This window comes from Lysobacter sp. Soil_N_23 (assembly GCF_057656135.1).
In genome coordinates this window covers 170,129-399,286 of the sequence record NZ_JBDGKY010000001.1, presented here as the reverse complement: position 1 = coordinate 399,286, position 229,158 = coordinate 170,129, and the positions used below count along the sequence as shown (strand labels likewise).

192 protein-coding genes and 4 pseudogenes (2 of these 196 only partly in view) are annotated in these 229,158 nt (G+C 68.0%); 103 read left to right on the top strand and 93 right to left on the bottom strand.

The window, feature by feature from the left end; all coding sequences use genetic code 11:
• Nucleotides 1-353, bottom strand: the 5' portion of a protein-coding gene (locus AC3A3X_RS01715) for a lipid-binding SYLF domain-containing protein (protein ID WP_487581363.1). The gene continues 526 nt to the left of window position 1, outside the view; the window shows 353 of its 879 coding nt (coding positions 1-353); it begins with the start codon at nt 351-353; the stop codon falls past the left edge of the window.
• A 296-nt stretch (nt 354-649) separates the two neighbouring features.
• On the opposite strand from AC3A3X_RS01715, the gene hemH reads away from it, so the two are divergent.
• Both hemH and AC3A3X_RS01705 read left to right on the top strand, forming a co-directional pair.
• Nucleotides 650-1,639 (top strand): ferrochelatase, encoded by a 990-nt coding sequence (hemH, locus tag AC3A3X_RS01710; protein ID WP_487581362.1) that lies wholly within the window; start codon nt 650-652, stop codon nt 1,637-1,639.
• A gap of 14 nt (nt 1,640-1,653) precedes the next feature.
• Nucleotides 1,654-2,523 (top strand): alpha/beta fold hydrolase, encoded by an 870-nt coding sequence (locus AC3A3X_RS01705; RefSeq protein WP_487581361.1) that lies wholly within the window; start codon nt 1,654-1,656, stop codon nt 2,521-2,523.
• A gap of 291 nt (nt 2,524-2,814) precedes the next feature.
• Here the strand turns inward: AC3A3X_RS01705 and AC3A3X_RS01700 are convergent, their stop codons facing one another.
• The 3 genes from AC3A3X_RS01700 to ttcA form a co-directional block, all read right to left on the bottom strand.
• Entirely contained in the window at nt 2,815-3,615 is an 801-nt protein-coding gene (locus tag AC3A3X_RS01700; protein ID WP_487581314.1) for a M48 family metallopeptidase, read from the bottom strand.
• A 111-nt stretch (nt 3,616-3,726) separates the two neighbouring features.
• A complete protein-coding gene (locus AC3A3X_RS01695) occupies nt 3,727-4,647 on the bottom strand; it encodes a recombination-associated protein RdgC (protein WP_487581313.1) in 921 nt (306 codons plus the stop codon).
• Nucleotides 4,648-4,825: 178 nt separating this feature from the next.
• On the bottom strand, nt 4,826-5,728 hold the full coding sequence (ttcA, locus tag AC3A3X_RS01690) for a tRNA 2-thiocytidine(32) synthetase TtcA (protein ID WP_487581312.1): 903 nt from the start codon (nt 5,726-5,728) through the stop codon (nt 4,826-4,828).
• A 107-nt stretch (nt 5,729-5,835) separates the two neighbouring features.
• Between ttcA and AC3A3X_RS01685 the strand changes: the two genes are divergently transcribed.
• Nucleotides 5,836-6,045, top strand: a complete 210-nt coding sequence (locus AC3A3X_RS01685; protein ID WP_200607831.1) for a YdcH family protein — start codon at nt 5,836-5,838, stop codon at nt 6,043-6,045.
• A 96-nt stretch (nt 6,046-6,141) separates the two neighbouring features.
• On the opposite strand, the gene AC3A3X_RS01680 is transcribed toward AC3A3X_RS01685, so the two are convergent.
• On the bottom strand, nt 6,142-8,880 hold the full coding sequence (locus tag AC3A3X_RS01680) for a tetratricopeptide repeat protein (RefSeq protein WP_487581311.1): 2,739 nt from the start codon (nt 8,878-8,880) through the stop codon (nt 6,142-6,144).
• Between the two features lie 259 nt (nt 8,881-9,139).
• On the opposite strand from AC3A3X_RS01680, the gene AC3A3X_RS01675 reads away from it, so the two are divergent.
• Entirely contained in the window at nt 9,140-9,835 is a 696-nt protein-coding gene (locus tag AC3A3X_RS01675) for a hypothetical protein (protein WP_487581310.1), read from the top strand.
• Here the strand turns inward: AC3A3X_RS01675 and plsB are convergent.
• Both plsB and AC3A3X_RS01665 read right to left on the bottom strand, forming a co-directional pair.
• Nucleotides 9,819-12,650 carry a glycerol-3-phosphate 1-O-acyltransferase PlsB gene (plsB, locus tag AC3A3X_RS01670; protein WP_487581309.1) on the bottom strand — a complete coding sequence of 944 codons (2,832 nt, stop codon included), beginning with the start codon at nt 12,648-12,650 and terminating at the stop codon, nt 9,819-9,821. The two genes, AC3A3X_RS01675 and plsB, sit on opposite strands and share 17 nt — an antisense overlap.
• Before the next feature lie 26 nt (nt 12,651-12,676).
• Nucleotides 12,677-13,573, bottom strand: coding sequence for a hypothetical protein (locus tag AC3A3X_RS01665; protein WP_487581308.1), 897 nt, complete (start codon nt 13,571-13,573; stop codon nt 12,677-12,679).
• 331 nt (nt 13,574-13,904) lie between these two features.
• Between AC3A3X_RS01665 and AC3A3X_RS01660 the strand changes: the two genes are divergently transcribed.
• Genes AC3A3X_RS01660 through AC3A3X_RS01645 form a run of 4 tightly spaced genes read left to right on the top strand, consistent with a single transcriptional unit; the run spans nt 13,905 to nt 18,412 of the window.
• Nucleotides 13,905-14,396, top strand: coding sequence for a Csu type fimbrial protein (locus AC3A3X_RS01660; RefSeq protein ID WP_487581307.1), 492 nt, complete (start codon nt 13,905-13,907; stop codon nt 14,394-14,396).
• The gene (locus tag AC3A3X_RS01655) at nt 14,396-15,109 is read left to right on the top strand and encodes a fimbrial biogenesis chaperone (RefSeq protein ID WP_487581306.1); all 714 of its coding nucleotides are present in this window, start codon (nt 14,396-14,398) and stop codon (nt 15,107-15,109) included. The genes AC3A3X_RS01660 and AC3A3X_RS01655 overlap by 1 nt, the downstream gene beginning before the upstream one ends.
• 34 nt (nt 15,110-15,143) lie before the next feature.
• On the top strand, nt 15,144-17,444 hold the full coding sequence (locus tag AC3A3X_RS01650) for a fimbria/pilus outer membrane usher protein (protein ID WP_487581305.1): 2,301 nt from the start codon (nt 15,144-15,146) through the stop codon (nt 17,442-17,444).
• Nucleotides 17,444-18,412 (top strand): Csu type fimbrial protein, encoded by a 969-nt coding sequence (locus AC3A3X_RS01645; protein ID WP_487581304.1) that lies wholly within the window; start codon nt 17,444-17,446, stop codon nt 18,410-18,412. Before AC3A3X_RS01650 ends, AC3A3X_RS01645 begins: the two co-directional genes overlap by 1 nt.
• Nucleotides 18,413-18,648: 236 nt before the next feature.
• Here AC3A3X_RS01645 and AC3A3X_RS01640 read toward each other — a convergent pair whose 3' ends face one another.
• From AC3A3X_RS01640 to AC3A3X_RS01620, 5 genes are all read right to left on the bottom strand, one after another.
• Nucleotides 18,649-19,569 carry a 5'-nucleotidase, lipoprotein e(P4) family gene (locus AC3A3X_RS01640; protein ID WP_487581303.1) on the bottom strand — a complete coding sequence of 307 codons (921 nt, stop codon included), beginning with the start codon at nt 19,567-19,569 and terminating at the stop codon, nt 18,649-18,651.
• 68 nt (nt 19,570-19,637) lie between these two features.
• A complete protein-coding gene (locus AC3A3X_RS01635) occupies nt 19,638-20,129 on the bottom strand; it encodes a GNAT family N-acetyltransferase (protein WP_487581302.1) in 492 nt (163 codons plus the stop codon).
• A gap of 108 nt (nt 20,130-20,237) precedes the next feature.
• Nucleotides 20,238-21,251 carry a transporter gene (locus AC3A3X_RS01630; RefSeq protein WP_487581301.1) on the bottom strand — a complete coding sequence of 338 codons (1,014 nt, stop codon included), beginning with the start codon at nt 21,249-21,251 and terminating at the stop codon, nt 20,238-20,240.
• 47 nt (nt 21,252-21,298) lie between these two features.
• Nucleotides 21,299-21,688, bottom strand: coding sequence for an SMU1112c/YaeR family gloxylase I-like metalloprotein (gloA2, locus tag AC3A3X_RS01625; RefSeq protein WP_487581300.1), 390 nt, complete (start codon nt 21,686-21,688; stop codon nt 21,299-21,301).
• Nucleotides 21,689-21,798: 110 nt separating this feature from the next.
• Nucleotides 21,799-23,778 carry a UvrD-helicase domain-containing protein gene (locus AC3A3X_RS01620; protein ID WP_487581299.1) on the bottom strand — a complete coding sequence of 660 codons (1,980 nt, stop codon included), beginning with the start codon at nt 23,776-23,778 and terminating at the stop codon, nt 21,799-21,801.
• Between the two features lie 224 nt (nt 23,779-24,002).
• On the opposite strand from AC3A3X_RS01620, the gene AC3A3X_RS01615 reads away from it, so the two are divergent.
• The 3 genes from AC3A3X_RS01615 to AC3A3X_RS01605 all read left to right on the top strand — a co-directional run bounded on the left by AC3A3X_RS01615 (nt 24,003) and on the right by AC3A3X_RS01605 (nt 26,589).
• On the top strand, nt 24,003-24,734 hold the full coding sequence (locus tag AC3A3X_RS01615; RefSeq protein ID WP_487581298.1) for an SEL1-like repeat protein: 732 nt from the start codon (nt 24,003-24,005) through the stop codon (nt 24,732-24,734).
• Between the two features lie 103 nt (nt 24,735-24,837).
• Nucleotides 24,838-25,713: a methylglyoxal synthase gene (locus tag AC3A3X_RS01610; protein WP_487581297.1), complete on the top strand. Its 876-nt coding sequence runs from the start codon at nt 24,838-24,840 to the stop codon at nt 25,711-25,713.
• 255 nt (nt 25,714-25,968) lie between these two features.
• Entirely contained in the window at nt 25,969-26,589 is a 621-nt protein-coding gene (locus tag AC3A3X_RS01605) for a thymidine kinase (RefSeq protein WP_487581296.1), read from the top strand.
• Between the two features lie 85 nt (nt 26,590-26,674).
• Here the strand turns inward: AC3A3X_RS01605 and AC3A3X_RS01600 are convergent, their stop codons facing one another.
• The 3 genes from AC3A3X_RS01600 to mutM all read right to left on the bottom strand — a co-directional run bounded on the left by AC3A3X_RS01600 (nt 26,675) and on the right by mutM (nt 31,170).
• Nucleotides 26,675-29,506, bottom strand: a complete 2,832-nt coding sequence (locus AC3A3X_RS01600; RefSeq protein WP_487581295.1) for a serine/threonine-protein kinase — start codon at nt 29,504-29,506, stop codon at nt 26,675-26,677.
• A 21-nt stretch (nt 29,507-29,527) separates the two neighbouring features.
• Nucleotides 29,528-30,091, bottom strand: coding sequence for an ECF-type sigma factor (locus AC3A3X_RS01595; protein WP_158731879.1), 564 nt, complete (start codon nt 30,089-30,091; stop codon nt 29,528-29,530).
• 266 nt (nt 30,092-30,357) lie between these two features.
• On the bottom strand, nt 30,358-31,170 hold the full coding sequence (gene mutM / locus AC3A3X_RS01590) for a bifunctional DNA-formamidopyrimidine glycosylase/DNA-(apurinic or apyrimidinic site) lyase (RefSeq protein ID WP_487581294.1): 813 nt from the start codon (nt 31,168-31,170) through the stop codon (nt 30,358-30,360).
• A 64-nt stretch (nt 31,171-31,234) separates the two neighbouring features.
• On the opposite strand from mutM, the gene AC3A3X_RS01585 reads away from it, so the two are divergent.
• The 6 genes from AC3A3X_RS01585 to AC3A3X_RS01560 all read left to right on the top strand — a co-directional run bounded on the left by AC3A3X_RS01585 (nt 31,235) and on the right by AC3A3X_RS01560 (nt 36,555).
• The gene (locus AC3A3X_RS01585; RefSeq protein WP_487581293.1) at nt 31,235-32,125 is read left to right on the top strand and encodes a CHAD domain-containing protein; all 891 of its coding nucleotides are present in this window, start codon (nt 31,235-31,237) and stop codon (nt 32,123-32,125) included.
• A 148-nt stretch (nt 32,126-32,273) separates the two neighbouring features.
• Complete coding sequence (locus tag AC3A3X_RS01580) at nt 32,274-33,461, top strand: DesA family fatty acid desaturase (protein ID WP_487581292.1); 1,188 nt, start codon at nt 32,274-32,276, stop codon at nt 33,459-33,461.
• A 14-nt stretch (nt 33,462-33,475) separates the two neighbouring features.
• Nucleotides 33,476-33,853: an EF-hand domain-containing protein gene (locus AC3A3X_RS01575; protein ID WP_487581291.1), complete on the top strand. Its 378-nt coding sequence runs from the start codon at nt 33,476-33,478 to the stop codon at nt 33,851-33,853.
• Nucleotides 33,854-34,164: 311 nt separating this feature from the next.
• Nucleotides 34,165-35,250, top strand: a complete 1,086-nt coding sequence (locus AC3A3X_RS01570; protein WP_487581290.1) for a sensor histidine kinase — start codon at nt 34,165-34,167, stop codon at nt 35,248-35,250.
• Between the two features lie 2 nt (nt 35,251-35,252).
• The gene (locus AC3A3X_RS01565) at nt 35,253-36,122 is read left to right on the top strand and encodes a LytR/AlgR family response regulator transcription factor (protein ID WP_487581289.1); all 870 of its coding nucleotides are present in this window, start codon (nt 35,253-35,255) and stop codon (nt 36,120-36,122) included.
• A 253-nt stretch (nt 36,123-36,375) separates the two neighbouring features.
• Nucleotides 36,376-36,555 (top strand): hypothetical protein, encoded by a 180-nt coding sequence (locus AC3A3X_RS01560; protein WP_487581288.1) that lies wholly within the window; start codon nt 36,376-36,378, stop codon nt 36,553-36,555.
• A gap of 28 nt (nt 36,556-36,583) precedes the next feature.
• Here the strand turns inward: AC3A3X_RS01560 and AC3A3X_RS01555 are convergent, their stop codons facing one another.
• Entirely contained in the window at nt 36,584-37,312 is a 729-nt protein-coding gene (locus tag AC3A3X_RS01555) for a ThuA domain-containing protein (RefSeq protein ID WP_487581287.1), read from the bottom strand.
• Nucleotides 37,313-37,464: 152 nt separating this feature from the next.
• Between AC3A3X_RS01555 and AC3A3X_RS01550 the strand changes: the two genes are divergently transcribed.
• Nucleotides 37,465-39,822, top strand: coding sequence for a Tex family protein (locus AC3A3X_RS01550; protein ID WP_487581286.1), 2,358 nt, complete (start codon nt 37,465-37,467; stop codon nt 39,820-39,822).
• A gap of 255 nt (nt 39,823-40,077) precedes the next feature.
• Here AC3A3X_RS01550 and AC3A3X_RS01545 read toward each other — a convergent pair whose 3' ends face one another.
• Together AC3A3X_RS01545 and AC3A3X_RS01540 are read right to left on the bottom strand one after the other, a co-directional pair.
• Entirely contained in the window at nt 40,078-41,739 is a 1,662-nt protein-coding gene (locus tag AC3A3X_RS01545; protein ID WP_487581285.1) for an MFS transporter, read from the bottom strand.
• A gap of 14 nt (nt 41,740-41,753) precedes the next feature.
• Nucleotides 41,754-43,199 (bottom strand): DcaP family trimeric outer membrane transporter, encoded by a 1,446-nt coding sequence (locus tag AC3A3X_RS01540; RefSeq protein WP_487581284.1) that lies wholly within the window; start codon nt 43,197-43,199, stop codon nt 41,754-41,756.
• 219 nt (nt 43,200-43,418) lie between these two features.
• On the opposite strand from AC3A3X_RS01540, the gene acs reads away from it, so the two are divergent.
• From acs to AC3A3X_RS01520, 4 genes are all read left to right on the top strand, one after another.
• Entirely contained in the window at nt 43,419-45,371 is a 1,953-nt protein-coding gene (acs, locus tag AC3A3X_RS01535; RefSeq protein ID WP_487581283.1) for an acetate--CoA ligase, read from the top strand.
• A gap of 9 nt (nt 45,372-45,380) precedes the next feature.
• Entirely contained in the window at nt 45,381-46,049 is a 669-nt protein-coding gene (locus AC3A3X_RS01530; RefSeq protein ID WP_487581282.1) for a response regulator, read from the top strand.
• 253 nt (nt 46,050-46,302) lie between these two features.
• Entirely contained in the window at nt 46,303-47,133 is an 831-nt protein-coding gene (locus AC3A3X_RS01525) for a helix-turn-helix transcriptional regulator (protein WP_487581281.1), read from the top strand.
• Between the two features lie 32 nt (nt 47,134-47,165).
• Nucleotides 47,166-47,615 carry a VOC family protein gene (locus AC3A3X_RS01520; RefSeq protein ID WP_487581280.1) on the top strand — a complete coding sequence of 150 codons (450 nt, stop codon included), beginning with the start codon at nt 47,166-47,168 and terminating at the stop codon, nt 47,613-47,615.
• A gap of 153 nt (nt 47,616-47,768) precedes the next feature.
• Here AC3A3X_RS01520 and AC3A3X_RS01515 read toward each other — a convergent pair whose 3' ends face one another.
• The 3 genes from AC3A3X_RS01515 to cls form a co-directional block, all read right to left on the bottom strand.
• On the bottom strand, nt 47,769-51,227 hold the full coding sequence (locus AC3A3X_RS01515) for a PAS domain-containing hybrid sensor histidine kinase/response regulator (protein ID WP_487581279.1): 3,459 nt from the start codon (nt 51,225-51,227) through the stop codon (nt 47,769-47,771).
• A gap of 72 nt (nt 51,228-51,299) precedes the next feature.
• The gene (locus tag AC3A3X_RS01510) at nt 51,300-52,004 is read right to left on the bottom strand and encodes an NYN domain-containing protein (RefSeq protein ID WP_487581278.1); all 705 of its coding nucleotides are present in this window, start codon (nt 52,002-52,004) and stop codon (nt 51,300-51,302) included.
• A 227-nt stretch (nt 52,005-52,231) separates the two neighbouring features.
• Nucleotides 52,232-53,653, bottom strand: a complete 1,422-nt coding sequence (cls, locus tag AC3A3X_RS01505) for a cardiolipin synthase (protein ID WP_487581277.1) — start codon at nt 53,651-53,653, stop codon at nt 52,232-52,234.
• Between the two features lie 179 nt (nt 53,654-53,832).
• Here cls and AC3A3X_RS01500 point away from each other — a divergent pair, with 179 nt between their 5' ends.
• Together AC3A3X_RS01500 and AC3A3X_RS01495 are read left to right on the top strand one after the other, a co-directional pair.
• Nucleotides 53,833-54,810, top strand: coding sequence for a helix-turn-helix transcriptional regulator (locus tag AC3A3X_RS01500; RefSeq protein ID WP_487581276.1), 978 nt, complete (start codon nt 53,833-53,835; stop codon nt 54,808-54,810).
• Nucleotides 54,811-54,881: 71 nt separating this feature from the next.
• Nucleotides 54,882-57,702: pseudogene (locus tag AC3A3X_RS01495) on the top strand (TonB-dependent receptor plug domain-containing protein).
• 189 nt (nt 57,703-57,891) lie between these two features.
• On the opposite strand, the gene rpmG reads toward AC3A3X_RS01495, so the two are convergent.
• The 11 genes from rpmG to AC3A3X_RS01440 all read right to left on the bottom strand — a co-directional run bounded on the left by rpmG (nt 57,892) and on the right by AC3A3X_RS01440 (nt 66,855).
• Complete coding sequence (rpmG, locus tag AC3A3X_RS01490; RefSeq protein WP_115842766.1) at nt 57,892-58,056, bottom strand: 50S ribosomal protein L33; 165 nt, start codon at nt 58,054-58,056, stop codon at nt 57,892-57,894.
• Nucleotides 58,057-58,069: 13 nt separating this feature from the next.
• Entirely contained in the window at nt 58,070-58,306 is a 237-nt protein-coding gene (gene rpmB, locus AC3A3X_RS01485; RefSeq protein WP_487581275.1) for a 50S ribosomal protein L28, read from the bottom strand.
• 371 nt (nt 58,307-58,677) lie between these two features.
• Complete coding sequence (locus AC3A3X_RS01480) at nt 58,678-60,510, bottom strand: DUF885 domain-containing protein (RefSeq protein WP_487581274.1); 1,833 nt, start codon at nt 60,508-60,510, stop codon at nt 58,678-58,680.
• Between the two features lie 185 nt (nt 60,511-60,695).
• Nucleotides 60,696-61,022: a lipid-A-disaccharide synthase N-terminal domain-containing protein gene (locus AC3A3X_RS01475; RefSeq protein WP_487581273.1), complete on the bottom strand. Its 327-nt coding sequence runs from the start codon at nt 61,020-61,022 to the stop codon at nt 60,696-60,698.
• Nucleotides 61,023-61,048: 26 nt separating this feature from the next.
• The gene (locus tag AC3A3X_RS01470; RefSeq protein WP_487581272.1) at nt 61,049-61,798 is read right to left on the bottom strand and encodes a glycosyltransferase family 2 protein; all 750 of its coding nucleotides are present in this window, start codon (nt 61,796-61,798) and stop codon (nt 61,049-61,051) included.
• Between the two features lie 22 nt (nt 61,799-61,820).
• A complete protein-coding gene (locus tag AC3A3X_RS01465) occupies nt 61,821-62,801 on the bottom strand; it encodes an NAD-dependent epimerase/dehydratase family protein (RefSeq protein WP_487581271.1) in 981 nt (326 codons plus the stop codon).
• Between the two features lie 200 nt (nt 62,802-63,001).
• Nucleotides 63,002-63,427: a DUF4279 domain-containing protein gene (locus AC3A3X_RS01460; protein WP_487581270.1), complete on the bottom strand. Its 426-nt coding sequence runs from the start codon at nt 63,425-63,427 to the stop codon at nt 63,002-63,004.
• A gap of 39 nt (nt 63,428-63,466) precedes the next feature.
• Nucleotides 63,467-64,372: a ParB/RepB/Spo0J family partition protein gene (locus AC3A3X_RS01455; RefSeq protein ID WP_487581269.1), complete on the bottom strand. Its 906-nt coding sequence runs from the start codon at nt 64,370-64,372 to the stop codon at nt 63,467-63,469.
• Complete coding sequence (locus tag AC3A3X_RS01450; RefSeq protein ID WP_487581268.1) at nt 64,369-65,190, bottom strand: ParA family protein; 822 nt, start codon at nt 65,188-65,190, stop codon at nt 64,369-64,371. The genes AC3A3X_RS01455 and AC3A3X_RS01450 overlap by 4 nt, the downstream gene beginning before the upstream one ends.
• A gap of 309 nt (nt 65,191-65,499) precedes the next feature.
• Nucleotides 65,500-66,159, bottom strand: coding sequence for a 16S rRNA (guanine(527)-N(7))-methyltransferase RsmG (gene rsmG, locus AC3A3X_RS01445; protein ID WP_487581267.1), 660 nt, complete (start codon nt 66,157-66,159; stop codon nt 65,500-65,502).
• A gap of 105 nt (nt 66,160-66,264) precedes the next feature.
• Nucleotides 66,265-66,855 carry a 4'-phosphopantetheinyl transferase family protein gene (locus AC3A3X_RS01440; RefSeq protein WP_487581360.1) on the bottom strand — a complete coding sequence of 197 codons (591 nt, stop codon included), beginning with the start codon at nt 66,853-66,855 and terminating at the stop codon, nt 66,265-66,267.
• An 88-nt stretch (nt 66,856-66,943) separates the two neighbouring features.
• On the opposite strand from AC3A3X_RS01440, the gene AC3A3X_RS01435 reads away from it, so the two are divergent.
• Entirely contained in the window at nt 66,944-68,299 is a 1,356-nt protein-coding gene (locus AC3A3X_RS01435; protein ID WP_487581266.1) for an AMP-binding protein, read from the top strand.
• A gap of 174 nt (nt 68,300-68,473) precedes the next feature.
• Entirely contained in the window at nt 68,474-68,743 is a 270-nt protein-coding gene (locus tag AC3A3X_RS01430; RefSeq protein ID WP_487581359.1) for a GlsB/YeaQ/YmgE family stress response membrane protein, read from the top strand.
• 87 nt (nt 68,744-68,830) lie between these two features.
• Here AC3A3X_RS01430 and xth read toward each other — a convergent pair whose 3' ends face one another.
• Nucleotides 68,831-69,601 carry an exodeoxyribonuclease III gene (gene xth / locus AC3A3X_RS01425; RefSeq protein ID WP_487581265.1) on the bottom strand — a complete coding sequence of 257 codons (771 nt, stop codon included), beginning with the start codon at nt 69,599-69,601 and terminating at the stop codon, nt 68,831-68,833.
• 57 nt (nt 69,602-69,658) lie between these two features.
• Between xth and ltaE the strand changes: the two genes are divergently transcribed.
• Nucleotides 69,659-70,678: a low-specificity L-threonine aldolase gene (gene ltaE / locus AC3A3X_RS01420; protein ID WP_487581264.1), complete on the top strand. Its 1,020-nt coding sequence runs from the start codon at nt 69,659-69,661 to the stop codon at nt 70,676-70,678.
• 69 nt (nt 70,679-70,747) lie between these two features.
• Here ltaE and AC3A3X_RS01415 read toward each other — a convergent pair whose 3' ends face one another.
• Complete coding sequence (locus AC3A3X_RS01415; RefSeq protein ID WP_487581263.1) at nt 70,748-72,184, bottom strand: coniferyl aldehyde dehydrogenase; 1,437 nt, start codon at nt 72,182-72,184, stop codon at nt 70,748-70,750.
• 107 nt (nt 72,185-72,291) lie between these two features.
• Between AC3A3X_RS01415 and AC3A3X_RS01410 the strand changes: the two genes are divergently transcribed.
• The 8 genes from AC3A3X_RS01410 (at nt 72,292) to AC3A3X_RS01375 (ending at nt 80,396) form a co-directional block, all read left to right on the top strand.
• Nucleotides 72,292-72,831: a gamma carbonic anhydrase family protein gene (locus AC3A3X_RS01410; protein WP_487581262.1), complete on the top strand. Its 540-nt coding sequence runs from the start codon at nt 72,292-72,294 to the stop codon at nt 72,829-72,831.
• Between the two features lie 74 nt (nt 72,832-72,905).
• Complete coding sequence (locus AC3A3X_RS01405) at nt 72,906-73,424, top strand: RDD family protein (RefSeq protein WP_487581261.1); 519 nt, start codon at nt 72,906-72,908, stop codon at nt 73,422-73,424.
• Between the two features lie 38 nt (nt 73,425-73,462).
• Nucleotides 73,463-74,143 (top strand): RDD family protein, encoded by a 681-nt coding sequence (locus AC3A3X_RS01400; protein WP_487581358.1) that lies wholly within the window; start codon nt 73,463-73,465, stop codon nt 74,141-74,143.
• A 1-nt stretch (nt 74,144) separates the two neighbouring features.
• Complete coding sequence (locus AC3A3X_RS01395; RefSeq protein WP_487581260.1) at nt 74,145-75,194, top strand: stage II sporulation protein M; 1,050 nt, start codon at nt 74,145-74,147, stop codon at nt 75,192-75,194.
• Nucleotides 75,191-76,825, top strand: coding sequence for a DUF4129 domain-containing protein (locus AC3A3X_RS01390; protein ID WP_487581259.1), 1,635 nt, complete (start codon nt 75,191-75,193; stop codon nt 76,823-76,825). Before AC3A3X_RS01395 ends, AC3A3X_RS01390 begins: the two co-directional genes overlap by 4 nt.
• Complete coding sequence (locus AC3A3X_RS01385) at nt 76,822-77,952, top strand: DUF4350 domain-containing protein (protein WP_487581258.1); 1,131 nt, start codon at nt 76,822-76,824, stop codon at nt 77,950-77,952. The genes AC3A3X_RS01390 and AC3A3X_RS01385 overlap by 4 nt, the downstream gene beginning before the upstream one ends.
• Before the next feature lie 46 nt (nt 77,953-77,998).
• On the top strand, nt 77,999-78,991 hold the full coding sequence (locus tag AC3A3X_RS01380; RefSeq protein ID WP_487581257.1) for an AAA family ATPase: 993 nt from the start codon (nt 77,999-78,001) through the stop codon (nt 78,989-78,991).
• 121 nt (nt 78,992-79,112) lie between these two features.
• Nucleotides 79,113-80,396, top strand: a complete 1,284-nt coding sequence (locus AC3A3X_RS01375; RefSeq protein WP_487581357.1) for a DUF58 domain-containing protein — start codon at nt 79,113-79,115, stop codon at nt 80,394-80,396.
• A gap of 58 nt (nt 80,397-80,454) precedes the next feature.
• Here AC3A3X_RS01375 and AC3A3X_RS01370 read toward each other — a convergent pair whose 3' ends face one another.
• The 3 genes from AC3A3X_RS01370 to aroE all read right to left on the bottom strand — a co-directional run bounded on the left by AC3A3X_RS01370 (nt 80,455) and on the right by aroE (nt 82,177).
• The gene (locus tag AC3A3X_RS01370; RefSeq protein WP_487581256.1) at nt 80,455-80,823 is read right to left on the bottom strand and encodes a hypothetical protein; all 369 of its coding nucleotides are present in this window, start codon (nt 80,821-80,823) and stop codon (nt 80,455-80,457) included.
• A 221-nt stretch (nt 80,824-81,044) separates the two neighbouring features.
• Complete coding sequence (locus AC3A3X_RS01365; protein ID WP_487581255.1) at nt 81,045-81,308, bottom strand: YkgJ family cysteine cluster protein; 264 nt, start codon at nt 81,306-81,308, stop codon at nt 81,045-81,047.
• Between the two features lie 26 nt (nt 81,309-81,334).
• Nucleotides 81,335-82,177, bottom strand: a complete 843-nt coding sequence (aroE, locus tag AC3A3X_RS01360) for a shikimate dehydrogenase (protein ID WP_487581356.1) — start codon at nt 82,175-82,177, stop codon at nt 81,335-81,337.
• Nucleotides 82,178-82,258: 81 nt separating this feature from the next.
• Here aroE and AC3A3X_RS01355 point away from each other — a divergent pair, with 81 nt between their 5' ends.
• Entirely contained in the window at nt 82,259-83,173 is a 915-nt protein-coding gene (locus AC3A3X_RS01355) for a TolB family protein (RefSeq protein ID WP_487581254.1), read from the top strand.
• Nucleotides 83,174-83,420: 247 nt separating this feature from the next.
• On the opposite strand, the gene hemB is transcribed toward AC3A3X_RS01355, so the two are convergent.
• The 6 genes from hemB to AC3A3X_RS01325 all read right to left on the bottom strand — a co-directional run bounded on the left by hemB (nt 83,421) and on the right by AC3A3X_RS01325 (nt 90,251).
• Nucleotides 83,421-84,413, bottom strand: coding sequence for a porphobilinogen synthase (gene hemB / locus AC3A3X_RS01350; RefSeq protein WP_487581253.1), 993 nt, complete (start codon nt 84,411-84,413; stop codon nt 83,421-83,423).
• A 181-nt stretch (nt 84,414-84,594) separates the two neighbouring features.
• Complete coding sequence (locus tag AC3A3X_RS01345; RefSeq protein WP_487581355.1) at nt 84,595-85,638, bottom strand: sulfate/molybdate ABC transporter ATP-binding protein; 1,044 nt, start codon at nt 85,636-85,638, stop codon at nt 84,595-84,597.
• Between the two features lie 199 nt (nt 85,639-85,837).
• A complete protein-coding gene (gene cysW, locus AC3A3X_RS01340) occupies nt 85,838-86,692 on the bottom strand; it encodes a sulfate ABC transporter permease subunit CysW (protein ID WP_487581252.1) in 855 nt (284 codons plus the stop codon).
• Nucleotides 86,685-87,557 carry a sulfate ABC transporter permease subunit CysT gene (cysT, locus tag AC3A3X_RS01335; RefSeq protein ID WP_487581251.1) on the bottom strand — a complete coding sequence of 291 codons (873 nt, stop codon included), beginning with the start codon at nt 87,555-87,557 and terminating at the stop codon, nt 86,685-86,687. Before cysT ends, cysW begins: the two co-directional genes overlap by 8 nt.
• Before the next feature lie 199 nt (nt 87,558-87,756).
• Entirely contained in the window at nt 87,757-88,782 is a 1,026-nt protein-coding gene (locus tag AC3A3X_RS01330) for a sulfate ABC transporter substrate-binding protein (protein WP_487581250.1), read from the bottom strand.
• 20 nt (nt 88,783-88,802) lie between these two features.
• Complete coding sequence (locus AC3A3X_RS01325) at nt 88,803-90,251, bottom strand: OprO/OprP family phosphate-selective porin (protein WP_487581249.1); 1,449 nt, start codon at nt 90,249-90,251, stop codon at nt 88,803-88,805.
• A 285-nt stretch (nt 90,252-90,536) separates the two neighbouring features.
• On the opposite strand from AC3A3X_RS01325, the gene AC3A3X_RS01320 reads away from it, so the two are divergent.
• From AC3A3X_RS01320 to AC3A3X_RS01310, 3 genes and pseudogenes are all read left to right on the top strand, one after another.
• Nucleotides 90,537-91,250, top strand: a complete 714-nt coding sequence (locus tag AC3A3X_RS01320; protein ID WP_487581248.1) for a response regulator transcription factor — start codon at nt 90,537-90,539, stop codon at nt 91,248-91,250.
• A gap of 224 nt (nt 91,251-91,474) precedes the next feature.
• A pseudogene (locus AC3A3X_RS01315) lies at nt 91,475-91,732 on the top strand (hypothetical protein); the annotation flags it as partial.
• A gap of 33 nt (nt 91,733-91,765) precedes the next feature.
• Nucleotides 91,766-93,361 (top strand): YadA family autotransporter adhesin, encoded by a 1,596-nt coding sequence (locus AC3A3X_RS01310; protein ID WP_487581354.1) that lies wholly within the window; start codon nt 91,766-91,768, stop codon nt 93,359-93,361.
• 61 nt (nt 93,362-93,422) lie between these two features.
• Here AC3A3X_RS01310 and AC3A3X_RS01305 read toward each other — a convergent pair whose 3' ends face one another.
• From AC3A3X_RS01305 to AC3A3X_RS01295, 3 genes are all read right to left on the bottom strand, one after another.
• On the bottom strand, nt 93,423-93,671 hold the full coding sequence (locus AC3A3X_RS01305) for a hypothetical protein (protein ID WP_487581247.1): 249 nt from the start codon (nt 93,669-93,671) through the stop codon (nt 93,423-93,425).
• Nucleotides 93,672-93,857: 186 nt separating this feature from the next.
• Nucleotides 93,858-94,850, bottom strand: coding sequence for a chorismate transformation FkbO/Hyg5 family protein (locus AC3A3X_RS01300; RefSeq protein ID WP_487581246.1), 993 nt, complete (start codon nt 94,848-94,850; stop codon nt 93,858-93,860).
• A gap of 14 nt (nt 94,851-94,864) precedes the next feature.
• On the bottom strand, nt 94,865-96,229 hold the full coding sequence (locus tag AC3A3X_RS01295; protein ID WP_487581353.1) for an NAD(P)/FAD-dependent oxidoreductase: 1,365 nt from the start codon (nt 96,227-96,229) through the stop codon (nt 94,865-94,867).
• Between the two features lie 291 nt (nt 96,230-96,520).
• Between AC3A3X_RS01295 and AC3A3X_RS01290 the strand changes: the two genes are divergently transcribed.
• Nucleotides 96,521-96,790 carry a phosphopantetheine-binding protein gene (locus AC3A3X_RS01290; protein ID WP_200607697.1) on the top strand — a complete coding sequence of 90 codons (270 nt, stop codon included), beginning with the start codon at nt 96,521-96,523 and terminating at the stop codon, nt 96,788-96,790.
• Nucleotides 96,791-96,808: 18 nt separating this feature from the next.
• On the top strand, nt 96,809-97,507 hold the full coding sequence (locus AC3A3X_RS01285; RefSeq protein WP_487581352.1) for a COG4648 family protein: 699 nt from the start codon (nt 96,809-96,811) through the stop codon (nt 97,505-97,507).
• A 158-nt stretch (nt 97,508-97,665) separates the two neighbouring features.
• Here AC3A3X_RS01285 and AC3A3X_RS01280 read toward each other — a convergent pair whose 3' ends face one another.
• Together AC3A3X_RS01280 and AC3A3X_RS01275 are read right to left on the bottom strand one after the other, a co-directional pair.
• Nucleotides 97,666-101,982 (bottom strand): transporter substrate-binding domain-containing protein, encoded by a 4,317-nt coding sequence (locus AC3A3X_RS01280; RefSeq protein ID WP_487581245.1) that lies wholly within the window; start codon nt 101,980-101,982, stop codon nt 97,666-97,668.
• 241 nt (nt 101,983-102,223) lie between these two features.
• On the bottom strand, nt 102,224-102,865 hold the full coding sequence (locus AC3A3X_RS01275) for a response regulator (RefSeq protein WP_487581244.1): 642 nt from the start codon (nt 102,863-102,865) through the stop codon (nt 102,224-102,226).
• 589 nt (nt 102,866-103,454) lie between these two features.
• On the opposite strand from AC3A3X_RS01275, the gene AC3A3X_RS01270 reads away from it, so the two are divergent.
• From AC3A3X_RS01270 to AC3A3X_RS01200, 15 genes and pseudogenes are all read left to right on the top strand, one after another.
• Nucleotides 103,455-106,259 carry an autotransporter family protein gene (locus tag AC3A3X_RS01270; protein ID WP_487581243.1) on the top strand — a complete coding sequence of 935 codons (2,805 nt, stop codon included), beginning with the start codon at nt 103,455-103,457 and terminating at the stop codon, nt 106,257-106,259.
• A 184-nt stretch (nt 106,260-106,443) separates the two neighbouring features.
• Nucleotides 106,444-106,926: a tetratricopeptide repeat protein gene (locus tag AC3A3X_RS01265; RefSeq protein WP_487581242.1), complete on the top strand. Its 483-nt coding sequence runs from the start codon at nt 106,444-106,446 to the stop codon at nt 106,924-106,926.
• Nucleotides 106,927-107,267: 341 nt separating this feature from the next.
• Nucleotides 107,268-107,837, top strand: a pseudogene (locus AC3A3X_RS01260) (POTRA domain-containing protein); the annotation flags it as partial.
• Nucleotides 107,838-108,011: 174 nt separating this feature from the next.
• Nucleotides 108,012-108,500 (top strand): hypothetical protein, encoded by a 489-nt coding sequence (locus tag AC3A3X_RS01255; RefSeq protein WP_487581241.1) that lies wholly within the window; start codon nt 108,012-108,014, stop codon nt 108,498-108,500.
• A complete protein-coding gene (locus AC3A3X_RS01250; RefSeq protein ID WP_487581240.1) occupies nt 108,497-108,943 on the top strand; it encodes a hypothetical protein in 447 nt (148 codons plus the stop codon). The genes AC3A3X_RS01255 and AC3A3X_RS01250 overlap by 4 nt, the downstream gene beginning before the upstream one ends.
• 48 nt (nt 108,944-108,991) lie before the next feature.
• On the top strand, nt 108,992-109,573 hold the full coding sequence (locus AC3A3X_RS01245) for a hypothetical protein (protein ID WP_487581239.1): 582 nt from the start codon (nt 108,992-108,994) through the stop codon (nt 109,571-109,573).
• Nucleotides 109,518-110,132, top strand: a complete 615-nt coding sequence (locus tag AC3A3X_RS01240) for a tetratricopeptide repeat protein (protein ID WP_487581238.1) — start codon at nt 109,518-109,520, stop codon at nt 110,130-110,132. The genes AC3A3X_RS01245 and AC3A3X_RS01240 overlap by 56 nt, the downstream gene beginning before the upstream one ends.
• A gap of 344 nt (nt 110,133-110,476) precedes the next feature.
• On the top strand, nt 110,477-111,163 hold the full coding sequence (locus AC3A3X_RS01235) for a response regulator transcription factor (protein ID WP_487581237.1): 687 nt from the start codon (nt 110,477-110,479) through the stop codon (nt 111,161-111,163).
• A gap of 106 nt (nt 111,164-111,269) precedes the next feature.
• A complete protein-coding gene (locus AC3A3X_RS01230) occupies nt 111,270-111,593 on the top strand; it encodes an ApeI family dehydratase (protein ID WP_487581236.1) in 324 nt (107 codons plus the stop codon).
• Entirely contained in the window at nt 111,590-112,606 is a 1,017-nt protein-coding gene (locus AC3A3X_RS01225; protein WP_487581235.1) for a lysophospholipid acyltransferase family protein, read from the top strand. The genes AC3A3X_RS01230 and AC3A3X_RS01225 overlap by 4 nt, the downstream gene beginning before the upstream one ends.
• Nucleotides 112,569-113,192 carry a LolA-related protein gene (locus AC3A3X_RS01220; protein WP_487581351.1) on the top strand — a complete coding sequence of 208 codons (624 nt, stop codon included), beginning with the start codon at nt 112,569-112,571 and terminating at the stop codon, nt 113,190-113,192. Before AC3A3X_RS01225 ends, AC3A3X_RS01220 begins: the two co-directional genes overlap by 38 nt.
• A complete protein-coding gene (locus AC3A3X_RS01215; protein ID WP_487581234.1) occupies nt 113,189-115,525 on the top strand; it encodes an MMPL family transporter in 2,337 nt (778 codons plus the stop codon). The genes AC3A3X_RS01220 and AC3A3X_RS01215 overlap by 4 nt, the downstream gene beginning before the upstream one ends.
• Entirely contained in the window at nt 115,515-115,937 is a 423-nt protein-coding gene (locus AC3A3X_RS01210) for a hotdog family protein (RefSeq protein WP_487581233.1), read from the top strand. Before AC3A3X_RS01215 ends, AC3A3X_RS01210 begins: the two co-directional genes overlap by 11 nt.
• Before the next feature lie 102 nt (nt 115,938-116,039).
• Complete coding sequence (fabG, locus tag AC3A3X_RS01205; protein WP_487581232.1) at nt 116,040-116,780, top strand: 3-oxoacyl-ACP reductase FabG; 741 nt, start codon at nt 116,040-116,042, stop codon at nt 116,778-116,780.
• Nucleotides 116,781-116,860: 80 nt separating this feature from the next.
• Entirely contained in the window at nt 116,861-117,352 is a 492-nt protein-coding gene (locus AC3A3X_RS01200) for a DUF4156 domain-containing protein (RefSeq protein ID WP_487581231.1), read from the top strand.
• Between the two features lie 81 nt (nt 117,353-117,433).
• On the opposite strand, the gene AC3A3X_RS01195 is transcribed toward AC3A3X_RS01200, so the two are convergent.
• Genes AC3A3X_RS01195 through AC3A3X_RS01185 form a run of 3 tightly spaced genes read right to left on the bottom strand, consistent with a single transcriptional unit; the run spans nt 117,434 to nt 120,310 of the window.
• The gene (locus AC3A3X_RS01195; protein ID WP_487581230.1) at nt 117,434-118,285 is read right to left on the bottom strand and encodes a glycosyltransferase family 2 protein; all 852 of its coding nucleotides are present in this window, start codon (nt 118,283-118,285) and stop codon (nt 117,434-117,436) included.
• Nucleotides 118,278-119,135: a beta-ketoacyl synthase chain length factor gene (locus AC3A3X_RS01190; protein ID WP_487581229.1), complete on the bottom strand. Its 858-nt coding sequence runs from the start codon at nt 119,133-119,135 to the stop codon at nt 118,278-118,280. Before AC3A3X_RS01190 ends, AC3A3X_RS01195 begins: the two co-directional genes overlap by 8 nt.
• Nucleotides 119,132-120,310, bottom strand: a complete 1,179-nt coding sequence (locus AC3A3X_RS01185) for a beta-ketoacyl-[acyl-carrier-protein] synthase family protein (protein WP_487581350.1) — start codon at nt 120,308-120,310, stop codon at nt 119,132-119,134. The genes AC3A3X_RS01190 and AC3A3X_RS01185 overlap by 4 nt, the downstream gene beginning before the upstream one ends.
• A gap of 147 nt (nt 120,311-120,457) precedes the next feature.
• On the opposite strand from AC3A3X_RS01185, the gene AC3A3X_RS01180 reads away from it, so the two are divergent.
• Entirely contained in the window at nt 120,458-121,156 is a 699-nt protein-coding gene (locus AC3A3X_RS01180) for a YdcF family protein (protein ID WP_487581228.1), read from the top strand.
• A 161-nt stretch (nt 121,157-121,317) separates the two neighbouring features.
• Here the strand turns inward: AC3A3X_RS01180 and AC3A3X_RS01175 are convergent, their stop codons facing one another.
• From AC3A3X_RS01175 to AC3A3X_RS01155, 5 genes are all read right to left on the bottom strand, one after another.
• The gene (locus AC3A3X_RS01175; RefSeq protein ID WP_487581349.1) at nt 121,318-123,153 is read right to left on the bottom strand and encodes a DUF885 domain-containing protein; all 1,836 of its coding nucleotides are present in this window, start codon (nt 123,151-123,153) and stop codon (nt 121,318-121,320) included.
• A 450-nt stretch (nt 123,154-123,603) separates the two neighbouring features.
• The gene (locus AC3A3X_RS01170) at nt 123,604-124,092 is read right to left on the bottom strand and encodes a GNAT family N-acetyltransferase (protein ID WP_487581227.1); all 489 of its coding nucleotides are present in this window, start codon (nt 124,090-124,092) and stop codon (nt 123,604-123,606) included.
• Nucleotides 124,093-124,095: 3 nt separating this feature from the next.
• Nucleotides 124,096-124,359 (bottom strand): type II toxin-antitoxin system TacA family antitoxin, encoded by a 264-nt coding sequence (locus tag AC3A3X_RS01165; protein ID WP_487581226.1) that lies wholly within the window; start codon nt 124,357-124,359, stop codon nt 124,096-124,098.
• A 165-nt stretch (nt 124,360-124,524) separates the two neighbouring features.
• Nucleotides 124,525-126,747 (bottom strand): S9 family peptidase, encoded by a 2,223-nt coding sequence (locus tag AC3A3X_RS01160; protein ID WP_487581348.1) that lies wholly within the window; start codon nt 126,745-126,747, stop codon nt 124,525-124,527.
• Between the two features lie 41 nt (nt 126,748-126,788).
• A complete protein-coding gene (locus AC3A3X_RS01155; RefSeq protein WP_487581225.1) occupies nt 126,789-127,478 on the bottom strand; it encodes a glutathione S-transferase N-terminal domain-containing protein in 690 nt (229 codons plus the stop codon).
• 165 nt (nt 127,479-127,643) lie between these two features.
• Between AC3A3X_RS01155 and AC3A3X_RS01150 the strand changes: the two genes are divergently transcribed.
• The gene (locus tag AC3A3X_RS01150; protein ID WP_487581224.1) at nt 127,644-128,249 is read left to right on the top strand and encodes a TIGR00645 family protein; all 606 of its coding nucleotides are present in this window, start codon (nt 127,644-127,646) and stop codon (nt 128,247-128,249) included.
• Between the two features lie 78 nt (nt 128,250-128,327).
• Here AC3A3X_RS01150 and AC3A3X_RS01145 read toward each other — a convergent pair whose 3' ends face one another.
• The gene (locus AC3A3X_RS01145) at nt 128,328-129,260 is read right to left on the bottom strand and encodes a hypothetical protein (protein ID WP_487581223.1); all 933 of its coding nucleotides are present in this window, start codon (nt 129,258-129,260) and stop codon (nt 128,328-128,330) included.
• Between the two features lie 52 nt (nt 129,261-129,312).
• Here AC3A3X_RS01145 and uvrD point away from each other — a divergent pair, with 52 nt between their 5' ends.
• Nucleotides 129,313-131,493 carry a DNA helicase II gene (gene uvrD, locus AC3A3X_RS01140; protein ID WP_487581222.1) on the top strand — a complete coding sequence of 727 codons (2,181 nt, stop codon included), beginning with the start codon at nt 129,313-129,315 and terminating at the stop codon, nt 131,491-131,493.
• A gap of 37 nt (nt 131,494-131,530) precedes the next feature.
• On the opposite strand, the gene AC3A3X_RS01135 is transcribed toward uvrD, so the two are convergent.
• The 4 genes from AC3A3X_RS01135 to AC3A3X_RS01120 all read right to left on the bottom strand — a co-directional run bounded on the left by AC3A3X_RS01135 (nt 131,531) and on the right by AC3A3X_RS01120 (nt 133,973).
• Nucleotides 131,531-132,232, bottom strand: a complete 702-nt coding sequence (locus tag AC3A3X_RS01135; protein ID WP_487581221.1) for an MOSC domain-containing protein — start codon at nt 132,230-132,232, stop codon at nt 131,531-131,533.
• 37 nt (nt 132,233-132,269) lie between these two features.
• Nucleotides 132,270-133,010, bottom strand: a complete 741-nt coding sequence (locus AC3A3X_RS01130; RefSeq protein ID WP_487581220.1) for a 2OG-Fe(II) oxygenase — start codon at nt 133,008-133,010, stop codon at nt 132,270-132,272.
• Nucleotides 133,011-133,213: 203 nt separating this feature from the next.
• Nucleotides 133,214-133,663: a GNAT family N-acetyltransferase gene (locus AC3A3X_RS01125; protein ID WP_487581219.1), complete on the bottom strand. Its 450-nt coding sequence runs from the start codon at nt 133,661-133,663 to the stop codon at nt 133,214-133,216.
• 10 nt (nt 133,664-133,673) lie between these two features.
• Nucleotides 133,674-133,973, bottom strand: coding sequence for a DUF2782 domain-containing protein (locus AC3A3X_RS01120; protein WP_487581218.1), 300 nt, complete (start codon nt 133,971-133,973; stop codon nt 133,674-133,676).
• A 129-nt stretch (nt 133,974-134,102) separates the two neighbouring features.
• Between AC3A3X_RS01120 and polA the strand changes: the two genes are divergently transcribed.
• Nucleotides 134,103-136,883 (top strand): DNA polymerase I, encoded by a 2,781-nt coding sequence (gene polA, locus AC3A3X_RS01115; protein WP_487581217.1) that lies wholly within the window; start codon nt 134,103-134,105, stop codon nt 136,881-136,883.
• A 671-nt stretch (nt 136,884-137,554) separates the two neighbouring features.
• Complete coding sequence (locus AC3A3X_RS01110; RefSeq protein ID WP_487581216.1) at nt 137,555-138,043, top strand: DUF421 domain-containing protein; 489 nt, start codon at nt 137,555-137,557, stop codon at nt 138,041-138,043.
• Between the two features lie 54 nt (nt 138,044-138,097).
• On the opposite strand, the gene hemF is transcribed toward AC3A3X_RS01110, so the two are convergent.
• Complete coding sequence (gene hemF, locus AC3A3X_RS01105) at nt 138,098-139,024, bottom strand: oxygen-dependent coproporphyrinogen oxidase (RefSeq protein ID WP_487581215.1); 927 nt, start codon at nt 139,022-139,024, stop codon at nt 138,098-138,100.
• Between the two features lie 150 nt (nt 139,025-139,174).
• Here hemF and AC3A3X_RS01100 point away from each other — a divergent pair, with 150 nt between their 5' ends.
• Together AC3A3X_RS01100 and AC3A3X_RS01095 are read left to right on the top strand one after the other, a co-directional pair.
• Complete coding sequence (locus AC3A3X_RS01100; RefSeq protein WP_487581214.1) at nt 139,175-140,890, top strand: DUF3300 domain-containing protein; 1,716 nt, start codon at nt 139,175-139,177, stop codon at nt 140,888-140,890.
• 13 nt (nt 140,891-140,903) lie between these two features.
• Entirely contained in the window at nt 140,904-141,809 is a 906-nt protein-coding gene (locus AC3A3X_RS01095) for a DUF2950 domain-containing protein (RefSeq protein ID WP_487581213.1), read from the top strand.
• 160 nt (nt 141,810-141,969) lie between these two features.
• Here the strand turns inward: AC3A3X_RS01095 and AC3A3X_RS01090 are convergent, their stop codons facing one another.
• The gene (locus AC3A3X_RS01090; protein WP_487581212.1) at nt 141,970-144,342 is read right to left on the bottom strand and encodes a S9 family peptidase; all 2,373 of its coding nucleotides are present in this window, start codon (nt 144,340-144,342) and stop codon (nt 141,970-141,972) included.
• Between the two features lie 178 nt (nt 144,343-144,520).
• Between AC3A3X_RS01090 and AC3A3X_RS01085 the strand changes: the two genes are divergently transcribed.
• The 4 genes from AC3A3X_RS01085 to AC3A3X_RS01070 all read left to right on the top strand — a co-directional run bounded on the left by AC3A3X_RS01085 (nt 144,521) and on the right by AC3A3X_RS01070 (nt 150,802).
• Nucleotides 144,521-145,927, top strand: a complete 1,407-nt coding sequence (locus AC3A3X_RS01085) for a cytochrome ubiquinol oxidase subunit I (RefSeq protein ID WP_487581211.1) — start codon at nt 144,521-144,523, stop codon at nt 145,925-145,927.
• A gap of 5 nt (nt 145,928-145,932) precedes the next feature.
• On the top strand, nt 145,933-146,949 hold the full coding sequence (gene cydB, locus AC3A3X_RS01080) for a cytochrome d ubiquinol oxidase subunit II (protein WP_487581347.1): 1,017 nt from the start codon (nt 145,933-145,935) through the stop codon (nt 146,947-146,949).
• A 273-nt stretch (nt 146,950-147,222) separates the two neighbouring features.
• Nucleotides 147,223-147,492, top strand: a complete 270-nt coding sequence (locus AC3A3X_RS01075) for a YcgL domain-containing protein (RefSeq protein WP_158732871.1) — start codon at nt 147,223-147,225, stop codon at nt 147,490-147,492.
• A 4-nt stretch (nt 147,493-147,496) separates the two neighbouring features.
• A complete protein-coding gene (locus AC3A3X_RS01070; protein WP_487581346.1) occupies nt 147,497-150,802 on the top strand; it encodes an ankyrin repeat domain-containing protein in 3,306 nt (1,101 codons plus the stop codon).
• Nucleotides 150,803-150,908: 106 nt separating this feature from the next.
• Here AC3A3X_RS01070 and AC3A3X_RS01065 read toward each other — a convergent pair whose 3' ends face one another.
• Nucleotides 150,909-152,738, bottom strand: coding sequence for a monovalent cation:proton antiporter-2 (CPA2) family protein (locus AC3A3X_RS01065; RefSeq protein WP_487581210.1), 1,830 nt, complete (start codon nt 152,736-152,738; stop codon nt 150,909-150,911).
• 153 nt (nt 152,739-152,891) lie between these two features.
• Here AC3A3X_RS01065 and AC3A3X_RS01060 point away from each other — a divergent pair, with 153 nt between their 5' ends.
• The 3 genes from AC3A3X_RS01060 (at nt 152,892) to AC3A3X_RS01050 (ending at nt 154,914) form a co-directional block, all read left to right on the top strand.
• Nucleotides 152,892-153,137, top strand: coding sequence for a hypothetical protein (locus AC3A3X_RS01060; RefSeq protein WP_487581209.1), 246 nt, complete (start codon nt 152,892-152,894; stop codon nt 153,135-153,137).
• Nucleotides 153,110-153,961 (top strand): energy transducer TonB, encoded by an 852-nt coding sequence (locus AC3A3X_RS01055; RefSeq protein ID WP_487581208.1) that lies wholly within the window; start codon nt 153,110-153,112, stop codon nt 153,959-153,961. Before AC3A3X_RS01060 ends, AC3A3X_RS01055 begins: the two co-directional genes overlap by 28 nt.
• A 152-nt stretch (nt 153,962-154,113) precedes the next feature.
• Nucleotides 154,114-154,914, top strand: coding sequence for an energy transducer TonB (locus AC3A3X_RS01050; RefSeq protein ID WP_487581207.1), 801 nt, complete (start codon nt 154,114-154,116; stop codon nt 154,912-154,914).
• 75 nt (nt 154,915-154,989) lie between these two features.
• Here the strand turns inward: AC3A3X_RS01050 and rho are convergent, their stop codons facing one another.
• Entirely contained in the window at nt 154,990-156,765 is a 1,776-nt protein-coding gene (gene rho / locus AC3A3X_RS01045) for a transcription termination factor Rho (protein WP_487581206.1), read from the bottom strand.
• Between the two features lie 258 nt (nt 156,766-157,023).
• Nucleotides 157,024-157,350, bottom strand: a complete 327-nt coding sequence (gene trxA / locus AC3A3X_RS01040) for a thioredoxin TrxA (RefSeq protein WP_200607627.1) — start codon at nt 157,348-157,350, stop codon at nt 157,024-157,026.
• Between the two features lie 288 nt (nt 157,351-157,638).
• Between trxA and rhlB the strand changes: the two genes are divergently transcribed.
• From rhlB to rpoH, 6 genes are all read left to right on the top strand, one after another.
• Nucleotides 157,639-159,354 (top strand): ATP-dependent RNA helicase RhlB, encoded by a 1,716-nt coding sequence (gene rhlB, locus AC3A3X_RS01035; RefSeq protein ID WP_487581205.1) that lies wholly within the window; start codon nt 157,639-157,641, stop codon nt 159,352-159,354.
• 212 nt (nt 159,355-159,566) lie between these two features.
• The gene (ftsE, locus tag AC3A3X_RS01030; protein WP_487581204.1) at nt 159,567-160,253 is read left to right on the top strand and encodes a cell division ATP-binding protein FtsE; all 687 of its coding nucleotides are present in this window, start codon (nt 159,567-159,569) and stop codon (nt 160,251-160,253) included.
• A gap of 74 nt (nt 160,254-160,327) precedes the next feature.
• Nucleotides 160,328-161,227, top strand: a complete 900-nt coding sequence (gene ftsX / locus AC3A3X_RS01025) for a permease-like cell division protein FtsX (protein WP_487581345.1) — start codon at nt 160,328-160,330, stop codon at nt 161,225-161,227.
• 11 nt (nt 161,228-161,238) lie between these two features.
• A complete protein-coding gene (locus tag AC3A3X_RS01020) occupies nt 161,239-162,081 on the top strand; it encodes a response regulator (RefSeq protein ID WP_487581203.1) in 843 nt (280 codons plus the stop codon).
• The gene (ung, locus tag AC3A3X_RS01015) at nt 162,078-162,797 is read left to right on the top strand and encodes a uracil-DNA glycosylase (RefSeq protein ID WP_487581202.1); all 720 of its coding nucleotides are present in this window, start codon (nt 162,078-162,080) and stop codon (nt 162,795-162,797) included. Before AC3A3X_RS01020 ends, ung begins: the two co-directional genes overlap by 4 nt.
• Nucleotides 162,798-162,911: 114 nt before the next feature.
• Nucleotides 162,912-163,802, top strand: coding sequence for an RNA polymerase sigma factor RpoH (gene rpoH, locus AC3A3X_RS01010; protein WP_487581201.1), 891 nt, complete (start codon nt 162,912-162,914; stop codon nt 163,800-163,802).
• Between the two features lie 200 nt (nt 163,803-164,002).
• Here rpoH and AC3A3X_RS01005 read toward each other — a convergent pair whose 3' ends face one another.
• The 3 genes from AC3A3X_RS01005 to tal all read right to left on the bottom strand — a co-directional run bounded on the left by AC3A3X_RS01005 (nt 164,003) and on the right by tal (nt 167,638).
• Nucleotides 164,003-165,265 (bottom strand): NAD(P)/FAD-dependent oxidoreductase, encoded by a 1,263-nt coding sequence (locus tag AC3A3X_RS01005; RefSeq protein ID WP_487581200.1) that lies wholly within the window; start codon nt 165,263-165,265, stop codon nt 164,003-164,005.
• The gene (locus AC3A3X_RS01000) at nt 165,262-166,590 is read right to left on the bottom strand and encodes an MFS transporter (RefSeq protein WP_487581199.1); all 1,329 of its coding nucleotides are present in this window, start codon (nt 166,588-166,590) and stop codon (nt 165,262-165,264) included. The genes AC3A3X_RS01005 and AC3A3X_RS01000 overlap by 4 nt, the downstream gene beginning before the upstream one ends.
• Nucleotides 166,591-166,687: 97 nt before the next feature.
• Complete coding sequence (tal, locus tag AC3A3X_RS00995) at nt 166,688-167,638, bottom strand: transaldolase (protein ID WP_487581198.1); 951 nt, start codon at nt 167,636-167,638, stop codon at nt 166,688-166,690.
• A 136-nt stretch (nt 167,639-167,774) separates the two neighbouring features.
• Here tal and AC3A3X_RS00990 point away from each other — a divergent pair, with 136 nt between their 5' ends.
• The 3 genes from AC3A3X_RS00990 to AC3A3X_RS00980 all read left to right on the top strand — a co-directional run bounded on the left by AC3A3X_RS00990 (nt 167,775) and on the right by AC3A3X_RS00980 (nt 171,900).
• Nucleotides 167,775-168,530, top strand: coding sequence for an NYN domain-containing protein (locus tag AC3A3X_RS00990; RefSeq protein WP_487581197.1), 756 nt, complete (start codon nt 167,775-167,777; stop codon nt 168,528-168,530).
• Nucleotides 168,531-168,667: 137 nt separating this feature from the next.
• Nucleotides 168,668-169,408: a protein-L-isoaspartate(D-aspartate) O-methyltransferase gene (locus tag AC3A3X_RS00985; RefSeq protein ID WP_487581196.1), complete on the top strand. Its 741-nt coding sequence runs from the start codon at nt 168,668-168,670 to the stop codon at nt 169,406-169,408.
• A gap of 65 nt (nt 169,409-169,473) precedes the next feature.
• Nucleotides 169,474-171,900, top strand: coding sequence for a spermidine synthase (locus AC3A3X_RS00980; protein ID WP_487581195.1), 2,427 nt, complete (start codon nt 169,474-169,476; stop codon nt 171,898-171,900).
• 74 nt (nt 171,901-171,974) lie between these two features.
• Here the strand turns inward: AC3A3X_RS00980 and AC3A3X_RS00975 are convergent, their stop codons facing one another.
• The gene (locus AC3A3X_RS00975) at nt 171,975-174,173 is read right to left on the bottom strand and encodes a primosomal protein N' (protein ID WP_487581194.1); all 2,199 of its coding nucleotides are present in this window, start codon (nt 174,171-174,173) and stop codon (nt 171,975-171,977) included.
• Between the two features lie 445 nt (nt 174,174-174,618).
• On the opposite strand from AC3A3X_RS00975, the gene AC3A3X_RS00970 reads away from it, so the two are divergent.
• On the top strand, nt 174,619-175,635 hold the full coding sequence (locus AC3A3X_RS00970; protein ID WP_487581193.1) for a sigma factor-like helix-turn-helix DNA-binding protein: 1,017 nt from the start codon (nt 174,619-174,621) through the stop codon (nt 175,633-175,635).
• Complete coding sequence (locus AC3A3X_RS00965) at nt 175,625-176,251, top strand: DUF3106 domain-containing protein (RefSeq protein WP_487581192.1); 627 nt, start codon at nt 175,625-175,627, stop codon at nt 176,249-176,251. Before AC3A3X_RS00970 ends, AC3A3X_RS00965 begins: the two co-directional genes overlap by 11 nt.
• A gap of 1,332 nt (nt 176,252-177,583) precedes the next feature.
• Here the strand turns inward: AC3A3X_RS00965 and AC3A3X_RS00960 are convergent.
• Nucleotides 177,584-177,857, bottom strand: a pseudogene (locus AC3A3X_RS00960) (DUF3667 domain-containing protein); the annotation flags it as partial.
• Nucleotides 177,858-178,038: 181 nt separating this feature from the next.
• Here AC3A3X_RS00960 and AC3A3X_RS00955 point away from each other — a divergent pair.
• On the top strand, nt 178,039-179,421 hold the full coding sequence (locus AC3A3X_RS00955; protein WP_487581191.1) for an MATE family efflux transporter: 1,383 nt from the start codon (nt 178,039-178,041) through the stop codon (nt 179,419-179,421).
• A 150-nt stretch (nt 179,422-179,571) separates the two neighbouring features.
• Entirely contained in the window at nt 179,572-181,455 is a 1,884-nt protein-coding gene (gene sppA, locus AC3A3X_RS00950; protein WP_487581190.1) for a signal peptide peptidase SppA, read from the top strand.
• A gap of 100 nt (nt 181,456-181,555) precedes the next feature.
• On the opposite strand, the gene AC3A3X_RS00945 is transcribed toward sppA, so the two are convergent.
• Nucleotides 181,556-181,783 (bottom strand): hypothetical protein, encoded by a 228-nt coding sequence (locus tag AC3A3X_RS00945; RefSeq protein WP_487581189.1) that lies wholly within the window; start codon nt 181,781-181,783, stop codon nt 181,556-181,558.
• Between the two features lie 104 nt (nt 181,784-181,887).
• Here AC3A3X_RS00945 and AC3A3X_RS00940 point away from each other — a divergent pair, with 104 nt between their 5' ends.
• The 7 genes from AC3A3X_RS00940 to AC3A3X_RS00910 all read left to right on the top strand — a co-directional run bounded on the left by AC3A3X_RS00940 (nt 181,888) and on the right by AC3A3X_RS00910 (nt 189,374).
• Nucleotides 181,888-182,664, top strand: coding sequence for an SDR family oxidoreductase (locus tag AC3A3X_RS00940; RefSeq protein WP_487581188.1), 777 nt, complete (start codon nt 181,888-181,890; stop codon nt 182,662-182,664).
• A gap of 425 nt (nt 182,665-183,089) precedes the next feature.
• On the top strand, nt 183,090-185,204 hold the full coding sequence (locus AC3A3X_RS00935; protein ID WP_487581187.1) for a TonB-dependent siderophore receptor: 2,115 nt from the start codon (nt 183,090-183,092) through the stop codon (nt 185,202-185,204).
• A gap of 10 nt (nt 185,205-185,214) precedes the next feature.
• Complete coding sequence (locus AC3A3X_RS00930) at nt 185,215-185,490, top strand: hypothetical protein (protein WP_487581186.1); 276 nt, start codon at nt 185,215-185,217, stop codon at nt 185,488-185,490.
• Nucleotides 185,490-185,753 carry a hypothetical protein gene (locus AC3A3X_RS00925; RefSeq protein ID WP_487581185.1) on the top strand — a complete coding sequence of 88 codons (264 nt, stop codon included), beginning with the start codon at nt 185,490-185,492 and terminating at the stop codon, nt 185,751-185,753. The genes AC3A3X_RS00930 and AC3A3X_RS00925 overlap by 1 nt, the downstream gene beginning before the upstream one ends.
• A 4-nt stretch (nt 185,754-185,757) precedes the next feature.
• Nucleotides 185,758-187,371 carry a PepSY-associated TM helix domain-containing protein gene (locus AC3A3X_RS00920; RefSeq protein ID WP_487581344.1) on the top strand — a complete coding sequence of 538 codons (1,614 nt, stop codon included), beginning with the start codon at nt 185,758-185,760 and terminating at the stop codon, nt 187,369-187,371.
• 129 nt (nt 187,372-187,500) lie between these two features.
• Entirely contained in the window at nt 187,501-188,505 is a 1,005-nt protein-coding gene (locus AC3A3X_RS00915; RefSeq protein WP_487581184.1) for a cupin-like domain-containing protein, read from the top strand.
• Nucleotides 188,505-189,374 carry a CPBP family intramembrane glutamic endopeptidase gene (locus tag AC3A3X_RS00910; RefSeq protein WP_487581183.1) on the top strand — a complete coding sequence of 290 codons (870 nt, stop codon included), beginning with the start codon at nt 188,505-188,507 and terminating at the stop codon, nt 189,372-189,374. The genes AC3A3X_RS00915 and AC3A3X_RS00910 overlap by 1 nt, the downstream gene beginning before the upstream one ends.
• Here the strand turns inward: AC3A3X_RS00910 and AC3A3X_RS00905 are convergent.
• The 12 genes from AC3A3X_RS00905 to AC3A3X_RS00850 form a co-directional block, all read right to left on the bottom strand.
• Nucleotides 189,371-189,622, bottom strand: coding sequence for a hypothetical protein (locus AC3A3X_RS00905; protein WP_487581182.1), 252 nt, complete (start codon nt 189,620-189,622; stop codon nt 189,371-189,373). The genes AC3A3X_RS00910 and AC3A3X_RS00905 overlap by 4 nt on opposite strands.
• A 13-nt stretch (nt 189,623-189,635) precedes the next feature.
• On the bottom strand, nt 189,636-191,057 hold the full coding sequence (locus AC3A3X_RS00900; protein ID WP_487581181.1) for a pyridoxal phosphate-dependent decarboxylase family protein: 1,422 nt from the start codon (nt 191,055-191,057) through the stop codon (nt 189,636-189,638).
• Between the two features lie 86 nt (nt 191,058-191,143).
• Nucleotides 191,144-192,049 (bottom strand): dienelactone hydrolase family protein, encoded by a 906-nt coding sequence (locus AC3A3X_RS00895; protein ID WP_487581180.1) that lies wholly within the window; start codon nt 192,047-192,049, stop codon nt 191,144-191,146.
• Nucleotides 192,050-192,286: 237 nt separating this feature from the next.
• Nucleotides 192,287-194,143 (bottom strand): CocE/NonD family hydrolase, encoded by a 1,857-nt coding sequence (locus AC3A3X_RS00890; RefSeq protein WP_487581179.1) that lies wholly within the window; start codon nt 194,141-194,143, stop codon nt 192,287-192,289.
• A gap of 156 nt (nt 194,144-194,299) precedes the next feature.
• Nucleotides 194,300-194,992, bottom strand: a complete 693-nt coding sequence (locus tag AC3A3X_RS00885; RefSeq protein ID WP_487581178.1) for a DUF4124 domain-containing protein — start codon at nt 194,990-194,992, stop codon at nt 194,300-194,302.
• Nucleotides 194,992-195,750: a DUF4124 domain-containing protein gene (locus tag AC3A3X_RS00880; RefSeq protein ID WP_487581177.1), complete on the bottom strand. Its 759-nt coding sequence runs from the start codon at nt 195,748-195,750 to the stop codon at nt 194,992-194,994. The genes AC3A3X_RS00885 and AC3A3X_RS00880 overlap by 1 nt, the downstream gene beginning before the upstream one ends.
• A 13-nt stretch (nt 195,751-195,763) precedes the next feature.
• Nucleotides 195,764-196,372: a DUF1579 domain-containing protein gene (locus tag AC3A3X_RS00875; protein WP_487581176.1), complete on the bottom strand. Its 609-nt coding sequence runs from the start codon at nt 196,370-196,372 to the stop codon at nt 195,764-195,766.
• Nucleotides 196,373-196,491: 119 nt separating this feature from the next.
• The gene (gene tsaC, locus AC3A3X_RS00870) at nt 196,492-197,052 is read right to left on the bottom strand and encodes an L-threonylcarbamoyladenylate synthase type 1 TsaC (protein WP_487581175.1); all 561 of its coding nucleotides are present in this window, start codon (nt 197,050-197,052) and stop codon (nt 196,492-196,494) included.
• A 159-nt stretch (nt 197,053-197,211) separates the two neighbouring features.
• Nucleotides 197,212-199,701: a DNA topoisomerase I gene (locus AC3A3X_RS00865; RefSeq protein ID WP_487581174.1), complete on the bottom strand. Its 2,490-nt coding sequence runs from the start codon at nt 199,699-199,701 to the stop codon at nt 197,212-197,214.
• Nucleotides 199,702-200,008: 307 nt separating this feature from the next.
• Nucleotides 200,009-200,497, bottom strand: a complete 489-nt coding sequence (locus AC3A3X_RS00860) for a DUF494 family protein (protein WP_200607559.1) — start codon at nt 200,495-200,497, stop codon at nt 200,009-200,011.
• Between the two features lie 89 nt (nt 200,498-200,586).
• Complete coding sequence (dprA, locus tag AC3A3X_RS00855) at nt 200,587-201,756, bottom strand: DNA-processing protein DprA (RefSeq protein WP_487581173.1); 1,170 nt, start codon at nt 201,754-201,756, stop codon at nt 200,587-200,589.
• 102 nt (nt 201,757-201,858) lie between these two features.
• Entirely contained in the window at nt 201,859-203,007 is a 1,149-nt protein-coding gene (locus AC3A3X_RS00850; RefSeq protein WP_487581343.1) for a LysM peptidoglycan-binding domain-containing protein, read from the bottom strand.
• A 240-nt stretch (nt 203,008-203,247) separates the two neighbouring features.
• Between AC3A3X_RS00850 and def the strand changes: the two genes are divergently transcribed.
• The 4 genes from def to AC3A3X_RS00830 all read left to right on the top strand — a co-directional run bounded on the left by def (nt 203,248) and on the right by AC3A3X_RS00830 (nt 208,196).
• On the top strand, nt 203,248-203,763 hold the full coding sequence (def, locus tag AC3A3X_RS00845) for a peptide deformylase (RefSeq protein WP_487581172.1): 516 nt from the start codon (nt 203,248-203,250) through the stop codon (nt 203,761-203,763).
• A gap of 196 nt (nt 203,764-203,959) precedes the next feature.
• The gene (fmt, locus tag AC3A3X_RS00840; RefSeq protein ID WP_487581171.1) at nt 203,960-204,874 is read left to right on the top strand and encodes a methionyl-tRNA formyltransferase; all 915 of its coding nucleotides are present in this window, start codon (nt 203,960-203,962) and stop codon (nt 204,872-204,874) included.
• Between the two features lie 8 nt (nt 204,875-204,882).
• Entirely contained in the window at nt 204,883-206,208 is a 1,326-nt protein-coding gene (gene rsmB, locus AC3A3X_RS00835) for a 16S rRNA (cytosine(967)-C(5))-methyltransferase RsmB (protein WP_487581170.1), read from the top strand.
• A gap of 302 nt (nt 206,209-206,510) precedes the next feature.
• Nucleotides 206,511-208,196, top strand: a complete 1,686-nt coding sequence (locus AC3A3X_RS00830; protein ID WP_487581169.1) for an ArnT family glycosyltransferase — start codon at nt 206,511-206,513, stop codon at nt 208,194-208,196.
• 95 nt (nt 208,197-208,291) lie between these two features.
• On the opposite strand, the gene AC3A3X_RS00825 is transcribed toward AC3A3X_RS00830, so the two are convergent.
• Nucleotides 208,292-209,143: a glycosyltransferase family 2 protein gene (locus AC3A3X_RS00825; protein ID WP_487581168.1), complete on the bottom strand. Its 852-nt coding sequence runs from the start codon at nt 209,141-209,143 to the stop codon at nt 208,292-208,294.
• Nucleotides 209,140-209,907, bottom strand: coding sequence for a glycosyltransferase family 2 protein (locus AC3A3X_RS00820; RefSeq protein ID WP_487581342.1), 768 nt, complete (start codon nt 209,905-209,907; stop codon nt 209,140-209,142). Before AC3A3X_RS00820 ends, AC3A3X_RS00825 begins: the two co-directional genes overlap by 4 nt.
• Before the next feature lie 67 nt (nt 209,908-209,974).
• On the opposite strand from AC3A3X_RS00820, the gene AC3A3X_RS00815 reads away from it, so the two are divergent.
• The gene (locus AC3A3X_RS00815; protein WP_487581341.1) at nt 209,975-211,027 is read left to right on the top strand and encodes a CDP-glycerol glycerophosphotransferase family protein; all 1,053 of its coding nucleotides are present in this window, start codon (nt 209,975-209,977) and stop codon (nt 211,025-211,027) included.
• Nucleotides 211,028-211,122: 95 nt separating this feature from the next.
• On the opposite strand, the gene AC3A3X_RS00810 is transcribed toward AC3A3X_RS00815, so the two are convergent.
• The 3 genes from AC3A3X_RS00810 to AC3A3X_RS00800 form a co-directional block, all read right to left on the bottom strand.
• The gene (locus tag AC3A3X_RS00810; RefSeq protein ID WP_487581167.1) at nt 211,123-212,595 is read right to left on the bottom strand and encodes a PH domain-containing protein; all 1,473 of its coding nucleotides are present in this window, start codon (nt 212,593-212,595) and stop codon (nt 211,123-211,125) included.
• A gap of 7 nt (nt 212,596-212,602) precedes the next feature.
• The gene (locus AC3A3X_RS00805; protein ID WP_487581166.1) at nt 212,603-213,124 is read right to left on the bottom strand and encodes a PH domain-containing protein; all 522 of its coding nucleotides are present in this window, start codon (nt 213,122-213,124) and stop codon (nt 212,603-212,605) included.
• A gap of 66 nt (nt 213,125-213,190) precedes the next feature.
• Nucleotides 213,191-214,129, bottom strand: coding sequence for a lauroyl acyltransferase (locus AC3A3X_RS00800; protein ID WP_487581165.1), 939 nt, complete (start codon nt 214,127-214,129; stop codon nt 213,191-213,193).
• Nucleotides 214,130-214,234: 105 nt separating this feature from the next.
• Here AC3A3X_RS00800 and dtd point away from each other — a divergent pair, with 105 nt between their 5' ends.
• From dtd to AC3A3X_RS00780, 4 genes are all read left to right on the top strand, one after another.
• Nucleotides 214,235-214,675 (top strand): D-aminoacyl-tRNA deacylase, encoded by a 441-nt coding sequence (gene dtd, locus AC3A3X_RS00795; RefSeq protein ID WP_487581164.1) that lies wholly within the window; start codon nt 214,235-214,237, stop codon nt 214,673-214,675.
• Nucleotides 214,676-214,735: 60 nt separating this feature from the next.
• The gene (rpoD, locus tag AC3A3X_RS00790; protein WP_487581163.1) at nt 214,736-216,604 is read left to right on the top strand and encodes an RNA polymerase sigma factor RpoD; all 1,869 of its coding nucleotides are present in this window, start codon (nt 214,736-214,738) and stop codon (nt 216,602-216,604) included.
• Nucleotides 216,605-216,955: 351 nt separating this feature from the next.
• Nucleotides 216,956-217,675: an IclR family transcriptional regulator gene (locus AC3A3X_RS00785; protein WP_487581162.1), complete on the top strand. Its 720-nt coding sequence runs from the start codon at nt 216,956-216,958 to the stop codon at nt 217,673-217,675.
• A 79-nt stretch (nt 217,676-217,754) separates the two neighbouring features.
• The gene (locus tag AC3A3X_RS00780; RefSeq protein ID WP_487581161.1) at nt 217,755-219,044 is read left to right on the top strand and encodes an MFS transporter; all 1,290 of its coding nucleotides are present in this window, start codon (nt 217,755-217,757) and stop codon (nt 219,042-219,044) included.
• Here the strand turns inward: AC3A3X_RS00780 and AC3A3X_RS00775 are convergent.
• The gene (locus AC3A3X_RS00775) at nt 219,023-220,192 is read right to left on the bottom strand and encodes a mandelate racemase/muconate lactonizing enzyme family protein (protein WP_487581160.1); all 1,170 of its coding nucleotides are present in this window, start codon (nt 220,190-220,192) and stop codon (nt 219,023-219,025) included. The two genes, AC3A3X_RS00780 and AC3A3X_RS00775, sit on opposite strands and share 22 nt — an antisense overlap.
• On the bottom strand, nt 220,189-221,157 hold the full coding sequence (locus tag AC3A3X_RS00770) for a dihydrodipicolinate synthase family protein (protein ID WP_487581159.1): 969 nt from the start codon (nt 221,155-221,157) through the stop codon (nt 220,189-220,191). The genes AC3A3X_RS00775 and AC3A3X_RS00770 overlap by 4 nt, the downstream gene beginning before the upstream one ends.
• 256 nt (nt 221,158-221,413) lie before the next feature.
• Here AC3A3X_RS00770 and AC3A3X_RS00765 point away from each other — a divergent pair, with 256 nt between their 5' ends.
• From AC3A3X_RS00765 to AC3A3X_RS00750, 4 genes are read left to right on the top strand one after another with little or no spacing between them, the layout of a single operon-like run.
• Entirely contained in the window at nt 221,414-224,065 is a 2,652-nt protein-coding gene (locus tag AC3A3X_RS00765; RefSeq protein WP_487581158.1) for a TonB-dependent receptor, read from the top strand.
• An 18-nt stretch (nt 224,066-224,083) separates the two neighbouring features.
• A complete protein-coding gene (locus AC3A3X_RS00760; RefSeq protein ID WP_487581157.1) occupies nt 224,084-224,860 on the top strand; it encodes an SDR family NAD(P)-dependent oxidoreductase in 777 nt (258 codons plus the stop codon).
• 32 nt (nt 224,861-224,892) lie between these two features.
• On the top strand, nt 224,893-225,828 hold the full coding sequence (locus AC3A3X_RS00755; protein WP_487581156.1) for a 2-dehydro-3-deoxygalactonokinase: 936 nt from the start codon (nt 224,893-224,895) through the stop codon (nt 225,826-225,828).
• Entirely contained in the window at nt 225,825-227,294 is a 1,470-nt protein-coding gene (locus AC3A3X_RS00750) for a 2-dehydro-3-deoxy-6-phosphogalactonate aldolase (protein WP_487581155.1), read from the top strand. Before AC3A3X_RS00755 ends, AC3A3X_RS00750 begins: the two co-directional genes overlap by 4 nt.
• Before the next feature lie 265 nt (nt 227,295-227,559).
• Here AC3A3X_RS00750 and AC3A3X_RS00745 read toward each other — a convergent pair whose 3' ends face one another.
• Together AC3A3X_RS00745 and AC3A3X_RS00740 are read right to left on the bottom strand one after the other, a co-directional pair.
• On the bottom strand, nt 227,560-228,945 hold the full coding sequence (locus tag AC3A3X_RS00745; protein WP_487581154.1) for a glycoside hydrolase family 47 protein: 1,386 nt from the start codon (nt 228,943-228,945) through the stop codon (nt 227,560-227,562).
• On the bottom strand, nt 228,942-229,158 hold the end of the coding sequence (locus tag AC3A3X_RS00740; RefSeq protein ID WP_487581153.1) for an AGE family epimerase/isomerase. It continues 1,025 nt past the right edge of the window; the window shows 217 of its 1,242 coding nt (coding positions 1,026-1,242); its start codon lies beyond the right edge, outside the window — the gene reads right to left on this strand; its stop codon occupies nt 228,942-228,944. The genes AC3A3X_RS00745 and AC3A3X_RS00740 overlap by 4 nt, the downstream gene beginning before the upstream one ends.

Sequence of the window (229,158 nt, the reverse complement as noted above, 5' to 3'; positions counted from 1 at the left end):
TCGCTGCGGAACACCAGCACGATGTCGGCCGACTGCACGCCGGCCTGGAAGCCGATGCTGCCGCCGGTGAGCTTGACGAAGCTGGGGTTGGACCAGGTGCCGTCGGGGTTCTTCACCGACAGCAGTCCGTGGCCGCGGCGACCGCCCAGGACCAGGCCGATCTTGAGCGAATCGGGCACGACGACAATGCCACGAGCCTCGTCGAGCAGCTTGTCGGGAATGCCGGACTCGGGAATCTGCTGGATCTGCGTGAGCACGCGGACCGCGTCGACGGCGCGCTGATCCTCGGTCGGACCCGCCACCGCGGTCACGGCAAGACTGAGGCTGAGCACGAGGACGGCGAGGCGCGGCAGGCGGCGTGACGGCAGACGGGGGGACATGGCGGACTCCAGGGGATGTGGACTCGACCGCCAACAGGGCAGTCGCTTCAGGCTAGTTATATGGCGATGAATCCTCACCGAATCAGCGCGAAAGTAAAAGCGACCCAAACGACTCGGCGTCGCATAAGCTGAAAGATCCCACGGCAGATCGGCGACGGGTTCGCTGCCAGGGGATCGGCAACCTCGTGGCCAGCTGTCATCCTATGCGGATGCAAGCCCCCGCCAGCATCGCCGTCGGCGACGACGTGCCTCCCGCAGCCACCTCCGATATGGCGCCCGACACGGCGCCCAAAACGGCACTGGTCCTGGTCAACCTGGGCACGCCCGATGCCGCGACACCCGCGGCGGTGCGCCGCTACCTGGCCGAATTCCTTTCCGATCGCCGCGTCGTCGCCCTGTCGCGCGCGCTCTGGCTGCCCCTGCTGCACCTGGTGATCCTGCCGCTGCGTTCAAAGCCGGTGGCCAGGAAGTACGCCAGCATCTGGGTGCCCGGCGAGGATGGCGGCTCGCCGCTGGCGGTGTACACCCGCCGCCTGGCGAGGGTCGTGCAGGACGAACTGCCGCGCCTGCGCGTGATCGATGCGATGCGCTATGGCACGCCGTCGCTCGCCGCACGCCTGCGCCAGCTGCGCGGCGAGGGCGTGCGGCGCGTGCTGGTGCTGCCGCTGTACCCGCAGTATTCGACCACCACCACTGCATCCGTGGCCGACGTGCTGGCGGCTGCCGGCGACGGCCTGCAGACGCGGATGATCGACGACTACCACCTCGACCCGGGCTGGGTCGACACGGTGGCCGCTTCGATCCGCGACCACCGCGCCGCCAACGGCAGCGGCGAGCAACTGCTGTTCTCGTTCCACGGGCTGCCGCAGCGGCTGGTCGATGCCGGTGACCCGTACGCCAGCCAGTGCCAGGCCAGTGCGCGCGCGATCGCGCAGCGCCTGGGCCTGGCCGACGACGCGTGGACGCTGAGCTATCAGTCGCGCTTCGGCCGCGACCGCTGGCTCGAGCCGAGCACCCAGGGCACGTTGCGCGCGCTGGCCGCACGCGGCGTGCGCAATGTCGACGTGGTCGCGCCCGGGTTCCCGGTCGACTGCATCGAAACGCTGGAAGAAGTGGCGATGATGCTGGGCGGGGATTTCGCCGGGCAGTTCGCCGATGGCGGCGGCAGGTTGCGCTACATCCCGTGCCTCAATGACCGTCGCGACCACGCCCGCGTGCTGGCCGCCATCGCAAGCAATCGCCTCGAGGCCTGGCACTGATGCCTGTACACCCCATGCAGGAATTCGTACTCGACACGCCGCTGGGTCGCATCACCGGTCTGCGCGGAGGTCAACCCGGCGCGCCGCGCGTGCTGGCCCTGCACGGCTGGCTCGACAATGCCGCCAGCTTCATGCCGCTGGCTGAGCACCTGCAGGGCATCGACCTGGTCGCTCCGGACCTTCCCGGCCACGGCGCCAGCGCGCACCTGCCGCCGGGCGCGGACTATTCGTTCGCCGCGGCGGTGAATGCCGTGCTCGACGTCGCCGACGCGCTCGGCTGGGATCGCTTCGCGCTGCTCGGCCACTCGATGGGCGCCGGTATTTCCAGCCTGGTCGCCGCCGCCTGCCCGCAGCGGGTGGAGCGACTGGTGGCGATCGAGGCGCTGGGTGCATTGGCCGAAGTGCCCGAGCGCACCGTCTCGCGCCTGCGCGATGCGGTCGCGGCGATGCGCGCGCTGCCGGGCAAGTCGTTGCGCGTGTTTCCCGATCCGATGGTCGCGGTGCGCGCGCGCATGGCTGCCGGCGCCCAGGTCGGCAGCCGGCTGAGCGAATCGGCGGCGAAGATGCTGGTCGAGCGCGGCGTGGTGCCGGTCGAGGGCGGTTTCGTCTGGTCCAGCGATCCCCGCCTGACCCTGCCGTCGATGCAGCGCCTGACCGAGTTGCAGGTCCGCGACCTGGTTGCCGGCATCGAGTGCCCGACGCGGGTGATCTTCGCCAGCCCGGCGCAGCCCTATCTCCCCGAAGAACTGCGGCGCGAGCGCGCCGGGTTGCTGCCGCGTGGCGAGTTGATCGTGCTTGAGGGTGGACACCACCTGCACATGGAAGATCCGGCGCGGGTGGCAGCGGCGATCGGAGATTTCCTGACGGTATTGCGCGACGGCTGAGCGGCCCGTACCTTCTCCGACCTGTCACCGTCGTCCCCCCTCATCGTCGTCCCGGCGAACGCCGGGACCCAGGCCGATACCCTCTCCGACATATCACCGTCATCCCGGCGAACGCCGGGATCCATTTGCTGTTGCGACGCCGCAGGCAAAGGCAACGTCCCTGGGTCCCCGCCTTCGCGGGGATGACGGTAGTGAGGCTGCGGCGTTGAGGGCCTGGATCCCGGCGTTCGCCGGGATGACGGTAAGGGGGCTAACGGCGAGGGGGCTGAGGGTAAGGGAGGATGTGGTGCCTTACGCCGCCGCCTTCCCGCACAACGCCCGCAGCGTCGCCTTCAACTGCCGTCCTTCGCCGTGGAAGTACTCGCGCTCGTTGCGCCAGTACGGGCAGCGCGCTTCCACCTCGCGCCAGAACGCGCGCGAATGATCGGCGTGGATCAGATGGCACAGCTCGTGCACGACCACGTACTCGAACGCGCTCGGCCGTGCCAGCACCAGCGACAGGTCCAGCGCCATCGAGCCATCGGGTGCCAGCGAGCCCCACTGCGACGACATCATCTTGAATGCCACCCGCCGCGGCGCGCGCGGCAGCGACGGCAGGTAGCGCGGCAGCCAGCGGCCGACATCGGCACGTGCCTGCGCTTCGTAGAAATCGCGGGCGGCGCGGCGGATCGCAAGATCGCCGGCGCGCGCGGGCAAGGTGAACATCAGGGATTCGCCGTGCGCTTCGAGCCGGCTGAATCGCCCTTGCTGCCACTGCAGCGGCAGCATCGCGCCGCGCAATGGCAGTTGCGCGCTGACGTCGCGCTCGAGCACGGGCACGCCGTCGATGCCGTAGCGGTCCAATTGCGTCGCCAGCCATTGCCGATGCTCGGCGACGAAACGGTCGGCGGCGGCGATGCTGCAGCGGGTCGGCATCGTCAGGCGCGCACCACGTTCATCGACCGACAGCTTCAGTCGCCGTGAACGCGGATCACGCACGCGCTGCAGGACTATCGTGCGGCCGTCATCCAGTTCGACCTCGAGCGACTCGCGCTCGATCGTGCGTGGCTTCGGCGCGAGCAGGCGACCGAACATTCGAAACTGGGAAGGCATGGCGGACGGCTCGGTGGGGTACGAACGCGGTTGCGTCCGATCATACGTGCTCGCGGCCGTCGCCGGCTTCCAGGTGCATTTCGACCCGATGACGGCCGCGTGCCGGCGCCGTCACAGCTCGGCGCGGGACAGCTCGGCGCGGGACAGCTTGAGCGCGCTTTCGAGAACCGTGAACAGGCGCTTGAACTCGCCGGCCATCAGCACGAAGCGGGCATCGAGTTCGGCGCGCAGGTCCTCGCGCTCGGTCGATTCGAGTTCGTCGACGGCACCGTCGAGCAGCTTGAACTTGCGCACCACCAGGTCCTCGCCGAGCACGAACGAAACGTGGTCGTCGAGCGTCAGCGCCAGACGCGTGACCTGCTTGCCCGACTCCAGGTGCTTGGCGATCTCGTCGCTCTGCAACTCCATGCGCTGCACCTTGACCACGGCGCCCTGGTCGATGGGGTCGCGCAGTTCGCATTCGTCGCCCAGCGAGAGGCCTTCGGGCATCTCCTCGCCGGCAACCCAGCCGGTCAGCACCGTGCGCGGCGCGATCTCGGCATTCAGCGGCAGGGCCGGGAAGCTGCCCAGTGCGCGGCGGATCTCGCTGACCACGTTCTCGCCGCTCTTGCGGCTGGAGGTGTCGACGGCGACCACGCCGTGGCCCAGGTCGATCAGCGCATCGGTGCGGCTGGGCTTGACGAATGCGCGCGGCAGCAGGTCGGTGATCAGCTCGTCCTTGATGCGCTTGCGGGTGCGACCGCCGGGCTTGCGGCCTTCCTTCTGCTCGATCTCGGCCAGCTTCTTGGCGAGCATGTCGTTGACGACCGAGCCGGGCAGGATCTTGTCCTCGCCACCGACCGCCAGCCAGGTGGCATCGCCGCGGGTGTGCGAGAGCTCGTCGTCGCCGCGGCCGAACGGGGAGATGAAGCCACGGCTGGACAGCTCCAGCGGGCCGACCGGCTTGAGCAGGCATTCGCCCAGGCCGGTGTCGAGTTCATCGAGTTTGGTGGTGGTGGGGAAGCGGAACAGCGTCAGGTTGCGGAAGAACATCGAGGATCCTGGAAAGAGGGGTAAAGCCGTCATTCCCGCGAAGGCGGGAACCCAGGGTCTTTGCTTTCGCACGATGAGAGCGAAAGACGCTGGGTTCCCGCCTTCGCGGGAATGACGGTAAAGGGCGCGGGAATGATGGTGACAGGCTTGGGAATGACGGTAACAGGTTGCAGTCGCATCAGGCCGGCGTGTTGTTGCCTTGCGGTTCCCCCGCCAGCCACGCACGCGCGTCCGGCAACGGCGCATCACCGCGGCGTCCGAGCGAAAGGAAGTCGAACTGGTTCGGATCCGACAAGTGCGCAGGGCGCAGGTCACCCAGCGCCCGGGCAATGGTCTCGATGCGCCCCGGGGTCTCGCGTTCCCACGTGTCCATCATCTTCTTGACCTGCTTGCGCTGCAGGTTCTCCTGGGAGCCGCACAGGTTGCACGGAATGATCGGGAACTGCCTGGCCTGTGCGTAGGCGGCGATGTCGTCTTCGCGCACATAGGCCAGCGGCCGGATGACCACGTGCTGACCATCATCGGACAGCAGTTTGGGCGCCATGCCGGCGAGCTTGGCGTGGAAGAACAGGTTCAGGAAGAACGTCGACACCAGGTCGTCGCGGTGGTGGCCCAGGGCGATCTTGGTGAAGCCCTGTTCGGCGGCGTGGGCGTACAGCGCGCCACGGCGCAGGCGCGAGCACAGCGAGCACATCGTCTTGCCTTCCGGCACCACGCGCGTGACCACCGAGTAGGTGTCCTGCTCGAGGATCTTGTACGGGACTCCAATTGACTCGAGGTAGGCCGGCAGCACGTGCTCCGGAAAGTCAGGCTGCTTCTGGTCGAGGTTGACAGCGACCAGCTGGAACTTCACCGGCGCTTTGGCCTGCAGCTGCAGCAGGATGTCGAGCATCGTGTAGCTGTCCTTGCCGCCGGACAGGCACACCATGACCTTGTCGCCATCCTCGATCATGCCGAAATCGGCGATCGCGCGACCCACCTGGTGGCGCAGGCGCTTGGCCAGCTTGTTGTTCTCGTGCGCGCGGCGCTGGACGGCGCGCACGTGGGGAGTGGGTTCGAGAAGGGGCAGGACGGTGCTCATCGGACGCCCATTCTACCGGGCGTCCAACGGGCACGGCTTGTGCCGGGAGGGTTATGCCATTAGAGCCGGCGGTGACGCCTGCAACGCGACCGCGTTAAGCTTCGCGGATGATCGAAAGCGACGATCCCGCCGTCCTCGCACGCCAGCTCGCCGAGCTGCGTCTGGAGCACCGCGACCTGGACGTGGCGATCGAACGCCTGGTGCGCGAGCCCGATGCCGACGAGTTGACGGTCAAGCGCCTGAAAAAGCGCAAGTTGTGGCTGAAGGACTGCATCTCGAGGCTGGAAAGCGCGTTGATTCCCGACGAGCCGGCTTGAGTGGGAGGCACTGGTGGGAGGGGCTTCAGCCCCGATCGGACTTACCTGCCACCTCTTCGGGGCTGAAGCCCTCCCACAGTGATCCAGCTCAGTGGTCTAGTTCAGCCGCTGTAGCAATGACGCCGATTCGCGCACCAGCGGATGGGCCGGCGAATAGAACGCCCGCAGCATCCTGTCGCAGTTGACCGCCTGCCGGCGTGCTCCGCTGACGTCGTGCTGGCGCAACGTCAGCTGCGCGCGCAGGCAATCGCCTTCGCCACGCAGCGGATGCTCGGCGGGAAGCTCGTCGCCGGCGCGCGCGTCGTAGATCGCCAGCAAAGTGGCGGCGTCGTCGAGCCTGTCCAGCGCCAGCGCGGCGCGGACCCAGCGCAGCACGCGCGGGACGACGCGATCGCCGGGCTGGTCGAAGAGGCGGACGCGATCGCGCATCGCTGCCTGCAGGCGCGCCAGCGCGATGCCGCGGTCGCCGCTCATGGCCTCGGCCCACGCCAGGTTGGCCTGCGCGCGCAGCGGCAACGGATGATCGGGCTTGAGCGCGCCCGACCAGTTGTCCAGCAACGATTGCAGCAGCGTGCGGGCTTCCTGCCACTGACCACGACGCAGGCGGCTCTCGGTGCGCCAGATGTTGGGCATCTGCGCCTCGACCTGGCCGACGCCCTGGGTCTGCTCGAAGATGCGCCGTGCATTGAGCAGGAGTGGTTCTGCGGCGTCGTAATCGCCGGTCTCGACCAGCACGCTGCCCAGCGAGTTGTACGCCCACGCCGTCCAGGTGGTGGTTTCGCCGGAGCTGCGGTACAGCGCGAGCAGGTCCTCGAAATGCTTGCGCGCCTGCCCGTACTCGCCAAGGCCGCGCGCGCACAGGCCCAGCGACCAGTACAGCTCGCCCTGCGCCTTGGCATCGCCCTTGAGCGCCTGCGAGGCCAGCAGCGGCTGCAGGATCGCCTGTGCCTGCCGGTAGCGGCCTTGTTCGGTGCGCAGCTGGCCCATCTTCAGGGTCGCGAACGGGCGCTCGGCCGGCGCGTCCTCGCTGCGGCGCAGTGCCGATGCGCAGGCTTCCTCCGCTGCAGCCAGATCGTTGGCGATGCGCTGCACGTCGCACAGGCCTGTCTCGACCCGGATCAGCGCCGGCAGCTGGTCGGCGCCCAGGCGGCGGTAAAGCGCGCGCGCCTGGCGGTAGTGGCCGATCGCCAGCGCGTGCCGGTCCTGGCCGAAGAAGACATTGGCGACCAGCGCATGGACGGTCGCGGCGGCCGCCGGATCGTCGGCGAAACGCGGGTCGACCTGGGCCGCGGCGCGATCGACTGCTTCGCGAACGCTGACCTGGTTGCCGCCGGCGTGCTTGCCGGGATCACGCTTGCCCGAATCGCCCTTGCCAGAATACGGATCGGCCTGTGCCAGCACGTCGCTGGTGACGAAGTCGAGCACCGCCTGCCGTTGACGGGCATTCTCCTCGGCGAGCAGGCGCGCGCGATCGGCGCGCACCGACATCGCCGTGGTCGCGACCAGACCCACCAGCAGCGCGGCGGTGACGGCCGCCCACATGCGCAGGCGATTGCGCTCGCTGGCCTGGTGGCGCGCGCGGCGCTCGTCTTCATCGCGACGGCGAAGGTCGTGGTCGCGCTCGGCGTGGCGCTGGTCGAGCGTGCGCAGGCGCGTGCCGAGCATGCGCGGATCGAGCACGCGCTGCTTCGGATCCACTGCCGCGGCCAGGGCGATGTCCTCGCACAGCAGCGGATCGTCGAGCGCCGCTTCCCAGCCCGGCGCCAGCGAACGGCGCAGGTCGCCGACCAGCAGCTGGTACAGCAGTACGCCCAGCGCGTAGACGTCGCTGCTCTGGGTCGGCATTTCGCCGGCGATTACTTCCGGGGCGATGTAGAGCAGGCTGCCGGCTTGCGCCGATGTCAGCGAGTGGCTGCCGTCGACGAGGCTGTAGGTCAGGCCGAGTTCGGCGAGCTGCGGCGTCAGTGCGGCTTCGCCGGCGCCAAGGTCGGCCAGGACGAAGCGCCAGCCGCCGGGCGCTGCGCCGTCGGCGACCGGGTAGAGATTCTCCGGCTTGAGGTCCTTGTGCAGGATGCCGATCTCGTGGAGCGCGGCCACCGCCTCGCACAGTTGCACGCACAGCGACAGCCGCTGCTGGAACGACAGCGCGGCCAGTCCGCCCTGCGCCTGCGCCCAGTCGCGCAGGTGGCCGTGCGGGTAGTACGGCATCTCCAGGAAGAACGGCGGCTGCGCCAGGTTCCAGCCCAGCACCGGCGCCACCGCCGGCAGCTCGGCGCGCACCGCCTGGATGTAGCGCGCCAGCGCGATCTCGCGCTTGAGGCTGCGCAGCCCGCTCTCGCTGGTCGCCAGCTTGATCGCGCGCGTTTCGCCGCTGTCGGAGCGAGCCAGGCAGATCACGCCGGCGCTGCCTTCGCCCAGGCGCTGGACCAGGCGCCAGCCCGGCCGGTGCGGCAACCGGTCGCCGTCGCGCAGGCGCTCGGCGTCGTGCGGGTGCGCGTGCACCTTCTCCACGGCGACCGCCTCGAACCGCACCTTCGCCGCCAGCCGGTAGCCGTAGCCGTGGACGACGCGGATCGCTGCGCCGTCCTCGCCCAGCGCCTGGCGCAGGCGGCCGATCGCCTTGACCAGCGAGTTCTCCGACACCACGCGCCCCGGCCAGCCGGACTCGAGCAGTTCGTCCTTGGTCACCACTTCGCCGGCGTGGCGAAGCAGCGCCAGCAGCACGTCGTAGCTGCTGCGGTCGAGTTCGACGTCGGCGGCACCGGCCCGGACCGCGGCAATGCGCTCGTCGAGCACGACCTGGCCGTATCGCCAGATGCCCGGCGATGACGACATGTTCAAAGATGACGGCGACTCGGCCACGGCCCCCTCCGTCGCAGAAACCGCACTTTGGCGCGTGGCCGCGCGGCCGGCAAGGGGCGCCCGGCCCGGCGGTACGCACGATCACAAGTCCGCGCCGACGATTCACAAGCTTTCAGAACTCTTCAGGACGCGGCAAGGATTCCCGCACCCCGGCCCCGCACGATGCAGGACCACTCGCCGCAGGGACCGCCTGCGGCGACATCGATCGAGCATCGGCCCCGGGGGGGACGCCATGCAAACCGGATCCAGACGAAGCCACGGCCAGGCGCCCTTCGGCGAACACGCCGCTGCCTTGCGCTGGCAGGAGGCGATACAGACCGCCCAGCACGACCTCGCCGAGGACCTGGCCCAGCTGATCGGCAGCGACGGCCTGGATCGCGACAGCTACCTGCGCTGGCTGGCGTCCGAGAACGCGCTGTGCCGGACCGGTGCCTTCGTCCTGGAATCGCTGGCGCCGGCCCTGTCGACGCCGGCCCTGCGGCAATGGGCCGGCGAGCGCACGGCGAAGATGCGCGACTGGGAACGGATGGCCGCGGCGGACGTGCGTCGCACCGACGGCATCGTCGCCATCGCCCCGGTCGCGGCCGAACCCTGGCGCGATTTCGTCGAGCGGCACCGACACCGGCGTCCTTACCGCGTGCTCGGTGCGATCGCGCTGCACGAGGCGGTCACCGGCGGCATGGCCCGCCACGCCCTGGTCGCCGTGCTCGAACGCTCGTTCCTGCCGGTGCGCGGCTGTACCTACCTGCTGCACCGCCTGCTGGCTGCCGACGACGGCTGCGACTGGCGCTGGCTGTGGCAACAGGCCGACGAAGGCGCGCAGCGGCGCGCGCTGTGCGACGGCGCCTGGCATGCGGCGACCTTGTATCGCCGCATCGTCCAGGCTGCTTTGCAGGGCGCGCCGAGGAGGCTCAGGCCGCCGGGGTAGCCGTCTCGACCGGTTCGGCCTTGGCCGTTTCCGGGCTGATCTTCTCGATGGTGTGGCGCAGCTCGCGGCCGAGGATGACCTTGGCGTCCTTGGCCCACGCATCCAGTCGCGCATCGAAGGCCAGCTTGCCATTCTCGTCCGGCCACACCAGCTTCAGTTCGCGCAGCTTCTGGATGAAGCCGCGGAACAGCGTCTTGTCGAAAAACTCCGGCGCCGCCGGTGCGTACAGCAGCGACAACCGCTGCGCCGCCAGCTGGCACATGCTCTCGAGCTGGGAGGCGGTGAGCGTGCCGGCACCGTTCTTCACCAGCACTGAAATGGCGATGTAGTAGCGCTCGAAGGCCTGCTGCAGCGAGTGGCCGATCGCGCGCAGGCGGAACACCTCGTCGGTCTGGCCGGCATTGCGGGCGAGGATGCCGCCTTCTTCCTCGTTGATGCGTTCGAGCAGGCCTTCGCGGATGAACACCTCGATGGTGTCGGTCAGGCGCTGGGAGAACTCGTCCTCGCTCCACGGCAGGAACAGCTCGGCCTGCAGGAACGGATAGACGTTGCGACCCAGGCGCAGCACGCCGGCCTGGCTCATGCGGCGGTTGTTCTGGAAGCAGCAGGCGATCCACGACGCCGCGGTGAACAGATGCAGCACGTTGTTGCGGAAGTAGCTCAGCAACACCGCGTTGTCGCCACTGACACCCAGCACGTCGCCGAGCGGATGCGCGGTGCGGCTGAGGACATTGATCTCCTCGCCGTGGGCGACGATCTCCTGCGGCGAATGCGGCGTGACGGTGACGCGATCGGAATACGGCAACGTCGCCAGCAGGGTCTTGCTCAGCGTGATCTGGGCGAGCAGGTCGCCTTCGCCCATCGCGTGCTTGGGCGTGGACAGTAGCGCCAGCGCCAGCAGGTTGATCGGATTGACGTCGGCGGCGCGGTTGACGTTGACCTGGATCTGCTCGGCCAGCGCATCGACGGCGCCGGACATCCATGCCGGCTTCTCATCTTCGCCGACCGGTTTGCCATCCCAGTCGGGCGCATGCTCGGCGAGCACGTCGTTGAGGCGGATCGGCTCGCCGAAGTTCACCACCACCTGGCCGTAGTTGCTGCGCAGCACCTTGGGGATGCCCCACAGCAGCGCCCAGATCGATTCCTTCTCCTTCGGCTTGCCCGACAGTTCGTCGAGGTAGCTCGTGCCTTCCATCAGCTTCTCGTAGCCGATGTACACCGGCTGGAACAGCACCGGGCGCGTGGGCTGGCGCAGGAATGCGCGCAGCGTCATCGCCACCATGCCACCCTTGGGCTGCAGCAGCCGGCCGGTGCGCGAGCGCCCGCCTTCGACGAAGTACTCGATCGAGTAACCGCCCGACACCAGCTGCGCCACGTACTCCCCGAGCACCGCCGAGTACAGCGCGCTGCCACGGATGCTGCGGCGGATGAAGAATGCGCCGCCCTTGCGCAGCAGCGTGCCGACCACCGGCAGGTTGAGGTTGATGCCGGCCACGATGTGCGGCGGCACGATGCCGCGCGTGTAAAGCAGGTAGCTGAGCAGCAGGTAGTCCATGTGGCTGCGATGGCAGGGCACGTAGACCACTTCATGGCCGGGCGCATCGTCCTTGAGCTGGTCGAGGTGGTGCACCAGCACGCCGCGGTAGATGCGGTTCCACACCGGTGCCAGCAGGAAGCTGACCGAGCGCACCACCGGGTGCGAATAATCGGCAGCGATCTCGTAGGCGTAGGTGTGGGCTTTCTTCCAGGCATCGGCGAGCTTGGAGTTGTCGCGGCGGGCCTGGTCGGCGATGGCGTCGCGGACCGTGGTCGAGGTCAGTACCTGGTCGACCAGCAGGCGCCGGGTCGACAGGTCCGGGCCGATCACCGCCGCGCGGATGCGGCGGAAATGTGCACGCAGCACGCGCGAGAGCTTGCGCACCGTGCGTTCGGCCGGCAGGCCTTCGTCGACGATTGCGCGCAGGCCGATCGGCGGGGCGAAGCGGACCAGGGTGTCGCGGCCGTTGAGTGCGATCGCCAGCAGGCGGCGGAAGCGGCCGACCAGGGTCCAGTTTTCCGAGAACAGCACCGAGAACCAGCCGCTGTTCTTGTCCGGCGCGCGGCCGACGAAGATCGACACCGGTACCAGCTGCACGTCCAGGGTCGGATCGCTGCGGTGGGCATCGAGCAGGCGCGCCAGCGAGCTGGAATGGCTCTTGGTGGTCGGCTCGGCGGTGCCGGCCAGCGCCTGCAGTTGCGCCAGCGTGTTGACGTTGCGGCGGGACAGCGCGAGGTAGGCACGCTTGCGTCGCAGCGGATCGCCCGGGAGCGGCTGCAATGGCGAGGGCAGACCCGATTCGCGGCAGGCGCGCTCCAGGATCAGCGCATTGCTCAGGCCGTAGTCCTCGAGCACGTAGCAGACCGGGCGGCCGCTCCATTCCTCTGGGATTTCGGCGGTCGGGTTGCGCGGCTCGATGGTCAGCTGCACCCACGGCGCCATCAGGCGGCCGAGCAGCTTGGCCCACCAGGGGCGGCGCGGCGCGCTGGCCGGGCGACGGCGCTCGGGGCGCACGGACGAGGCCGCAGCGGGGACGGCGGGGATAGGCAGTTCGGGTTGGGCCGGGTCGGGTTCGGCCGGTGCGCGGGCTTCCGGTGCGGTGTCGCCTACAGCTTCGGTCACGGCTTCGGAAGTCGCATCCGCGGCGGCTTCGGGTACGGCGTCGGACATCCCTTCAGGCGCGGTCTGGGCAGCACGAGACGGCGTCGCGTCGGTGGCCGGCGCGCCCTTGTCGGGTTCCGGAAAAGGCAGGGGAGTCTGATTCGGCATCGCGGGCATTATGCCTTTCGCGGTCGGAACCGCGTTCAGCGGGTCGGTGTCGTGGCCGTTGGTACCGGCGCGGGCGCCGCGGCTTGCGTCTCGGCGTGGCGCAGGGCGTCGCTGAGATACCAATGGCCCTCATGGCGCTCGACGGCCAGCTGCGCCTCGATCTTGTGCCCGGCCAGTGTGTAGTTCAGCCGCACCTTGGCGCGCTCGCCGTCCTCTTCGATCAACGTGGCCCTGGCGCTGGCCAGGTCGGTATCGACATCCAGCCCATAGGTTCCCAGCACCTGCTTGAAGCGGCCGAAGAACGGTCCGAACCGCTCCAGGCTGCGTTGCATGCCGAGCTGGCGGAAGGTGTCCGGGCCGCCAGCCAGTCCGGTCTGGCGCGCCGCCGCGACCAGCTGCGGGATTGTCCGCCGCGCGAGCTGAGGGTCGCCCAGTGGCGCCTTCTGGCCCCAGCGGCTCAACGCCGCGACCAGCTGTGCGTAGTGGGCGCGCTCGTCGGCGCTGTAGTCGCCTTCCTTGCGCAGGTACTGGGTGGCGAACAGGCCCAGGGTCGAGGCGGCCGAACGCAACTCGGCGCCGGCGCCGGAGAACTGGCGGTTGTAGGCGGCCAGCAGTTGCTTCTCCGCGCCGGGCGCGGCCAGGGCGGTGATGAAGGCGGGCAGGCGATCGTCCAGCGGCAGCTCGCTCAGCGGCCAGCGCGTACGGCCCTCGTTCCAGGCGTGGTCGAGCCTGGCGTGCAGCGCCGGCGGGACGGAGTGGCGGGCATAGGCGACGAAGTCGTTGCGGCGCAGGTCCTCGATCAGCTGCTCGACGGCCTGGGCCGGCTCGGTCGGCGTGGGCGCCACTGCCGGCGCGGGCGCGCGCTCGCAACCGGCCACCGCCACCGCGGCAACCAGGAGCAGCGCGGCAGTGGCGCGTCGGATCAATGGCATGCGGTGCGGCTCCCCTGTCGCTGGGTCCGAATCTTGGCCGGCGGCCGGGTCGGGGGCAAGCGACAACGTCCCGAATCGAAGTTTCAGCGGGGAAAACGCCTGTTCATAAATTATGAGGATACAAGGTGACGTCGATTGTCACTTTTGACGCAGCAGGTTCAAAAGTGTGATCTGAATCTCGTTCAGATTTGTCGAATCGGGCGGTCTTAACACGCGCCAAACGCTCTGAAACCGGTTTTGGGACGGTTGGCACACTTTCTGCTTTCTAGGCACTAACCCCGGCATTTCCGCCGGAAACATCGAAGCGCGGAATGCGCCATCGGAGAATGGAATGAACCTGCTCAAGTCGTCGCTGCTCACTGTTGCACTGCTCGCCACCGCCCCGATGGCAATGGCCGGCACCCACAGCGCCTCCATGAACGTCACCCTGACGCTCAACAACAGCTGCATCGTTGCCACCAACCCGCTGAACTTCAACACGCAGACGACCCTGGCGACCGACATCGACGCCGCGACCACGCTGAGCGTGACCTGTGTCTCGGCCGGTCCGTACACCGTCTCGCTGAGCGCCGGCGGCGGCTCGGGTGCCACCTTTGACAGCCGCAAGATGACCGGTCCTTCCTCGGCGACTATCGACTACTCGCTGTACGCTGAAACCGGCCGTACCAACGTCATCGGCGACGGCACCAGCGGCAACGTCACCCTGGCCGGCAGCGCGTCGGGCGCCACCACGTTCGATGTCTACGGTCGCGTGTTTGGCGCACAGAACCCGAAGCCAGTTGGCGTCTACTCCGACACCGTCACGGCTACCGTCTCGTTCTGATGAACCTGCGCCTTCCACTTGCGGCGTTCGTGGCCCTCGCCCTGATGGGTGGGGTCGCGCATGCCCGCGGCCAGTTGCAGGCCCGACAGACCAGTGTCGACATTCCGCCCGGTGTTCGCGGTGGCCGGTTGCTGCTGGGTAACGGCGGCGACAGCCCGGTGGCGGCGCAGATCCGCGTATACGCGTGGACCCAGGACGGTGACCAGGATGTCCTGGAGCCCAGCAACGATCTGACAGTCAGCCCGCCGGTGGTGGAAATCGCCGGTGGCGCAGACCAGCTGATCCGTCTTGTCCGCAACTCAGATGCAGCGCCCCGGCAGGAACTGGCTTACCGGGTCGTTGTCGATGAGTTGCCCGGCGATCCCGCCGCCTCGACCCAGAGCGCGGTGAACGTCCGGATGCGTTACCTGATTCCAGTGTTCGTCCGCGTTGCCGATCCGGCACCGGTTGCTCTCAAGTGCAGTCTTGAAGCCGCAGCGCTGGCGTGCTCCAACTCGGGCGGTGTCGCTGCCCAGTTGGGCGCTAGCCGCCTGCTGTCGGCCGATGGACGCAGCCTGGAACTGACCCCTGGCCTCATGGGCTATGTATTGGCGGGCAGTTCCAGGCGCTTCACGCTTGAAGGCGACAAGCTCGGGTCCGCTCAAGGATGGAAGACGCTCGAGGTCCGGCTGAACGGTCAGCCGGCAAGCATTGAACTGTCGTCCGGGCGTTAGAAACCATCGCCTCGCGCAAGCGCTGGCGATCGCATTGTTCGCGATCTGCGCACCGTCCACCTGGGCGGCGGCGGGATTGCCGGCGGGCCTGGATGAAGAGGCTCCGACAGCGGCCTCCCAGCGCGCGCTGATTGCCGCGCCGCAGGCACTCTTCCTCGACATCGTCATGGACGGACAGATCGTGCGGCCGCTGGTGCGATTCGAAATGTTCGAAGGTCGGCTATCGGTCGATCCGGCCGATCTCGATGCGATCGGCCTGGTCATGCCAGACAACGTGACTGCAGACCCGAACGGCCGCGTTTCGCTCGATGCGATCGAAGGCCTCAGCGCGATCTATGACGCCTCGATGCAGCAGGTCACGCTCCTTCCTGTCGCGCATATGCGCCGTGCCAACCGCCTCGGCTACCAGGCGCCGGCACCCATTTCGGTCAATCGCGACCAGGGCCTGGTCCTGGACTGGGACGCGTATGGCCGTCACTCCGAGGATAGCGACACCGCGTCGCTGGGCACTGGCCTGCGCTGGTTCGGCCGGTTTGGCAGCCTGCAGAGCTACGGCGTCAGCCGCAGCGGCGACCAGGACGATGGCTACCTGCGTCTGGACACGCGCTGGACGATTTCCGACCCGCAGCGCATGACGACCTGGACCGCCGGCGACCTGATCTCCGGTGGCCTGGCCTGGAGCCGGCCGGTGCGCATGGGCGGCCTGCAGTGGCGCCGCAATTTCAGCGTCCGCCCCGACCTGATCATCTACCCGCTGCCGCAGTTCAGCGCTAGCGCAGCGGTGCCGTCGGCGGTGGACCTGTACGTCAACAACGTCCGCCAGTACAGCGGCCAGGTCGATCCGGGTCCATTCGTACTCAGCGACTTTCCACGCCTGGCCGGCGCCGGACAGGCGGTGGTCGTGGTGACCGATGCGCTGGGGCGCAGCACCCAGACCAGCGTCCCGCTGTATGTCGACTACCAGCGCCTGGCCCGTGGCCTGAGCGACTTCTCGCTCGAAGCAGGCCTGCTGCGACGGAACTACAGCCTGGAGTCGGACGATTACGGGCAGCACCCGGTCGCCAGCGCCAGCATGCGGCGCGGCATCACCGACAATTTCACCGGCGAGTTCCACGCCGAGTACGGCGAGCGGCTGAGTCTGGGCGGCATCGGCTTTGCCTGGTCGCCGCTGGGTCGCTATGGCGTGTTCACTGGCAACTACGCGCACAGCTCCAACTGGCACAGCGGCCACCAGTACGGCGGTGGCTACCAGTGGTTCGGCCAGCGGGTCGGCTTCGACGTCTACAGCCAGCGCGCGACCGAGCAATACCGCGATCTGGGCTCGCTGGAAGAGGGCGGCTTGCCGCTGCTGCGCCAGGACCGTGCATCGGCCTGGCTGTCGATTCCGCGCGGCTCGATCTCGCTTTCGTGGATCCGCTACCAGGATCACGACAACCCGACCAGCCGCACCAAGGGCATCGGCTTCAACCAGAGTTACCGAAGCTTCGCCTGGACCGTCAGCGCCTTCGAGGATGATCGTTCGGGGCACGGTGTTTCACTGTCGATCAACGTTCCGCTGGGTCGCGACATCGACGCCTCGCTGTCGGTCGACCGGCAGAACGACAGCACCGACGTCGCGGCGGCACTGCGGCGTCCGCTGCCCTATGGCGGCGGTCTGGGTTGGGAAGTGCAGGCACGCGACGGCGGCGATGGTGTGCTTGGCGTCGGCTGGCGCGGCCGCGCCGGTGACGTCTGGGGCGGCGTGGACAGTTTCAGCGGACAGCAAAGCGTCTACGGTCAGGGCAATGGCAGCGTGGTGCTGATGGGTGGCCAGTTGTTCACCAGCCGCGCCGTCACCGACTCGTTCGCGGTCGTCTCCACCAACGGCGTCGCCGGAGTGCCGATCCTTTACGAAAACCGCATCGCCGGTCGCACCAATGCCAACGGCTTCCTGCTGCTGCCCGAACTGCGTGGATGGCAGCGCAACCGCATCGCGATCGACCCCGACGGACTGGCGCCCGACCTGGAAGTGCTTTCGGTGGAGCGCCTGGTGACACCGCCTGATCGCAGCGGCGTGCATGTGCCGTTCCCGATCAGGCAGGTGCACAGCGCCAACCTCGAGCTGCTCGACCGTGAGGGCAAGCAGGTCGAGGCCGGTACCCGAGTCGTGCGTCAGGACGGAAGTCCGGCCATCGTCGGATTCGACGGAACCCTCTGGCTCGATCGATACACTCCCGGCGAAAGCCTCACCTGGACCCGCGCGGGCGTCACCTGTTCCGCGATGGCCCCGGCGCTGCCCAGTAGTTCGGCACAGAGCAAGCTGGCGGTGAAATGCCGCAGCGAGGACACACCATGATGCGTCGCTACCCCATTGCCCTGGCCCTGTTGGGCTTGCTGGTTTCGCTGCTGCTGCCCGGTACGGCTTCGGCGGCGATCACCTGCCGCATCGACAATGCCACCGATCTGAACTTCGGCACGCTGACGCTGCCGGTCGGAGCATCGACGTCGACCGTGACGGTCACCGCCAGTTGTCTGGGAAGAAACAATGGCGACGTCGGCGACACTGTGCTGGTGTGCGCCGGCACCAACAACGGCGGCACGCCCCGCTCGATGAAGCGTGCCGCCCCGGTGGCGTCGTTCTACTACGACATCTATACCGACGGAACCTATTCCCAGCCGGCCAACTACACTTACAACGCTCAGGCCACGATCACGATCACTTCGAAAGATGCGTGGATCAGCAAGCAGATCACCCTCTACGGGCGGGTGTCGACCGTGCAGCCCACCGCCCCCGCGCCGACGCCGGGCAGCTACACCGAGGCAATCAGTGCCGTGTGGGGGTACTCGGCGGACAACAATGCCAACTGCGCGACCAATGTCGCGCCGGCGACGCCGAACTACACGTTCACTTCGCGTGCCACGCTCCAGGGCAGCTGCCTGATTGCTGCCCAGGACATGCCGTTTGGCAGCTACACTTCGCTGGCAGTGGCCCGTGATGCGCAGGCCAACCTGACGGTCACCTGCACCAACGGCACGGCCTACACGGTCAAGCTCGACGGCGGCCGCTCGGGCAACGTCGCCGCGAGGCGGATGTACCTCAACGGCGTCGGACCACAAACGGTCGACTACAACCTCTACACGACCGCCGCGAGAGACGTCATCTGGGGCAGCGGCGCGAGCGGTTCCAGCACCGTGATCGGCACCGGCACCGGCGCGGGGCAGGGCACGGGGCAGACCCTCACCGTCTTCGGTCGCGTGCCGATCACGCCAACCTTCACCGCCGGCACCTACAGCGACGTGATCACGGCGACCGTCGAGTTCTAAAGCGCCCGGGCGTTCCAGTCCACGCGGCGCAAAAGAAAAAGGAGGCCACGGGCCTCCTTCAAATCCGGCTTGCACCGGAGGACGTCGAGTTGTGGCATGGCTCCGGCTCGCGCCGGACGGAGGGCAGACTAACCGCCCTCCCGAGTTAATGCAATACTTGAAGAAACTCGACGTAACACGTTGATTTTACGTTGCGGCTCGATGCTGCGCTGCGCCAGCGATCCCCGCGGACCGCTTTACGGCGCCACGTCCAACGCCGCCCGCTTGGCGGCGCGGCGCGCTTCCAGCGGCTGCGACCAATCGTTGTTGAACGTCGCCGGCTCCCACGAGCCGTAGCTCGGGTTGGGCAGCATCCACCAGCGTTCTCCGAACCAGTCGCCGTACTCGTCGAGCAGTTGATCGCGGCCTTCGCGCGTGTTGGCCACGACCTGGACGAAGTCGCCGAGCTGGTCGCCGAACTGCATCAGCACGCGGTACTGCTGGCCGGCCAGCTGGCGGCGGCAGTTCTTCTCGCTGCCGTTCTGCTCGCAGCCGTCGAGCAACGTGCCCAGGCCGAGGAATACGCTGTCGTCCTTGACCGGCATGCCGACCGCCTTGAGGTTGGCGATGGTCGCGTCCTTCAGGTGCACCGCGCGGTTGGACAGATAGAGGATGGTCACGCCCTTGGCGGCGGCGGCCTTGGCGAACTCGACCACGCCGGGCACCGGCTTGGCCTTCTTCTCGGCGACCCAGGCATCCCAGCTGACTTCGTCGTACGCCTTGCCATCGCGCACCAGGCGCGCCTGGTACGGCGAGTTGTCGAGCACGGTTTCATCGACGTCCATGATCACCGCGGGTTTCAGGCCCGCGGCGGCGTTGCCGCGCTCGGCGGGCACCAGCGCGTCCCAGTGCTTCTCGGTCAGTGCAACGCCGAGCTTGTCGGCCGCGGCGCGGTAGACGGTGGTGGTGGCCGCGCGGTACTCGGCCGAGGCCTGCATCCACAGCACCGCATTGAGATTGTCGTCGGCCGTGACCGCTGCAGGCTTCGTCGTCGCTGCGGCGCCGGCCGCGGCGACAGCGGATGGCTCGGCCTTGGGTGCAGGCGCGGGTGCGCGCTGGCAGGCAGCCAGTGCGAGTGCGCAGGCGAGAGCGGACAGGGTGAAGGCGCACTGTTTCATTGCGGTCGCTGGTGTCTGGTCGGGCGGCGAGTGTAGCCGAGCCAGGCGCAGGCGCGATGACACCGCCGTCAGGGCGTGGCGACCTGCAGCGAGACCTGCTTGCGACCGTCGGCGACCCACTGCTGTCCCACTTCGGCGAAACCGAATCCGGCATGGAAACGGCGCGACGCTTCGTTGGACGGCACCGTGTAGAACTCGCACGTCACCGCGTCGATCCCGCTGCTGCGGGCGAAGTCGAACAGGTCGCGATAAAGCCTGGCGCCCAGTCCTTGGCCCTGGTGCGATTGCGCGACCACGACGCGATCGACATAGAGAAAGCGCGGGTAGCGAGCGGCGAACCACAGGTAGTTGGGGCTGTCGTACTGCGCACCTTCGCGGAACGCGAGGAGGAAGGCGACGACGCGGTCGCCTTCGCACAACACGCGGTGATAGGCCGATTGCGCATCGAGCCGCAGCAGCCGTGCCGCATCGAGCGGGCTGAGCATCTCCTCCGATGCGAGGTTCAGCGCCAGGATCGCAGGGTGGTCGCCGGCCTGGGCCGGACGCAGGACGAGGTCCATGGAGAGCTTCGCAGGGCAGGGCGTTCCATGGTGCCGCAGCAACCGGCGCGGAGGAAACCATCGACAAGGGCCGCGTCGACAAGGACCACGCCGGGAAGGGACGCGCCGCTAGTCGCGCGACCTGCCGAAGGCCAGCCACGCCAGCAGCACGGTCAGGATCACCAGGGTCACGACGATCACGGCAAAGCCGTCGGTGCTCTGCAAGGGAATGCCGCCCACGTTCATGCCAAACAGGCCGGCAATCATGTTGACCGGCAGCGCCAGCACGGTAACCACGGTCAGCACGAACAGGGTGCGGCCGGTCTGCTCGTTGACCAGTGCGGCCAGCTCTTCCTGGATCAGCTTCACCCGCTCCACCAGGGCGGCCGAGTCACCGATCGCGGTGGAGAACTCCTCGGCGGCCTGTTGCAGGTCCTGCAGGTCTTCGTCGCTGAACCACTCTGGCGGGCGGTTGAGCAGGCGGAACAGCGCGGTGGGTTCCGGCGCAAGCAGGCGCTGCAGGCGCACCAGCGAGCGCCGCAACGTGCCCAGTTCGGTGCGATCGGTCGAGATCCGGTTGGCGAGCAGGCGGTCCTCGATGCGATCCACGCGCGTGGTCGACTTGCGCAGGATGTCGCCGAGTACGCTGGCCTGGTCGCGCAGCAGATGGGCCAGCAGTTCGACCGGCGAGCGGAAGGTCTGTCCGGCACGTACCGCCGAGCGCAGCTGGTCGACCGAGCGCAACGGCCGCAACCGGGCGCTGACCAGCACACGCGGGCCGATGCAGATGCTGGTCGTGCCGACCTCTGACGCATCGAATGCGGATTCGAACAGGACGTCGTGGATCACCGCGACCAGGAAGCCGGCATCCTGTTCCAGCCGGGTCGAACCAACCTCGCTGCGCAGCGAGTCGTAGAAGGCGTCGGGCAGGTCGAGGTGGCGGTGCAGGTAGCGCTCCGAACCGGTGTTCGACAGCGAGAAGTGCAGCCAGACGAACGCATCGTCCGGATCGTCGCCTTCCTGTGCAAGGAACGCCGCGACCGCGTCGGTGCTGATCGACTGGGCCGCTTGCCCCGGCGCGAAGCGATATCCCCAGATCAGGCCATGTTCGTTGGAGCCGTAGCTGGTGTCGGTGATGCGCATCGTTGCCGGCCAGGTGAGGTGTGCGCTGGATTATGCGCGGTTCGCATTCAACCGGCCTCGTACAGCTCGATCGGGAGGTCGTCCGGATCGGCGAAGAAGGTGAACCGCCGGCCGGTGTACTCGTCGATGCGAATGGGCTCCACGGCGATGCCCTGTGCCTGCAGTTCCTCGGCCGCCGCGGTGACATCGGCCACCGCGAAGGCGAGGTGACGCAGGCCCCGGGCCTCGGGGTACGACGGACGTGGCGGCGGCGAAGGGAAGGAGAACAGTTCCAGCTGTCCGCCATCAGGCAGGGCCAGATCGAGCTTCCACGAGTCCCGCGCCTGGCGATGCACCTCGGCCAGCACGCGCAGGCCGAGCACCTGGGTGTAGAAGTGCTTCGAGCGCGCGTAGTCGGCGCAGATGATGGCGACGTGGTGGATCCGGGTGAGCTGCATTCCTGTCTCCCCGTAGGAGCGAGCTTGCTCGCGACAAGCCGAGCTTTCTTGCGACAAGCCGGCGGCGGATACGTGGGATCGCGAGCAAGCTCGCTCCTACCGTTTGTGTGCTATTCGCCCAGAAGTGCGCGGATCGCGGCGAACCCGGCCACGGCACGCTCCTGCTTGCGCGCCGCATCGGCCACCGGGTCGGCACCGTCGCGCTGGATCTCGGCGACGGGGAGTTCCTCGAAGAAGCGGCTCGGCTGCAGGCGGATCTTGTCGCCCCAGCGCTGAGTCTCGCGCGAGTGCGACAGCCACAGTTGCTCCTTGGCGCGGGTGATGCCGACGTAGAGCAGGCGTCGCTCTTCTTCCAGGCTGCCTTCCTCCAGCGCCATCTCGTGCGGCAGCGTGCCGTCTTCCATGCCGACGATGAAGACGTAGCGGAACTCCAGACCCTTGGCGCCGTGCAGCGACATCAACCGCACCTGGTTGCCGGCGTCGCCCTTGTCGGCATGCGACAGCAGCGCCAGCTGCGCGGCCAGTTCGCCAGGGCCGGAATTCTTGCCGCCGTCGAACCAGTCGGCCAGTTCTTCCAGGTTCTCCTTGCGGCGCTGGAAGGTGGCATCGTCCTTGCACTGGGCGCGGATCGCGGCGAGCAGGCCGCTCTTCTCGGCCAGCACGCGCACCAGCTCGGACGGCGGGATCTTGAACGCCTCGCCGCGCAGGTGGCGGATGATGTTGACGAAGCCATCGAGTGCGTTGCCGGCACGCGGCGCCAGTTGCTTGAGCATGCCGATCTGCTCGGCCGCGCGCGACATCGGCATGCCGGCGTGCTGCGCCATCTCGGCCAGCTTTGACAGCGTGGTCGCGCCGACTTCACGCTTCGGCGATTGCACCGCACGCAGGAACGCCGCGTCGTCATCGGGATTGGCGATTAACCTCAACCACGCTAGCGCGTCCTTGACTTCGCCGCGCTCGAGGAAGGCGGTGCCACCCGAGAGGTGGTAGGGCACGCGCAGCAACTGCAACGCCTTCTCCAGCGCACGGCTCTGGTGGTTGCCGCGGAACAGGATGCAGAAGTCGCTCCACGGCGCCTGCCTGGCGGCGGCGAGGAAGTGGATCTCGGCGGCGACCTTCTCGGCTTCGTGCGCGTTGTCGCGGCACTCCCAGACACGGATGCGCTCGCCGTCGGCCTGGTCGCTCCACAGCGTCTTGGGGTGCTCGTGCGGGTTGTGCGCGATCAGCGCGTTGGCGGTGCGCAGCACGCGGTTGGAGCAGCGGTAGTTCTGCTCGAGCTTGATGATCTGCAACGCCGGGTAATCCTTGCCCAGGTTGAGCAGGTTGTCCGGGTTGGCGCCGCGCCAGGCGTAGATCGACTGGTCGTCGTCGCCCACGCAGGTGAACAGGCCCTTGTCGCCGGCCAGCGCCTTGAGCAAGCGGTACTGGGCGTCGTTGGTGTCCTGGCACTCGTCGACGAGCAGGTAGCCGATGCGCTCGCGCCACGCCAGGCGCACGTCCTCGTCGCCTTCCAGGATCTGCACCGGCAGGCGGATCAGGTCGTCGAAGTCGACCGCATTGAACGTCGACAGGCGCGCCTGGTAACGCTGGTACAGCAGCGCCGCTTCCATCTCGCGCGGGCTCTGCGACGCAGCCAGGGCCTCATCGGGCGAGAGGCCGGCATTCTTGGCGCGCGAAATGAGATTTCGCGCGTTGTCGATGACGTCGTTCTTGCTGCCCGGCGGCAGCAGGTCCTTGATCTGCGCGGCGCTGTCGTCGCTGTCGAACACCGAGAAGCCGCGACGCAGGCCGACCTTGGCGTGGTCGATCTGCAAAAAACGCAGCCCCAGCGCATGGAACGTGCACACGGTCAGGCCTTCGGCGGCGTCGCCCTTGATGCGCTTGGCGACGCGCTCCTTCATTTCCTTCGCCGACTTGTTGGTGAAGGTGATCGCGGCGATGCGCTTGGCCGGCATCCGCCCGGAAGCGATCAGGTGCGCGATCTTCTCGACGATGACGCGGGTCTTGCCGCTGCCTGCTCCGGCGAGCACCAGCAAGGGGCCGTCGGTGTGCAGGACGGCAGCGCGTTGGGGAGGATTTAGACCGTGCATTGAAGGCTGTTTGCTGCCGCGGTTGCGGCGGCGTATTGTGCCGTAACCGTCCCCTTGCGAGGCGGTGCTCTTCGGCTCGAGGCCCTTCGCCCCCGTCAGGCGCGATCCCGGTCACGGGCAGCTTCAAGGCGGCGCGTTCAAGGCGGCGCGCTCCAGGCAGCGAGAAAGCCGCCAGAACCGGACAGGTCCTGATCCCGGCGCTCCACAACATGGAGGAGGCAGTCATGGAATTGCTGATCGCAATGGCAATGGGCGCGGCTCTGGCGACAGGTCCCGCGGCGCCGCAGCAGGTGGAAGGCACCCAGGCGGTCGTGGCCACGACCGACGCGATGACCGGGCGGGAGTACGGCGAGCGCACGCGCATGTCCAACACCCATCCCAACGAGTTGTGGCGGCTGTACGGCAGCGCTGCCGCCGCCCAGGGCGACTGGGCGGGCGCCATGGCCGACTTCCGCCGCGCCGCCAGCTTTGGCGACAAGTACTCGCAGCACCGCATCAGCCTGCTGTACTGGCATGGCGTGGGCGTCGACCGCGATCCCGCGTTGGCGTACGCCTGGGCCGACCTGGCCGCCGAGCGCATGTACCCCAGTTTCGTGATCCTGCGCGAGAAGATGTGGGAGCAGTTGAGCCAGGCCGAGCGTGACCGCGCGCTGCTGGTAGGGCAGGACATCTACGCCCAGTACGGCGACGAAGTGGCCAAGCCGCGCCTGCAACGCGCCCTCACCCACGGCAAACGCCAGATCACCGGAAGCCGCACCGGTCACGTCGGCTCGCTCAGCGCCGAAGCCCCGCGGAGTGTCTACGATTACGTGAAAGGCATCGGTCGCGATTCGGTCGACCTGACGCCGATGTTTGCCTCCTGGCGCTGGGACACCAAGAAGTACTGGGCGGTGGAAGACGCGATCTGGAGCTACGGCAACGTCGAGATCGGCCCGGTCAGCCAAGACAAGGATTGATCGCGACGCCTGTACGCAAAACCCCTAATGTAGTGGCCACCCTGCCGGCGATCGGGCACGCCTGAGCGCCGGCACGCGGCTTCCATATTTCAGGGGACCCTCCATGCGCCTGGGCCTGGCGGCCAACCGCCTGCATCACCTCAGCGAAGACGCGGCGCTGTTCCGCTGGCTGCGCGCCTGCGAGTCCGGCATCCGCGAACTGCAGATCAGCCTGCACGTGGTCGGGCGGACGTACGACGCCATCGTCGCCGCCGGCATGCTGACCGGGTACCCGGGCCTGCGCCGCTACCCGTACGGGCGCGAGGGCGGCCTGATGAAGCTGGTGGCGGAGGTGGTCGGCGTCGATCTCGACGAGCGCACGCTCGATGGCGCGATCTACCTGATCGACCCGGTCGATCCCTCGTCGGTGTTTCCCGAAGCGGCCGCGCTCAAGCGCCAGTGCGTGATCCACGGCAAGCCCTACATCACCACCGTCGCCTCGGCCCGCGACTGGGTCGAACTGGAGCGCATCCGCGCCGGCCTCCTTCCCGACCCCGCCGCTGACCGCCTCCACGATTTCGAGGGGCAGACACTGGCGCTGATCGCCCACGATGCGATGAAGCCGCAGATGATGGCCTTCGCCGCCGAGAACTTCGATCTGCTCTCGCGCTTCGCCCGCCGTGTCGCCACCGGCACCACCGGACAGCGCCTGAACGAGTTGGCCTGGAGCCGCGGCTGGCCGCAGGGGCGGTCGTGGGTGCATCGCTACCAGAGCGGCCCGATGGGCGGCGATGCGCAGATCGCCGACCTGGTGCTGGAGCGGCGCTGCCAGCGCGCGATCTTCTTCGAGGATCCACACGTGGCGCGCCAGCACGAGGCCGACATCCAGTTGCTCGAGCGCGCGGTGACCACCGTGACCGACGAAGCGGTGTGCATCACCGCCCCGGCCGTGGCCCAGCGCTGGGCGAGTGCGGCAACCGAGCGCGCCACGCGCCGCTAACCTCCCCCTCATCCCAAACCACCCCGTCATCCCGGCGAACGCCGGGATCCAGGCCCGCACCCTTCCCGCCCTGTCACCGTCATCCCGGCGAAAGCCGGGACCCATCTTGATCCACCAGCAGACGGCGCAAAGCCAACGTCCCTGGATCCCCGCCTTCGCGGGGATGACGGTCCAGGGGGTGACGACGATGAAATGGACTCCCGCCTTCGCGCGAATGCCGATGATGCAGTTGCCAGCACCCCTTAAACTGCCCCCATGGCCAAGCTCTATTTCTATTATTCGGCGATGAACGCCGGCAAGACCACGACGCTGCTGCAGTCGGCGCACAACTACCGCGAGCGCGGCATGCGCGTGGCGATCCTCACCCCGCGCCTGGACGACCGCGCCGGCAGCGGCACGGTGGCGTCACGCATCGGCCTGCGCGCCGATGGCATCGCCTTCGAGCGCGACGACGACCTGGAAGCCATCGTCCGCGCCGACATCCTCGCCCACGGCCCGCTGCACTGCGTGCTGGTCGACGAAGCGCAGTTCCTGAACCGGGCGCAGGTCTGGCAGCTGAGCGAAGTGGTCGATGCGCTGCGCATCCCGGTGCTGTGCTACGGGCTGCGCACCGACTTCCGCGGTGAACTGTTCGAAGGCAGCCAGTACCTGCTGGCCTGGGCCGACGAGCTGACCGAGATCAAGACCATCTGCCACAGCGGCAAGAAGGCGACGATGGTGGTGCGCGTGGATGCGCAAGGCCGTGCGGTGCACGAAGGGCCGCAGGTCGAGATCGGCGGCAACGACCGCTACATCTCGGTGTCGCGCGCGGAGTACAAGAAGATCATGCGCGGTGAAGGCACGATCGAGCCGGCGCAGCAGTCGCTGCCTCTCTGACCGGCTTGGTAGGAGCGAGCTTGCTCGCGACCACGTCGCCGCTACGACCACGCCTGATCGCGAGCAAGCTCGCTCCTACGATGCACTAGCCGCAGCCGCGCACGATCGCCCCGACCTCCCGCGGGATCGCCCCGCCGTCGGGCTGCGCCGTTTTCAACTGCTCCTGCAAGGTATCCAGCCGCGCCAGCGCCGGCTCCCGATCCGGTCCATGGCAGCGCAACTGCGCCGCATACGCCTGCGCGCGCCAGGCCGTGCGGCGAAGGTCGCGGTCGCTGTGCGGCATGCCCGCGAGCGCATCGAGCCGGAGCAATGCGCTGTCGTCGCCTTCGAGCGCCTGTTGCCGTGCCAGCGCCAGTTCCGCTTCGCGCGTGTTCGGGTGGGTGGCGCCATAGCCGCTGCGGGTCAGCGTGACCGCTTGCGCCAGGTGGGCCATGCCCTGTTCGCGTTGTCCCAGGGAAATCTCGATCTGGCCGAGCAGGCGATCGGTGTCGCCGAGCAGCGGATGGCGCGGGCCCATCTGCGCCAGGCGCAACTCGCGCGCCTCCTGCACGGCCTTGAGCGCGGCGCGATCGCGGCCCACCGCATGCAGCACGCGGGCCTGGTCGTACAGCGCGTCGCCCAGATGGGCATTGTCGTTCTGCCGGCGCGCGATCACCACCGCGCGCTGCAACGCGGTCAGCGCGGTCGAGATTTCGCCACGCTCCCACGCGACCTGGCCCAGGCGCCGTTGCAGTCCGCCCAGTTCGATCATGCCGCGACGGATCTCGGCCGCATCGACACCGGCCGGCGCCAGCCGCCGCTGCAGCGCGGCGATGGCCGCACGCAGTTCGGTCTCGGCCTGGCGGTAGTTACCTTGGTCGATGTGCAGCATCGCCATCTGCCGGCGCAACGACAGCGTCACCGGATGCTGGGCGCCATAGACCTCCAGGGCGATGGCGAAGGCCTCGCTGGCCTCGCGTTCAGCGGCATCGACCTGGCCCAGTCCCTGCCGCAGCGACGCCACGCGGCTGCCGATCTCGGCCAGCAGGGCATGGCGCTCGCCGACCTTCTGCCGCAGCTGCGTGCGTGCCTTGCCGTAGCCCTGCAATGCGGCACCGGTCTGGCCGGCGTCGGCCTGCAGGTTGGCCAGGTCGATCAGGTTCTCGACCGTGCCGACTTCGTCGCGGTCGTCGCGGCGCAGTGTCAGTGAGCGTTCGAACAACAGGCGCGCGCCCTGCAGCTCGCCGTTGTCGCGGCGGCAGCGTCCGAACTGCGAATAGTATTCGCTGATCTGCGGCGGCAGCTGCGCCTGTTCGCGCCGCGCCGTATTCAGTGCCGGCAGCATCAGGTCGATGCATTGCCGCGGTTCACCGAGCAGGCGCAACGCCTGGCCGCGCTGGGTCAGCGATTCGATCTGCAGGCTCACCGGGATGTCGCTGGTGCTGGCGATCACGCCGGCTTGGCGGTTCAACAGCACCAGCGCCTCGCGATAGTCGCCCAGACCGATGCGCAGGCGCGCGATCACGCCCAGCAGTTCGGCGCGCGCGCGCGGCTGTCGCGCCAGCTCGCGATTGCCGCGCGCAAGCGAGCCGTCGAGCAGGCCGCGCAGATCCAGCGCCTGGCCTTCCGGCGTACCGCGTGCGGTTTCGAACACGCCGACCATGAAGTCCTGCATCGCCTGCGCGCGACCGGCTTCGGCCACCGCCTGCCGGCCCTGCCAGGCGACGATGGCCAGCGCCGCGCTGAGCACGACGGCGATCAAGCTGCCGGAGGCCAGCGACCAGCGATGGCGGCGCAGGTATTTGCCGAACCGGTAGCCGACGCTTTGCGGCCGTGCCTGCACCGGGCGACCGGCCTCGTAGCGGGTCAGGTCCAGGGCCAGCGCTTCGACTGAGGGATAGCGCTGTTCGGGGCGCTTGGACAGGGTCTTGAGGACGATGTTGTCGAGGTCGCCGGCGAGCATGCGGGCCTGCCGGCGCAGCCCGTGCACGTCGGCGCCGCTGTCCTCGCTCCGGTGCAGCAGCATCTGCGAGGGGCGCTGCGGGTCGGCGGCGAGGATCGCTTCCTCCCACTCGGCATCGGTCTGTCGCTTGAGGCGGTAGGGCTTGGTGTCGGTGAGCAGCTCGAACAGCACCACGCCCAGTGCGTACACGTCGGTCATGGTCGTGACCGGCTCGCCGCGCACCTGTTCCGGCGCGGCGTAGTGCAGGGTGAAGGCGCGCACGCCGGTGCGCGTCTGCTCGACCATCGGTGCATCGGAGTCGAGCAGCTTGGCGATGCCGAAGTCGAGCAGGCGCACGTCGCCGCTGGGCGTGACCAGGATGTTGGACGGCTTGAGGTCGCGGTGGACGATCAGGTTGGCGTGGGCGTGGCTGACCGCATCGCAGATCTGGTGGAACATCCGCAGCCGCTGCTCGATCGGCAGCTGGTGGTTGCGGCAGTAGTCGGTGATCGGTTCGCCTTCGACGAACTCCAGCGCCAGGTAGGGCAGGCCGTCGCTGGTGACGCCGGCATCGAGCAGGCGCGCGATGTGCGGATGTGCCAGGCGCGCCAGGATCTGCCGCTCGCGCGAGAAGCGCACGCGCAGGTTGCTGTCGGCCAGGCCCGGGCGCAGCAGCTTGAGCGCGACGCGGCGCTGGTAGAGGCCGTCGGCGCGCGCGGCCAGCCACACCTGGCCCATGCCGCCTTCGCCCAGCAGCCGCTCGAGCTTGTACGGGCCGACCTCGGCACCGGCGCGCAGGCCGGCGAGCGGGGCGATCAGCGGTTCGGAAAGGAAATCCTCGTGATGCTCATCGAGGGTGATCAGCGTCTGCAGTTCGTCGGCCAGCGCCGGGTCTTCCTCGCGCAGGCGTTGCAGGCGCTGTTCGCGCGCCTGGTCGTCGAGCTCGAACAGCGCGTCGAGCAGCGGGGATATCCGTTGCCAGCGCTCGGTGTCCACGGGGCTGCCCCTGGGCGGGCCTCAGGAGTCTTTCAGCGACGCCAGCAGGAACAGCCGCGCCTTCTGCCAGTCGCGGCGGATGCTGCGCTCCGAGCGCTCCAGCAGCGCGGCGATCTCCAGCTCCGACAGGCCCGCGAAATACCTCAATTCCACCACCTGGGCCAGGCGCGGATCGACCGCGGCCAGCTTGGTCAGTGCGGTGTCCAGGCCGAGTGTGTCCTCGTCCAGGCGCAGGCCGCCTTCGACATCGTCGGGCAGTTCGGTGACACGGTGCAGGTCGCCGCCACGCTTCTGCGCCAGGCGCTGGCGAGCGTAGTCGACCACCACCGAACGCATGGCGGAGGCGGCATAGGCGAAGAAATGCGCGCGGTCGTCGAACTGCGCTTCACGCCGGCCGATCAGCTTGAGGTAGGCCTCGTGCACGAGCGCGGTGGCATCGAGCGTCTGCCCGTGCTGGCCGGCGAGCTGGCGCCGCGCCATGGTGTGCAGTTCCTGGTAGAGGGTGGCCAGGACGCGGTCGAGCGCGCCACGGTCGCCTTCACGTGCAGCATCCAGCAGCAATGTGATATCGGCAGTTTCGGCCATAGGGAGCCCCCTCCGCAGTGGCCGGACTATAACGCGTTTCGCTGTTTTTCCCTGTGCAGGCGGCGGCCCTCACCCCAACCCGCGCCCCGGCCCGGGCGCACAGCGCCCGGGCGTTCGAGGACACGCGAGCCAATGGCTCGCAAGCGGTGTCCTCTCACCCCGCAAGCGGGAGAGGGGCTAATGCTGTCACCAGAAGAGGGGCGTCTGCTGTTCCTTCTCCCGCTTGCGGGAGAAGGTGCCCGAAGGGCGGATGAGGGCGCTCTTGCTCATCTCTGGCAAGTTCCGCACCAAACCGTCGCCCGCTGCCCGATCGCCGCCTGTTTCAACGGTCGCCCGCATCGCGGGCAGGGCTCACCACCGCGCCCATAAGCCGACAGTTCCTGCTCGAAATACCCCGGCGCACCGTCCGGACTGATGAAGTCGCGCAGGGTCGTGCCACCCCGGTCGATGGCATGGCCGAGGATGCGGCGGATCTGTTCGGCCAGTTGCCGGTAGCGCTCGCGCGATACCTTGCCGGCCGCCCGCAGCGGCGACACGCCGGCGGCGAACAGCGCCTCGGCGACATAGATGTTGCCGACCCCGACCACCACCTTCTGGTCCATCAGGAAGGTCTTCACCGGCGCGCTGCGGCCACGGCTGAGTGCGAACAGGTAATCGCCGTCGAAGCCGTCCGACAGCGGTTCCGGGCCCAGGCCGGCCAACAGTTCGTGGACTTCATCCGGGCCCTGCCAGAGCAGGCTGCCGAAGCGGCGCGGGTCGTTGAAGCGCAGCACCTGGCCCGAGTCCAGGGCCAGGTCGACGTGGTCGTGGGCGCGCACCGGGGTGTCGGCCGGCAGCACCCGCAGGCTGCCGGACATGCCCAGGTGCAGCAGCGCGCTGCCGGCGACCGTGTCGAGCAGCAGGTACTTGGCGCGGCGCCGGACCTGGTCGATGCGCTGGCCGGGCAGGAGCTGGCGGATCTCGTCAGGGATCGGCCAGCGCAGGTCGGGCCGGCGCAGGGTGGCGGTGACCACGCGACGGCCTTCGACGTGCGGTGCCAGGCCGCGACGGGTGGTTTCTACTTCGGGCAACTCGGGCATGTGACCAGCGTACTATCCGGACATCCGATGGGTGGGGTCCGTGCATTCAATGGGCAAGACCGCGATGGCCAAGGTCGCAATGGGCACGAGCGTGGATCCGTCCAGCATTGCCGTCGACCTCCAGGTCGTCGCCGCCGCCGTATTGCCGATGCCATCGCCGGGACCGGCCCTGCGTGACTACGCGCTGGCCGAACTGGACGCCGCCCTGGAGGCACTGGGCCAGCCCGGCGACGACATCCACGAAGGCGTCCACCGTGCCCGCAAGGGCCTGCGCCGCGTGCGCGCGACCCTGGCACTGGGTGACGGCATCCTCGGCCCGGGAGTCGTTTTGCTCGATCGCGAGATCAAGCACCTCAACACCGGCTTGTCCGGACTGCGCGACGCGCATGCGCTGGTGGAGACGCTGGAGCGGATGCGAAAGCGCTCGCGCAAGGGCGACACCCGGCAGCTGCTCGATCAGGCGCAGGCCGATGCCGTCGTCGCCCGTTTGGCCATCACCGAAGTGGAGCTGTCGATGGACCCGGCCCTGGGTCAACGTCGCGGGTTGATCGAGGTGCTGGCGGCGGCCGTGCCCGCGCTGGACTGGGAGCGTCTGACGCCATCGGCGGCGCGGATGGCCCTGGCCGACAGCGACGACCGCAGCAAGAAGGCGCGCGGCATCGCCCTGCAGAAGGGACAAGACAACGACTGGCATCGGTGGCGCCGCCGAGCGCGTCGCGCGTCGCAGCAACGGCGCGCGCTGGAAGCGGTGGGCGTGAGCGTTCCGGCGAGCGGGCCCGAGGTCTTCGACAAGCGCACGACCGAACGCCTCGGCGAGGCGCAGGACCTGACCCTGCTGCTGGACCACTGCGGCAAGGGGTCCCCGTTCAGCAAAGAGCACCGCCGTGCCCTTCGCGCCTACGCCGAACCGACGCTGGCACGGCTGCGCAAGCGGATTTCGACCGTTCGTCGTTGAATGCGCGGGCCGGCCTTGCGGGCCGATGTGAACGACCCCATCACATCTTCCGCCCATACCGGCGCGCAGGGTGGTCCGGGACTGGCATCATTGCCTCAGGATCGAGCCGTGTTTGCCGGTCTGACTGTGCGTTTCCGGAGTTATTTCAATGTTCGTTTCATCCCTGCTCGATTTCCTTGCCGGCGGCATCCTCCAGGCCAGTTGGGTCGAGTTGCTCGTCTATCTCCTGGTCGTCACCCAGCTGACGATCTTCTCGGTCACGCTCTATCTGCACCGCTCGATGGCGCATCGCTCCGTCGACTTCCATCCGGTGCTGGCGCATTTCTTCCGCTTCTGGACGTGGCTGACCACCTCGATGATCACGCGCGAGTGGGCGGCCATCCATCGCAAGCACCACGCCAAGTGCGAGACCGAGGAAGACCCGCACAGCCCGCAGTTCAAGGGCATCGACACGGTGATGTGGCGCGGCGTGGAGCTGTACCGCGAAGCGCGCGCGCAGCGCGATGACATCGAGAAGTACGGCAAGGGCTGCCCGGACGACTGGATCGAACGCAACCTCTACACCCGCCACGCGACGATGGGGCCGGTGGTGTTGTTGTTCACCAGCTTCGCCCTGTTCGGTTTCGCCGGCGTCGCCGTGTGGGCGATCCAGATGCTGTGGATCCCGTTCTGGGCGGCAGGCGTGGTCAATGGCCTGGGCCACTGGTGGGGCTATCGCAACTTCGAGACCACCGACACCGCCACCAACCTCACCCCGTGGGGCTTCTGGATCGGCGGCGAAGAGCTGCACAACAACCACCATGCTTTCCCGAGCTCGGCCAAGTTCGCGCTGCGCAAGTTCGAGTTCGACATCGGCTGGAGCGCGATCAAGCTGCTGGAGAAGGTCGGCTTGGCCAAGGTCCTGCGCGTCGCCCCGACCCTGGACGTGCGCCCCAACATCGCCATGCCCGACGGCGAGACGTTGAAGGCACTGCTGGCGATCCGCTTCCAGGCGATGACCGACTACTACCGCAACGTCACCCTGCCGGCGCTGCGCGAGGCCAAGTTCAAGCTGCCGCGCAGTCTGCGCCAGGGCCTGGCCGATGACGGCCGCTGGCTCGACGACGACAAGCGCGCCAAGCTGCAGGCGTGGCTCGCCGAGCGCCCGAGCATGGCCACGCTGGCGGATTTCCGTCAGCGCCTGGCGCAAGTGCTCGACGAGCGCTCGCACGATGCCCAGGCCACGCTGGCCAAGCTGCACGCGTGGTGCACCGAGGCCGAGGCCAGTGGCAACCAGGCACTGCAGGCATTCTCTGCGCGCCTGAAGGGCTACGCGCTGGCACCGGCGCACGCCTGAGCCCCTCGCGCGTGATGCCCCCGGTGTTGCGCAATGACACGCCCGTGTCGAAAGGCGCGGGCGTTTCGTTTGCGCTGCTGCTTGCACTCGCCCTGACTCCTGCGTTGGCGTCTGCACAGGTGCAGGCCACCGGCGATTACCTCTCGCGCATGGACAGCGACGGCGATGGGCGCATTGCGTTGCCCGAGTTCCAGGACTGGATGAGCTACGCCTTTACCCGCATGGATGTGGATGGCGACGGCGTGCTGACACCGGCAGAGCTGCCAGGCGGTCGTGGCAAGCCGGTCAGCCTGGCGGAGCACCGGCAGACGCTGGCCACGACTTTCGCCCGCCAGGACCGGAACCAGGACGGATATCTGGACGCGCGCGAACTGGCGTCCCCGCCGCAGTAGCGTCAAAGGATCCCTTCTCCCGCTAGCGGGAGAAGGTGCCCGAAGGGCGGATGAGGGCGCCTTTCGCGTTGCCTCTCCGTCTGCCCTCACCCCAACCCCTCTCCCGCAAGCGGGAGAGGGGCTAGACATCCCTTCTCCCGCAAGCGATACAGGCGCCAGATATCCCTTCTCCCGCTTGCGGGAGAAGGTGCCCGGAGGGCGGATGAGGGCGCTTCTAGCCGAACCGAGCCGATCCCGCGCCAAGCCGTTGCCAGCCCCCCACCCGCCCAGGCGTAGCATCGGTGACCTGTACCGCCAGACCCGCCGTGCCCATGGCCATTGCTGCATCGCACCCGCTCGACCTGCCTCGCCAGCACCTGTTCTGGCTGCTCCACCTCGGCGGCTGGATCGCCTATTTCTCGCTGGGCTACCTGTCCGCCATCGCCCACGGCAAGCCATCGGGCTACTGGATCGTGCCGCTGACCGCAGCCGCCACCGGCGCGATCGCCACGCTCGGCCTGCGCTACCTGCTGCGCGCCTGCTGGGGCCTGCCGCCGCGGCGGCTGATGATGGTGATGGTGCTGCCGATCCTCGCCAGCTCGGCGGTGATGGACCTGACCACGCGCACGGTGCTGATCGAATTCTGCGACACCTGCGTCCCGGCCAATCGCGCCGCCTACGTCGCCTATGCGCTCAGTTACATCTATGTGGTGCTCGCCTGGGTCGGCCTGTACCTGGGCGTGAAGTACTACGGCCAGCTGCAGGACGAAACCCGGCGCGCGCTGGCTGCCCGCACCATGGCCCACCAGGCGCAGCTGAAGATGCTGCGCTACCAGCTCAACCCGCACTTCCTCTTCAACACGCTCAACGCCATCTCGACGCTGATCCTCGACCGCGACAACGCCACCGCCAACCGCATGGTGCAGGGGTTGTCGGCGTTCCTGCGCCACTCGCTCGACAACGATCCGATGCAGCGCGTGACGCTGCGCCAGGAGCTCGATGCGCTGACGCTGTACCTGGACATCGAGAAGATCCGCTTCGCCGAGCGCCTGCGCATCGAAACCGACATCGACGAGGATTGCTGGCGCGCGTTGCTGCCCAGCCTGCTGCTGCAGCCGCCGGTCGAGAACGCCATCAAGTATGCGGTTGCCAAGCAGATCGCCGGCGGCCTGCTGCGCATCGAGGCCGAGCGCGAAGGGCCGCAGCTGGTGCTGCGCGTGATCGACGACGGTCCGGGCTGCGATTGCCTGGAGGGCGGGCAGTTGCCGGCCGGCAAGGGCGTGGGCCTGCGCAATACGCGCGAGCGCCTGAGCGTGCTCTACGGCGAGGCCAGCGGTTTCGGCGTGCGCAACCGCGAGCGCGGCATCGAAGTCACGCTGCGCCTGCCGTTCGAAACCTCCCAGACGATCGGTGAGTGAGCATGGACCGGGCAAGAACCGAGCGCGAGCACAACGGCAACGGCGCGCATCAGGCGGCTGAGGCGACGACGAAACTGCGTGCGATCGTCGTCGACGACGAGCCACTGGCGCGGCGCGGCCTGGAGATCCGCCTCGCCGACCACGCCGACATCGAGCTCGTCGGCCAGTACGGCGATGGCGTCGCCGCGATCGCCGGCCTGCGCGAGCACCGCCCGGACCTGATGTTCCTCGACGTGCAGATGCCGGGGATGGACGGCTTCGAGACTCTGCGCAGCATCCCCGCGGTCGAGATGCCGCTGGTCGTGTTCGTCACCGCCTACGACCACTACGCCATCCGCGCGTTCGAAGCCTCCGCCACCGACTATCTGCTCAAGCCCGTGGACGACGCGCGCCTGCACCAGGCGCTGGCCAAGGTCCGGCAGGCGCATTCGCAACGCGAGGCCAGCGGCCACTGCGCGCACCTGCTGGGCCTGCTGAGCGAGCTCAGCGGGCACCCCATGCTCGACCTCGACGAGGCCCTCAAGCCCGACGCGCTCGAACAGCTGCGCCGCGAAGACAAGCTCGCCGTGCGCGATGGCGGACGCACGGTCCGGGTCGATCTCAACAGCATCCGCTGGATCGACGCCGCCGGCGACTACATGTGCATCCACACCGACAGCGAAACGCTGGTGCTGCGCGCGACCATGCGCGACCTCGAGAAGCAGCTGGACCCGCAGCGTTTCCCGCGCATCCACCGCTCGACGATAGTCAACGCCCGCCGAGTGGTCGAAATGCGCCCGCACACCAACGGCGAAGGCTACCTGCGCCTGGACTGCGGGCAGGAGCTGAAGCTGTCGCGCAGCCATCGCGACAAGCTCGATCTGCTGCTGTAGCCCGTAGGAGCGAGCTTGCTCGCGAACCACCCGCGCTGACGAGGGACATCCCGCTCACGAGCTAGCCCGATCGCGAGCAAGCTCGCTCCTACGCAAGAAGCGGGCCATCTTCGGGCGGCCTGTGCCCCCAACGCTTCAGCGCGCCCAACCCACCATTCAACGCAAAGTCCGATTGCGCGTGACTTAGGGGTCATCTGCGCAATGAGCACCGCGCGCATCGTGCGCTCCGCACTCCTCCCCGCGGATCCCGCCGATGAAGCTCACCGACGCCTCGCTACGCAATCCTGCTGCCGTCGCGGTGATCGTGGCCATGGTCTGTGCATTCGGGTTGATGAGCCTGTTCAAGCTGCCGCTGCAGCTCGAAGCAGTGCTGGAATCCATGCGCGAGCTTCGTAGGCGCCTGGCACATTTGCGCAGCTCATGCCCTGTCTGATCCCTGACCTGACTCCGCCTGGCCCAGTTCAACAGTCGTCCGACGTGCCTGTCGCATAGCGCAGACCGCGCCGCAACTGCTCGAGGAAGTTCGGATCGGCGTACACGGCTTCGTCGTGGCCCAGGCCCGTATACCAGCTGCGACCGCCTTCGAACTCGTGGCACCAGTTGATCGGGTGATCCTTGCCCATGGTGCCGCCTGCGTACAGCGACTCGTCGACAGTGGCGATCACGCGTACGTGGTCGCGCGGATTGCCGTCGAAGTTGTACAGCTCGTCGCGGATGGGCCAGGGTGTGCCGTTGGCTGCGCCGTCCGGTTCCGGACGCACCTGCGTTGACTGAAGGCCCGGCGGGTGTGACTTGAAGTAAGCACCCACCAGATGCCCGTACCAGGGCCACGCGTGCTCGGTGTCCGCGGCCGAATGCACGCCGACATAGCCGCCACCGCCGCGCATGAAGGCCTGCAGCGCAAGCTTCTGTCCGGGATCTAGAATGTCGCCGGTGGTGTTGGCGAACACGACCACTTTGTAGCGCGCCAGGTTGGCGGCGTTGAAGTCGCCCGCATCCTCGCTGTGGTCGACTCCCAGCCCCTGCTCGGTTGCCAGCTGCTGCAGCGTCGCCACCGCAGTCGGTATCGACGTATGCCGCCAGCCGGTTGTTCTGGTGAACACCAGTGCACGCTCCGGCGTCGCGGCGGACGCGATATCGGCAAGCAGCAGGGTGGACGAGCACAACCAGGCAAGGGCATGTCGGCGCATGCGCGGATCATGCCATGGCGAGGGAGCGCATCTGAACAGGGCTGCGGGGGCGCACGCACTCCAACGCCGCCCTGTCAACGGGTTACGCGCCAGCGCCCGCATTGCGACAATCGCCTTCTCCCCGGATCTCCGGGTTTTCACGATTGGATGCAATGCAGGATCACAAGCAAGTCGCCGCCCAGGTCGCGGGCAAGATCGCCCGCCTGATTGCCGAGGAAATCGGCGCCCAGACGCAACAGGCCCAGTCCGCCATCGCCCTGCTCGACGAAGGCGCGACCGTGCCGTTCATCGCGCGCTACCGCAAGGAAGTCACCGGCGGCCTCGACGACACCCAACTGCGCAACCTCGAGACGCGCCTGACCTACCTGCGCGAACTCGAGGACCGCCGCGCCGCCGTGCTGGCCAGCATCGAGGAGCAGGGCAAGCTGAGCGACGAACTGCGCGGCGAGATCGAGGCGGCCGACAGCAAGTCGCGCCTGGAAGACCTGTACCTGCCGTACAAGCCCAAGCGCCGCACCAAGGCGCAGATCGCGCGCGAGGCCGGCCTGGAGCCGCTGGCGGAAGGCCTCCTGGCCGATCCGACGCAGGTGCCGGAAGAATTCGCCGCCGGTTTCATCGACGCCGAGAAGGGCGTGGCCGACGTGAAGGCTGCGCTCGATGGCGCCCGCGCGATCCTGATGGAGCGCTGGGGCGAGGACGCGGCCCTGGTCGGCGAGCTGCGCGGCTGGCTGCACGAAGTCGGCGTGATCCGCGCGCGCGTCGCCGAGGGCAAGGAGCTGGCCGGCGAGAAGTTCCGCGACTACTTCGACCACGCCGAACCGCTGGCGAAGATTCCCTCGCATCGCCTGCTCGCGCTGTTCCGCGGCCGTCGCGAAGAGTTCCTGTTCCTCGACCTCGACCCGGGCACCGATGCCGCTGCCGGCCACCTGCAGGCCGAAGGACGCGTCGCCGTGCACGCCGGCATCAAGGCGCAGGGCCGTCCGGCCGACAAGTGGCTGATTGATTGCTGCCGCCTGACCTGGAAGGCCAAGCTGCACCTGCACCTGCTGCTCGACCTGTTCGCGCAGGCACGCGAGAAGGCCGAAGCCGAAGCGATCGATGTCTTCGGCGACAACCTCAAGGACCTGATGCTCGCCGCACCGGCCGGCGCCAAGGCCGTGCTCGGCCTCGATCCGGGCCTGCGCACCGGCGTCAAGGTCGCCGTGGTCGACCGCACCGGCAAGTTCGTCGACCACGCGACGATCTACCCGCACGAGCCCAAGCGCCAATGGGACCAGTCGCTGGCGCTGCTGCGCCAGCTGTGCGTCAAGCACCAGGTCGAACTGATCGCGATCGGCAATGGCACTGCTTCGCGCGAGACCGACAAGCTGGCCGCCGACCTGATCAAGCTCGCACCGACGCTGTCGATGCAGAAGATCGTGGTCAGCGAGGCCGGCGCGTCCGTGTACTCGGCGTCAGAGTTCGCGGCCAAGGAGTTCCCCAACCTCGACGTGTCGATCCGCGGCGCGGTGTCGATCGCACGACGCCTGCAGGATCCGCTGGCCGAACTGGTCAAGATCGAGCCCAAGGCGATTGGCGTGGGCCAGTACCAGCACGACGTCGACCAATTCCGCTTGGCGCGCACGCTAGATGCGCGAGTGGAGGACTGCGTGAACGCCGTCGGTGTCGACGTCAACACCGCCTCGGCGGCGCTGCTGACGCGCGTGTCCGGCCTGTCGTCGACGGTGGCCGAGAACATTGTCGTCTACCGCGACAGCAACGGCGCCTTCAAGAGCCGCAAGGAGCTGCTCAAGGTGCCGCGCCTGGGCGACAAGACCTTCGAACAGTGCGCCGGCTTCCTGCGCATCAGCGACGGCGACCAGCCGCTGGATGCATCCTCGGTGCACCCGGAGGCCTATCCGGTGGTCGAGCGCATCCTCAAGCAGTGCGGTCGCGAAGTTAAGCAGGTGATCGGCGATGCCTCACTGCTGCGCGGCCTCAAGCCGGAGCAGTTCACCGACGGGCGTTTCGGCGTGCCGACCGTGCGCGACATCCTCAAGGAGCTCGAGAAGCCGGGCCGCGACCCGCGTCCCGAGTTCAAGGCAGCGCGCTTCGCCGACGGCGTGGAGGACATCAAGGACCTGCGCGAAGGCATGATCCTGGAAGGCGTGGTCAGCAACGTCGCTGCATTCGGCGCGTTCGTCGACATCGGCGTGCACCAGGATGGCCTGATCCATATCTCGGCGCTATCGGACAAGTACGTCAAGGATCCGCGCGAGGTGGTCAAGGCTGGCGACATCGTCAAGGTCAAGGTGCTGGAGGTCGATGTGGCCCGCAAGCGCATCGCACTGACGCGCCGCCTGGACGACAGCGCTCCGGCGCCGCGTGGTCCGCGCGAGGATCGCGATGCGCGGCCGAACGCGAACCGTGGCGGTCGCGATGGCGGTCGCGGTGCGCAGGTGCCGAAACAGGCGCCGGCACCGGCGAACAACGCGCTGGCGGCGGCGTTCGCGCGCGCGAAGAAGAGCTAGAAGACCGTCATTCCCGCGAAGGCGAACACGCCGCCGCCGCCCTGCCACCCGTCATTCCCGCGAAGGCGGGAACCCAGCGTCGTTGCTTTGTGCTCGTCATTCCCGCGAAGGCGGGAATCCAAGGACGTAGCTCTTGGACGCTGGCTCAGAAGCAGAATGGATCCCGGCGTTCGCCGGGATGACGAGCTACCAGAAACAACAGCGCCGGCCCAGGGCCGGCGTTGTCGTCACCGCACTACGACGAGAGAGGCAGCGTTACTGCGTGATATCCACATCCTTCGTCTCGCGCAGGAACAGCGAGCCGATCACGAAGGTCATCAGCGCGATCACGATCGGGTACCACAGGCCGTAGTAGATGTTGCCGGTGGCCGCGACCAGGGCGAAGGCGATGGTCGGCAGGAAGCCGCCGAACCAGCCATTGCCGATGTGGTACGGCAGCGACATCGAGGTGTAGCGGATGCGGGTCGGGAACAGCTCGACCAGCCACGCCGCGATCGGGCCGTAGACCATCGTCACGTAGAGCACCAGGATGGTCAGCACCAGCAGCACCATCGGCTTGTTGATGCGCGCGTCATCCGCCTTCTCCGGATAGCTGCCGGCCTTCAGCGCCGCCTTCAGCTCACCCGTGAACGCATCGCCCTTGGCCTTGCCGTCTTCCTTGCTCAGCCCCGCGCCTTCATAGCCTGGCACTTCGACCGAACCGACGGTGATCTTGGCCACGGTGCCGGCCGGGGCCGCCTCGATCGTGTACGGCACGCCCGCCTTGGCCAGCGCCGCGGTGGCGATGTCGCACGAGTTGGAGAAGACCTTCTTGCCGACCGGGTCGAACTGGAACGAGCAGGTGTCCGGATCGGCATGGACCACGGCCGGCGCATTCGTGCTGGCCTCGGCGATGGCCGGGTTGGCGTAGTGGGTCAGCGCCTTGAACAGCGGGAAGTAGGTCAGCGCGGCGATCAGGCAACCGGCCATGACGATCTTCTTGCGGCCGATCTTGTCCGACAGCCAGCCGAAGAAGACGAAGAACGGCGTGCCGATCGCCAGTGCCGCTGCGATCAGCAGCCAGGTCGTGGTGGCGTCGACCTTCAGCGACTGCGTCAGGAAGTACATCGCGTAGAACTGACCGGCGTACCAGACCACGGCCTGGCCGGCGGTACCGCCGAGCAGGGCCAGCAGCACGATCTTGCCGTTCTTGGTGAAGAAGCTCTCGGTGATCGGTGCCTTTGAGGTCTTGCCTTCCGCCTTCATCTGCTGGAACAGCGGCGACTCGTTGAGCTGCAGGCGGATCCACACCGACACGCCGAGCAGGATGATCGACAGCAGGAACGGAATGCGCCAGCCCCATGCCTCGAACGCCTCGGTGCCCAGGTACGTGCGCACGCCCAGGATCACCAGCAGCGACAGGAACAGGCCGATCGTCGCGGTGGTCTGGATGAAGCTGGTGTACAGGCCGCGCTTGCCGTGCGGCGCATGCTCGGCGACGTAGGTCGCCGCGCCGCCGTACTCGCCGCCCAGTGCCAGGCCCTGCAGCAACCGCAGCAGGATCAGGATGGCCGGTGCGGCAAAACCGATGCTGGCGTAGTTGGGCAGGATGCCGACCAGGAACGTCGACAGGCCCATGATCACGATCGTGACCAGGAACGTGTACTTGCGGCCGATCATGTCGCCGATGCGGCCGAAGAAGATCGCGCCGAACGGTCGCACGGCGAAGCCGGCGGCGAAGGCGAGCAGGGCGAAGATGAAGGCGCTCGTGTCGTTGAGGCCGGAGAAGAACTGCTTGGCGATGATCGCCGCGAGCGAGCCGTACAGGTAGAAGTCGTACCACTCGAACACGGTGCCGAGGCTGGAGGCGAAGATGACCTTCTTGTGCCCCTGCGTCAGCGCGGCTGGATTGCCGGAGTTTGCGGTGATGGTGGACATTTGTTCGTCGCCCCTTAGAAGTTGTACTTCACGTGCGTCTGCAGGCGATTGAGGTCGCCGCGGTCGCCGTTCTCGAGTTCACGCTGGCCCCAGATCAGCTCGGCACCGAGATCGAGCTTGGGCAGGGGGGTATAGATCACGTTGACGTGTCCGGACTGCGCTCCCTTGGTGATGCCAAGGCCGGTGAGGTCGGTGTCCTGGTCGTAGTCGGCGCGCGAGTAGAAGATGTTGGTGCGCAGTTTCGGGTTGAACACATGGCGCCAGCCTACGAACCCGGCGACAACGTCGATGTTGTCGAGCTCGCCGGTGGAATCGAGCACGGCGTCGTTGTTGAGCGCCAGGCCGATGTAGCGGCCGATGCCGCTGCCGCCGGTGACCATGTAGCGGAGGTCGTCGTTCTTGCCGAGGTTGAACTTGCCCGAGACGCTCAGGCCGTAGCCCATCTCCTCCGATTCCTGGTTGGCCGGACCGTTCTGGAAGCGCAGTTGCCGCACCAGGCCGGCGACGCCGAAGTGGCCCCAGTCGCCCTTGAAGGTGTAGCGGCCGGTGAAGTCGGGTGCCGGGCCGTCGTCTCCGGAGACCTGCGCCATGTTGCCGTTGAACGGCGTGTACACCGTCTCCGGGTTTTCCATCGAGAACGACCACGGGCCGTTGGTGTAGCGCAACTGGGCCTGGCGCACGAACACCGTGCCTTCGGTGGGGCCGAGGAAGTCGACCGTGTCGGGCAGGGCGGCGGTGTCCTGGAAGTTGGTCCAGGTCTGGCCGGCCAGCCAGTTGTTCCACTGCACGTAGGCCTGGCGCAGGGTCAGCGCATAGGTGTTGGTGGCGATCTCGTTGCCGGTGAAGGCGGTGCTGCCGCCACCGAACAGGTCGAACTCCAGGTAGGCCTTGAGCTTGTCGCCGCTGTCCAGGTCGGTGTCGGCACCGAACCAGAAGCGCGAGAAGTTCACGCCCATGTCGGTGTCGGAGCCGCCCTCGTCGGTGTTGCCGCCGCCGACCGGGATCGCCTTGGGCACATAGAACAGGCGGCCGACGGTGCCGTCGGCAATATCGCCGTCGTTGGTCTGGGTCAGCGAGGCATCGAGCTTGATGAAGCCGCCATAGCTGAAGCGCGTACCCGGGTTGGCCGTGGCCATGATCGGCGCGGTCTGGATGGACGGCTTGGCCGGCGCCGCAGGGGTTCCGGCGGCTGCGCCGGCGGTCACGACGGCGGGGGCAGCCGGTGCGGTGGCCTGCACGGTCTTGACCTCGCTGATCTGGCTTTGCTGTTGCTGCTGCTGCGACACCAGCTGCTTGACCATGGCTTCGAGCTGGGCGACGCGCGCTTCGAGCTCCTTTTCCTTCGCGGTTTGCGCGAATGCCATCCCCGGCAACGCCAGCGCGACCAGCAGGGCGGCGGCGAGCGGGCGGCGACGCACGGTCGCGGCCTTCCTCGTCGACGACGCAATGATTGCGGACATGATTCCCTCCCAATGGAACGCCGCACCCAATGCGCGGCTGCGGCCAGCCTGCTGGCGCATCGCGCTGCACAACCATTCCCCATTGGTCGTAGGAGAGGCTCGATAATCGCCAATTACGACTATCGTCTACACCCGCCGGGATGAGGCTTGACGGTGAATGCGGCACACTGGACCGCCACCCGCCAGACACCCCGACAGAACCTTGTCCCGGAGCACGCCATGAACCAACCCGCCGTCGTCCATCCTGTCGATCCCGAATTCGCCGCCAAGTCGCGGGTCACGCGCGAGGCGTACGAGCGCATGTACGCCGAATCGGTGAACCGGCCCGACGTGTTCTGGGGCAAGGTCGCGCAGCGCCTGGACTGGTTCAAGGCACCGACCAGGGTCAAGGATGTCAGTTACCAGCTCGACGACTTCCACGTCCGCTGGTACGAGGACGGTGAACTCAACGCCAGCGTCAACTGCCTCGACCGTCACTTGGCGCAGCGCGGCGACAAGACCGCGCTGATCTTCGAGCATGACGATCCCACCCAGCCGGCCGAGCACATCACCTACCGCGACCTGCATGCGCGGGTGTGCAAGCTGGCCAACGCGCTGCGCTCGCTTGGCGTGCGCAAGGGCGACCGCATCACCATCTACCTGCCGATGATCCCGGAGGCGATCGTCTCGATGCTCGCCTGTGCCCGCATCGGCGCGATCCACTCGGTGGTGTTCGGCGGCTTCGCCCCGAATTCGATCGCCGACCGCGTCGCCGACTGCACCAGCAAGCTGATCATCACCGCCGACGAAGGCCTGCGCGGCGGCAAGAAGGTGCCGCTCAAGGCCAACGTCGACGCGGCGCTGAAGATGCCCGGCACCAACACCGTCGAGACGGTGCTGGTGGTGCGCCATACCGGCTCGGCCGTCGACATGCAGATGCCGCGCGACCGCTGGTACGACGCCGTCGTCGACGGCCAGTCGGAGGAGTGCGCGCCCGAGCGCATGAACGCCGAGGACCCGCTCTTCATCCTCTATACCTCCGGCTCGACCGGCAAGCCCAAGGGCGTGTTGCACACCACCGCCGGCTACCTGGTCTACGCCAGTTACACCCACGAGATGGTGTTCGACCTGCGCGACGACGACATCTACTGGTGCACCGCCGACGTCGGCTGGGTCACCGGCCACAGCTACATCGTCTACGGGCCACTGTCCAACGGTTCGACCGCGGTCGTCTTTGAAGGCGTGCCGAACTACCCGAGCGTGTCGCGCTTCTGGGAAGTGATCGACAAGCACAAGGTCACCATCTTCTACACCGCCCCGACCGCGATCCGCGCGCTGATGCGCGACGGCGACGAGCCGGTGAAGAAGACCTCGCGCGCGTCGCTGCGCCTGCTCGGCACGGTCGGCGAGCCGATCAACCCCGAAGCCTGGCGCTGGTACTTTGAGGTGGTGGGCGATTCGCGTTGCCCGGTCGTGGACACCTGGTGGCAGACCGAAACCGGCGGCATCCTGATCACGCCGCTGGCCGGCGCGATCGACCTCAAGCCGGGCTCGGCGACCAAGCCCTTCTTCGGCGTGCAGCCGGCGCTGGTCGATGCCAATGGCAAGCTGCTCGAAGGCGAGGCCGAGGGCAACCTGGTCCTGCTCGATTCCTGGCCGGGCCAGATGCGCACCGTCTACGGCGACGATCAGCGCTTCATCGATACCTACTTCCGCACCTACCCGGGCATGTACTTCACCGGCGACGGTTGCCGCCGAGATGCCGACGGTTACTACTGGATCACCGGCCGCGTCGACGACGTGATCAACGTCAGCGGCCACCGCATCGGCACGGCCGAAGTCGAAAGCGCGCTGGTCTCGCACCCGAAGGTCGCCGAAGCGGCGGTGGTCGGCTTCCCGCACGACATCAAGGGCCAGGGCATCTACGCCTACGTCACCCTGATCGCCGGCGAGGCGGCGACCGAAGCCCTGCACAAGGAACTGATCGCGCACGTGCGCAAGGAAATCGGACCGATCGCCACGCCCGACCACCTGCAATGGGCGCCGGGACTGCCGAAGACGCGCTCGGGCAAGATCATGCGCCGCATCCTGCGCAAGATCGCCGAGAACGCCCCGGACCAGCTCGGCGACACCAGCACGCTGGCCGACCCGAGCGTGGTGGAAAGCCTCGTCAACGAACGCCGCGTGCCCTGACCCGAGCGCATGACCACCCTGCTGATCGCCGACGACCACCCGCTGTTCCGCGAAGCGCTTCGCGGTGCGGTCGCGCGCGTGCTGCCGGAGGCGCAGCTGCGCGAGGCCGACAGCGTCGATGCGCTATACACGCTGGTCGAGGCCGAGCCCGATGCCGACCTGCTGCTGCTCGACCTGAACATGCCCGGTGCGCAGGGCTTCAGCGCGCTGGTGCACCTGCGCGCACTGCATCCGCAGTTGCCCATCGTGGTCGTGTCGGCGCGCGAGGAGCCCACCGTGATGCGTCGCGCGCTCGACCACGGCGCGGTCGGCTTCATTCCCAAATCGGCCGACGCCGCCACGCTCGGCGAGGCGATCACGCGCGTGCTCGACGGCGACCGCTGGGCACCGGCGGCGGCCTTGTCCGCACCGGCCGCGCACGCCGACGAGCACGACGCCGCGCAGCGCCTGCGCGACCTCACGCCGCAACAGTTCCGCGTGTTGCAGATGCTCGGCGCCGGCCTGCTCAACAAGCAGATCGGTTATGAGCTGGGCGTATCGGAGGCGACGGTGAAGGCACACGTCACCGCGATCCTGCGCAAGCTCGGCGCCAGCAACCGCACCCAGGCCGTGCTGATCGCCGGCCGCCTCGCCCTGGACCCCAGCGCGATCGTGCCGCCGCCGGAAGAGGTCGAGTAGCCCGCCGCCCCTCACCCGCCGTTGCACGCCGTCCCCTCACGCCGTCCCCTCACGCCGCCGTTGCACCCCGTCCCCCTCACCCCGTCATTCCCGCGAAGGCGGGAACCCAGCGTCGTTGCCTTTGTCGCCATCCCGTGACGTCATCACCTGACGTCATCCCGGCGAAAGCCGGGACCCAGTTGCTCTCGCCTTCGCCTCCCGCCCCCGCGCCAGTTCGCCGGCCCGTGAACCCCACGGGTGTACTCTCCGCCCCATGAGCCTCCGCCGCCCGCACCCTGCACTGCGACCGTACGTCGAGGCGGTCTGGGCGAGCACTGCGCCCGCGCAGGCCTTCGCATCGCGCGAGCACGTGCTCCCGTGCACGCGCATGCACCTGGCGATCCGTCTGGATGGACCGTTGCGGTTGTACCGGGATCCCGACGACGCGCGTGGCGACATCATCGCCGACGCTGTCGTGGCCGGCACGCGCGCCGGCTTCTACGTCAAGGACACCACGCACGCCTCGCGTTCGGTCGGCGTGATCCTGCAACCCGGTGCGGCCCAGGCTTTGTTCGGTTGCGGCGCAGACGCGCTGGCCGCCAACCACACCCCGCTCGAAGCGCTATGGGGCGACGCCGCCAAGCGCCTGCACACACAGCTGCTCGATTGCGACGACCCGTCAGGCCAGGTCGCGCTGCTCGAGCAGGCACTGCTGGCGCGCTTGCGTCCGGTTCGCGCGATGCATCCGGCCATCGCGCAGACGATGCAGGGCCTGGAGCAGGGCATGGCCGTCACCGCACTGGCCAAGGCCAGCGGCTGCAGCCATCGACTGCTGCTGGCGCGATTCCGCGCGGCGACCGGCCTTGCGCCAAAGGCCTATGCCCGCGTGCTGCGGTTCCGCCACGCGCTGCGGCTGCTCGCGCGCGGACAACGCCTGGCCGACATCGCCTTCGACGCCGGCTACAGCGACCAGGCGCATTTCAACCGCGAGTTCCGCGAGCTGTCCGGGATGACGCCGCAGGTGTACAAGCGGGCGCCGGTGCGCGGCGAGGCCCACGTCGCCATGGTCAATTTCCTTCAAGACGCGGGCGCCGCACCGACCTAAGGTCCACGCACACCCACTGCCGCGAGTCCGCCATGTCCACCCGCGAACTGTTTGCCTACCTGTGTGTCCGCGATGCGCAGTCGGCCATCGACTTCTACCGCGAGGTCTTCGGCGCCAGCGAAACCCTGCGCCTGGTCGATGCCGGCGGCCGCATCGGCCATGCCGAGGTGTCGATCGCCGGTACCACGCTGATGTTGTGCGAGGAGTACCCCGAGTACGACATCCTCGCCCCGGACCCGGCGGCCTCCAGCAGCGTGACCCTGCACGTGCACGTCGACAACGCCGACGCGGTGATCGCGCAGGCGCTGTCGGCCGGCGCGACGCTGGTGATGCCCGCCCGCGACCAGTTCTACGGCGAACGCTCCGGCGTCGTCCGCGATCCCTTCGGCCACCGCTGGAACATCGGCCACAGCATCGAGGACGTGACGCCACAGGAAATGCAGCGCCGCTTCGTGGCACTGACCGCGGGACCGTGCGACTGACGGGCGTGCACGGACCGCAGGAACCTCGACCTGGCGGGTACCCGCACCACTTCCCGTAGGAGCGAGCTTGCTCGCGACCCACCTGTCCGGCGCGATCAACGCTCCCGCCTCGGGACCGCAAATCGCGAGCAAGCTCGCTCCTACACCGGAGGCCTACGCCTGCACCACCTGCCGCTGCGCCGCCAGGAACGCTCGCAGCGATGCCGGCTTCACCGGCTTGGTCAGCACCCGGCAGCCGCGTTCGCGTGCCGCCAGCTTTAGTGCATCGCTGCCATCGCCAGTCAGCAGGGCCGCCGGCAGGTTGCGGCCGCACTGGATGCGCAGTTCGTCGATCACGCCCAGGCCGTCGAGGCGGTCATGCAGGTGATAGTCCACCAGGGCCACGTCCGGGCATTCGACCAGCAGCGCCAGCGCCTCATCGGCGCTGGCGGCGGTCAGCGCCGTCACGCCCCAGCGCTGCAACAGGCTGCGCATGCCGTCGAGGATCTCGCGGTCGTTGTCCACGCACAGCACGCGCAGGCCGGCCAGGGAGTCGCCGCCGACCACCAGGTGCGGCTCCGGCAGCGGCGCGGCGTACATCGCCCGTCCGAACGGCACCGTGATCGAGAACACGCTGCCCACCCCGATCCGCGAGCGGACCCGCAGCGGATGCTCGAGCGTGCGCGCGATGCGCTGGCAGATCGACAGGCCCAGTCCGAGACCGCGTTCGCCACCGACACCCGGAGTTTCGAAGCGCCGGAACTCGTCGAAGATCTGCGTCAGGTGGTGCTCGGAAATGCCCGGGCCGGTGTCCCATACCTGCAGTTCGACCGCGCCTTCGCGCATGCGCGCGGCGATCAGCACGCCACCTTCGCGGCTGTAGCGCAGCGCATTGGCAAGGAAGTTCTGCAGCGCGCGGCGCAGCAGGCGACGGTCGCTTCGCACCGGCCGCGGCCGGTCCGGCGCGCGCACCCGCAACTGCAGACCCCGACCGGAAGCGACCGGGGCGTACTGCGCGACCAGTTCGCGCAGCAGTTCGTTGACGTCGAAGTCGACGATCTCCACGCGCAGTGCGCCGGCTTCCAGTCGCGAGATGTCGAGCAGGCCGTCGAGCAGGTCCTCGGCGGCGCGCAGCGATGCATCGACGCGTTCGGCCAGGCGCGCCTGCTCGACCGCGTCGGGCGTCTCGCGCAGCGCGCTGGCGAACAGCCGCGCCGCATTGAGTGGTTGCAGCACGTCGTGGCTGATCGCGGCCAGGAACCGCGTCTTCGACTGCTGCGCCGATTCGGCCTCGCGGGTACGCAGTTCCACACGCTGTTCGAGCGTCTCGTTGACTTCGCGCAACCCCTGTTCGGCGCGCTTGTAGTCGGTCACGTCGCTGTAGGTGGTGACGTAGCCGCCGGGCAGTGGACGCCCGCGCATCTCGATGACCTGGCCATTGGCGCGCACGCGCTCGAACACGTGCGGCGCGCCCGCGCGCAGGTGCGCGAGCCGGCGCTGTACCTGCGCCTCGGTCGGTCCCGGGCCCATCTCGCCGCGTTCGGCGTTCCAGCGGATCAGGTCGCTGACCGGGCGGCCGACGTAGAGCATGCCATCGGGGTATTCGAACAGCTCCTGGTAGCGGCGATTCCAGGCAACCAGCCGCATCTCCGAGTCGACCACGCTGACGCCCTGGCTGATGTTCTCCAGCGTCGTCGACAGGATCTGGCGGTTGAATCGAAGTTCCTGATTGGCCTCGTCCAGCAGCGCGACCACTTCGCCCAGTTCCATGCCCGAACCGCGCAGGGCCGTGGTGAGGGTCAGTCGCGCCGAGGCGGCGCCAATGGCCGAGGCCAGCAGGCGCTCGGTGAACTGCGCCAGCGCGCGGTCGGCGGGCTGTTCGGGTTGCCACGGGCGGCCCTGCTGTTGCGCGTACTCCTCGAAGGCGCGGCGGGCGTGGCGCTCGCCGACGATGCGCTCGGCCAGCGCCAGCAGTTCACTGCCGCGCACGCTGCCGGCCCAGCCGCCCGGGCCGAGCGCGGGGCGCTGCACGTAGGGGTCGAGGTACGGCGATGCCAGCAGTTGCTCCTGCAGGCGCGGGCGCTGCCGCACCGACACGAACAGGAACACGCCGACGTTGAACAACAGCGACCAGAACGTGCCATGGGTCAGCGGGTCCCAGCCGTGCAGGCCGAACAGTTGCTCCGGCTGCAGCCAGTCCACGCCGAGCGGGCCATGCTCGAGCCAGCCCGAGCCGAACCAGCCACCGCGCGCCAGCGCCGGCAGCAGCAGCGTGTACAGCCACAGCACGGTGCCGGCGAACAGGCCGGCGAACGCACCGGAGCGACTGGCGCCGCGCCAGTACAGGCCGCCGATCAAGGCCGGTGCGAACTGCGCGACCGCGGCGAACGCGAGCAGGCCGTGCTGGGCGAGCGTGTCCTCACCGGCGCGTCCGTAATAGGCCGAACCGCGGTGATAGGCGTAGGCCATCATCGCCAGCGCGACGATGGTGATGCGACGCACCCACAGCACCTGGCGGTCGATGCCCTGGCCTTCGTGCAACGCGCCGCTGCGCAGCAGCAGGGGCACGATCAGGTCGTTGCTGACCATCGTCGCCAGGGCGACGCTGGCGACGATGACCATGCCGGTGGCCGCCGAGAAACCGCCGATGTAGACGATCAGCGCCAGCGATTCCTGTTTCAGCGCCAGTGGCAGCGACAGCACGTAGGTGTCCGGCGAGGTGCCGGTGCCGGCGAGCAGGGCCTGGCCGGTGAGCGTGATCGGCACCACCAGCAGCGAGATCAGCACCAGGTAGCCGCCGAACATCCAGCGTGCCGAGCGCAGGTCGGCCGGGTCCTGGCACTCGACCACGGCGACGTGGAACTGGCGCGGCAGGCAGACGATCGCGGCGAAGGCGAGCAGGGTCTGGGCGACGAAGCCGGCCGGCACGCCAGGCGCGGTGACGATGCTGGCCGCCTGCACCATGCGGTCGGGCAGGGAGCCGAAGCCGGGCAGGTGGAACAGCGCGAACAGGCCGATGGCCAGGAACGCCAGCAGCTTCACCAGCGATTCCAGCGCCACCGCCAGCACCATGCCGCGGTGATGCTCGGTCGCATCGATCTGGCGCGTGCCGAACAGGATCGCGAACACCGCCAGCAGCAGGGCGACATAGAAGGCCGGGTCCTGGAGCAGGCCGGCGTCGCTGGGCACGTCGGCCAGCACTTCCACGCTCATCGCCACCGCCTTGAACTGCAGGGCGACGTAGGGAACGGCCGCGGTCAGCGCCACCGCGGCGACCAGCGCTGCCAGCCCTGGAGCGCGACCGTAGCGCGAGGACAGGAAGTCGGCGATGGAGACGATGCGGTTCTGCCCGGAAATCAGCACCAGCCGCTCCAGGATGCGCCAGCCGAAGGCCAGCATCAGCAGCGGGCCCAGGTAGATCGGCAGGAAGCCCAGCCCGGTGCGGGCGGCCGTGCCGACCGCGCCGTAGAACGTCCACGACGAGCAGTACACCGCCAGCGCCAGCGAGTACACGGCCGGGCGCATCCAGCGCGCCTTGGGCGTGAAGTCGCGCTGGTCGCCGTAGTAGGCGACCACGAACAGCACGCCGACGTAACCCGCCGACACCAGCAGCAGAATCCAGCCTGGGATCACGGCGCGCCTCGCGTTGTCGAACCAGGCGAGTGTAGAACGCCAGGCGAGGCGCTGTCGTCCTTGCGGCCATCCTCACCAGTGCGTCGGCTTGTCGATAGGCTTCTTGCGAGTGGGTATGCGCGACGGCAGCTGACAGGCTTCCAGCTCGTCATCGCGCAGGTGGTGGCGCGTCCAATGAGCATGTGCCGACAGCGAGGTCAGCGCGTTGCGGTGCCCTCGCCCGCCGTCGGGCGGGTGGCGTGGCGTTACCACGCCGACGGTCAGGTCGGGGAAGTCCGTGCGCACCGCCTGCAGGGCCGGCACGGCGTCGCTGTCGTTGGAGAAGATCACCAGCTGCCGGAATCTCCCGGCACAGGCGTCGCGGTACATGGCCAGCGCCAGGTTCACGTCCGTCTGCTTCTCCTCGAGCTTCCAGACCCGCACCCTGTCGTTGCGGTCGTAAGGCGCGCCAGCCACGTAACGCGGCACCAGTGTCCCGCCTTCATCCACGCAGTGCGTGCCCAGTGCGAGGGTCAGGCGTGCCGGATGCCGCTGCAGCAGGGCGCGATGGTAGGCCTGCTGCGCCTGCATCGAGGCCTGCCCGTGGGTTGCGAACCGCGCCAGGCAGGGCGCGCTGAAATAGCGCACGAGGGCAACCTCGGAGGCGGGATCGTGTTCGCGCAGCAGGCGATCGGAGAGGGCGACCACGTCCAGCCACTTGTACGCAGTGCCGCGAATGCGGCCGTAGTAGAGGTTGTAGCCGTCGATATAGACAGCGGTCGTCTTCGTGGTGGACATGCGCCAGCGTTCCTTCGGGCATGAAAAAACCGCCTTGCGGCGGTTTTTTCGTCCCAAGCCGTGGAGCCAACTGAATGACGACGGCGAGGGCGGAGTGGTGACCGAATTCTCGTCAAGGCTTGACAAGCTGTCAACCCCTTGATGCGGTCGGATTCATCCCGCCGTCGCATGACCGTCCTGCGCCAACTCAGACTGCGGGCCCTTCGCTGAGCCCGCGACGACAACGCCTAGATCAGCGAGTCCGCCAGTCGTGCAATTCCCTCCACGCTGCGCCGCCAGCGCGGTCGCGCCCGCCACGACACCAGCTCGAGAATCTCCGAATCCGCCAGGTACTCGGCCTCGATGCCACGCAGGCGCTCGACCACGGCGCGGTCGTAGCACAGCAGCCCGACCTCGGCATTGAGCGCGAAGGAGCGGATGTCGAGGTTGATCGAGCCGATCAGGGCGATGTCGTCGTCGACGCTGAGGTGCTTGGCATGCAGGAAGTGCGGCCGGTACAGCGCGATGCGGACGCCGGCCTCCAGCAGTTCCTCGTAGTAGGACCGCTGCGCCCAGCGCGTGAGGTTCTGGTTGTTGCTCTGCGACAGCACCAGCTGCACCTGCACGCCCGACAGTGCGGCCAGATGCAGTGCGCCTAGCGTCACGTCGTCGGGAACGAAGTAGGGCGTGGTCAGCACCACCTGCTGACGCGCGTGCTGGATCAGCGCGACCACGACGTTGCGCGCATTCTGGAACGGATACGCCGGCCCGCCTGGCAACAGTTGCGCTGGCGCGGCGCCGGTGCCTTTGTAGTCGCCATCGGCGGTCAGGCGCTCGCCGGTCTCGATCAGCCAGTCGCTGGCGAACAGGCCCGCCATCTGCCGCACCGCCGGACCCGTCACGCGAGCGACCAGTTCGCGATTGGGACATCCTGGTACGAACCCGGCATCGGCCAGGTTCTGCGAACCGACATAACCCACGCGGCGATCGATCACCGCCAGCTTGCGATGGTTGCGCAGGTCCATGCGCGACAGGCTGCGCCAGGCCAGACCCCCGGCCAGCATCGCGTGGACCTCCACGCCGGCCTCCCGCAATGGCCGGGCGAACGCACGCAGTCCGGGCTTGGCACCCACCGCGTCGAGCAGCAGCCGGCAGCGCACACCGCGCGACGCAGCGCGTCCGAGCGCGTCGGCGACCGCGGCACCGACACGGTCGTCGAACATCAGGTAGTACAGCAGGTGCGCTTCTTCGCGAGCGCCATCGATGTCCGCGAGCAGCGCCGCCAGCGAGTGTTCGTAATCGTCGAGCAGTTCGATGCCATTGCCATGGGTGGGCATGAAGTCGCCCAGGCGCTCGGCCAGACGCGGAATGTCTGCGCTGGCGTCGCCTTCGCCGCCCGGTGGCAGCCAGCGCCATTCGCGCAGGCCGTCCTGGCGCCCGCGGATGACGGCAGACGCCAGCGCCTGACGCTCGCGCCGTTGCCGCGCCAGCCACGGATGGCCGAGCACTAGGTACAGCGGCAACCCGAGCAGCGGCACGAAGCCGACCAGCAGCAGCCAGCTGCGCGCGGCGGCAGGCGGGCTGCGCACCGGAATCCAGGCCAGCGCCGCCAGCCGGATCAGCCAGTCCAGGAAGAACAGCCAGTAGCCGGCGTGCAGGTCGAAGGGCATGGCGGCATTGGAGCATGCGCGCGTGATGGCGGCATCGCCGCCGCGGAAGATCTCAGGGCATACGTGTTAGATCCGGTTGTGCCACCTGGCACATCCCGGCGGCCACTTTAAGAAGGTTCTTATGTACTCATTGGTCACGCCAAGTGAGCCTGAACGCCCTCACACGTCAGTCAGGTCTTATGGAACGAGCAAAGTGGGCGGATCGTGGTCAGCTGTTGCGCATTGGTCCGGCCGAAGGCCAATGGGCAAGGTGCGTCGGCGCTTCGCGCCTGGGAAGCGTGGAGCTGTCGAGCCAGGATCTTTCGATCTGGGTGCAGATGCGGGCCGGCTCCTGGGTGGAAGCCAAGGAAGGACGGTTTTACCTGCGTACCGGTGACTGGATCGCCTTCGCGAAGGATTCGATGCCGCTGATCCAGCCCGATCAGAACGGCATCTGCATCGGCCTCACCATCGCGGATGATGCGTTGCGCGCAATGAGCCGTTTCTCCGACTTCGGTCTCTATGTCGGGCGCGGACGTCTCAAGCCCGAACAGGCCAGGTCGGTTTCGCGGATGTGGTACCGGGCCTCGCGCAACATCGACAACGACAGCCGCAGCGGTCGCATCCAGGCGCCATTGCGTTCGATGCTGCTGTTTCTCCAGGAGGTCCAGGCCGGATACGGCCAGCGCCTGGGTCTGTGCCCCGGCGCGTCGCTCGGACGCAAACGCCAGGTGTTCGAACGGATGCAGCGCGCCAGCCTGTACCTGGAAGGTCACTGCCATCGCATCGTCCGCATCAGTGAACTGGCCGAACGCACACGCTTCTCGACCTGGTACTTCTCCAAGCTGTTCCACAAGCTCTACGGTGAAAGCCCACTGGCCGCGTCGGCACGCATGCGACTGGATCACGCCGCCAGCCTGCTGGCGTCCACCTTGATGACCATCGGCGAGGTCGGCGCCGCCAGCGGATTCGACAACAGCTGCAGCTTCGCCCGCAGTTTCCGCGCGCGATTCGGCATGACCGCATCGGAGTACCGGGCAGCACGGCGCGACGCCGACCTGATCCTGCAAAGGCGGCGCGTTGCGGGCGCAAAAGACGTTGGCGCAACCAGCGGATCGGTCAGGTCAATGCGGGAAAACGTGATCAAGAACTCCGGAATAAGGTTGGTAGGCGCTTAACGCGCCGATAACAATATCTGGAGAGGTCATACATGGAACACCGCAACCTGCGCACCGCGGTGCGCGTCGGCATGCTGCCGGCTGGCATCGCGATCGCCCTGGCGCCGGCACTCGCCGGCGCCCAGGAAACCAGCGACAAGGGCGCCAAGACGCTCGACAAGATCGAAGTCACCGGCTCGCGCATCAAGCGCGCGGACATCGAGACGTCGCAGCCGATCTTCTCGCTCAGCCGGGGAGGACATCAGTGCACAGGGGCTGACATCGATTGGTGATGTGATCCAACACCTCAGCGCTGGCGGCTCTACGCTAAATTCCAGCTACAACAACGGCGGCAACGGCGAAACCCGCGTCAGCCTGCGCAATCTCGGCTCCGAACGGACCCTGGTGCTGGTGAACGGAAAGCGCTGGGTCGGCGGCACCGGCCTTGGCGGCGCGGTGGACCTCAACACGATCCCGACCGCAGCGGTGGAGCGCGTCGAAGTCCTGAAGGACGGTGCCTCGACGATCTATGGCTCCGACGCCATCGCTGGCGTCGTCAACGTGATCCTGCGCAAGGACTTCGAAGGCGCCGAAGCCAACGCCTATCTGGGCCAGTACGACAAGGGCGACGGCTCACGCCAGGCCTACGATTTCACAATGGGATCCTCCGGGGATCGATGGAGTGCCATGCTTGGCGTGGGGTACGTCAAGGAGGACCCTGTCTCCGCCGGCGATCGCGAGATCTCGGCGGCGCCGTTCTACGGCGCCACGCCGGGTACCGGCAACAGCTCGTCAACGCCAGCCGGCCGCTTCGGCATCCTCGGCTCCAACAACGGGAACGAGGCGCCGGTACGACCTGACGGCAAGCCTGGCTATCTCGTGGCAACGGGCACAGGCCCAAGCGACTGGCGACCCTATCGGACGTCGGACTCGTACAACTTCGCTCCTGAGAACTACCTGCGCACGCCGCAGGAGCGGACTTCACTGTTCGCAAGCGGCTCGCTGGACGTAACCGACAACGTCCGATTCAAGGTGGCGACGACCTACAACGAACGCGAATCCAGCCAGCTCCTGGCTGCTGGCCCGCTGGTTCTTGGTCGCAGCAACCCGGGTTCGCTGGCAGAGAACATCGTTGTCAGCTCGAACAGCATCTACAACCCGTATGGGCGGGATTTGAGCTATATCCAACGCCGCGCGACCGAGACCAACGGCCGTCACTTCCGCCAGGACGTCGACACGTTTGCTTTCAATGGCAACTTCGAAGGCGACTTCCAGGCAGGCGAGAACCTGTACTCGTGGGAGGCCGGCTACCTCTACGGCGAGAACAACCAGAAGGACACCGAGACCGGTTTGTTCGACGTGCGCGCGCTGCGCAATGGCCTGGGCCCCTCATTCCGTGACGCTGGTGGCGTGGCTCACTGTGGTACGCCAGGCGCGGAAATCGCTGGCTGCGTGCCCCTGAACTTCCTTGGCGAAGGCACCCTCACCAAGGAGATGCTGGACTACGCAAGCTTCACCGGCATCAACAGCTTCGGCTACGAGCTGAAGAACTACTACGCCAACGTCGGCGGTGAACTGTTCCCGCTTCAGGGTGGCAAGGCTGCCTTCTCCTTCGGCGCCGAGCATCGGACCGAATCCGGCTTTGACCAGCCTGACCCGATCACCGCATCAAGCAACAGCACCGGCAACAACCGAACCGCCACTGCGGGCGGTTACAGCGTGGATGAAGCCTATCTGGAATTGAATCTGCCATTGCTGGCAGATCTTCCGGGCGCCAGGTTGCTGGAGCTCAACGTCGCGACGCGCTACTCGGACTACAGCACGTTTGGTGACACCCTCAACAGCAAGTTCGGCTTCAAGTGGAAGCCTTTCGAGGACCTGCTCATCCGCGGCAACTACAGCGAGGGGTTCCGCGCACCGTCGATCGAGGAGCTGTATGCCGGTGTCAGCGACACCTTCCAACGGGTCAGCGATCCATGTGCAGGCATTGTCGGCGGCACTGTGCAGCGGCCGCCTGCGTCCTGCGCGGGTGTCCCTGCCTACGACCAGGCCAACAGCCAGATCCGAACGACGGTAGGCGGAAATCCCCAGCTGGGTGCGGAAACCTCGACCAGCAAGACGTTTGGGTTCGTCTACAGCCCGAGCTATGTTGAAGGCCTCGGGTTCGCGCTGGACTGGTGGAATGTCGAGATTGATGACGCCATCTTCGACGTGACGGCACAGGAAGTGCTGAACCGTTGCTACTACGCCAACGACGCATCGGCGTGTGCGCTCCAGCAGCGCGCAAGCGACGGCCAGATCTCCAACCTGCTCGTCACGTCACTGAACGTGGGTACGTATGAAGTCGAAGGCTTCGATTTCAATGTCGCCTATCAGTTACCCGCGACGAAGTTCGGCAAGTTCGGGATCAATTGGGACAACACCTACCTGACGAAGTATTACGTTGACGTCAACGGCGACGGCGTGGTGACAGACGATCCAGTGTCGGGAGAAGGCGGAAATCGCGTGGGCGAGTACAGAAATCGCGACAATCAGTGGCGTATCCGCTCCAACCTCGCCGCGAACTGGGCGTACGGCGATTACGGTCTTACGGCGAACCTGCGCTACTACTCGAGCCAGACGGAGAGTTGCGCCACGTTGTCGGTGTCATCGACGCAGATTCCGCTGCTCTGCTCGGACCCAGGTCGCATCACTGCGGCTGGCGCGCGCCCGGAGAACAAGATCCCGAGCGTGACCTACACCGACGTCAGCGCCTTCGTGAACGTTCCGTGGAACGCGCGCATCACGTTGGGCATCAACAACCTCTTCGATCGCGATCCGCCGCGTTCGGCGACGACGTCGGCCAACAGTTACGACCCGCAGTACGAAGTGCCCGGCCAGTTCGTCTACATGCGCTACTCGCAGAAGTTCTGAATCTCCTCGGTGTGAATGCACCTTACGGCCCCGCAAGGGGCCGTTTTTTTGTGGCCCCAGGATTCGGACGCGCAAAAAGAAAGCCCGCCTTGCGGCGGGCTTTCTTTTGGAGCTTGAAGGCGCTGGATCCCCGCTTTCGCGGCGATGACCTTCTGACAAAGCCACGCGCGCAGCGCGTGGGTCAGAAGGTCACTTGATCTTGCCTTCCTTGTAAATCACGTGCTTGCGAACGACGGGGTCGTACTTCTTGACCTCCATCTTGTTCGGGGTGTTCTTCTTGTTCTTGTCGGTCGTATAGAAATGACCGGTGCCGGCAGAAGAGATCAGGCGGATCTTGTCGCGCTTGGAAGCCATGGTTCGATCCTCCTCAGATCTTTTCGCCGCGGGCGCGCAGGTCGGCGAGAACGGAGTCGATACCGTTCTTGTCGATGGTGCGCAGGGCGGCACTGGAAACACGCAGCTTCACCCAACGGTTCTCGGAAGCGACCCAGAAGCGGCGCTCATGGAGGTTGGGAAGGAAACGGCGGCGGGTCTTGTTCATGGCATGCGAGACGTTGTTGCCAGTCGTCGTTCGCTTACCGGTTACTTGGCATACACGGGCCATACGCACCTCGAAAGGTAATGGTGCTTCCCTTGGCCAGGGAGGCGGCGGCCCCTCCGCTGTCACACCGGGGTGTGGGCGGTGCGCGATACGGGTAGGAAATTCTCGCGGCACGAGGCGGGCCGGAATCGCGCTTCCGGGGTCCGCCCGGTCTAGCCCCTAAAGGCAAGCCGGACGCAGCGAGCCGCGCATTATGCACGTCAAACGAAAGGCGGGCAAGTAGTTATCCACAGGCGAAGGGGCGTTGCTCCTCCCCCTGCTCACAGGGGGAGGCCGGGAGGGGGTGGAGGGCGCGTAGGCGCCCGACGCTTGCCCGCTGCGCGGGCTTTACCCCTCCCCGACCCTCCCCTGCGCGCAGGGGAGGGAGCTACGCATCAGCCCGCTTTCGCCGTCTTCTCCGCCGATTTGGCAATGAACGCGCGGACCTGCTCTTCCAGCACCGGCAGCGGCACCGAGCCCTGGCTGAGCAGGGCGTCGTGGAAGGCCTTGATGTCGAAGCGGTTGCCCAGCGCCTTCTCGGCTTCCGCACGCAGGCGCAGGATCGTGATCTCGCCGAGCTTGTAGCTCAGCGCCTGGCCCGGCCAGGAGATGTAGCGGTCGACCTCTGTGGTGACCTCGTGCTCGCTCAGCGCGGTGCGGTCGCGCAGGTAGGCCAGGGCCTGGTCGCGGGTCCAGCCCTTGGCGTGCACGCCGGTGTCGATGACCAGGCGGCAGGCGCGCCACATCTCGTAGGTCAGGCGACCGAAGTCCTCGTACGGCGTCTCGTAGATGCCCATTTCCTTGCCGAGCTTCTCGCTGTACAGGCCCCAGCCCTCGCCGTAGGCGGAGATGTAGGTCTCGCGGCGGAAGGCCGGCAGCTCCCCCTGTTCCTTGGCCAGCGAGCCCTGCAGGGCATGGCCCGGGGCGGACTCGTGCAGGGTCAGCGCCGGCAGGTTGTAGAGCGGGCGCGAGGGCAGGTCGTAGGTGTTGAGCCAGTAGGTGCCGGCGCCACCGCGACCGCTGGTCCAGAACGGGGCGATGTCGGCCGGTACCGGCACGATGGTGAAGCGGCCGCGCGGCAAGGTGCCGATGAACTTGCCGATCTCGCCGTCGACGCGCTTGGAGATCCAGGCGGCGCGATCGAGCAGCGCCTGCGGTGTGGTCGCGTAGAACTGCTTGTCGGTGCGCAGGAAGCGCAGGAACGCGGCAAACGTATTTTCTTGAGGCGGGCCCTTGAACCCGACCTGCTTGATGATCGTCTCCATCTCCGCCTGGATGCGCGCGACTTCATCCAGTCCGATCTGGTGGATCTGCTCCGGATCGAGGTCGAGGGTCGTGTACTCGCGGATCTGCTGGCGGTAATAGGCTTCGCCATCAGGCATCTGCGAGGCACCCAACGTCGTGCGCGCCTGCGGCACGTATTCCTCGCGGAAGAAGGTCAGCAGCCTGGCGTAGGCCGGGATCATGCGATCGCGGATCGCCGCCACGCCGTCGGCACGCAGGCGCGCCTGCTCGTCGGCCGGGATCGACGCCGGCATGCGCTTGAACGGCTCGTAGAAGTTGGACTGCAGCGGGTCCTTCAGGTCGGCAACGGCGGCGATCGAAACATCGCGGCCGTCGAGCACCGCGCGCGGCACGCTGAAACCGCGCGCCAGGCCGGCGCGCATGTTCGCGGTCTGCTGGTCGAAGTAGCGCGGCACGTCGTTGAGGCGGTCGATGTAGGCGCGATAGTCCTGCGCGGTGCGCAGCGGGCGCCGGGTCATGAAGCCCAGGTTCGACCAGAACGAGGAGTCGGAGTTGAACGGCATCTCGTAGCCGTGCAGGCGCACCTCGGCGGCGAGGTTCTCGACCTGGGACTTGTAGACGGCGAAGTTGATGCGGTTCTGCGGGCTCAGCTTGGCCGTGTCGATACCGTCCAGGCGCTTGAGCACGTCCTCCCAGACCTTGAGGCGGGCGGCCTGGCTGGCGGCGTCGACCGACGGCAGCTGGTGGCGGTCGGAGGAGCCGTCGTTGTCCTCGTCGGCGGCGCCGGTCTGTTCCTGGCGCCACTGCCATTCCTGGCTGTAGATGGCTTCGAACCGGGTATCGACCGCGCTGGCATGCGAGGCGAAGGAGGCGAGGGCAAGGTGGCCGGTGAGCAGGGCCGCAAGCAGTGGTTTCACGGGAAGGACCGGTGGTGGCACGAAGCGTCGATCTTCGCATTCCCGGGGGGCGGTGCGTTGGCCCATGCGGCCGGTTCGACCGCTATTCCGTCATCCCGGCGGACGCCGGGATCCAGGCCCGTAGCGTGGAGGGATGCGATGTCCTGGCTCTCGGGCGACATCCGGCAACGTATGGGTCGAGGCTTCGGCACTGGATCCCGGCGTTCGCCGGGATGACGGTTTCCTTGTGGGATTCCGAAACGTTCCCGGTCTCAGTGACTCGCCCGGTCGCGCCGCCAGCCGCGATGCTTGATGTCCAGGTACAGGCTGTAGGCCGCGGTGAAGGCCGGGAACAGGTTCTGGATCACGCCGACCGAATCCTGCTTCTGCGAGAACACAAAGTAGCTCAGCGTCATCACGCTGCCGACCAGGCTCATGTACCAGAACAGCCGCGGGATCACCGGCTTGCCGTGCTTGCGCGAGGCGATGAACTGCACCAGCCAGCGGCCGCCGAACATCAACGCGCCGGTCAGGCCGATGATCTTCCACGGCGACATGTGCAAACCGGTCCATTCCAGCCAGGAAATGGATTGGTTCATGAAGTCGAATTCCATCGCTCCGGGCCTCAGCTCAGCTCGCGCACCGCGGTGATCTTGCCGCGCTTGATCAGCCATGCGACGCCGCGCAGGTCGCTGATGCCGACCAGGGCGCGGTTGAGGTTGTTGTACTTCGACACGCCGGTCGATCGCGAGCGGTGGTTCACCGGCACGCTCACCGTCTTCCAGCCGGCGCGCTGCATCAGCGCCGGCAGGTAGCGGTGCATGTGGTCGAAGTAGGGCAGCTCGAGGAACGCGGCCCGCTCGAACAGCTTGATGCCGCAGCCGGTGTCGGGCGTGTCGTCGCGCAGCATGCGCGAGCGGATCGCATTGGCCCAGCGCGAGGCCCAGCGCTTGCTGCCGCTGTCCTGGCGGTTGACGCGCCAGCCGGCAAAGAGCTTGAGGCCTTCGTCGGCGCCGGCGCTGTCGCGCTTGTCGAGCAGCTTGGGAATATCGGCCGGGTCGTTCTGGCCATCGCCATCGAGCGTGGCGATCCACGTCCCGCGCGCGGCCTTGACGCCGTTGCGCACGGCGGTGCTCTGCCCGCTCTGGGTGACGTGGTGGATCACGCGCAGCTCGGGCACTTCGGCCTTGAGGGCCTGCAGCACCTGCAGCGTGTCGTCGCGCGAATGGTCGTCGACGTAGACGATCTCGAAATCGGTCCTGCCGCGCAGCGCGGCGGTGATCTCGTGCACGAGCGGGGCGACGTTGTCGCGCTCGTTGAACACCGGCACGACGACGGAAAGTTGCGGGGTAGTATCAATGCGCGGGGCGCTCATGAGCGGATGTTCACAGTCAGGATCAGGCCTTGTCGCCGAAATAAGTGCGGCACCAGTCGACGACCCGCGGCAGCCCGGTCTCGATCGGCGTGGCCGGCTCGAAACCGAACGCCGCCTGCGCGCGTGCGGTGTCCGCCATGGTCTCGACCATGTCGCCGGGCTGCATCGGCTTGTAGACCTTGGTGGCCTGCGTGCCTGCAGCGGCCTCTATGACCTGGATGAAACGCTCAAGTTCCACCGGCGTGTGGTTGCCCAGGTTGAATACGCGGTGCGGCGCCGCCGGCGGTGCCACGTCGGTGGCCGGCGGATGGTCGAGCGCGCCCAGCACGCCGTTGACGATGTCGTCGACCCAGGTGAAGTCGCGGCGCATCTTGCCGTGGTTGAACACGTCGATCGGGCGCCCGGACAGCACCGCGCGCGAGAACAGCAGCGGCGCCATGTCCGGCCGGCCCCACGGGCCGTACACGGTGAAAAAGCGCAGGCCGGTCGCGCGCAGGTCGTACAGGTGCGCGTAGGTGTGCGCCATCAGTTCGTTGGCGGCCTTGGTCGCCGCGTACAGCGAGCGCGGCTGGTCGATTCGCTGGTCCTCGGAAAAAGGGGGCGTCGCCGAATCGCCGTACACCGATGAGGAGCTGGCATAGACCAGGTGCTGCACGCCGCGATGGCGGCACAGCTCGAGCAGATTGACGAAGCCGGCCAGGTTGCTGTCGACGTAGGCGTGCGGGTGGGTCAGCGAGTAGCGCACGCCGGCCTGCGCGGCCAGGTGGATCACCTGCGTCGGCTGCACTTCGTCGAACAGCGCCGCCAGCCCATCCCGGTCACCCAGGTCGAGCGTGCGGATGTCGACATCCGGGCACAGCGCGGCCACGCGGTCGCGCTTGATCTGCGGATCGTAGTAGTCGTTGTAGTTGTCCAGGCCGACGACATCCGCGCCGCGCGCGCGCAGGGCGCGGCAGGTGTACGCGCCGATGAAGCCGGCAGCGCCGGTAACGAGGATGGTCATGGCTGGGGTCCGGGGGTGACTTCGTCCAATGTCCACTGCTCCTGGAAGCAACGGTGGGCCGGTTCTGGGCCGATTTTCGGTGCCGATCGCGCCTCACGCGAACCGGCGGCCTGTCCGACCGGCGCCAATGATGCCCGATCCGGGCAATAACCGGCGGTGAATTTCGCTCAGGACAGGTCGGAAAGCGGTCGGAGCGCCGATCAGTCGTCGTTGCCGGGATGGAAGTCGAAGCTCAGTGTGAGCTTCAATTCGGCCAGGCCGGCGCTGAGCTCGGGTTGCAGTTCGAAGCCGAAGGCCTGTTCGCCGAACAGGCCGACGAACAGTCCGCAGCGGCCGCCCTGGGCGGCAAAGGCATGCAGGCAATCGCGGTGGATCGACAGGCGCTGGTGCACCGCGCCCAGGAAATCCTCGATCTGCTCGCGACTCCATTCGCGCGGTTGTCCATCGGGCGTCAGTTCGGCATAGCCGTAGCTGTCGCGATAGACACCCTGGCCGCCATCGAGCGGCTTGGCCTGCCCGGCGCGCCAGCTGCGCCTGGGCTTCAGCCCCAACTGCTCGAACAGCGGCGCCAGGTCGGCGCTGGGATGGGTGGCGCGCAGCGAAACGCGATAACTGTACGGGTTCATCAAGCCATCCTGGCTTTGTTCGGTGACGGCTTGACGGCGCTATTCGGTGACGCTTCCGCGCAGTTTTTCCAGGACGCCATCGAGCGAATCCAGGTCGTTGTAGTGGATGACCAGACGGCCCTTGCCGCCGCGGCCGTGCAGCACATTGACCTTGGTGTTGAGCGATTCCGACAGCTCACGCTCGAGCGCGGCGATGTCGGCCTGCGGCTTGGCCTTGGCCGCCTTGGGCCTGGAGCCCGACGTGGGGATCACGCCAGCCGACAGCTGCTGCACGCGGTGCTCGACCTCGCGCACCGACCAGCCATGTTCGGCGGCCTGGCGGGCCAGCGCGATCGCGGCCTGCGGGGTCAGTGCCAGCAGCGCACGGGCGTGGCCCATCTCCAGCGCGTGGGTTTCCAACAGCACCCGGATCTCGTTGGGCAGCTCGAGCAGGCGCAGCATGTTGGACACCGACGCACGCGAACGGCCGACCGCTTCGGCGGCCTGGGCGTGGGTCAGGTCGAACTCGTCGATCAGGCGCTGCAGCGCGGTGGCTTCTTCGAGCGGATTGAGGTCTTCGCGCTGGATGTTCTCGATCAGCGCCATCGCGACCACGGTGCGGTCGTCGACCTCGCGGATCACCACCGGGATGTCGCTCAGCCCGGCCAGCTGCGAGGCGCGCCAGCGGCGCTCGCCGGCGATGATCTCGTAACGCTTGCCGCCGATGTCGCGCACGACGATCGGCTGGATCACGCCTTGCGCCTTGATCGACTCGGCCAGCTCGGCGAGCTTGTCCTGGTCCCAGTGCTTGCGCGGCTGATACTTGCCCGGCGTCAGCGCGTCGACCGGCAGGCTGCGCAGCACGTCGCCCTCGATCGCCTCCAGCGCCGGCGCCTCGGCCGCTGCCTTGGGACCGAGAAGGGCTTCCAGACCGCGGCCGAGACCGCGCTTCTTGGCTACGCTCATGCCGTGGTCTCCTTCGCTTCAGGCGGACGTGCCGCTGCCTTGGCGGCCTGGTCGCGCTCGCGCTGGCGGCGCAGCACTTCGCCGGCCAGGCCCATGTAGGCGATGCCGCCGCGGCTGGCGCGGTCATAGCCGACTATGCTCTGACCGTGGCTGGGCGCCTCGGCCAGGCGCACGTTGCGCGGCACGATGGTGCGGAACACCCGGTCACCGAAGTGGGTGGTCAGCTCGGCCGAGACCGCATTGGCGAGGTTGTTGCGCACGTCGAACATGGTGCGCAGCACGCCTTCGATCTCGAGCTTTGGATTGAGGTTGGCCTTGAGCGCTTCGATGGTGTCGATCAGCGCGCTCAGGCCTTCCAGTGCGTAGTACTCGCACTGCATCGGCACGATGATCGAGTCGGCGGCGGTCAGTGCATTGAGGGTCAGCAGCGACAGCGCCGGCGGGCAGTCGATCAGGATGTAGTCGTAGTCCGGGCGCAGCTCCTGCAACGCCAGGCGCAGGCGCTGCTCGCGACCAGGTTCGGCCATCAGCTGCACTTCCACCGCGGTCAGGTCGATGTTGCCCGGCAGCAGGTCGAAGTCCTCGGCGGTGCGCACGATCGCGGTGCGCACTTGCGTTTCGCCCAGCAGCACTTCGCAGATCGAGTTTTCCAGCTCGCGCTTGTCGACGCCGCTGCCCATCGTCGCGTTGCCCTGCGGATCGAGGTCCACCAGCAGCACCCGCTTGGGCGTGCGCGCGAGCGCGGCGGCCAGGTTGACTGCGGTGGTGGTCTTGCCGACCCCGCCTTTCTGGTTGGCGACGGCGATGATGCGGGCCATGCGGCTCGTCCTGGGCTGTGTGCGGAAGTTGCCCGGCGTGGGGCCGGACCGTGGATTATGCCCGGATGGGAACCCGTGCGCGTCCCCACCTTGCTGTCTGGGCAATATAGACGGACGTGGCGACGAGCGGCGACGCCGGATCAAGCACTTGCGCGCCGGCGGGTAGGGGCGAGCTTGCTCGCGAACCCCGTCTCCGAAGCCAATCGCGAGCAAGCTCGCTCCTACCGAACCCCGTCTCCGAAGCCAATCGCGAGCAAGCTCGCTCCTACCGAACCCCGTCTCCGCAGCCGATCGCGAGCAAGCGCGCTCCTACGGGGTGCGCGCGACCACCACCAGGTGGCGTTCGGCATCCAGCCCCGGAACTGTGAGCGGGTGCACATCCCGCACCGCCCATCCCGCCGGCAGCGCCGCGATCTCGTCGCTGGGGTAGACGCCTTTCATCGCCAGCAGGCAGCCGTCGGGCTTGAGCAGGTGGCCGCCCAGTTCGATGATCAGCGGCAGGGTGGCCAGGGCGCGCGCGGTGATCGCGTCGTACGTGCCCGACTCGTCCACCGCCTCGATCCGCGATTCGGCGACGCGGGCATCGCGCAGGCCGAGCTGGCGGATCGCCTCGCGCATGAAGCGCGCCTTCTTGCCGGCGCTCTCGACCAGGGTCACTCGCAGGCCGGGCTTGACGATCGCCAGCGGGATGCCGGGCAGGCCGGCTCCGGTGCCCAGGTCGGCCAGGCGGCCGCCACGTGCAGCGATGTCGTCGACGAAGGGGTGCATCGCCAGCGAGTCGAGCAGGTGCTTGCTGACCATCTCCTGCGGGTCGCGCACCGCGGTGAGGTTGTAGGTCTTGTTCCAGCGCAGCAGCAGGGCCAGGTAGTTGAGCAGCGGCGCCGACAGCGCCGGATCGAGGGCGAGGGCGCGCAGGCCATCGTCGAGCGACTTGCGCAGCGACGGATCGAAGGGGGCGGGGGTATTCATCCGGCGCGCAGTATCGCCGATGCGCCCCACCCTTTTGTAGGAGCGAGCTTGCTCGCGATCAGGCCTTTCCGCAGCCGGACACGCTGATCGCGAGCAAGCTCGCTCCTACCGGGGTTGGCGCCAGGCCAGGGCGCCGAGGTAGTCCTGCGCCGGTTGCAGCTCCTGCAGGCCCCAGTCCTGCGGCTGACCTAGCGCCGGATCGCAGGCGACCAGACGCAGGCCATCGTCCCCGTCCTCGAAGCGCAGGCGGTCCAGGCCGAAGGAGATGCCGTGGCCGTGCGCCTTCAGCACCGCTTCCTTGGCGCACCACAGTCGCAGGAAGGCGTGGTCGCGCACCGCCGCCGAGGGCGCCGCGTGCAGCCAGGCCACTTCGGTCGCGGTGAAAAAACGCTGGGCCAGTTCCAGCGCGCGGGCGCGCGGACGCAGCCGTTCCAGGTCGATGCCGACCTGCACGTCCCGGCCCAGCGCAATCAGCAGGCCATCGCCGCTGTGGCTCCAGTTGCAGTCCCAGCCGACCAGTTCACCGCCCAGTCGAGGCCGTCCACGCGTATCGCGGGCCAGCGGCAGGGCGGCGGCGGTCACCCCAAGCTCGCTCGCCAGCCACTCCCGCGCCAACGGCTCGGCCGGCTGCCGCGGCAAGTGCGGGCGCCAGGCCCAGCGCACGGTGCCGACAGGCGGCGTTGTGGGGACAGACAGGGTCATGAACTTGCGTTTGGGTTCGCAGGCGGCCCCCAGCGTAAGCTAATGCGGGGAAAGTCGGCGCCAGCCGCAGGAATCAAACGTCATGTCCGCCGTCTTCGACGCCAGCATCGCCAGTCTCTCGCCCGTGCCGCTGACGCACGGCGCAGGTGCGCGCGCCATTGCCTTCGACGCCTCCGGGGTCGTCGGCCTGGATACGTTCTCGCGCCAGGTGCGGGCCGTGGCGGCGAGGCTTCCGGCCGCTGCCCACGCGATCAACCTGTGCGAGGACCGCTACCACTTCCTGGTGGCCTTCTGCGCCGCGGCAGTGCGCGGGCAGACCACCTTGCTGCCGCCTTCGCGCGCGCCGGCGGTCATCGGCCAGGTGCGCGGCCAGTATCCGGACAGCTATTGCCTGGGCGACGACGCACTGGCGTTGGCGCCACCGGACTGCTTCCACCTGCCGCGGCCGCTGCCGCAGCTCGATGGCCCGCCGTTGCTGATCGACGCCGAGGCGGTAGTGGCGATCGGTTTCACCTCCGGCAGCACCGGCCAGCCGCGCCCATATGCCAAGACCTGGGCGAGCTTCCGCGCCAGCACCGGGCAGAACCTGGCCGCACTTGCGGGCCTTCTCGACGTTGCGGAGATGACGCATGTCGTCGCCACCGTGCCACCGCAGCACATGTACGGCATGGAGATGTCGGTGCTGCTGCCGATGCTCGGCCCGATCGCCGTGCATTCGGCGCGACCGCTGTTTCCGGCCGATGTCGCCCGCGCGCTGCACGATGCGCCGACACCGCCGCTGCTGGTGACCACGCCGGTGCATCTGCGCGCACTGGTCGCCGAAGCATTGGAATTGCCGCCGCTGGCCGGCATCGTCTCGGCGACCGCGCCGTTGCCGGCCGAGCTCGCACTGGCCGCGGAAGAGCGCTTCGGCTGCGAAGTGCGCGAAGTATTCGGTTCGACCGAAACCTGCGTGATCGCGCGCCGCCGCACCGCACGCGAGATTGCCTGGACGCCGTTGCCCGGCGTGCGCCTGGCGCCGCAGCCCGACGGCGCCGCGGTGCACGCGCCGCATCTGCCCGAGCCGGTGGTGCTGGCCGACCTGGTCGAAGTCGATCCGCGTGATGGACGTTTCGTGCTGCGCGGCCGCAATGCCGACATGCTCGAGATCGCCGGCAAGCGCGCTTCGCTGGGCGACCTCACCCGCAAGCTGCTGGCCGTGCCCGGCGTCGAAGACGGCGTGGTGTTCCAGCTCGACGATGCCGATGCGATGGGCGTGCGCCGCATCGCCGCGCTTGCGGTCGCGCCCGGGCTGGACGAAGCGGCGATCCTGTCCGCATTGCGCCTGCAGATCGATCCGGTGTTCCTGCCGCGGCCGTTGCGCCGTATCGCCGCGCTGCCACGCAACGAGACCGGCAAGCTGCCGCGGGGCGTGCTCGCCGCATTGCTGCATGGCTGAGCGAGCCGCTTGAACAGGCGAGCTTGTGAACAGGAGAGCCGCCCAACAGCGCCGAGCCGCCGCATTTTCTGACGTCGCCATCACGTCGACCCATCCAGACTCGCTTCGCCCCACCCCTTGGGGCGCATGGCCGCTCATGGACCATTTCGCGCGGATCAAGGAGACACGAGCATGATGGGCATCCTCGTCTGGCTGATCGTTGGCGGCATCATCGGCTGGGTTGCCAGCCTGATCATGAAGACCGACGCGCAACAGGGCCTGTTCCTCAATATCGTCGTCGGCATCGTCGGCGCCTTCATCGGCGGCTGGCTGGGTGGCCTGTTCGGGCTTGGCGGCGACATCAACGACGGCAGCTTCAGCTTGAGCGGCCTGCTGATGTCGCTGGTCGGCGCGATCGTGCTGCTGGCCATCGTCAATCTGTTCCGGCGCGGTCGCGTGCGCTGACATCGTTTCCCCGACGATGCGCGAAGGCCCGGCATTGCCGGGCCTTTTGCGTTGAGCGAGTTGTGTTGAGCGAGGCTGCCGCGGACTTCAGTCGCCCAACTGCACCCAGGCCGGGGCATGGTCGCTCGGCCGGTCCCAGGTGCGCGTCTCGCGGTCGATGCCCGAGGCGGCGCAATGCGGGCGCAGCGCCTCCGACACCAGGGTCAGGTCGATGCGCAGGCCGAGATTGCGGCGGAAGCCGCCCTGGCGGTAATCCCACCAGCTGAACTGGCGTTCCTCCGGATTGAGCGCGCGCCAGGCGTCATGCAGACCGAGGGCGTTGATCTTCAGCAGCGCATCGCGTTCGGCGCGCGAGGTGAGGATGTGGCTGTCGTTCCAGACGGTGGCGTCGTGGACGTCGAGGTCGTCAGGGGCGATGTTGAAATCGCCGAGCACGATCATGCGCGGGTGTGTCACCAGCTCCGTCGCCAGCCAGTCGTGCACGGCCTCGAGCCAGCGCAATTTGTAGGCGTACTTGTCGGTGCCCACGTCCTGGCCGTTGACCACGTACAGGTTGACGATACGCAGGTCGCCGACGGTCGCCGCCAGCACGCGCTTCTGCTCGTCCTCGAAGCCGGGGATGCCGATCTGAACGTCCCGGGCGGACTCGCGCGAGAGCACGGCCACGCCGTTGTAGGTCTTCTGTCCGGCGAAGACGCTGCGGTAGCCGGCGGCGAGCAGGTCGTCGTCGGGGAAGCGCTCGTCCTCGAGCTTGGTTTCCTGCAGCGCGACGATGTCGGGGTTGGACTGCGCCAGCCACTGCTGCAGGTGCGGCAGGCGGACGTTGAGGGAGTTGACGTTCCAGCTGGCGATCTTCATGGGGCAAGTTTAGCGGCATACTCGGCGCCGAAACCTCAAGCACCCGCCACGACCGCCATGAACTGGATCGACCTTCGCAGCGACACCGTCACCGCACCCACCGATACCATGCGCGAGGCGATGATGCGCGCCCCGGTCGGGGACGACGTCTACGGCGAGGACCCGACCGTCAACGCGCTGCAGCAGCGACTGGCCGATGAGCTGGGTTTCGCCGCCGGGCTGTTCGTGCCCAGCGGCACGCAGTCGAACCTGATCGGGTTGATGGCGCATTGCCAGCGCGGTGACGAGTACATCGTCGGCATGGATGCGCATACCTACAAATACGAGGGTGGCGGTGCCGCGGTGCTGGGATCCATCCAGCCGCAGCCGGTGGTGCAGGCCGACGATGGCAGCCTGCCACTGGACGTGGTCGAGCGCGTGATCAAGCCGGTCGACCCGCACTTCGCGCGCACGCGGCTGCTGTGCCTGGAGAACACCTGGCACGGGCGGCCGTTGCCGCTGGCGTATCTGGCGCAGGCGCGCGCGCTGTGCGATCGGCGCGGGCTGGCGCTGCACCTGGACGGGGCGCGTCTGTTCAATGCGGCGGTGGCGCTGGGTGTTCCGGCGCGCGAGATCACGCGGCACTTCGACAGCGTGTCGGTGTGTTTGTCGAAGGGACTGGGTGCGCCGGTGGGCTCGGTGCTGCTCGGCACGCAGGAGCTGATCGACACCGCCAAGCGCTGGCGCAAGGTGGTCGGCGGTGGCATGCGGCAGGCGGGCATCCTGGCTGCCGCCGGGTCGTACGCGCTGGACAACAACGTCGCGCGACTGGCGGACGATCATGCCCGCGCCAGGCGGTTGGCTGATGGGTTGGCCGGGTTGTCAGGGCTGAGCGTGGTGGCGCAGCACACCAACATGGTATTCATCGAGGTGCCGGTGGAGCGGCACGATGCGTTGCGCGGTGTGCTGGAGCAGGCGCGTATCCGGGTGTCGATCGGGTACACGCCGGCGATACGGTTGGTGACGCATCTGGATGTGGATGATGCGGGGGTGGGGCGCACGGTGGAGGCGTTGCGGAGCTTCGCTGCGGGCGGTTGAGTGGGCCCTCACCCTCGGCGCTTCGCGCCTTTCCCTCTCCCGCAAGCGGGAGAGGGGACGTTCTTTCTCCTACTTTGAGAGCCAGCGGATCATCTTGTCGATCGCGCCGCTGTACGGCGGTTTGAGCAGGTCGCTGGCAGCCATGCGGCGCTGGCGGAACACCGGCAGCAGCTTGCTGAAGGTGTCGAAGCCGGTGCGGCCGTGGATCGCGCCGATGCCGCTGGGGCCGATGCCGCCGAAGGGCAGGTCGTGCGCGCCGAAATGCAGCAGCGTGTCGTTGACGGTGACGCCGCCGGACAGCGTGTTGGCGAGGATCTTCTCGATGTTGGCGTTGTCGTCGCTGAACGGGTACAGCGCCAGCGGGCGCTCCAGCGACTGCACCTGCGCGATCGCCTCGTCGAGTGTGCGGTAGCTCAGCACCGGCAGGATCGGGCCGAAGATCTCGTGGCGCATCACCGCGGCATCGCGCGGCGGGTCCAGCACCAGGGTCGGCGGGAACAGGCGGTCCTGGGCATTGCGCACGCGCGCCTCGTCGTCGAGGTTCTGCGTCACCGGCTCGAGCACGGTCAGGCCGCGCGCGCGTGCATCGTCGACATAGCCGCGCAGTCGCGCGAACTGGCCGTCGTTGATGATGCGGGTGTAGTCGGACGGTGCATTGAAGTCGCCATAGCGCGAACGCAGCTCGGCCTTCATCGCCTCGACGAAGGCGTCACGTCGTGCTGCGTCGATCAGCACGTAGTCGACGCCGATGCAGGTCTGCCCGGCGTTGAACCACTTGCCGGTGGCGATGCGCGCGGCGGCGCGGTCGAGCGGGTAGTCGGCGCAGACGATCGCCGGCGCCTTGCCGCCCAGCTCCAGCGTGACCGGGGTCAGGTTGGGTGCCGCCGCCGCCATTACCTTGCGCCCGACCGCAGTCGAGCCGGTGAACAACAGGTGGTCGAACGGCAGCCCGGCAAAGGCGGCGCCGACTTCCGGACCGCCGAGTGCAACCGCGACGCGGTCGGCCGGAAACACCTCCGACAACAGTTCGCGCATCCACACGCTGGTGCGCGGGGCATGCTCGGACGGCTTGAGGTAGACGTGGTTGCCGGCGGCGATCGCCGACACCAGCGGCACGATGGCCAGGTTCACCGGGTAGTTCCACGGTGACAGGATGCCGACCACGCCGACCGGCTCCGGGCGGATCTGCGCGCTTGCCGGCCAGAAGCGCCAGCCAACCGCGGCGCGACGCGGGCGCATCCAGCGGCGCAGGTGGCCCAGGGCGTGGTCGATCTCGGCCAGCACGATCATCGCTTCCGACAGCAGGTTCTCGTGCTGGCTGCGATGGCCGAAATCGGCGCGAATGGCCGCGTCCATGCCGGCGATGCGGGCGCGGAACGCGTCACGCAGGCGAACCAGGTCGGCGCGGCGCTGGGCATGGTCCGGCTTCTTCTTCTGCCAGGCCTGGCTCAGGCGCTCGCGGGTGGCGGCAAGCTCGTCCAGGGGCGTGTCGGCGGTGATGTCCATACGGGCGAGTGTAGACCGCGCCGGGGTGGGCGGAGCAGGGCATGGGCGGACATCAACACCGCCGCTTGCCCCCCCCTCCAGCTAGCCCCTGCGTCTAGAATCCGACCATGACCATGCGCCCCTACCTCGACACTTTCCCAACCCACGGCGACCGGGTCTACATCGACCCTTCGGCCGTGGTCATCGGCGCTGTCACCCTCGGCGACGACGTCTCGATCTGGCCGATGTGCGTGATCCGCGGCGACGTCAATTCCATCCACATCGGCGCACGCACCAACGTCCAGGACGGCACCATCGTCCATGTCACCCACGAAGGCCCGTTCACGCAGCCGGGCGGAGTACCGACGGTGATCGGCAACGACGTGACCATCGGCCACGGCGTCATCCTGCACGCCTGCACCCTCGACGACTTCTGCCTGATCGGCATGGGCGCCCGGGTGCTCGACGGCGCCCGCGTGCACCGCTATGGTTTCGTTGGCGCCGGTGCGGTGATCGCCCCGGGCAAGCAGGTCGGCGAGGGCGAGCTGTGGCTGGGTAACCCGGCCCGGCTGGTGCGCCGGCTGAGCGAGCGGGAGATCGAGCAACTGCACTACAGTGCCCAGCACTATGTACGATTGAAGGACCGCTACCTGGGGATGACAGGGTAGCGGCGCGGCAGGCCGCGGCAGGGGGTCGCGGGCACCGCATCCACAAGGACTTCCCGCGAGGGAATGGGGGATACATGGAAGGTTTCGAATACCGCAACCCGTATGCGGCGCCGACGGCGCAGGTGCAGCCCACCACCGCCGAACGCTTTGACGACGAAGTGGTCACGGCCGGGCGATTGCCGCGGCTGCTGGCCGCGCTGGTCGATGCCGGCGTGTCGATGGTCATCGCCATTCCGGCCTTGATCGGCGTGTTCCGCTACAACCCCACCCGTGGCATCGGCGAGCTCGGCGGATCGTTGATCCTGCTGAGCGTGGTCGGCTACATCGCGTTGTTCATCTACACGCTGATCCTGCTCAGCCGCGAGGGCCAGACGATCGGCAAGCGCACGATCGGCATCCGCATCGTCCGTACCGACGGCGAGAGGGTGAGCCTGGCACGCCTGTTCTGGCTGCGCTATTTCGTGCCGGGCCTGATCGGCGCCATCCCGTATGTGGGTTGGATCTTCAGCCTCGCCAACATCCTGTGGATCTTCGGCGAGCAGCGCCGCTGCCTGCACGATCACATTGCCGACACGATGGTCGTCAACGCCTGATCGTCGACACGCGATCCTCGGCACGCGCTCGACACGTGATCCTCGATACCTACCGGGAAGTGGTGACGCCCGAAGGCGTCGCCCTTCATCTGCCCGCGGCCGGCCCGGTGCCGCGGGCGCTGGCGTGGTTGCTGGACCTGATGATCCGGCTGGGCATCGTGCTGGCCTCGACCATGGTGCTGGGAATGCTCGGGCGCAGCGGCTTCGGCTTCTATGCGGTGCTGGTGTTCCTGGTGTACTGGTTCTATCCGGTGCTGTTCGAGGCGCTGTGGGACGGCCGCACGCCCGGCAAGCGCGCACTCGGCCTGCGCGTGGTGGCTGCCAACGGTGCACCCGTCGGTTGGCTGGCGGCGTTCACGCGCAACCTGCTGCGCGTGGTCGACATGCTGCCGATGGTCTACGCCGCCGGGCTGGTCAGCAGCCTGCTCGACCCCTGGGGCCGGCGCATCGGCGACATGGTCGCCGGCACGCTGGTCGTGCATGAAGCGCGCAAGCAGCCACTCACACCGATGCCGGTCAACCAGGTGATGGCGCCACCGGTGGCATTGCAGCCGTACGAGCAGGCCGCGCTGGTGGCCTTTGCCGAGCGCGGGCCACGACTGACCCAGGCGCGCCAGGAAGAACTGGCCGAGTTCGCCACCCCGCTCACCGGCGCGCGCGGCACGCTCGCGGTGACGCGCCTGTACGGCATCGCCAACTGGTTGCTGGGGCGGCGCTGAGATGCGGCAGGAGCACTTCATCCAGCGCCACCAGGCCGAATGGATTTCGTTCGAGAAATGGCTCGACACGCGCAGCGAAAGCGCCCGCCAGGCGCGAATGTCGCGGCGGCAGTGGCAGGGCCTGCCCGATCACGAGATGCCGGCGCGCTACCGGCGCCTGTGCCAGCAACTGGCGCTGGCGCGGCGACGCGGCTACAGCCCGCTGGTGACCGATCGCCTGCAGGGCCTGATGCAGCGTGGCCATGGCCTGCTCTATCGCACGCCGGCGCCGCGGTGGCGGCGTGCGGTCGAATTCCTGCTCGCCGGATTCCCGCGACTGGTGCGCGCCGAAGCTGGCTGCATGGCGGCGTCGGCGCTGTTGTTCTGGTTGCCGCTGCTGGCGGTGTTCGTCGCCATCCAGCTGACGCCGGAGTTGTCGTCGTCCCTGTTCGATCCGGTCCAGCTGATGCAGTTCGAGTCGATGTACGACCCGGACAACCCGGTGCGGAAGCTCGGACGCGACAGCGGCACCGACGTGGCGATGTTCGGCCACTACGTGTGGAACAACGTCAGCATCGGCTTCCGCACGTTCGCCAGCGGCCTGGTCGCCGGCATCGGTGCGGTGGTGGTGCTGATCGTCAACGGCATCATGATCGGCGGCGTCGCCGGCCATCTGCAGGCGGTCGGCCACGGCGATCCGTTCTGGCGCTTCGTCGCCGGGCATTCGGCGCCGGAACTCACGGCGATAGTGATCGCCGGCGGTGCCGGACTGCGGCTGGGGTTGAACCTGGTCGCGCCGGGCCAGCGGCGGCGCATCGACGCGCTGGTCGATGGCGGCCGGCGCGGGGCGCAGCTTTGCCTGGGCGTGCTGGCGATGCTGGTGTTCGCGGCGTTCGTCGAAGCATTCTGGTCGTCGATCGCGTGGATGCCGACGTGGATCAAGTACGGCGTCGGTGGCGTGCTGTGGGCGCTGACGTTCCTGTGGCTGGGGTTGGGCGGGCGCAACCGCGACCTCGCCGAGGGCGACCTCGCTGAGAACAAGCTTGCGCGCCAGGATGCCAGCGCGCCATGAGGATCGAATCCCTGACCGTGGCGTTGCGACCGCGCACCGCGTGGGAAGCGGTCGAACTGGGCACCGCGCTGACCCGTCGCCATGCCGCGGCGATCTGGAAGCCATGGCTGGCGCTGACCCTTCCAATCCTGCTGGTGGTCAACGCGCTGGCCTGGGCCATCGATGCACTGTGGCTGGCCGGCCTTTTGATGTGGTGGCTCAAGCCGGCATTCGATCGCATTCCGTTGCATGTGCTCTCGCGCGCGGTGTTCGGCGAAGTGCCGACCACGCGCCAGACCCTGCAGGCGCAACGCAGCTGGGGCCTGCGCTGGTTGTTGCCGTATCTGACCTGGCGCCGGTTCGGTCCGGTCCGCTCGTTGTACCTGCCCGTCGACCTGCTGGAAGGCGGCCGCGGACGCGAAGCCGGTGCGCGCCGCCGCACGCTCGGCGCGCCTGCCTACGGCGTGGCCTCGGCGCTGACGCTGGTCTGCGTCAACTTCGAGGTCGCCCTCTGCCTGGGCATGCTCGGCGCTGCGATGCTGTTCGTTCCCAACGAGTACTTCTCGCAGTTCGGCAGCACCGCGCTGACGACGCTGCGCGACATGCCCGACTGGCTGGGCCTGGTGTGCAACCTGCTGGCCTGGGCCTCGACCAGCCTGATCGAACCGTTCTATGTCGGCGCCGGCCTGGGGCTGTATCTCAACCGTCGCACCGAGATCGAGGCCTGGGATATCGAACTGGCCCTGCGTCGTTTGGGCGCGCGCCTGGCCAATGCCGGTGCGGCGCTGGTGTTGCTGCTGGTGTTCGCGCTGTCTGCCATGCCGATGGCTTCGCATGCCCAGGACACCGATCAGCAGTCGCACGCGCATGCGCAGCCGGGACAGGATGATGCGGCCCGCAGCGAAGTCACACCCGATGTCGCCGGGAAGCCACGCATCGGCAGCAAGATCACGCGTGTCACACCCGAACAGATATTCGGCCGCGCTCTTGTCGATGACGCCAGCCTGCGCAAGGCGGTTGCCAAGGCCTACGCCGATCCGACCGTGAGCCCCACGCGCACGGTGGCCACGTGGAAAGCGCGCGATCCAAAGGCCAAGGACGACAGGAAGCGCGACGACAACGACATGCGCTGGCTAGGCAACGTCGTGGCGCTGCTCAGCGAATTCGGTCTGTGGATCGTGCTGGCGGTGCTGGTACTGGCCCTGGTGCTGACCGCGCCGCGCTGGCTGGTCTGGTTTCGCGACGGAGTCGCACGCGAGCCGCGCGAGTTCGATGGTCTGCGACTGTCCGATCTTGCCGAACCCGAGCTGCCGCTGCCCGACGACGTCCCCTCGGTGGTGCGCAGGCTCTGGCGCGAAGGCCGGCAGCGCGAGGCGCTGGCGCTGCTGTATCGGGCCAGTGTCGAAGCGATGGTGGCGCGCACCGGAGCCACGCTGGTGCCGGGCGCGACCGAGGCCGAATGCCTGCGCGCATCGCGCAAGCTGGCCCGCACGGAGGACCGCGATGCCTTCGCCCAGGCCGTGCGCACCTGGCAGTACGCCGCGTATGCGCAGCGGTTCCCCGCAGGCGACGAGCTGGAAGGCCTGATCGACGAACTGGCGCGTCGCTTTGCCTGGACGCCGGTCGCGGGCCCGACGGGAGTCGCGGCATGAGCCGGGACAACGTGCGCGCCGCCGTCATCTCCGCCGTGGTGCTGGGTCTGCTCGCCCTTGCCGCGACCTGGTGGTTGCGCAACTACGAGCGTGTCGAGGAAACGGTGCCGCTGCCGCGCACCGGCGAAGCGCGCAGCAATCCGCTGTATGTCCTGAAACTTGCCCTGATTGCCGACGGCGTGAAGGCGCAGGCCAGGCCGAACCTGCAACTCGGCAAGCATCGCCTGGGCGAGCGCGACACCGTGCTGCTGTACCGCGACCCGCGCACGCTGGGCCGTGACGAGGGCCGCGCGCTGCTCGATTGGGTGGCCCGGGGCGGGCATCTGCTGGTGCGCACGCCACCGCCCGGGCCGTTCGCCGCCGGCACCGTCGTGCCCGTGTTGACGCAACTCGATGTCGTCCCGGCCTCCACGCCGATCAAGTGCACCGGCTGGGACGTGCGCGGCGAAGACCCGCATGTGGAATTCTGCCGGGGCCGTCGCGCGGAGTTGCTGGGCACCGCCGGAGAGCTTGCGCTGGGCTGGGCCGACAGCAGCGGCAATGTGTACATGCGGCTCGTGCATGGCCGCGGGTATGTAGACGTCCTCTCCGACTTCGACTTCCTCGACAACGGTTCGCTCAAGGACGGCCCGCATATCGCGCTGGCGCGCCAGTTGCTGGCACCCAACTACCGCGCCGGCACGATCCACCTGATCTACGCCGCAGACATGCCGTCGTTCTGGTGGACGCTGGCGCGCGACAGCTGGATGGCCTGGCTGCCGCTGCTGCTGGCGCTGCTCGCATGGCTGTGGCGGCGCGCGCAGCGCTTCGGTCCGCAGTTGCCGGCGCCGGCGAGCGAACGCCGCTCGCTGCTCGAGCATGTCGTCGCCAGCGGTGAGCATGTCTACCGCTATGGCTACGCCCACCTGCTGCACGACGCCGTGCGCAACGCCTTCCTTGCGCGTCTGCGCCGCCGCGACCCGCAGGCCGCTGCGCTCGGTGGCGAAGCGCAGGTGGTGATGCTGTCGGAGCGCTTCAACGTCGCTGCTGCCGATATCCGCGACGCCCTGTCCACGCCAACCGCACGCGACCACGCCGCGTTCCGCAGCCGCATCGCCACGCTGGTGCGCCTGAGGAACCTGCTGTGACCGCCAAGACCCTGATCACACACGCGTCCAAACACGAGTCCACGCCATGAACGCCGATACCAACCAGCCGCTAGTCCCGATCACCGGCGCCGCGCTGGCCGAACGCGCCGCCGCCGTGCGCGAGCAGGTCGGCAAGGCCTTCATCGGCCAGGCCGACGTGCTCGACCAGATCCTGATCGCCCTGCTCGCCGGCGGCCACGTGCTGATCGAAGGCGTCCCCGGCCTGGGCAAGACCTTGCTGGTGCGCGCGCTGTCGCGGGCGCTCGATTGCAGCTACGCCCGCGTGCAGTTCACGCCCGACCTGATGCCCAGCGACATCAGCGGCCATGCGGTGTGGAACCCGAAGAGCGAGACCTTCAACATCCGTCGCGGCCCGGTGTTCACCAACCTGCTGCTGGCCGACGAGATCAACCGAGCCCCGGCCAAGACCCAGTCGGCGCTGCTGGAGGCGATGGCCGAACTGCAGGTGACCATCGAAGGCCACAGCTTCCAGCTGTCGCCGCCGTTCCTGACCCTGGCCACGCAGAACCCGGTCGAACAGGAAGGCACCTACCCGTTGCCGGAGGCGCAGCTCGACCGCTTCCTGCTGAAGATCCTGATCGGCTACCCCTCGCGCGCCGACGAGAAGCGCATGGTCGCCGCGGTCAGCCAGGGCCGCAGCGCGTCCGACTTCGACCTGTCGCAGGTGCAGCGCGTGCTCGGCCCGCAGGACATCGCGGCGATGCAGGCCGGCACCGCGTTGACGACGGTCGACGATGCCGTGATCGATTACGCGGTGCGGATCGTGGCCGCCACCCGCGACTGGGCCGGCATCGCGCTTGGTGCCGGTCCGCGTGGCAGCCTGGCACTGGTGCGCGCCGCGCGCGCGCAGGCGGTGCTCGCCGGCCGCGACTTCGTCACCCCCGACGACATCCGCGAGATCGCAAAACCGGCGCTGCGCCATCGCATCGCGCTGGCGCCGGAACTGCAGATCGAAGGGCAGTCGCCCGACGACGTGCTGCACGCACTGCTGTCGAAGGTGGAGGCGCCGCGCAAGTGAGCCATGCGCTGAAGCGCCGCGACCTGCTCTCTCTCCCGCTTGCGGGAGAGGGCCGGGGTGAGGGCAAGCGGTGACCGACCCCGTCGCCGTGCGCCGCTCCCTGCCACGCCCTGCACCGGCGATGCTGTGGCTGCTGGTGCTGTGGGGCGCGCTCGGCATCGCAGTCGCGTTCAAGCTTGCACCGCTGCAGGCGTGGTCCACGGCCGGCCTGGGGTTGCTGCTGCTGGTCCTGTTCGACGCCGCCCAGGTGCTGAAACGGCCGACGCCGCGCGTGCAGCGCAGGATTTCCGACACCTGGCCGATCGGCATCGAGCGTCCGGTCACCCTGAACCTGGAAAGCGATGAGCACAGCCAGCGCCTGGACGTGTTCGATCTGCACCCAGGCGGCTGGCGCATGCACGGGCTGCCGCGTCGCGTACAACTGCGTCCCGGCGAAGCGGCTTCGTTCGACTACCACCTGTGCGCCAACGCGCGTGGCGACTTCCGCTTCGAAGGCGTGCAGCTGCGCCTGCATTCGCCGTTGCGGTTGTGGTGGCATTCGCGCGTGGCAGGCGTGGAGCAGGCGGTGCGCGTGTTCCCGAACTTCGCACCGCTGGCGCGCTTTGCGATGTTCAGTGCAGAGCAGGCCTCGCGCCTGGTCGGCGCGCACCTGCGCCGGCGTCGCGGCGAGGGCACCGACTTCCACCAGATGCGCGAGTACCGCATCGGCGACAGCATGCGCCAGATCGACTGGAAGGCGACCGCCCGCGCCCGCCGCCTGATCTCGCGCGAGTACCAGGACGAGAAGAACCAGCAGCTGGTGCTGCTGCTCGACACCGGCCGCCGCCTGCTCGCGCGCGACGGCGAGATGGACCATTTCGACCATGTGCTCGATGCCTCGCTGGTGGTCGCCTACCTGGCGCTGCGCCAGGGCGACGCGGTCGGCCTGCTCGCCAGCGGCGGCGCCAGCAGCTGGGTGCCGCCGCGCCGCGGTGTCGGCGCCATCGACGAACTGCTACGCGCCAGCTACGCCTTGCAGCCACAGCCGGTGGCCACCGACTTCCTCGCCGCCGCCACCGAACTGTCGCTGCGCCAGCGCCGGCGCTCGCTGGTGATGATGGTGACCAACCTGCGCGACGAGGACATGGACGACGTGCTCGCCGCCGTGCAGATGCTGCGCAAGCGCCATCTGGTCTGTGTGGCGAGCCTGCGCGAAGGCTCGCTCGACAGCGCCCTGGGCGAAGCCGTGCAGGACCTGTCGCAGGCGATCCGCGCTGGCGCCACCGCGCAGTATCTCGAGCAGCGCAATGCCGCGCACGAGGCGCTGCGCAATCACGGCGTGATGGTGCTGGACGTGGCCTGCGACAAGCTCGCCGCGTCACTGGTGGAGAAGTACCTTTCGGTCAAGCGCGACGGGTTGCTGTAGCACCGTCGCGCATTGCCCGGGCAGGGAGCAGGCGGTGCCCGACCTGCTCCCGCGCGACTCACGCGCCTTCGTGCTGGCTCTGCGGCCAGCCATCGGCCAGCGATTCCGACAGGCGCTTTTCCGGCACCCACTCGCCGAGCGAGTACTTGACGATGTAGAGGCCCATGACGGTGCCGATCGGAAACACCAGCATCGTGACCGCGCCAAGTACCAGCGATGCCATGCGTGCCCTGCAGGCATCCACACTGCCTGCGAGCAGGAAGTGCGCGGTCGCAAGGATGGCCAACGGCGCCGCGATCATCGCGATCACCATGGCCGGGTTGTTGCTGACTGCTGCGTAGATGAAGATCGCCGCGAGCACCATGACGACGCAGTAGATGCCCGCGATCATCCGGTGTGCGTGTGCCGCCTTGACGTGGTTTGCCATGCCTTCCCCCTGAGATAGTCCCCACTACCCAAGCCCGGCTGGTCCGATGTCGTGCCCCACCCGGTCCCTGGCGGCAGCCTATGGCAGTTCGGGCAGGCCGGCAAACGCGCGGCCAGGCAATCGGCGAGGCCCCCCATTCAGGGTCAATCAGATGTTGGAGCGAGCTTGCTCGCGAAGCACCTCACCGGGGCGGACACGCCTGATCGCGAGCAAGCTCGCTCCTACCGGGGTGATGGGTGCGTCAGCCGTTCCAGTTCGGCGAGCCCCGCCATCGCCGCGTCGCGATCGCTCCCGCACATGTCCTGCGCCGGTCGCAACGACGCGCAGAACGGTGGACGCTCGGGGCGGCCAAACAGCCGGCAGCGCAGGTCGTCATCCAGTTGCACGCACGGCATCCCGGCCGGCTTGCCATGCGGCATGCCGGGAATGGGCGAGGTGATCGAAGGCGCGATGCAGCACGCGCCGCAGCGGGCGCGGCAATCCATCGGTTGAGCCGTGTGTCGTGTCGCGATCAGTCCGCGGTGACCAGCACCGCGCGGTGCTCGCGCAGGAACTCGTAGCACGGGTCGGTATCGGGTCGCACGCCGTGCCAGCGCTGGAAGCTTTCGGCGGCCTGTTCGACCAGCATGCCCAGGCCGTCGATGCGGTCGTGCGCGCCGGCCGCATGCGCCCAGGCCAGGAATGGAATGGCGACTTCGCCATAGCTCAGGTCCACCGCCGCCGTGCGCGGCCCGGCCAGGGCCACCGGAAGATTCGGCAGGGCGGAATCGCGCGCGGCCGAAGTGGCGTTGATGATCAGGTCGAACGTGCCCAGCGAATTGACGTCGGCGAAGTAGCGCGGGTGCACACGGCCGGGCTGGGCCAGCACATCGGTCAGCGCGTCGGCGCGTTCGGGCGTGCGGTTGATGATGTAGAGATCGCCGATGCCGGCATCGAGCAGGGCCGGTGCCACGCCACGGGCGGCGCCACCGGCGCCGAGCAGCAGGGTGCGGCGCGAGCGCAGGTCCAGACCGTGGCGCTCGGTGAGGTCGCGGACCAGGCCGACGCCGTCGGTGTTGTCGCCTTCCCAGCCCGTGGCCGTGCGGATCAGCGTGTTGACCGCGCCGGCGCGGCGCGCGCGCTCGGTCAGCGCGTTGCAGCTGGCCGCTGCCCGGGTCTTGTGCGGCAGGGTGACGTTGGCGCCCAGGCCGCCCTCGGCCGCGAACTCCGCCAGCAGTGCATCGAAGTTTTCCGGCGCGGCGTCGAGCGCTACGTACTCAAGCGCGATGCCGGTCTGCTTGCCGAACGCCGCGTGGATCTTCGGCGACAGCGAATGCGCCACCGGATGGCCGATGACCGCGAAGCGCTTGACGATGGCGGGATTTGCGACAGAGGCGAAATTGGACACGGGCGACCCTCGCTTAGACTTGAGGCCACAGACACAGGAGAACGTTCCATGCGACGTGCAGCGGCCTTGCAGGGTTTGAGTCTACTCCCCGCCTTGGCGCTCGGCGCCTGGTTCGTGTCCGGTCCGGCGGCAGCGTTCCTGTCGGAGTTCGGCATCGAAGGCATGGGCGTGGTATCGACCAAGGCCAGCGAAGTCCGTGCAAGCGTCAGTCCGGACGGCAAGCGTATCGTCTGGGGCAGCACGGACCGTGAAGGTGGCCCCGGCGGTCGCGACCTGTGGCAGGCGACGCTGAAGGACGGTCGCTGGCAGGACGCCACACCGCTGCCGATCAATTCGGCATCCAAGGACTATGACCCGCTGTTCAGCGCCGACGGTCGCTGGCTGTACTTCTTCTCCGACCGACCTGGTGGCGTGGGCGGGGATGACCTGTACAGGGCGGCGGTGCTGGCCGGTGGTGGCTTTGGCAAGCCGGAGAACCTCGGCCCCGGCGTCAACACGCGCGGCAACGATTGGGCGCCGACCCCGAGCCGCGACGGCCGCCACCTGCTGTTCGCCAGCGATGGCCGCGGCGGTGCCGGCCGCCAGGACCTGTTCGTGGCGCGCTGGGATGGCGATGCGTTCAGCGATGCGAAGCCGTTGCCGGGCGTGAACACGGCCGGCGACGAACTCGACCCGGCCTGGCTCGGCGATGGCGAGGCGATCGTCTTCACCCGCTCGAAGAACGTGAGCGACCAGCCGGTGCGTTTGTTCGTCGCCCAGTGTGATGGCAAGCGCTACGACGACGTGCAGCCGCTCAAGCTCTCGTTCAATACCGAAGACGGCATCACCTTCGGCCCGGCGCTGGACTGGAACAAGCCGGGCGAGCTGCTGGTGACCGGCACGGCGAAGTCGCCGAAGGCGGGCAAGTACGACATCTACCGGATGAAGGCCCCCGCAGTGACGGGGAAAACGGGCTGCTTCTAGGGGCCAATTCCCCTTAACCGTCATTCCCGCGAAGGCGGGAACCCAGCGACTTCGGGTTTGCCATCAACAGCAACAGCAACATGGATCCGGCTTTCGCCGGGATGACGAATAGGGGGCCGTCATTCCCGCTGGGATTCCGTCATTCCCCTGGGATTCCGTCATTCCCGCGAAGGCGGGAACCCAGTGACGTTCAGCCGTCAGGGCAATGTCGCTGGGTCCCCGCCTTCGCGGGGATGACGGTCACTGCTCAGCCCATCTCGCGCAACCACCGCGCCGCATCGAGTGCGTAATACGTCAGCACGCCATCGGCGCCGGCACGCTTGAACGCGAGCAGCGCTTCCAGCGCAGTGGCGCGCTCATCGAGCCAGCCGTTCTGCGCGGTCGCCTTCAACATCGCGTACTCGCCGCTGACCTGATAGACGTAGGTCGGCACGCGGAACTCGTCCTTCACCCGGCGCACGATGTCCAGATACGGCATGCCCGGCTTGACCATGACCATGTCGGCGCCCTCGTCGAGGTCGAGCGCGACTTCCTGCAGCGCCTCGTCCGAGTTGGCCGGATCCATCTGGTAGGTGTACTTGTTGCCCTTGCCCAGCGCCGCGGCCGAGCCGACCGCGCTGCGGAACGGGCCGTAGAACGCGCTGGCGTACTTGGCGCTGTAGGCGAGGATCCGGGTGTTGACCAGGCCGGCTTCTTCCAGCGCATTGCGGACCGCGCCGATGCGGCCGTCCATCATGTCGCTGGGCGCGACCACGTCGGCGCCGGCCTGCGCGTGCGACAGCGCCTGCTTCACCAGTGCATCGACGGTCTGGTCGTTGAGGATGTAGCCGCTGTCGTCGATCAGGCCGTCCTGGCCGTGGGTGGTGTAGGGGTCGAGGGCGACGTCGGTGATCACGCCCAGTTCCGGGAAGCGCTGCTTGAGCGCACACACGGCGCGCTGGACGATGCCGTCTTCGCTCCAGGCGATCGCGCCGTCGGCGGTCTTGCCGTCGGACGGCACGCCGAACAGGGTCAGCGCGGGGATGCGAAGTTCAACAGCCTGCTCGGCTTCGCGCAGCAGTTCGTCGATCGACAGGCGCGATACCCCGGGCATCGAGGCGACCGGCTCGCGCCCGTCGCGTTCTTGCACGAACACGGGGTAGATCAGGTCGTTGGTGGTCAGGACCGACTCGCGCATCAGGCGGCGCGAGAACTCATCGCGGCGCATCCGCCGCGGGCGTACGTAGGGGTAGCTGCTCATGGCGCGGCATTGTACGCCCGGTGGAAGGGGCGTTCGGTGCGGGATGTGGTGGAATTCCTGCTCCCTCCCCTGCTTGCAGGGGAGTGTTGGGGAGGGGTTGAGCCGCATCGCGGCGAGTCGGCGCTGGCGCGCCTCCACCCCCTCCCAACCTCCCCCTGCAAGCAGGGGGAGGGGCATGAGCTCAAGCCGCAAACACCCGGTACCGCAGCGGCTCCAGCCCGATCGTGCTGCCCGGTGCCGGCGTGGTCACGCCCGGCGAGGCGACGAAATCCAGTTCCAGCGGCCGCGATTGCCCCTCCACGGCCAGCTCCAGGGTGATGCGGTCGGCCAGGCGGTGGGCGGCGATGACGAGCGCGGCGACACCGGCTTCCGGCGTGGCCGGGGCGATGTCGTGCGGCCGCGCATACAGTCGTGCCGGGCCATCGGCGACGTCCTGCGCAGGCAGCGCGATGGCATGGCCGGCGATGCGGAACTGGCCCTGCTCGACGCGCCCTTCCAGCACGTTGGCGCGGCCGATGAAATCGAACACGTAGTCCGATGCCGGCGCGCTGTAGATCTCGTCGGGCGTGCCGACCTGTTCGATGCGGCCATCGCGAAGTACCACGATGCGGTCGGCCAGCTCCAGCGCTTCTTCCTGGTCGTGGGTGACGAACAGCGTGGTCTGGCCGGTGCGTTCGTGCAGCTGCCGCAGCCAGCGCCGCAACTCGACGCGGACCTTGGCATCGAGCGCGCCGAAGGGTTCGTCGAGCAGCAGCACGGTCGGATCGATCGCCAGCGCGCGAGCCAGCGCGACGCGCTGCTTCTGACCGCCCGACAACTGCTCCGGGTAACGTCCACCGAACTCCGGAAGCTGGATCAGGCCCAGCAGCTCCTCGACGCGGCGCGCGATCGTCGCCTTGTCCGGCCGGCGCTTGCGCGGGCGGCTGCGAAGACCGAAGGCGATGTTCTCCGCCACCGTCATGTGCTTGAACAGTGCGTAGTGCTGGAACACGAAGCCGACATTGCGCTCGCGCAGGCTCAACCGGGTGGCGTCGTCCTGGCCGAACAGCACGCGGCCTTCGTCCGGATGCAGCAGCCCTGCGATCACGCGCAACAACGTGGTCTTGCCCGAGCCCGACGGGCCCAGCAGCGCGACGAGCTCGCCGGCCGCCACGTCGAGGTCGACGCGGTCGAGCGCGGCAACGCCGCTATAACGCTTGCCGAGCTGGCGGATGTGCAGGTCCATGCCGCTCCGTGCCGGGTGGGGCCGGCGGTTGAGTGGGGCGGACACGAGCGTGGCAGAGTCCGCGGCCGGGGTCACCTGCGCGGCCGGCGCGGGACCGCGCCGCCAGCCGGTGCCTGGGGCGCCGATCTCGGCGCCACCAATGCCTGCTGCGCCGATCTCGGTGGTGTCGGTCACAAGGGCGTCCAGCGCGCGGGCGCGGTCAATGTCGACGATGGGATTGCGCAAGGGCGTCGCCATGGCGTGCCTCCAGCCAGAACTTCAGGACAAGGGTGATCAGGGCCAGTCCGGCCAGCAGCGACGCGGCGGCGAACGCCGCGGTGCTGTCGAACTCGTTGTAGAGGATCTCGATATGCAGCGGCAACGTGTTGGTAAGCCCGCGGATGTGGCCCGACACCACCGACACCGCACCGAACTCGCCCATCGCACGCGCCGCGCACAGCAGCACGCCGTACAGCAGGCCCCACTTGATGTTGGGCAGCGTGACCCGGCGGAACATGGTCCAGCTGCCGGCACCGAGCGAGCGCGCGGCCAGCTCCTCGTCCGCACCCTGCTGCTGCATCAGCGGGATCAGCTCGCGCACCACGAACGGGAAGGTGATGAACAACGTTGCCAGGACGATGCCGGGCCGCGCGAACAGGATCTTGAGGTCGTGGCGCTGCAGCAGTTCGGCAAACCAGCCCTGCGAACCGAACAGCAGCACCAGGCACAGGCCGGCCACCACCGGCGACACCGCGAACGGCAGGTCGATCAGCGACAGCAGCAACTGCTTGCCGCGAAACTCGAAGCGCGTGACCGCCCAGGCGGTGAGCATGCCGAACACGGCGTTGACCGGTACCACTATTGCCACGGTGAACAGGGTCAGCTTCAACGCAGACAGCGCATCGGGCTCGGTCAACGAAGCGAACCATACGCCGATGCCCTTGGCGAAGGCTGCGCCCAGCACCATCAGCAGCGGCATCACCACCAGCGCGGCCATCACCAGCACCGCCAGAACGATCAGCGTCCAGCGCAGCCATGCCGGTTCCTGCAGGTCGTTGCGCGGACGGTTACTCACGACGCCGGCTCCTCTTCTCGTGCGCGAACAACGACGGGATCGCGTTGATCGCCAGCAGGCACACGAACGACGCCGCCAGCAGCAGCGCCGCTATCGCGACCGCGCCCGGATAGTCGTACTCCTCCAGGCGGATGGTGATGAGCAATGGCGCGATCTCGGTCCTGTAGGGCAGGTTGCCGGCGATGAAGATCACCGAGCCGTACTCGCCCAGTGCGCGCGCGAACGCCAGCGAGAAACCGGTCAGCAGTGCCGGCAGCAACTCCGGCAGCACCACGCGGCGCAGCGTGGTCACGCGTGAGGCGCCGAGCGAAGCGGCGGCCTCTTCCTGCTCGTGCCCAAGCGCTTCGAGCACCGGCTGCACCGTGCGCACCGCGAACGGCAGGCCGATGAACACCAGCGCGATCACGATGCCGATCGGGGTGTAGGCGATCTTCACGCCGAGCGGTTCGAGCCAGCGGCCGACCCAGCCATTGGCCGAGTAGATCGCGGTCAGCGAGATGCCGGCCACGGCGGTGGGCAAGGCGAACGGCAGGTCGACCAGCGCATCGAGCAGGCGCCGGCCGGGAAAGCGGTAGCGCACGATCACCCAGGCCACCAGCGCGCCGGCGAACGAAGCCGCCACCGCGGCGACGAATGCCGCGCCGAAGCTCAGCTTCAGCGATGCCTGCACGCGCGGGTCGTGGATGGCGCGCAGCCAGCCGTCGAGGCCGAGCCCGGCGGCGCGGATCGCCAGCGCCGCCAGCGGCAGCAGCACCACCACGCTCAACCACGCCAGGCCGAGGCCGAGGCTCAGGCCGAAGCCGGGCAACGGCTGGCGAAAGCGCGGGATCTTCAGGCGTGGCAGGGTCAGGGCGTGACTAGACATCTGTCGGTGGGTCGATTCCATGGCGCCAATGCGTCGATCAACCTCAGTAACCGGAAGCCGTCATCCCGGCGTACGCCGGGATCCAGGCCCATGGTCTCGAAGTCACGCGATGCGTCGTGCTTGATGCTCCGTTGCTGGATCCCGGCGTGCGCCGGGATGACGTAAAGCTCGTTTCGGCGCGCCGGGATGACATGAAGCATCACTTCGGCTGATAGATCTTGTCGAAGAACCCGCCGTCGGCGAAATGCTCCGCCTGCGCCTTCTTCCAGCCGCCGAACGCGCTGTCGATCGTCACCTGTTTCACCTGCGGGAAACGCGCCAGCTCGGCCGCCGGGACCTTGTCGGGTTCGGACGGTCGGTAACCATGCTTGGCCGCCAGACGCTGGCCCTCCGGCGTGTACAGGTAACGCAGGTAGGCCTCGGCCTGCTTGCGCGTGCCGTGCCGGTCGACGTTCTTGTCGACCCACGCCACCGGCGGTTCGGCCTTGATGCTCAGGCTCGGGATGACGATCTCGAACTTGTCGCGGGTGTCACCATCCGACAGCGTCAACAGCGCTTCGTTCTCCCACGCCAGCAGCACGTCGCCGATGCCGCGCTCGACGAAGGTGGTGGTCGAGCCACGCGCGCCGGTATCGAGCACGGGCACGTTCTTGAAGACGCGCGTCAGGAAGTCGACGACCTTGCCGCCGTCGCGATACTCCTGCGAGGCCCAGGCCCACGCGGCGAGGTAGTTCCAGCGCGCGCCGCCCGATGTCTTGGGATTGGGCGTGATCACCGCCACGCCCGGCTTGGCCAGGTCGCCCCAGTCGCGGATCTGCTTGGGGTTGCCCTTGCGCACCAGGAACACGATTGTCGAGGTGTAGGGCGCGCTGTTGTGCGGCAAACGCGTCTGCCAGTTGGCCGGAAGCAGCTTGCCGTTGGTGGCGATCGCGTCGATGTCGGCAGCCAGCGCCAGCGTCACCACGTCGGCCTCCAGTCCGTCGATCACCGAGCGCGCCTGCTTGCCCGAGCCGCCATGCGAGGCGCGGATCTTCAGCGTCTCGCCGGTCTGTTGCTTCCATTGCGTGGCGAAGCTCTGGTTGAACTCGGCATAGAACTCGCGGGTCGGGTCGTAGGAGACATTGAGAAGTTCGACGTCCTTCGCCATGGTCGTGCCGCCGGCCAGAGCCAGCGCGAAACCAAGGACAAGGGAGCTCAGAACGGTACGGCGTGAAGTACGGGTCATGGCACTTTCCTGGAGGAAGGTCAGAACGAGAACTGCGCGCGGGTGAAGAAGGCTTTTTCGTCTTCGCGGTCGGCGCCGGCAGCTGCGCCACCCTCGAAGTCGGTCTGCGTGTAGTTGGCTACCAGCTTGAAGTTGCTGTTGAGGTACCAGTTGACGCCCAGTCCCCACGTCTTGGCATTGCGTGCGGCGACGGCGGGGTCGGCGAACACCGGGAACGCATCGTCGTCGATGTCCAGTTCGCCGTAGCGCGCCACCAGCTCCCACGCCCCCCAGCCTGCACTGCCGACCGTAAAAGGATGGTTAGGCCGCGTTACGCCGCGGTAACCGGCGTCCTCGCCGGTGAGGACATAGCCGGCGACCAGCTGCCAGGCGGTGTTGTCGATCGCATTGCGCGCGCCCGTGGCTGGCAGTCGCACTTCTTGCTTCGAGCTGATGTACTCGCCGAGCACGCCGAAGGAGTTGCGGTACCAGTACGCCTGCGGCGACCAGCGGGTGTGTTCGCCGTCGGCGGCAACGGCGGCGCGATAGTTGAAGAACTGCACCTGCCCCGGCGTGCGATAGCGCGGCAGGAAGTTGTTGCCCACGCCTTCCTTGTCGCCGCTGCTGCCGGCGATGCCGAAGCCCAGGCCGGACAATGCGCTGCTGGCGTTCTTCCACGGCTCGACGAACAGTCGCGCGGCCACTTCGAAGTCGTTGTCGGGGTTCGAGGTCACCGCGTCGCGGCCGTCGACCGTCCCGTTGTAGACACCCACCACATAACTGACCGTGGACGAGGCCACGTCACCCTGCAACTGCACGCCGATGTCGCGATTGGGCGCCAGCTCGGTCGGGAATCCGCGCTCGATCAGCGCGGTCGCGCCGCCGCTCTGCAGCCGCTCCAGGCCGACCGGTCCCTTGACCTTGCCGATGCGAACCGTCGCGCGCGGGTCGAACTTCAGGTCGAGATAGGCATCGACGATGGTGGCGCTGTCGCCGGCGAACTCCGGCGTGAGGCGGAAGCCGATCAACGATCCCCAGCTGCCCTCGAAGGTCGGGCGGATGCGGCGGAACAGGAACGTGTCGTTCTGCGGATTGGCGTCGTCGTCGATGAAGAAGCGGCCATCGGCCTGGACCAGTGCCTTGAACTTCACCTCGACATCGCCCGGCGGCGGCGACTTCACCGACAGGCCCTTGCTGGCGCTGAGGCTGACGGTCGGGGTGCTGGCCGCGCGGGTGGCGGCATCCTCCGCCTGCAGCTCGAGCTTGCGTTCGATCACGCGCAGGCGCTGGTCGAGGTCGCTCAGTCCGGCGTCGCTGGCGCTGGCCGTGGCGGCCGGGGCGGTGCCCAGGCGCTGCTCGATGGCCTGCAGGCGGCGGGCGAGTTCTTCGACGGTCGGTGCGGTCTGGGCCTGGGCTGGCGCGACCAGCGCGCAGGCCAGCGCGCCGCTGAGCCAGGCCACGGGGGACGACGTTCGGTGCGGGGTCGGCATCGCCGGCTCCTGTTCAGGAATGGGGAAGGGACAGCAGGAGGCCGCGTCCGGGCGGCGTCCATGGCGCGACTCTGGCCGCGCCGCAGCCCGGAGGGAAAAGGTTTTGCGTCACCTGCTCATGCCCAAGAGGCATATGGGGGGGAGCGGCGCGGGCTGTACGGATGCTTTGCCAGCATCCCGGCATCAGATTGATCCCATAGACGGTGGTCGGAGCGCTGCCTAGCATCGCCCGCCGAATATCCCATTCAGTAAGGGCATTCGTGTCCGGATCGGGAAGCAGGATGAATGAAGGGATCGGCCGATACTGCAAGTGCGTTGCGGATAGCTCTGCTGGAAGGCGACCCAGCGTCGCAAGAACGTCGACTGAGGCCCGGGCTGGCGGCCTTCGGCTTCGACGTCAGCGCTTTCGACACGGTGGCATCGCTACGTGCGCAGTTGCAGGTGAAGCCGTTCCAGATCGCGCTGATCGGCAGCCGGCGGATCAACGGCGATGGTCCGCGGCTCGTCGGTGAGATTCGCAGCGGGTTTCCGCGCCTGGGCATCGTGCTTCTCGTTGATCGCGGAACCGAGGAAAAGTTGCGTGGCCTCGATAACGGCGCCGACACCTGCCTGGCCGAACCGGTCGACATCGAATTGCTTGCGGCCACCCTGCGCAGTCTCGCGCGCAGGCTCAACAATGTGCCATCGCCGCTGGAATCGAAGCGATGGCTCGTCAACGAGAATGCGTGGTGCCTGGTGTCGCCGTCGGGCGAGGCGGTGGCGTTGACCGAGGCCGAGCGGCGCGTACTGACCAGGCTGGCGGCGACGCCGGGGCAGGTGGTCACGCGCGAGGAGCTGATCGCGGCGCTAACCAGCAACGTGTACGACTTCGATACGCACCGTCTGGATTCGTTGATCTATCGCCTGCGCCGCAAGGTGGCGGATGCCTGTGGTCAGTCGCTTCCGCTCAACGCGGTGCATGGGCAGGGCTACGTACTCATCGGCGCGCATCAATTGTGAGTATTGGCGAGAACTCGTGATTGCTTGAGCGTGACGACGCGGCGAGCACGACCTTAGGCTTTGCAGCCGTCCTGTTCCGGCTAACGCACGGGCTCGCCTGTCGTTGAAGTGCGGCGCTGGACGACTGAAACGTAGCGATCACACCAGCAGCTGCTGCCAATCTGATCTGGCTGCTGTGGGCTCGCTTTGCCTTCGAAAACTGAAGTCACATTGGAGTCAAGTGCATGAGCAGGATCATCAGCCGTCGGAACAGTTGGCCGGCGCTCAATTCGGTTGCATTGTCGGTGGGTCTGGCGCTGCTGTCTTCGACGGCTTTTGCAAGCGATCCCAGCCTTACGATCGGCCCCGGCAGCGAAGCGCCGGGCGCGGGCGCCATCGCGCTTGGACAGGACGCGAAGTCGCTCGAAACCGACACCATCGCCATCGGCACGATGAGCGAGGCCTCGGGCGATTCCAGCATGGCCCTGGGGGTGAACAGCTCGGCCACGAACGCTTCCAGCATTGCGTTGGGGTCGGTGAGTCTGGCCAGCGGTGAGTCCAGCGTCGCCATGGGTCTGTACAGCCAGGCCAAGGCAGATTCCAGCGTGGCATTGGGCGCACAGTCTGTAGCTGACCGGGACAACACGGTGTCGGTGGGCGCCGCCGGCGCCGAGCGTCAGATCACCAACGTCGCCGCCGGCACCGAGGCAACCGATGCGGTCAACGTCGCCCAGCTCAACAGCCTGCAGGCGAGCGTCGAGGACAGCACGCGCTACTTCAAGGCCGATGGCGCGAACGACGGTAGCGATGACGCAGTGACAGGCGGCGTCAAGGCAGTGGCAGTCGGTGCCAATGCCAACGCCGCGGATCATCTCGCCGTGGCGGTCGGTGCCGACTCCGCGAGCAGCATTGCCAGCGTGGCCGCCGGTGCGGCCAGCCTGGCCCAGGGCGAAGCCAGCGTGGCCGTGGGATTCTTCAGCGAGGCCACCGCCGACGGCAACGTGGCGGTCGGGGCGGGTAGTCTTGCGCAGGCCGACAACAGCGTGGCGCTGGGTGCGCTGTCCGTGGCCGACCGCGCCAACACGGTGTCGGTGGGTCAGGCCGGCAAGGAACGCCAGATCACCAACGTCGCCGCCGGCAGCGAAGACACCGATGCGGTCAACGTCGCCCAGCTCAAGCAGGCAGGACTCGTCGATGGCACCGGCACATCGCTCGATGCGGTGGTTTACGACGCCGGTTCCGCCAAGGGCCAGGTCACGTTTGCCGGCGGTGCCGCCGGCACGCTGCTGACCAACGTCCGCGAGGGCACGATTGCCAGTGGCAGCCGCGATGCGGTCAACGGTGGCCAGATCGCGGCGCTGCGTGACAGCCTCAATGGCGCGATCAGCAATATCGACAACCGCGTCACCACGATCGAGGCCAACGGCGGTGGCAAGGGTGCACCGGACTTCGTCGCTGCCAACGGCACGCCGACACCGGCGGCGGTCCCGGCCAACGCCGGCAGCACGCCGGGCGTGGCCCTGGGCTACAACACCGATGCCAGTGGTGCAGGTGCTTCCGCCGTCGGCGATAGCGCCAAGGCCGCTGGCAGCAATGCCGTCGCGGTCGGCAACAACGCCAATGCCGCGGCTGCCAACTCGGTGGCACTGGGCAACAACTCGGTGGCCGATCGCGCCAACGCCGTGTCGGTGGGCTCGGCCGGCCACGAGCGCCAGGTGACCAACGTCGCTGCTGGCGCCAATGCCACCGATGCGGTCAACGTGCAGCAGCTCAAGACCGGCAACGCACAGACGCTGTCGTCGGCCAACGCCTACACCGACAGCCGCTTCCAGGGGCTGAGCGACGAGTTCTCCGGTTTGCGTGACGACGTGGGTTATCGCCTCGGCAGGCTCGATGACCGCATCGACCGCCAGGGCGCGATGAACTCGGCGATGATGAACATGGCGATCAACGCCGCCCACAGCCGCAGCCCGCGTGGACGCATCGGCGTCGGCGCCGGCTGGCAGAACGGCGAGAGCGCGCTGTCGGTCGGCTACTCCAAGGAGATCACCGACCGCGCTTCGATCAGCATCGGCGGTGCCTTCAGCAGTGACGACCGCTCGGCGGGCATCGGCTTCGGCATCGATCTGTAAGCGATTGCCGGGGTTCGAACGCAAGGGCCGCGCCTGTGCGCGGCCCTTGCCTGTGTCATCTTCAGATGATGCCGCCGCCGATACCCAGGCGGACGATGCCGACGATGATCACGATGCCGTTGAGGACCAGTCCGGTCTTGGCGCGACCGCGGTTGCCGGGGCTGGTGAACAGGATGCCGATCGCGGCGATGATGGCGCCGACGGCAGCGAACGGAATCAACAGCCAGTTGCCCCATCCAAGCAGCGGAATCAGTGCGATCACCATCCAGATCATGGCGACGATGCCCCAGAGCAGGCTGATCAAACCCATTGCGGTGTCTCCCCGGTCAGGTAGTGACGGTTGTGTTTGCACCATAGCCGGCTGCTGGCGCAACGCAAGTGACGGATGGCATCGACCCATACCCCGTCATTCCCGCGAAGGCGGGAACCCAGGGACGTTGCTCGCGGATTGCACGGAAGGCACTGTGTCCCCGCCTTCGCGGGGATGACGGCTTGATCAGGCGTGGACGCCGTCGATCTCCACCCGCAACTCGCGCCGGCACACCGCTGCGTGCAGCAGGATGCGCGGGACGTCCGGGCCCAGTCGCGTGTCCAGCTCCGCGGCCACCGCGTCCATCTCGTCGAGCTGGCGCACGTAGACCTTCAGGCGCGAGTGCGCGCCGAACTGCGCCGGCAGCGTCGAGCGTTGCGCCCGCGCGGCCGCCAGCAGGCTGTCGAAGTTGGCCAGCGTCTCGTCGAGTTGTGTCACCACCGAGTCGATATGGCGCGACTCATGGCCGACGATCGCGGCGGTGCCCGACAGCAGCAACGGCATCGCGCCGTCGGCCGGCGGCAACATCGCGCGGGCGAAACTCGGCGGCTGCGGGCCGTACTGGCGCGGGTAGCGGTAGGCACTGATCTGGCGCGGATTCTCCAGCGGCGTGCCCGGCACGCGCGCGGCCAGCCAGTACACCTGCAGGCGACGTTCGCTGTCGACGCGCCCGATCGCGGTCGCCGCCGGCAGCGACCCCGGGTCGATCGTGCCCAGGCCGCGGGCGCGGCCGACGCAGAACTGGCGGTAGCGCTCTTCGTCGCCCTCGCCGTGGGTGATGCCGTCGAGGTAGTTCCATACCCGCAGCAGGTGCGGGTAGCCGCGTTCCAGCAGGAACCCGGACAGTCGCGCATACAGGCGTCCGGAGGTCGCTTCGATGTCGCTCATGCCATCGGGGCCAGCCGCTTCGTCCAGCTCGATCGCGCCGAACTGCAGTGCGCCGTCTTCGGCCCAGGCGACATCGCCGTCGCGGCCGCGGATGACCGGTCCGCTGCCGCGCCACACTTCGAACGGCGCCGGGCCATGCGGCTGCAGCGCGACGCGCAGGTAGCGCGGATCGTCGTGGTGCGGGGCGTGACTGCCGAAGCCGATCACCGCCAGGGTGTCGTTGTCGTCCAGCAACGGCTGCGGGTCGGACGCATCGACGTAGTCCACCGACAGGTGGGGCGGCTGCAGCATGGGGCGTACGGCGCTCACGACAGCAGGTCTCCGCTGCCCGGCTGCAGCGTGTCGCGACCGCCGCCGAGGCCGACATCGACGCCGACCTGGCGTCGGCGCCGCAGCCAGCCTCGCAGCGCCTTGGGCGCCATGCTCAGCGCCGTCATCGCATAGATGAAGCGGAACAGGCGCAGCCGGCGCAGCACCGCGGGGTTGTCGAAGACGTCGCCGGCCAGCATCGAGATCACCGCCTGTTCGACCTGCCAGTAGTTGCGCGGGTGGTTGAACAGGTGGCGCATCACCGGCGTGGTGAAGCGGTAGATGAACCACTGGAAATGCTTGAGGCCACGCTTGAGGCGTTTGCTCATCGCGCGCTGCAGCGCCGCTTCGCGGGACGGTTCGCGCAGTGCGCCATCGACGACCTGCGCGGCCTGCTCGGCGCTGTTCATGCCCAGGTACACGCCCGAGGAGAACACCGGATCGACGAAGGCATAGGCATCGCCGACCATGACCCAGCCCGGGCCATGCATCTGCGTACAGGTGTAGGAGTAGTTGCCGGTGACGTGCACCGGGGCGATGCGCCTGGCGTTGCGCATGCGCTTCCACACCGACGGTTCGGACTCCAGTGCCTTCATCAGGAACGCCTCGGTCTCGCCGCGACGCTGCTTGAGGAACTCCGGGAAGCAGACCGCGCCGACGCTCATCACGCCCTCGCGCAGCGGGATCAGCCACATCCAACCGTGGGCGAAGCGCTGCACGGTGATGTTGCCGGCGTCCTCGCCGGGGCGGCGCTCGACATCGCTGAAATGGCTGAAGATCGCCGCCGACTGGTGCAGCGGATTCTTCTTCTTGAGCTTGAGGTGGCTGCCGAAGAAGGCATCGCGGCCGCTGCCGTCGACGATGTAGCGCGGCTTGATCGTGATTGCGTTGCCGCCTGCATCGCGCGCGTGCACCAGGTGCGGGCAACCGTCGCCAGCGAACTCGACGCGCTCGACGCGATGGCCCTCGCGCGCATCCACGCCGTTGGCCTGGGCGTGCCGGAACAGCACTTCGTCGAATTCCTCGCGCTTGACCTGGTAGGCGTAGCCGAACTGCGGGTTCAGTGCGCGCTCGAAGCGGAAGGTGTTGTAGTTGTCGGCATCGATCGGGAACTCGGCGCCCGGCTTGAAGGTGCCGATCGCCTTGACCTGGTCGAGCACGCCCAGGCGCTCGAGGATCGGCAGGTTCATCGGCAGCAGCGATTCGCCGATGTGGAAGCGCGGGTGGCGGTCCTTCTCCAGCAGCAGCACGCGCCAGCCGCGACGGGCCAGCAGGGTGGCGGCGGTGGTGCCGGCCGGGCCGCCGCCGATCACCAGTACGTCGGTGTCGATCGGATCCGGGTGGGGGCGCTGCGCATTCAGGTCCGCGGCCGCGGTGGCGTCGGCCGGTGCGGGGGCAGTTGCGGTTTCGGTCATGTGCGAATGATACGGGAAGGCCCCCCTCTCCCTGGCGCTTCGCGCCTGTCCCTCTCCCACAAGGGGAGAGGGAGCCATAGCAATCCTGGCGTTGCCCTCTCCCCTTGCGGGAGAGGGACAGGCCGCCATAGGCGGCCCGGGAGAGGGGGACCGGTTGCGCACAGCGCCGCGATGCCGGATCGTTGCGCCCCTTGAACGCCCTTTGCCCCATCGCCCTTTAAAACCGTGGATTGCCCGATGTCTGAACAAAGCCCCGTCGAACGCGAGCTGGCGCAGCTGCTGGTCGAAAGTCTGAACCTCGAGGACGTGGCGCCGGAGCAGATCGAGCCGGAAGCGGCGCTGTTCGGCGAAGGCCTGGGTCTGGATTCGATCGACGCACTGGAACTGGCGCTGGCGATCTCCAAGCGCTACGGCTTCCAGCTGCGCTCGGACAGCGACGAGAACCGGCGCATCTTCGCCTCGCTGCGCGCGCTGGCCGCGCATATCGAGCAGCACAAGACCGCCTGAGCGCGGCTACCCAGGCGCATTCCCGTGAATCCAGCCGCACTGCTGCCGCTGATCCTGGCGGTCGCCTACCCGTTGCTCGCCCACTGGGCCAGCGAAGACGGCGGCGGCGCGTCGGCGGCGATCGCACTGGCCGATCTGGTGGTGCTGGTGCTGGCCGGACCGATGATCGAACGCCGTATCTGGGCCTGGGCGCTGGCGCTGCTGCTCGGCGCCGGTCTGGTCTGGCTGGCCGGCACGCCGTACGCGCAACTGCTGTTGCTGGCGCCACCGATGGTGTTCGTCGGGCTGGTCGCATGGCTGTTCGGCCGCAGCCTGGTTGCGCCGCGCGAGGCGTTGATCACGCAGATTGTTGCTGCGATGGAACGCACCCTGCCGGCCGCGCTGGCACCGGAGCTGTACCGCTATTCGCGCCGCCTCACCGCCGCCTGGGCCGCTGTGCTCGCGCTGCTTGCGCTGGCCAACGGCGTGCTGGCGACGATCGCCGCGCCTGGTGGCGTGCTGGCGCGGCTCGGCCACGTCCCGGCACTGTCGATCACGCAATCGCAGTGGTCGTTGTTCGCCAACCTGGCCAACTACGGCATCGTCGGCGGCTTCTTCCTGGGCGAGTACGCGCTGCGGCGGCGGCTGTTCCCGCACCGCCCGTACCGCAACCTGTTCGACTTCCTGCGGCAGATGGCCGCGCTTGGCCCGAAATTCTGGCGCGATCTGTTCGCCTGAACCGCCCGCTGCGCTAAGCAACTCTGAACAAGTCGAATGTCGTCCCGAGCGCAGCGAGGGACCTGTTGTTTCGCCGCGGAAAACAGATCCCTCGCTGCGCTCGGGATGACAGAACAGGACAGCCTTGCCCTAACGGACTCGCACGCCGGGCTGCCGGGTCATCCCTGATCGTGCGACGCCGACGGCGCGTCCGTCTCGAGTCCGGCGATCAGCACTTCCAGCCGCCGCAGTCGCTCATGCACGGCACCGCGTCGCGCCAGCAGGCCCGGTTCGCTCCCATCCTCGGAGGCGGTCGTGCGCAGCGGCTCGATGATGTCCAGGCCGCCTTCCATGCGATGCAGCAACTCATGCCGCACCCGGTCGTCCTGGGTGTCGAGGCCGTCGTACTCGGCCTCGTCGGCCCGGCACGTGGCCAGCAACTCGAGCATGAATTCGCGAACCTGTTCGCGGCCGCCGAAGGCCTGGATCAACGTGGCCAGCCATTGCATCGCTCCAGGCTGCTCGCCTGGCGGCTCGACCGGCGGCCCGGCAGGCGCTGGCGCCGCCTCCGGCGAGCCGCCCAGGTGACGGGCGAGCACGGTCGCCAGTCCCTGCAGCTGGATGGGCTTGGTCAGGAAGTCGTCCATGCCGGCATCGCGGCAGCGCTGGATCTGCTCGGGCAGCGCGCTGGCGGATATGCCGACGATCGCCAGGTGCGCGCCTGCACGCTCGCCCGCGCGTATCCGGCGGGCCAGTGCGTAACCGTCCAGGTTGGGCATGTGGCAGTCGCTGATCAGCAGGTCGTAGTGGTCGTTGGCCAGGGCTTCCAGCGCCAGATTGCCGTCGACGACGACGGTGGCGCGGTAGCCCAGCATGTCGAGCTGGCGCGCCATCAGCGCGCGGTTGGTGGGGTGGTCGTCGGCCACCAGGATCCGGGCATTGGTCAGTGCAGGCGCAATGGCGTGCTGCGGCGCCGCCTGCGGTGCCGGCGCGCCGAAAATGCGGCAGCAGGCATCGACCACGTTGCGCCACAGCAGCGGACTGCCGGGCAGGCGTACGCCGTTCGGGATCGGCCGCCAGCTGCCGTGTTCGCCTGTGTCGACCAGCAGGCGTGGCACGTCTTCCGGAATGTCGAGATCGCGTGCCTCGGCGGCTTCCATCACCACCAGGTCGATGCTGCCCGATGACACCTCGCCCCACTCGGCGCGGTCGATCCCGGTGACCTGCAACCCCAGCGCGGACAGGCTGTTGGCCAGTTCGCGCACGAACAGATCCTGCTGGCCGATCAGTACCGCGGTCTTGCCCGCGAACTCGGGCCGCACCGCAACCGGAGCGATCGCGCGCAGCGGCAGTTCGAACACCGCGCAGGTGCCGTTGCCGGGGACGCTGCGCAAGGTGACGTCGCCTTCCATCATCCGCGCCAGCCGGCGGCTGATGCTCAGGCCCAGGCCGGTGCCGCCGTAGCGGCGGGCGGTGAAGTCCTCGGCCTGGGTGAAGGGCTGGAACAGCCGCGCCAGATTGCCCGCGTCGATGCCGATGCCGGTGTCGGTGATGCTGAACCTGACGTGCTGCGAGCCGGTACCGAGTGCGGCGAGCTCGGCGCGCACGGTGACCGTGCCCCGCTCGGTGAACTTGATCGCGTTGCTCAGCAGATTGGTGACGATCTGGCGGATGCGGACCGCGTCGCCCTCGTAGGTGCCCGACAGACGCCAGTCGACGATGCAGTGCAGGCCAAGGCCTTTGCCATGCGCGCGCGCACGAAACAGGCCGACGACGCTGTCGAGCAGTTCACGCAGGTCGAACTGCTCGCGCTCGATGCGCAGATGGCCCGACTCGATGCGCGAGAAGTCGAGGATGTCGTCGAGGATCTGCAGCAGCGAACGCGCCGAGTCCTGCACCATGCCGGTCATCGTGGCCTGGTCGCGATCCAGTGGCGTGCGCTCGATCAGCTCGACCAGGCCAAGCACGTCGGCCATCGGCGTGCGGATCTCGTGGCTCATCGCCGCCAGGAATGCGCTCTTGGCCGCAGTGGCCGCCTCGGCCTGCGCCTTGGCGGCGATCAGGTCGGCCGCCTGTTCGTGCAGCAGCGTGGTTTCGATCCAGTAGCCGCTCCATTCCACGCTGCCGTCGGCCAGGCGAAGCGGTTGCCCGCCTTCGGCCCGCATCCAGCGCCACTGGCCAATGACCTGCACCCGGAAGTCGAACGCCTGCATCGGCCGCAACGACGCCGCCGCTTCACCCACATTGGCCGCGACGATGCCCTGGTCCTCGGGATGGACGCGGGCAAACAGTGCCGACTCATCCTCGATCAGCTGTTCGGCCGACATGCCCAGCAGGCTGGCCGAATCGCCGGAGACGAAGGTGAAGCGCCGGCTCCCATCCGGGCCGACGCACAGCCGGAACACGACACCCGGTATCGCCTGCGCAAATTCCGACAGCCGCTGTTCCGAGCTGCGCGCCCTGGCTTCGGCCGCGCGTGCGTCGCTGATGTCGACGAACGTGCCCAGCAGGATGGTTCGGTCGCTGCTCGGATCGCTGAAGGGCAACAGCCAGACGATCATGCTCTGGACCGACCCGTCCGGGCCCACTTGCTGCAGCTCACGCCGCGCGCCGCGGCCGGACGCGATCACGGCCAGGTCGTCCGCCTGGATCTGGTCGGCATCGATCCCGGGAAAGTGCCCGGTCTGCGGCAACGTCTTGCCGACCAGGTCCTCGCGCTGACAGTTCATGTACTCCTCATAGGCGCGATTGACGCCGAGGTAGCGGCCTTCGGCGTCCTTGACGAATACCGGATAGGGAATGATCTCCAGCAGTGCCTGCCGGAACCCCAACTGTGCCGCCAGCGCCTGCTCGGCGGCGCGCTGCGCACGCGATGCCCGTTGCAGCCGCGCGTACGCCGCCAGCAGGATGCCCAGCACCAGCAGCCCCGCCAGCGCAGCGCCAATCACCCACTTCCACGGCACACCGTAGTTGTACTGACTCGAGATCCAGCGGCCGCGGATGCCGGCCTTGGTGCCCTCGTCGAGCTGCGAAAGTTTGCGGTCGATCAGCTGCAGCAGCGCGCTGAACTCCGGTCGCGCGCCGATCGCCAGCTCCTGGTCCATCCCGGCCGGACCGACCACGCGCAGTTGTGCGGCGTAGCGGCTGCGGATCAGGGGGTCGATGGCCGGCAGCGTGCCGATGAATGCATCGGCCTCGCCCTTGGCCAGCCTGGACAGCCCGGCCTCGTTGCTGGCCGTGGGCAGCAGTTGCGTCCCCGGAAGATGGGCACGGACCAGCGCGAGCAGGGCGGTTTCCTTGCGAAACGCCACCCGCTTTCCGACCAGGTCGCGCAGGCGGGTGATCGGCGGCGCGTCGTTGCGCGTCACGATCACCTGCGGGAAGTACTCGTAAGGCTGCCCGAACGACATTTCCAGCGGATCGAAATCGCGCGCGGTGCCGGCTGCGATCAGGTCGACCTCGTGCGAACGGACCATGCGCTGCAAGCTGTCCCAGTCCGCCGCCGGCACCATTTCCAGGCGCAGGCCGAGCTCGCGCTGGATGATGCGTAGGTAGTCGGCCGACAGCCCGGCGAACTCGCCTTCGCCGTCGACGAAGGAATAGGGGCGGCGGTCCACCTCGTAACCGACGCGCAAGGTGGGCAGCCCTTGCAACCACGCGCGCTCGTCGGCGCTGGGCTCGCGTGCGCTTCGCGTGCGCGCCGCCGCGTCCTCGGCCATGCCCCAGCGCAGGCGCAACTGCGTCAGTTCCTGCTCGGTGACGGTGGATTCGGCCTTGCGCAGAATCCGCAACAGCGCCGTATTGCCGCGGCGAACCACCGGGGCGATGTCGTAGGTAGGCAACGGCAGCGATGACAGCAGCACCAGGTCGTCGCTTGGCCGCCGGTCCAGCAGCGCCCGGGTCCGCGCGGTGCTCGTGCCGACGTAGGCGTCGGCCTGGCCGCGCGCGAGCATGTCCAACGCTTCGCGGCCGTCATTCGAGTACAACAAGGTAGCTTGCGGGTAGCGTTGGGCGACATCGTGCGCGGCAGTACGGAAACGGCGCTCGATGACGATGCGGGCGCGCGCCAGGTCGGCGTCGCCGCGGATGCTCACATCGCCCTTGCGAGCGACCAGCACCGGGACGATGGTCGCGTAGGGCTTGAGGAAATCGAAGTGGTCGCGCCGTTGCGGGGTGAGGCCCTGTGCGGGCAACAGGTCGTACGCGTTGCCCGCGGAGCCATCGAACGCGACCGCGCCCCAGTCGGTGTAAGGGTGGAACTCCAGCCGCAAGCCGGCACGCGCCGCCAACAGGCTCACGTAGTCGATGCCGAGCCCTTGCGGTTGTCCTCCGACCCAGGCTTCGGCCGGCATGTGGTCGCCGGCGAAAACACCCACCTGCACCACCGGGTGCGCGCGCCGCCAGGCGTCTTCCTCCGGATCGAGCGGAGGAAGGGAGCGTGACTGGCACAGCGCGCCCTGCAGTGCCGAGCACAGCAGCAGCGTGAGCAGCAGCAAGGCCGTAAGCCGGTGCCGATGTGGGCGGGATCGAGCGCAACGCAGGCGATGCATGGGAATCCATCTGGCCAGGTACGGGCGACTTTCGAGCCTACGGCACCTCGATCTGACGGCACATGGGAAACGTCCTAACTTCAGGTGCCGGGAGCATTTGCGAACTGCGTCGAAGAGCTTTGCGGAAACAGCTGGGATCGGCCCTGAACCCTTCCAGCCAGGCGACGGTCACGACCGCGGGCCTGGTTCAGGAAAGCAGCCCATGGCTGGAGGCGTAGGCGAAGATCTCCACGTCCGACTTGATGCCGAGCTTTTCCATGGCCGACAGTTTCTGGTTGCTGATGGTCTTGGAGCTGCGGTTGAGCTGCAGCGAAATGTCCTTGACGCTCATTCCCGAGGCGAACAGCCGCAGGACCTCGGTCTCCTTCGGCGACAGCGCGGCCTCGGCAGACGTTCCGAGCGTGGCCTCCGCGCTCTCGAGCAGGCTCATCGCGGCCTTGGCGATGTAGGTGCGCCCGTTGAGCACCGTCAACACGGCTTGCGGCAGTTCGGACAGGGCGTCGGACTTGTTGATCAAACCGCGCACGCCGGTGTCGCGAATGCTGCGAAGCACCGCGGGATTGGAGATGCGTGTGAGCACGATGATGGCAAGGTCGGGCCACTTGCGCCTGATCGCGCCGAGCATCGACAGGCCGTCCGGCGCGGTGTTGCCGGGCATGCTGAAGTCGGTGATCAGCAGGTCGCACGGCGTGCTTGCCAGCGTGCTCATCAACTCGTCCGTCGAGGATGCGACGTGGACGACGCTCGTGGTGCTGTCGTGTTCGAGCAACTGGCGGACGCCGGCGGCAACGATGGGGTGGTCATCGGCCAGGATGACTCGCACTGGCATGACGGCTTGCTCCTTGCGGGCTGCGGATTTGCGGCGGGAGTGCGGGGGCATTTTAGTCGAAACGGTTGTGACGGCACTGGGGGGCTGTGCGAGGTCGCCGTTGCCGCCCCGCAAAGAGGCCGGCTGCCTGGCAACGAGGCGCGCCAGCCACCCGGCTCTTCATCCCGGCGTAACGACAGCGCGGTCGGAGCCGTTCATCCAGGTTCATCTGTGCAGGAGAACGCAGTAGCTGTTCCTGAGGGAATTTTAGGATTTGTCCCATAGCTGGCGGCATGGCTGCCTCCTAAGCTGAACGTTGGGGCGAACCAACAGTCGGTTGGTTGCGCGATCGAACTTTCAACGCTCCCCTGCCGTCGGTGCCGCGGTGACGTCTACGCGATACAGACGCCGATCCAGGGGCAGAAACCCTCGGACTATTCGCGTTCGCCCCAGGTGCGCGTAGTTGGCTGTCGCGACTTCCATCCGGCTGAGGAAAGGCTTCTTGACGATCTGCTCGATCTTCAGCCCGGGTGTCTCAACTGGCGCCCCTTCCTGTTTCCGGGGCCCGGAGTGCCAACGATCTTGATTGTTTCATATTGCAAGGAATGCCATGAAGAATGATCCAAGGATTCACCCGCTTTCGCTTTCGCTTTCGTTGGCGCTCGCCATGGCGGCACCGCTGGCAGTGAACGCTCAGCAGCTGGTCGTTACCGACCGCACTACCAGAACCGCTATCGGCACATATGACACCGGGACGGCGAATGGTGGAATTTTCGTTCCCAACGCAGGCAATGCCTTGGCTGCCTTTAATGTGGGCAGCAAGATCGTTGGAGATGGGATTACAGCAATCACCGGGGGGAAAGATGCCGATGCTGTGGTCGCCGGCGCCGGAGGAAAAATAGAGCTGCGAAACTTCGCAATCAGCACGACGGGTGGGAGCAGCAGCGCAGTGACGGTGCTGGATGGGGGTGGTGTTGAGCTCAGTGGAGGCACTATTGATGTGGCAACGTCATCGACCAGCTTCCTGGTTGGAAATTTTGGCCTCACCGCCCAGGATTCGAGCAGTGAGATCCGTGCGCATGGAACGAGAATCACAACGCAAGGAGAATCCACAGGAGGGGCCATCGCGACGGAAGGCGGCGTGGTAGTGCTGGACGGCGGAGCGCGAGTCGAATCCGCGGGTACCGGCGTCTGGGCTGAGCGAGGTGGCCGCATTGAGCTGAAGTCGGGAACTCAGGTTGCGGCAGCCAAGAACGCCCTGAACTCGGGAAATGCGGGAAGTCGCATTCTGGCTGAGGGCGCAACCATTCGCGGTACCGTGCGGGCGGCCCGAGGGGGCGAAATCGAGCTGAAAGCGGGGACGGCAGTCAGCGCCGATGTCTTCGGCCTCAGTACCGATGACGGAAAGATCGTGGTCGCTGATAGTTCCATCGTCAGCAAGGTCATTGGAGCTTCGGTCTCCGCAGGAAGCATCGAACTCCTGCGATCGCAACTGGACAGTCAAAAGGGAGTCGTTGTAACGCAAGGTGGTCGATTCGCGGCAACCGACTCGCAGGTCAAGACACTCCAGGCCAGCAATGCCGGCATCACCGTTTCCAGCGGCGCGCGAGCCGACCTGACCAACACCAGCGTTGATGCCCTGGGCAGCGCTCTGGTACTGGGGGCGGCATCTGTAGTCGTGTCGGGTGGCAGTCTCCGTTCCCAGGACGCGTCTGCCGTCAGCGTCGTTCGTGGGGCCAACACGGATGCCCGGCTTGATCTGAAAGATGGGGTCCAACTGTCCGGAAAGGATGGGAAGATCATCGATGTTGGCGCTGGTCGACTCGCGGTGTTTGCCGACCATGTTGCGCTCAATGGCCAGTTGAGTGCAGGTGATGGCTTGCTCAGTCTGAGTCTGGAGAATGCCTCGTCGCTCACTGGTCTTATCACCGGCGGTGATGCATTGAGCCTGGACAGTACCAGCGCCTGGACATTGACCGGAAACTCCAGTGTGCGTGCGTTGACCTCGGCGGGAGCCATCGCATTCTCCACCCCCGCGGCTGGTGACTATAAGACGCTGACCGTCATGGGTGATTACGTCGGCAACGGCGGCACGCTGGCGATCAACACCGCACTGGGCGACGACACGTCGAAGACCGACAGGCTGGTTGTGACGGGAAGCGCCTCAGGTAACACCAGGGTGACAGTCAACAACGTCGACGGCACTGGCGCGGCGACCGTCAATGGCATCCGCGTGGTGCAGGTAGACGGCACCTCCAATGGCATGTTCGAACTGAATGGGCGGGCCGTGGCAGGCGCCTACGAATACCTTCTGTACAAGGGTGGGGTTGCCGATCCGAGCGACGGCGACTGGTATCTGCGTACCCAGGCGGGTCCCGCGCCGGCGCCGACTCCCGAACCAACGCCTGCGCCGACTCCGGATCCGCAACCAACCCCCCAGCCAACGCCTGCACCGTCCCCGGCTCCTGTCCTGGTTCCGCTCTACCGCCCGGAAGCCGGCGCCTACCTCGCCAACCAGGCCGCTGCGGTCGGCATGTTCCAGCACTCCATGCACGATCGCATGGGCGAGCCAGATCGTGCAGGGGATGGCAAAGGCGCCGCCGGTTGGGTGCGGGTAGCCCGTAACCAGAGGGACGGCAGTGCCGGCTTCGACCAACTCGATGTCGGCACCGACATCTCGACGGTTCAGATGGGCGCCGAACTGACGCGCGGCGGCGACAGCCGCTGGCACGTGGGCGTGATGGGCGGCAGCGGCCAGGCGCATTCGCAGGTCGGTTCGGATGTCACCGACTATCGCGCCAAGGGCAAGGTCAAGGGATACAACCTGGGCGTATATGGCACCTGGTTCGCCAATGCCGATGATCCGGCGGGGCTGTATGTCGATGGCTGGCTGCAGTACGGCAGTTACGATGACAGCGTGCAGGGCGACTACCTGAGCGGGGAACGCTATGACGCGCGGACGTCGGCGGCTTCGGTGGAGGTAGGCCGTGCCTTCGCGCTCACCCGGAGCGACAAGGTCAATCTCTACCTGGAACCACAGCTGCAGGCGATCTTCACCGACTACTCGGCGCAAGATCATCGTGAGTACAACGGTACGGTGGTCGATGATTCCAGGGCCGGCGGCCTGACCAGCCGTGTCGGCGTTCGCCTCCATGGCAATGCTGGCCATGACGCGATCAACCTGGTGCAACCGTTTGCCACCGTCAACTGGTGGCACGACAACGACCGCAACGCGATAGCGTTTGACAGCCAGAACGTGGAACTGAAGCTGCCACGTGACCGTTACGAGCTGCAACTGGGTGCGCAGGCACACCTCGGTGGCGGTTGGACCGGCTGGGGCCAGTTGGGCCTGCAGACCGGTGGCAACGACTACCGCGACGTCGGTGGTCAGTTGGGCGCGAACTACCGCTGGTAACCGCTACGCGTCCGCCGGTGCTTTCTCCCTTCCGAAGGTATCGGCGGGCGCGTCCGGAGTTGTCAGCGCATGTTGGGCGCATCTGAAAGCGGAGGGGATCGACTCGCGCCCCCTGAACCCCGCATGCCACTAACCCTACTTCAAAAGAAACGACTCATGAATACTCGCAATCGCGATCGCATGCATGCTCCTTGTTTCGAGCACTGCTGTCGCATCTCAGAAGCTGCCCCCTGAGACCTACCGGGGAAAGGACGCGCAAGAAGCCGCCAAAGTCCTCCTCGATGTGGCAAAAGTGCAAGCGGAAGATGGTAGCTGGGAGCTGATATCTGTCGGCCGGATCTACTACCTCGGAGGCTACAAGGCGGAAGGCAAGGCGATCTTCGATGACGTGCTTGCCCGCCGCCCTGAAGCAAGTGATTTGCTGCGCATTTCCCAGGTGTATCGCGAAGCCGGCGATTGGTCGCAGGCCAAAGTGCTCTTCGAGCGCTATGTGAGCGAGAACCCGAAAGACGCGTACGAGTTGGCCAAGATCGGCTCGTACTACATGAGCCACGGAGACCGTGTCGAAGCTGAAGCCCTGTTCGATCGATCGTTCAAGCTTGAATCCGATCTGTGGTCGATCCTTGCTGCCGCCGGTGGTTACCTCGGTGTCGAACCGCAGGACTGAGGCGCCGTGCCGTCGTTAGAGCAAGAGGCTCATGTGGAGGAAAAGGTGCTGGTCCAATCGCCGCGTCGCGACGAGCCGGATTTCAGGATTTTCCCATGGAGGTCCTTCCCCTTCTCGCCTAGCATGGATTGCGTACGGGTCCGCATCGATCAAGTTGTTCCTGCCAATGGGGTCATAACTCTGGCTGGAGGGTAGGGTGCTCGCGCCTGTTTGGCGTTGTGGCTTGGTTTGAACGGAGCAGGGGGCACACGGAAGTGAGGAGTCGAAGGACGCATGGCCACGCGAGTGGCCGCAAGCATTGGATCGGCGTGGCATTGGCATTTGCGCCGTTGTCGTTGGCGATGGCGCAGGTCAGTCCAGATGCGCAGGAGTTGCGGCGCCAGGAGGATCGCGAGCGCGCCCTGCGTGAGCAACAGGAGCAGACGCCCGACGTACGTCTGCAGTCGCCAACGGCGGCTCCACCGGAAGCGCTTCCCAGTGACGAATCCCCGTGCTTCCGCATCGACCGCATCGTGCTCGACGGCGATGACGCCAAGCGCTTCCAGTGGTCGCTAAAGGCCGCTAATCCAAAATCTGATCCCGCCACTGGCCGCTGCCTCGGCACGAAGGGGGTGGGCGTGGTGATGAAGCGTGTGCAGAACGCGATCGTCGCCGAGGGATATGTGACCACCCGCGTGTTGGCCGCGCCGCAAGACCTGAATGCAGGCACCCTGGCGCTGACCGTGGTCCCGGGTCGAATCCGCGCAATCCGCTTTGCCGACGGCACCGACTCGCGCGTGACGCACCGCAATGCCGTGCCGGCCCGACCGGGCGACCTGCTCCAGCTCAGGGACATCGAACAGGCACTTGAGAATCTCCAGCGCCTGCCGACTGTCGCGGCCGACATCAAGATCGTGCCGGCCGAAGCCGAAAGATTGTCCTGCAGAAGTGCGAGGCCCGGATGGCGCGTCGTTGAGGGGCGTAAACGTGCGCGAATCGATGGATAGAAACTGGGGGGAAGGCAACTTCAGCGTGCCAGTGCTCGTGCCGCCGTCTCAGAGGGCAAAAGCCGAGCTTGAGAAACGGAGTGGGAAATGAGTCGTGCGATGAAGCACTACACCATTTTGGCGAGCGCTGTCTTGATGCTGTCGGCCTGTGCCACGCAGCATTACACGTCCTCCAGTCCGATGGTCCAGGTTGGGCCTTCCAAGATGTGGCACAAACCTGGTGTTTCAGGGAAAGAGGCGTGGGAGACATGGCAGAAATGCATAGCGCTCCCGGGGGACAAGAAGGTGACAGATGCCTGCATGAAAGAGAGAGGGTTCAAGTATGGCAGAACGGACGACATCTATATCCCGCCGCGCCCCCCGGAAAAGGATTGGGTCTGTACGGGGCTGGGGCTCGCCTGTGCAGGGCTCTCCTATGAGGAAACGATACGACTGCAACGTCAATGCTACGAGAGGGCCCACGAGCAAACTCCCGGATATGAGGAGGCTAGAAGGAATCGACGGCTGAGTGAGTACGGGCAGCAGATCGTAAACGACTGCATGGCAGCAAACGGCTTCACGTACGAAATCGTTGGGGGTTCGCAATGAAGAAGCGCCTAGTGTTGAGTGCGCTCGTCTTGCTGGCCTGCTGCAATGCGACCGCCGGCAACAACCTGACGTCCACGGAGCGGGCAAATCAAGCGCTAAGCGCCAGTCCAGTACACGATGCGATATACATCGACATCCCTGCGGCTGGAAATCCTGTGGCCAACTGGATGCTGGGTTCCGTGGTGGGAAGCGCGACATGGATGGACCAGCTGAAAGCAGCAATGGCTCTAGGAGCGGAAACGCCGACGAACCTCGTCGTGGGAGGTGAGAACGAAGGTGTAACCCGCAAGGCGGTCCAGGCGGCAATGAAGTCCTTCCGTGGAAGGCGGTTGCCATACCTGGCCCTAACGGTGGTAGGAACGCCCGCGAAGGCGGAGAGCCTGCGCGAGCAAGCTGAGTCGCTTGGTATCAACTACGTCATACAGCAGCCTGGCTTGCGGTAGGTCCGCTCGCGACTGCTGTCGGCTTTCAAGTATCTCCGCGAGGTCTTCATGCGATACAAATCCTTGTTGGCGTTCTTGGTCCTGATCTACCTTTGCAATGCTTGGGCAGCGGATAGTTCGACCGCAACAGGCCGCGAGAGCCGGATTCGTGTCTTTGGACAAAACGGTGCCTTCGCCGACCTGCACCCGGGTAGCGCATGCCTAAAACGCGAAGGCCGCGAGCGCGTTTCCGGCAGCATGGGCAGCGCGTTTGGGTCGCTCTTTGGTGTTGTGTCGAATGTCTCCCTTGGAATGCCAGAAACGGAAACGACTCGAAACATGCGCCAGATGGATGGCATTGCGTCGAAGGCGTACTTCCGTGAGTACGCTATTCCTGCCGGCGTCCCGACGAGCTTGCGTCTGGGTTTCCGGGATGTCTCGTCTTTCTACACGATCGGAGACGTCAACTATTCCAACGTGAATCGTTCGTGTAGTGGCGCGATATCCTTCACGCCGCAGGCCGGAAAGGATTACGAAGTGGGATTCGCATGGAAAGGCAGGGTCTGCCACCTCTCAGTTAATCAGGTCGTTGCTGATGGCACTGAAATTCGGTTGGTTCCGGCGCCCGTCGAAGAAGCACCTAGCTGTTAACAGTTCGAGAGGCATTCACTATGAATTTTCAGTCGGGAAACCACTAATGGCTACACGTGCAATCGCGGTCGCCTGCATGCTCTTTGTTTCGAGCACTGCTGTCGCATCTCAGAAGATCCCTCCGGATGCCTACCGGGGAAAAGACGCTCAAGAAGCCGCCAAGGCCCTCCTTGAGGTGGCAAAAGTGCAGGCCGATGGCGGTAGCTGGGAGCTGATATCTGTCGGCCGGATCTACTACCTCGGCGGCTTCAAGTCGGAAGGCAAGGCGATCTTCGACGACGTGCTTGCCCACCGGCCCGAAGCAAGCGATCTGTTGCGCGTTGCCCAGGTGTATCGCGAAGCCGGCGACTGGGCGCAGGCCAAAGTGCTCTTCGATCGCTATGTGAGCGAGAACCCGAAAGACGCCTACGGGCTGGCCAAGATCGGCTCCTACTACTTGGGCCACGGGGACCGTGCCGAAGCCGAAGCCCTGTTCGATCGATCGTTCAAGCTCGAATCCGATCTGTGGTCGTCCATTGCCGCCGCCGGTGGTTACCTCGGCGTCGCACCGCAGGATTAGGGCAACGCCGAACAAGTCGAATGTCGTCGCGAGCGCAGCGAGGGGCCCGCTGTGCCACCGCGGAAAACAGATCCCTCGCTGCGCTCGGGATGACAGACCAAAACTTGATCGGCGTTGCCCTTAACGCTTCTGGGCCGCGCTGCCTCGCGCCGCGCGGGCAAATTAGGCCAAATCCTATTCAGCGCAAGCCAGCCGGCCCGTAGTCTGCCGCCTCCCTGCAGCCGCGCGGTCACCATCATGCACACGAGCCATTGGTCTGGCACCGAAGTCGGTCCATCGGATCGCGTCGGTCGATGACGCGCTCAACCGCCGGTCGCGGACTCGTCTCCAGCCAGCAACCGGTCATGCGGATCCTGTTGATCGACCATGACGCGTTTCATGCCGCGGAGCTCTGCCACTTCCTCGAGCAATGCGGTCACGAGGTGGATTACGCCGGCAGCGATCGTCAGGGCCTGGGGCTTGCTGCGGACTGCCGCTTCGATGCAATCGTGCTGGCCCGGTCGCCGGGGCGCGATGGCCTGGATGTGTGTCGCAGCTTGCGCAAGGTTCTGCGGCTGGCTACGCCGCTGCTGGTATTGGCACAGTGCGCGAGGCTGGAGCCTTGCCTGGCGGCACTGGCAAGCGGCGCCGACGACTATCTGTACGCACCGATCGCGTTCCCGGAGGTCAACGCACGGCTCGTCGGGATGCATCGCCGTTATCGACGACGCCAGGCGGGCCCGGTGCTTCGCGCCGGCGACCTGGAGTACGACCTGAAGAGCGAGGAAGTGCGTCGGCAGGGCAGGACGCTGCGCCTGCGGCCGTCGTCCAGGCGGCTGTTGCGGGCGTTGATGGAAGTCACGCCAGAGCCGGCCGGCTATCGCGAGCTGGTCCGTGACCTGTGGGGGCGGGAGCTCGACCACGGCCAGGAAGCCTTGTTGCGGACCCACGTGTGCCAGCTGCGCAGTGCGATCGACCGTCCCTTCAAGGTGCCGATGATCCGGACCTTCCACGGTCTGGGCTATGGCGTGGTGGCGACCGCGGAGGCGTAGCCGCCAGGCGCAATCCAGCGATGCAGCCCGACCGGCGGCGCCATGCGGGTCGCGCCCGCCGGTGCCTTATCCTGTCTGTCTCGCCCGGTCCCGCTGCCGCCACATCATGCGTTTCGTCATCCCCGCCGACCATCCCAGCCTGCCCGGGCACTTCCCGGGGCGACCGCTGGTGCCCGGCGTGGTGCTGCTGGACCGCGTGGTCGAGGCGCTCGAGGCGGTGCACGGGCCGCTGCCGCCGCTGCGGCTGCCGCAGGTCAAGTTCGTGCAGCCGCTGCTGCCGGGCGAGGAGGCGCGCATCGAACTGGAGGGCGCCGCGCCGCGCTGGCGCTTCCGCGTGATGCGCGGTGACACGTTGCTGGCCAGCGGCGACGTGGCCACCGCCGAAGCCGGCACTCCCGAAGCGCGCACTCCCGAATCGAGCAGACCTTGAACGCGCACTGGAAGCAGCGTCCGGAAGGTGGCGGCAGGTTCGCGCTCTGGGTGATCCGCAGCATTGCCCGCCATGGCGGTCGTGCCGTGGCGCGGCTGTGCCTGTACCCGATCACCGCATACTTCCTGCTGGTGCGCAAACCGGAACGCCGCGCCTCGCGCGAGTACCTGGCGCGCGTGCTTGCACGGCCACCGTCGTGGTTGGATGTCGCACGGCACATCCACACGTTCGCGGCCACGATCCTCGATCGTGTGTTCCTGCTCAGTGGCCAGCTCTCGCGTTTCGACATCCGTGTCGATGGCCTGGAGGCGCTGGCACGCCGCGTCGATCGCGGCGAAGGCGTGCTCGTGTTCGGCTCGCACCTGGGCAGCTTCGACGCATTGCGCGTGCTGGTGACGATGCGGCCATCGTTGCGTGTGCGGATCGTCCTCGACATTTCGCACAACCCCGCGCTGACGCAGCTGCTCGACGCGCTCAACCCGCGCCTGGCCGGCGATGTCATCGACGCCGGACAGGATGGCGTCGCCATCGTGCTGGCGATCCAGCAGGCGCTGGCCGATGGCGAACTGGTGGCGCTGCTGGTCGACCGCGCGGCACCGGGCGAGGCCGTGACCCGCGTGCCGTTCCACGGCGACGAGGCAGCCTTCCCGAACGCGCCCTGGTTGATAGCGGCAACGCTGCAGGTCCCGGTCGTGCTCGCCTTCGGCCTGTACCGGGGCGGCAACCGCTACGACCTGCGTTTCGAGGAGTTCAGCGGCGGGCCGGATACGCTGCTCCAGCATGTGTCGCGCCGCGACCGGCGCGAGGCGGTGGCGACGGTGGTGCGGCGATACGCGGCGCGACTGCAGGAGCAGGTGCTCGGCGCCCCTTACAACTGGTTCAACTTCTACGATTTCTGGGATGGCGATGACGCGGCGGACAACAGGCAAGCGCAACAACGTGAGCGAGTGGGCGCGGCGACTGGCACCGGTGTGGATGCTGGCAAGCGCGACACTGTGCGCGGCCCCGGCTGAAGGCGGCGCGGCGGTCGACCCGGGCTGGATCCTGAAGGCCATCGCGCGGTCGGTACCGGCGAGCACGCCGTTCGTGGAGGTGCGCGGATCGAAGCTGCTGAAGGCGCCGCTGCGCCTGTCGGGCCAGTACCTGCGGCCCGACTCCGACACCCTGGTCCGCGAAGTCCGCACGCCCTATGCCGAGACCACGACGCTGCGCGCAGGCGAGGCGACGATCGCGCGTGCCGGCCAGGCGCCGCGCAAGTTCGCGCTGTCGCGCGTGCCGGAACTGGCTGGGTTCCAAAGCAACTTCGCTGCATTGCTGGACGGTGATCGCGCCAACCTGGAGCAGCACTACACGCTTGCAACTGAAGGTACGCGCCAGCGCTGGACCTTGACGATGACGCCCAGGGACGCCGCGCTGGCTGCGCGCGTGCAGGCCATCGCGCTGTACGGTCGCGGTTCCGAGCTGCGTTGCATCGAGACGCTCGCCGCCGGCAACGCCCCGCCGCAGCGCACGTTGCTGGCCGGTGCCGCAGTGGATGCGGCGAATGCTGCCGATGCCGCCGCCTTGGCCAGGATTTGCCACGGCGACGCGGCACCATGAGCGCTGCACGACGCCTCGCCCTCGCGCTGCTGTGGCTGGTGGCGCTGCTGATCCTGGCGACGCTGGTGGCGCCGCGCCTGCAGCTCAGCGGCGACCTGCGCAAGTTCATGCCGTCGCCGCAGACGCCTGCGCAGAAGCTGCTGATCGACGAGCTCGGTGAAGGCCCGGGCTCGCGCCTGCTGCTGATCGGCCTGGCCGGTTCGGATGCGCAGACGCTCGCCGCGCAGTCGCAATCGTTGCGCGATCGCCTTGCAACGCTGCCGTCATTCAAGTTGGTCGCCAACGGCGCGGCGTCGGGGCCGGAGGCGATTCCGTCGCACCTGCGCCCCTACCGCTACCTGCTGTCGTCGACGCTGGATGCGCAGGCGCTCGATGCCGATTACCTGCGCGCGCAACTCGATGCGCGCCTGCAGGACCTGGGCTCGCCGGCGGCGGCGATGATCGAGCCGCTGCTGTCGGCCGATCCGACGCTGGAGACGCTCAAGCTGGCCGACGCCTGGCAGCCGGCGAACGCGCCGCAGCGCCTGCACGGCGTCTGGTTCGACAAGGCCAGGCGCGAAGCGCTGCTCGCCGTCGAGACGCACGCCGCCGGGTTCGATCCCAAGGGCCAGCAGGCCGCGTTCGACTCGATCCAGGCCGCGTTCGCCGCGGTCCGTGGCGACACCGCCACGCGCATGTCGCTGACCGGCCCGGGTGCGTTCTCGGTGGAGATCGGCAACCGCACCGCGCGCGAAGCCAGCCTGATCGGCACGCTCGACAGCCTGGTCTTCGTGTTGTTGCTGTGGGTGGCGTACCGCAGCTGGAAGGCGCCCCTGCTGGGCGGCCTGCCGCTGGCCAGTGCCGGCCTGGCCGGACTGGGCGCGGTCGCGCTCGCCTTCGACGGCGTGCACGGCATCACGGTCGCCTTCGGCTTCACCCTGATCGGCGTGGTCCAGGACTATCCGATCCATCTGTTCAGTCACCAGCGCGCCGGCGTCTCGCCGTGGGCGAGTGCGCGCGCGCTGTGGCCGACGCTGACCACCGGCGTGGTGTCGACCTGCATCGCCTACCTGACCTTCCTGGTCTCCGGTGTCGATGGCCTGCAGCAGCTGGCGGTGTTTACCGTGGTCGGTCTGGCGACGGCGGCACTGGCGACGCGGTTCCTGTTGCCGGCGCTGATCGATCCGGCACCGCGGGACGCCGCCGATTCGGTCTGGCTGGGGCGCTGCTGGGAACGCCTGGCGCGCTGGCCGCGGCTGCGCGGTGGTGCGGTGCTGATGATTGCGCTGGTCGCTGCCGCGGTGGCCGCGTTCGCACCCGGTTCGTTCTGGCAGAACGACCTCGGCCGCCTGACGCCGGTGCCGCCGGCCGCGCTGGCGCGCGATACGCAGTTGCGCGCCGAACTCGGCGCGCCCGACGTGCGCTACGTGCTCGTGGTGCAACAGACCGACGTCGAGTCGGCACTGCAGGCCTCCGAGCGCATGCTGCCGGAGCTGCAGCGCCTGCGCAGCGACGGCGCCATTACCGGTTACGACCTGGCCGCGCGTTACCTGCCCAGCGCCGCAACGCAGAAGATGCGCCAGTCACGCCTGCCCGACCGCGATGCGTTGCGCGCGGTGCTCGATCAGGCGATGAGCGGCGGGCCGTTCCAGTCCGACGCCTTCGATGAATTCGTCGCCGATGTCGAACGCGCGAAACAGGCACCGGCATTGATGCCCGGCGATCTGGCCGGCACGCCGCTGGCCGCCAGCGTCGAAGGACTGCTGCTGCAGCGCGGCGGCCACGTCACCGCGCTGGTGGCCTTGAGCGGGCTGCACGATCCGGCCGCCGTCGCCAACTCGGCAGCGCGCAACGGCGCACAGCTGCTCGACCTCAAGCAGGCGTCGGAATCGCTGGTGGCCCAGTACCGCCAGCGCGTGCTGTGGGCGCTGGCGCTGGCGGCGGTGCTGCTGACCGCAGCGGTGTGGGTGGCGTTGCGCTCGCCGCGGCGCGTGCTGCGGGTGCTGGCGCCGATGGCGCTGAGCACGCTGCTGATCCTGGCCGTGCTACGCGCGGCCGGGGTCGAGTTGAACCTGTTCCATCTGGTCTCGCTCATCCTCGCCGCAGGGCTTGGCCTGGATTACGCGTTGTTCTTCGATCACGCCGGCGACGACCGCAGCGAGCAGCTGCGCACGCTGCACGCGGTGATCGTCTGCAGCCTGACCACCTTGCTGGTGTTCGCGCTGCTGGCCGCGTCGAGCATCCCGGTGCTGCGGGCCATCGGCGCCACGGTCGCGCTCGGTGTGGTCTGCAACTTCGTGCTGGCGCTGCTGATCGTGCGCGCGCCGGCGACCGGAGTGGGCGATGGCGCGTGAGGACATCGCCGCGCTGATCCCCCACCAAGGCGCGATGTGCCTATGGGAAGAGGTGATCGAGTGGAACCAGGAGCGCATCCGCCTGGTTTCGCACGGGCATCGCGACCCGGCCCATCCGTTGCGCCGCAACGGCCGCCTGCACGCGGTGCACCTGTGCGAGTACGGCGCGCAGGCGATGGCCGTGCACGGCGGCCTGATCGCGCGCGCCGCCGGCGAACGGGTGAAGCCGGGGATGCTGGTGTCGCTGCGTGGCATCGAGCTGCATGTCGGGCGGATCGACGACCTGCCCGGCGTACTTGAGGTCGAGGCGCATTGCCTGATCGCCGACGCCTCCGGCAGCCAGTACGAGTTCGTGATCCACCACGCCGGCGTCGAACTGGCCCGCGGCCGGGCCGGAGTCATGCACCGGTAGGAGCGAGCTTGCTCGCGATCCCACGTATCCGCCACGGCAGCGCCCGCTCGCGAGCAAGCTCGCTCCTACGAAAAAGCCGCGGGTTCGCGCACAATCCGCGCAATGACCACGTCCAAGACCCAACCCCGTCGCGCCCTCGTCACCGGTGGCAGCGGCGACATCGGCAGTGCGATCTGCCAGCGCCTGGCGGCCGATGGCTTCGAGGTGATCGTCCACTCCAACCGCAACCTCGAACGCGCCCAGGCGGTCGTCGCCGCGATCGAAGCGACCGGCGGACTTGCCGGGGCGGTGTCGTTCGATGTCGCCGATGGCGAGACCACCGGCGCGGCGATGACGGGCCTGCTGGAGCAGGGCGCGATCCAGGTGGTGGTCAACAACGCCGGCATCCACGACGACGCGCCGATGGCCGGCATGAGCGAGCGGCAGTGGAAGCAGGTCATCGATGTCTCGCTGCACGGCTTCTTCCATGTCACCCAGCCGCTGCTGCTGCCGATGGCGCGCACGCGCTGGGGCCGGGTGGTCAGCGTGTCGTCGGTGGCGGCGGTGCTGGGCAACCGCGGCCAGACCAACTACGCCGCGGCCAAGGCCGCGCTGCACGGCGCGACCAAATCGCTGGCACGGGAGATGGGCAGTCGCGGCATCACCTGCAATGTCGTTGCCCCGGGGCTGATCGCCGGCCGGTTGGCGGATGCCGCATTCCCGTCCGCGGCCATCAAGCAGCTGGTGCCGGCCGGCCGCGCCGGCCAGCCCGACGAGGTCGCCGCGCTGGTGGGCTTCCTGTGCTCGGACGCGGCCGGCTACATCAACGGCCAGGTGATCGGCATTGACGGCGGCATGACCTGACTGAACATCAGAAACGTCGCATTGGCCGGGCCGGGTGGCCTGGCGTAGGATCGGCGCATCTTCCATCTCCGGAGATCGCCATGCGTCGCGTCCTCCTGTCCCTGATTCCCCTCCTGCTGATGCTGCTGGCCGGCTGTTCGTCGACCTCGCAGCTGGTCACCGGCACGCCGCGCGCGCCGATCGATCCGTCGCAGGTCCGCATCTACTTCACGCCGCCGCCGGGCGGTTATGAAGAGATCGCCCAGTTGGAAACCGCCAGCGGCGGTTTCACCTACGGCGAGCAGAACAAGTTGAACGACGTCATCAACAATCTGCGCATCGAGGCCGCCAAGCTCGGCGCCAATGGGGTGCTGTTCGTCGGCAGCGAGAACAGCTACGGCGGCAGCAGCATCGGCGTCGGCGCCGGTGGCGGCAGCTACGGCGGCTACCGCGGCGGCAACTTCAGCTCTGGCGGCATCGGCGTGAGCATTTCACCGACCAAGAAGTACGCGCACGGTGTGGCGATCTACGTCGTCAACCCGCCGCCGCCGGAACAGATGCCGGCATCCGCGCCGCCGCCGCAGGGCAAATAGCCCAACCATCATGTAGGAGCGAGCTTGCTCGCGAACGGGCGCTGCCGTGGCGGACACGCCTGATCGCGAGCAAGCTCGCTCCTACAACGTGCCGTCGTCGAGCACGGACAGCCCGCTTGCGCACGCGGCCAGGCGCTCGTCATCGTCGATCAGCGCCGGATTGGCGCGGATGCTGCGGAACACCGCCGGGATGCTGCCGCGCCGGAATACGCCGGCGACGATGTGCGAGGTGATGCGGCTGAAGTCGCGCAGGGGCTTGAAATGGCTGGCGCGGAACTGCTCGTCGCCATGCACGCTCTGGTAGCGCGACTCGATCGGAACCGACACGCAGCGCGTGCCCAGCTGCTGCGCGGCCGAGATCAGGATCTGCGCCTCGAACACGAAGTCTTCGCCTGGCACTTCGGCCAGCGCCGCGACCGCGGCCGGATACAGCCGCTGGCCGCTCTGGCTGTCGGCGATGCCATAGCCGGTGCCCCAGGCGATGCCCCAGTCGGCGAACTCGTTGGCCAGACGCCGGTGCAGCGGCTGCTGCGAACGCCGGTGCAGGCGCGCGCCAATGACGACATGACCGGGGTGACGGTTGGCCGAGGCGAGCAGGCGCGGGATGTCGCGCGCCAGGTGTTGGCCGTCGCCGTCCATCGTCACGATCGCGCGTGCGCCCATCGTCAGTGCGGCGGCGAAACCGTCGCGCAGGCTGGCGCCCTTGCCCTGCCGGACGGCGTGGCGCAGCACGGTAACCGGCAGATCGGCGATGCGTTCGGCGGTGCCGTCGTCGGAACCGTCGTCGATGACGATCACGCGCGGGCATTCGGCGAGCGCACCGCTGACGACCTCGCGGATGCGCAGCGCCTCGTTGAGCGCGGGTATGACCACGACCAGGTCGTCGCGGGTCAAGCGGGCCGGGCGCGTGGCGATGTGCAGATCGTCAGCCATGCGCATACTCCAGCCGCTTGCTCGTCAGGGACGCGCTCTCTTTCGACGCGCCCGCCTGAGTGACCTCGACCAGCAGGTCGTGGTCGGGGCCGGCGACGAGTTGCACGCGGCCCTGTTCGCGCGCGAGCAGGTCGAAAAGCGGCAGCATCGGGGCCATCGCGTTGGCCGCTGCCAGCGTCGACAACGGTCCGCGGGTAGCGCGATCACCGCTGCGGGCCACCAGTCGCACGCTCAGTCGGGCACGTCCCGGTGCGGCTTGCCGCGACAGCACCAGCGCGCCACCGAGGAGGCCCTCGCTGGGTGCCATTCGCGCCAGCGGGCCGGCGGCCTGGCCGTCGTAGGCGACCAGCAGTACCGCCTCGTCGCCACAGGCCAGTTGCGCCAGCGCATCGAGCAGGCCCTGGGCGAAGCTCGCCTCGCGCGCGCTGATCGCACTGGCCGGCGCCATTGCACCGGTCCCGATGGTCCAGTAACCGGCGGCGGCGTTGTGCACCGAGTTGTGGAAGCGCGTCGGCGACAGCGCCCGCGGATCGGCGGCAAGGGTGGCGCACATGTAGTCGGTGATGCCGAGGTCGCCGTGGGTGGAGGCGAACACCGACGGTAGTGTGGCCGGATCACGGCCGGCGTCCTGACAGGCGGCCAGGGCGACTTCGAGCGCGACCGCCACCGTATCGGGGGCACGCCGCCGTTCGTTGGCGGGCAGCAGCTGTGGCGACGGACGCGACGGGGCGTCGCCCACGGTCGTGCCGTCGCTGGCATGCGCGTTGGCGTAGGCATGGGCGGCGCCCCAGGAGGGCAGACCGCGCGTCCAGAAGCCGATGCCTTCGATGTGGGCCAGCAGCGGCGTCATGCGCGACCGAACACCAGCGAGCAGTTGTTGCCGCCGAAGCCGAAGGAATTGTTCATTGCGAATGCGATATCGGCGCGTTGCGCGTGGAAGCGAATCTGCGGACCGCAGGCGGGATCGGGCGCGGCGCTGTTGAGGGTGCCGGGCAACTCGCCGTGCTCCAGCGCGATCAGCGCGATCACCGATTCGACGATGCCGGCGGCACCGAGTGTGTGCCCGGTCCAGCCCTTGGTCGAGCTGGCATGCAGGCTGTCCGGAAACATCCCGGCCACCGCAGCGGCTTCGATCGAATCGTTGGCAGGCGTGGCGGTGCCGTGCAGGTTGAGATAGCCGACTTCGCCGGCGTCGATGCCGGCGCGCGCGAGCGCGTCACGCATCGCCAGCTGCGCACCCAGGCCGTCCGGATGCGGCGAGGACATGTGGTGGGCATCGCTGGATTCGCCATACCCGCGCAGCTGCAGGCCGGCGTCGCCGGGCTGCGCGCGCTCGAGCACGGCAAATCCACCGGCTTCGCCCAGCGACAGGCCGCTGCGACCGGCGTCGAATGGCCGGCAGGGTTCGGCCGCAACAAGCTGCAGCGAATTGAAGCCGAACAGCACGCTGCCGCACAGCGTGTCGACGCCGCCGACCAGCGCCGCATCGGCAAGGCCGGCGGCAATCAGGCGCGCGGCCTGGGCGAACACCTTCGCGCTCGACGAGCAGGCGGTGGCCACGGTGATCGCCGGTCCGCGCAGGCCGGTGGCGTGCTGGACAAACTCGCCGAGCGAGTGCGGCGTGTGCACGTCGGCGCGCGCGAGTGCGGCCGGGAACGCGCCGTCGTCCAGGTTCGCGTAGGCATCCTCGGTCGCGCCGATGCTCGACGTCGACGTGCCCAGGACCACGGCGACGCGATCGGCGCCGTGGCGCGCGATCACTGCGGAGATGGCTTCGGGGATGCCGTCCTGGTTCAGTGCCAGCCAGGCGAGGCGGTTGTTGCGCGAGTCCCAGCGGCTGAACGGCCCGGGCAACGGCAGATCCTCCAGGCCGTCGACGCGACCGATCCAGCAGTCCAGTGGCGCCGTGCCGAAATCGTTCCGGCGCAGCCCGCTGCGCGAATCGCGCAACGCGCTCGCCAGCGCCTCGCGACCACGGCCCACGGCACTCGTCGCGGTGTAGGCGCGGATCGCCAACGGCGGCATCGGCACCACGGCGGGACGGGCGGAACTCGGTGCAGTCGGCACGCAGGACTCTCTTCTCAAGAGTGCGGATTATAGCCAGCGCCCAGAGACGGCGCCCTTGCGCCCCGTCGGCCGCGTAAACTGAACGGCCTTGGTTTCCGCCCGTTCATGCCCCCGTTCACAGTGACCAGCCGCACCGCACATCGACTGGCCCTGTTCGGCGACCGCGATGTCCTCCACGCGATGGCGGTGGCCGGCGTGGCCTGCATTTTCAGTGCGGGCCTGGTCTACCTCGGTTACTTCGTTCATGTCCTGCGCGTGGCAAGGCGGGCGCCTTGCCTGCCGCAGCAGGGACGTTGCGTGCTGCTGTTCGGCAAGCATTCACCGCAAGGGCGCATCGACCACGACTTCGAAGCGCGCCTGGACCGGGCCGTTTCCTTGTGGGCACACAGGCCGCCGGCGAGCGTGGTGCTGCTCGGCGGTGGCGCGCCCGGCGAGGCCACCGAGGCGGAACTGGCGCGGCGGGGGTTGTTTGCGCGTGGCGTGGCGCAGGACGCTCCGCTCCTGCTCGAGTCGCAGTCGCGCGACACCCTGCAGAACCTGCGCAATGCCAGGACGCTGCTGGGTGAGGGCATGCGCTCGCGCGTGACCCTGCTGAGCAGTCGCTATCACCTGGCCCGCTGCGCGCTGTTCGCCCGGCAACTCGGTTTCGACACCGAACTTTGCGCGGCCGAGCCGCGATTGCGCCTGGACGCGCGCACCTGGCTGCGCCTGGCCGGTGAAGCCGGATATGTGTGCATGACCGACGTGGGGGCGCGCTGGGCCCGCCTGATCGGGCACCAGCGGATGCTGGCCCGCGTGAGCTAAAAGCTGCCCTCATCCGCCCTCCGGGCACCTTCTCCCGCGAGCGGGAGAAGGGACTGCTTAAGCCCCTCATCCGCCCTCCGGGCACCTTCTCCCGCGAGAGGGAGAAGGGACTCTCAAGCCCCTCTCCCGCTTGCGGGAGAGGGGTTGGGGTGAGGGCGCTCCTACTTCTTCGCCTTCTGAGCAGGCACAAACTCCTCCCGCACCGCCTTCGCCAGCAGATCCGGCGGCAACAGCCCCTGGTCGAGCAGGAAGTTGTTGAACGCCAGGCGGTCGAACCTGTCGCCCAGCGCCACCTCGGTCTCCATGCGCAGCTCGAGGATGCGCGTGTAGCCGTAGAAGTAGCTGCCGGCCTGGCCCGGGGCGTTGAAGGTGTAGCGGTCCAGCTCCTGCTTGGTCATCGCTTCCGACAGGCCGACCTTCTCGCGCAGGATGCGGCCGGCGGCCTCGCGGTCGATCAGGCCCAGGTTGAGCATCGGGTCGAGCATCGCGCGTGCGGCGCGCATCAGGCGGAACTGCAGTGCGATCAGCTGGCCGTCGAGCGGCTCGTACGGAACCATCTCGGCTTCGGCGTACAGCGCCCAGCCTTCGACGTTGACCGAGTTGAAGGCGAACATCGTGCGTGCCAGCGAGATGCCGCGCTCGACCATCGCGGTGAACTGCAGCTCATGGCCCGGACGGCCCTCGTGCGCCGACAGCGTCCAGCGCACCGCATCGAAGTTGAAGTCGTCGTACGACAGCGCCTTGCCGTCCGGCGTGGGCACCGACACCGGCAGCACGAACTGGCCCTGCTGGCCGGTGTTGCCGATCAGCGGCGCCGGCAGGAAGTGCGGTGCCGGCTGTGCGGCCGATTCGGCCTCGCTGCCCAGTCGCATCACCATCGGCCGCTGCGGCACGTCGACGATGCGCTCGGCGCGGATAATCGGGTCGATCGCGTCGATGACGGTGCGGTAACGCGCCTCGAGCTGGTCGTTGGGCATGTTCTGCTGCTTCAGCGCAGCGATCACGCCGACGTAGTCGTGCACGTCGTTGACCTTCAGGCCCTTGTCCTTGGCCACCAGCGGTGCCAGCTGCTGCATCGCCGCGCGTGTTTCCATGAACTCGACCTGGGCGCGGCGGATCAGCAGCAACGGATCGATGTCGATGCCGTACTGCTTGAGCTGGTTGGCATACAGCTCGGCCGGCAGGCGCGTGTCGGTGCGCGCTTCCGGCAGCACGCTGGTGCGCGCCCACTGGCCGTAGGCCTTGAGCTGCGTGTCCATCGCCGCGAGCGCTTCTTCGGCGCCGGCGACCTTGTACTTGGCGAACAGGTCCTTGATGCCGGCGACGTAGGTGTCGACGTTGCCCAGTGCCTGTTCGACTTCGAGCCTGGTCGGACGCAGCAGCGCCTTGTCGCCGGTGCGCTCCTCGTAGCGGGCGCGTGCCAGTTCGGTGATCGGGGTGGTGCCAGGCGCCTGGCCGACATAGGCCTTGAGTCGGTCCAGCGCACGCGCACGACGTTCCGGTGGCGTCTGGTCGGACAGCAGGCCCTGGATGCCGCTGAAGACCATTTGCGGTGCATCGGTCCACGGCAGGGTCAGGCGTTCGTTGAGCGCGCTGGTTTCGATGTTCTCGTCGGCGGCCTGGATCATGATCGCCAGGTCCTGGCGCACGTTCGGGTCACGCTCGGTGGCGAGCTTGGCCTGCAGTTCGGCCTTGGCCTTGGCGGTGGCGTCGCGGAAGCGCCTGGCGTTGTCGGGCTTGAGGTCGGCGACGCGGTCGTCGTAACCCGGCACGCCGAAGAACGACATCTGTTCGGGTGCGAACTCGGCCTGCGCCTTCAGCAGGATCTGCGCGTACTCGTTGCTCTTGGTCACCCAGGCCGGCGAGGCCTTGGCGGCAGCGGCGGACTTTGTGGGAGATGTCGTGGCGGGCGTCTTGGCTGCCGGCGTGGCGGCCTGGAGCAGGGCGGGCGAGCCCGCGGCGAGGGTCAGGGCGATGGCGAGGGTCAGCGGCTTGATCATGGCTTCGCGGGCTAGCGGACAGTCCGGCGAGCATGGAGGCTGCGAGGGCTGGCGGCTATACCCCGAAGGTCACGGGGCTTCCTGGGGCTTTCGTCTGCGGAGCGGCGGCGTCCGCCGGGCCGGGGATTGCTCCGCCCCTTAGTCGGACATCCTGTCCGAGTGCGGGGCGTGGGCCATCCATGGCCCACTGCTGCGCAATCCCCGGCCCGGCGGACGACGCTTCGGTGTTTCGTTGCCTGGTCTTCGGTGGCCCTCACCCCAACCCCTCTCCCGTAAACGGGAGAGGGGCTTTTCACCGTCATCCCCGCGAAGGCGGGGACCCAGTGACGTTGCTTCCGCGAACACGTTTCAGGAACGTGGGGCTCCGCACACAAGTGGGTTGGAAACCACCTGATCCTCCAGCGGGCATCCGGGCCCGTGTGGTATCAGTTGAAGTAGCCGCCTGGGTCACGAATTCCCCAACGGCAAATACAACGCATGCGAATTCGCAGTAGCCGCCCGGAAGCCATAGGCGCGATAGAAACGGGCCGCCTTCTCGTGCAATGCATCCACCAGCAGCACGTGCACCCCAAGCTGCTCGCGCAGTCCCCGACAGCGCGCCACAGCATGCGCCAGCAGGTAATCACCATGACCTTTCCCCTGCGCACTGCTTGAGACGGCCAGCCGTCCCATGCGGATGGCCGGCACCGGGTAGCCGGGCAGGCGCTTTCGTTCCGCCTCGTGCAAGTCGGTCAGCAGGAGTTGGGCGGCGGACAAGCTGTAGTAGCCGAGGATTCGGGTCGGATCGGCGTCGTCCACCAGGACGTGTGTAGTGCTGATGCCGTTGCGGTGGTGCTGGGCGGCCTGCTGGCGCAGGTAGGCATCAAGAGTGGGCTCGCCACACGCGAACCCATCGCGATCGTGCCGCTTGGGCTTGAGTTGCTCGACAACCAGCACGAATCAGGTCTGCCCGACGCGGGCGAGGGCCTTCTTCAGCTTGGCATTGGGCTGGAAGGGGGCATCCAGTGCCTTGAGGAAACGCCGGGATTCTTCAGCCGACAGAGTGACCGTCAGTTCGGCAGCCATGACGCTTTCGGCTTCGCGCAGTACCGCATCACGTACGAAAGCGGACAGTGGCACACCTCGCAGGTCGGCGGCGCGGGTAATACGCGCTTTGTCCGTTGGGCTCAGGCGCAGGTCGAGACGGGCGGCAGCAGTGGTCATGGCGGCTCTCCTTGTACGGAAGAATACCGTACACATGCCGCAAGTCAAATGCCCGGCCTGCGCCAGCGCGTTCGATGCGAAGACATCGGCGCGCTGAACAAACCTTTTCCGCAGCGGAAGGGAGGGGGCGAGAACCCTCCCCCGCGGCGCGTGGGAGGGCATCGATCACTTCAGGCAGCGCCCGAAGAACTCCTCGGTCAGGCGCAGTCGATGCAGGTTGTCCGCACCCTTGAGCCCGTGCTTCGCGCCCGGGTAGGTCATCAGCTCGAACGGCTGGCCACGCTTCTGCAGCGCGCTCATCAGCGCGGTGGAGTTGGTGAACAGCACGTTGTCGTCGGCCATGCCGTGGATCAGCAGCAGCTTCGACTTGAGGCCATCGATGTGCTGCAGCACGCGCGCTTCGCGGTAACCGTCGACGTTGCCGGCCGGCAGGCCCATGTAGCGCTCGGTGTAGTGCGAGTCGTACAGGCCCCAGTCGGTGACCGGTGCGCCGGCGACGCCGCAGGCGTACTGGTCGGAGGCCTTGGCCAGCAGCATCAGCGTCATGTAGCCGCCGTTGGACCAGCCGTACACGCCGATGCGCTTGCCATCGACCCACGGCTGCTGCTTCAGCCATTCCACGCCCTGCAACTGGTCGGCCACTTCGACCGTGCCTTGCTTGCCGTACAGCGCACCACCGAACGCGGCGCCGCGACGCGGCGTACCGCGGTTGTCGATCGAGAACACGACATAGCCGTGCTGCGCCAGGTACTGGTTGAAGTCCGGTGCCCAGGTGCGCTTGACCGTCTGCGAGGCCGGGCCGCCGTAGACCACCACCACCACCGGGTACTGCTTGCCGGCCTGGAAACCGGCCGGCTTGAGCACGCTGTAGTGCAGCGGCGTGCTGCCGTCGGCGGCGGTGAGCGTGCCGAATTCGATCGGCTGCTGCGCGGCGGCGAACTTCGCGTACGGGTGCTGCGGGTCGCTGAGCTTGTTTTCCAGCAGCGCGGCGATGCGCGTGCCGTCGTTGCGGTACAGCTCCAGCTGCGGCGGCGTGGTCGGGTTGGACCAGTTGTCGACGAACACGCTGGCATTGGTGGCGAAGCTGGCGCTGTGCACGCCGTCGGCCTTCGACAGGCGCGCAATCGCACCGCCCGCGAGCGGCACGCGATAGACCTGCGCGTCGAGCGGCGAATCTTTGCCGGCGGCGAAGTAGACCTGGCCGGCGGCTTCGTCGACCGCGAGCACGCCGTCGACCGGCCAGTCACCGCTGGTCAGTGCGCGCGCGTTGCCGCCGTCGGCATCGAGCACGTACAGATGCTCGAAACCGCTGCGCTCGCTGTTCCACAGGATGCGGCCGTCCTTGAGAAAGCGCAGGTCGTTGTGCAGCGGCACCCAGGTCTTGCTGGTCTCGGTGACCAGCACGCGCTGCTTGCCGGTGGTCAGGTCGTTCTCGATCAGTTCCAGCGTGTGCTGGTCGCGCGACTGGCGCTGGAAGGTCAGGTGCTTCGGGTCGCGCCAATCGACGCGGGCCAGGTAGATGTCCTGCTCCTTGCCCAGGTCGACCCACTTCGGCGCGGCACCGGCCTTGGGCGCGACGACGCCGAGCTTGATCAGCACGTTGTGGTCGCCCGCGGCCGGATAACGCTGCTCGACCACTTCGGTGCGGTCCGGGTAGACCTCGTAGCGCTTCTGCACCGGCACCGGGGTTTCGTCGATGCGGGCGAATGCGATCGCCGTGTCGTCCGGTGCCCACCAGTAGCCGGTGTGGCGGTCCATTTCCTCGTCGGCGACGAATTCGGCGACGCCGCTGCCGATGGTCGCGCTGCCGTCGCGGGTGAGCTGGACCTGCTTGCCGCTGGCCAGGTCGATCACCCACAGGTTGCGGTCGCGCACGAAGCTGACGAAGCCACCCTTGGGCGACAGCTTCGGGTCGGTGGCGAAACCTTCGCCGCTGGTGAGCTTGCGCACCGCGGCCTTGCCCGACTTGTTCAAGTCGTACACGTACAGTTCGCCGCCGAGCGGGAACAGCAGCGCCTTGCTGTCCGGCGCCCACTGGTAGTCGACGATGCCGCTCAGCGCGGCGATGCGCTGGCGCTCGCGGCGCGCCTTCTCGGCATCGCTGAGCACCTCGTCGCCGGGCAGGATGTCGTCGGCATCGACCAGCTTCACGGTCTGGCCGCTGGCGATGTCGTAGGCCCACAGGTCGAGGCGGTTCTTGTTGTTCTCCTTGCCGCGCAGGAAGGTCACGCGGCTGCCATCGGGCGCGATCTTCGCCTTCATCAGGCTCGGACCCGACAGCGGCGCATCACCGGCCAGCGCTTCGAGCGTCAGCTTCTGCGGTGCGGCGGGGGCAGTCGGCACGTTTGTTTGAGCTGGTGCGAGGGCGGGTGCAGTGGCAATCGACATGGCAAGCAGGCAGGCGGCAGCGCCGCGGGCGGTGAAGTTCTTCATTTAGTCTCAGGTGTGCCAAAGAGGATCTTGTGCATTTCCGGGGTCATCTCGCGTTTGGCGCCGTAGCGTTCACCGACCGCGTACGCGCGCTGCACCGCCGGACGCGCGGCGATCGCCGCATGCCAGCGGCGCAGATTCGCGAACGGTTCCAGGTCGAGCGGCGCCTTGGTGTAGGGATTGATCCACGGGTGCGCGGCCATGTCGGCGATGCTGAAGTGGCCGGCAATGAACTCGCGGTCGGCCAGGCGCTTGTCGAGCACGCCGAGCAGGCGCAGGACTTCGCGCTTGTAGCGGTCCTTTGCGTACGCGATGTCCTCGGGCGCGTAGACGTGGAAGTGACCGTACTGGCCGGTCATCGGCCCCAGTCCGCCCATCTGCCAGTGCAGCCACTGGTTGACCTCGACGCGGCCGCGCAGGTCGTCGGCGAAGAACTGGCCGGTCTTGTTGGCCAGGTACAGCAGGATCGCGCCGGATTCGAACACGCTGATCGGCTCGCCGCCGTCGGCAGGTGCACGGTCGACGATCGCCGGCATCTTGTTGTTCGGCGAGATCTTCAGGTATTCGGGCTTGAACTGGTCGCCGGCGCCGATGTCGACCGGATGGATGGTGTATTCCAGCCCTGCCTCCTCGAGGAACAGGGTGATCTTGTGGCCGTTCGGGGTCGGCCAGTAATGCAGGTCGATCATCAGTGACGCCCTGGCAATGGGATCTCGGAGTGTAAAGCGGGCGACCGGGTCCGGGAGCGTGCCGAACGGCCAGAACGCGCAAGGTCCAGGCAAGGCGCGGTGGCGGTGCCTCCTGCCGGCCGGTACCCTAGCCGGCCCCCTGACCAGCCGCCCCGGCCCCGCCGCATGACGCAGACGTCCGAACGCCCCCTCAATCCCCTTCCGGCCCTGATCTTCAGCTCGCGATGGATGCAGCTGCCGCTTTACCTGGGCCTGATCGTCGCCCAGGGCGTGTACGTCGTGTTGTTCATCAAGGAGCTGTGGCACCTGATGTCGCACGCGACCACGTACAGCGAGCAGCTGATCATGCTGGCCGTGCTCGGCCTGATCGACGTGGTGATGATCTCCAACCTGCTGGTGATGGTGATCGTCGGGGGCTACGAGACCTTCGTCTCGCGACTGCGCCTGGAAGGCCACCCGGATCAGCCGGAGTGGCTGAGCCACGTCAACGCCAGCGTGCTCAAGGTCAAGCTGGCGATGGCGATCATCGGCATCTCCTCGATCCACCTGCTCAAGACCTTCATCGCCATCGGCGCGCTCGGCGCCGACCCGGCGACGGCTGCCGCCGCGGCCAGTGCGGCAGGCGATGGGGCGGTCAAGACCGTCTACACCGAGGCCGGCGTGATGTGGCAGACCATCATCCACTGCGTGTTCATCCTGTCGGCGATCGGCATCGCCTACACCGACAAGCTGATGGCGCAGGCCTCCAAGCCGCACAAGGCCGCGCACTGACATATTCGCGTAGGAGCGAGCTTGCTCGCGAACGGGCGTTTCCGCAGCGGTAGCGCCTGATCGCGAGCAAGCTCGCTCCTACCGTTTCGATGTGGGCCGCATGATCGACGCGCGCAGTTTCCGCTCGTCGGCGCGGTCGGAATACACCAGTCCGTCCGCGCCGCGTTCGATGCCCAGCGCCGAATAGGCCGCCTGCAGCGACGGAAACTCGCGCGACTGCGCGTAATGCCGGTACGCCGGCAGGAATACCGCCGCGCCGGCAAGCTCGTCCAGCTTCGCCATGAACGCCTCCGGTGCGACCTCGCCGGTGCCGTGCAGGCAGCAGCGCGAGTACTTAGACAGCACCGCATCCAGGCTGCTGCGGTGATCGCGCCGCAATGCCAGGTCCGCCTCGAGCCAGAACGCCGCGCCGGCCCAGTACACGCGCATCGTGCCGCGCCGGCCGAGCCCGTCCAGCGGCATGCCGCTGTGCTCGCGCTGGCCGCGGGCGAATCCCGCATCGAGCTCGCGCCATGCCGCCTCGGGCGACAGCAGGCCGACCCGGGCGCGCAGCACATTCTGGTAGTAGCTGGCCAGGCCTTCCGCCAGCCAGCGCCCTTCGCGCCCCAGGTACGGGTGGAACAGGTGCGAGAGCTCGTGCACCGCCGTCCAGTCCTCGCGCAGCTCGGCCAGGCTGGCATCGCGGCGGACGAACAGCAGCACCGACACGTCGTCGCCGCGCTGGGTCTGGCCCCACGGCACCGGGCTGTCGTCGTCGCTGTCGATCTGGGTGATGCGCACCGTCGCGTCGGCCAGCGGATAGCGCCCGAATACGGTCAGCGTCGCCCCGGCGGCCTCGGCCAGCCAGCGCTGCAGCTCGTCGATCCGGGCCGGATCGGCGGGCTCGACGACCTCCACGCGCAGCGTATTGCCGCCCGCACTGAGGACGCGTTCGCTCACCACGGTCTTGTCGTCGTCGGCCATGGCCGGGGCCGCGGTGAGCAATGCCAGCATCAGCAGCTTCGAGCGCATGGCGCGTCGATTCCTTCAGGGGGAGGGGTGACGGCCCCGTTACAATACCCGGATGGATGTCTCCCACCTGCTCGACGCGCTGAACCCAGCGCAGCGCGAGGCCGTCAGCGCCCCGCCCGGCCACTACCTTGTCCTCGCTGGCGCCGGCTCCGGCAAGACCCGCGTGCTCACCCACCGCATCGCCTGGCTCAACGAAGTCCACGGCGTGCCGACCCACGGCATCCTCGCGGTGACCTTCACCAACAAGGCCGCCGGCGAGATGCGCGCGCGCGTCGACGGGCAGCTGCGCAATGGCGCCCGTGGCATGTGGATCGGCACCTTCCACGGCCTGGCCCACCGCCTGCTGCGCCTGCACTGGCAGGAGGCCAAGCTGCCGGAAGGCTTCCAGGTGCTCGATTCCGACGACCAGTTGCGCCTGGTCAAGCGCGTCGTGCAGGGCCTGGAGATCGACGAGGCACGCTTCCCGCCGCGCCAGATCGCCTGGTGGATCAACGCGCAGAAGGACGAGGGCAAGCGCCCGCAGAACATCCAGCCGGCCGGCAACGACCCGTGGGCTGACGTGATGCTCAAGTCCTATGCCGCCTACCAGGAGCGCTGCGAGCGTGCCGGTCTGGTCGACTTCGCCGAACTGCTGCTGCGCGCACACGAGCTGTTGCGCGACAACCCGGCGCTGCTGGCGCACTACCGCCACCGCTTCCGCGAGATCCTGGTCGACGAGTTCCAGGACACCAACGCGATCCAGTACGCCTTCGTGCGCGTGCTCGCCGGCGACAGCGGCCATGTGTTCGTGGTCGGCGACGACGACCAGTCGATCTACGGCTGGCGCGGCGCCAAGGTCGAGAACATGCAGCGGTTCCTGAAGGATTTTCCGGGAACGCAGACCATCCGCTTGGAGCAGAACTACCGCTCCAGCGCCAACATCCTGGAAGCGGCCAACGCCGTCATCGCCCACAACCCCGACCGCCTCGGCAAGAACCTGTGGACCGACAGCGGCACCGGCGAGCCGATCGATCTTTACGCCGCCTACAACGAAATGGACGAGGCGCGCTTCGCGGTCGAGCGCCTGCGCCAGTGGGTGCGCGACGGCGGCAGCTTCGGTGAAGTCGCCGTGCTCTATCGCAGCAACGCGCAGTCGCGCGCCTTCGAAGAAGCCTTGTTGTCGGAGCAGGTGCCGTACCGCGTCTATGGCGGCCAGCGCTTCTTCGAGCGCGCCGAAATCAAGGATACCCTGGCCTACCTGCGCCTGATCGCCTCGCGCCTGGACGATGCCGCCTTCGAACGTGCGGTCAATACGCCCACGCGCGGCATCGGCGAGCGCACGCTCGATGAAGTGCGCCGTCGCGCCCGCGCCGACGCGGTCGCGCTGTGGGAAGCGGCGCGGCGCACGGTCAGCGAGAACGGCCTGACCGCCAGGGCGCGCAATGCCATTGCCGGTTTCCTCGCCCTGATCGACGACGTCGACACCGAAGTGCAGCCGATGACGCTGCCGGAAAAGATCGACCACGTGCTGGTCCGCTCGGGCCTGCGTGATCACTACTTCAACGAATCGCGTGGCCAGCTCGACTCGCGCGTGGACAACCTCGACGAACTGGTCTCGGTGGCCTCGCGCTTCACCCGAACCGACGAGGAAGACGCCGCGGCGATGCCGGAGCTGGTCGCCTTCCTCAGCTATGCCGCGCTCGAGGCTGGCGAAGGCCAGGCCCAGGCCGGCGAAGAGGGCGTGCAGCTGATGACGCTGCACAGCGCCAAGGGCCTGGAGTTCCCGCTGGTGTTCCTGGCCGGCATGGAAGAAGGCGTGTTCCCGAGCGGCCGCTCGACCGAGGAATCGGGGCGGCTCGAGGAAGAGCGCCGCCTGGCCTACGTCGGCATCACCCGCGCGCGCCAGAAGCTGGTGCTGAGCTATGCCGAGACGCGCCGCATCCACGGCGCCGACATGTATGGCGTGCCGTCGCGCTTCCTGCGCGAGATCCCGCCGGCGCTGTTGCACGAAGTGCGGCCGAAGGTGCAGGTGTCGCGGCCGATGTACAACGCGCAGCCGCGCCGCGACATGGGCCACGCCGCGATCGAGGCGCCGCCGATCAAGCTCGGCGCGATGGTGCGCCATCCCAGCTTCGGCACCGGCACGGTCACCGACTACGAAGGCGCCGGCGCGCATGCGCGCGTGCAGGTCAACTTCGACGATGCCGGCAGCAAGTGGCTGGTGCTGGCCTACGCGAACCTGCAGCCGGCCTGAGCCGTCGTCCCGAGCACAGCGAGGGACCTGCTGTCGCTCAGCTGGACGGTCCGTCGATGCGCTTGCCCCAATCCTCGACCTCGCTACGCTGCAGCCGGGTCTCGATCAGCTTCCGCCACGACGGCACCAGCGGAAGCTCCAGGGCCGGGCGCAACTCGGCCGGATCCAGGCGGCGCTCGAACAGCAATGCCGCCAGACGCCGCAACGACCATTGCGGAAACGGCCGCGCCGCCAGCGCCATCGTGTCGCCGGCGCGCACCGCGCCGGGCTCCAGCACGCGGTAATACCAGCCGGTGCGGCCGCTGTCCTGCACGCGCCGCACCATGTCGGCGACAGCGAAGCGGTCACTGAGCTTCCAGCACGGCTGCCGGCCCTGGCTGACTTCGAGCAGTGCCGTGCCGATGCGGAAGCGGTCGCCCAGGCAGACCTCGTCCTCGGTAAGGCCGCGGCTGCTGAGGTTCTCGCCGAATGCCCCCGCGGCCTTGAGACGATCCATGTCGCCCAGGTCTTCGCGCCAGCGCACGTAGTGATCGAACGGGTAGTGGTGAACCGCCTTGTCCGGGCCGCCATGGACGCGGGGGTCGCCCTGCTCGTCGCCGACCAGGCCAAGCGTTTCGATCCGGACCACCGCGGTCGTCGCCCGCTTGTCGATGGCGCTGATGCTGCCGGGGCGCGTGTAGGGCCGCGCCTGGCCGAGCAGGACGGCCTCGATGACGATCGGGCGTGACGGGTCGTGCATGGTGTCAATGTACATCCGCGGTCGCCGACCGCGCACCTCACAGGGCGTCGTGGAAGATCACCCCCAGGGAGTGCCGCCGGCCGTCATGGATGCGGCTGACACCGTGCCGCATCTGCACGCGGTAGCTGCCGCGGGAGCCCTTGACCGGCCGCTCCCGCACCGCGAACACGGCGGCATCGCCCTGCTGCAACGGCACCACTTCGACGCGTGACTGCATGCGCGGACGCTGCTCGGTGAGGACCAGTTCGCCACCTTCGAAGTCGCGTTGCGGCCGTGACAGCAGCACCACCAGCTGCAACGGGAACACGTGTTCGCCGTAGACATCCTGGTGCAGACAGTTGTAGTCGCCCTTGTCGTAACGCAGCAGCAGAGGCGTCGGCCGGGTCTGGCCGGCCTCGTGGCATCGCGCGATGAACCGGGCGTGCTCGTCGGGGTAGCGCACGTCGATCGCCATGGCCTCGTTCCAGCGGTTGGCGATGGCGATCAGATGCGGATAGATCGCGCTTCGCAATGCAGCGACCGTCGCCGGCAGCGGATAGGAGAAGTAGCGGTACTCGCCGCGCCCGAATCCATGCCGCGCCATCGTCACCTTGCTGCGGAAGCCGTCGGCACGGTCGTACAGACCCGCGATCGCGTCACAGTCGCCCGGGTCCAGCAGCGCCGGTATCCGCGCGCAGCCCTGGGCATCGAGTTGCGCACCGACGCCCGGCCAGTCGACCCAGTCGATGCGCTGGATCAGGCCGTCGGCCCGCCAGCGCGGTTGCAGCACCGCGCTCATGCGCGCGCCACACGCCCGGGCAGGGTGCGCAGGGTGTGGTGAATGGTGGGAACGTTCATCGCGTGCCTTGATCGAAGGGAGCACGGATGAATCTAGGTGGCGCGCACCCGGCCCGATATCCGGTTCTTGCAGTGCATGGATGTTGTCGCCGGACGGGTGCCCGGCCTGGATCCCGGCGTACGCCGGGATGACGGCCTATCGCGCTACTTCAGCGCGATCCCGAAGTGGAACGCCTCGATGCGCAATCCTTCGCGCAGGTAGAACGCGTGCGCGTCCTGGCGATGCGTGCCGGAGTCCAGCTGCAGCCGCGCGCAGCCCAGGCGGCGTGCCTCGGCCTTGAGCCAGTCGAGCATGGCCTTGCCGTAGCCGCGGCTGCGTGCGTTGGCATCGGTGACCAGGTCGTCGACGTAGACGTGCTTGCCGACGGCGAGCATCTCCATCACCCGCCAGCAGGCGAACGCGCGCGGCATGCCTGCGTCGTCGAACAGAACCGTCGCGCGGCAGCCTTCGCCGATCTGGCGCAGCATCTGCGCGACGAAGCGGTCTTCGTCGAACTCGGGTCGCAACTGCGACACCAGCGGCCAGATCGCGCGCAGGTCGGATTCGGAAGCGAGCGTGCGGATGGCGTGTCCGCGGTCCTGCGTTGTCGTCATCGCGCGTCGCTTACCAGCTGAAGAGCTTGTACTGCACCGGCGAGATCGGGCCTTCGCCCTTGCTGCTGTCGAGGATGCCGTCGCCGTTGCTGTCGGTCAGGTAATAGACCGGGCCGCGGGCCGGGGTGATCTTCACCACGCGCAGCTGCCCGGCGACGTGGTACTCCTCGATGACATCACCGCCCTCGATCGTGCGCGTACGCACTTCGGCGCCCTGCAGGCCGGCGGTCGGGTCGTCGCCTGCGCCCATGGTTGCGCAAGCCGTCAGGGTCAGCGGCAGCAGCAAAAGGGCGAGCAGGTGGTTGCGCATGGCGGTCTCCAGGTCCGGTGGGGTCGCAGGCGACAGCATACGCGTTCGCGCCGGCATGGCAGTGACGGGAGCGTGGACATGTCGCCGCGCAGGCGACCCCGTAGAAATGCCGCATGTAGAATCGCCCGCATGAACCAGCCCGCCCCCCGCCTCGTCCTGATCGATGGCTCCAGCTACCTGTACCGCGCGTTCCATGCGCTGCCTCCGCTGAGCAACGACGCGGGTGAACCCACCGGCGCACTGTTCGGCGTGGTCAACATGTTGCGCGCGACCTTGAAGGAACAACCGACCTACGTCGCCTTCGTGGTCGACGCACCGGGGCCGACGTTCCGCGACGAGCTCTATCCGCAGTACAAGGCCAACCGTCCGCCGATGCCGGACGACCTGCGCGCCCAGGTGCAGCCGATGTGCGACATCGTCGAGGCGCTGGGCATCACCATCCTGCGGATTCCCGGCGTCGAAGCCGACGACGTGATCGGCACGCTGGCGCTGCGCGCGGCCGGGCAGGGCATCGACGTCACCATCTCCACCGGCGACAAGGACTTCGCCCAGCTGGTGCGGCCCGGCATCGCCCTGGTCAACACGATGAGTGGCAGCCGCCTGGATTCGGAAGCCACCGTGATCGACAAGTTCGGAGTGCGCCCGGACCAGATCATCGACCTGCTGGCGCTGATGGGTGACACCGTCGACAACATTCCCGGCGTCGAAAAGTGCGGCCCGAAGACCGCGGCCAAGTGGCTGGGCGAGTACGGCACGCTCGACGCGGTCATCGACCATGCCGACCAGATCAAGGGCAAGATCGGCGAGAACCTGCGTGCGGCCTTGCCGCGTCTGCCGCTGAATCGCACGCTGACCACGATCCGCACCGACCTGGAACTCGAACGCGCGCCGACCGAACTGGTGCTGCGCGAGCCGCATGCCGACGACCTGCGGGTGATGTACGCGCGCTACGGCTTCAAGCAGGCGCTGAAGGAGCTCGAGGGCGGCGCTGGCACGAGCGACGACGGCAACGTGCGTGGCGCCGGCGTCCGCAACACCGCCGCAGGCTATGCGCGCGCGGCGTCGGCGCCGACGGAAGCTCCGCATCCGGAGTTGGCGGCGCCAGGCGAATACGAAACCGTGCTGACGCTCGACCAGCTCGACGCCTGGATCACGCGCCTGCGTGAAGCCGACGAGTTCGCATTCGACACCGAAACCGACTCGCTCGACCCGATGCAGGCGCGCCTGGTCGGCCTGAGCTTCGCGGTGGAACCCGGCCGCGCCGCCTACCTGCCGCTCGGTCACGATTACCCAGGCGTGCCTGCGCAGCTCGATCGCGTCGAAACCCTGGCCGCGCTGGCGCCGTTGTTCGCCGACCCGGCAAAGAAGAAGCTCGGCCAGCATGGCAAGTACGACCTGCACGTGCTGCGCCGCAATGGCGTCGAGGTCGCCGGCTACGCCGACGACACCATGCTCGAAAGCTTCGTCTACAACGCCACCGCCAGCCGCCACGACATGGATTCGCTGGCCAAGCGTTACCTCGGCTACGACACCATCAAGTACGAGCAGGTCGCGGGCAAGGGCGCCAAGGCGATCTCGTTCTCGCAGGTCGCCATCGACGACGCCACGCGTTACGCCGCCGAAGACGCCGACGTGACCTTGCGCCTGCATCGCGCGCTTGCGCCGAAGCTGGCCGCCGAGCCGGGACTGGAACGCGTCTATCGCGAGATCGAGATGCCACTGGTACCGGTGCTGGCGCGGATCGAGGCCAACGGCGTGATGATCGACGGCGACGAACTGCGCCGGCAATCGGCCGACCTTGGCCGACGCATGCTGGCCGCCCAGCAGAAGGCGACCGAGATGGCCGGCCGCAGCTTCAATCTCGATTCGCCCAAGCAGCTGGGCCAGCTGCTGTTCGACGAACTCAAGCTGCCGGCCTTGGTGAAGACGCCTTCGGGCGCGCCCTCGACCAACGAGGAAGCACTGGAGGCGATCGCCGAGCAGCACGAACTGCCGCGCGTGATCCTCGAATACCGCGGACTGGCCAAGTTGCGCAGCACCTACACCGACAAACTGCCGGAGATGGTCAACCGCGACACCGGCCGCGTGCATACCAGCTACCACCAGGCCGGCGCGGCTACCGGTCGGCTCGCATCGAGCGATCCGAACCTGCAGAACATCCCGATCCGCACCGACGACGGCCGCCGCATCCGCCAGGCCTTCGTCGCGCCGCCCGGTCGACGCATCGTCGCCTGCGACTACTCGCAGATCGAGCTGCGGATCATGGCGCACCTGTCGGAGGATGCCGGCCTGCTGCGCGCGTTCGAATCGGGTGCCGACATCCACCTCGCCACCGCCGCCGAAGTGTTCGGCAAGGCCATGGAGGATGTCAGCGGCAACGAACGCCGCGCTGCCAAGGCGATCAACTTCGGCCTGATGTACGGCATGGGCGCATTCGGCCTGGCGCGCCAGCTCGGCATCGCCCGCGGCGAGGCGCAGGACTACATCGCCCTGTACTTCAGCCGCTACCCGGGCGTGCGCGATTTCATGGAGCGCACCCGCCAGCAGGCGCGCGAGCAGGGGTATGTCGAAACCGTATTCGGCCGGCGCCTGTACCTGGAGAACATCCAGGCCCGCAACCAGGGCCTGCGTGCCGGCGCCGAGCGCGCCGCGATCAACGCGCCGATGCAGGGCACCGCAGCCGACATCATCAAGCGGGCGATGATCACGATCGACGGTTGGCTGGCCGGGCAGGGGAACCGCGCGTTGATGGTCCTGCAGGTCCACGACGAACTGGTGTTCGAGGTCGAGGAGGGATTTGTCGACACGCTGCTGGCCGAAGTCGGCACGCGCATGTCCGGTGCGGCCCAGCTGCGGGTGCCGCTGGTGGTCGACAGCGGGGTCGGGGCCAACTGGGATGAGGCACACTAGGGCCGCCCGCAGCCGCTCCAGCCGACGAACGGAGGGCCCGCGACCCCATTCTGGCCGGGTCGGGCCCCCGGCGAGTTTCATGCCATCGCATTCAGTGTCTGGCTGAACGGGAAAAGCGCTGGGGTAACCGTTTTCCCAGAATGAATCCGTCCTGAATCCAACGGATTGTTAACCCCAATCTTCACGAACCATCCATGTAGGGAATGGTCATATAGGTCGCGACAGGTGCAACGCCTGTCGTAGATCTCTCCCTCCCCTGGAGTGATCCCCCGGAGCGAAGACCCCTCCCCAGGTCCCGCTCCACCAGCCCCGCCGGCCCCCCCTGCCTGCGGGGCTTTTTATTGTCTACGACAATAAAAACCCAAAGTTTGCTGCGCAAACTTCGGGCCCCGCTATGTGCTCCCGATCCCCTGCGGCTGCCGCCGCGCCCCCTTACCAAGGGGGCTGATGACTCCAGACGGGTTGCTGTCGCCGCGCCACCACGCCATCCCAACCCCTCACCGTCATCCCAACCTCTCACCGTCATCCCGGCGAACGCCGGGATCCATCCTGATCTTGCTGTTGCCGTGGAAAGCACTGTGAGAGCCAAGTCAAAATGGGTCCCGGCGTTCGCCGGGACGACGGGTCGGGTGTGGTGCACAATCGCCGCGACCCTCGCGCCGGAGCGCCACATGTTCGAGATGTCGATGCCGTGGTGGGAGTTCGTCTTTCGTGCGGTCGTGGTCTATGTGGTGCTGTTGGCGATGATCCGCATGTCGGGCAAGCGCACGATGGGGCAGTTCACCGCGTTCGACATGCTGCTGATCGTGCTGCTCGGCAACGCCGTGCAGAACGCGCTGCTCGGCAAGGACACTTCGATGACCGGCGGGCTGCTGCTGGCCGCCACGCTGATCACGCTCAACTGGCTGGTCGGATTCGCCACCTCGCGCAGCAAGACCGCCGAGCGCATCCTCGAAGGGGCGCCGGTGCTGCTGGCGCGTAATGGCACCGTCTATCGCGACGTGCTGCGGCGTGAGCTGGTCAGCCGGGATGATTTCACCAAGGCCATGCGCGAGGCGGGATGCAGCGACATCTCGCGGGTGCGCTTGGCGCTGCTGGAAACCAATGGCCAGATCACCATCATGACCAGCGAGCACGTCAAGGACGGCAACGACGATTGATGCGCGGCGCGCAGTCGGGGCAGTCGCATGGGCCCGGCTCACCTGACGTCGGCATCACCGCACCAGTTCGTTCAGCCAGTCACGCGGCCGCAGGTAATCGGCCAGGCGTGCCTCGGCGCTGCCGTCCTCGGGCGTGAACCCGTATTCCCAGCGCACGAGCGGCGGCAGGCTCATCAGGATCGATTCGGTGCGGCCGCCCGACTGCAGGCCGAACAGCGTGCCGCGGTCGAACACCAGGTTGAACTCGACGTAGCGTCCGCGCCGGTACAGCTGGAACTGGCGCTCGCGATCGCCATACGGCGTCTGGTTGCGGCGCTCGACGATGGGCAGGTAGGCATCGAGGAAACCGTCGCCGACCGCGCGCATGTAAGCGAAGTCGCGATCGGCGTCTTCATGCAGGTCGTCGAAGAACAGCCCGCCGACACCGCGTGTCTCGTTGCGGTGTTTGAGGAAGAAATACTCGTCGCACCAGTGCTTGTGCTTGTCATAGCGCTGCTGGCCGCCGAACGGCTCGCACAGGTCGCGCGCGGTGCGGTGCCAGTGCAGCACGTCGGCGTCGAACGGGTAGAACGGGGTCAGGTCGAAGCCGCCACCAAACCACCACGCCACGGTTTCGCCGTCGCGTATCGCGCGGAAATGCCGCACGTTGGCATGCGTGGTCGGCAGGTACGGGTTGCGCGGATGGAACACCAGTGACACGCCCACCGCGCGCCACGACGCGCCGGCCAGCTCCGGCCGCGCGGCGGTGGCCGAGGGTGGCAGCCTGGTTCCGGACACGTCCGAAAAGCCGATTCCCGCCTGTTCGAACACGCCGCCGTCGCGGAGGATGCGGGTGCGGCCGCCACCGCCTTCGGCGCGCTGCCAGACGTCCTCGCTGAAGTGCGCGTTGCCGTCGACGGCTTCGATCGCCGCGCAGATGCGGTCCTGCAGTCCGGTCAGGTAGTCGCGGACGTCGTCGAATCCGGGTGAGGGCTCGGTCATGTTCACAAGAAACTTGCAGGGGTGGTGCGCATGATAGCCGCCGCCTGAACCAGGGGCCCTCCGGGCCGTTCCATCACCCGGCGGACGCGGGTTTCAACGACACAGCGTTGGGAGTAGTCCGTGCGCAACCATCGTCGAATTGGCCTTCTCATGGTCCTGCTGTCGCTGGCCGCGTGCTCCGGCGACAAGACTCCCGCGCCAGCGGCGACAGCGCCGGCGCCCACTCCAGCCGCTCCCGCGGCCACGCCTGCCGCGACACCGGCGGCCGCTGCGGCCTCGACGTCGTTCAGCAAGGAAGAGCTCGACCAGATGGTCGCGCCGATCGCGCTCTATCCCGATCCGCTGCTGGCGCAGGTGCTGATGGCTGCGACCTATCCGGGCAATGTCGCCGATGCCGCGGCCTGGTCGAAGGCCAACCCGAATGCCAAGGGTGACGACGCGGTCAAGCAGGTCGCCTCGCAGCCGTGGGACCCCAGCGTGCAGGCGCTGGTGGCGTTCCCGCAGGCCCTCGACACCCTCGGCCAGGACCCGGCCTGGGTGCAGCGCCTGGGCGATGCCTTCCTCGCCCAGCCCGACGAGGTGATGGATGCCGTGCAGCGGCTGCGCCGCCAGGCCCAGGCCGCGGGCAACCTCTCGTCCAACCAGTACCAGAACGTCACCGTGCAGGCCGCGCCGACCGGTCCTGCGCCTGCAGCGGCGCCGTCGGACGGTGGCGGCGGCGGTGGCGGTGGCACCACGGTCATCCAGGAACCACAGCCGCAGCAGACCATCATCATCCAGCCAAGCGACCCTGAGGTCGTCTACGTCCCGTCGTACAACCCGACCACGGTCTACGGCAGCTGGGCGTACCCGTCGTATCCGCCGGCGTACTACCCGCCGTCGCCTGGCTACTACGCCGGCAGTGCGCTGATGGCAGGCCTGGCGTTCGGTACCGGTATCGCCGTCACCAACGCCTTGTGGGGCGACTGCGACTGGGGCGGCGGCTGGGGTGGCGGCGACGTCGACATCAACGTCAACCGCTACAACAACATCAACACCAACCGCCAGATCAACAACAGCAACTGGCAGCACAACTCGCTGCACCGCGATGGCGTGCCGTACCGCGACAATGCCAACCGCGAACGCTACGGCCGGCAGCTCGATGGCGCGCAGAACCGCAACCAGTTCCGCGGCGACGACGCGGGCCGTGCCGACGCACGCAACCGCGCGCGTAGTTCCATGGAGAATCGCGGAATCGGTGCACCTGCCGGCAGCAACCGCGAGGCGCGCGACCGCGCACAGGCGGCGAATCGCGACCTTCGCAACAACCCGCAGGCGCGTGAGCGCCTCGAGGGTGGCGGGCAGGCGCGTGACCGCGCCCAGGGCGCAGGGCAATCGCGCGACGCCCAGCGCCAGCGCGCCCAGTCCGCCGCGCAGCAGCATGCATCGCGTGATCGTTCCAAGCCGACCGATCTGGGCGGCAACCGTCCAAATGCCGCGCAGGATCTTGCCTCGCGCGACCGCTCGCAGAACGCCGATCGTGAGCGTGCCCGTGCCGCTGCCGGCGGTGGCGCCGGCAACCGCAGCCAGGCCGATCGCCAGCGCGCGCAGCAGACGGCGCAGAACCGCCAGCAGTCGCGTCCGCAGCAAAGCAACAACCAGGCGCGGCAGCAGGCGCGCTCGCAGCAAGCGTCGCGGCAGGCGCCCAGGAACAACGCGATGTCCGGCGCGCGCAATCCGCAGCAGTCGCGCCAGCAGGCCAACCGCGGTCATGCCAGCCAGGCGTCGGCCCATCGCCCGCAACAGTCACGCGGCGGCGGCGGCCACCAGGTGCAACGTCAATCCCGTCCGCCGCAGCGCCAAGGTGGCGGCGGGCATCGTCGCTGAGAGGGAGACATCCATGAATTGCGTCCTGCGCATGCTTCCCGTTGCGATGGTGGCGATGCTGGCCTTGCCGGCATTGGCCCAGCAAGCCTTTCCGACCCCCGACGCGGCCGCCGAGGCGTTCGTCGCCGCGCTCGGTACGCAGCGCGCCGACGCGCAGAAGCTCGAAGCGCTGCTGGGCAAGGACTGGCGCGAGTACATCCCGCTCGAAGGCGTCGAGCGCGCCGACGTCGAGGCCTTCCTCACCGGCTATCGCGAGAAGCACAGCATCCAGACCGGCAAGGACGGGCGCGCCCATCTGGCGGTCGGCAAGGACGCGTGGACGCTGCCGATCCCGCTGGCCAAGGGCAAGGCCGGCTGGGCCTTCGACGCGCATGCGGCCAGCGACGAGATCCGCGCGCGCCGCATCGGTCGCAACGAAGACGACACGATCGAGTCGGAGCTGGCCTATCACGATGCGCAGACCGAGTACGCGCTGGTCGACCACGACGGCGACGGCGTGCTCGAGTACGCGCAGAAGGTACTCAGCAGCGATGGCAAGCACGATGGCCTGTACTGGGCCGATGACGACAGCGGCCAGGTCAGCCCCCTGGGGCCGCTGTTCGCCGACGCCGAGCCGGGCAGCGACTGGCATGGCTACCACTTCAAGATCCTGACCGCGCAGGGTCCGTCGGCGCCGGGCGGCGCCTACAACTACCTGCTGGGCAACAACATGAGCCGTGGCTTCGCGCTGATCGGCTGGCCGTCGAAGTACGGCGACACCGGCGTGATGAGCTTCATGGTCAGCCACGAGGGCGAAGTGTTCGAGAAGGACCTCGGGCCGGACAGCGAGAAGCTGGCCAAGGCGATGACGACGTTCGATCCGGACAGCAGTTGGAAGGAAGTGAAGCCGGACGCGACCGCCGCCGCTGCGTCGAAATGAGAAGGAGAACAGCGGATGACTTCGCCGCTGCGCCTAAAGAAGTCACCCTTCTCCCGCTGGCGGGAGAAGGTGCCGGCAGGCGGATGAGGGCGCGCTGTTTGCCCTCACCCCGGCCCTCTCCCGCAAGCGGGAGAGGGAGGACAGCGGGGAGAACAGCGGGTTACTTCAACGTCCGCTCGAACAACTCGTAAATCCGCCGGTACTCGTCATACCAGCTGTCCGGATGCGTGAAGCTGTGGCGCTCCATCGGGTACGGCGCGATCTCCCACTTGTCCTTGCGCAGCTCGATCAGCTTCTGGCTGAGCATCACCGAGTCCTTGAAGAACACGTTGTCGTCGATCATGCCGTGGGCGATCAGCAGGTTGTCCTGCAGGCCGTCGGCGAACTCGATCGGTGACGAAACCTTGTAGGCCTGCGGGTCGAGCTCGGGCGTGTTGAGGATGTTGCTGGTGTACTCGTGGTTGTACTGCGACCAGTCGGCCACCGGGCGCAGCGCGGCACCGGCCTTGAACGTGCCCGGCGAGCGGAACAGCGCCATGAACGTCATGAAGCCGCCGTAGCTGCCGCCGTAGATGCCGGCGTGGTCCTTGTCGCCGCCCTTGTTGGCGACCAGCCAGTCCAGGCCGTCCAGGTAATCCTCGAGTTCCGGATGGCCCATCTGGCGATAGATCGCCGTGCGCCAGTCGCGGCCGTAGCCCTCGCTGGCGCGGTAGTCCAGGTCGAGCACGATGTAGCCCTGCTGCACCAGCAGGTTGTGGAACATCTGCTCACGGAAGTAGTTCGGGTAGCGCTCCGACACGTTCTGCAGGTAGCCTGCGCCGTGCACGAACATCACGATCGGGTACTTGCGCGACGGGTCCGGGTTCTTCGGGCCGTAGTACTTGCCCCAGACCACGCCGGCACCGTGCTTGCTCGGCACCTGCACGTACTCGGGCTTGATCCACTCGCGCGCCTTGAACTCGGGCTTGCGCGTGTCGGTCAGCTGCACCAGGCCGTCACCGCCGGTGTTGACCACCGCCAGCTGCGGTGGCGTGTAGCTGTCGGAATGACGCACCAGCACCTTGCTGCCATCGGGCGACAGCGAGAAATCCTCGACGCCGTCGAGCGAGGTCACTTCGCGCACGTCGCTGCCGTTGCGGTCGACTGCGCATACCTCATAGTCGCCTGGCCACTTGCGGTTGCAGACGAAGTAGAAGCTGCGGCCGTTGCTGGACAGCTGCGGCGCCGAGACTTCCCACTTGCCGGAGGTCAATGCGCGCGACTTGCTGCCGCCGTCATTGATGTACAGGTGCGAGTAGCCGCTGCGCTCGGACAGGAACCACAGCGCGCCGTCGGCGGTCCAGCCGAAGTCGTTGAAGCCCCAGTTGATCCAGGCCGGGTCGGTGAGGCGGTCGCGCACCGCGAGCTTCGCATCGGCGCCTGGCGCGATCGTTGCAATCCAGCGGTCCTTGTTGTCGACCGCACGGACCAGCACCGCGGCCTGGCGGCCGTCGTTGCTCCAGTGGATAGCCGGGCCGGTGCCGTCGCCATCGGTTTCGATGCGCACGGCGCGATCGCCCTTGAGCGGATCCTGCTTGGCCGCCTTGCGCATGGCCGCGAGCGGATCGTCCTTGATGCCGGGCAGGGCGTCGAACTTCAGCTCGGTCGCCTTGGCGGCGTTGACGTCCACCAGCCACAGCTTGTGCGCCACCGGTGCATTGCGTCCGACGCGCACGCGCACGTCCTCGAACTCCTCGTAACCCGATTCGGTCACGTATTTGGGCATCTTGCCGGCCTTGCCCTCGTCCGCATCCTTTGCCGAAGTCACCACCAGCAGCCACTTCGCATCCGGCGACAGCGCACTGTCGACGATCTTGACGTCGTCGCCGAGGTAGGTCGGTGCAGCGGCGCGGGTCGGATCGGCCTGGCGCCACTGCTCGCTCTGCGCGCGTGCGGCGTCTTTCTGGGCGCGGTCGTTCTTGAGCGTGCTGATCATGTCGAGCTGGCGCGTTCGCAGGTCGTCGGCCTTCGGTGCTGCCGCCGGATCCTTCTCGGCCTTGACGATCGCCGCCTGCGAAGTGCCCTGGCCGGCGCGCCACTGGTACCAGTCGTTGCCGCTGCGGAACACCAGGTTGCCGTCGCTGCTCCACTGCGGCGTGGCTTCGTCTTCGTTGCTGCGCGTGACCTGGGTCAGCGCGCCGTTGCGCAGGTCGCGCACGAACACGTCGCCGTTGCGCACGAACGCCATGCGCGTGCGCTGGGCATCGAGCACCGGCCGGGCGGCATCGAGATCGGCGCGGGCGGCGCCGTCCAGGCGCGCGGCGCTGCCGCCGGCGATGCCCTGCTGCCAGGTGTCGCGGATCGTCGCGCCTTCGCGGCGCAGCTGGTACTGCACGCGCTGGCCGTCCCAGGCCCACCAGGCCTGTTCGACCGGCGGCCCGATCCAGTCCGGATCGGCCATGGTCTGGGCAAGGGTGATGGGCGTCTGTGCGTAGGCGCTGGATAGCAGCAGCGTCGACAAGGTCAGGGCGGTGGCAAGCGGCGTAAGGCGCATTGGGTCGGGACCGGGCGTATGGACAAGGCAAGTAGGCAAAAAACTGCCGAAGCGTATCAGTCCGCGGGTTTGCCGGATCGGGTCATGCGTCATGGGAAACAGTGAAGTGACCCGGACGAGGGTGACAGCCCCAGTGACGCGGCGCACAATCATGTGCAGGAAGTCATGGAGTTACGCCGTGGACTCACTGCTCCTTTCGCGCATCCAGTTCGGCTTTGTCATCTCGTTCCACATCCTGTTCCCGGCTTTCACCATCGGCCTGGCGAGCTGGCTGGCCTTCGCCGAATGGCGCTGGCTGCGCACCCGCGACACCCTGTGGCGCGACCTGTACTTCTTCTGGACCAGGATCTTCGCCCTGTCGTTCGGCATGGGCGTGGTGTCGGGCATCGTCATGAGTTTCCAGTTCGGCACCAACTGGGCCACGCTCAGCGAGCAGGCCGGCAACATCCTCGGGCCGTTGCTCAGTTACGAGGTGCTGACGGCGTTCTTCCTGGAAGCGACGTTCCTCGGCGTGATGCTGTTCGGCTGGGGGCGCGTCAACGAGCGCATGCATTTCCTGGCGACCTGCATGGTCGCGCTGGGCACGCTGATCTCCGCGTTCTGGATCATCTCCGCCAACAGCTGGATGCAGACGCCGACCGGGTATCGCATCGTCGATGGCGTGTTCGAGCCGGTCAGCTGGATGCAGATCGTCTTCAATCCTTCGTTCCCGCTGCGCCTGGCGCACATGGTGCTGGCGGCGTTCATCACCACGTGCTTCGTGATCGGCGGCGTCGGTGCGTCCTACCTGCTGCGCGGCGTTCACGTCGAAGCCGGAAAGCGCATGCTGAAGGCGGCGGTGATATTTGCCGCGATCACGGTGCCGGCGCAGGTGATCGTTGGCGACCAGCATGGTCTGGTCGCGCTCGAGCACCAGCCGATCAAGGTCGCGGCAATGGAGGGGCATTGGGACCACTATCCCAAGGGCGAAGGTGTGCCGCTGGTGCTGTTCGCGGTGCCCAATGAGAGGACCGAGCGCAACGACTTCGAAGTCGCGATCCCGAAACTGGGCAGCGTGATCCTCACGCACACGCTCGACGGCGAGATAGCGCCGCTGAAGTCCGTACCGGCCAGCGAGCGCCCGCCGGTGAAGCCGGTGTTCTACGCGTTCCGGGTGATGGTCGGCCTGGGCACGCTGATGCTGCTGCTGGCGATGGTGTCGCTGTGGCTGCTGTGGCGCGGTCGCCTGTACGCCTCGCGCATCGTGCTGCTGGGCTGGAAGGCGCTGATGCTCTCCGGCTTCGTCTGCATCCTCGCCGGCTGGTACGTGGTCGAGATCGGCCGCCAGCCCTACGTCGTCTACGGCCTGTTGCGCACGGCCGATGCGGTCAGCCCGATCCTCGCCGCGGCGAGCGTGATGACCTCGCTGATCGTCTATGCGCTGGTGTACGCCATCGTCTTCGGCGCCGGCATCTGGTACCTGCGCAAGCAGGTGATCAAGGGCCCGATGCCGCACGAACCGCCACAGCACACCGAAGGTGGCGACAAGACGCCGGCGCGGCCGCTGTCGGCGTCCGGCGACAACCTCCAGGAGGGTGCGCAATGAACAGCATGACCGACCTGGCGACCGTACTTCCGGTGGTGTGGTTCGGCGTCATTGGCTTCGGCGTGCTGATGTACGTCGTGCTCGACGGTTTCGTGCTCGGCCTGGGCATCCTCGCGCCGTTCGCCGAAGACGAACACCAGCTCGACCAGATGATGAACACCGCCGCGCCGATCTGGGACGGCAACGAGACCTGGCTGGTGCTCGGCGGTACCGGACTGCTGGCGGCATTCCCCAAGGCCTACGCGGTGGTGCTGTCGGCGCTGTACCTGCCGGTGCTGCTGATGCTGATCGCGCTGGTGTTCCGGGGGGTCGCCTTCGAGTTCCGCTTCAAGGCGCAGCGCAGCAAGCCGGCCTGGGGCGCGGCGTTCGCGCTGGGCTCGATGTTCGCCGCCTTCGCCCAGGGCGTGACCCTCGGCGCGCTGGTCGAGGGCATGCCGCTGCAGGGCGGCAAGTACCTGGGTGGCGCCTTCGGCTGGTTCAGCCCGTTCTCGATGCTGACCGGCGTGGCGGTGGTGTTCGGCTATGCGCTGCTGGGCTCCACCTGGCTGATCCTCAAGACCGAGGGCCGCACGCAGCTGGTCGCGCGCAGCCTGACCCGGCCGCTGGTGCTGGTGGTGGTCGCCTTCATGGGGCTGGTCAGCGCCTGGCTGCCATTCCTCGACTCGCGGATCATGGCGCGCTGGTTCGAGGGCCCGAACTTCTGGTGGCTGGCGCCGGTGCCGCTGCTGGCCCTGGTCAATGCCTTGGCCCTGTGGCGCGCGGCCATGCGCCAGGGCCGTGACGCCACCCCGTTCCTGTTGACCCTGTGCTTCTTCGCGCTCGGTTTCGCCGGGCTGGTGCTGGGCATCTGGCCCAATATCGTTCCGCCGGCCCTGACCATCTGGGATGCGGCCTCGCCGCCGTCCTCGCAGGGTTTCGTGCTGGTCGGCCTGATCGTGCTGCTGCCGGCTATCCTGGGTTACACCTACTGGTCCTATAGCGTGTTCAGGGGCAAGGTCGCGGCGGACGCGGGGTATCACTGAGGGGCGAGGAGCGGGAACGGGGAACGGGGAACGGGGAACGGGGAACGAAGGGCGACGTCCTCCTGATACGGAACCATTGCCGTACGGCTTCAGCGGGGACTCGACGAAAGCAGCGGCCTCCCAGCGACGGCCGCCGATCGTTCCCCGTTCCCCGTTCCCGCTTTCAGCCCTTGAAAACCTGAACCTTCCGTTGTGCCTGCCTGCCACAACGACAGGTATGCTGTGTCCAACATCACGTTGCGGCCGTATTTGCCGCTGCTTTCGTCCGGACCGATGCAAGCCTACGTCTACAAGAGCCTCCGCAAGGCCGACACCTACGTGTACCTCGCCAAGCGCGACGAGTTCGCGCGCCTGCCCGAACCGCTGCGCACGCAACTGGGGACGCTGCAGTTCGTCCTCGAAGTGGCGCTGACGCCGGAGCGCAAGCTCGCCCGCGGGGACGCGGCCGTCGTGCGCGAAAACCTGGCAGCGCGGGGATTCCACCTGCAGTTCCCGCCGACCCTGGACGATCCAATGACGGAGGACTGGGGCACCGATGCGTGAGCCGATGCCGCTGAAAACGCCGTCTTCGACTTGGTCGCTGCGCCTGGGCGGCCTGCTCGCCGGCGCGGCCGCACTGTGCCTGCTGACCGGTTTGGGCAGCATCGTCGCCGCGGTCGCCGGCGTCCTCGCCCAGCCGCTGGCGGCATTGGCCGCGCGCGGCTGGCGCGACGGCGCCCTGCCGACGCGCAGTGAAGCATTGCGCGAAGCCGGCGTGCTGGCACTGCTGTGGGCCGCGGCAACCGCCGTGCTGGCGGCGGTCGTGGCCTGGCCGCTGTCCTCGCTGCTGCAGACCGGCTCGCTGGCGTCCGCGCTTGGCCTGAGCGCCGTGACCGGTGTCGCCCTGCTCGGCCTGTGGCGGCTGTGGCCGCTGTGGCTGGGTGCCGAACGTGAGGGCGGGCCGCTGCGCGAGCACTGGCAAGCCCTGGGCGAACTGGAACTGAGCGCCTGGCGCGGCCTCGGCGTCGCCGCGATCGTGCTGGCGCTGGCCGCGGCCGTGCTGCTGCTGGCCTGGCCGGGCGTACTCGGCGGCGGCGCGCGCTGGACGGTCGCCGTGCTGTTCGCGCTGGCCACGCCTGCGCTGCACCTGCTGCTGCAGCAGGTCGCCCCGGCCGAGCCGCTGCCCGGCTTCGCCTACGACGATGACGACGAGGAAGAGGACGAACCGGTCGTCCTCGTCGACGGCGAACCGCTCGCCCCGGCGTTGTATGCCGCGGCCCGTAGCGGTCGCGTCGAACGCGCGCTGGAGCTGATCGAACTCGGTGCCGATGTCTCGGCGCCGCCGCCTGCCGACGAGCGCGACCAGCGCAGCCTGGCCGTGCTGGCCGCGGTGCTGCCGGACCTGCGCCTGCTGCGCACGCTGATCGCCCACGGCATCGACCTCAACGCCACGCACGCCGGCATGAACCCGCTGCTCGCCGCTACCCGCGACAGCTGGCACGGCCGACCCGATGCCGTCATGACCCTGCTCGCCAACGGCGCCGATCCGCGCCGGACCGATGCCGAGGGCAACACGCCGCTGCACCACGCCGCGCGCAGCTCCGACCCGGGCGTGGCCGCGCTGCTGCGCGATGCCGCGGCCGAGCTCGATCCGCTCAATCACGACGGGCTGTCGCCGCTCGGCGTTGCCTGCGCCAGTGGCAACTGGCGCCTGGCCAAGTTCCTGCTCGAGCGCGGCGCGCGCCCGGAACCGGCAGGTGGCCAGCCGGTATTGCTCGCCGCGGCCGGCGCCGACGAGGACGACGTCGCCGGTGTCGGCCTGCTGCTCAAGCACAAGGCACGCGTGGACGCGCGCGACCGTCGCGGTCGCAGCGCCCTTCACGAGGCCGCCCACGCCGGTCATCTCGACATCGCCGCAGCGCTGCTCACTGCCGGTGCCGACGCCGATGCGCGCGACCTGGAAGGTCGCAGCCCGTTCCTCGAGGCCGCTCGCGGCGGCCATCTCGATATGCTCGAACGACTGCTGGCGCACCTGCCGCGCGCTGGTGCCGATGCCGCCGTGGCCGTCGACAGCCGCGGCCGCAACGCCCTGGTGCTGGCCTGCATGGCCGATTCGCCGGCGCCGGCGCTGGTGCAGCGACTGCTGGATCTCGGCGTGGATGCCGAACAGCGCGATGCCGACGGCAAGCGCGCCATCGATCGCGCCGCCGAAGCCGGGCGCTGGTCATTGGTGGCCGCGCTCGACCGCGCCTATCCGCTGCCGTCGGCGCTCAGCGAGGACGGCGACGACGATGCGCCGCTGCCCGACCGCGCCCCGACCGTGTTGCTGCGCGATGGCCTGCGCGATGGCCGTGCCGAGGAACTTGGCGGCCTGGCGCAACTGCTCAGCGCCAGCGAACGCGGCGCGCTGCTGCACGACGACGAGTCGGCGACGTCGGCGCAGCGCGTGCACTGGCTGCTCGCCCAGGGTGCCGATCCGGAAGCACGCAACAGCGCCGGCGACACGCCGGTGCAGGCATTGATCGCGCGCGGCGGCCAGGCCGTGCCGTCGCTGCTGGTACTGCTGCGCCGTGGCGTATCGCCGGCCGGTGCCGGCGGACTGGCGCGTTTCCTCGCCGCCTGCCACGGCGACGACGGCGCCGGTACGAACCTGGAAGCGGTCGCGCTGGAACTGATCGAGCGCGGCGCCGACCCGTTCGCGCGTTCGCCTGCCGGCGACCCGGCGCTGGCGCTGGCCGTGCGACTGGACTGGACGCGTCTCGTCGAGCGCCTGCTCGCGATCGGCGTCGACCTCAACGCCCGCGACAGCCATGGCATGAGCGCCTTGCACCTGGCCGCCGCGCTGGGTCGCGACGAGATGCTCAAGCGCCTGGTGGCGCAGGGCGCTGCCCCCGACTTGCTGGCCGCCGACGGTCAAACCCCGCTCGGCGTGGCGCTGGCCTCGGGCCGCCGCGACCTTGCCGACTGGCTCGACTGGCGCGGCTGGCCGTTGCCCAGGCGCCCGCTGCAGGCGCAGGACGTGCCGGCGGCCGCGATCATGGGCGATGCCGACGCCGTGCGGCGCCTGCTCGATCTCGGCCTGCCGGTCGATGCCGTCGACGCGCAGGGCTGCACCGCATTGCTGCGCGCCGCCGGTGGCGGTCATCGCGCAGTGGTCGACCTCCTGCTTGCTCGCAATGCCGACCCGAAGGCCACCGCCCATTCCGGTGCGACGCCGCTGTCGGCGGCGGTGAGCATGCGCCACGCCGAGATCGTCGACCGTCTGATCGCCGCCGGCGCACCGCTGGAGCAGCGCCTGCCGGGCGAGCTGACCGTGCTGATGGTTGCGTGCGCCCTGGGCCTGACCGACCTGGCCGCACGGCTGCTGGCCGCCGGTGCCGACGTCCAGGCCTGCGACGCGCAGGGCCGACAGGCGCTGCATTGCGCAGCGATGTACGGCTTCAACGCGCGCGAGCGTTCGCGCCTGGTGGCCTTGTTCGACACGCTGCTGCTGGCCGGTGTCGACGCCGACCATCCGGCGGCGGGTGCGACCCCGCTGTTGCTGTTGCTGGGCGCGCGCGCCGAACCTGGCACCGCCGCCGACGAGGATGTGCTGATCGCCGGCATGCAGTTGCTGGTCGACCACGAGGCCGCGCTCGATGCCAAGGACCCGCGCGGCTTCGGCCCGCTGCACCTGGCGGCGCTGCACGGCCTGTTGCGCGTGGTCCAGTTCCTGATGCGCGCCGGTGCCGACCCGGACCTGCGCGATGCGCTCAACCGCACGCCACGCGAGATCGCCGTGATGCGCGGCTTCATCGACATCGCGGCGGAGTTCGCACCGCCGGCGTCGGGCCAGAACATGTCGATGGCGCGGTTCCTGCGCGAGCCACGCTGAGTCCGGCGTCCCGGCGCATCACGTCGTCCCGGCGCACGCCGGGATCCAGGCCCACAGCCTGTCCGCCCTTTCACCGTCATCCCGGCGTTCGCCGGGATGACGGGAACTACTCCTCGTCCAGCACATTCTCTTCGTTGCGCGTCGCATCGGCGATCTCGCCGAGCACGCCCTCACCGAAGTCGGCGTTGAACAGTTCCTCCAGCTCGCGTCGCGCATCCTGCGTCGACTGCAGCAACGCGTCCTCGTCGTCGCGGATCAGGTACTGCGCACGCAGCAGGCGCTGATCATGTTCGCGGAAGCGTTCGGCATGGTCGCGCGCGACGTCTTCGGGCAGGCCCAGCTCGACCAGCACCTTCTCGCCCATGCGCAGGCTGCTGTAGAACGTCTCGCGCAGCGCCCGCGCACCCAGGTCCATCAGCTCCCACGCATGGCGACGATCGCGCGCACGGGCGAACACCGTCGCCTCCGGATACAGACGGCGAATCGTGCGCACCGTGTGCAGGTTCTCCTCGACGCCGTCGATCGCGACCACGAACACCTTCACATGTGCCGCGCCGGCCGATCGCAGCAGCTCGGCCTTGGCCGGATCGCCGTAATACACCGGGTTGCCGAAGCGGCGCACGAAGTCGACCTGGTCGGCGCTGTGCTCGATGCCGATGAACGGAATCTTCTGCGCGACCAGCAGGCGCGCGACGATCTGCCCGAAACGGCCGAAGCCGGCGATCAGCACCTGCGGCACGCCGTCCTGCGGAATGGTGTCGAACTCGCGTTCCTTGCGCCGCACCGGGTTGGAAGCGAGCAGGCGCGAAATCGCGATCAGCAGCAGCGGCGTCAACGCCATCGACACACCGACCGCGGCGGCGAGCCGGTCGCGCATCGGGTCGTCGATCAGGCCCGACTTCACGCCTTCGTTGAACAGCACGAACGCGAACTCGCCGCCCAGCGCCAGCACGCCGCCCAGCTGCAGCGCACCGCGTGGGTCGAGCCCGCCCGGGCGTCGCCCGATCAGGTAGAGGATGGCGAACTTCACCACCATCAGCACCGCCACCAGTCCGGTGATCATCCACGGCTCGGACAACACCCGCTGCAGGTCGATGCTCATGCCCACGGCAATGAAGAACAGGCCCAGCAACAAGCCCTTGAACGGATCGATCTGTGCTTCGAGTTCGTGGCGGAATTCCGAATCGGCCAGCAGCACGCCGGCGATGAACGCGCCCAGGCCTGCCGACAGTCCCGCGATCTGCATGATCCAGGCGCTGCCGAGCACCGTCAGCAGTGCCGCGCCGGTAAACACCTCGGGCATCTGCGCGCGCGCGACCACGCGGAAGACGTGCCGCAACACCACGCGACCGCCGATCACCAATGCCACCACGGCGCCAACGGCCTTGAGCACATCGTCCCAGCCGAACTCGGCACCGCCGGCGCGACCCAGCAACGGGATCGCCGCCAGCAACGGGATCGCGGCAAGGTCCTGGAACAGCAGCACGCCGAACGCCACGCGGCCGTGGTCGGTGGTCAGCTCCTTGCGCTCGGACAACAGCTGCAGGCCGACCGCGGTGGACGACAGCGTCAGGCCGAGGCCGACCAGCAGCGCTGCCTGCCAGCTCAACCCCGCGACCATCGCCAGGCCGCCCAGGGCCAGCCCACACAGCAGCACCTGCAGGCCGCCGACGACGAAGACCGGCTTGCGCATCACCCGCAGTCGCGCCGCCGACAGTTCCAGGCCGATCACGAACAGCAGCATCACCACGCCAATCTCGGCGGCGGTGAGCACCCGCTCTGCCTCGGTCACGACCCGCAGGCCATAGGGGCCGAGCACCACGCCGGCGGTCAGGTATCCCAGTACCGCGCCCAGGCCGAAGCGACGGAATATCGGCACCGCGATCACGGCGGCCAACAGGAATACCAGAGCAAGTTCCAGACCACCGCTGTGCATGAGCACCTCCTGGATTCGAGTATAAGTGCCGCCCCCCGCCGGCAGGCCGTGATGCCTTCGTCCGTTGCCCGCGACCGGCCCATGCAGGGGACGGGGTTGTGCGAAGCCACGATTCCGAGTGTGATCTGCGCACCGCATCGATAAGGAGGTCGCATGGCAAGGCAGGGATGGTGGGCGTTGGCGCTGGTGGCCTCGGCGCGCGCGCCGGAGGAAGTCGGCCGGCAGGTCGAGGCGAGCATGCGGGTGACCGGCTCGGTCGACATCGAGCGCGATGGCGGCGTGTACTCTGATAGCGACAATGGCCGCGCCTGCTGGCGCCGCCGGGGTAGGGCGCCACGGCGCCAAGACTGCCGCGGAGCGCCGCCGCCGCATTGCCGCGAACAGCAAGGGGACATGTGATGGGAATCGGAAAGTTCAGCAACGTGTTGGTCGCGCTGGCGCTGCTGCTACCCGGAGCCTTGCTCGCGTTCGAGCAGGATCGGTCGTATGCGCTTCACGCAGAAGGCGAGATCGTCCTCAATCCGGACGGAACCGTGCGCGACTACACATTGACGTCGACCGAACTGCCGCCATTGATCGCCGCGCCGGTCGATCGCAGCGTACGCAGCTGGCGCTTCGTGCCGGTGCTCGTGGATGGCCAGCCGGTTGCGGCCAAGACCCATTGGAACCTGCAACTGTCTCTGGAGCCGGTGGATGGAAGCTACCGGATGCGCATCTCGAAGATAACGTTCGGCGACCCGAAGAGCGCCGGCCGTCTGACGCCGCCGATGTATCCACGCGATGCGGCCATCGCCGGCGTTGGTGCACAGGTGGATCTGGTCCTAAAGCTTGACGACAAAGGCAAGGTCATTGCGGTGCATTCGTACCAGACCAGCCTGACCCACAGGGCGAACGACAAGGTCGCCCGTGCCTGGCGGCGTCGCTTCGAGCAGGCTGCGGTCCAGGCGGCAATGCAGTGGACGTTCGACCTGACCGAAACCATCGATGGCAAGGCCATCGAATCGATCACGCAGGTACCGGTCGACTTCATCGCCCCAACCACCAATGGCGATGGCATCAGGCGCTGGCAGTCCTACGTACCCGGTCCGATCAGCCCGGTGCCATGGCCTGAGGCGACCGGCGCGGTCGCCGACCTCGACCAGCGCGAGCCGGGAGACGACGCGCCACGCTCGATGTCCTCCCGCTTTCGGCTGGTCGACGACGTCGTCGGCAGGGTCCTTTGATCGGAGCCATGCCGCTCAGGCACGGCAGGTATCGGACCGGAGTCACGCGCCTGACACCGATCGGCGGTTGATTCCCGCGGCGCGGTTACACTTGCGGGAAACATCACGAACGGAAATTGACGATGGGGATCGGGGCGTTTCGAAGCATTGTGATGGCGGCTGCCCTGATGCTTCCCGGAATGTCGCATGGGTCTGGGCCGGTGAAGTCATACGCGCTTCGCGCAGAAGGTGACATCGTCCTTAACCAGGATGGAAGCGTTCGTGACAGCACGCTGACGACTACCGAGTTGCCGCCAGCGATTGTCGCCACGGTTGATCGCAACGTGCGCAGTTGGCGTTTTGAGCCGATCCTGATCGACGGCCATCCCGTCGCCGCCAAGACCCATTGGCGAATGCAGTTGTCCGTGGAGGCCGTCGACGGCAACTATCAACTGCGAATCTCGCGCGTGAGCTTCGGTGATCCCAGGCTCACCGGCGCTGGGGCGCTACCGAAGTATCCAGGCGCCACCGTGGAGGCTGCTGTCGGCGCGACGGTGGAGCTGATCCTGAAGCTCGATGACAAAGGCAACGTGGTCGCGGTGCATCCGTATCAGGTCAGCCTGACCCATCGGGTGTCCGAAAAGCTCGCCGATGCCTGGCGCAAGCGCTTCGCGTCGGCAGCGATCAAAGCTGCCATGGCATGGAAATTCGATCTGACGGAGACGATCGGCGGGCAGGCCACGGATTCGATTATCCAGCTGACCGTCGAATACGTGCCTTCGTCATTCAATGTCAATGGCAGCGGGCCGCCATGGCGCGCTTACGTGCCAGGCCCGATCAGCGTCGTGCCATGGCCGGAGGCAACACTTGCTGCCACAGGCGTGGACGAGCACGGGGGAGAGGACGACGACACGCCGCGTTCCATGTCCTCCCGCTTTCGTCTGGTCGACGACGTCGTCGGCAAGGTGCTCTGAGCCAAGATATCCTCAACCGCAGCAACGAAAAACGCCCCGCGATGCGGGGCGTTCTCGTTGCGTCACACGTAGAACTCAGCGCTTCATCGAGCTGAAGAACTCGTCGTTCGACTTGCTCGTCTTCATCTTGTCGAGCAGGAACTCCATTGCGCCGATCTCGTCCATGCCGTGCAGCAGCTTGCGCAGGATCCAGATCTTCTGCAGCAGTTCCGGCTCGATCAGCAGGTCCTCGCGGCGGGTGCCCGAACGGTTGATGTTGATCGCCGGGTACACGCGCTTCTCGGCGATACGACGGTCCAGGTGCACTTCCGAGTTGCCGGTGCCCTTGAACTCTTCGTAGATCACCTCGTCCATCTTGCTGCCGGTGTCGATCAGCGCGGTGGCGATGATCGTCAGCGAGCCGCCTTCCTCGACGTTGCGCGCGGCACCGAAGAAACGCTTCGGGCGGTGCAGGGCGTTGGCGTCGACACCACCGGTCAGGACCTTGCCCGACGACGGCACGACGTTGTTGTAGGCACGGGCCAGGCGGGTGATCGAGTCGAGCAGGATGACCACGTCGCGCTTGTGTTCGACCAGGCGCTTGGCGCGCTCGATCACCATTTCGGCGACCTGTACGTGGCGCGCGGCCGGCTCGTCAAACGTCGAGGAGACCACTTCGCCGCGCACGGTTCGCTGCATTTCGGTCACTTCTTCCGGACGCTCGTCCACCAGCAGCACGATCAGATGTACGTCCGGGTGGTTGTGCGTGATGGCCGTGGCCACCTGCTGCATCATCATCGTCTTGCCGGCCTTGGGCGGCGAGACGATCAGGGCGCGCTGGCCTTTGCCCTGCGGCGCCATCAGGTCGAGGATGCGGCCGGTGATGTCTTCCGTCGAACCGTCGCCACGCTCCAGGCGGAACTTGCGGCGGGGGAACAGCGGCGTGAGGTTCTCGAACAGGACCTTGTTCTTGCTCGCTTCCAGCGGCTCGCCGTTGATCGTGTCGACCACGGCCAGGGCGAAGTAGCGCTCGCCGTCCTTGGGCCAGCGGATGCGGCCGGACAGATGGTCGCCGGTGCGCAGGTTGAAGCGGCGGATCTGGCTGGGCGAGATGTACGTGTCGTCCGGACCGGCCAGGTAGCTGGCCTCATGCGAGCGCAGGAAGCCGAAGCCGTCGGGCAGGATTTCCAGCACGCCGTCGGCGGCCACGCCCTCGCCATGACGGGTCAGGACCTTGAGCAGGGCGAAGATGACGTCCTGCTTGCGGGCACGGGCGACGCCTTCCTGGATCTGCAGGGTGTCGGCGAGGTCGAGCAGCTTGTTCGCCGGCATCCGCTTGAGGTCGCCCAGCGAGTACTGCGGGAAGCCCTCGGGCACCTGCGGGTGCGGGCGCGGCACGAACTGCTCGCCGTTGCCGCCGTCGTCCTCCATGCCACCCTGGAACCGGTCGCGCTGGCGGTCACGGCGGTTGCGGAAGCGGTCGCGGCGGTTGTTGCGGCCGCCTTCGTCGCCACCCTGGCCCTGGCCTTGCTGCTGGCCCTGCTGGCCGCCGCCCTGGTTGCGGTTCTGGTTCTGGCCTTGGCCACCTTGGCCTTGACCCTGGTTCTGACCGCCCTGGCCACGCTGGCCCTGGCCGCCTTCGCCCTGCTGGGCGGGGGCGCCATCGGCGCGGGGTTCGGAGGGAGCGGCGGCCGGAGCGGGCGCGCTGGGGGCCGGGGCAGCCGGCGGCGGGGCTTCCGCGCGCGGCGCCGGGGCGCTGGGGATGTCGAGTTGGGTCTGTGCGGCGGCGGCGTTGTCGGCGGCCTTGCTCACACGCGGCTTGCGCACGCGCTTTTCGGCGGTGTCGCCAGCGTCGGGGGTGTTATCGGACAAGCAGGGATTCCTCGCTAAGGCGAGCGCTCGCAGGCGGCGAGCGGGACGTCAGGGACGATGGGTTATCAGAGGGGGTGCGGCGCCGCGACTGGTCACGCGACAGGTCTACGAAAACGCCGGGTGAGACGAAACTAGCACTGCCAAAGCGTGGCGGCAAGCGTCTGGACAGGGGGCGTTCACATCGCCGGAGGGGCCGGCGGAGCTGCGCCCGGAGGGCGGGCGCAGCGCAGGGGCTCGTTACGGGGCCGGGGCCCGGCCTCAGAGCGCCTTGTCGATCATCTGGCTGAGCTGGGCCTTGCCCACCGCGCCGATCTGGGTGGCCTGGACCTGGCCGTTCTTGAACAGCAGCAGCATCGGGATCGAGCGCACGTGGTACTTCATCGCCGTGTTGCGGTTGTGGTCGACATTGACCTTGGCGATCTTGACCTTGCCCTCGTAGGCGGCGGCCAGCTCGTCCAGGGCCGGGGCGATCATCTTGCACGGGCCGCACCATTCCGCCCAGAAGTCCACCAGGACCGGCTCGGACGACTGCAGCACGGCGGCATCGAAATCGGCATCGCCGACGTGCAAAATTTTCTCGCTCACGGGGTTCTCCTGCGGGTTGGATCGACGGCCGAGGGGCGGCACGGGCCGCCGGCCCGGCTGGGGCCGGCCCGGGACCGGCGGTGCCGGATCGGGCGTTACGGTAAACTGGGGCGTTTCGCGGCGACTTCAAGCCCGCCGCCGACACCCGAACCGAGCCGGCTCTCATGAGGCATGACCCTCTCTGGGACCGGCCCCGGCAGTCTGCGATGCGGACGCCACCCACGCAAGCGCACTATTGCAAAACTGCATGCTGCAGATAGCACGGTCCGCGCGGACAGACTGAAGCTGATGAGCGACAAGCCCCTAACCGATATTTCCTTTTCGACCTACGACCTGCATCCGAGCCTGTTGGCCGGACTCGAGGCCGCAGGATTCACCCGCTGCACTCCGATCCAGGCACTGACGCTGCCGATCGCACTCACCGGACGTGACGTCGCCGGCCAGGCCCAGACCGGCACCGGCAAGACGCTGGCGTTCCTGGTCGCGGTGATCAACCGCCTGCTGACGCGTCCGGCGCTGGCCGAGCGCAAGCCCGAGGACCCGCGCGCGCTGATCCTCGCGCCGACGCGCGAACTGGCGATCCAGATCCACAAGGACGCGGTCAAGTTCGGCAGCGACCTGGGCCTGAAGTTCGCCCTGGTCTACGGCGGCGTCGACTACGACAAGCAGCGAGAGCTGCTGCAGAAGGGCGCCGACGTCATCATCGCCACGCCCGGCCGCCTGATCGACTACGTCAAGCAGCACAAGGTCGTTTCGCTGCACGCCTGCGAAGTCTGCGTGCTCGACGAAGCCGACCGCATGTTCGATCTGGGCTTCATCAAGGACATCCGCTTCCTGCTGCGCCGCATGCCGATCCGCACCGAGCGGCAGACGCTGCTGTTCTCGGCCACGCTCAGCCACCGCGTGCTGGAGCTGGCGTACGAGCACATGAACGAGCCTGAGAAGGTGGTCGTCGAGACCGAGTTCATCACCGCCGCCAAGGTCCGCCAGAAGGTCTACTTCCCTGCCGACGAAGAAAAGATCCCGCTGCTGCTGGGCCTGCTGTCGCGCAGCGAAGGTGCGCGCACGATGGTGTTCGTCAACACCAAGGCCTTCGTCGAGCGGGTCGCGCGTGCGCTCGAGCGCGGCGGCTATCGCGTCGGCGTGCTGTCGGGTGATGTGCCGCAGAAAAAGCGCGAGTCGCTGCTCAACAAGTTCCAGAAGGGCCAGCTCGAGATCCTCGTCGCCACCGACGTGGCCGCGCGCGGCCTGCACATCGACGGCGTCTCGCACGTCTACAACTACGACCTTCCGTTCGATGCCGAAGACTACGTCCACCGCATCGGCCGTACCGCCCGCCTGGGCGCCGAAGGCGACGCGATCAGCTTCGCCTGCGAGCGCTATGCGATGTCGCTGCCGGACATCGAGGCCTACATCGAGCAGAAGCTGCCGGTGGCGACGGTCGAGGCCGACCTGCTGGTCTCGCTGCCGCGTACGCCGCGCGAAGTGCCGGCCGGCGAGCCGGGTGAAGAGGAAGAAAGCATCGGCGCCATCTTCAAGGAAGCGCGCGAACAGCGTGCGGCCGACGAGGAGCGTCGCGGCGGTGGCAAGGGTCGCAGCGGCAGCGGTGCCGGTCCGCGTCGCGGCAGTGGCGGTGGTCGCCCTGGCGAGCGTCGTGAAGGCGGTGCGCCGCGTGGCGAGCGCAAGCCGCGCGCGGCGGCAGCCGTGGCCGAGGCGGGTGCATCGGTGGTGGCCGCGCCTGCCGCAGCCGCAGCCGCACCCACGCCGGGCCTGGCCGATGCCGAGCGCGCGCCGCGCAAGCGCCGCCGTCGTCGTGGCGGCAAGCGCGTCGAAGGCAACGGTGAAGCCGCGGCCGTCGCCGCGCCGCAGAGCAAGGGCACCCAGCAGGTGCATGCGCAAAAGCCGCCGAAGGCTGCTGCGTCGGGCGAGAAGACCGGCCTGCTCAACCGCATCGGCCGCAGCCTGAAGTCGCTGATCACGCGCGCACCGCGCAGCCAGCACTGACTGCTCTGAGCCCCTCTCCCGCTAGCGGGAGAGGGGCTGGGGTGAGGGCAGGGGCGAAGCAGTCCAAGAGCGCCCTCATCCGCCCTCCGGGCACCTTCTCCCGCGAGCGGGAGAAGGGACTTTCACGATCACCGTCGCGGTTTTATTGACGCCGCTGGCCTTCCTCGCCCGCGCCACCGATACTTGCCGGCACGAGCAAGCACCGGTGAGCGATGAGCGTCCTGCGCTTCGACAATGTCAGCAAGCGATACAGCGGCGGCCACGACGCGCTGAGCGAAGTCAGCTTTGAAGTGGCGTCGGGCGAGATGCTGTTCGTGACCGGCCATTCCGGTGCCGGCAAGAGCACCCTGCTCAAACTCATCCATCTGTCCGAGCGGCCCAGCCGCGGCGCCGTGCTGTTCGGCGACCGCAACCTGCTCAAGGTGCGCGGCCGTCGCATCGCCCTGCACCGGCGCGATGTCGGCGTTGTGTTCCAGGACCACCGCCTGCTCGCCGACCGCAGCGTCGCCGACAACGTCGCCCTGCCGCTGATCCTGCGCGGCCTGCGCCGTGGCGACATCGGCAAGCGCGTGCGCAGCGTGCTCGACAAGGTCGGCCTGGGCGCGCGCGCCGAAGCCCTGCCGACGCAACTGTCGGCCGGCGAACAGCAGCGCGTCGGCATCGCCCGCGCCATCGTCGGCGAACCGCGCCTGCTGGTCGCGGACGAACCCACCGGCAATCTCGACCCCACTTTGTCGGCCGAAATCATGGCGCTGTTCGAGTCGCTGCCCGAGCGCGGCACCAGCGTACTGGTCGCCAGCCACGACCTGGCGCTGGTCAAGCGCATGAAGAAGCGCGTACTCGTGCTCAACCAGGGTCGCCTGGTCGACGACATCTCGCCGCAGGACCTGGCCCAGTGAGCGCGTCCTCGCCGGAAGCGACCAAGCCGCAGGCCCCGGCCGCCAAGGCGCGCCCGCAGGCGCCGCGTTCGCGCCTGGGCACCTGGTTCGACCACCACCTCTACAGCCTGGTCGCCAGCCTCGGCCGCATGTTCCACAAGCCCTGGGCGACCGCGCTGACCATCGGCGTGATGGCGGTGGCAATCACGCTTCCGCTTGGCCTGTGGGCGGCGCTGGGCAACATCGAGCGTTTCACCGGCTCGGTGCAGCAGGCGCGCCAGATCAGCCTGTTCCTCAAGCCGGCGGTCGCGCTCGACCGTGCCCGCGCGCTAGCCGACGAGCTGCGTGGCCGCGCCGACGTCGCCTCGCTCGAACTGCGCTCGCCGGAGCAGGGGATGCAGGAGCTGCGCGAGCACAGCGGCCTGGGTGAAGCCATATCTTCTGTTGAAGGCAATCCGTTGCCGAGCGTGCTGATCGTCAGCCCGAAGGGCGACGAAGCGATGCTCGCCGCCTCGCTGGCGAACCTGCCCGAAGTCGACGTCGTCCAGCACGACGCCGGCTGGCGCCAGCGCCTGGACAGCTGGCTGCGCTTCGGCGTGCGCCTGGCCTGGGTGCTGGCGATCCTGCTCGGCCTGGGCGCGCTGCTGGTGGTCGGCAACACGGTGCGCCTGGACATCCAGGCGCGCCGCGAGGAAATCGCAGTGCTGCAGCAGCTCGGCGCCACGGACGGCTTCATTCGTCGCCCCTTCCTTTATCTGGGCCTGAGCTACGGCCTGGTCGCAGGTGCGATCGCGCTGGCGCTGCTGACCGCGGCCGACCAGGCGCTGCGCGATCCGCTGGCCGACCTCGCCCGCAGTTATGGCAGCAGCTTCACCCTGCGCGGCTTCGACCTGCGCCAGGCAGCAGCCATCGTCTTCGGCTCCGGCCTGCTCGGCTGGATCGGCGCCGGTCTGGTTACCGGTCATTACCTGCGCCAGACCCGACCCATTTCGTAAGCAGTGAACGCATGACCTCCCACGACCTTCGCCACCTCGCCAGCACCGCGCCCCGGATCATGGTGGTGGACGGTTCCAAGCTGGTGCGCAAGCTCATCGGCGACGTGCTCACGCGCGAACTCGCCGACGCGGTGGTCGTGCCCTGCGCCGGCATCGCCGAGGCGCGCGCCGCGCTCGAAGCAGGCGCAGTCGACCTGGTCACCACGTCGCTGTCGCTGCCCGACGGCGACGGCATCGCCCTCGCGCGGGCGGTGCGCGAGGCGGCCGGCCAGGCCTATGTGCCGATCATCGTGGTGTCCGGTGATGCGCAGTCGCACCTGGAGTCGCGCAGCTTCACCGAAGACGTCACCGACTATTTCGACAAGGCACTGGGCCACACCGCATTGGCCGCCTTCATCCGCGGCTACGTGCACCCGCAGCCGATCCCCGGCGCGCGCGTGCTCTACGTCGAGGACAGCAAGGTCGTCGCGCTGGCGACCAAGCGCATGCTCGAACGCGCCGGCCTGAGCGTGCTGCACTTCATCGGCGTCGAGGAAGCGCTCGAGTTCCTCGAGACGCGCCGCGGTCAGGACGACATCGGCGCCGACCTGGTGCTGACCGACGTTTACCTGAAAGGCGCGCTGAGCGGCAACGACCTGCTCGAGCGTCTGCGCCAGGACTTCGGCCACGGCAAGCGCCGCCTGCCGGTGCTGGTGATGACCGGCGATGCCAACGCCCACAACCAGAGCGCGCTGCTGCGCGCCGGCGCCAACGACCTGGTGCTCAAGCCGATCGAAGAGCGCCTGCTGATCACCAAGACGCTGTTCCAGCTGCGCCTGTCGCGCTTGCCGGAGCAGGCGACGCTGGACGCATGAACGACGGCGGCGAGCGCGCCCACAGGATCGCACTGGAGCCCTCCTGGAAGGAGCGGATAGGCGACTACCTGCAACGTCCCGACATGCAGGCCCTGTCGAGCTTCCTGCGCGAGCGCAAGGCGGCCGGCGCCAGGGTCTATCCGCCCGGCCCCAGCATCTTTGCCGCCTTCGACGCGACACCGTTCGATGCGGTCAAGGTCGTCATCCTCGGCCAGGACCCGTACCACGGCTACGGCCAGGCCCATGGGCTGTGCTTTTCGGTGCTGCCCGGCGTGGCGGTGCCGCCGTCGCTGCTCAACATCTTCAAGGAGATCGAGCGCGACCTCGGCATCTCCCGACCCGACCACGGTTGCCTGTTGCCCTGGGCGCAGCGCGGCGTGCTGCTGCTCAATGCCGTGCTGACCGTCGAGGAAGGCCGTGCCGGCGCCCACCAGGGCAAGGGCTGGGAAGGCTTCACCGACCACGTCGTCGACACCCTCAACCGCGAGCGCGAAGGCCTGGTCTTCCTGCTCTGGGGCAGCTACGCCCAGGCCAAGGGCAAGGTCATCGATTCGCGCCGACACCGGGTGCTCAAGGCGCCCCACCCCTCGCCGCTGTCGGCCCACCGCGGGTTCCTGGGCTGCGGCCATTTCTCGGCCGCCAACGAGTACCTGCAGCGGCGCGGGCAGGGCGGAATCGACTGGTCGCTGCCCCCCAGGCACCAGTGGGCTGTCTGACTGCGTTTTCGGCACGATCCCGAACCTGAACGGTTTCATTGTTGCGCTGCTGCAACAGTGTGGAACTTCCAGGGCCTTTAGCAGTCCTACAACCCGACTGCTAAGATGCCTGCCATGACCACGAACAGCCTTTCCAACAGCGGCCTGTCCACTGCACTGGTGGCCAACAACATCCCGGTGCCGAGCGCGCTTGGCTCGCTGGACGCCTACGTCAACGCGGTGCACCGCATCCCGGTGCTGACCGTCGAGGACGAACAGGCGCTGGCCCGCCGTTTCCGCGAAGGCGAAGACCTCGATGCCGCCCGTGAGCTGGTGCACTCGCACCTGCGTTTCGTCGTGCACGTGGCCCGTGGCTACAACGGTTACGGCCTGCAGATCGGCGACCTCATCCAGGAAGGCAACATCGGCCTGATGAAGGCGGTCAAGCGTTTCGACCCCGACCAGGGCGTGCGCCTGGTGTCGTTCGCCGTGCACTGGATCCGTGCCGAGATGCACGAGTTCATCCTCAAGAACTGGCGCATCGTCAAGGTCGCCACGACCAAGGCGCAGCGCAAGCTGTTCTTCAACCTGCGCAAGTCCAAGACGCGCCTGGGCTGGATGAACGCCGAGGAAGTCCGCGCCGTGGCGCGCGACCTCAATGTCTCCGAGCGCGAAGTGCTGGAGATGGAATCGCGTCTGTCGGGTCGTGACATCGGCTTCGACGCGCCGGACGATGACGACGATGGCGCGCCGCCGTCGCCGGTCGCGTACCTGCGTGCCGACGGCGAGGATCCCTCGCAGACCTACGAGCGCGAGGACGAGGAAGACGGCCACCTGGCGCTGCTGCGCGAGGGCCTGTCGGAACTCGATGCGCGTTCGCGCGACATCATCAAGCGCCGCTGGCTCGACGACGAAAGCAAGATCACGCTGCAGGAGCTGGCCGACGAGTACGGCGTCAGCGCCGAGCGCATCCGCCAGATCGAGGCGAACGCGCTCAAGAAGATGCGGGCGCTGTTCGCGGCGTAAGCGTCAGCGATGAGATATGCAGGACGGCCCGGGAAACCGGGCCGTTTTGTTTTGCGGGTGTCGACCATCATCCGACGCCGCTCCGCCCCTCACCGTCATCCCGGCGAACGCCGGGATCCAGTGTCGGAGCATCAAGGTCGCGGCGTCAGTGTCCTGTTGAAGGCTACGGGCCTGGATCCCGGCGTTCGCCGGGATGACGTTCAGGGTTTGTCCTGCCCCAGGATGATCCGCGCATGCCGCTGGTAGCTCCAGTACGCCCACGCCCAGTTGATCAGCACGATGATCCGGTTGCGGAAGCCGATCAGGAAGAACACGTGCGCGGCAAGCCAGAACCACCACGCCAGCAGTCCGGACAACTTGAACCCGTGCAGATCGACCACTGCGGCCATGCGGCCGATGGTGGCGAGGTTGCCGAAGTCGCGATAGCGGAACGGCGGCGCGGGTTTGCCGGCCAGACGGGCGCGGATCGCCGCGGCCACATGCGCGCCCATCTGCTTGGCCGCCGGTGCCACGCCTGGCACCGGCTTGCCGTCCTGCACGACGCTGGCCAGGTCGCCGGCGATGAAGATCTCCGGATGGCCAGGCACGCTCAGGTCGGGCGCTACCGGTACGCGCCCGGCGCGATCGCGCTCCACTCCCAGCAGCGCTCCCAGCGGCGAGGCGGCAACACCGGCGGCCCACAACACGGTGCGCGCGGGCACGAACTGTTCGCCGCCCAGGGTGAAGCCACGCCCATCGATCGCGCTGACCGGCGTGCCGGTCACGACTTCGACGCCGAGCTTCTCCAACTGCCGCTGCGCCTTGGCCGACAGCGATTCCGGGAATGAAGCCAGCACGCGCGGGCCGGCTTCGATCAGCCGCACGCGTGCATGCGCCGGATCGATGTTGCGGAACTCGCGCTTGAGCGTGTGCCGGGCGATCTCGGCGAGCGTGCCGGCAAGCTCGACGCCGGTCGGGCCGCCGCCGACAACGGCGAAGCTCAGCCACGCGGCCCGCTCGTCGGCGTCGTCACAGGCCTCGGCGCGCTCGAACGCCAGTAGCAGGCGCCGCCGGATCGCCAGCGCGTCGTCCAGCGTCTTCAGCCCTGGCGCATCGCGGCTCCATTCGTCGTGGCCGAAGTACGCGTGCGTGGCACCGCTGGCGAGCAGCAGGCAGTCATAGGGAAGCTGCTCGCCATCGGCGAGCGTGACCGCGCGCGCCTGCATGTCGATGCCGGTGACCTCACCCAGCCGCACTTCCACGTTGCGCTGGTTGCGCAGGATATGGCGAAGCGGCGCAGCGATATCGGGCGACGACAGCCCGGCCGTGGCGACCTGGTAGAGCAGCGGTTGGAACAGGTGGTGGTTGCGCCGGTCGATCAGCGTGATGTCGACATCGTCAGCGGACAGTGCACGCGTCGCCCAGAGGCCACCAAAGCCGCCGCCGACGACAACGATGCGCGGACGTGCGGAAGGCGAGCTCATATCTCGGCTGCTCCTTGATGGGCGTCGTCGTAGTCGCGGTCGATGCGGGAATGATGCTTGGTATCGCGCATGAACACGTACACCGACAGCGACACGGCAACGCATGCCGTCACGTACCAGTAGAAATACGACTCATGGCCGGCTTTCTTGAACCACAGCGCCAGGTACTCGGCAGTGCCGCCGAACACCGACACGGTCAGTGCATAGGGCAACCCGACGCCGAGCGCGCGGATGTGCGCCGGGAACAACTCGGCCTTCACCACCGCATTGATGGACGTATAGCCGCTGACGATCACCAGCCCGGTCATCACCCATGCGAAGGCGCTCCAGACGCTGCCCGCCGCCGCGATGCCGCTGAGGATGGTGTAGGTGCAAAGCGTGCCGAGCACGCCGAAGGCGATCAGGATCGGGCGCCGCCCGGTACGGTCGGACAGTGCGCCCACCAGTGGCTGCAGCAGCATGAACACCAGCAGCGACGCCGCCGAGATCAGCGTTGCATCGGCCTTGCTGAAGCCGCCGCTGTTGACCAGGAACTTCTGCGGGTAGGTGGTGAAGGTGTAGAACGAGAGCGTGCCGCCCATGGTCAGGCCGACGACGGTCAGCACCTCGCGCGGGTGCTGCAGCAGCACCCGCAGGCTGCCGCGGCGCTTCGGGTCCTGGCTGCTGGCGGCCACGAACGACTCGGTCTCCTGCATGCCGCGCCGCAGGTACAGCGCGGTAACCGCGCACAGGGCGCCGACCACGAACGGGATTCGCCAGCCCCAGTCGTGCAACTGCTCTTCGGTCAGCAGCAGTCGTTGCAGCAGCACCAGCAGCCCGAGAGCGATCAGTTGCCCCATCACCAGTGTCACGTACTGGAAGCTCGACCAGAAACCGCGGCGGCGCGCGTCGGCCATCTCGCTCAGGTAGGTGGCCGAGGTGCCGTACTCGCCGCCGACGCTGAGGCCCTGCAGCAGGCGCGCGAACACCAGCAGTGCCGGTGCCGCCAGGCCGATGCTGTCGTGGCCCGGCGCGACGGCGATCAGCAGCGAGCCGGCGCACATCAGCAGCACCGACAGCATCAGCGCCGCCTTGCGGCCGTGGCGGTCGGCGTAGAGTCCCATCAGCCAGCCGCCGACAGGACGCATCAGGAAGCCGACCGCGAACACCGCGGCGGTATCGAGCAACTGCGCGGTGGTGTCGCCTTTGGGGAAGAAGTGCGGTGCGAAGTAGATGGCGAACGCGGAGTAGGCGTACCAGTCGTACCACTCCACCAGGTTGCCGACCGAACCGCTGAAGATGCTGCGCAGGCGGTGGGCGGGTGTGATCCGGGTCGTCGCATCCATGCGCACAGTTTGCCCTAACCCTGTGGGAGCGGCCTCAGCCGCGATGGCTGGAGGCACAACAGATCGCGGCTGAAGCCGCTCCCACAGCAGGTGCCGATCAGCGCAACCGGTCGGCCAGCAGTGCCTCGAGCTTGCGCTGGTCGGCGGCGAAGCGGCGGATGCCGTCGGCGAGCTTGTCGTTGGCCATCGCATCCTCGTTGTGCTGCCAGCGGAAGGCCGCTTCGTCGAGCACGGCCGGTGCCGGTGCGCGGTCGCCGGTGTCGTTCAATGCGCGCGGTACGCCGCCTTCGCTGGCGGCCAGTTCGGCCAGCAGTTCCGGCGAGATGGTCAGGCGATCGCAACCGGCCAGCGCCAGCACCTGCCCGGTGTTGCGGAAGCTCGCACCCATCACCACGGTGTTGAAGCCGTGGCGCTTGTAGTGGTGCCAGATGCGGGTGACCGACTGCACGCCGGGATCGTCCTGCGGCGTGGCCGGCTTCTCGCCGCCGTTGGCCAGGTGCCAGTCGAGGATGCGGCCGACGAAGGGCGAGATCAGGAACACGCCGGCCTCGGCGCAGGCCACGGCCTGGGCGAACGAGAACAGCAGGGTCAGGTTGCAGTTGATGCCTTCGCGCTCGAGCTGCTCGGCGGCGCGGATGCCTTCCCAGGTCGAGGCGGTCTTGATCAGCAGGCGCTCGCGGCCGATGGCGGCCTTCTCGTACAGCGCGACCAGCTTGCGGGCCTTGGCCAGGGTGGCGTCGGTGTCGAAGCTCAGGCGCGCATCGACCTCGGTCGAGACCCGGCCCGGAATCAGCTTGAGGATTTCGGTGCCGATGGTGACCGCGAGGACGTCGGAAGCGTCGGCGACGCGCTCGGCCAGGTCGGAACCGCGCGCCTGCGCCAGTGCCGAGTCGATCAGCGGCGAATAGGCCGGGATCGAGGCGGCTTTGAGCAGCAGCGACGGATTGGTGGTGGCGTCGAGCGGATGGAAACGGGCGATCGCCTCGATGTCGCCGGTGTCGGCGACGACGGCGGACAGGGTGCGCAGTTGTTCGAGCTGGCTGGTCATGGTGTCGGTGGCTTCGGTGTCGGGTTCATTCTCTCCGATTAGATCATGGTAGCGCTAACATTCGTACGGTGGCCTGCGTCATACCCGCGGCGCCGGCCTGGGGTAGGCTCGCCGTGACCCAGCCTGGAAGCGTGTCATGGCCGAACCCGAGCGCCGCATTGCCCTGCTGATCGACGCCGACAACGCGCCGGCCGCCAGGATCGACGTGATCCTGGCCGAGGTGGCGCGCCATGGCGTGGCCAACGTCCGCCGCGCCTATGGCAACTGGAAGAGCCCGCACCTCAAGAGTTGGGAGGCGACGCTGCACGAGTACGCGATCCGGCCGATCCAGCAGTTTGCCTACAGCAGCGGCAAGAACGCCTCCGACATGGCGATGGTCATCGACGCCATGGACCTGCTCTATGCGCGCAACCTCGACGGATTCGCGATCGTCTCCAGTGACGCCGACTTCACCCCGCTGGTGATGCGGCTGCTGACCGACGGGGTGAAGGTGTATGGCTTCGGCGAACGGAAGACTCCGGCTCCGTTCGTCAATGCCTGCACGACGTTCCTGTTCGTCGAGACGCTTGGGCAGCCGGAAACCGCGGAAACGTCCGTCAGCGAGAAGCCGCGGACAGGCAAGGAGTTGCGCGGTGACACGCGGCTCGTCCACATGCTGCGGACGTCGGTCAATGCGGCTACGCGTGAGGATGGATGGGCGCTGCTGAGTTCGGTTGGAACGCAGATCAGGAATCAGGCTTCGTTCGACGAGCGAAACTACGGGTACCGGAATATCAGTGGACTGATCGAGGCGACGGAGCTGTTCGAGCTCAAGCGCAATGACAAGATCGTCTGGATCCGGGAGAAGTCGGGCAGCAGCGGAAAGCAAACGACCAAGAAGACCAAGGCCTAGCAGGGCTTGTCTTGTCATCCCGAGCGTGAGCGAGGGATCTGCTTTCCGCGGCGAAACAACAGGTCCCTCGCTGCGCTCGGGACGACATGCGGGCCCCTTGCCAAGTCGCTAACGCGAGGGGCCCTAGACTCGCCGCCATGCAGGGCGGTGCCACCATCGCCGGAATCGCGCGCATGGCCGTGCTGGTCGCGGTGCTGTGCGGCACTACGGTGCACGCGCGACAGGGCGATGCCTATGCGCAGCCACGGCGCGCGCTGATCGCGGAGCTGGAAGCCGAGGCCCGCGCCGACGCCGGCACCTCCGCGCGCATCGACCGAGACGTGCTCGAAGTGCTCGCCCGCGTGCCGCGCCACGACTACGTGCCGGCAAACGAGCGCGAACACGCCTACGAGAACCGTCCGCTCGCCATCGGCCATGGCCAGACCATCTCGCAGCCGTACATCGTCGCCTTGATGACCACGCTGGTGCGGCCACGCACGGGACAGAAGATCCTCGAGATCGGCACCGGCTCGGGATACCAGGCGGCGGTGCTGGCGGAGTTCGACGTGCAGGTGTACTCGATCGAGATCATCGCGCCACTGGCCGAGCAGGCGGCGAAGCGACTCAAGCGTTATGCCAACGTCACCTCGCGCAAGGGCGACGGCTATTACGGCTGGAAAGAGCAGGCACCGTTCGATTCGATCATCGTAACCGCGGCCGCGTCCTCGATACCGCCGCCGCTGCTGGCACAGCTCAAGCCGGGCGGGCGCATGGTGATTCCGGTCGGCAGCAGCTTCTTCACCCAGACGTTGATGCTGGTGGAGAAGGATGCGCAGGGGCGCGCACGAACACGGCAGGTGCTGCCAGTGCGGTTCGTGCCGTTGACGGGCGGGCACTGACGATCGTGGCCGATGCTCCTGACGCCGGCCTTTCTGCCGCGGTTCCGGAGGAGGCCCGCGGACGATTGCCGTTTGCCATCGGCTTGATCTCGGCGGCGGCGCTCGCTTACCAGTTGCTGCTGATGCGCTGGCTGGCGATCGAACACTGGCACCCGTTCGCGGTGATGATCATCAGCCTTGCCCTGCTGGGGCACGGCGCGAGCGGCACCTGGCTTGCGGTGTGGTTGCGCGGGCGCGGCAGCGAGTACCTGGCGCCGCGATTCGAAGGCGTGTTCGCAGGGTGCGCCCTGTTGTTCCCGATCACTGCCGCATTGGCCTTGCTGGTTGCACGCGCGATTCCGTTCAATGGCCTCGAGCTGGTATGGGATCCGCGCCAGCTGCTGTGGCTGGGCGCGCTCTACCTGGTGCTGGCGGTACCGTTCTTCTTCGCGGCCAGCTGTTTCGGACTGGCGTTCGCCCGCCATGGCAGCCGCATTCCGGCGCTGTATGGTGCCGACCTGATCGGCGCCGGCGCCGGCGCGCTCGCGGCGCTGGTGCTGGGCTACCTTCCGACCGGCCGCGGCCTGGTGCTGGCGGCACTGGGCGGGACCTGGGCGGCGTTCCTGGTGTCGCGGGCGAACTGGCGCCGGATCGTGGCGCTGCTGGTTGCGGTCCTGCTGGTGGCGTTGATTCCCACGGCGCTGCTGCTGCCGCGACCGAATCCGTACAAGGGCCTGAGCAAGGCGCTGCTGTTGCCGCAGGCACACGTCGTCGCACAACGCTGGGGACCTTATGGCTGGATGGCCGTGCTCGACAGTCCGCAGGTGCCACTGCGGTACGCACCCGGCATGAGCCTGGGTTTCGCAGGCGAACCGCCGGCACAACGCGGTCTGTTCACCGACGGCGATGGCTTGTCGGTCATCACGCGCAATACCGGCGTGGCGCCGGGCGAATGGCTCGATGCGCTGACGTCCGCGCTGCCGTACCACGCGCGGCGGCCGCGCTCGGTGCTGGTGCTGGGCGCAGGGGGCGGCATGGAGGTGCTGCAGGCGCTCGCGCTGGGTGCCGGCCGCGTTGACGCGGTCGAGCTGTCCGCGCAACGGCTGGCGATGGTGCGCGACGACGAGGCTCGCTACGCCGGTCAGCTCTATCGCGACCCACGCGTGCGCACGATCGTGGCCGAACCGCGTGCGCATGTGCGCGCGGACGGCAGGCAACACGATCTGATCGTGCTGGCCGGTGGCGAATCGTTCGCCAGCGGCGGTGCCGGCGTGCAGTCGGCGAGCGAGCAGTACGCGCTGACCGTCGAAGCGATGAGCGATTACCTCAAGCGCCTGTCGCCGACGGGGATGATCGCCATCACGCGCTGGAGCAAGCAGCCGCCTCGCGACGAGCTCAAGCTCGTGGCGACGATGGCCAAAGCGTTGCGGCTGGAGGGCGTAGCCGCGCCAGCGCAGCACGTCGCGGCGATCCGCAACTGGGATGCGAGTACCTGGCTGTTGTCGCGGCGACCCTTCACGCCGGCCGAAGTCGTGGCGATGGAACGCTTCGTCGAGCAACGCGGCTTCGATGCGTTGCTCCTTCCGGGCATCCGGGTCGATCCGGCGAACAATCTGCACGCGCTCGATCCGCCGTACCTGTTCGACGGCGCGCGGGCGCTGCTGTCGCCGCGCGCGGACCCGTTCGTCGACGACTACAAGTTCATGATCGAGCCCGCCAGCGATGACCGCCCGTACTTCGGTCACTACTTCCGCTGGCGCAGCCTGCCGGAGCTGTGGAAGCTGCGCGGGGAGGGCAGTGCGGTGCTGCTCGATTCGGGTTATCTGCTGCTGGTGGCGGCACTGGTACAGGCGTTGCCGCTGGCATTGCTACTGGTATTGCTGCCGCTGCGGGTGCTGGCGCAAGGCGATGCAGGACAAAGTGGCGACATCTCGCGCACTCGCGCCGCTGCGTACTTCACCGCGTTGGGGTTGGCATTCCTGCTGATCGAGATCGCGACGTTGTCGCGGTTGACGCTGCTGGTGGGGCATCCGTTGCTGGCGGCTACCGCGGGGCTTGCCGGCGTGCTGCTGTTCGCCGGAGCGGGAAGCCTGCAGGCGCAGCGCTGGCTTGCCGGCCATGACGCCTCGCCACAGGCCATCACGCTGCGCATTCGCTGGGCGGTTCGCGCGATCGCGTTGGGACTGCTGTGGCAGGTGGCGATGTTCGCCATCGCCATGGAGTACGCCGCGTCGTGGCCACCGTCGGCGCGCGCGCTGCTCGGGCTGATCGGAATCGCGCCGATGGCGTTCGCGATGGGAATGCCGTTCCCGCTTGGCCTGGCAAGGCTGGCACGAACGGCGCCCGGATTCGTGCCGTGGGCGTGGGGCCTCAACGGTTGCGCCTCGGTGCTGGCGGCGATCCTGGCGTTGCTGCTGGCGATGGCCTTCGGCCTGCGCGCGACGTTGCTGATTGCGCTGGTGCTGTACGTGTTCGCGGCGTGGATCTGGCCCGTTCGGACACCGCCGTCGTAGGAGCGAGCTTGCTCGCGATCGAGCGTGACCGGAGCCCTTCGCGAGCAAGCTCGCTCCTACACCGCGGGCGGGGATCAGTACAGGTCGACCGGGTCGACGTCCAGCGACCAGCGCACCTTGCGTGCATCAGGCAGCGCGTGGATCGCCGGCATCGCGGCATCCAGCGCCGAGTGCAAAGTGCGGCGATCGGCAGCCGACAGCAGCAGCTGCGCGCGCTGGTAGCCGGCACGACGCGGCATCGGCGCCGGCAGCGGCCCGTGCAGGTCGAGGGCGGCGCCGGTGTCGTGCACGATTGCGCGCGCCGCGCGCAGGAAGCCTTCGCAGGCCTCGGTGTGCTTGGCTTCCGCGCGCAGCATCGCCAGGTGCGCGAACGGCGGGAAGCCGGCGGCCTCGCGCTGCGCCAGTTCCTCCTCGGCGAAGGCGGAATAGCCACCGGTCAGCAACGTGGCCAGCAGCGGATGACCGGGATGGTGCGTCTGCAGCAGCACTTCACCGCGGCGTTCGGCGCGGCCGGCGCGACCGGCGACCTGGATCAGCAGCTGCGCCAGCTTCTCCGGCGCGCGGAAGTCGGCCGAGAACAGGCCCTCGTCGATGCCGACCACGGCCACCAGCGTCAGCTGCGGCAGGTCGTGGCCCTTGGCCAGCATCTGCGTGCCGACCAGGATGCCGCGCTGCGTGCCGAAGCGGGCCAGGTGCTGCTCCAGCGCGTCACGGTGCTGGGTGGTGCCGCGATCGATGCGCAGCACCGGGACGTCGGGGAAGCGTGCGGCCAGGGCTTCCTCGATGCGCTCGGTGCCGGCGCCCTGCGCTTGCAGCGCCAGTCCGCCGCAGTCGGGGCAGGCGTTGGGCACCGGGCGTCGCGCGCCGCAGTGGTGACACTGCAGGCGTCGGCCGCCCGCGTGCACGGTCATCGGCGAATCACATCGCTGGCATTGCGCGCTCCAGCCGCAGTCGTGGCACAGCAGCACGGGCGCATAGCCGCGCCGGTTCTTGAACACCAGCACCTGGCCGTCGGCATCGAGGGCGCGGCCAATCGTGTCCAGCAGTTCCTGCGACAGGCCGGCTTCCAGCGGGCGCTTGCGCACGTCGCACACGCGTACGCTCGGTGGCTGCGCATCGCCGGCGCGTTCGCGCAGGCGCAGGTGCGTGTAGCGTCCGGTCTGGGCGTTGCGCAGGGTCTCCAGCGACGGCGTCGCGCTGCCCATCAGCACCGGGATGCCGAGGGTCTTGCCGCGCACCAGGGCGAAGTCGCGGGCGTGGTAGCGGATGCCGTCGAGCTGCTTGAAGCTGCCGTCGTGTTCTTCGTCGATGACGATCAGGCCGGCATCGGGCATCGGCAGGAACACCGCCGAGCGGGTTCCGACCACGACCCGCGCTTCGCCGCGGGCGAAGGCGGCCCACGTGCGGGCACGCTCGGCGTCGCCCAGCCCCGAATGCAACGCATGCACCGGCACGCCCAGGCGGGCGCGGAACCGCGCCAGGGTTTGTGGCGTCAGGCCGATCTCCGGCACCAGCACCAGGGCCTGCCGGCCGCGCGCGAGGCAATCGGCGATCGCGTGCAGGTAGACCTCGGTCTTGCCGCTGCCGGTGACGCCGTCGAGCAGCAGGGCAGCGAAACCGTCGCGGCTGGCCAGCACCGCGTCGACGGCGGTCTGCTGTTCGGCGTTGAGGGTCGGGCCCGGTCGGGGCGCGGGTGCCCGTGCCGTCGCCGGTACCGCGATCCGCTCGGCCAGCTCGCGCTTGGCGAGGGCGCGGGCGGCGCTGCGCCAGTCACCGAGGTCGTCGTCCAGGGTGTCCTCGTCGCAGGCGGTGTGCTGCAGGCGGTCCGCCAGTCGCCGCGGCTTGCCCGCGCGCAGTCGCTCGCGCGCCGTCTGCCCGGCTTCGGTCAGCTGCCAGGCCCAGGCGTGGGTATCGGCCAGGGCCTCGCCGCGGCGCAGCGTGGCAGGCAACGCGGTCGCCAGTACTTCGCCGAGCGGTGCGTGGGTGTAACGCGCCAGCCAGCGCAGCGACTCGAACAGCTCGCCGTGGAACACCGGCTGTGGGTCCAGCCGGGCCAGGGCGTGCTTGAGCTGCGGCGCATCGTCGCCGGCGGCGCCGACCTCGGAAATGACACCGACCAGTTCGCGGCTGCCGAACGGCACCCGCACCCGGCTGCCGACGTCGCCCGCGCTCGCTGCCTCGCCCACGGGGGGCAGGTAGTCGAACAGGCGGGGTAGGGGCAGTGGCAGGGCCAGTCGCCAGACTGGCGAATCAGGCTTCGGGGCATCGGGCATCGGCGCAGTCTACCGAGGCGCGAGGGCGCGCAGGCACCCGGGGAAAGTTGCGGGGCATTGCTCCCCGCTCTGTGACAAAAGTCACGCAAGTGATGGAAGTAAAAGGCAATTGGGCCTTATCCACATCGCCTGTGGATAAATCTGTGCATGGCGTGTCGGCAGATTGGTCCGACTACAGAAAAACAGGCGTTGCGGCCACGTTGGTGAAAAAAGTGCCAACGCGGTTATTCTGTTTTCAATCAATCAGTTACCTGTGAAACATCGCTGTCATGCGGTCATGGGCCGGGGTCAGGCGTCAAGTAGTGACGATTCCATTACTGCTGTGCACAACCGCTTTTCGGGCGCGGGCCGCGTCCTGCTTCGCGGAGCACGTGTTAGCGCGTTGTCAAGCGGTTTTGTGGCATGTCGTCATCGCTATGATGCGGGGCATGGCGATGCAGTCCCGATGAGCGTTTCTTCCCCCTCCCACAACTCCACTCCGCCCCCCGCACTGTCCGCGTTCCTGCGCGGCGTCGAGCGTCGTGGCGCGGTCGTGGCCGAGCTCCAGGCCGGCGATGCCGGCCTGGGCGATGCTGCCCTGGCGGCGGCGATGACCCAGTTCCGGGGCGAGGCCGAGTCGCTGGCGATGCCAGCCTGGCCGACCCGTTTCTGGAGCCTGCTGCTGGCCCAGCCGCAGCTGCGCAGCCGCACCGCGGTGGCCCTGCCGATCGATGTGACCGACCGCCTTGGCGAGCTCGGCAGCGGCCCGCGTGCGGCCTTGCTGCTGCGGGTCGCCGCCGGGCTTTCGGAAGACGAGGGCGCGGCCGTGCTGGGCGTGTCCCAACCCAGCTTCCGCCTGGCGTTGCAGCGGGCGCTGCCGCACCACGAGGACGGTCGCGCCGATCCAGAGGCGTGGCAGCGGCTGCGCGAGCAGATCCATCGCCGCATCAAGACCCTGCCGGCCGACCGGCTGGTGCGGCTCAGTGCTGCCCGCGACGCGGTGATGCGCGGTCCGGCATCTGAATCGGCATCGTCGTCCGCTGCGGCGGCTACGGCGCGGCACCGCCCGCGCTGGCTGATGGCGTCGCTGTGGGTGTTGCTGGTGTCGTGCGTGCTGGCACTGGCTGCCAGCTTCATCTGGCCCGACCTGCTGACACCCTGGCAGCACGCGCTTGGCCTGGAGCCGGGCGTGAAACGCGTCCGCGTGGAACCCTTGCCGGAAGGCGGCGAGCCGGCTGCGCGCTATTCCCCCGAAACCGCCCTGGTCGCCCGCCGCGACTTCGACCTGCTGGCTGATCCGCAGGCCCAGGTTGATGCCCGCGACCTCGAGTTCCACAGCTGGTACGCCGCGCAACAGGACGCGGGCGTGACCGAGCCGACTCCGCCCAGCGACGCGCCGCCAGCCGATGCGATCGCACCGACGCCGGTCAACGTAACGCAGACCGGCAGTGAGACCGAGACGGAGTCGTCCGATGCGCCGTAACCGAGGTTTCCTTGCCCTGGCGCTGCTGCTGGCCGTCGCCTCGGCCGGGTCGACCCCGCCGGAGCTGCGCGACGCCATGGCGAAGCTGCCACCGGCGGCGCACGCGCAACTGCAGCGGCAATCGCAGCAATGGGCTGCCTGGTCGCCGCAGCAGCGCGCGGACTATTCCCGCCGTGCCGCGCAATGGGACGCCCTGCCGCGCGGCGAACGCGATGCCATCCGCGAGCGCTATCAGGCCTGGCGTGCGCTACCGGCGCAGGAGCAGGCCCGCATCCAGGCCGCCGCCACGCAGCTGGCGACGATGCCGGCCGAACAGCAGCGGGCCTGGCGGGCGCAGTTCGATGCGCTCGATCGCAGCGAGCGCCGCGGTTGGTTGCTCGGACCCACGCTCGGCGGCGACTACGCGATGTTGCAGCCGCTGCTGGCGCAGGTGCCGGAGCAGGAGCACGCAGCGCTGATGCAGGCGCTGCGGACGATGACCGCACAACAGCGCAAGGATCTGGGTGTGTTGGCCCAGCGAACCCCGCCGACCCGGCGCGAGGCGCTGCGCCGCGGTCTGCTGGCCGCCGGTGCCGATGGCCGCGGCGACTGGCTGTGGCAGCAGATGCAGCACTAAAGCACCTGTCCGTCGTAGGAGCGAGCTTGCTCGCGATCAGCCTTGCCGTGACGGACAGGCCTTCGCGAGCAAGCTCGCTCCTACGAGGGCGGGGTGAAGTGCTCCGGCGCGTACACGACCGCGCCGACGCCCATGCTCACATCCGCACCAGGCTCGCCAGGGCGAGGAAGGTCGCGGCGAAGGCGAGCAGCACGAAGTACAGGTTGCCGATCACCAGGTAGCGCAATACGGTCACCGGCCAGCCGTTGCGGTACACGCGCTTCTGCATCAGCAGCAGGTAGATCGGCAGCCAGATCCACAACAGCGTGAGGAGAATGCCGCTGATCCAGCCGTAGCCGTCCCAGTGCGGCGAGATCGCATTGTCGAGTGCGATCAGGATGAAGAACGCCAGCATCGTCAGGCACATGTAGGCATGGCTGTAGAGCGCGATGACGAGGTGCTCCAGATACAGCCGGCCCGAACCCAGGTAGGCCAGCTTCAGCAACAGGGCGAACACGGGAACCAGCAGGAACAACGCCGAGGGCACCGCGGCAAACAACGCCTTCACCCACAGTCCCGGGTCCTTCTGCGCGCGCGAGACGTTCTCGCGGCCGTGCGCGATCTGGCGGTTGACCCAATGGTTGAAGAACGCAGGCGCCCAGCCGATGACCAGCGGATTGGTTTCCTCGTCCCACGGCTCTTCGCTGCCAAACAGCGTCAGGCGGTCATAGCAGTCGGGGTCGCCGTAGATGCGCGCATCCTCGGACTCCTTGCGCACGCGGTCGCCTTCGGTGCTGGTGGCTTCGGCGATCTGCAACTGCGCGGCCCGGCAGCCGGCGGCGTTGTTGATATCGCGGATCTCGTTGAGTTCGTGGCGGCGGGCGGCCGTGGCGTTGGCCGGCAATGTCGCGAGCTTGACGTGGTGCGGCGCCAGCCGTTCTTCGCGCAGGCGTTGCAGTGTCGCCAGATCGGCCGCCTTCTCCAGGTTCTGCTTCGCCGTCTCCATCGCGGCGGCGGCGCGGCGCGCGCCGTCGGCCTTGGCCGCGGTGATCTGTTCGGCGCTCATGCCGGTCTGGCGACCGATGGCCTCGATGCGGCCGTCAGCGGCGCGATTGACGTCGTCGACGGCAACGTCTATCGCCTTGCGCGCGTGCAGCAGCACCGCCGGGATCGCCGCGCGTGCTTCGGCCAGGTCGGCCAGGTTCTTGCGCCGGATCTGTTCGACGTCGGCGATGCTGGTCGCCTTCGCAAATGCCTTGGACTGCTTGGCGGAGTTCTTGTTGCTCGAGACACCATCCTCGAGCTGCACCATCGGGTTGGCCTTGTCGCTGTTGTCGACGTGGATGACCATCTGCGCGAAGAAGAACGTCACCACGCTCAGCACCACGAACAGGCGCAGCGGCGCGACGTAGCGCGCGCGCTGCCCGGCGAGGTAGTTGTTGGCCACGCGGCCCGGGAAGATCAGGTCGCGCAGGGTGCGGAAGATGCGGCCGTCGAGGTGCCAGAACGACTCGAACACTTCCTCCAGCGCATGCCCGGCATCGCGCACCGGATTGACCACCGACTGCCCGCAGTCATGGCAGTAGTGGCCCTGGAGTGGCGCATTGCAGTTCTCGCAATGGCTGGGAACGTCGTGTCCTTTCTCGCTCATCGGTTGCTTCCCTCTCCCCTGGGTGCCAAGGCATGTGCAGGCCATGGCAACGAGCCGTTCAGATCAAGCCGCTAAGATAGCGGCCCGCCGCGACCCGGCGCCAGCGCCCGACATCGGATTCGGTCGCGCGGCCGCAGTCGTGCGTCTGGTTGTAACGATGTCCCCGCCTTCTTCCCTCGCCATTCCCGCCCGCAAGGGGCTGCTCGGCGAAGTCCGCACCACCGCCATACTTGCCGCGCCCCTGGTCGGCGGGCACGTGTCGACCGGCCTGATCGCCTTCGTCGACAACGTCCTGGCGGGCCACCACAGCACCACCACGCTGGCCTCGGTCACCATCGGCACCGCGCTGTGGTGGCTGCCGATGATGGTGCCGATCGGCACGCTGCTGTCGGTGCCGCCGTCGGTATCCCAGCTCGACGGTGCCGGCCAGCGTGAGCAGATCGGCGCGCTGTTCCGGCAGGCGCTATGGCTGGCGCTCGGTCTGGGCCTGGTGCTGTTCGCGTTCCTGACCTTCATCCCGCTGGCGTTGGGACCGATGGGCATCACCGCCGAGATCATCCCCGGTGCGACCGCCTTCCTGCACGGCATCCGCTGGGGCGTGGTGGCGCTGACGCTGTTCTTCTGCATGCGCTATCTCAGCGAAGGCCTGCACTGGACTTTGCCGACTCTGGTGCTTAGCGCCGGCGGCCTGCTGGTGTTGCTGCCGGTCGGCTACGTGCTCACGTTCGGCAAGTTCGGCTTTCCGGAAATGGGGGCCGGCGGACTTGGCGTGGCCTCGGCGATCATGCTGTGGCTGCAGGCGATCGGGTTTGCCATCGTGCTGTGGCGGTCCAGGCGCTTCGCCGACCTCAAGCTGTTCGAGCGCTTCGACCTCCCCGAGTGGTCGATCATCCGCGGCCTGCTCGCCACCGGCTTGCCGATCGGCGTGACGGTGCTGATGGAAGGCGGCCTGTTCATCGCCACGGCGCTGCTGATGGGCCGCCTGGGCGAGGTCCCGGCGGCCGCGCACCAGATCGCGATCAACCTGGCGTCGCTGTGCTTCATGGTGCCGATGGGCCTGGCCGAGGCCACCACCGTGCGCGTCGGCCATGCGCTCGGTCGCGGCGATTTCGCCGGCGTGCGCCGTGCCGCCTATGCCGGCTACACCATCGTCATCGGCACCCAGCTGTTCTCCGGACTGGTGCTGCTGACCGGCAACGACCTGCTGGTCAGCTTCTATACCGGCGACGCGGCGGTGGCGACGCTGGCTGCGTCCCTGCTGCTGTATGCGGCGGCGTTCCAGTTCCCCGACGGCGTGCAGGTCCTGTCCGCCGGGGCGCTGCGCGGCCTCAAGGACACGCGCGTGCCGATGCTGCTCGCAGCGATGGCCTACTGGGGCATCGGCATGCCGCTCGGCGCCGGCCTCGGGCTGGGACTGGGCTGGGGCCCCAAGGGCATGTGGATCGGCCTGATCGCCGGACTCACCGTGGCCGCGCTGCTGCTGTGCACCCGGTTCCTGCGCTCGAGCCAGCCCGACCGCCTGGTCATGCGCGGCCCTTGACCTTTTCGCGCCCGCCGCCACTTCTTTTCCGTCGCTTCACGACCGCCTGCCGATGCGTCACGCCGAGGGCCGGTGGGCCGTGTTACGAATGGCGGGTGAATTCCAAGCCGCCTGCCATTAGGCTGGAAACGTACGCCAGGAGTCTTTGCAATGAATGACACGCCCCGTCGTGGCCCGATCGCCCGGTTCTTCGTCGGGCTGTGGGATGCGATGAACTTCACCCGCCGGTTGGTCTTCAACCTGGTGTTCTTTTTCCTGCTGTTCCTGTTCCTGGCGATCGTCCTTTCCGGCCCGCGGACCAAGCCGCTGCTCGACCGCACCACGCTGGTCATCGCCCCGGAAGGCACCCTGGTCGAGCAGTACAGCAGCGACCCGCTGACGCGTGCGCTGGGCAAGGCCCTGGGCGAACGCGGCGGCGAAGTGCAGCTGCGCGATCTGGTGCGCGCACTCGATGCAGCGCGCCAGGACAAGCGGATCGAGCGCGTCGTGCTCGACCTCGACAAGCTCGAGGCTGGCGGCTTCGCCTCGCTGCGCGAAGTCGCGCAGGCGGTGGCGCGGGTCAAGGCCAGCGGCAAGCAGGTCGTCGCCTTCGCCGAGATGATGGACCAGAAGCAGTACCTGCTGGCCGCGCAGGCCAACGAGGTCTACCTCGACCCGATGGGCGGGATGCTGCTGGAAGGCCTTGGCCGCTACCGCACCTATTACCGCCAGGGCCTGCAGGACAAGCTCGGCGTCGACGTCCATCTGTTCAAGGTCGGCGAGTACAAATCGGCGGCCGAGCCGTACGTGCTCGACGCGGCATCGCCGGAAGCCAAGGAAGCCGACCTGTTCTGGATGAACGACGTATGGCAGCGTTACCTCGGCGACGTCGCCAAGGCGCGCAAGCTCGACGCCGCGCAGCTGGCGCAGGGCATCGAGCAGATGCCGGTCGGCATCGCCAGTGCCGAGGGCGACCTGGCCAGGTTCGCGTTGCAGACCAGACTGGTCGATGGCCTGAAGACCCGCGAGGAGGTCGACGACCTGCTGGTGCAGCGTGGCATTGCCGACGACGACGCCGAAGGCGGTTTCCGCCAGGCCTCGCTCGACGAGTACCTGGTGCAGCTCGACAGCGGCCTGGACGCGGTCGACCTGCGCCGGCCGCAGGTCGCGGTGATCGTCGCCGAAGGCGAGATCCGCGGCGGCGAGCAGCCGCCGGGCACGGTCGGCGGCGAGTCCACCGCGGCGCTGCTGCGTGAAGCACGCGACGACGACAACGTGAAGGCAGTGGTGCTGCGCGTCGATTCGCCGGGCGGTGAGGTGTTCGCCTCCGAGCAGATCCGCCGCGAAGTGGTCGGGCTGAAGAAGGCCGGCAAGCCGGTGTCGGTGTCGATGGGCGACCTGGCCGCTTCGGGCGGCTACTGGATCTCGATGGATGCCGACCGCATCTACGCCGATGCCTCGACCATCACCGGTTCGATCGGCATCTTCGGCCTGATCCCGACCATTCCGCGCGCACTCGACAAGATCGGCGTGCATTCCGACGGCGTCGGCACCACCCGCTTTGCCGGTGCCTTCGACATCACCCGTCCGCTGCAGCCGGAGGTCGGCCAGGTGATCCAGTCGGTGATCGACAAGGGTTACCGCGACTTCACCGGTCGCGTCGCCACCGCCCGCAACAAGCCGGTCGAGCAGGTCGACTCGATCGCCCGCGGTCGCGTCTGGAGCGGCGAGCAGGCCAGGGAGCGCGGTCTGGTCGACGAACTCGGCGGCCTGCAGCAGGCGATCGAATTCGCAGCCACCAAGGCCAAGCTCGACAAGGACAGCTACCACGTGCGCTATATCGAGAAGGCGGCGACGCCGTTCGAGCGCTTGTTCACCGGCTTCATCGGCAGCCGCGCCGGTGGTGCCTGGCTGCGCGAGTCCGACATCGCCCGCAGCCTGCTGGCGAAGGCATCGCCGCAGGCCGCGGCCGACCTGCGCTTCCTCGAAGGCGCGATCCAGCCGACGCGGGGCGTGCCGGTGAAGGCGCTGGCGTACTGCTTCTGCGGGTTGTGATGCTTGTTCCCTCCCTTTCGTGTTGCGGAGGGGAGGGGTAAATCAAAAACGCCCGGCCTGGCCGGGCGTTTTCATTGCAGCTGACTGACCGGCGCCGCGCTCAGTTCGAGGTCGCGTCCGTGGCTGCCTCGATCGCCTTGCGCTGATCCTCCGCGGCCTTCCTGGCTTCGTCCTGGGCCTGTCGGGCCTGCTCCAGCGGTGCCTGCATCGCGTCGCGCAACTGCGTCGCCTGTGGCTCCGGCGGGCGGTCCTTGTCCGGCGGCTTGGGCTTGGAGCACCCGGCCAGCAACGCCAACGCCATCAACGCGCACAGCAGCGATCGCGACATCCGGGCACCCTCGATTGGTCTGGCGGCTATGCTACAGCGGCCGTCGCGCGCGGCAACGTGCCAAGCCGCGACCACCTTCACGCAGTGCGATACCGGAGAGCGGCATGGACCCGAAGCGTTGGCGCCTGGACGGACAACTGGCCCTGGTCACCGGCGGCAGCGCCGGCATCGGGCGCGCGATCGCGCGCGAACTGCTCGGCTTCGGTGCCGACGTGCTGCTCGCCGCGCGTGATTCGACCGCGCTCGACGCCGCGCGCAGCGAACTGGTCGAGGATTTCCCCGACCGCGACATCCAGGGCTTCGTCGCCGACGTCGCCGACGAGGAGCAGCGCCGCGAGCTGCTCGACTGGGTCGAGGATTTCGGCGAAGGCCTGCATATCCTGGTCAACAACGCCGGTGGCAACATCAGCAAGGTCGCCACCGACTACACCGAGGACGAGTGGCGGCAGGTGTTCGAGGTGAACGTGTTTTCCGCGTTCGAGCTGTCGCGCTATGCGCATCCGTTGCTGACGCGGCACGCCGCGTCGAGCATCGTCAACGTCGGTAGCGTTTCGGGCATGACCCACGTGCGCACCGGCGCGCCGTACGGCATGAGCAAGGCGGCGATGCACCAGATGACGCGCAACCTTGCGGTGGAATGGGCCGAGGACGGCATCCGCGTCAATGCGGTGGCGCCGTGGTACATCCGTACGCGCCGCACTTCCGACAAGCTGGCCGATCCGGACTACCTCGACGAGGTGCTGCTGCGCACGCCGCTGGGGCGCATCGGCGAGCCGGAGGAAGTGGCGGCGGCGGTGGCGTTCCTGTGCCTGCCGGCCGCCGGGTATGTCACCGGTGAGTGCATCGCGGTGGATGGCGGGTTTTTGCGCTACGGGTTCTGAGGCGCTGATGCCGTGGTTCCCGCGAAGGCGGGAACCCAAGGACGTTCCCCCTCACCCCGTCATTCCCGCGAAGGCGGGAACCCAGTGACTTTGCTCGGCTTCTCGCGGCGTGCCGCGGACAGCAGGAGCTAACGACGCTGGGTTCCAGCCTTCGCGGGAATGACGGGGTGAGGGGCAATGCGGGATGAGGCCAATGCGGGATGAGGCCAATGCGGGATGAGGCCAATGCGGGATGAGGCCAATGCGGGATGAGGCCAATGCGGCTAATGGCGAGGTAGAAGTCGCCTCACCGTTTGCCCTCGGGTCACCCGGCCTTTAGAATGCGAATCATTCCCATCTCTTGCCGAGCGGATGTCCACCGGTTCACCCGGTGCCCACCGCAACACCCCATGGACGGGGTGGCCGCCTCCCTGCCTGGTCCCCACATGTCCCTTCCCCGCACCGCCGTTGTCTCCCGCCATGCCCTCGCGCTGGCCCTCGCCGCCACAATGACCGCGCCGGTCGCCGCTCACGCCCAGACCGCCTCGCCGTCGGCCACCGACCTGGACTCGGTCGAGGTGCACGCTCCGCTGGCCCGCAGCAGCGGCAGCGCGACCAAGACCGATACCCCGCTGCGCGAGATCCCCGCGTCGGTCTCGGTGATCACCGACGAGCAACTGCGCGATCGTGCGGTGCACGGCGCCGAGGAAGCGGTGTGGTACACCGCCGGCGCCCAGGGCGGCGGCTACGGCCCGGATCCTCGGAGCGACTGGCTGCTGGTGCGCGGCTTCACTCCGGCGCGCTATCTCGACGGTCTCGCCCTGGCCGATGGTTCGGGAACCAGCATCACCCGCATCGAGCCGTTCGGCCTGGAGCGCATCGAAGTGCTGAAGGGGCCGGCCTCGGTCACCTACGGCGCGATGCCGCCCGGCGGCCTGATCAACTACGTCAGCAAGCGTCCGGTCGACGAGGCATTGCGCGAGGTCGAGCTGCAGGTTGGCAGCTACGACATGGTCCAGGCTGCATTCGATTTCGGTGGCGCCCTCGGCGGCAGCGGCGAGTGGTCGTACCGCCTCACCGGCCTGGCCCGCAACAGCGATGACGTCGTCGATTACGTCCACGACGACCGCTACTACGTCGCGCCGGCACTGACCTGGAAGCCCGACGAAGCCAACACGCTGACCCTGCTCGCGCGCTACCAGCGCAACGACACCGTCGCCGGTGCCGGCTTCCTGCCGTCGGAAGGCACGCTGCTGCCGAACCCGAACGGCAAGATCCCGATGAACCGCTTCACCGGCGAGCCGGGCTACAACACCTACGACAAGACCATGAAGTCGCTGGGCTGGGAATACAGCCACGATTTCGGCGGCGGCACCGTGTTCAAGCAGAACGTGCGTTACGGCACCACCGACATCGATCCGGCCGTCGCCGTCGGCGCGTTCGGCCTGCTCGCAGACCAGCGCACGCTGTTCCGCTACCTGTGGGCGACCGAGGAAGAGTCGAAGAACACCGGCATCGACAACCAGCTGACCTTCGCCTTCAACACCGGTCGCGCCCGGCACACGCTGCTCGCCGGCCTGGACTACCGCGATTCGCGCAACGAGTACGCGCAGGCGTTCGCATTCACCGCCCCGACCCTGGACATCTTCAATCCGGTCTACGGCAGCCCGATCGTCACGCCCGACTACACCTCGCGCACCGTGCAGGACCAGGACCAGACCGGCCTGTACCTCCAGGACCAGATCAAGCTCGATCGCTGGGTCGTCACGCTCGGCGGGCGCCAGGACTGGGTCGGCACCGATACGCGCGAGCTGATCGGCGGCACCCGCGGCCACCAGAGCGACGACGAGTTCTCCGGCCGCGTCGGCGTCGACTACCTGTTCGACAACGGCCTGGCGCCGTATGTCGGTTACTCGCAGTCATTCCAGCCGACCGTCGGCACCGACTTCAACGGCAACGCGTTCGTGCCGACCACCGGCGAGCAGATCGAGGCCGGCGTGAAGTACCAGCCGGCGCACAACCGCATCCTCGCCACGCTGGCGGTGTATCGCCTGGTGCAGGAGAACACGCTCACCGTCGATCCCAACCACACCCTGTTCTCGGTCCAGCAGGGCGAGACCGAGGTCAACGGTATCGAGCTGGAAGGCCGCTGGAACGTCGGCAACGGCTTCAGCATCTACGGCGCCTACACCTACACCGATTCGGAAGTGACGCAGAGCACCGACCCGCTGTCGCTGGGCAAGGAAATCGCGTTGCAGCCCGAGCAGGTCGCCTCGCTCGGTGCCGACTACACGATCACCTCCGGCGCGCTCTCGGGCCTGGGCTTCGGCGGCGGCGTGCGCTACACCGGCGAACACTACGGCGATGCCTACAACCTGTGGCAGACGCCGTCGTACACGCTGTTCGACGCCGCCGTGCATTACGACATCGGCCAGTGGCGCCTGCAGCTCAACGCCAACAACCTGACCGACAAGGAATACATCAGCGCCTGCAACAGCGCGGCCTGGTGCTATTACGGCTATCCGCGCACGGTCACCGCGACCGCACGCTTCCACTGGTAAGCGCCTGAGCATGGAAACGGCACTGGCATTGTCGGCACTGATCAGCACGCTGCTGTCGGCGCTGGCGCTGTATGCCGGTTCGCGCAACTGCCGCTGGTCGCCGAAGCCGAAGCACCCGCATCGCTCCACGCGGATTGGCTTTGCGCTGGCGGTGGTCGGGCTGGTGCTGTGGATGCGCCTGCTCGGCGGCGGCGCCGGCCTGTGCGCGATGCTCGACACCTGGATGCTGGGCATGCTGGCCTTGCCTTATCTCGCCTTGCGCTCGCAGTCGAAGGAGTCGCGCTGATGTGGGGCCGTGCCACCGCCGCCGCGATTCCCGGCTTCGGGCTGTCGGCCGGCGTGACCGGTCTGGTGTGCTGGCTGCTGCCGGGTCCGTGGCAGTCGACGCTGGTCGCCGGCATCGTCGCCTTCTTCGCGATCTGGATGGCGGCGATGGCGCTGGCCTTCCAGTTCCGCAACGGCAAGCGCGCATGGGCGTGGTTCGGTGGCGGCGCAGTGGTCAGCCTCGCCACGCTGTGGCTATTGCAGACATTGCAGTGGGTGCGCTGACGTGATCAAGCTCAAGTCCAATACCCTGCGCACCTTCACCAGCGTGCACACCTGGGTTGGCCTGGTCGCCGGCTTCGCGCTGTTCGTGGCGTTCTACGCCGGCGCGATCACCGTGTTCCACCACGACTTGCAGGCCTGGCAGACGCCGCATGCACCGATGTCGACGGAGCAGGGCCTGAATGACGCGCAGCGACTGCTCGACGAGACGCTGGCGCGCCATCCCAAGGCGCGCGAACACGTCGGCATGGTCTTCCCCGGCGGCGAGTACCCGCAGGCGGCCAGCTACTGGCAGGACGAAAGCGGCACCTGGCGCTACGCCACGCTCGACAACCTCGACGGCAGCGACAAGATGCCGGGCGGGGCGCTGTCGGAGCTGGTCAACGCGCTGCACTACTCGCTCGGCATTCCCGTCGCCGGCCAGTACCTGATGGGCATCGTCAGCCTGCTGTACGGGCTGGCGCTGATCTCCGGCCTGGTGATCCACCTGCCCAAGCTCGCCGACGACCTGTTCGCGCTGCGCCCGGGGCGCAACCTCAAGCGCTTCTGGCAGGACGCGCACAACGTCATCGGCGTGCTCAGCCTGCCGATGCACCTGATGTTCGCCATCACCGGCGCGCTGCTGTGCCTGGTGATGGTCGTGATGATGGCGCTCAACCCGCTGATCTATCGCGGCGGGCTGATGGCGGCGCTGGGGCCGGCGATGGATACCGCACCGGCGGCAACGGCCGCCGGACGCGAACAGCCGATGGGCTCGCTGGCGATGCTGCATGCGCGCTCGATGGAAGTTGCGCGCGCGCAGGGCCTGGCGTCGTTCGAACCGGCCTACTTCAAGCTGGCGCACGCCGGCGATGCCAATGCCACCATCGAGATCTCGGGCGAATCGCCCGGCTCGCTGGGGCCGGTCGGCGCGGTGGCGATGAACGCCAACACCGGCGCCCTGCTGGCAACGCAGCTGCCTGGGAGCCGCGATGCCAACCACGCCACGCTGGCCTCGGCCTACGCGCTGCACTTCGGCGAGTACGGCAACACCTGGGTACGCGTGCTGTATTTCGTGCTCGGTATCGGTGGCGCGTTCCTGTTCTATTCCGGCAACCTGCTGTGGGTCGAGTCGCGACGCAAGCGCCGCCAGCTCGAGCAGGGTGTGGCGCAGTTCGGCATGGCCCGCGCCACGGTGGGCGTGTGCATCGGCGTGTGCGTGGCGATCTCGGTGGCGTTCATCGCCACCCAGCTGGCGCAGTGGCCGGCCCTGCGCATTGCCGGCGACGGCGAGCTGACGATCAAGACCGCTTGCTTCGCCACCTGGGCGCTGTGCGCGCTGTGGGCGGCGCTGCGCCCGCCGGTGCGGGCGGCGCAGGAGCTGCTGTGGGTGGCGGCGGTCACCACCGCGTTCGTGCCGACGGCGCATGGCCTCGTTACCGGGGCCTGGCTGTGGGTGGCGGCGATGAAGGGCGAGTGGTCGCTGTTCGCCATCGATGCCGGCGCACTGGCCATGGCCTTCGGCTTCGGTTGGCTCGCGCGTGCCACCGGCCGCCGCGCCCGCGACGGCGAACCCAACAGTGTCTGGGCGGACCCGCGCGCACGCGCCGCGCAGGCGGCATCGAAGCTGGTCACCGACTAGGAATCGACCACGGGCCGGATGCTAGAGTCGGCGCGTCCTCACGGCGCGCACCAGGCAACCGGTCATGCAACTCAACCCCGGCGTCTTCGCTAGCATCAACATCCGCACACTGCGACTTGCACCAGCCTGATGCCGACCGCCATCGAGGAAATCGCGCCCGACGGGCCTCCGATCACCGCCGAACGCCTCGTCGACGGTGGCCGGCCCGTGGTGCTGCGTGGCCTGTGCCGGGACTGGCCGCTGGTGGTGCTTGCGCGACAATCGGACACTGCCTTCGCCCAGGCGTTGCTCGGTTACGACAACGGGACGCCCGTCGACGTGCTGGTCATGGCGCCCGACGCGGGCGGCGTGGTCGGCTACGACGCGCAGATGGACGGCTTCAACTACAAACGATTCCGCGTCACCGTAACCCAGGTGTTGCAGCGACTGGCTTCCTACAGCCGGTTGCAGGAAAAACCGGGGCCAGGGGTGGCCATGCAGAGCGCGCTGATCGCCGACAGCCTTCCCGGGATCCTGGACGAACATGCGCTGCCGCTGCTGGGCCCGTCCGCACGACCGCGCCTGTGGATGGGCAACCGCGTCACCACGCCGGCGCATTTCGACAGTTCGCACAATCTCGCCGTCGTCGCCTGCGGTCGTCGCCGCTTCACGCTGTTCCCGCCGGAGCAGGTGCGCAACCTGTACGTGGGGCCGCTCGACTTCGCGCCGACCGCGGCGGCGATCAGCCTGCCGCGGTTGCAGGGCCAGGACGATCCGCGCTTTCCACGGCTGCGTGACGCCATCGAGCACGCCCAGGTGGCCGAACTCGAACCCGGTGACGCGATCTACATCCCGCCGGTGTGGTGGCATCACGTCGAGTCGCTGGAAACGCTCAACGCGCTGGTGAACTACTGGTGGCGCCCGGAGGCGTACCCGGGGCATGTCGCCGAACCGGGCCTGGATGCGCTGGCGCACTGCATCCTCGCATTCAAGTCGTTGCCGCCGGCCGAACGCTCGGCCTGGAAGGCGCTGCTCGACCACTACGTGTTCGCCGACGAGGACCCGGCCGCGCACATTCCTGCAGCGCGGCGCGGGATCCTCGGGCCGTTGACGCCCGAGGTGGTGGCGAAACTGAAGCAGCTGGTGGGCCGCTGATGCCAGGCACGACACCAGCCGCATCGGGTGCAGCGCCACGGAGACTGCATCTGGCCTGGCAGGCGCTGCTGAAGCTGGTGCTGGCACTGGCCGCCGTCACCCTGTCGATGCTGCTGTTCCGGTCGCTGCTGCTGCCCGCGCTGGCGGCGGCGTTCCACCTGGCCGAGCCGACGACGGCCGTGCTCAGGCGCAGCGGCATCCTGGCGTTCGCCCTGCTCGGCTACTGGCTCTACGTCCGCTTCCACGAGAAGCGCGCGGCCACGGAGCTGCGCATCGTTCCGCTCGGCATCGTCCTTGGCGCGCTGTCGGGCGCGCTGCTGATCTCGATCACGACACTGTCGCTGTTCGCACTGGGCAACTACGAAGTGGTCGCGGTCCGCGGGATGCAGGGCGTGCCGCCGATCGCGGGCGCGATCCTGGTGGCGGCGATCATCGAGGAGATCGTGTTCCGCGGCATCGTGTTCCGCGCCCTCGAAGGCGCGCTGGGAACGGTCGCAGCGGTGCTCCTGCAATCGCTGGTGTTCGCGATCATGCACTGGTTCAATGCCGGTGCCGACCTGGCGATGGTGCTGGCGCTGACGCTGATTGGCGCGTTCTGGACCTGCGTCTTCATCGTCTCGCGCAACCTGTGGGTCGTCGGCTTGCATCACGCCGCCTGGAACTTCGCCATCTTCGCCACCGGCATCCCGCTGTCGGGCCTGGAAGACTGGCGCGCGAAGGCGCCGCTGGAAAGCATCTACCACGGTCCGGCCTGGCTGACAGGCGGCGAGTTCGGGCCGGAGACGTCCATCATCACGGCGGTGGTGGTGGTGGCCAGCATCGTGGTGCTGGTCCGGTGGACGCGGAAGCAGCAGGCCGCCAAGACCTAGCTGTACTTCAGCGCCAGCTCCGGGATCTTCGGCTGCAACGCGTAGAACAGGTCCTGGAACTCCTCCTCGGTGAGTTCGTCCGGCGCATAGACGGCCACCGGTTCGAGTTCGTGGTCGGTCGGCACGGGTGCGCGCGGTCCGGCGCGCAGCGAGAACGGCCTGCCCTTGTAGTCGACCACGTCGGGGGCCTGTTCCCAATGCTCGATTGCATAGTCGTCCGTGCTCAGCAGCAGGATGATTTCGACCACGGTGATGTTCCTCTCAGGAATGCTTCGGGGGATTGCGCAATGAACGGAACACGCGCGCGATCGCAGCAACGCTGCGGTCCGCATCGTCCCCGGTCGTGGCCCAGTTCGACACCGAGATCCGCATCGCCGCCTGGCCCTGCCAATTGGTGCCGCCCAGCCAGCAGGTGCCGTCGGCCTGTACGCCAGCGATGACCGCGCGGGTGGTGTCGTCGTCATCGTCGAAGCGGACCAGCACCTGGTTGAGCACCACCTCGTTGAGGATGCGCACGCCAGGCTCGCGTGCGAGCAGGTCGGCCATCTGCCTTGCCCGTGCGCAGCCGCGCTCGACCAGGTCGGCGATGCCGTCGCGTCCGAGCGCGCGCAGCGTGGCGTAGACCGGTACACCGCGGGCACGGCGCGAGAACTCGGGCACCCAGTCGACGGCGTCGCGTTCGGCGCCCTGCGTCTGGATCAGGTAGGCGGCGGCCGAGGTCATCGCGGCGCGATGGTCCTGGGCATGGCGGACCATGGCCACGCCGCTGTCGTAAGGCACGTTCAGCCATTTGTGCGCGTCGGTCGCCCACGAGTCGGCCAGCTCGATGCCGTCGGCAAGATGGCGCTGCGCGTCGCTGGCGCGCGCCCACAGGCCGAACGCGCCGTCGACATGCAGCCAGGCGCCGGCATCGTTGGCGATGCGGCCGATCTCGCGCAACGGGTCGCAGGCGCCGGTGTTCACGTTGCCGGCCTGCGCGCAGATGATCGTCGGGCCCTGCAGCGTCGCCATCTTCTCGCGCAGCGCATCGACGCGCATGCGCCCTTGTCCGTCGCTCTCGACGCGCTGCAAGGCGCGCGTGCCCAGGCCGAGGTAACGCATCGCCACGTCGATGGTGATGTGCGACTCGGCCGAGGCGATGACGTTGATGCGTGGCGCGCCGGCCAGACCGTCGGCCTCGACATCCCAGCCGACACGCCGCAGCACGCCATGGCGTGCCGCGGCCAGGCAGGTGAAGTTGGCCATCTGGCAGCCGGTGACGAAGCCGACGCCCGACTCGCGCGGCAGATCGAACAGCTCCAGCAACCACTGTGCGGCGACTTCCTCGACCACCGCCACCAGCGGCGAGATCGCGTAGATGCCGGCGTTCTGGTCCCACGTCGACACCAGGCAGTCGGCGGCGAGCGCCACCGGGTAGGCGCCGCCGATGACGAAGCCGAAGTAGCGCGGCGAGTTGCAGGCCACCGCGCCGCGCGCAACCTGCGCGGCGAGCAGGTCGATCACGTCACCGCCCTCGTCGCCCTGCCGGGGCAGGGGCACGCTCAGTGCCTGCAGCAACTCGTCACGGCTCGCACGCGCGCCGACGTGGCGGTCGGGCAGCGTGCGCAGGTAGGCCGAGGCGTGCCTGACCGCCTTCTCCAGGTATTCGTCGAACACGGCGGACGCGAAGCGGTCGGTGGCCATGGCGCTGTATCCCGTGGGAACGCGCAAAGCATACGGGACGCTTTGTCGTCACGCGGAGAACGCAGTGTTGCCGCGCGGCCGCGCCCTCAGTCGCCTTTGCGCAGCGTCCGGTTGAACAACGCGATCGTGCGCGCCCAGGCCTCTTTCGCGGCCTTCTCGTCGTAGCGTGGCGTGGTGTCGTTGTTGAATCCGTGTTGAGTGCCGGGCGGTTGGAACAGGGTGTAGCGCACCTTCGCGGCCTTCAACGCAGCCTCGTAATCGGGCCAGCCGGCGTTGATGCGTTCGTCGTTCGCGGCAAGGACGACGAGCAGTTCGGCCTTGATCTTCGGGACGTCCTCGGGCGGTGCGGCCGCACCATAGAACGGTGCGGCGGCAGCGAGGTCGGGCAGGCGCGTGGCAAGGAAGTTGGCGATGCCGCCGCCGTAGCAGAAGCCGACCGCGCCCATTCGTCCGTTGCCACCTTCGATGCCGGCCAGCATGCCGGCCGCGGCGACGAAGTCCTCGCGCGTCTTGGCCTGGTCGAGCTGGCCGAACAGTGTGCGCGCCGAGTCCTCGTCGCCCGGATAACCGCCCAGCGGGAACAACGCATCGGGTGCGAAGGCGATGAAGTCGGCCAGTGCCAGCCGCCGCGTGATGTCCTCGATGTGGGGGTTGAGGCCGCGGTTCTCGTGAACCACCAGCACCAGCGGCAGCGGGCCGCGCGCCTTGGCCGGGCGCACCAGGTAGCCGCGACCGGTGCCGTAACCCTGTGGCGAAGCGAACTCGACGTGCTTGGCCAGCAGGCGCTTGTCGTCGGGCTTGATCTGCTGCGCCGCTGCGAACTGCGGGCTCAGTGCGGCGAGCAGTCCAGCCGCACCGGCGGCGCCTGCAGCGAAGCGCGCGGCACCGGCGAGGAAGCCCCTTCGATCGATCGCGCCGTGGACGTACTGGTCGAACAGGCGCAGCACTTCGGGATCGAAGTCAGTGGCCTTCAGGCGAGGAGGGTTCGGCATGACGGTCTCCGCAGGGGTCGGCTGGGACGTCTCCACGCCACCAGCGCTTCGGGATGCCGAGCATACCGTTCCGCAAAGGTCGGGGCGGAGGTTGGAGCATCGTCATCCCGGCGAACGCCGGGATCCAGGCTGGGACCGCGTCCGGAGAGCAAGAGCAACGTCGCTGGGTCCCCGCCTTCGCGGGGATGAAGGCAAACCGGCGCAATCGCACCTGTTCCGCGGACGGCTTCGCTACCGCTACTCCTGTGGCTCCGGCATCGCCAGCACCGGAAGCTCGAGGTAGGAACCGCTTTCGCCACCGACGTGGACGCGATTGAGGGCCCGCGCCGGCACGGACTCGTCGAAGTTGCGGCCGCCGGTGTTGAGGTTGCGCTCCAGCCGCGGAAAGCTGCTGCTGGTGACGTCGAGGCGGATGCGGTGTCCACGCGGCACCAGGTAGGCGATCGAACGCATGTCCACGGTCAGCTCGTAGGTCTGGCCGGGCGTCATCCGGGTCGGGCAGAAGATGCCGTCGCGATAGCGTGCGCGTAGCGCGCCTTCCTGGATGTTGGTGGCGTGTCCGTCGGGCCACACGTGCACCAGGCGGGCGACGAAGTCGGTGTCGGGCGCCGAGGACGAGACGGTCAGGTGCGCGCGCAACGGTCCGACGATGCGCATCGGTGCCTCCAGCGGAGCCGAGGTGTAGACCAGCACGTCATTGCGGGTTTCGACATCGCGCTGGTCGACCGGCCCGGACAGCGCATGCGGATCGGCGCTGCAGCACAGCGGCCCGCCGCGCGAGGGCGCCGGATCGAGCGGGTCGTAGAGGTAACCGTCGGAGTGCTCGCTGCTGTCGGGTTGCGGGCCCAGCGTGCCATCGCCGTCGCGGGTGTTGGCCTTGCCGCCACTGCGCAGGTACCAGCGCTGGTGCCGTGCCTGCACCGGCGGCCAGGTGCTTGAACTTAGCCAGCGCTGCTCGCCGACGACGAAATACAGGTACGGCGGCAGGCTGGCCAGGCCGTCGCCCTTGCCGCGCAACCAGTAATCGAACCACTGCAGATACCACTGCCGGTAGGGCTGTTCGGCATTGTGGATCGGCAGTTCACCGAAGCGGCCCAGGTCGGCGATCGTTTCATGCTCGCAATGATTGCCCGGCGCGATGATGACGTGCTGGTGCGCCGCTGCCTGCGGCGATGAACGACGCACCGCTTCGCTGATCGCCAGCGTGCCTTCGATCGTCGGGTCGCCCCAGGTGTTGATCACCAGCGCCGGCGTGGTGACGCGGTCGGCATCGGTGACGTAGTCCAGGCCATTCCAGCCGGCGTCACCGAGCGGAGTCTGCACGAAGTCATCGTAGGCGTTCGGCCCGGGCCGCGCGCGCTGGACCAGGTCCTGCACCGGCAGCTGTGGCAGCAGGCCGGCCATCGCCGGAACGTCCGGTGCACCCGAGTGCGGCATCTTGCCGCCATGCTTGGAGAACCAGCCGGCGGTGCCGGCCAACTGCAGGACGCCGCCTTCGAACGCACCGAAGTACTCGGCGTTGCCGGCGAGCAATCCGGCGGCGCCACCGGCCGCGCCCGGGATCATCGCCGCGTGCGCGGGATGGTTCGCCCGGGCCAGCGAGTACTGCAGCTCACCCAGCGCCGAGCAACCGATCGTGCCGACCTTGCCGTTCGACCAAGACTGCTGCGTGATCCATTCCAGCGTCGCCACGCCATCGCCGGTGGCATGGCGCCACGGCACGAAGCCTTCGCCTTCGGATTCGAACTTGCCGCGCACGTCCTGCACCAGCACCGCATAACCGTGGCGGGCGAAGAACATCGCATCGCCCAGCGCCTCGCCGTAACGCTTGCGGTCGTAGGGCAGGCGGATGAAGACGGTGGCCAGCGGCCCGCTCGCGCCGCGCGGCCGGTACAGCGTGCCGGCCAGGCGGACACCGTCGGGCATCGTGATCCACACGCGCTCGTCGATGCGCACGTTGAACAGCAACGCCCGCACCGGCAGTTGCCAATGCGCCGGAATGTAACCGCGCAGGGTGTAGACCAGGCCGGCGGCCACCGAGGCGACCATCAGGCACGTGATGATCAGCAGCCACCAGAAGGAAGCGGGTCGCACCGCGGACAAATCCATCTCCAAGTCGGCGTTCCTTGCGGCACACGCAGTAGTCGGGACAGTCGCCGGACAGCGCGTGCGACGCTTCGGTAAACGCATTGAACCGGGTAACCAGGCCAGCTGGGGCCAGCCAAAAAGCCCGGCCCGCACGTTGCATGCTCAGGGGGCCGCGCAACTGCTCCCGTCGATGATCGCGCGCAGGCGCTTGGCCTCGGCCTGAGCGTACGCGCGATTGTCGCCGCCACCAACCGACTGCGATTCGACATCGTTCAGCCGCTGCGACCAGCCCTGGCACAGCAGGGCATCGGGCACCGGCTGGCACTGGTCGTCGACCATCTGGCAGGCCGAGCCGGCGGCGGTGCCGCTGGTCCCGTCCAGGCCGGTGATCGCCACCGGCACGCAGCGCGGCGGCGGCTGGGCTTCGTCGCCGAGGTAACGGTGGCCTTCCCAGGTGCGGCACTCGAACAGCGGCGGCGGCGATGTTCGTGCGCCGCGATCAGTGGCAGGCGGTACTGTCGCAGCCGGTGCGGGCGCCGTCGCTGCAGGCTCGGTAGCTGCAGGTGCTGCAACTGCAGCTGGCGGCGCTGCGGGCGAAGGTGCAGCTGCAGCCGGGGCGGACGTGGTGCTACCGGAGAGGAACTGCGCGCGAGACTGCGACGGCGCCGCCTCGACCACGCGCTTGACCTCCTTGCTGCCCTTCGGGCACGGCGTGCCGTTCTGCAGCGTCACCGCGCCGCTGGCATCGGTGCAGCGATAGATCGTCACCTGCGCCTGCGCGAGCGGCGCGGTGGCAAGCAACAGCAGCAGGCACGTCAGTCGTCGCCGCGCGACGCTCCCCCCGGTCGACCGCATCAGGCATCACCGCAATCATTGGCCAGGCGTGCATCGATGCCGCGCTGCTCCACGTCGATCTGCTGACGCTCGCTCTGCAGGGCACTGTTGTAGGCGCGCCCGAGTTCCCAGCGGCGATCACGCAGGCGTGCGCAGACTTCCTGCTGCGGCAGTTCGCTGCAGGCGTCGCGGACCCAGGAACCGGGGCCGTACGGGTCATAGACGAACTGACCGCCCATCGGCGGTCCGGGCTGCGTGCCCGACGGCCGGCCGGGACGCCCGCCGATGTTGTCGCCGAGCGAAGTGCGCGAATCCACCACCGGATAGCCCAGCGCCCACAGCGGCATCCAGCGCGGGTTGCCCTCGCCGGTGTCGCTCATGTAGCTGGTGCCGTCGGGCGTGGTGCATTCGTACATGGGCTTGGGTGGTGTCATCACGATGTAGCGCGTGGTGGTGGCAGGCGCTGCCGCCGTGGCGGCCGTGGCCGCCGCCGCACGCGACGGAGCGCGCGTTGTCGTCGCCTTGGCCTTGGCGCGCTTGGGTGGATCCTTGGGCCGCTGCATTTCCTTGGCCTGTTGGGTCTCGCACTTGTGGCACGGGGTATCGCGCAGGGTCAGCTTGCCCGCGCCATCGGTGCAGCGGTAGATGGTGATGTCGCCAGCACTCACGATCGCCGGCACCGAGGCGAGAAGGAAAGCGAGCAGGATGGGACGGCGCGACGACATGCGCGCAGCATGCGCCGTCGACGGCATCGGCGAAAGGTGCGAATGGGCGATCATGGCCGCGGCTCCCTCACTTCTGTCGCGTGTAGTCGATCTGCATCGTCTTGGCTTCCTTGCCTCCACGGGTCTCGTACATCTCGAACACCTGGTGATCGTTGTCGACGACGCGCACGACCTGGCGCACCGGGATCTTCGCGCCGTTGGACGCCGGGTCGGCCATCTCGCCCAGGTAGGTGTAGGTCTTCGTCGCCGGGTCGTAGTCGCCGTGCGACACGTACATGCCGGTCGAGCCGCTGTCCATCCAGGTGCTGTAGTACTTGCCGGTGACGTTGTCGTACCCGTTGAAGCCGACGCCTTCGAACGGCTGGCCCATCCACTTGCTGCGGAAGTCCTGGCGGATGTGGCGACCACCCAGCACCAGCGTGTTGGTGGCAGAGCCGGTTTCGGTCAACGGCGGTGCGGACGGGTCCATCCACATCGTCTGTTTGGTGGTCCATTTGCCGACCATCGCGGCCAGCTGCTTGTGCTGTTCGCCCGGTTTCGCGGCCACTTCCCAGGCTTGCATCATCGCCTGCTGCTCGGGCGAGAGTTGTGCTGCCTTGGCGGACTTGTCCTGTGCCGCCAGAGGAAGCGCGGCGAGCAACGCCAGCGTCAGCAGAGAAATCTGCGAGATCTTCATGACGGCCTCCCGTTGGGCCTGGTCTGCGTGGCGTTGCCGATCAACGCCCGGCGCCGGGACGCTACGACCTCAGCCGTTAAGCCAGCGTGGACCGTTAAGCCAGCGTGCCGATGGCTTGACTATGCGCGCAACTGGTCGCCGCTGCGGGCGTCGCGGATGGCAGTGGGCGACGCCAGTCCGCCGGTTTCACCCGCGCTGACGCCGTCGAGCTGGACCAGCAGGCGCGGATCGAGCGCATCGCGGGCGTGCACGGGCGGCTCGCCGCTGAGGTTGGCGCTGGTGGACACCAGCGGCCCGCCGAACGCAGCGCACAGGGCAATGACCGTCGGATGGGCGCTGACGCGCACGGCGACGCCGTCGTGGGCGCCGGTGATCCAGCGCGGCACGCGCGCGGTGGTCGGCACGATCCAGGTGTTGGGACCCGGCCAGGTCGCCAGCACCGCCTCGCGGCGCGGCGGTGACAGCGCCTGCCAGTCGAGCAGACCGTCGATCTGATCCAGCGTGCCGGCGATCAGGATCAGGCCTTTTTCGACCGGCCGCTGCTTGATCGCGAGCAGTCGCATGACCGCGGCTTCATCGAACGGGTCGCAGCCCAGGCCCCAGACGGCTTCGGTCGGGTAGGCGATGACGGCGCCGTTTCGCAGGGCGGTGGCGGCTTCGGTGGGGGTCAGTTGCGGCATGGGGGAAGGATAGCGGGCAAGGCCTGCCCTCATCCGCCCTTCGGGCACCTTCTCCCGCAAGCGGGAGAAGGGATCAAAAGCCCATCCCTCTTGAGGATGAGGGAGGATCTCAAAGCCCCTCTCCCGCTTGCGGGAGAAGGGTTGGGGTGAGGGCAGCCCTCAGGCCTTGGCCTTGGCGACCTTCTTCACCACTTTCTTCGCAGGCGCCTTCTTGGCCACCGCCTTCTTCGCTGCCGTCTTCTTTGCAGCCTTCTTGGCCGGTGCCTTCTTCGCAACAGCCTTCTTCACCACCGCCTTCTTGGCCACCTTGACCGCCGGTTCCTTCTTCGCCGGCGCCTTCTTCTTGCCGAAGCGGCCGCGCACCGGCTTGCCGGTATCGGCCAGCAGCTGGGTGACTTCCTCCAGCGTCAGCGACGCCGGCTCACGGTCCTTGGGAATCTTGCCGTTGAGCTTGCCGTCGCTGATGTACGGGCCGAAGCGGCCATTGAGGACCTGGATGTCGCTTCCGTCCCACTGCTTGATGATGCGGTTGCGGGCGATCTCTTCCTTCTCTTCGATCAGGAACACCGCGCGCTCGAAGTCGATCGTGTGCGGGTCGTCTTCCTTCGGCAGCGATGCATACACGGTGCCGCGCTTGGCGAAGGGACCGAAGCGGCCGATGCCGACGCTGACTTCATGGCCATTGCTCTGGCCCAGCTTGCGCGGCAGCTTGAACAGCTCCAGCGCGTCGGCCAGCTCGATGGTGTGCATGCTCTGGCCGGGACGCAGCGAAGCGAACTCCGGCTTCTCCTCGTCCTCGACCGTGCCGATCTGCGCATACGGCCCATAGCGACCCAGGCGCACGCTGACCGGCTTGCCGCTCTTGGGGTCGGTGCCCAGTTCGCGCGCGCCGGTGGCTTCGCTGCGGTCGACCGACTCGGTCTTGTCGTCCACCAGCTCCTTGAACGGGCCCCAGAACTTCTCCATCAGCGGCACCCATTCCTCTTCGCCGCGCGACACCGCATCGAGCTCGTCCTCGAGCTTGGCGGTGAAGTCGTAGTCGACGTAGCGGGTGAAGTGGCTGGAGAGGAACTTGCTGACCGCGCGACCGACATCGGACGGGCGGAAGCTGCGACCCTCCATCTCGACGTACTTGCGGAACAGCAGGGTCTGGATGATCGAGGCGTAGGTCGAGGGACGGCCGATGCCGTATTCCTCGAGCGCCTTCACCAGCGCCGCTTCGGTGAAGCGCGGCGGCGGCTGGGTGAAATGCTGGTCGGCGTGGATGCGCTCGAGCGGCACGCGGTCGCCGATCTTCATCAACGGCAGCTTGCGGCCCTCGTCCTCGTCCTCGCTGGTCTTGGTGTCCTTGCCTTCCTCGTAGACGGCCAGGAAGCCCGGGTCGACCACGGTCGTGCCCGAGGCGCGGAAGCTGTGCTCGCTGCCGGCAGCCAGGTCGACCGAAACGGTGTTGAGCGTGGCCGGGACCATCTGCGAAGCGACGGCGCGCTTCCAGATCAGCTCGTACAGGCGGCGCTCGTCGTCGCTGAGGAAACGCGACACCTGCGCCGGCGTGCGCAGCGCCGACGTCGGGCGGACCGCTTCGTGCGCTTCCTGCGCGTTCTTGGACTTGGTCTGATAGGTGTTGGGCTTGTCCGGCAGCGCGCGCGTACCGAAGTCGCGCGCGATCACGTCGCGGATCTCGCCCAGCGCTTCTTCCGACAGGCTGACCGAGTCGGTACGCATGTAGCTGATCAGGCCGACCGTGCCCTCTTCGCCGAGAGTCACGCCTTCGTACAGCTTCTGTGCGACCTGCATGGTCTTGCGCGTGGTGAAGCCGAGCTTGCGCGAACCTTCCTGCTGCAGCGTGGAAGTAGTGAACGGCGGCGACGGACGACGCTTGCGCTCCTTGCTGGCGACGTCGGTGACGTGAAGGGCGCCGTTGGCAGCCTTGACGATGCGCTGGCGCGCGGCCTCGGCGGTGTCGCCGTCGGTGACGGTGAACTGCTCGAACTTCTTGCCGTCGAGCTTGTTGAGCTTGGCGGTGAAGGTCTGGGTCGGATGCGCGCACTCGGCCTCGATCGACCAGTACTCGCGGGCGATGAAGGCTTCGATCTCTTCCTCGCGCTCGACGATCATGCGCAAGGCCGGCGACTGCACGCGGCCGGCGGACAGGCCGCGCTGGACCTTGCGCCACAGCACCGGCGACAGGTTGAAGCCGACCAGATAGTCGAGCGCGCGGCGTGCCTGCTGCGCATCGACCAGGTCGGTGGCGATCTGCCGCGGCTGGGTCATCGCCTCCTTGATGGCGCGCGGGGTGATCTCGGTGAACACCACGCGCTGCAGCGTCTTGCCTTCGAGCAGGCCGCGCTCGCGCAGGATCTCGGCGATGTGCCAGCTGATCGCCTCGCCCTCGCGGTCCGGGTCGGTCGCCAGGTACAGCGCGTCGGCGCTCTTGGCAGCCTTGGCGATGGCGTCGACGTGCTTCTCGTTCTTCTCGATCAGGTCGTAGCGCATGGCGAAGCCGCGATCGGGATCGACCGCGCCCTCCTTGGGCACCAGGTCGCGGACGTGGCCATAGGAGGCCAGGACGGTGAAGTCCTTGCCTAGGTACTTGTTGATCGTCTTGGCCTTGGCAGGCGACTCGACGATTAGGAGATTCTTGGCCATGGGGGCTCCGCAGGACCTGTTCCGGTGCTGCTGGCGGTTGGTACGGTTGAGGTCCGAGGAAGGCTGGGCCGGCATTCGGGCGGGCGCAGGGGGGCTTCCTTTTATTTATTGAGGGCATGCGCCTGCCACGGCTGTCAAGCGCGGCTGCGTGAAGTCGGGATCGCGGGCGCATGCGGCGCGGCTGCAGCGTGCCTGCATTGGGCCGGGAAATCGTGGCGGTCGTTCCGCCGCCGCTGCGCCTGGGGCGGTCAGGCGAAGCCCCCGGGCAAGGGGGCCGGAGGGCCGGATGGGGCAGGCGCGGGCCGGCTCAGTGCACCGGCTCGGGCTCGTCCTCGAACATCTGCGTTTCCATCCAGGCGTAGGCCGCCTCGGAACCGGGCTGGTTGAACAGGACCATCAGCACGACCCACTTCAGGTCGTCCAGGTCCAGTTCGTCCTGGTCCAGGGCCATGGCGCGGTCGAGCACCAGCTCGCGCTGGCCGGCATCGAGCACGCCGTGCTGCTCCAGGAACATCAGGAAGCCGCGGCATTCGACGTCGAGCCGGTCGAGCTCGGGGCCGAAATAGATGCGGGTCGGGCCGTCGGCGCGCGGGGCACTGGCACTGGGCCGTTGCTGGGCCAGCGCATCGAGCCATTCGAAGGCCTTGTTGATCTCGGCGGGGCTGAACCCGGCTTTGCCGAGCTCGTCAAAGAGAGGACCGCTGCGGAGCGAATCGTGGTCGCGGACGAGGTCCGCATCTTCGGTGAAGTAGTGCTCGAACAGGTACAGCAGGACGTCCAGAATGCTCTCTTTCATTTCCCTCGGCCTGCGCCGCATGCGGCGCGGTGGGCAGAAACTTGCGGGTGACCCGCGGGTCGCTGGGTGTCCCCTTTCGAAGACCCGGTTCAGCGATTGCGGAAGTACCGGCCGTGTTGTGCCTGAACACGACCATCAAGCTCCATGAGCAGCAGCATGGAGGACACTGTAGCGGCCGTCAATCCGGTCCGTGTGACAAGTTCATCCATATTGGTGGGGTCGTGACCCAGTGCCAGCCACAACTGCTGGTAGTCGGGGTCTTCGGCGGCTGAATCACTCGCCGCCCGGCCAACGATTTCGTCACCGGGGTGAATTGGGGCGTCCAGGCGGGTCCTCAAGTCCTGCGCCAGCACCTGTGCCTGCGGGGCCAGGGCAGTAATTATCTCGGCCGGGTCCTCGACCAGGCCGGCGCCGTCGCGGATCAGCCGGTGGCAGCCGCGGGCCAGCGGGTTGCGGATCGAGCCGGGCAGGGCGAAGACCTCGCGTCCGGCCTCGGCGGCCAGGCGGGCGGTGATCAGCGCGCCGGACTGCCAGGCCGCTTCGATCACCAGGGTCGCCAGCGACAGGCCGGCGATGATCCGGTTGCGGGTGGGGAAGTGAAACTGCTGCGGGCCCGTGCCGGGCAGGTGCTCGCTGACCACCGCGCCGCAGGAGGCGATCCGTGCCAGCAGGCGGGCGTTGGCGCGCGGGTAGGCGACATCCGGGCCGGTGCCCAGCACGGCCACGGTGATGCCGTCGGCGGCGAGCGTGGCTTCGTGGGCGGCGGTATCGATGCCGGCGGCCAGGCCGCTGGTCACCGCCAGCCCCGACTGCGACAGGTCGCGGGCGAACCCGGCCGCGTGCGCGATCCCCGCAGGCGTGGGCGCGCGGGTGCCGACGATGGCGACCGAGGGATGCCAGAGCAGGGTCGGATCGCCGGCGACGAACAACGCCAGTGGCGCGTTGGGTCCACGCAGCAACAGCGCCGGATAGTCGCGGTGATGACAGCCGAGCAGATGGTGGGAAGGCTGACGCAGCCACTTCTCGGCATTGGCCAGGCGCGGCGTATCGGGCTTGCGGAGGTTGTGTACTTGCGCCGCGGTCAGGCCGCTTTCGCGCCAGGCTGCCGGGCCCGCCGCCAGTGCCTGTGCCGGGCCGCCATGCCGTTCGAGCAGCCGTCGCCGCGGCTCGACCGCGCCGCCGGCCAGCAGAAGCCGCAGCAGGGCGTGGGCGTCGTCGTCATCGGCGAGGACAGGGGGTGGTGGCGCGGCGGGCGGCATCGCCCAAGCCTGGGCCGGAAACGACGACGGCGCCCTAGGGCGCCGTCGTCTTGGATCGTAGGTGGACCCTGCTCGCAGGGCTGCACCTGGATCAGTCAGCGATCAGTTGGTCGCGTCCGGATGCTTCAGGCGATAGCCCAGGCGGGTCGGGCGGATGCCGTCCATGACCAGCGCGTAGCTGACCTTCTCGAAGGTGCGGAAGACCATGACGTGGCTGGCAAACTCGTCGGGCATCTTGACCTGGCTGCCGCGGCCGGTGGCGTCGTAGCTGCGGTCGGTGCCGACCTTGACCCGGTCCACTTCCACGCTGCCCTGGCGCCAGGTCGACAGCACGGTGCCGTTGTCGATGCCGTCGGCGGTGCCGACCGACAGCGCCACGACGTCGCGGTTGCCGCCGCTGGTGAGCATGTCGGCCACGGCGATCACGCGGGCCTGGTCGATCGCCATCTCCTGGCTGGGAGCGTGCGGCATGAACTGCAGGTCGTAGGCCTGGGCCTCGACCGGGATCAGGCGATCGCCGACGCGGACTTCGCGGCCGTTGCCATCGATCACCAGCGTGGCAGCCTCGGCGTCACCGGTGATGCCGCGGCTGATCGTGCCGGTGGTCTGCTTGGTCAGCTCGTAGCCCAGGAACTCGCCACCGCCGGCCGGCATCTGGTAGTTCCAGAGCGATTCCAGGCCGATGTTGTGCTTGCCCCGGTAGTCGAGGTCGGCGGCGCGGCGGCCGGAGTTGTCGCAGCAACGCTCCGGATCCATCGTCACGTAGCGGTGCGACGGACGCACCACCGCGTAGCGCTGGCCCGGCTGGGCGTCGGCCAGGCCCTTGATGTAGGCCACCTGGTCGAGGCTGCCGGCGAGGCGGTCTTCTTCCAGGCCGACCACGTAGGGCAGGCTCTCGAATTCCTCGACCACGCGCATGTCCTTGAGGAAGGCCTCGACGTCGGACAGCGGGATGGCGTTGATCGGCGCCTCTTCACGCGGACCCTCCTGCACCGCGACGCGGTCCAGGTAGGCCAGCGAGAGCACGTCGCCGGGGTAGATCAGATGCGGGTTCTTGACCTGCGGGTTGGCCTGCCAGATCTCCGGCCACAGCCAGGGCTTCTGCAGGAACTTGCCGGCGATGTCCCACAGGGTGTCGCCCTTCTTGACCACGTAGGTGTCAGGATGGTTGCCCGCGACCTCGGCGGCCACGCCGTAGGTGGCGACCGTCAGCAACGCAGCGGTCAGCACCGTGCGCAACGGTTTGAAAATGGTGACCATCTGGTTTTCCCCTAATGAGCCTGGTTCGACGGCCCCTTGACGTGCTGCCCCAAGGCAGCTTCCCCATCCGCCGGTGAAGGCGGGGCCCCGCGGCAATATAGCCCAGAAGAAGCGCACGGTTGCAAGCGTGGCGGGGGCCCAACGGGGTTACAATCGCACTACTTGTTGTGGTTGTGACACACGCCCCCATTTAATTCGCTGTCCCGAACCCGCTGTCTAGAATCCCGCGCCATGGCCCTGCTTCCCATTCTCGAGTTCCCCGACCCGCGCCTGCGCACCGTCGCCGCGCCGGTCGACCCTGCGCGCGTGACCAGCGCCGAATTCCAGAAGCTGCTCGACGACATGTTCGAGACCATGTACGAGGCCCCGGGCATCGGCCTGGCCGCGAGCCAGATCGACGTGCACCAGCGCTTCATGGTCATGGACATCAGCGAGGAGCACGACGAGCCGCGGGTGTTCATCAACCCGGAGATCACCGCCCGCGATGGCGAGCAGGTCTACCAGGAAGGCTGCTTGTCGGTGCCCGGCATCTTCGCCGACGTGACCCGCGCCGACCGCATCACCGTCAGCTTCCTCGACCGCGACGCCAAGCCCCAGACGATCGAAGCCGAGGGCCTGCTGGCGGTGTGCATCCAGCACGAGATGGACCACCTGGCCGGCAAGCTGTTCGTCGATTACCTCTCGCCGCTCAAGCGCGAGATGGTGCGCAAGAAGCTGGCCAAGCAGCGTCGCCAGGCGGCGGCGTGAGGCTTGTGAAGCGGGAATAGAGAAGCGGGAATGGTGGAGCGGGAATGGGGAATGATCGCGTGCCGGCCATCCGCTGCACCGACTTTCGTAACGCTCCCGATCCAGCTCCAGCAGGCCGTATTCGGTCCGGCGCCTCAACCTGACGTTCCCCATTCCCCATTCCCGCTTCGCCATTCCCGCCTCCAGCTCCCCTCCCATGAGAATCGTCTTCGCCGGCACCCCCGACTTCGCCGTGCCGTGCCTGCGCGCGGCCTCGCAGCGCGGTGAAGTCGTCGCCGTCTACACCCAGCCCGATCGCCCGGCCGGGCGCGGCCGCGAGCTGACGCCGTCGCCGGTCAAGCGCGAAGCGCTGCTGCGCGGCATCGAAGTGTTCCAGCCGGAGAACTTCAAGTCGGTCGTGTCCAAGGACGCGCTGCGCGCGCTGAAGCCGGACCTGATGATCGTGGTCGCTTACGGTCTGATCCTGCCGCAGTCGGTGCTCGACATCCCCACTTACGGTTGCTGGAACGTCCACGCTTCGCTGCTGCCCCGCTGGCGCGGCGCTGCACCGATCCAGCGCGCAATCGAAGCCGGCGACAGCGAGTCGGGCGTGTGCCTGATGCAGATGGAAAAGGGCCTGGACACCGGTCCGGTGCTGCTCTCGCAGTCGCTGCAGATCGGCGAGCACGAAACCGGCGGCCAGTTGCACGACCGACTGTCCGCGCTCGGCGCGCAGGTGCTCGCCGACGGCCTGGGCCTGCTGCGCGCCGACATCCGGCCGGTGCCGCAGCCGCAGCCCGAGGATGGCGTCACCTATGCCCACAAGCTCGACAAGGCCGAGGCCCGCCTCGACTGGTCGCAGCCGGCGACGGTGCTGGCCAGCAAGGTGCGCGCGTTCAATCCCTGGCCGATGGCCGAGGCGGTCGTGGCCGGCGAGCGCCTGCGACTGCACGGTGCGGTCGCACTGGACGAAGCCCATGGCGCCGAGCCGGGATCGTTGCTTCGCGCCAGCCGCGATGGCCTCGATGTCGCCTGTGCTGTTGGCGTGCTACGCATCCGGGTGCTGCAGCGCGACGGTGGCAAGGCCATCACCGCGGCCGATTACCTCAACGGACGCCCGGACCTGCGCTGACGGCCGCCATGCCACGCCCTGACCAGACTTCCAGCACGAACCACAGCGGCGCTGCTTCACGCGCTGCCGCCGCACGCGTGCTCGACGCTGTGCTGCATCACGGTCGCTCGCTGAAGGCCGAACTCGCACTGGCCTTGCCGCGCATTGCCGATCCACGCGATCGCGCGCTGGTGGAAGCCATCTGCTTTGCCGTGCTGCGCCAGCCGGCCCGGTTCGAGTCGGCGCTCCTGGCATGGGTGCCGCGTCCGTTGCCAAAGCGCGACAGCGAACTCAAGGCGCTGCTGTTCGTCGGCTTCGCCCAGCTCGATCCGCTCGGCCTGCCGGCCCATGCCGCAGTGGCGGCCACCGTCGAAGCTGCGCGTACGCTGGGCCGACGTCACCAGGCCGGCCTGGTCAATGCACTGCTGCGTCGCGCCCAGCGCGAGGGTTTGCCGGCGGGCGAACCGCATGCGCACTGGCCGAAGTGGCTGCGCGATCAGATCAACCGCGACTGGCCCGACGACGCCGAGGCGATTCTCGATGCCAGCGCCGCCGAACCGCCGATGTGGCTGCGCGTGAACCGCCGCCAGCAATCGCGCGACGACTATCGCGCCCGCCTGCACGAAGCCGGCATAGAGTCGCAGGTGGACGAACGCTTGCCCGATGCACTGCGCCTGGACACGCCGGCAGCGGTCGCGGCGCTGCCCGGCTTCGCCGAAGGCGCTGCGTCCGTGCAGGACGCCTCCGCGCAACTGGTGGTCGAGGCATTGGCCGCGCCGCCGTCCGGACGCGTGCTCGATGCCTGCGCCGCACCGGGCGGCAAGACCGCGCACCTGCTCGAGCGCGATGCGTCCCTGCGCCTGGTCGCGCTCGACATCGACGCGCAACGCCTGGATCGCATGCGCTCGGGTTTCACCCGCCTGCGTCTGGGCGAGCGCGTGCAGCTGCTCGCCGCCGACGCCGCCGACACCCAGGCATGGTGGGATGGCACGCCGTTCGATGCGGTGCTGCTGGACGCGCCGTGTTCGGCCACCGGCATCATCCGCCGCCAGCCCGACGTGCTGCAGCACCGCCGCGCTTCCGACCTGACCGCACTGGTGGCGACGCAGGCACGCCTGCTCGATGCGCTGTGGGCCACCGTCGCGCCGGGCGGGGTGCTGCTCTACGCGACGTGTTCGATCCTCAAGGCCGAGAACGAAGCGCAGGTCGGTGCGTTCCTGGTGCGCACGCCGGATGCGGTTGCCGAGCCGCTCGACGAGCGTTTCGGGCGGACCAGCGGTGCTGGCCGCCAGCGCCTGCCGGGGGAACTGGGCTGCGACGGGTTCTTCTATGCGCGGTTGCGCAGGAAGGGCTAGGGCCGCAGTTCCCGGCGCGCGCCCGTTACCCGTCATCCCCAACTGCTCATACCCCAACTACCCGTCATCCCCGCGCAGGCGGGGACCCAGTGTCGTTGCTTGCGCTGGTGGTCGGGCCAAAGCGAAGTCGCTGGGTCCCCGCCTTCGCGGGGATGACGGGTGGTTGGGGATGACGGGGAGTTGGGTGTGACGGCGAGTTGGGTGTGACGGGGAGTTGGAGGCGGCAGGTGTGCGCGTGCAACGTGCGCGCGGCACCATCCGTTCCGACATCGCCACGACGCCCTCCCGCTATCATCCGCCGCATGCTCAAGCCGCTCGCCTCGCGCCCGACCTGGCGCAACGACACCACGCTGTTCTGGATCATCGCCGTGCTCGTGCTCGGCGCGGGCCTGGGTCTTCGCGATCCGTGGCCGGCGGACGAGCCGCGCTTCACCCTCGTCGCCAAACACATGATCGAAAGCGGCGACTGGCTGTTCCCGCATCGCGGCAGCGAGCTGTACTCCGACAAGCCGCCATTGTTCATGTGGTTGCAGGCGATCGCCTACACCGTGTTCGGCAACTGGCGCATCGCCTTCCTGCTGCCGTCACTGCTGGCCGCGCTGGGGACGCTGTGGTGCGTGGTCGATCTCGGGCGTCGACTGTGGACCCGTCGCGTCGGCATCTACGCAGGCTACGCGCTGCTGTTCGCGCTGCAGTTCACCTGGCAGGCGAAGAAGGCGCAGATCGATCCGCTGGTGGTGTTCTGGATCACGCTGGCCAATTACGGACTGCTGCGTCATGTGCTGCAGGTCGCGCGTAGCCAGGGACCGAACTGGCCGATGTGGATGCTCGGCTGGGCCGCGGCGGCACTGGGCACGATCAGCAAGGGCGTGGGCTTCATCGCGCTGCTGATGCTGATCCCGGCCGGTATCGCCTCGCTGCGCGGCTGGGACGTGAAAGTGCACGCCGGCCGCGCGAAGTTCTGGCTCGGTCCGCTCGCCTTCGTGCTGGCCGCGTGCGTGTGGCTGGTGCCGATGCTGATCGCCGCGGTTGGCAACGCCGGCCCCGAATACCGCGCCTACATCGACGACATCCTGATCCGCCAGACCGCCAAGCGTTACGGCGCTTCCTGGGACCACGGCCAGCCGGTCTGGTACTTCCTGGAAGTGATGGCGACGATGTGGTTGCCGACGGTGCTGGTGCTGCCATGGGCGATCCCGGCGTGGTGGCGACGCCTGCGCCGGCGCGACCCGCGCTACCTGTTGCCGTTGGCATGGTGGGCGCTGGTGCTGGTGTTCTTCACCCTGCCCAACGGCAAGCGCGACATGTACATCCTGCCGGCGTTGCCGATGATGGCGCTGGCGCTGGGGCCGTTGTTGCCGGGCCTGATCCGGCGCAAGGGCGTGCGCCGGCTGGCCTTCGGCTTCAGCGCGGTGCTGGCCATCGGCCTGCTCGTCGGTGGCCTGGCGATGCTGCTGGCCGATCCCGGTTTCGAGCGCCGTTTCGTCGCCGAGCGATCGCTCGAAGACGTATCCACCGCGCTTGCTGCCAGCATCACGGCACTGGGATTCTTCTGCGTCGGCTGCCTGCTCTGGTTCGGCCGCGCGCGTCCGATCGCGGCGATGCTGGCGACACTGACCGGGCTTTGGGTATGTTTCGGCCTGGCATTGGCACCGCTGCTCAACGATTCCTCGTCGGCGCGCGGACTGATGACCGAAGTCGGCCGTCGCATCGGCCCGCAGGCCGAGTTGGGCCTGGTCGCCTGGCGCGAACAGAACCTGCTGATGGCCGACCGTCGCGTCGCCGAGTTCGGCTTCAAGGTCGACTTCGACGAACAGATGCAGCGCGGGCTGGCATGGCAGCGCGGGGCGTCGGCGACGCGTTGGCTGCTGGTGCAGGACGTGGCGCTGGCCGAATGCATCGACAGTGGCAGGACGCAGCATCTGGGCAATGCCAACAGGCGCGGATGGACGCTGGTGCCGGGTGCCGCCGCGGCGGGCTGCCGCTAAGGCAGCAACCAATTGTCGTCCCGAGCGCAGCGAGGGACCTGCTGTTGCGCCGCGAAAACAGATCCCTCGCTGCGCTCGGGATGACAGGGCAAGAGTCAGCCGGTGCGCAGATCCGGCAGGGGATGCGCTGCGAACTCGGCGATATGCCGGTCCAGTCCCTGCGGGCTGCGAACGCGGCCGCTGGCGCGGGTGTCGGCGAGCAGGCCGTCGTTGGGGCTGGCGCCTTCCTCGTGCCGCTCCGGGTGGTACAGGTGCGTGGCCAGTCCGGCGAAGCGCAGCGAGCGACGCTCCAGCCCGGCATGGAACGCGCGCACGGCCAGGTCCTTGTCCTCGCGACCCCAGCCTTCATAACGCTCGTCGAAGCCGTTGAGCATCACCAGGTCGTCGCGCCACCAGCCCTGGTTGCAGGTCTTGATCGCGCTGCCGCTCTGGCCACGCGTGCTGCGCAGCGACAGCGCCGCCAGTGGCGGAATCCGCAGCGTGTGACGGCGGCGGGTGAGGCCGCGGTCGAAGAAGCCCAGTTCTGAAACTTCGTGCCTGAGCAGGCGGTCGCGGCCTTCCTCGTCGGTCAGCACGCGCATGCCCTGGACGAAGCTGCCGCGTTCGGCGGCGTGCAGATGGTCGGCGACGAACATCGGGTGCGGCAGCATGTCGCCGTCGAGCAGCAGCACGTAGTCGCCGCTGGTCGCCGCGATGGCGCGGTTGCGGGCGAGCGAGACACGGAAACCGCGGTCCTCGATCCAGCTGTGCCGCAACGGCACCGGGAAGGCGCGCGCGACGCGTTCGAGCATGGCGCGGGTGTCGTCGCGCGAGCCGTCGTCGGCGACCACGACTTCGTGCGGCAGCGTGTGCTGGCGTGCCAGTGCCTCAAGCGCCAGTTCCAGCGCCTGCGGCCAGTTGTAGGTGGTGATGACGACGCTGGCGCGCGTCGGGACGTTGGCGTTCATCGCTCCGGCCCGCTCACCGGCTGCCCGTTCTGCAGCATCCACAGCATGATCGTCTTCTGGCGCACGTAGTTGGCGCGGACGTAGGCGTAGACCAGGCCGTGCCAGCCGTCGCGGAAGCCGCCCCGCAGCAGGTAGCCGCGCCAGAACCGCCATGCTGGCGACAGCACCAGGCCGGTCAGGGTCGCGCGCTTGCCGCGGGCGAAGTCGTGCTCGGCCATCATCCGTGCATAGCGCTGGGTCTTGAGCAGTTGCTGTTCGAGCGAGCGGTAGGGGTAGTGGATCAGGTCGCCACCGATGGTCCGCACCGGGCCGTCGACGCTGGCGGCCTCGTGCACTTCGCGCGTGCCGCGCCAGCCGCCGCGGCGGCGGTCGAACAGGCGCAGGACCCGGTCGGGGTAGGCGTTGCCATGGCGCAGGAACCTGCCGAAGTACTCGTTCAGGCGAGCGAAGCGATAGCCGGCGGCATCGCCGAAGGCGCCGGCGCGTTCGGCCTCGATCGATGTGCGCAGGGTGTCGCTGACGCGCTCGTCGGCATCCAGGCACAGTACCCAGTCGTGCGTGGCCTGCTCGATGGCGAACTGCTTCTGGCTGCGGAAACCGTCGAACGCGCGCTGGATCACGCGGGCACCGAGGTCGCGGGCAATCTGCGCGGTGGCATCGGTCGAATGCGAGTCGACCACGACGACCTCGTCGCAGAACGCCAGGGAGGCGATGCAGTCGCCGATGCGGTCGGCCTCGTTGAACGCGATAATGCAGGCCGACAGCGGGCATGCTGACGCTGGCTGCGTCGCACCCGGTGTGTCCTGCGTCGATGGCGTATTCGAGGAAGCGTTGATGGCCGATTACCTGTTGTTCGCGAGCGAACGCTATGCGCTGCCCATCCTGCAACCGCTGGCGCAGGCGCTGCAAGCAGCGGGGCACGGCGTGTACGCCTGGTTCGTCGACGGCGCCGCCGGCGCCGGACTGCCGGCGCCGGTGCGAATGATAGGCCTGCACGAGGCAGTCGCGCTGAAACCGCGCGCGGTGTTCAGCGCCGCCAACTGGGTGCCGCCCTTCATCGAAGGCGCCAAGATGCAGCTGTTTCATGGCTTCAACGTCGAGAAACGCTCGGACGAGCGTGGCCATTTCCGCGTGCGCGGGCTGTTCGACCTGTACTGCACGCAGGGTCCGGCGACGACGGCGCCGTTCCAGGCACTGGCGGCGCAGGCCGGGCACTTCGCCGTGGTCGAGACCGGCTGGCCCAAGCTCGACCCCCTGTTCCGCGATGACGAAGGCGCTTCGGCGGCGCTGCGCGCGCCGGCCGGTTCGCGGCCGGTGGTGATGTTCGCCTCCACCTTCACCGAACGCCTGAGCGCGGCCCCGCACCTGTTCGACGCGATCGCCGCGGAAGTGGCCCGTGGCGAGCGTTACTGGCTGCTGACCCTGCATCCCAAGTGTCCGCCGGAACTGTTCGCGCGCTATCGCTCGCTGGCCGGTGCCAACGCGGCGTTCTTCGAAACCGAACAGCTGGTCGCCGCGCAGCGCGCCGCCGACGTGCTGCTGGCCGACACGACCTCGGTGGTGTCGGAGTTCGTCGTGCAACGCAAGCCGGTGGTGACATTCCGCAATCGCGCGCCCAAGCCGCACATGCTCGACTTCGACGATCCGGCGCGGTTGCCGCAGATGCTCGAGCGCGCCTTCGCGCCGGAGCCGTCGCTGCTCGCGGCGTTGACGGCCTACGCCGATTCGATCCATCCCTACCGCGACGGACACTCGTCGGAGCGCGTGATGGCCGCGACCGAAGCGCTGCTCAATGGCGAGCTCGGGACGCTGCGGCGCAAGCCGCTGTCATCGTGGTGGCGAGCGCTGCAGATCCGCCGCGAGCTGGGCTACTGGCGCCCCTGACCCGCCGCCCATCGCCCGCATGTGTAGGAGCGAGCTTGCTCGCGATGGGCGCCGGAGACGTGGTTCGCGAGCAAGCTCGCTCCTACACCCGCCAATCACCAGCGCAGCGGCCGCTGCGCCAGCGTGTGCGACAGCCGCCCATACAACGCCTGCGCCTGCGCCTCGGGCAGGAAGCGCACCCGCAGCGGCGGTGCCAGTGCGCCGGCGCCGCTGGTGTCCAGCCACAGCGTGGCGGTGCCGCAGCGGCGGTCGATCGGCGAACGCGTCAGTTGCAGGGCCTGCAGCTTGTCGATCTCGGCGAAGCGCCAATGCCGGTTCCACCAGCCTTCGCGCACCGCAATGATGTAGTCGCCGACGGCGTACGCGGCCCGCTGCGCGCGCCGCCGCGCCTTGAACGCCGACCACGGCAGCCACAGCAGGACCAGCAGACCCCACGCGCCGAACCGCACACACAGCGCCGCGGCCACGATCAGCACGGACGGCACCGACGGCAGGAACAGCCGCCACCAGCTCGACGACGGCAGGGGAGTCCATGCCAGCTGCAGCCAGTCCGCCCGCGGCAGCAGGTGTTCGATCAGGCCGTCGCAGGCGGCCGGCGTCGCGATCGGCGCCAGCTCACGCAAGGCGCGCTGCTGCCGCCCTTCCTCGGCCACTGCGGTATCGACCTCGAGACTGCGGCGTCGGAGCAGGCGGTGCAGCACGCCTTCGCGCAGCGTCCAGGCCTGGATGCGCCGGCGCGAAGCACTGGTGCGCCAGCGGGCCAGCAGGCCGCGTTCGACCGTGAGCCGGCGACCGTGCTCGCTCAACTGGAAACCGTAGTACTGCAACAGCGCCAGCGTCATCGACAACAGCCGCAGCGCACCGACCAGCACCGCGAACACCGCCAGCCCGGCGGCGGCATATTCGACCGGACCGAAGCCGTGCTCGCCCGCATAGCCGAACAGGCGCATGCCGAAGGCTTCGAACAGGTTCGGGATGAGCTTGGGACTGAACTGCGCCGAGCCGGCAAACGCCGCACCCACCACGATCATGCCGCGGTTGGAGACCAGCCCCAGCCGCAGCACTTCGCCCAGCGGCAGGATCAGCAGGGGGTGGGCAGCGGGCTCATCGACGGCTGCATCGGCGGAGATGGCGGCGCCGCGACGTCGCACGAGCGCTTCCAGCGCCAGCGCATCGTCGAGCTTGAGCACGCGCATCTGCGCCTCGGGCTTGGCGCCGCCGGCCGATTCCAGGCGCACTTCGGCCACGCCGAACAGGCGGTGCAGCAGCGACTGCTGCAGGGCGACGTTGTGGATGCGCGCGAACGGGATCACGCGCAGGCTGCGTTCGAGCAGGCCGCTGCGCACCACCAGGTGGTCGCCGGCGACACCGTAGCGGTAGGTGAAGTACTGCCACAGCGAGGTCACCACGAGCACGGCGACACCGATCAGCGGCCACAGTTCGTTGCGGTCGCCGCGGCCGAAGAACAGCAGCACCGCCAATGGCACGATGAACTGCTTGAGCTGCTGCAGCAGCACGAACAGCCACGACATCGGATGCAGGCGGCGCTCGGGTTCGGTGGCGGTCATTTGACCGTTACTGGTCGTCATCGTGGTCGATCTGACGACCGAGGCGGTCGCGCAGGCGCTCGGCGTCGCCGGCGTCCAGGTGCGGCACCGACACCGAGCTGTGGCGGGTGCCAGCGGTGTGCACGACCAGCGTCGCCAGGTTGCGCCGGCGCTGCAGCGGGCCGCGCTTGAGGTCCAGGTGCTGCACGCGCGTGGCCGGTACCCGGGTCTCGCGCTGCCACATGCGACCGCGGCGGATCCCCAGGCCGTCCTCGTCGAGACGCCAGAAGGTATGGCGGTACTGCTTCAGGCCCAGCCAGATGCCGAGCGCCAGCCCGACGATCAGACCCAGCGGGGCGAGAAACGCCGGCAGTTCGAAGACACGGGCGAAGATGAACCCGGCGAACGCGAACGGGATCGCCAGCGGCACCGTTCCGAGCAGGAACAGCGTGCGGGAGCGAGCGGGCAACGGCTGCCATTCGGCGGCGGAATCTACGCCATCGGATGGCGCGGCTTGCGGCGGGGCGTGCGGCGAGTCGGGCGTGAGCATGGGCATCCGTCAGGTGTCAGGCGTCGGCCGCGCCAGCGATGCCCGTGGTTCGACGGCGTCGCCCGGTCAGCGGTTCCAGTACGGGTTCTCTTCCCCAGAACCCGGCGGTCGCAGCGTATAGCGTTTGTAGGTCCACTGGTATTGCGCCGGGTCGCGCCGGGCGATGTGTTCGACCGAGGCGTTGAGCGCGGCCACGGCCACCTTCGGATCCGGATCGGCGACCGCGGCCGGTGCCGCCTCGATGTGCAGGGCGAAGCCGGGGTGGCCGGTGTGGGTGTCCACGCGCTCGCACCAGGCGAACAGCACGGTCGCCCCGGTGCGCGCGGCCAGGCGGCCGAGCAGGGTCATCGTCAGCGCCGGGACGCCGAAGAACGGCGCGAACTCGCCGTCGCCGGCCTTGGGTTGCTGGTCGGGCAGGATGCCGACCACGCCGCCGTCGTTGAGGCGCTTGAACAGCTGGCGGATCGCCGGCCCTTCGGCGCGGACCTGGGTGACGCGCTCGCCGTTGTCGCCGCCGTCGTGCCCCGCATCGGCGCGGACCAGGTTGAGGAACGCCTCGACCACCGCCGACTCCGGCGGCCGGTACAGGATCGCCAGCGGCGTGCGCCAGGCCAGCCACTGGTTCAGCAGCTCCCAGTTGCCATGGTGGGGTGCGGCAATGATCACGCCGCGGCCGGCTGCGATCGCCTGGTCCATCAGCTCGGTCCCGTGCTGCTCGCGCAGCAGGCCCAGGTTCTCTGCGTGCGGGCGAGTCCACAGTCGCACGGTCTCCAGTACCTGGCGCGCGGTGGTGCGAAGGATGGCCCGATGCAGTTCATCGCGCTGCGCCGGCAGCAGATCCGGGTACGCCAGTTCCAGGTTGATCCGCGCCACCCGGCTCTCGCGCACATCGCGCCAGCGCCACCACGCCGCCAGCGCATCGCCCAGGCGCAGCAGCCACGACCAGGGCAGGCGGCCGAGCAGGGCGGCGGAGGCGTAGAGCAAGCGGGCGGCAAAGCCGGTCATGGCGTGGTTCGACGAGGGAGGGGGGCGCCGAGCTTCCGCCCGGACCGCGCATTAGGCTACAACAGCCCCGAAATCCCACTTCCGCCGAACGAGCCGACGACCTGCATGCTGGCCCTGATCCAACGCGTGACCGAGGCGACCGTGCGGGTCGAAGGCGAAACTGTCGGTGCCATCGGCCCCGGCCTGCTGGCCCTGGTGGGCGTGGAGCCGGGCGATGGCGAAGCCCAGGCGCAGCGGATGGCCGAACGGCTGCTCGGATACCGTGTATTTGCCGACGAGGGTGGCCGAATGAATCTTGGTCTGGCGGACACCGGCGGCGGGTTGCTGCTGGTCAGCCAGTTCACCCTGGCGGCCGATACCCGCAGCGGGATGCGTCCGGGCTTCAGTACCGCCGCCGCGCCCGAGCTGGCTGAACCTTTGTTCAGCAGGCTGGTCGGAATCTGCAGGGAAACACACACGGGGGGGCTGGAAACGGGGCGCTTCGGTGCCCATATGGTGATCAGCCTGGTCAACGACGGCCCGGTCACCTTCCTTCTTCGGTCCTGAGTCCGGCCCCGACCCCTCCGGCCTGATATACTGGAACGTTCCCCATCCTCTCATAGCGCGGTGGCGCAGCACATGGCCAACGAACGTCAGCCCCCCTCCTCCGATATCAAGCAGTTGATCAGCAAGGGCCTGGAGCAGGGCTACCTGACCTATGCCGAGGTCAACGATCACCTGCCCGACGACCTCGTCGATGCCGAGCAGATCGAAGACATCATCGGCATGATCAACGGCATGGGTATCGAGGTCCACGAAGTGGCCCCCGATGCCGAAACCCTGCTGCTCGCAGACGGCGGCACGGGCAACCGTGAAGTCGACGATACCGCCGCCGAAGAAGCTGCCGCAGCGCTGACCGCGCTCGACGGCGAAGGCGGCCGCACCACCGACCCGGTGCGCATGTACATGCGCGAAATGGGTACGGTCGAACTGCTTACCCGCGAAGGCGAAATCGCCATCGCCAAGCGCATCGAGGAAGGCCTGGGCCAGGTCCAGGCATCGCTGGGTATTTTTCCGGCGACCATCGCCTCGATCCTCGAAGACTACGAGCAGCACAAGGCGGGCAAGAAGCGCCTGGCCGAAATTATCGTGGGCTTCAACGATCACCTCGACGACGTGCCGGAGCCGCCGGCGCCGGTCGTGGTGGCCGACCCCGATGCCGAGGCCGATGACGACGAGGAAGAAGCACCCGTCGCCGAGGAAGCCGAAGAGGTCGTGAGCGGCCCGGACCCGGTCGAGGTAGCCGCGCGCATGGAAGCGTTGGCCGACCACTACAACAAGTTCCTCAAGGCGCATGCCAAGCACGGTGCCGGTCACAAGACCGCGCTGAAGCTGCGCGAGGACATGGCCGCGGTGTTTGTCACCTTCAAGCTGCCGCTGCCGCTGACCGATGTCCTCGTGCGCGGCCTGCGCGAGGTGGTCAACAAGATCAAGGACCACGAGCGCCGCATCCTCGACTTGTCCACGCGCGTTGCGAAGATGCCGCGCAAGGATTTCATCCGCGCCTGGGAAGGCAACCAGACCAATCTGGAGTGGGTGGACGAGCTGCTCAAGCGCAAGCAGAAGTGGTCGTCGGGCCTGCGTGACGTCAAGGACCAGATCATCTCCGAGCAGGAAGCCACGATCGCGGTCGAAACCGCGTCGCTGCTGACCCTGGCCGACATCAAGGACATCTCCCGCCAGATGGCCTATGGCGAAGCCAAGGCGCGCAAGGCCAAGAAGGAAATGGTCGAGGCCAACCTGCGCCTGGTGATCTCGATCGCCAAGAAGTACACCAACCGTGGCCTGCAGTTCCTCGACCTGATCCAGGAAGGCAACATCGGCCTGATGAAGGCGGTCGACAAGTTCGAGTTCCGTCGTGGCTTCAAGTTCTCGACCTATGCGACCTGGTGGATCCGCCAGGCGATCACCCGTTCGATCGCCGACCAGGCGCGCACCATCCGTATCCCGGTGCACATGATCGAGACGATCAACAAGCTCAACCGCATCAGCCGCCAGATGCTGCAGCAGTACGGCCGCGAAGCGACTCCGGAAGAGCTGGCGAAAGAAATGGACATGCCGGAGGACAAGATCCGGAAGGTCATGAAGATCGCCAAGGAACCGATCTCGATGGAAACCCCGATCGGCGACGACGAGGATTCGCATCTGGGAGATTTCATCGAGGACACGAACATCGAGTCCCCGGTCGAGGCCACCACCAACATCAACCTGACCGAGACGGTCCGCGACGTGCTCGCCGGGCTGACTCCGAGGGAAGCGAAGGTGCTGCGCATGCGCTTCGGCATCGACATGAATACCGACCACACCCTCGAGGAAGTGGGCAAGCAGTTCGATGTCACGCGTGAGCGCATCCGCCAGATCGAAGCGAAGGCGCTGCGCAAGCTGCGTCATCCGAGCCGGTCGGAGCAGTTGCGCAGCTTCCTTGATATCGATTGATTTGTTGTCGGTAGCTGGATCGGAAAAGCCCCGCATTCGCGGGGCTTTTTTGTGCCTGTCGTCCCGAACGCAGTGAGGGGCCTGCTGGTGCGTGTTGGGCCTGCCTCTGCGGACGACGCTTCGGTGCTTTGTTGCCCGGTCTTCGGTGGCCCTCACCCCAACCCCTCTCCCGTAAACGGGAGAGGGGCTCCCACCGTCATTGGAGGACCGTCATCCCCGCGAAGGCGGGGACCCAGCGGCGTTGCTCTGATGCTCGTCATCCCCGCGAAGGCGGGGATCCATGGACGCTGCTTTCGTTGCGCATATAGCAGCCATCTGTCCGTCAGCCCCGTTCGCCGTTACCCTGAACGGATGAAAGCCAAGCCGAACGCGCAGCCCAACCAGAGCCTGATCGACGGGATCGCCACGCTGCAGGCGCTGGCCTCCTCGCCCGAGCCCGTGGGCTGCCGGGAACTGGCGCGCCAGCTCGATGCCAACCCGACCCGCGTCAACCGCCTGCTCAAGACCCTGGCGTACCTGGGTATCGCCCGCCAGACCGCCAACCGCAAGTACACCGCCGGCCCGGGCATGCACGTGCTGGCCGCGCAGAGCCTGTTCGCCTCCGGCCTGATCCGGCGCGCGCTGCCGGTGCTGGAGGACCTGCGCCGGTACGGTCACACCGTCGCCCTGGGCGTGCTGTGGAACCATAGCGTCAGCTACCTGTTCCATGCTCCGCCGGGGATCGAGGCCGCGCGCGGACTGGGTCGCATCGGCCTGTTGCCGGCCACTACCAGCGGCATCGGCATCGTCCTGCTCGCGCAGATGACCGACGAGGACATCCGCGACCTCTATGCGGGGATCGAGATTCCGATGTTCCCCGAGGGCATCGAGTCGCTGCTGGCGACGCTGCAGGTCACCCGCGCGCAGGGGTATGCCCGGGTCCACGTTGCCGACGATCGCGACCACCACATCGTCGCCGTGCCGATGGGCGATCCGGTGCATGCGGGTATCGCGATGTCGGGCTGGATCCCGGAGTCGGCGACCGCCGATCTGGTCGCCGCGCTGCGTGAGGCGGTGAGGGAGATCGGCTGAGGCATGATGCAGTGCGGATTGACGTGTTGCTAAATTAGCAATACCGTCCAGCGACACCTTGGGGAGCGGGCGGTACTTCGTGAACTGGAAAGGATCGGCCCGCGTCCGCTGGGCACTGCTCGCCCTGCTGTTTGTCTCCACCGTCATCAACTACCTCGACCGCCAGGCCCTGTCGATCCTGGCGACGACGATCCAGCGCGACCTCGGCATGGACGATCCGGCCTATGCGCGCGTCGTGCAGATGTTCCTGTTCGCCTACACCGTGGCCTACCTGCTGGCCGGCCGGATCACCGACTGGCTGGGATCGAAAGTGGCACTGGCCCTGTTCGTCGGCTGGTGGTCGATCGCCAATCTATTCACCGGACTGGTGCGCACTGCCGGCGAACTCGGCGCTGCGCGTTTCGCGCTCGGGCTCGGCGAGCCGGGCAACTACACGGTCGGCTCGAAGGTCGTCTCCGAGCATTTCCCGCCGCAGGAACGCGGACTGGCGCTGGGCATCTACACCGCCGGGGCGATGGTCGGCGCGACGATCGCGCCGCCACTGATCGGTGGCATCGCGGTGGTGTTCGGATGGCGCTGGGCGTTCATCACCACAGGTGCGGTCGGCCTGCTGTGGATCCTGGCATGGTGGTGGATCTTTCCTTCGACGCCGCGCGGCGAAACCGCGGCCGCAACGCCTGCAAGCGCCGAGGCTGCACCGATCACGAATGAAGGCTCGCTGTGGCGCAGCCTGCTGCGCGATCGGTCGATGTGGCTGCTGGTGCTGTCGCGGGCGGTGGCCGATCCGGTCTGGTACTTCTACCTGTTCTGGTTTCCCAAGTACCTCAACGACCAGCGCGGCATGACCCTGGTCGCGGTCGCGTCACTGGCGTGGCTGGTGTACCTGGCCGCCGACGTCGGCAGTGTCGGCGGCGGAGCGATATCCAGCGGCCTGATCAAGCGCGGCATGACGCCCGTGCGCAGTCGCCTGGTCGCGATGACCGGCGCGGCGATGCTGGCGCCGCTGGGGCTGATCGCCGCGTTCCATCCGCCGTTGACGATCCTGTTCGCGATCGCCGCGCTGGTGGCGTTCGCCCACTTGGTGTTCCAGATCAACATCAGCACGCTGGTGGTGGATCTTTACCCGAGCCGCTACATCGCCACCGTCTTCGGCTTCATCGGTGCCGGCAGTGGCCTGGGCGGGATGCTGTCGACGCAGGTGGTGGGCAAGCTCGTCGCCGGGCACCAGTTCGACCGGACCTTCGTGCTGATGGCGATGCTGCATCCGATCGCGATGCTGCTGGCGTGGCTGGCGGTGCGACAGGCGCGACATTCGCGCCTGATCCAGTCCCTCGATGGCAGCGTCGTTCAGGCGACCCCGACGGCGTAATCCCAGAAGCGCTGGCCCGGTACCGCGCCCAGGCCGGGGCCGGTCGGCAGACGGTAGTGGCGATCGGCATAGTCCATGTCGGTGTCGAGCAACTCCAGCGAGCGGGCGAATACCGAGTGCTGCCATTCGTGGCGCCACAGGCCGCTGATTACCGTTGAGGCGTGCAGGCTCGCCGCCAGGAAAATGCCGGTGCCAATCGTAGCGTGCGGTGCGATCGCCACGCCGGCCGCCTGTGCCAATCGCGCGATGCGCAGGAACTGGGTGATGCCGGTGTGTCCCATCTCCGGCTGGATATAGCGCACCGCGTTTGCTTCCAGCCGCAGCCGCGCCTCGTACTCGGTGTGCCATTCCTCGCCGGCGGCGACTGCGATCGCGCCTTCGCGCGCCACGCGCGCCAGGCCGCTGACATCCTCCGGTTTCACCGGCGCCTCGACGAACTGCAGACGGTACGGCGCGAGGCGGTCGATCAGCGCCAGCGCCGGGTCGGCATCGAACTTCCAGTGGAGGTCGACCATCAGTTCGGCGGCGTCGCCCAAAGCCTCGCGCAATGCGGCGATCTCCTCGACGATCCCTTCGCTGCTGACCACGGCGTGGATCTTGAAGGCGTCATGGCCCTGCTGCTGGAACTCGCGCGCCATCTGCACGCGCCCGGCCACGGTCGCCGCCGGCAGGCCTGACAGGTAGCCAGGCACCTGCTCGCGCTGGCGTTCGCCAAGCAGTTGCCACAGCGGTTGGCTCCGCGCGCGTGCGCGCAAGTCCCACAGCGCGATGTCGAGCGCGGCGATCGCATCGACGTAGAAGCCGCCGAAACTGCCGCGCACGCGCATCAGCCCGTACAGGTCATCCCAGACCTGCTCGACATCGTCAGGATCGCGGCCGACAACCTCCGGTGCGAGCAGGTCGTTGATGATTTCGCAGACGGCGCGAGGTGCGCAGATGCCGTAGGTCTCGCCCCAGCCGACCGCGCCGTCGTCGGTGGTGATCCGTACGACGACCGAACGATCCACGGACGGATAGATCGTGCCGTTGCCCTTGCGTACGACGTAGCCGCGCTCGTTGATGCGTTCGCCCGGGCCGAGTGGTCCCAGGTAGGGCGTGTCGCGCGGCACGGTGACGATGAAGGTCTCGACGCTGCGCACCTTGCTCATGCCGATGTCGCTCCGGGCACGCGGTCGAGTGGGACCAGATCAGCGATGCGTGCCAGCAGTGCATCGACCTCGCGCTGGTCGAACGCATCCAGTGCAGGCCCGGGCGCCCGCACGTGATCGCTGCCGATCAGGCCGCGGCGCTTGAGCACCGCCTTGGTCAGGCGCCAGCGGAACACCGCCTGCACGCCGAGCAGCGGCAGGCTGCGTTCAAACAGCTCGCGTGCGCCCTCGATGTCGCCGTCGGCGAACCGCTTGAGCATGGCCACGTGCACCTCGGTGACTTCGCAAGCCGGCATCGTACCCTTGGCCCCGCGCACCAGTTCATCGATCACATAGCGCGCACCGGCGCCGCCGAACACCGCATCGAGGGCGTCACCCGTGCGCTCGCTCAGCTGGGTGATGCGTTGGCCGGACGGCTGCGTTTCTTCCTTGACGTAGCGGATGCCCGGCACCTGCTCGGCCAGCCAGGCGACCTCGTCGACGGCAAGGCCGACGCCCATCGGCGCCGGTGCGTTCTGCAGCATCACGGGAATGCCGCTGGCTTCATGGATTGCGGAAAAGTAGTCGGCCATGGCCTGCGGATTCCCGGCGTGGCGGTGCGGGGTCAGCACCATGGAGGCAACCGCACCGGCCTGGGCGCCTGCACGCGCGAACTGCATCGCCAGTTCCGGATCGGGGCTGCTGGCGCCGATCACCAGCGGCACGCGTCCTGCGATCCATTCGCCCAGACGCGCCGTCATCTGCAGGCGCTCGTCGGTGCCGAGCATGTCGTACTCGCTGGCCAGGCCGGGGAACACGACGCCGTCGGCGCCCGAGGCCAGGATGTACTCCAGCACCGCGCGCGTGCCGGCGTAGTCGATCGCGCCGCTGTCTTCAAAGATGGTTGGCAGGATCGGGAATACGCCTGTAAGTGCCGCGCCTGTAAGTGCCGCGCCCTTGTCTGCCTTCCCTGTGGATTCGCTCATGAGTTCCCCGTTGCGTCACGCCTGCGGATGTGTCGCTGGACGTTGCTACCACGGCAACATTCCAACTGATTGAAATCTGGAGATTATTGCGCTGCAGCAACGATTTATCCGCAAAAACCCTTGCTTTGCGCAGAACATATATTGCTATATTAGCCACACAACGCAAGCAGTTCGTATCGCAAACAAGACCCAGCAATGACTTCGGGGGGAGGCCCGGTTCATGCGCAAGCTTCGTCGAACGATTCTGTCCACACTGATGACACCCGCGCTGCTGGCGTCCATGGCCGCCGCGGCACAGACCAGCACCGCCGCGCCCGAAGCGGCGACCCCGGCTCCCCAAAGCAGCTCCAGTACCAGTGACGAACCGCGGACGCTCGACCAGGTCACGGTGATCGGCATTCGCGGCAGCCTGGAAGCGGCCAAGGACATCAAGCGCGACTCGACCCAGATCGTCGACGCGATCGTCGCCGACGACATCGGCAAGCTGCCCGACACCAACGTCGCCGAATCGCTGGGCCGTGTGGCCGGCGTGCAGCTCGAGCGCGGCATGGGCGAGGGCAGCGACATCCTGGTGCGTGGCCTGCGCGAGAACGTGATCCTCTACAACGGCCGCCAGATCGTCGACGCGACCGGACGCGGCGGCAACGGCCTGGACCAGCTCAACACGTCGACCTACGGGCTGCTGACCCTGGTGCCGTCAGAGCTCATTTCGCGCCTGTCGGTGACCAAGCTTGCCGGTTCCGACCAGATCGCCGGTGCGCTGGGCGGCATCATCGACATCGAGACGCGCAAGCCGCTGGCCGGCGACGCCTCGCAGAACGTTGTCACCGCCGAAGCCGGCTATGACGAACTCGGCGGCAACGGCGGCGGCGGACTGTTCACGCTGCTGTCGGGCCGCAACAGCGACAGCAGCTTTGGTGGCCTGATCTCGGCGACCTACAGCAAGTACGACGTTGTCCAGCAGGGCCTGGACACGTTCTCCGGTTACGCCCGCTTCAACGACACCACGGTGACGCCCGCGCGCACGCGCTTCGGCAGCACCGACATGCGCGCGCAGGACATCAACGACGATCGCGAGAAGTACGGCATCAGCGCCGTGCTGCAGTGGCGCCCGACCGATGGCGTAGAGCTCACCGCCGACACGTTCTATTCCAAGCAGGACGCCAAGCGCGACCGCTACTGGATCGCCTTCAACCCGAGCGCGGCGCTGTCGAACGCGGTGTACTCGCCGCACGACATCCTGATCAAGGGCACCTCGGCCGGCCCGGTGCTGGTCAATACCGAGATCGCCGACATCGATGCCGAGGTCTGGTCGAGCGCCCTGCGCGCGACGTTCCGCGGCGAGGGTCACCTGGGCGGCTCGGCGGAAGTGTCCTACGGCACCTCCAGTGCCGAGTACCACCAGAACTACATGCGACTGCAACCGGTGGCCGGCCTGACCTCGCTGGTCGACTTCGACCTCACCAATGGCGATTTTGGCAGCTTCAACGTGCGCGGCGTCGATCTCACCGATCCGGACCAGTTGCGCCTGTCGATCCTGTTCGACAACCGCTACCGCGCCGAGACCGACACCACCGCCGTGCGCACCGACTGGAGCTGGGACTTCGACGATTCGGCGATCCGCGCGCTCAACTTCGGCGCCCGCTACAGCTCGCTCGACACCACCCAGAACCCGTTGCGCGCCGACATCCGCCCGGCCGGCGGCATTCCCGCCAACCAGCTCGGCGATTTCCTCGAGATCCACAGCAACAACGACTTCATGGACGGCGAGTTTGCCGGCCTGCCGCGCAGCTTCCTGGCGGCCACCCGCCATGCCTTCACCGGGTGCGGCGCGTTCACCGCGTTCCCGTCGATCACGCAGGACCCACAGTGCGTCGACGGCGCCAACAACACCCTGGCCTATGCCGGCACGTTCAACATCGCCGAGGATTTCACCGAGGCCTACGCCAAGCTCGACCTCAACACCGCGGTCGGCAACATGCAGCTGGCGGGCAACGTTGGCATCCGCTACGTCGGCCGCGACATGGATTCCACCGGAAACCTGATCAACCCGAACGGCTCGCCGCAGCCGACGGTGTTCAGCCGCAATGACGACTACTGGCTGCCCTCGGGCATCGCCAAGCTCGACATCAACGACAGCCTGGTGCTTCGTGGCGGCGTCGCCCGCGTGGTCGCGTTCCCGAACACCGAGGACCTCAACAACGGTGTCTCGCTGAACAACAATGCCGTCTTCGACAACGGCGTGCAGATCACCCCCGGCACAGGCACCGGCGGCGCGCCGGGACTGGATCCGTTCGAGGCCGACCAGTACGACCTGTCGCTGGAGTGGTACTACAGCGACGAGGGCATGCTCTCGGCGGGCCTGTTCTACAAGGACGTGTCGACCTTCATCGTCCAGCGCCAGAGCGCCGAGACCTACGGTGGCGTCAACTTCCTGATCAACCGCAAGGTCAACGGCGACAGCGCCACCATCCAGGGCCTGGAACTGCTGGCGCAGGTGCCGATCGCCGGCGGCTTCGGCATCGTTGCGACCTACACCTACATCGACTCGAAGACGCCCATCACCGACATCAACGGCAATGAGATGGCCTTCCCGGGCCTGTCGAAGAACAACGCCAACCTGATCGGCTACTACGAGCAGGGACCGTTCAGTGCACGCCTGGCGTACAACTGGCGCGACGAGTACCTGGTGGCGCTGTCGGCGGCGGCCACCGGCATCTACAACGACACCTACTCGGACCTGTCGGCCACGGTAAGCTACGACCTCAACGACCGCCTCACCTTCCAGCTCGACGGCATCAACCTGCTCGACAGCCAGCAGAAGACCTTCGACGGGTACGACGAGGGCCTGCGCACCAACGTGGTGTTCGGTCGCGGTTACAAGGCGACGGTGACCTTCCGCTTCTGAGGCATCGCGCGGCTGTAAATGGCGATCGACCTCGACCAGGCGGAGAATCGCGGAATGAGCGAAGGCAACATGGCGGGTCGGGTGGCGCTGGTGACCGGGGCCGCAGGCGGGATCGGCGCAGCCGTTGTCCGCCGCTTGCAGCAGGACGGCGCGCGCGTCGCGGCGCTGGACCTGCATCGCGCACCTGCGGCCGATGCGTCGGCCGTCGCCGACCTGCGCTCGGCCACGGCCATCGATGCTGCCGTGGCGGAGCTTGAGGCGGCGCTTGGCCCGGCCGATGTGCTGGTCCACTGCGCCGCGATCTGCCCGCCCGGAACGCTGATGGATTCGGCAGACGAGCTGTTCGCCGACACCTACGCGGTCAACGTGATCGCCGCTGCGCACCTGATGCGGCACTGCGCCGTCCACATGCGCGAACGCGGCGGCGGTTCGATCGTGTTGCTCACCTCGATCAACGCCCGCTTCGCCACGCCGGCGCTCGCTGCCTATGCCAGCTCCAAGGCGGCGCTGGAGGAACTGGCGCGCACCGCGGCACTGGAGCTGGCGCCGTGGCAGATACGCGTCAACGCGATCGCCCCGGCATCGATCGATACGGCCATGCTGCAGTCCTCTTTCGACCGCGAGCCCGACCCGGCGCTGGCGCGCGAACGCAACATACAGCGCCACCCGCTCGGGCGCCTGGGCACGCCGCAGGACATTGCCGAGCTGGCGTGGTTCCTTGCCGGCGATCGCAGCGGCTGGATCACCGGCGGCGTGTTCCCCGTCGACGGCGGTGCCGGCGTCACCAGGCGCTGAACTCCGCCACCTCCACTCACCTCCACAAGCAGATGAATCAAAAGCACACGCAAGGCCGCATCGTCGGCATCAACTGGGGCAGCTCGAACTTTCGCGCCTACCTGATCGATGCCGATGCCAAGGTGGTCGACGCGATGGAGGCGCCTGCCGGAATCGCAAGCCTGGACCGCGACGGCATGATCGGCCACATGGCGAGCGTGGCGGTGCGCTGGCCGGGCGTTTCGCACCGCTATGCCTGCGGCATGATCGGATCGAACATCGGCTGGGTCGATGCCGGTTACGTCGAATGCCCCGTCGCCCTCGGCGGTCTGGCGCAGGGCTTGCGCGAAACGCGCATCGGCGAAGTCGAGGTGCGGATCGTGCCGGGACTGGCTTGTCGCCGCACCCGCGACAACGCCTCCGACATCATGCGCGGCGAGGAAACCGAACTATTCGGCCTGCTCGTTTCACGACGCCTGCCGCAGTCGGGCATCGTCGCGCTGCCGGGCACGCACACCAAGTGGGTTCGCATGGACCATGGCCGCGTGCGCGAATTCTCCACCGCAATGTCGGGCGAGATCTTCGATCGGCTCACCGCCGCCGGCCTGCTGGCATCGATTGTCGACGGGCCGGCGCATGTCAGCCCGGCGTTCTTCGACGGCGTGCGTGCCGGCGTGCGTCGCGATGCGGGGCTGGGTACGTTGTTGTTCGGTGCGCGCGCTGCGGTGATCCGCGGTGACATCAAGCGCAGTGAAGGCGCCTCGTACCTGCGCGGTCTTCTGATCGGTTCGGAGATTGCCGATGCGCGCGCGTTGTTCCCGGAGCTTGCAGACGCCAGCATTCCCCTGGTCGGCTCCGGGCCGGTCTGCACCTTGTATGCAGCGGCGCTGAGCAATCTCGACATCGACAGCCACATCGTGGAGTCGCGTGAGGCCACTGCCCAGGGCTTCGCGGCAATGCACGGACTGTATCTGGGTGCGCCGGCATGAAGCACGGTCTTGCGGCGTTCACGGCCGAGTTCGACGAGCGACTGCGCCGCTCGCCCATCATCGCGATACTGCGCGGAATCTCCACGCAGGAGTCGATCGCCGTGGCGGCCGCCTTGCTGGATGCGGGCGTCACGCTGGCGGAAGTGCCGCTGAACTCGCCCGATGCATTCACCACCATCCGCACGCTGCGCAAGCACTTCGGCGATCGCATGGCCATCGGTGCCGGAACGGTGTTGACCGTGGCCGATGTCGAGCGGCTGGTCGACACCGGCTGTCAGTTCTGCGTCGCCCCCAACACTGATGCCGACGTGATCCGCGCGAGTCTGGCGCACGGGATGCTACCGCTGCCGGGCTTCGCCACCGCAAGCGAGGCATTCGCGGCAATCGCCGCGGGTGCGCGTCACCTCAAGGCGTTTCCGGCCAATGCCGCCACGCTTGCCGCGATCAGGGCGGTGATGCCTGCGGGCGTGCAGCTGATCGCGGTCGGTGGCGCCACGCCTGAAGCGGTGCCCTTGCTGGTCGCTGCCGGCGCGGTGGCATTCGGTACCGGGTCGGACCTGTACAAGCCTGGTCGAAGTGCCGATGCCGTCGGCGCGCGTGCGCGCGAATGGGTGGCGGCGGTTGCGCAATCCGCGTCACCGAAGGTGGAACTGGTCTGCAACCCGCAAGCCACCGTCGGCGAAGGCCCGGTGGTGCAGGGCGAGCGGATCGTGTGGGTGGATCCGGCCGGTCGGCGGCTGCTCGCATGCACGCCGGCGAATGGCGACTGGTCGCAGGCATCGATGTCCGAGCCCGTGTGGTCGCTGGGCGTGCTGCCCGACGGCACGCTGGTGGGCAACGGCGAAGACGCGTTCCTGCAGATCGATGCGTCCAGTGGTGCAGTGCTCTCGCGCGGACCGGTCATTGACACCGGCGCCGGCTGCCGCCTCAACGATCTGATCGTCGATAGTCGCGGTGGCCTGTGGGGCAGCAGCATGCACCGTGGCGTGCTGGCCGGACGCGGCTGCGTGTTCCATGCCGCATCGCCGGACGCACCGGCCGCCAGGGTGGCGGAAGGTCTCGGCGTCGCCAACGGCATGGCCTTCTCCGCCGACGAACGCATGCTGTTCGTGATCGACACGCTGACGCGCACGCTGCTTGCCTATCCGGTCGACGTTGCCGCCGGAACGTTGGGTGAACCGGTCATCGTTACCGATTTCCTCGATCTGCCGGGCAAGCCGGACGGCATGGCGATCGCGGACGATGGCAGTTTCTGGGTGGCGCTGTGGGGCGCAGGCGAGGTTGCGCGGATCGCGCCGAATGGTGCGTGCGTGCAGCGGGTCCGTTTGCCGGCGCCGCATGTGGGCAGTGTCTGCATTGGCGCCGATGGCGACTTGTTCGTCACGACGGCGCGGGCGCGACTCAGTGATGCTTCACTGGCCGCGTCGCCGGGGTCGGGCGGGCTGTTTCGGATATCGATGCGGTAGGAGCCAAGGCGACGTCCTTGGATTCCCGCCTTCGCGGGAATGACGGGGGTTCATTGCCCAGCTCATCGCCTCACAGTTCTCCGTCATCTCCTCGAAGGCGGGGATCCATGGACGTTGCTCTTGCTCGTCATTCCCGCGAAGGCGGGAACCCAGTGACTTGAGGCGACGGCAAGAGCAAATGGATCCCGGCTTTCGCCGGGATGACGGTGACAGGGGGATGACGGTGACAGGGGGATGACGGTGACAGGGGGATGAGTGCTCGGGCCTACTTCCAGGTCTTCCGCAGCGGATGCGCCTCGGTGTTGAGCACCACCTTGCCCGGATCCAGCGTCTGCGCCGGCGCGAACAGCAGGTAGAAGTACTTGAACGTCTCGGCCAGCACGAAGCTCTCCATATCGTCCTCCTTCTCCTTCGTCACCACGCTCTTGAGCGTGGCGAAGCCCGAGCCCGTGCGGGTGTAGCGGACGAAGTCCTCGAACATCTCCAGCCCCATCGCCTGGTACTGCCTGTCGCCGGTCAGGCAGTGCAGGTACCACGCCGACTCGATGATCTCCGGGCGCAGCGGGTAGCGCGGATGCGTGACCTCGCCCTTGCGGTAGTCGTACTGCTCCGGCTCGATGCCGTGCACGCGCCACATCGCGAACGACGACGCCTGCAGCCGGCGGGCGCGTTCGACATCGCCCGAGTACGCCAGCAGCCCGGGGTAGAACGCATCGAGCGCGCCGTAAAGACTGCCCAGGCGCTTGCCGGTGTTCATGTCTACGTGGCCCACCCACAGCGCGCCGTTGACCTCCTCCGGGTAGTAGCGGTTGGCCGCGGCGATGCTGGACTTCCACATCGCCAGGCAGTCGCGGTCGCCGAACAGCTTCCAGCACTTCCACAGGTACTCGTAGTACGAGTCGATGCGGGCGCCGACGTGGCTGCGCGTCTGCGTCCACTTGCCGCTCTCGACATCGAAGCGCTCGCCGACCAGGCCGATCTTCGAACGACGCTCATAGGTGGCGACCAGCGCGCGCTTGGCCTTCTCGTAGAACACCGGGTTGCCGGTGAGCTTGCTCAGCGTGCCGTATTCGAGCAGCAGCGTGCCCGACTCGGCCGGGTTGCTGTCGTTGCCGTGGGCCTTGCCGGTACGCAGGTTCACGTAGACGTAGGGCAGGCCGGTCGGTGAATCGAACGCCGGCAGCAACCGCGTGCCGAGGTCTTCGGCCTGCTTGAGCAGGCGCTCGTCGCCGCTGAGCTGGTAACCCGAGAGCAGGCCGCCGAGCAGGCGGATCACTATCTCGAAGTGCTTGACGTCGATGTCGCGGTCGAACGACAGCTGCGTGGCGATCAGCTCGCGTGCGTCGCGGGCTTCGTCGTCCAGGCCCATCAGGATCATCGTGTCGAGGGCGTCGACCGGCGTCATCAGCAGCGACTGGCCGTACCAGTCGTGCGGCGCGTTGCTCAGCGGCTTGAGCCCGTCGTGGCCCCAGGCGTGCTGGCGGTAGCCGAGCCATGCGTGCAGGAACTCGGCCTTGACGCGCTCGGCGCTCTGCGCGGCCTGCGCCTGGTCAAGTACGGGCGGCGTCGCGGGTTTCTTCGGGGAGGGAGGTGCCGCGACGCCGACCGTGGGGAACAACAAGACACTCAGAAGCAGGGGACGAAGGTTCATAAGGCGACAGGCTCCGGCGCGTGCGCGCGCAGCAGGTGGAGGACGTCATGGCACGCGCCCATGGTGTGGTAGTCGGTCTTGCCGGCCGGGCTCTTCTCGTCGCTGTACTTGCGGTTGCTGCGATCGAGGATGCGGTACCAGGCGCCATGGTCGTGATCGATGAAGAAGCGCCACGAGTAGTCCCACAGGCGCTGGTACCAGTCCCAGTAGCGT

Bases quoted from the DNA above. Each gene is read 5' to 3' on its own strand.
- hemH (WP_487581362.1), top strand. From the start codon at position 650: ATGGCGCCCGACACGGCGCCCAAAACGGCACTGGTCCTGGTCAACCTG.
- AC3A3X_RS01705 (WP_487581361.1), top strand. From the start codon at position 1,654: ATGCAGGAATTCGTACTCGACACGCCGCTGGGTCGCATCACCGGTCTG.
- AC3A3X_RS01700 (WP_487581314.1), bottom strand. From the start codon at position 3,615: ATGCCTTCCCAGTTTCGAATGTTCGGTCGCCTGCTCGCGCCGAAGCCA.
- AC3A3X_RS01695 (WP_487581313.1), bottom strand. From the start codon at position 4,647: ATGTTCTTCCGCAACCTGACGCTGTTCCGCTTCCCCACCACCACCAAA.
- ttcA (WP_487581312.1), bottom strand. From the start codon at position 5,728: ATGAGCACCGTCCTGCCCCTTCTCGAACCCACTCCCCACGTGCGCGCC.
- AC3A3X_RS01685 (WP_200607831.1), top strand. From the start codon at position 5,836: ATGATCGAAAGCGACGATCCCGCCGTCCTCGCACGCCAGCTCGCCGAG.
- AC3A3X_RS01680 (WP_487581311.1), bottom strand. From the start codon at position 8,880: ATGTCGTCATCGCCGGGCATCTGGCGATACGGCCAGGTCGTGCTCGAC.
- AC3A3X_RS01675 (WP_487581310.1), top strand. From the start codon at position 9,140: ATGCAAACCGGATCCAGACGAAGCCACGGCCAGGCGCCCTTCGGCGAA.
- plsB (WP_487581309.1), bottom strand. From the start codon at position 12,650: ATGCCCGCGATGCCGAATCAGACTCCCCTGCCTTTTCCGGAACCCGAC.
- AC3A3X_RS01665 (WP_487581308.1), bottom strand. From the start codon at position 13,573: ATGCCATTGATCCGACGCGCCACTGCCGCGCTGCTCCTGGTTGCCGCG.
- AC3A3X_RS01660 (WP_487581307.1), top strand. From the start codon at position 13,905: ATGAACCTGCTCAAGTCGTCGCTGCTCACTGTTGCACTGCTCGCCACC.
- AC3A3X_RS01655 (WP_487581306.1), top strand. From the start codon at position 14,396: ATGAACCTGCGCCTTCCACTTGCGGCGTTCGTGGCCCTCGCCCTGATG.
- AC3A3X_RS01645 (WP_487581304.1), top strand. From the start codon at position 17,444: ATGCGTCGCTACCCCATTGCCCTGGCCCTGTTGGGCTTGCTGGTTTCG.
- AC3A3X_RS01640 (WP_487581303.1), bottom strand. From the start codon at position 19,569: ATGAAACAGTGCGCCTTCACCCTGTCCGCTCTCGCCTGCGCACTCGCA.
- AC3A3X_RS01635 (WP_487581302.1), bottom strand. From the start codon at position 20,129: ATGGACCTCGTCCTGCGTCCGGCCCAGGCCGGCGACCACCCTGCGATC.
- AC3A3X_RS01630 (WP_487581301.1), bottom strand. From the start codon at position 21,251: ATGCGCATCACCGACACCAGCTACGGCTCCAACGAACATGGCCTGATC.
- gloA2 (WP_487581300.1), bottom strand. From the start codon at position 21,688: ATGCAGCTCACCCGGATCCACCACGTCGCCATCATCTGCGCCGACTAC.
- AC3A3X_RS01620 (WP_487581299.1), bottom strand. From the start codon at position 23,778: ATGCACGGTCTAAATCCTCCCCAACGCGCTGCCGTCCTGCACACCGAC.
- AC3A3X_RS01615 (WP_487581298.1), top strand. From the start codon at position 24,003: ATGGAATTGCTGATCGCAATGGCAATGGGCGCGGCTCTGGCGACAGGT.
- AC3A3X_RS01610 (WP_487581297.1), top strand. From the start codon at position 24,838: ATGCGCCTGGGCCTGGCGGCCAACCGCCTGCATCACCTCAGCGAAGAC.
- AC3A3X_RS01605 (WP_487581296.1), top strand. From the start codon at position 25,969: ATGGCCAAGCTCTATTTCTATTATTCGGCGATGAACGCCGGCAAGACC.
- AC3A3X_RS01595 (WP_158731879.1), bottom strand. From the start codon at position 30,091: ATGGCCGAAACTGCCGATATCACATTGCTGCTGGATGCTGCACGTGAA.
- mutM (WP_487581294.1), bottom strand. From the start codon at position 31,170: ATGCCCGAGTTGCCCGAAGTAGAAACCACCCGTCGCGGCCTGGCACCG.
- AC3A3X_RS01585 (WP_487581293.1), top strand. From the start codon at position 31,235: ATGGCCAAGGTCGCAATGGGCACGAGCGTGGATCCGTCCAGCATTGCC.
- AC3A3X_RS01580 (WP_487581292.1), top strand. From the start codon at position 32,274: ATGTTCGTTTCATCCCTGCTCGATTTCCTTGCCGGCGGCATCCTCCAG.
- AC3A3X_RS01575 (WP_487581291.1), top strand. From the start codon at position 33,476: ATGCCCCCGGTGTTGCGCAATGACACGCCCGTGTCGAAAGGCGCGGGC.
- AC3A3X_RS01570 (WP_487581290.1), top strand. From the start codon at position 34,165: ATGGCCATTGCTGCATCGCACCCGCTCGACCTGCCTCGCCAGCACCTG.
- AC3A3X_RS01565 (WP_487581289.1), top strand. From the start codon at position 35,253: ATGGACCGGGCAAGAACCGAGCGCGAGCACAACGGCAACGGCGCGCAT.
- AC3A3X_RS01560 (WP_487581288.1), top strand. From the start codon at position 36,376: ATGAAGCTCACCGACGCCTCGCTACGCAATCCTGCTGCCGTCGCGGTG.
- AC3A3X_RS01555 (WP_487581287.1), bottom strand. From the start codon at position 37,312: ATGCGCCGACATGCCCTTGCCTGGTTGTGCTCGTCCACCCTGCTGCTT.
- AC3A3X_RS01550 (WP_487581286.1), top strand. From the start codon at position 37,465: ATGCAGGATCACAAGCAAGTCGCCGCCCAGGTCGCGGGCAAGATCGCC.
- AC3A3X_RS01545 (WP_487581285.1), bottom strand. From the start codon at position 41,739: ATGTCCACCATCACCGCAAACTCCGGCAATCCAGCCGCGCTGACGCAG.
- AC3A3X_RS01540 (WP_487581284.1), bottom strand. From the start codon at position 43,199: ATGTCCGCAATCATTGCGTCGTCGACGAGGAAGGCCGCGACCGTGCGT.
- acs (WP_487581283.1), top strand. From the start codon at position 43,419: ATGAACCAACCCGCCGTCGTCCATCCTGTCGATCCCGAATTCGCCGCC.
- AC3A3X_RS01530 (WP_487581282.1), top strand. From the start codon at position 45,381: ATGACCACCCTGCTGATCGCCGACGACCACCCGCTGTTCCGCGAAGCG.
- AC3A3X_RS01525 (WP_487581281.1), top strand. From the start codon at position 46,303: ATGAGCCTCCGCCGCCCGCACCCTGCACTGCGACCGTACGTCGAGGCG.
- AC3A3X_RS01520 (WP_487581280.1), top strand. From the start codon at position 47,166: ATGTCCACCCGCGAACTGTTTGCCTACCTGTGTGTCCGCGATGCGCAG.
- AC3A3X_RS01510 (WP_487581278.1), bottom strand. From the start codon at position 52,004: ATGTCCACCACGAAGACGACCGCTGTCTATATCGACGGCTACAACCTC.
- cls (WP_487581277.1), bottom strand. From the start codon at position 53,653: ATGCCCTTCGACCTGCACGCCGGCTACTGGCTGTTCTTCCTGGACTGG.
- AC3A3X_RS01500 (WP_487581276.1), top strand. From the start codon at position 53,833: ATGGAACGAGCAAAGTGGGCGGATCGTGGTCAGCTGTTGCGCATTGGT.
- rpmG (WP_115842766.1), bottom strand. From the start codon at position 58,056: ATGGCTTCCAAGCGCGACAAGATCCGCCTGATCTCTTCTGCCGGCACC.
- rpmB (WP_487581275.1), bottom strand. From the start codon at position 58,306: ATGGCCCGTGTATGCCAAGTAACCGGTAAGCGAACGACGACTGGCAAC.
- AC3A3X_RS01480 (WP_487581274.1), bottom strand. From the start codon at position 60,510: ATGGGCCAACGCACCGCCCCCCGGGAATGCGAAGATCGACGCTTCGTG.
- AC3A3X_RS01475 (WP_487581273.1), bottom strand. From the start codon at position 61,022: ATGAACCAATCCATTTCCTGGCTGGAATGGACCGGTTTGCACATGTCG.
- AC3A3X_RS01470 (WP_487581272.1), bottom strand. From the start codon at position 61,798: ATGAGCGCCCCGCGCATTGATACTACCCCGCAACTTTCCGTCGTCGTG.
- AC3A3X_RS01465 (WP_487581271.1), bottom strand. From the start codon at position 62,801: ATGACCATCCTCGTTACCGGCGCTGCCGGCTTCATCGGCGCGTACACC.
- AC3A3X_RS01460 (WP_487581270.1), bottom strand. From the start codon at position 63,427: ATGAACCCGTACAGTTATCGCGTTTCGCTGCGCGCCACCCATCCCAGC.
- AC3A3X_RS01455 (WP_487581269.1), bottom strand. From the start codon at position 64,372: ATGAGCGTAGCCAAGAAGCGCGGTCTCGGCCGCGGTCTGGAAGCCCTT.
- AC3A3X_RS01450 (WP_487581268.1), bottom strand. From the start codon at position 65,190: ATGGCCCGCATCATCGCCGTCGCCAACCAGAAAGGCGGGGTCGGCAAG.
- rsmG (WP_487581267.1), bottom strand. From the start codon at position 66,159: ATGAATACCCCCGCCCCCTTCGATCCGTCGCTGCGCAAGTCGCTCGAC.
- AC3A3X_RS01435 (WP_487581266.1), top strand. From the start codon at position 66,944: ATGTCCGCCGTCTTCGACGCCAGCATCGCCAGTCTCTCGCCCGTGCCG.
- AC3A3X_RS01430 (WP_487581359.1), top strand. From the start codon at position 68,474: ATGGGCATCCTCGTCTGGCTGATCGTTGGCGGCATCATCGGCTGGGTT.
- xth (WP_487581265.1), bottom strand. From the start codon at position 69,601: ATGAAGATCGCCAGCTGGAACGTCAACTCCCTCAACGTCCGCCTGCCG.
- ltaE (WP_487581264.1), top strand. From the start codon at position 69,659: ATGAACTGGATCGACCTTCGCAGCGACACCGTCACCGCACCCACCGAT.
- AC3A3X_RS01415 (WP_487581263.1), bottom strand. From the start codon at position 72,184: ATGGACATCACCGCCGACACGCCCCTGGACGAGCTTGCCGCCACCCGC.
- AC3A3X_RS01410 (WP_487581262.1), top strand. From the start codon at position 72,292: ATGACCATGCGCCCCTACCTCGACACTTTCCCAACCCACGGCGACCGG.
- AC3A3X_RS01405 (WP_487581261.1), top strand. From the start codon at position 72,906: ATGGAAGGTTTCGAATACCGCAACCCGTATGCGGCGCCGACGGCGCAG.
- AC3A3X_RS01395 (WP_487581260.1), top strand. From the start codon at position 74,145: ATGCGGCAGGAGCACTTCATCCAGCGCCACCAGGCCGAATGGATTTCG.
- AC3A3X_RS01390 (WP_487581259.1), top strand. From the start codon at position 75,191: ATGAGGATCGAATCCCTGACCGTGGCGTTGCGACCGCGCACCGCGTGG.
- AC3A3X_RS01385 (WP_487581258.1), top strand. From the start codon at position 76,822: ATGAGCCGGGACAACGTGCGCGCCGCCGTCATCTCCGCCGTGGTGCTG.
- AC3A3X_RS01380 (WP_487581257.1), top strand. From the start codon at position 77,999: ATGAACGCCGATACCAACCAGCCGCTAGTCCCGATCACCGGCGCCGCG.
- AC3A3X_RS01375 (WP_487581357.1), top strand. From the start codon at position 79,113: ATGCTGTGGCTGCTGGTGCTGTGGGGCGCGCTCGGCATCGCAGTCGCG.
- AC3A3X_RS01370 (WP_487581256.1), bottom strand. From the start codon at position 80,823: ATGGCAAACCACGTCAAGGCGGCACACGCACACCGGATGATCGCGGGC.
- AC3A3X_RS01365 (WP_487581255.1), bottom strand. From the start codon at position 81,308: ATGGATTGCCGCGCCCGCTGCGGCGCGTGCTGCATCGCGCCTTCGATC.
- AC3A3X_RS01355 (WP_487581254.1), top strand. From the start codon at position 82,259: ATGCGACGTGCAGCGGCCTTGCAGGGTTTGAGTCTACTCCCCGCCTTG.
- hemB (WP_487581253.1), bottom strand. From the start codon at position 84,413: ATGAGCAGCTACCCCTACGTACGCCCGCGGCGGATGCGCCGCGATGAG.
- AC3A3X_RS01345 (WP_487581355.1), bottom strand. From the start codon at position 85,638: ATGGACCTGCACATCCGCCAGCTCGGCAAGCGTTATAGCGGCGTTGCC.
- cysT (WP_487581251.1), bottom strand. From the start codon at position 87,557: ATGTCTAGTCACGCCCTGACCCTGCCACGCCTGAAGATCCCGCGCTTT.
- AC3A3X_RS01330 (WP_487581250.1), bottom strand. From the start codon at position 88,782: ATGACCCGTACTTCACGCCGTACCGTTCTGAGCTCCCTTGTCCTTGGT.
- AC3A3X_RS01325 (WP_487581249.1), bottom strand. From the start codon at position 90,251: ATGCCGACCCCGCACCGAACGTCGTCCCCCGTGGCCTGGCTCAGCGGC.
- AC3A3X_RS01320 (WP_487581248.1), top strand. From the start codon at position 90,537: ATGAAGGGATCGGCCGATACTGCAAGTGCGTTGCGGATAGCTCTGCTG.
- AC3A3X_RS01305 (WP_487581247.1), bottom strand. From the start codon at position 93,671: ATGGGTTTGATCAGCCTGCTCTGGGGCATCGTCGCCATGATCTGGATG.
- AC3A3X_RS01300 (WP_487581246.1), bottom strand. From the start codon at position 94,850: ATGCTGCAGCCGCCCCACCTGTCGGTGGACTACGTCGATGCGTCCGAC.
- AC3A3X_RS01290 (WP_200607697.1), top strand. From the start codon at position 96,521: ATGTCTGAACAAAGCCCCGTCGAACGCGAGCTGGCGCAGCTGCTGGTC.
- AC3A3X_RS01275 (WP_487581244.1), bottom strand. From the start codon at position 102,865: ATGCCAGTGCGAGTCATCCTGGCCGATGACCACCCCATCGTTGCCGCC.
- AC3A3X_RS01270 (WP_487581243.1), top strand. From the start codon at position 103,455: ATGAAGAATGATCCAAGGATTCACCCGCTTTCGCTTTCGCTTTCGTTG.
- AC3A3X_RS01265 (WP_487581242.1), top strand. From the start codon at position 106,444: ATGCTCCTTGTTTCGAGCACTGCTGTCGCATCTCAGAAGCTGCCCCCT.
- AC3A3X_RS01255 (WP_487581241.1), top strand. From the start codon at position 108,012: ATGAAGCACTACACCATTTTGGCGAGCGCTGTCTTGATGCTGTCGGCC.
- AC3A3X_RS01250 (WP_487581240.1), top strand. From the start codon at position 108,497: ATGAAGAAGCGCCTAGTGTTGAGTGCGCTCGTCTTGCTGGCCTGCTGC.
- AC3A3X_RS01245 (WP_487581239.1), top strand. From the start codon at position 108,992: ATGCGATACAAATCCTTGTTGGCGTTCTTGGTCCTGATCTACCTTTGC.
- AC3A3X_RS01240 (WP_487581238.1), top strand. From the start codon at position 109,518: ATGGCACTGAAATTCGGTTGGTTCCGGCGCCCGTCGAAGAAGCACCTA.
- AC3A3X_RS01235 (WP_487581237.1), top strand. From the start codon at position 110,477: ATGCGGATCCTGTTGATCGACCATGACGCGTTTCATGCCGCGGAGCTC.
- AC3A3X_RS01230 (WP_487581236.1), top strand. From the start codon at position 111,270: ATGCGTTTCGTCATCCCCGCCGACCATCCCAGCCTGCCCGGGCACTTC.
- AC3A3X_RS01220 (WP_487581351.1), top strand. From the start codon at position 112,569: ATGCTGGCAAGCGCGACACTGTGCGCGGCCCCGGCTGAAGGCGGCGCG.
- AC3A3X_RS01215 (WP_487581234.1), top strand. From the start codon at position 113,189: ATGAGCGCTGCACGACGCCTCGCCCTCGCGCTGCTGTGGCTGGTGGCG.
- AC3A3X_RS01210 (WP_487581233.1), top strand. From the start codon at position 115,515: ATGGCGCGTGAGGACATCGCCGCGCTGATCCCCCACCAAGGCGCGATG.
- fabG (WP_487581232.1), top strand. From the start codon at position 116,040: ATGACCACGTCCAAGACCCAACCCCGTCGCGCCCTCGTCACCGGTGGC.
- AC3A3X_RS01200 (WP_487581231.1), top strand. From the start codon at position 116,861: ATGCGTCGCGTCCTCCTGTCCCTGATTCCCCTCCTGCTGATGCTGCTG.
- AC3A3X_RS01195 (WP_487581230.1), bottom strand. From the start codon at position 118,285: ATGGCTGACGATCTGCACATCGCCACGCGCCCGGCCCGCTTGACCCGC.
- AC3A3X_RS01190 (WP_487581229.1), bottom strand. From the start codon at position 119,135: ATGACGCCGCTGCTGGCCCACATCGAAGGCATCGGCTTCTGGACGCGC.
- AC3A3X_RS01185 (WP_487581350.1), bottom strand. From the start codon at position 120,310: ATGCCGCCGTTGGCGATCCGCGCCTACACCGCGACGAGTGCCGTGGGC.
- AC3A3X_RS01180 (WP_487581228.1), top strand. From the start codon at position 120,458: ATGCCCCCGTTCACAGTGACCAGCCGCACCGCACATCGACTGGCCCTG.
- AC3A3X_RS01165 (WP_487581226.1), bottom strand. From the start codon at position 124,359: ATGACCACTGCTGCCGCCCGTCTCGACCTGCGCCTGAGCCCAACGGAC.
- AC3A3X_RS01160 (WP_487581348.1), bottom strand. From the start codon at position 126,747: ATGTCGATTGCCACTGCACCCGCCCTCGCACCAGCTCAAACAAACGTG.
- AC3A3X_RS01155 (WP_487581225.1), bottom strand. From the start codon at position 127,478: ATGATCGACCTGCATTACTGGCCGACCCCGAACGGCCACAAGATCACC.
- AC3A3X_RS01150 (WP_487581224.1), top strand. From the start codon at position 127,644: ATGACGCAGACGTCCGAACGCCCCCTCAATCCCCTTCCGGCCCTGATC.
- AC3A3X_RS01145 (WP_487581223.1), bottom strand. From the start codon at position 129,260: ATGCGCTCGAAGCTGCTGATGCTGGCATTGCTCACCGCGGCCCCGGCC.
- uvrD (WP_487581222.1), top strand. From the start codon at position 129,313: ATGGATGTCTCCCACCTGCTCGACGCGCTGAACCCAGCGCAGCGCGAG.
- AC3A3X_RS01135 (WP_487581221.1), bottom strand. From the start codon at position 132,232: ATGCACGACCCGTCACGCCCGATCGTCATCGAGGCCGTCCTGCTCGGC.
- AC3A3X_RS01130 (WP_487581220.1), bottom strand. From the start codon at position 133,010: ATGAGCGCGGTGCTGCAACCGCGCTGGCGGGCCGACGGCCTGATCCAG.
- AC3A3X_RS01125 (WP_487581219.1), bottom strand. From the start codon at position 133,663: ATGACGACAACGCAGGACCGCGGACACGCCATCCGCACGCTCGCTTCC.
- AC3A3X_RS01120 (WP_487581218.1), bottom strand. From the start codon at position 133,973: ATGCGCAACCACCTGCTCGCCCTTTTGCTGCTGCCGCTGACCCTGACG.
- polA (WP_487581217.1), top strand. From the start codon at position 134,103: ATGAACCAGCCCGCCCCCCGCCTCGTCCTGATCGATGGCTCCAGCTAC.
- AC3A3X_RS01110 (WP_487581216.1), top strand. From the start codon at position 137,555: ATGTTCGAGATGTCGATGCCGTGGTGGGAGTTCGTCTTTCGTGCGGTC.
- hemF (WP_487581215.1), bottom strand. From the start codon at position 139,024: ATGACCGAGCCCTCACCCGGATTCGACGACGTCCGCGACTACCTGACC.
- AC3A3X_RS01100 (WP_487581214.1), top strand. From the start codon at position 139,175: ATGGTCCTGCTGTCGCTGGCCGCGTGCTCCGGCGACAAGACTCCCGCG.
- AC3A3X_RS01095 (WP_487581213.1), top strand. From the start codon at position 140,904: ATGAATTGCGTCCTGCGCATGCTTCCCGTTGCGATGGTGGCGATGCTG.
- AC3A3X_RS01090 (WP_487581212.1), bottom strand. From the start codon at position 144,342: ATGCGCCTTACGCCGCTTGCCACCGCCCTGACCTTGTCGACGCTGCTG.
- cydB (WP_487581347.1), top strand. From the start codon at position 145,933: ATGACCGACCTGGCGACCGTACTTCCGGTGGTGTGGTTCGGCGTCATT.
- AC3A3X_RS01075 (WP_158732871.1), top strand. From the start codon at position 147,223: ATGCAAGCCTACGTCTACAAGAGCCTCCGCAAGGCCGACACCTACGTG.
- AC3A3X_RS01070 (WP_487581346.1), top strand. From the start codon at position 147,497: ATGCCGCTGAAAACGCCGTCTTCGACTTGGTCGCTGCGCCTGGGCGGC.
- AC3A3X_RS01065 (WP_487581210.1), bottom strand. From the start codon at position 152,738: ATGCACAGCGGTGGTCTGGAACTTGCTCTGGTATTCCTGTTGGCCGCC.
- AC3A3X_RS01060 (WP_487581209.1), top strand. From the start codon at position 152,892: ATGGCAAGGCAGGGATGGTGGGCGTTGGCGCTGGTGGCCTCGGCGCGC.
- AC3A3X_RS01050 (WP_487581207.1), top strand. From the start codon at position 154,114: ATGGCGGCTGCCCTGATGCTTCCCGGAATGTCGCATGGGTCTGGGCCG.
- rhlB (WP_487581205.1), top strand. From the start codon at position 157,639: ATGAGCGACAAGCCCCTAACCGATATTTCCTTTTCGACCTACGACCTG.
- ftsE (WP_487581204.1), top strand. From the start codon at position 159,567: ATGAGCGTCCTGCGCTTCGACAATGTCAGCAAGCGATACAGCGGCGGC.
- AC3A3X_RS01020 (WP_487581203.1), top strand. From the start codon at position 161,239: ATGACCTCCCACGACCTTCGCCACCTCGCCAGCACCGCGCCCCGGATC.
- ung (WP_487581202.1), top strand. From the start codon at position 162,078: ATGAACGACGGCGGCGAGCGCGCCCACAGGATCGCACTGGAGCCCTCC.
- rpoH (WP_487581201.1), top strand. From the start codon at position 162,912: ATGACCACGAACAGCCTTTCCAACAGCGGCCTGTCCACTGCACTGGTG.
- AC3A3X_RS01005 (WP_487581200.1), bottom strand. From the start codon at position 165,265: ATGAGCTCGCCTTCCGCACGTCCGCGCATCGTTGTCGTCGGCGGCGGC.
- AC3A3X_RS01000 (WP_487581199.1), bottom strand. From the start codon at position 166,590: ATGGATGCGACGACCCGGATCACACCCGCCCACCGCCTGCGCAGCATC.
- tal (WP_487581198.1), bottom strand. From the start codon at position 167,638: ATGACCAGCCAGCTCGAACAACTGCGCACCCTGTCCGCCGTCGTCGCC.
- AC3A3X_RS00990 (WP_487581197.1), top strand. From the start codon at position 167,775: ATGGCCGAACCCGAGCGCCGCATTGCCCTGCTGATCGACGCCGACAAC.
- AC3A3X_RS00985 (WP_487581196.1), top strand. From the start codon at position 168,668: ATGCAGGGCGGTGCCACCATCGCCGGAATCGCGCGCATGGCCGTGCTG.
- AC3A3X_RS00975 (WP_487581194.1), bottom strand. From the start codon at position 174,173: ATGCCCGATGCCCCGAAGCCTGATTCGCCAGTCTGGCGACTGGCCCTG.
- AC3A3X_RS00970 (WP_487581193.1), top strand. From the start codon at position 174,619: ATGAGCGTTTCTTCCCCCTCCCACAACTCCACTCCGCCCCCCGCACTG.
- AC3A3X_RS00965 (WP_487581192.1), top strand. From the start codon at position 175,625: ATGCGCCGTAACCGAGGTTTCCTTGCCCTGGCGCTGCTGCTGGCCGTC.
- AC3A3X_RS00955 (WP_487581191.1), top strand. From the start codon at position 178,039: ATGTCCCCGCCTTCTTCCCTCGCCATTCCCGCCCGCAAGGGGCTGCTC.
- sppA (WP_487581190.1), top strand. From the start codon at position 179,572: ATGAATGACACGCCCCGTCGTGGCCCGATCGCCCGGTTCTTCGTCGGG.
- AC3A3X_RS00945 (WP_487581189.1), bottom strand. From the start codon at position 181,783: ATGTCGCGATCGCTGCTGTGCGCGTTGATGGCGTTGGCGTTGCTGGCC.
- AC3A3X_RS00940 (WP_487581188.1), top strand. From the start codon at position 181,888: ATGGACCCGAAGCGTTGGCGCCTGGACGGACAACTGGCCCTGGTCACC.
- AC3A3X_RS00935 (WP_487581187.1), top strand. From the start codon at position 183,090: ATGTCCCTTCCCCGCACCGCCGTTGTCTCCCGCCATGCCCTCGCGCTG.
- AC3A3X_RS00930 (WP_487581186.1), top strand. From the start codon at position 185,215: ATGGAAACGGCACTGGCATTGTCGGCACTGATCAGCACGCTGCTGTCG.
- AC3A3X_RS00925 (WP_487581185.1), top strand. From the start codon at position 185,490: ATGTGGGGCCGTGCCACCGCCGCCGCGATTCCCGGCTTCGGGCTGTCG.
- AC3A3X_RS00915 (WP_487581184.1), top strand. From the start codon at position 187,501: ATGCCGACCGCCATCGAGGAAATCGCGCCCGACGGGCCTCCGATCACC.
- AC3A3X_RS00910 (WP_487581183.1), top strand. From the start codon at position 188,505: ATGCCAGGCACGACACCAGCCGCATCGGGTGCAGCGCCACGGAGACTG.
- AC3A3X_RS00900 (WP_487581181.1), bottom strand. From the start codon at position 191,057: ATGGCCACCGACCGCTTCGCGTCCGCCGTGTTCGACGAATACCTGGAG.
- AC3A3X_RS00895 (WP_487581180.1), bottom strand. From the start codon at position 192,049: ATGCCGAACCCTCCTCGCCTGAAGGCCACTGACTTCGATCCCGAAGTG.
- AC3A3X_RS00885 (WP_487581178.1), bottom strand. From the start codon at position 194,992: ATGCGGTCGACCGGGGGGAGCGTCGCGCGGCGACGACTGACGTGCCTG.
- AC3A3X_RS00880 (WP_487581177.1), bottom strand. From the start codon at position 195,750: ATGATCGCCCATTCGCACCTTTCGCCGATGCCGTCGACGGCGCATGCT.
- AC3A3X_RS00875 (WP_487581176.1), bottom strand. From the start codon at position 196,372: ATGAAGATCTCGCAGATTTCTCTGCTGACGCTGGCGTTGCTCGCCGCG.
- tsaC (WP_487581175.1), bottom strand. From the start codon at position 197,052: ATGCCGCAACTGACCCCCACCGAAGCCGCCACCGCCCTGCGAAACGGC.
- AC3A3X_RS00865 (WP_487581174.1), bottom strand. From the start codon at position 199,701: ATGGCCAAGAATCTCCTAATCGTCGAGTCGCCTGCCAAGGCCAAGACG.
- AC3A3X_RS00860 (WP_200607559.1), bottom strand. From the start codon at position 200,497: ATGAAAGAGAGCATTCTGGACGTCCTGCTGTACCTGTTCGAGCACTAC.
- dprA (WP_487581173.1), bottom strand. From the start codon at position 201,756: ATGCCGCCCGCCGCGCCACCACCCCCTGTCCTCGCCGATGACGACGAC.
- def (WP_487581172.1), top strand. From the start codon at position 203,248: ATGGCCCTGCTTCCCATTCTCGAGTTCCCCGACCCGCGCCTGCGCACC.
- fmt (WP_487581171.1), top strand. From the start codon at position 203,960: ATGAGAATCGTCTTCGCCGGCACCCCCGACTTCGCCGTGCCGTGCCTG.
- rsmB (WP_487581170.1), top strand. From the start codon at position 204,883: ATGCCACGCCCTGACCAGACTTCCAGCACGAACCACAGCGGCGCTGCT.
- AC3A3X_RS00830 (WP_487581169.1), top strand. From the start codon at position 206,511: ATGCTCAAGCCGCTCGCCTCGCGCCCGACCTGGCGCAACGACACCACG.
- AC3A3X_RS00825 (WP_487581168.1), bottom strand. From the start codon at position 209,143: ATGAACGCCAACGTCCCGACGCGCGCCAGCGTCGTCATCACCACCTAC.
- AC3A3X_RS00810 (WP_487581167.1), bottom strand. From the start codon at position 212,595: ATGACCGCCACCGAACCCGAGCGCCGCCTGCATCCGATGTCGTGGCTG.
- AC3A3X_RS00805 (WP_487581166.1), bottom strand. From the start codon at position 213,124: ATGCTCACGCCCGACTCGCCGCACGCCCCGCCGCAAGCCGCGCCATCC.
- AC3A3X_RS00800 (WP_487581165.1), bottom strand. From the start codon at position 214,129: ATGACCGGCTTTGCCGCCCGCTTGCTCTACGCCTCCGCCGCCCTGCTC.
- dtd (WP_487581164.1), top strand. From the start codon at position 214,235: ATGCTGGCCCTGATCCAACGCGTGACCGAGGCGACCGTGCGGGTCGAA.
- AC3A3X_RS00785 (WP_487581162.1), top strand. From the start codon at position 216,956: ATGAAAGCCAAGCCGAACGCGCAGCCCAACCAGAGCCTGATCGACGGG.
- AC3A3X_RS00775 (WP_487581160.1), bottom strand. From the start codon at position 220,192: ATGAGCAAGGTGCGCAGCGTCGAGACCTTCATCGTCACCGTGCCGCGC.
- AC3A3X_RS00770 (WP_487581159.1), bottom strand. From the start codon at position 221,157: ATGAGCGAATCCACAGGGAAGGCAGACAAGGGCGCGGCACTTACAGGC.
- AC3A3X_RS00765 (WP_487581158.1), top strand. From the start codon at position 221,414: ATGACACCCGCGCTGCTGGCGTCCATGGCCGCCGCGGCACAGACCAGC.
- AC3A3X_RS00760 (WP_487581157.1), top strand. From the start codon at position 224,084: ATGGCGATCGACCTCGACCAGGCGGAGAATCGCGGAATGAGCGAAGGC.
- AC3A3X_RS00755 (WP_487581156.1), top strand. From the start codon at position 224,893: ATGAATCAAAAGCACACGCAAGGCCGCATCGTCGGCATCAACTGGGGC.
- AC3A3X_RS00750 (WP_487581155.1), top strand. From the start codon at position 225,825: ATGAAGCACGGTCTTGCGGCGTTCACGGCCGAGTTCGACGAGCGACTG.
- AC3A3X_RS00745 (WP_487581154.1), bottom strand. From the start codon at position 228,945: ATGAACCTTCGTCCCCTGCTTCTGAGTGTCTTGTTGTTCCCCACGGTC.